This is a genomic window from Pseudomonas sp. NPDC089996 (assembly GCF_044748405.1).
Taxonomy (GTDB): Bacteria; Pseudomonadota; Gammaproteobacteria; order Pseudomonadales; family Pseudomonadaceae; genus Aquipseudomonas.
On the sequence record NZ_JBIVGA010000012.1, the window covers coordinates 1 to 213130 of the forward strand.

General features: G+C 63.0%; 195 protein-coding genes, 1 tRNA gene and 2 pseudogenes. 102 read left to right on the top strand and 96 right to left on the bottom strand.

Annotation, left to right across the window (positions count from 1 at the left end):
* From ACIPW4_RS20110 to ACIPW4_RS20125, 4 genes and pseudogenes are all read left to right on the top strand, one after another.
* On the top strand, nucleotides 1–446 hold a 446-nt coding region (locus ACIPW4_RS20110), incomplete at its 5' end, for an aromatic-ring-hydroxylating dioxygenase subunit beta (RefSeq protein ID WP_400660860.1).
* A gap of 166 nt (nucleotides 447–612) precedes the next feature.
* Nucleotides 613–1857: an OprD family outer membrane porin gene (locus ACIPW4_RS20115; RefSeq protein ID WP_400660861.1), complete on the top strand. Its 1245-nt coding sequence runs from the start codon at nucleotides 613–615 to the stop codon at nucleotides 1855–1857.
* Between the two features lie 1658 nt (nucleotides 1858–3515).
* Nucleotides 3516–3671 (top strand): annotated as a pseudogene (locus ACIPW4_RS20120) (HAMP domain-containing protein); the annotation flags it as partial.
* A gap of 132 nt (nucleotides 3672–3803) precedes the next feature.
* Complete coding sequence (locus ACIPW4_RS20125) at nucleotides 3804–4529, top strand: methyl-accepting chemotaxis protein (RefSeq protein ID WP_400661171.1); 726 nt, start codon at nucleotides 3804–3806, stop codon at nucleotides 4527–4529.
* Here ACIPW4_RS20125 and ACIPW4_RS20130 read toward each other — a convergent pair.
* The 7 genes from ACIPW4_RS20130 to ACIPW4_RS20160 form a co-directional block, all read right to left on the bottom strand.
* Nucleotides 4491–5507, bottom strand: coding sequence for a 3-hydroxybutyryl-CoA dehydrogenase (locus tag ACIPW4_RS20130; RefSeq protein ID WP_400660863.1), 1017 nt, complete (start codon nucleotides 5505–5507; stop codon nucleotides 4491–4493). The two genes, ACIPW4_RS20125 and ACIPW4_RS20130, sit on opposite strands and share 39 nt — an antisense overlap.
* The gene (locus ACIPW4_RS20135) at nucleotides 5504–6604 is read right to left on the bottom strand and encodes an NAD/NADP octopine/nopaline dehydrogenase family protein (protein ID WP_400660865.1); all 1101 of its coding nucleotides are present in this window, start codon (nucleotides 6602–6604) and stop codon (nucleotides 5504–5506) included. Before ACIPW4_RS20135 ends, ACIPW4_RS20130 begins: the two co-directional genes overlap by 4 nt.
* 97 nt (nucleotides 6605–6701) lie before the next feature.
* Nucleotides 6702–7661, bottom strand: a complete 960-nt coding sequence (locus ACIPW4_RS20140; protein WP_400660866.1) for an AraC family transcriptional regulator — start codon at nucleotides 7659–7661, stop codon at nucleotides 6702–6704.
* A 1-nt stretch (nucleotide 7662) separates the two neighbouring features.
* Nucleotides 7663–9021 (bottom strand): spinster family MFS transporter, encoded by a 1359-nt coding sequence (locus tag ACIPW4_RS20145; RefSeq protein WP_400660868.1) that lies wholly within the window; start codon nucleotides 9019–9021, stop codon nucleotides 7663–7665.
* 255 nt (nucleotides 9022–9276) lie between these two features.
* Nucleotides 9277–10212: a catechol 1,2-dioxygenase gene (catA, locus tag ACIPW4_RS20150; protein ID WP_400660869.1), complete on the bottom strand. Its 936-nt coding sequence runs from the start codon at nucleotides 10210–10212 to the stop codon at nucleotides 9277–9279.
* A 51-nt stretch (nucleotides 10213–10263) separates the two neighbouring features.
* Nucleotides 10264–10554: a muconolactone Delta-isomerase gene (catC, locus tag ACIPW4_RS20155; RefSeq protein ID WP_003256111.1), complete on the bottom strand. Its 291-nt coding sequence runs from the start codon at nucleotides 10552–10554 to the stop codon at nucleotides 10264–10266.
* Between the two features lie 163 nt (nucleotides 10555–10717).
* Complete coding sequence (locus ACIPW4_RS20160) at nucleotides 10718–11839, bottom strand: muconate cycloisomerase family protein (protein WP_400660871.1); 1122 nt, start codon at nucleotides 11837–11839, stop codon at nucleotides 10718–10720.
* Nucleotides 11840–11973: 134 nt separating this feature from the next.
* Here ACIPW4_RS20160 and ACIPW4_RS20165 point away from each other — a divergent pair, with 134 nt between their 5' ends.
* Nucleotides 11974–12849 (top strand): LysR family transcriptional regulator, encoded by an 876-nt coding sequence (locus ACIPW4_RS20165; RefSeq protein WP_400660872.1) that lies wholly within the window; start codon nucleotides 11974–11976, stop codon nucleotides 12847–12849.
* Here the strand turns inward: ACIPW4_RS20165 and ACIPW4_RS20170 are convergent.
* The gene (locus tag ACIPW4_RS20170) at nucleotides 12846–13748 is read right to left on the bottom strand and encodes a LysR family transcriptional regulator (RefSeq protein WP_400660874.1); all 903 of its coding nucleotides are present in this window, start codon (nucleotides 13746–13748) and stop codon (nucleotides 12846–12848) included. The genes ACIPW4_RS20165 and ACIPW4_RS20170 overlap by 4 nt on opposite strands.
* 125 nt (nucleotides 13749–13873) lie before the next feature.
* On the opposite strand from ACIPW4_RS20170, the gene ACIPW4_RS20175 reads away from it, so the two are divergent.
* Complete coding sequence (locus ACIPW4_RS20175; RefSeq protein ID WP_400660875.1) at nucleotides 13874–14938, top strand: AbrB family transcriptional regulator; 1065 nt, start codon at nucleotides 13874–13876, stop codon at nucleotides 14936–14938.
* Between the two features lie 115 nt (nucleotides 14939–15053).
* On the opposite strand, the gene dddP is transcribed toward ACIPW4_RS20175, so the two are convergent.
* Together dddP and ACIPW4_RS20185 are read right to left on the bottom strand one after the other, a co-directional pair.
* A complete protein-coding gene (dddP, locus tag ACIPW4_RS20180) occupies nucleotides 15054–16400 on the bottom strand; it encodes a dimethylsulfonioproprionate lyase DddP (RefSeq protein WP_400660877.1) in 1347 nt (448 codons plus the stop codon).
* Between the two features lie 123 nt (nucleotides 16401–16523).
* Nucleotides 16524–17750, bottom strand: a complete 1227-nt coding sequence (locus tag ACIPW4_RS20185) for an SRPBCC family protein (protein ID WP_400660879.1) — start codon at nucleotides 17748–17750, stop codon at nucleotides 16524–16526.
* 160 nt (nucleotides 17751–17910) lie between these two features.
* On the opposite strand from ACIPW4_RS20185, the gene ACIPW4_RS20190 reads away from it, so the two are divergent.
* Nucleotides 17911–18900 carry a LysR family transcriptional regulator gene (locus tag ACIPW4_RS20190; protein ID WP_400660880.1) on the top strand — a complete coding sequence of 330 codons (990 nt, stop codon included), beginning with the start codon at nucleotides 17911–17913 and terminating at the stop codon, nucleotides 18898–18900.
* A gap of 6 nt (nucleotides 18901–18906) precedes the next feature.
* Here ACIPW4_RS20190 and ACIPW4_RS20195 read toward each other — a convergent pair whose 3' ends face one another.
* Nucleotides 18907–19386 carry a VOC family protein gene (locus tag ACIPW4_RS20195; protein WP_400660882.1) on the bottom strand — a complete coding sequence of 160 codons (480 nt, stop codon included), beginning with the start codon at nucleotides 19384–19386 and terminating at the stop codon, nucleotides 18907–18909.
* Nucleotides 19387–19529: 143 nt separating this feature from the next.
* Here ACIPW4_RS20195 and ACIPW4_RS20200 point away from each other — a divergent pair, with 143 nt between their 5' ends.
* From ACIPW4_RS20200 to ACIPW4_RS20210, 3 genes are all read left to right on the top strand, one after another.
* Entirely contained in the window at nucleotides 19530–19811 is a 282-nt protein-coding gene (locus ACIPW4_RS20200) for a hypothetical protein (protein ID WP_400660884.1), read from the top strand.
* A gap of 140 nt (nucleotides 19812–19951) precedes the next feature.
* Nucleotides 19952–21289 (top strand): hypothetical protein, encoded by a 1338-nt coding sequence (locus ACIPW4_RS20205; protein ID WP_400660885.1) that lies wholly within the window; start codon nucleotides 19952–19954, stop codon nucleotides 21287–21289.
* A 91-nt stretch (nucleotides 21290–21380) separates the two neighbouring features.
* Entirely contained in the window at nucleotides 21381–22592 is a 1212-nt protein-coding gene (locus ACIPW4_RS20210) for an MFS transporter (protein WP_400660887.1), read from the top strand.
* A gap of 200 nt (nucleotides 22593–22792) precedes the next feature.
* On the opposite strand, the gene ACIPW4_RS20215 is transcribed toward ACIPW4_RS20210, so the two are convergent.
* Nucleotides 22793–23341 carry a TetR/AcrR family transcriptional regulator gene (locus ACIPW4_RS20215; protein ID WP_400660889.1) on the bottom strand — a complete coding sequence of 183 codons (549 nt, stop codon included), beginning with the start codon at nucleotides 23339–23341 and terminating at the stop codon, nucleotides 22793–22795.
* 263 nt (nucleotides 23342–23604) lie between these two features.
* Here ACIPW4_RS20215 and ACIPW4_RS20220 point away from each other — a divergent pair, with 263 nt between their 5' ends.
* On the top strand, nucleotides 23605–24255 hold the full coding sequence (locus ACIPW4_RS20220) for a TIGR04211 family SH3 domain-containing protein (protein ID WP_400660891.1): 651 nt from the start codon (nucleotides 23605–23607) through the stop codon (nucleotides 24253–24255).
* A 70-nt stretch (nucleotides 24256–24325) separates the two neighbouring features.
* Here the strand turns inward: ACIPW4_RS20220 and ACIPW4_RS20225 are convergent, their stop codons facing one another.
* Nucleotides 24326–24598 (bottom strand): hypothetical protein, encoded by a 273-nt coding sequence (locus ACIPW4_RS20225; RefSeq protein ID WP_400660892.1) that lies wholly within the window; start codon nucleotides 24596–24598, stop codon nucleotides 24326–24328.
* Nucleotides 24599–24689: 91 nt separating this feature from the next.
* On the bottom strand, nucleotides 24690–25610 hold the full coding sequence (locus ACIPW4_RS20230) for a LysR family transcriptional regulator (protein WP_400660894.1): 921 nt from the start codon (nucleotides 25608–25610) through the stop codon (nucleotides 24690–24692).
* Nucleotides 25611–25734: 124 nt separating this feature from the next.
* Between ACIPW4_RS20230 and ACIPW4_RS20235 the strand changes: the two genes are divergently transcribed.
* From ACIPW4_RS20235 to ACIPW4_RS20255, 5 genes are all read left to right on the top strand, one after another.
* The gene (locus ACIPW4_RS20235) at nucleotides 25735–26469 is read left to right on the top strand and encodes an SDR family NAD(P)-dependent oxidoreductase (RefSeq protein WP_400660895.1); all 735 of its coding nucleotides are present in this window, start codon (nucleotides 25735–25737) and stop codon (nucleotides 26467–26469) included.
* Between the two features lie 18 nt (nucleotides 26470–26487).
* A complete protein-coding gene (locus ACIPW4_RS20240; RefSeq protein ID WP_400660897.1) occupies nucleotides 26488–26694 on the top strand; it encodes a 4-oxalocrotonate tautomerase family protein in 207 nt (68 codons plus the stop codon).
* Nucleotides 26695–27048: 354 nt separating this feature from the next.
* On the top strand, nucleotides 27049–28878 hold the full coding sequence (locus tag ACIPW4_RS20245; RefSeq protein ID WP_400660899.1) for a PAAR domain-containing protein: 1830 nt from the start codon (nucleotides 27049–27051) through the stop codon (nucleotides 28876–28878).
* Nucleotides 28871–29527 carry a DUF2931 family protein gene (locus ACIPW4_RS20250; protein ID WP_400660900.1) on the top strand — a complete coding sequence of 219 codons (657 nt, stop codon included), beginning with the start codon at nucleotides 28871–28873 and terminating at the stop codon, nucleotides 29525–29527. The genes ACIPW4_RS20245 and ACIPW4_RS20250 overlap by 8 nt, the downstream gene beginning before the upstream one ends.
* A 79-nt stretch (nucleotides 29528–29606) precedes the next feature.
* Nucleotides 29607–29939, top strand: coding sequence for a hypothetical protein (locus ACIPW4_RS20255; protein ID WP_400660902.1), 333 nt, complete (start codon nucleotides 29607–29609; stop codon nucleotides 29937–29939).
* Between the two features lie 36 nt (nucleotides 29940–29975).
* Here the strand turns inward: ACIPW4_RS20255 and ACIPW4_RS20260 are convergent, their stop codons facing one another.
* On the bottom strand, nucleotides 29976–30857 hold the full coding sequence (locus ACIPW4_RS20260) for a LysR family transcriptional regulator (protein ID WP_400660904.1): 882 nt from the start codon (nucleotides 30855–30857) through the stop codon (nucleotides 29976–29978).
* Between the two features lie 236 nt (nucleotides 30858–31093).
* Between ACIPW4_RS20260 and argC the strand changes: the two genes are divergently transcribed.
* Nucleotides 31094–32029 carry an N-acetyl-gamma-glutamyl-phosphate reductase gene (gene argC, locus ACIPW4_RS20265; protein ID WP_400660906.1) on the top strand — a complete coding sequence of 312 codons (936 nt, stop codon included), beginning with the start codon at nucleotides 31094–31096 and terminating at the stop codon, nucleotides 32027–32029.
* A gap of 73 nt (nucleotides 32030–32102) precedes the next feature.
* Nucleotides 32103–32789, top strand: coding sequence for a GNAT family N-acetyltransferase (locus ACIPW4_RS20270; protein WP_400660908.1), 687 nt, complete (start codon nucleotides 32103–32105; stop codon nucleotides 32787–32789).
* 111 nt (nucleotides 32790–32900) lie between these two features.
* Here ACIPW4_RS20270 and ACIPW4_RS20275 read toward each other — a convergent pair whose 3' ends face one another.
* Genes ACIPW4_RS20275 through ACIPW4_RS20295 form a run of 5 tightly spaced genes read right to left on the bottom strand, consistent with a single transcriptional unit; the run spans nucleotide 32901 to nucleotide 37340 of the window.
* On the bottom strand, nucleotides 32901–33656 hold the full coding sequence (locus ACIPW4_RS20275) for an ABC transporter permease (protein ID WP_400660909.1): 756 nt from the start codon (nucleotides 33654–33656) through the stop codon (nucleotides 32901–32903).
* A complete protein-coding gene (locus ACIPW4_RS20280; RefSeq protein ID WP_400660911.1) occupies nucleotides 33656–34861 on the bottom strand; it encodes an ABC transporter substrate-binding protein in 1206 nt (401 codons plus the stop codon). Before ACIPW4_RS20280 ends, ACIPW4_RS20275 begins: the two co-directional genes overlap by 1 nt.
* Entirely contained in the window at nucleotides 34848–35669 is an 822-nt protein-coding gene (locus tag ACIPW4_RS20285) for an ABC transporter ATP-binding protein (protein WP_400660913.1), read from the bottom strand. Before ACIPW4_RS20285 ends, ACIPW4_RS20280 begins: the two co-directional genes overlap by 14 nt.
* Nucleotides 35666–36730 (bottom strand): acyl-CoA dehydrogenase family protein, encoded by a 1065-nt coding sequence (locus ACIPW4_RS20290; protein WP_400660915.1) that lies wholly within the window; start codon nucleotides 36728–36730, stop codon nucleotides 35666–35668. The genes ACIPW4_RS20285 and ACIPW4_RS20290 overlap by 4 nt, the downstream gene beginning before the upstream one ends.
* 49 nt (nucleotides 36731–36779) lie before the next feature.
* A complete protein-coding gene (locus tag ACIPW4_RS20295) occupies nucleotides 36780–37340 on the bottom strand; it encodes a carboxymuconolactone decarboxylase family protein (protein WP_400660916.1) in 561 nt (186 codons plus the stop codon).
* Nucleotides 37341–37444: 104 nt separating this feature from the next.
* Here ACIPW4_RS20295 and ACIPW4_RS20300 point away from each other — a divergent pair, with 104 nt between their 5' ends.
* Nucleotides 37445–38350, top strand: a complete 906-nt coding sequence (locus ACIPW4_RS20300; protein WP_400660917.1) for an AraC family transcriptional regulator — start codon at nucleotides 37445–37447, stop codon at nucleotides 38348–38350.
* 18 nt (nucleotides 38351–38368) lie between these two features.
* On the opposite strand, the gene ACIPW4_RS20305 is transcribed toward ACIPW4_RS20300, so the two are convergent.
* Both ACIPW4_RS20305 and ACIPW4_RS20310 read right to left on the bottom strand, forming a co-directional pair.
* Nucleotides 38369–38908, bottom strand: coding sequence for an RrF2 family transcriptional regulator (locus ACIPW4_RS20305; RefSeq protein ID WP_400660919.1), 540 nt, complete (start codon nucleotides 38906–38908; stop codon nucleotides 38369–38371).
* 117 nt (nucleotides 38909–39025) lie between these two features.
* The gene (locus tag ACIPW4_RS20310) at nucleotides 39026–40405 is read right to left on the bottom strand and encodes an NAD(P)-binding domain-containing protein (protein ID WP_400660921.1); all 1380 of its coding nucleotides are present in this window, start codon (nucleotides 40403–40405) and stop codon (nucleotides 39026–39028) included.
* Nucleotides 40406–40866: 461 nt separating this feature from the next.
* On the opposite strand from ACIPW4_RS20310, the gene ACIPW4_RS20315 reads away from it, so the two are divergent.
* Nucleotides 40867–42066 (top strand): NAD(P)/FAD-dependent oxidoreductase, encoded by a 1200-nt coding sequence (locus ACIPW4_RS20315; RefSeq protein ID WP_400660922.1) that lies wholly within the window; start codon nucleotides 40867–40869, stop codon nucleotides 42064–42066.
* A 234-nt stretch (nucleotides 42067–42300) separates the two neighbouring features.
* Nucleotides 42301–43926 carry a methyl-accepting chemotaxis protein gene (locus ACIPW4_RS20320; RefSeq protein WP_400660924.1) on the top strand — a complete coding sequence of 542 codons (1626 nt, stop codon included), beginning with the start codon at nucleotides 42301–42303 and terminating at the stop codon, nucleotides 43924–43926.
* 142 nt (nucleotides 43927–44068) lie between these two features.
* Here ACIPW4_RS20320 and ACIPW4_RS20325 read toward each other — a convergent pair whose 3' ends face one another.
* On the bottom strand, nucleotides 44069–45475 hold the full coding sequence (locus tag ACIPW4_RS20325) for a purine-cytosine permease family protein (RefSeq protein ID WP_400660925.1): 1407 nt from the start codon (nucleotides 45473–45475) through the stop codon (nucleotides 44069–44071).
* 316 nt (nucleotides 45476–45791) lie between these two features.
* On the opposite strand from ACIPW4_RS20325, the gene ACIPW4_RS20330 reads away from it, so the two are divergent.
* From ACIPW4_RS20330 to ACIPW4_RS20370, 9 genes are all read left to right on the top strand, one after another.
* A complete protein-coding gene (locus ACIPW4_RS20330; protein WP_400660927.1) occupies nucleotides 45792–46277 on the top strand; it encodes a flavin reductase family protein in 486 nt (161 codons plus the stop codon).
* Between the two features lie 75 nt (nucleotides 46278–46352).
* On the top strand, nucleotides 46353–47393 hold the full coding sequence (locus tag ACIPW4_RS20335) for an LLM class flavin-dependent oxidoreductase (RefSeq protein ID WP_400660929.1): 1041 nt from the start codon (nucleotides 46353–46355) through the stop codon (nucleotides 47391–47393).
* 266 nt (nucleotides 47394–47659) lie between these two features.
* Nucleotides 47660–48256 carry an amino acid synthesis family protein gene (locus ACIPW4_RS20340; protein ID WP_003256068.1) on the top strand — a complete coding sequence of 199 codons (597 nt, stop codon included), beginning with the start codon at nucleotides 47660–47662 and terminating at the stop codon, nucleotides 48254–48256.
* 68 nt (nucleotides 48257–48324) lie between these two features.
* On the top strand, nucleotides 48325–49158 hold the full coding sequence (locus tag ACIPW4_RS20345; protein ID WP_400660931.1) for an alpha/beta fold hydrolase: 834 nt from the start codon (nucleotides 48325–48327) through the stop codon (nucleotides 49156–49158).
* Complete coding sequence (locus tag ACIPW4_RS20350; protein WP_400660933.1) at nucleotides 49155–50636, top strand: aldehyde dehydrogenase; 1482 nt, start codon at nucleotides 49155–49157, stop codon at nucleotides 50634–50636. Before ACIPW4_RS20345 ends, ACIPW4_RS20350 begins: the two co-directional genes overlap by 4 nt.
* Before the next feature lie 12 nt (nucleotides 50637–50648).
* Nucleotides 50649–51134, top strand: a complete 486-nt coding sequence (locus ACIPW4_RS20355) for a flavin reductase family protein (protein WP_400660935.1) — start codon at nucleotides 50649–50651, stop codon at nucleotides 51132–51134.
* Nucleotides 51135–51338: 204 nt separating this feature from the next.
* A complete protein-coding gene (locus ACIPW4_RS20360) occupies nucleotides 51339–51728 on the top strand; it encodes a carboxymuconolactone decarboxylase family protein (protein ID WP_060513326.1) in 390 nt (129 codons plus the stop codon).
* A gap of 90 nt (nucleotides 51729–51818) precedes the next feature.
* Nucleotides 51819–52583: a GntR family transcriptional regulator gene (locus tag ACIPW4_RS20365; RefSeq protein WP_400660937.1), complete on the top strand. Its 765-nt coding sequence runs from the start codon at nucleotides 51819–51821 to the stop codon at nucleotides 52581–52583.
* A 2-nt stretch (nucleotides 52584–52585) separates the two neighbouring features.
* Nucleotides 52586–53149 (top strand): NUDIX hydrolase, encoded by a 564-nt coding sequence (locus tag ACIPW4_RS20370; RefSeq protein WP_400660939.1) that lies wholly within the window; start codon nucleotides 52586–52588, stop codon nucleotides 53147–53149.
* Between the two features lie 46 nt (nucleotides 53150–53195).
* Here ACIPW4_RS20370 and ACIPW4_RS20375 read toward each other — a convergent pair whose 3' ends face one another.
* The gene (locus tag ACIPW4_RS20375) at nucleotides 53196–55358 is read right to left on the bottom strand and encodes an ATP-binding protein (RefSeq protein WP_400660941.1); all 2163 of its coding nucleotides are present in this window, start codon (nucleotides 55356–55358) and stop codon (nucleotides 53196–53198) included.
* A 374-nt stretch (nucleotides 55359–55732) separates the two neighbouring features.
* Here ACIPW4_RS20375 and ACIPW4_RS20380 point away from each other — a divergent pair, with 374 nt between their 5' ends.
* Nucleotides 55733–57145: a purine-cytosine permease family protein gene (locus ACIPW4_RS20380; protein WP_400660943.1), complete on the top strand. Its 1413-nt coding sequence runs from the start codon at nucleotides 55733–55735 to the stop codon at nucleotides 57143–57145.
* A gap of 63 nt (nucleotides 57146–57208) precedes the next feature.
* Here the strand turns inward: ACIPW4_RS20380 and ACIPW4_RS20385 are convergent, their stop codons facing one another.
* From ACIPW4_RS20385 to glnT, 5 genes are all read right to left on the bottom strand, one after another.
* On the bottom strand, nucleotides 57209–58510 hold the full coding sequence (locus tag ACIPW4_RS20385) for an ammonium transporter (RefSeq protein WP_400660945.1): 1302 nt from the start codon (nucleotides 58508–58510) through the stop codon (nucleotides 57209–57211).
* A 166-nt stretch (nucleotides 58511–58676) separates the two neighbouring features.
* Entirely contained in the window at nucleotides 58677–60002 is a 1326-nt protein-coding gene (locus ACIPW4_RS20390; RefSeq protein WP_400660947.1) for an FMN-binding glutamate synthase family protein, read from the bottom strand.
* 15 nt (nucleotides 60003–60017) lie between these two features.
* Nucleotides 60018–60692: a protein glxC gene (locus ACIPW4_RS20395; RefSeq protein ID WP_400660948.1), complete on the bottom strand. Its 675-nt coding sequence runs from the start codon at nucleotides 60690–60692 to the stop codon at nucleotides 60018–60020.
* A 26-nt stretch (nucleotides 60693–60718) separates the two neighbouring features.
* Nucleotides 60719–61624 (bottom strand): glutamine amidotransferase family protein, encoded by a 906-nt coding sequence (locus ACIPW4_RS20400; protein ID WP_400660950.1) that lies wholly within the window; start codon nucleotides 61622–61624, stop codon nucleotides 60719–60721.
* Between the two features lie 66 nt (nucleotides 61625–61690).
* Complete coding sequence (gene glnT / locus ACIPW4_RS20405) at nucleotides 61691–63025, bottom strand: type III glutamate--ammonia ligase (RefSeq protein ID WP_400660951.1); 1335 nt, start codon at nucleotides 63023–63025, stop codon at nucleotides 61691–61693.
* Nucleotides 63026–63370: 345 nt separating this feature from the next.
* Between glnT and ACIPW4_RS20410 the strand changes: the two genes are divergently transcribed.
* Nucleotides 63371–63964: a helix-turn-helix domain-containing protein gene (locus tag ACIPW4_RS20410; protein ID WP_400660953.1), complete on the top strand. Its 594-nt coding sequence runs from the start codon at nucleotides 63371–63373 to the stop codon at nucleotides 63962–63964.
* A 294-nt stretch (nucleotides 63965–64258) separates the two neighbouring features.
* Nucleotides 64259–65188, top strand: a complete 930-nt coding sequence (locus tag ACIPW4_RS20415) for a DMT family transporter (protein ID WP_400660955.1) — start codon at nucleotides 64259–64261, stop codon at nucleotides 65186–65188.
* Between the two features lie 160 nt (nucleotides 65189–65348).
* On the opposite strand, the gene ACIPW4_RS20420 is transcribed toward ACIPW4_RS20415, so the two are convergent.
* A complete protein-coding gene (locus tag ACIPW4_RS20420; protein WP_400660956.1) occupies nucleotides 65349–66053 on the bottom strand; it encodes an NUDIX hydrolase in 705 nt (234 codons plus the stop codon).
* Nucleotides 66054–66190: 137 nt separating this feature from the next.
* On the opposite strand from ACIPW4_RS20420, the gene ACIPW4_RS20425 reads away from it, so the two are divergent.
* Nucleotides 66191–66841 carry an isochorismatase family protein gene (locus ACIPW4_RS20425; protein WP_400660958.1) on the top strand — a complete coding sequence of 217 codons (651 nt, stop codon included), beginning with the start codon at nucleotides 66191–66193 and terminating at the stop codon, nucleotides 66839–66841.
* The gene (pncB, locus tag ACIPW4_RS20430; RefSeq protein WP_400660960.1) at nucleotides 66838–68037 is read left to right on the top strand and encodes a nicotinate phosphoribosyltransferase; all 1200 of its coding nucleotides are present in this window, start codon (nucleotides 66838–66840) and stop codon (nucleotides 68035–68037) included. Before ACIPW4_RS20425 ends, pncB begins: the two co-directional genes overlap by 4 nt.
* Here the strand turns inward: pncB and ACIPW4_RS20435 are convergent, their stop codons facing one another.
* Nucleotides 68038–68919 carry a LysR family transcriptional regulator gene (locus tag ACIPW4_RS20435; protein WP_400660962.1) on the bottom strand — a complete coding sequence of 294 codons (882 nt, stop codon included), beginning with the start codon at nucleotides 68917–68919 and terminating at the stop codon, nucleotides 68038–68040.
* Between the two features lie 112 nt (nucleotides 68920–69031).
* Here ACIPW4_RS20435 and ACIPW4_RS20440 point away from each other — a divergent pair, with 112 nt between their 5' ends.
* Together ACIPW4_RS20440 and ppnN are read left to right on the top strand one after the other, a co-directional pair.
* Complete coding sequence (locus ACIPW4_RS20440; RefSeq protein ID WP_400660964.1) at nucleotides 69032–70093, top strand: YeiH family protein; 1062 nt, start codon at nucleotides 69032–69034, stop codon at nucleotides 70091–70093.
* 63 nt (nucleotides 70094–70156) lie between these two features.
* A complete protein-coding gene (ppnN, locus tag ACIPW4_RS20445; protein ID WP_400660966.1) occupies nucleotides 70157–71530 on the top strand; it encodes a nucleotide 5'-monophosphate nucleosidase PpnN in 1374 nt (457 codons plus the stop codon).
* A 113-nt stretch (nucleotides 71531–71643) separates the two neighbouring features.
* On the opposite strand, the gene ACIPW4_RS20450 is transcribed toward ppnN, so the two are convergent.
* From ACIPW4_RS20450 to katG, 3 genes are all read right to left on the bottom strand, one after another.
* Nucleotides 71644–72810, bottom strand: a complete 1167-nt coding sequence (locus ACIPW4_RS20450; RefSeq protein ID WP_400660968.1) for a GGDEF domain-containing protein — start codon at nucleotides 72808–72810, stop codon at nucleotides 71644–71646.
* A gap of 103 nt (nucleotides 72811–72913) precedes the next feature.
* Entirely contained in the window at nucleotides 72914–74242 is a 1329-nt protein-coding gene (gene pssA / locus ACIPW4_RS20455; RefSeq protein ID WP_400660970.1) for a CDP-diacylglycerol--serine O-phosphatidyltransferase, read from the bottom strand.
* A gap of 132 nt (nucleotides 74243–74374) precedes the next feature.
* Nucleotides 74375–76630 (bottom strand): catalase/peroxidase HPI, encoded by a 2256-nt coding sequence (gene katG / locus ACIPW4_RS20460; protein ID WP_400660972.1) that lies wholly within the window; start codon nucleotides 76628–76630, stop codon nucleotides 74375–74377.
* A gap of 348 nt (nucleotides 76631–76978) precedes the next feature.
* On the opposite strand from katG, the gene ACIPW4_RS20465 reads away from it, so the two are divergent.
* The 4 genes from ACIPW4_RS20465 to ACIPW4_RS20480 all read left to right on the top strand — a co-directional run bounded on the left by ACIPW4_RS20465 (nucleotide 76979) and on the right by ACIPW4_RS20480 (nucleotide 80369).
* Nucleotides 76979–77887, top strand: coding sequence for a LysR substrate-binding domain-containing protein (locus ACIPW4_RS20465; protein WP_400660973.1), 909 nt, complete (start codon nucleotides 76979–76981; stop codon nucleotides 77885–77887).
* Between the two features lie 101 nt (nucleotides 77888–77988).
* Complete coding sequence (locus ACIPW4_RS20470) at nucleotides 77989–78588, top strand: hypothetical protein (protein ID WP_400660975.1); 600 nt, start codon at nucleotides 77989–77991, stop codon at nucleotides 78586–78588.
* A 107-nt stretch (nucleotides 78589–78695) separates the two neighbouring features.
* Nucleotides 78696–79013: a DUF2388 domain-containing protein gene (locus tag ACIPW4_RS20475; protein ID WP_400660976.1), complete on the top strand. Its 318-nt coding sequence runs from the start codon at nucleotides 78696–78698 to the stop codon at nucleotides 79011–79013.
* A 123-nt stretch (nucleotides 79014–79136) separates the two neighbouring features.
* The gene (locus ACIPW4_RS20480) at nucleotides 79137–80369 is read left to right on the top strand and encodes a M20/M25/M40 family metallo-hydrolase (RefSeq protein ID WP_400660977.1); all 1233 of its coding nucleotides are present in this window, start codon (nucleotides 79137–79139) and stop codon (nucleotides 80367–80369) included.
* A gap of 104 nt (nucleotides 80370–80473) precedes the next feature.
* On the opposite strand, the gene glcC is transcribed toward ACIPW4_RS20480, so the two are convergent.
* Complete coding sequence (gene glcC, locus ACIPW4_RS20485; RefSeq protein WP_400660979.1) at nucleotides 80474–81238, bottom strand: transcriptional regulator GlcC; 765 nt, start codon at nucleotides 81236–81238, stop codon at nucleotides 80474–80476.
* A gap of 195 nt (nucleotides 81239–81433) precedes the next feature.
* Between glcC and glcD the strand changes: the two genes are divergently transcribed.
* The 7 genes from glcD (at nucleotide 81434) to ACIPW4_RS20520 (ending at nucleotide 89954) form a co-directional block, all read left to right on the top strand.
* A complete protein-coding gene (gene glcD / locus ACIPW4_RS20490) occupies nucleotides 81434–82933 on the top strand; it encodes a glycolate oxidase subunit GlcD (RefSeq protein WP_400660980.1) in 1500 nt (499 codons plus the stop codon).
* Entirely contained in the window at nucleotides 82933–83985 is a 1053-nt protein-coding gene (gene glcE, locus ACIPW4_RS20495) for a glycolate oxidase subunit GlcE (protein ID WP_400660982.1), read from the top strand. Before glcD ends, glcE begins: the two co-directional genes overlap by 1 nt.
* A gap of 10 nt (nucleotides 83986–83995) precedes the next feature.
* Entirely contained in the window at nucleotides 83996–85231 is a 1236-nt protein-coding gene (gene glcF / locus ACIPW4_RS20500; RefSeq protein WP_400660984.1) for a glycolate oxidase subunit GlcF, read from the top strand.
* Nucleotides 85224–85622 (top strand): heme-binding protein, encoded by a 399-nt coding sequence (locus ACIPW4_RS20505; protein ID WP_400660986.1) that lies wholly within the window; start codon nucleotides 85224–85226, stop codon nucleotides 85620–85622. Before glcF ends, ACIPW4_RS20505 begins: the two co-directional genes overlap by 8 nt.
* 88 nt (nucleotides 85623–85710) lie before the next feature.
* Nucleotides 85711–87879: a malate synthase G gene (locus ACIPW4_RS20510; protein ID WP_400660988.1), complete on the top strand. Its 2169-nt coding sequence runs from the start codon at nucleotides 85711–85713 to the stop codon at nucleotides 87877–87879.
* 263 nt (nucleotides 87880–88142) lie between these two features.
* Nucleotides 88143–88481 carry a hypothetical protein gene (locus tag ACIPW4_RS20515; RefSeq protein ID WP_400660990.1) on the top strand — a complete coding sequence of 113 codons (339 nt, stop codon included), beginning with the start codon at nucleotides 88143–88145 and terminating at the stop codon, nucleotides 88479–88481.
* A gap of 39 nt (nucleotides 88482–88520) precedes the next feature.
* A complete protein-coding gene (locus ACIPW4_RS20520; RefSeq protein WP_400660992.1) occupies nucleotides 88521–89954 on the top strand; it encodes a PLP-dependent aminotransferase family protein in 1434 nt (477 codons plus the stop codon).
* On the opposite strand, the gene ACIPW4_RS20525 is transcribed toward ACIPW4_RS20520, so the two are convergent.
* Nucleotides 89947–91143, bottom strand: a complete 1197-nt coding sequence (locus ACIPW4_RS20525; protein ID WP_400660994.1) for a CynX/NimT family MFS transporter — start codon at nucleotides 91141–91143, stop codon at nucleotides 89947–89949. The genes ACIPW4_RS20520 and ACIPW4_RS20525 overlap by 8 nt on opposite strands.
* Nucleotides 91144–91345: 202 nt before the next feature.
* On the opposite strand from ACIPW4_RS20525, the gene ACIPW4_RS20530 reads away from it, so the two are divergent.
* On the top strand, nucleotides 91346–91783 hold the full coding sequence (locus ACIPW4_RS20530) for a carboxymuconolactone decarboxylase family protein (protein WP_400660996.1): 438 nt from the start codon (nucleotides 91346–91348) through the stop codon (nucleotides 91781–91783).
* 21 nt (nucleotides 91784–91804) lie between these two features.
* Here ACIPW4_RS20530 and ACIPW4_RS20535 read toward each other — a convergent pair whose 3' ends face one another.
* Entirely contained in the window at nucleotides 91805–92530 is a 726-nt protein-coding gene (locus ACIPW4_RS20535; protein WP_400660998.1) for a hypothetical protein, read from the bottom strand.
* A gap of 324 nt (nucleotides 92531–92854) precedes the next feature.
* On the opposite strand from ACIPW4_RS20535, the gene ACIPW4_RS20540 reads away from it, so the two are divergent.
* The 5 genes from ACIPW4_RS20540 (at nucleotide 92855) to ACIPW4_RS20560 (ending at nucleotide 97870) form a co-directional block, all read left to right on the top strand.
* Nucleotides 92855–94267: an amino acid permease gene (locus ACIPW4_RS20540; protein ID WP_400661000.1), complete on the top strand. Its 1413-nt coding sequence runs from the start codon at nucleotides 92855–92857 to the stop codon at nucleotides 94265–94267.
* A gap of 127 nt (nucleotides 94268–94394) precedes the next feature.
* Entirely contained in the window at nucleotides 94395–94931 is a 537-nt protein-coding gene (locus tag ACIPW4_RS20545) for a 2,4'-dihydroxyacetophenone dioxygenase family protein (RefSeq protein ID WP_400661002.1), read from the top strand.
* 62 nt (nucleotides 94932–94993) lie between these two features.
* Nucleotides 94994–95899, top strand: coding sequence for a LysR family transcriptional regulator (locus ACIPW4_RS20550; RefSeq protein ID WP_400661004.1), 906 nt, complete (start codon nucleotides 94994–94996; stop codon nucleotides 95897–95899).
* 34 nt (nucleotides 95900–95933) lie between these two features.
* Entirely contained in the window at nucleotides 95934–97181 is a 1248-nt protein-coding gene (locus ACIPW4_RS20555) for an aspartate aminotransferase family protein (protein ID WP_400661006.1), read from the top strand.
* Nucleotides 97182–97246: 65 nt separating this feature from the next.
* Nucleotides 97247–97870 carry a glutathione S-transferase family protein gene (locus ACIPW4_RS20560; protein WP_400661008.1) on the top strand — a complete coding sequence of 208 codons (624 nt, stop codon included), beginning with the start codon at nucleotides 97247–97249 and terminating at the stop codon, nucleotides 97868–97870.
* 645 nt (nucleotides 97871–98515) lie between these two features.
* Here ACIPW4_RS20560 and ACIPW4_RS20565 read toward each other — a convergent pair.
* From ACIPW4_RS20565 to ACIPW4_RS20580, 4 genes are all read right to left on the bottom strand, one after another.
* The gene (locus ACIPW4_RS20565; RefSeq protein ID WP_400661010.1) at nucleotides 98516–100912 is read right to left on the bottom strand and encodes a TonB-dependent siderophore receptor; all 2397 of its coding nucleotides are present in this window, start codon (nucleotides 100910–100912) and stop codon (nucleotides 98516–98518) included.
* Between the two features lie 64 nt (nucleotides 100913–100976).
* Entirely contained in the window at nucleotides 100977–101921 is a 945-nt protein-coding gene (locus ACIPW4_RS20570) for a FecR domain-containing protein (RefSeq protein WP_400661012.1), read from the bottom strand.
* Complete coding sequence (locus ACIPW4_RS20575) at nucleotides 101921–102430, bottom strand: sigma-70 family RNA polymerase sigma factor (protein WP_400661014.1); 510 nt, start codon at nucleotides 102428–102430, stop codon at nucleotides 101921–101923. Before ACIPW4_RS20575 ends, ACIPW4_RS20570 begins: the two co-directional genes overlap by 1 nt.
* A gap of 127 nt (nucleotides 102431–102557) precedes the next feature.
* A complete protein-coding gene (locus ACIPW4_RS20580; protein ID WP_400661015.1) occupies nucleotides 102558–103727 on the bottom strand; it encodes an MFS transporter in 1170 nt (389 codons plus the stop codon).
* A gap of 96 nt (nucleotides 103728–103823) precedes the next feature.
* Here ACIPW4_RS20580 and ACIPW4_RS20585 point away from each other — a divergent pair, with 96 nt between their 5' ends.
* Both ACIPW4_RS20585 and ACIPW4_RS20590 read left to right on the top strand, forming a co-directional pair.
* Nucleotides 103824–104735 (top strand): LysR family transcriptional regulator, encoded by a 912-nt coding sequence (locus tag ACIPW4_RS20585; protein WP_400661017.1) that lies wholly within the window; start codon nucleotides 103824–103826, stop codon nucleotides 104733–104735.
* Between the two features lie 218 nt (nucleotides 104736–104953).
* Nucleotides 104954–105931 (top strand): D-2-hydroxyacid dehydrogenase family protein, encoded by a 978-nt coding sequence (locus tag ACIPW4_RS20590; protein WP_400661018.1) that lies wholly within the window; start codon nucleotides 104954–104956, stop codon nucleotides 105929–105931.
* 29 nt (nucleotides 105932–105960) lie between these two features.
* Here ACIPW4_RS20590 and ACIPW4_RS20595 read toward each other — a convergent pair whose 3' ends face one another.
* Nucleotides 105961–106323, bottom strand: a complete 363-nt coding sequence (locus tag ACIPW4_RS20595; RefSeq protein ID WP_400661020.1) for a hypothetical protein — start codon at nucleotides 106321–106323, stop codon at nucleotides 105961–105963.
* Between the two features lie 168 nt (nucleotides 106324–106491).
* On the opposite strand from ACIPW4_RS20595, the gene ACIPW4_RS20600 reads away from it, so the two are divergent.
* The 3 genes from ACIPW4_RS20600 to ACIPW4_RS20610 all read left to right on the top strand — a co-directional run bounded on the left by ACIPW4_RS20600 (nucleotide 106492) and on the right by ACIPW4_RS20610 (nucleotide 107498).
* Nucleotides 106492–106974, top strand: a complete 483-nt coding sequence (locus ACIPW4_RS20600; protein WP_400661022.1) for a cell division protein — start codon at nucleotides 106492–106494, stop codon at nucleotides 106972–106974.
* Entirely contained in the window at nucleotides 106967–107101 is a 135-nt protein-coding gene (locus tag ACIPW4_RS20605; protein WP_400661023.1) for a hypothetical protein, read from the top strand. The genes ACIPW4_RS20600 and ACIPW4_RS20605 overlap by 8 nt, the downstream gene beginning before the upstream one ends.
* Nucleotides 107102–107171: 70 nt before the next feature.
* The gene (locus tag ACIPW4_RS20610; protein ID WP_400661024.1) at nucleotides 107172–107498 is read left to right on the top strand and encodes a YceK/YidQ family lipoprotein; all 327 of its coding nucleotides are present in this window, start codon (nucleotides 107172–107174) and stop codon (nucleotides 107496–107498) included.
* 17 nt (nucleotides 107499–107515) lie between these two features.
* On the opposite strand, the gene ACIPW4_RS20615 is transcribed toward ACIPW4_RS20610, so the two are convergent.
* The gene (locus tag ACIPW4_RS20615) at nucleotides 107516–108136 is read right to left on the bottom strand and encodes a LysE family translocator (protein ID WP_400661026.1); all 621 of its coding nucleotides are present in this window, start codon (nucleotides 108134–108136) and stop codon (nucleotides 107516–107518) included.
* A gap of 89 nt (nucleotides 108137–108225) precedes the next feature.
* On the opposite strand from ACIPW4_RS20615, the gene ACIPW4_RS20620 reads away from it, so the two are divergent.
* Entirely contained in the window at nucleotides 108226–109227 is a 1002-nt protein-coding gene (locus tag ACIPW4_RS20620) for a 5'-nucleotidase (protein ID WP_400661027.1), read from the top strand.
* Here ACIPW4_RS20620 and ACIPW4_RS20625 read toward each other — a convergent pair.
* Both ACIPW4_RS20625 and trbK read right to left on the bottom strand, forming a co-directional pair.
* Nucleotides 109196–110389, bottom strand: coding sequence for an ATP-binding protein (locus ACIPW4_RS20625; protein ID WP_400661029.1), 1194 nt, complete (start codon nucleotides 110387–110389; stop codon nucleotides 109196–109198). The genes ACIPW4_RS20620 and ACIPW4_RS20625 overlap by 32 nt on opposite strands.
* A 135-nt stretch (nucleotides 110390–110524) precedes the next feature.
* Nucleotides 110525–110704, bottom strand: a complete 180-nt coding sequence (trbK, locus tag ACIPW4_RS20630; RefSeq protein ID WP_400661030.1) for an entry exclusion lipoprotein TrbK — start codon at nucleotides 110702–110704, stop codon at nucleotides 110525–110527.
* A gap of 125 nt (nucleotides 110705–110829) precedes the next feature.
* Here trbK and ACIPW4_RS20635 point away from each other — a divergent pair, with 125 nt between their 5' ends.
* Nucleotides 110830–111600, top strand: a complete 771-nt coding sequence (locus ACIPW4_RS20635; protein ID WP_400661032.1) for an SDR family NAD(P)-dependent oxidoreductase — start codon at nucleotides 110830–110832, stop codon at nucleotides 111598–111600.
* A gap of 700 nt (nucleotides 111601–112300) precedes the next feature.
* Complete coding sequence (gstA, locus tag ACIPW4_RS20640) at nucleotides 112301–112906, top strand: glutathione transferase GstA (RefSeq protein WP_400661034.1); 606 nt, start codon at nucleotides 112301–112303, stop codon at nucleotides 112904–112906.
* Between the two features lie 94 nt (nucleotides 112907–113000).
* Here gstA and ACIPW4_RS20645 read toward each other — a convergent pair whose 3' ends face one another.
* Both ACIPW4_RS20645 and ACIPW4_RS20650 read right to left on the bottom strand, forming a co-directional pair.
* Entirely contained in the window at nucleotides 113001–113597 is a 597-nt protein-coding gene (locus ACIPW4_RS20645; protein WP_400661035.1) for a TetR/AcrR family transcriptional regulator, read from the bottom strand.
* Nucleotides 113594–114217 (bottom strand): NAD(P)H-dependent oxidoreductase, encoded by a 624-nt coding sequence (locus ACIPW4_RS20650; RefSeq protein ID WP_400661037.1) that lies wholly within the window; start codon nucleotides 114215–114217, stop codon nucleotides 113594–113596. The genes ACIPW4_RS20645 and ACIPW4_RS20650 overlap by 4 nt, the downstream gene beginning before the upstream one ends.
* Before the next feature lie 646 nt (nucleotides 114218–114863).
* Between ACIPW4_RS20650 and ACIPW4_RS20655 the strand changes: the two genes are divergently transcribed.
* Entirely contained in the window at nucleotides 114864–115298 is a 435-nt protein-coding gene (locus ACIPW4_RS20655) for a PRC-barrel domain-containing protein (protein WP_400661039.1), read from the top strand.
* Nucleotides 115299–115616: 318 nt separating this feature from the next.
* Here the strand turns inward: ACIPW4_RS20655 and ACIPW4_RS20660 are convergent, their stop codons facing one another.
* On the bottom strand, nucleotides 115617–120701 hold the full coding sequence (locus ACIPW4_RS20660) for an AAA family ATPase (protein ID WP_400661041.1): 5085 nt from the start codon (nucleotides 120699–120701) through the stop codon (nucleotides 115617–115619).
* A gap of 42 nt (nucleotides 120702–120743) precedes the next feature.
* Nucleotides 120744–121394, bottom strand: a complete 651-nt coding sequence (locus tag ACIPW4_RS20665) for a response regulator transcription factor (protein ID WP_400661043.1) — start codon at nucleotides 121392–121394, stop codon at nucleotides 120744–120746.
* 209 nt (nucleotides 121395–121603) lie between these two features.
* On the opposite strand from ACIPW4_RS20665, the gene ACIPW4_RS20670 reads away from it, so the two are divergent.
* The 3 genes from ACIPW4_RS20670 to ACIPW4_RS20680 all read left to right on the top strand — a co-directional run bounded on the left by ACIPW4_RS20670 (nucleotide 121604) and on the right by ACIPW4_RS20680 (nucleotide 124297).
* Nucleotides 121604–121978 (top strand): response regulator transcription factor, encoded by a 375-nt coding sequence (locus tag ACIPW4_RS20670; RefSeq protein ID WP_400661044.1) that lies wholly within the window; start codon nucleotides 121604–121606, stop codon nucleotides 121976–121978.
* Nucleotides 121979–122155: 177 nt separating this feature from the next.
* Complete coding sequence (locus ACIPW4_RS20675) at nucleotides 122156–123358, top strand: NAD(P)/FAD-dependent oxidoreductase (protein WP_400661046.1); 1203 nt, start codon at nucleotides 122156–122158, stop codon at nucleotides 123356–123358.
* Nucleotides 123359–123385: 27 nt separating this feature from the next.
* Nucleotides 123386–124297 carry an MBL fold metallo-hydrolase gene (locus ACIPW4_RS20680; RefSeq protein ID WP_400661048.1) on the top strand — a complete coding sequence of 304 codons (912 nt, stop codon included), beginning with the start codon at nucleotides 123386–123388 and terminating at the stop codon, nucleotides 124295–124297.
* 309 nt (nucleotides 124298–124606) lie between these two features.
* Here the strand turns inward: ACIPW4_RS20680 and ACIPW4_RS20685 are convergent, their stop codons facing one another.
* A complete protein-coding gene (locus ACIPW4_RS20685; RefSeq protein WP_400661050.1) occupies nucleotides 124607–125101 on the bottom strand; it encodes a DUF1543 domain-containing protein in 495 nt (164 codons plus the stop codon).
* 40 nt (nucleotides 125102–125141) lie between these two features.
* Complete coding sequence (locus ACIPW4_RS20690) at nucleotides 125142–126056, bottom strand: LysR family transcriptional regulator (RefSeq protein ID WP_400661051.1); 915 nt, start codon at nucleotides 126054–126056, stop codon at nucleotides 125142–125144.
* A 246-nt stretch (nucleotides 126057–126302) separates the two neighbouring features.
* Here ACIPW4_RS20690 and ACIPW4_RS20695 point away from each other — a divergent pair, with 246 nt between their 5' ends.
* The 3 genes from ACIPW4_RS20695 to ACIPW4_RS20705 all read left to right on the top strand — a co-directional run bounded on the left by ACIPW4_RS20695 (nucleotide 126303) and on the right by ACIPW4_RS20705 (nucleotide 128558).
* Complete coding sequence (locus ACIPW4_RS20695) at nucleotides 126303–127637, top strand: nucleobase:cation symporter-2 family protein (protein WP_400661052.1); 1335 nt, start codon at nucleotides 126303–126305, stop codon at nucleotides 127635–127637.
* Between the two features lie 64 nt (nucleotides 127638–127701).
* Nucleotides 127702–128211, top strand: coding sequence for a nucleoside deaminase (locus ACIPW4_RS20700; RefSeq protein WP_400661053.1), 510 nt, complete (start codon nucleotides 127702–127704; stop codon nucleotides 128209–128211).
* On the top strand, nucleotides 128208–128558 hold the full coding sequence (locus ACIPW4_RS20705) for a hydroxyisourate hydrolase (RefSeq protein WP_400661054.1): 351 nt from the start codon (nucleotides 128208–128210) through the stop codon (nucleotides 128556–128558). The genes ACIPW4_RS20700 and ACIPW4_RS20705 overlap by 4 nt, the downstream gene beginning before the upstream one ends.
* Nucleotides 128559–128783: 225 nt before the next feature.
* Here the strand turns inward: ACIPW4_RS20705 and ACIPW4_RS20710 are convergent, their stop codons facing one another.
* Both ACIPW4_RS20710 and ACIPW4_RS20715 read right to left on the bottom strand, forming a co-directional pair.
* Nucleotides 128784–130268, bottom strand: coding sequence for a DUF1254 domain-containing protein (locus ACIPW4_RS20710; RefSeq protein WP_400661055.1), 1485 nt, complete (start codon nucleotides 130266–130268; stop codon nucleotides 128784–128786).
* A gap of 215 nt (nucleotides 130269–130483) precedes the next feature.
* Nucleotides 130484–131353 (bottom strand): DMT family transporter, encoded by an 870-nt coding sequence (locus ACIPW4_RS20715; protein ID WP_400661057.1) that lies wholly within the window; start codon nucleotides 131351–131353, stop codon nucleotides 130484–130486.
* A gap of 121 nt (nucleotides 131354–131474) precedes the next feature.
* Between ACIPW4_RS20715 and ACIPW4_RS20720 the strand changes: the two genes are divergently transcribed.
* From ACIPW4_RS20720 to ACIPW4_RS20750, 7 genes are all read left to right on the top strand, one after another.
* The gene (locus tag ACIPW4_RS20720; RefSeq protein WP_400661059.1) at nucleotides 131475–132857 is read left to right on the top strand and encodes a PLP-dependent aminotransferase family protein; all 1383 of its coding nucleotides are present in this window, start codon (nucleotides 131475–131477) and stop codon (nucleotides 132855–132857) included.
* 170 nt (nucleotides 132858–133027) lie between these two features.
* Entirely contained in the window at nucleotides 133028–134785 is a 1758-nt protein-coding gene (locus ACIPW4_RS20725) for an OPT family oligopeptide transporter (protein WP_400661061.1), read from the top strand.
* A 65-nt stretch (nucleotides 134786–134850) separates the two neighbouring features.
* Nucleotides 134851–135192 carry an RNA polymerase sigma factor gene (locus tag ACIPW4_RS20730; RefSeq protein ID WP_400661063.1) on the top strand — a complete coding sequence of 114 codons (342 nt, stop codon included), beginning with the start codon at nucleotides 134851–134853 and terminating at the stop codon, nucleotides 135190–135192.
* The gene (locus tag ACIPW4_RS20735; RefSeq protein WP_400661064.1) at nucleotides 135189–135359 is read left to right on the top strand and encodes a sigma-70 family RNA polymerase sigma factor; all 171 of its coding nucleotides are present in this window, start codon (nucleotides 135189–135191) and stop codon (nucleotides 135357–135359) included. Before ACIPW4_RS20730 ends, ACIPW4_RS20735 begins: the two co-directional genes overlap by 4 nt.
* 3 nt (nucleotides 135360–135362) lie before the next feature.
* Nucleotides 135363–136196 carry a FecR family protein gene (locus ACIPW4_RS20740; RefSeq protein ID WP_400661065.1) on the top strand — a complete coding sequence of 278 codons (834 nt, stop codon included), beginning with the start codon at nucleotides 135363–135365 and terminating at the stop codon, nucleotides 136194–136196.
* An 88-nt stretch (nucleotides 136197–136284) separates the two neighbouring features.
* Nucleotides 136285–137460, top strand: a complete 1176-nt coding sequence (locus ACIPW4_RS20745; RefSeq protein ID WP_400661067.1) for a TonB-dependent siderophore receptor — start codon at nucleotides 136285–136287, stop codon at nucleotides 137458–137460.
* A 135-nt stretch (nucleotides 137461–137595) separates the two neighbouring features.
* Nucleotides 137596–138699 (top strand): TonB-dependent siderophore receptor, encoded by a 1104-nt coding sequence (locus ACIPW4_RS20750; RefSeq protein ID WP_400661069.1) that lies wholly within the window; start codon nucleotides 137596–137598, stop codon nucleotides 138697–138699.
* Between the two features lie 142 nt (nucleotides 138700–138841).
* Here ACIPW4_RS20750 and ACIPW4_RS20755 read toward each other — a convergent pair whose 3' ends face one another.
* Nucleotides 138842–139351, bottom strand: coding sequence for a GNAT family N-acetyltransferase (locus ACIPW4_RS20755; RefSeq protein ID WP_400661071.1), 510 nt, complete (start codon nucleotides 139349–139351; stop codon nucleotides 138842–138844).
* A 377-nt stretch (nucleotides 139352–139728) separates the two neighbouring features.
* Here ACIPW4_RS20755 and ACIPW4_RS20760 point away from each other — a divergent pair, with 377 nt between their 5' ends.
* From ACIPW4_RS20760 to ACIPW4_RS20770, 3 genes are all read left to right on the top strand, one after another.
* On the top strand, nucleotides 139729–141423 hold the full coding sequence (locus tag ACIPW4_RS20760) for an Hsp70 family protein (protein ID WP_400661072.1): 1695 nt from the start codon (nucleotides 139729–139731) through the stop codon (nucleotides 141421–141423).
* Nucleotides 141424–141426: 3 nt separating this feature from the next.
* Nucleotides 141427–142992, top strand: coding sequence for a J domain-containing protein (locus ACIPW4_RS20765; protein ID WP_400661073.1), 1566 nt, complete (start codon nucleotides 141427–141429; stop codon nucleotides 142990–142992).
* A gap of 139 nt (nucleotides 142993–143131) precedes the next feature.
* Complete coding sequence (locus ACIPW4_RS20770) at nucleotides 143132–143593, top strand: GNAT family N-acetyltransferase (RefSeq protein ID WP_400661075.1); 462 nt, start codon at nucleotides 143132–143134, stop codon at nucleotides 143591–143593.
* A 251-nt stretch (nucleotides 143594–143844) separates the two neighbouring features.
* Here the strand turns inward: ACIPW4_RS20770 and ACIPW4_RS20775 are convergent, their stop codons facing one another.
* Nucleotides 143845–144699, bottom strand: coding sequence for a LysR substrate-binding domain-containing protein (locus ACIPW4_RS20775; protein ID WP_400661076.1), 855 nt, complete (start codon nucleotides 144697–144699; stop codon nucleotides 143845–143847).
* Nucleotides 144700–144968: 269 nt separating this feature from the next.
* Between ACIPW4_RS20775 and ACIPW4_RS20780 the strand changes: the two genes are divergently transcribed.
* The 5 genes from ACIPW4_RS20780 (at nucleotide 144969) to betB (ending at nucleotide 150930) form a co-directional block, all read left to right on the top strand.
* Complete coding sequence (locus tag ACIPW4_RS20780; RefSeq protein ID WP_400661078.1) at nucleotides 144969–146633, top strand: choline dehydrogenase; 1665 nt, start codon at nucleotides 144969–144971, stop codon at nucleotides 146631–146633.
* A gap of 26 nt (nucleotides 146634–146659) precedes the next feature.
* Nucleotides 146660–146929: a cupin domain-containing protein gene (locus ACIPW4_RS20785; protein ID WP_400661080.1), complete on the top strand. Its 270-nt coding sequence runs from the start codon at nucleotides 146660–146662 to the stop codon at nucleotides 146927–146929.
* Nucleotides 146930–147046: 117 nt separating this feature from the next.
* Nucleotides 147047–147955, top strand: coding sequence for a glycine betaine ABC transporter substrate-binding protein (locus ACIPW4_RS20790; protein WP_400661081.1), 909 nt, complete (start codon nucleotides 147047–147049; stop codon nucleotides 147953–147955).
* A 125-nt stretch (nucleotides 147956–148080) separates the two neighbouring features.
* Nucleotides 148081–149409 carry an MFS transporter gene (locus ACIPW4_RS20795; protein WP_400661083.1) on the top strand — a complete coding sequence of 443 codons (1329 nt, stop codon included), beginning with the start codon at nucleotides 148081–148083 and terminating at the stop codon, nucleotides 149407–149409.
* Nucleotides 149410–149457: 48 nt separating this feature from the next.
* Nucleotides 149458–150930: a betaine-aldehyde dehydrogenase gene (gene betB / locus ACIPW4_RS20800; protein WP_400661173.1), complete on the top strand. Its 1473-nt coding sequence runs from the start codon at nucleotides 149458–149460 to the stop codon at nucleotides 150928–150930.
* A 443-nt stretch (nucleotides 150931–151373) separates the two neighbouring features.
* On the opposite strand, the gene ACIPW4_RS20805 is transcribed toward betB, so the two are convergent.
* From ACIPW4_RS20805 to ACIPW4_RS20840, 8 genes are all read right to left on the bottom strand, one after another.
* On the bottom strand, nucleotides 151374–152921 hold the full coding sequence (locus ACIPW4_RS20805; RefSeq protein ID WP_400661084.1) for an amidase family protein: 1548 nt from the start codon (nucleotides 152919–152921) through the stop codon (nucleotides 151374–151376).
* A gap of 46 nt (nucleotides 152922–152967) precedes the next feature.
* Complete coding sequence (locus ACIPW4_RS20810; RefSeq protein ID WP_400661086.1) at nucleotides 152968–153852, bottom strand: glycine betaine ABC transporter substrate-binding protein; 885 nt, start codon at nucleotides 153850–153852, stop codon at nucleotides 152968–152970.
* 33 nt (nucleotides 153853–153885) lie between these two features.
* Entirely contained in the window at nucleotides 153886–154548 is a 663-nt protein-coding gene (locus ACIPW4_RS20815; protein ID WP_400661088.1) for an ABC transporter permease, read from the bottom strand.
* Complete coding sequence (locus ACIPW4_RS20820; protein WP_400661089.1) at nucleotides 154545–155543, bottom strand: ABC transporter ATP-binding protein; 999 nt, start codon at nucleotides 155541–155543, stop codon at nucleotides 154545–154547. The genes ACIPW4_RS20815 and ACIPW4_RS20820 overlap by 4 nt, the downstream gene beginning before the upstream one ends.
* The gene (locus ACIPW4_RS20825; RefSeq protein ID WP_400661090.1) at nucleotides 155540–156223 is read right to left on the bottom strand and encodes an ABC transporter permease; all 684 of its coding nucleotides are present in this window, start codon (nucleotides 156221–156223) and stop codon (nucleotides 155540–155542) included. Before ACIPW4_RS20825 ends, ACIPW4_RS20820 begins: the two co-directional genes overlap by 4 nt.
* 356 nt (nucleotides 156224–156579) lie before the next feature.
* Nucleotides 156580–157563 (bottom strand): GlxA family transcriptional regulator, encoded by a 984-nt coding sequence (locus ACIPW4_RS20830; RefSeq protein WP_400661092.1) that lies wholly within the window; start codon nucleotides 157561–157563, stop codon nucleotides 156580–156582.
* Between the two features lie 153 nt (nucleotides 157564–157716).
* Nucleotides 157717–158682 (bottom strand): alpha/beta hydrolase, encoded by a 966-nt coding sequence (locus tag ACIPW4_RS20835; RefSeq protein ID WP_400661094.1) that lies wholly within the window; start codon nucleotides 158680–158682, stop codon nucleotides 157717–157719.
* Between the two features lie 24 nt (nucleotides 158683–158706).
* Nucleotides 158707–159606, bottom strand: a complete 900-nt coding sequence (locus tag ACIPW4_RS20840; RefSeq protein ID WP_400661096.1) for an amidohydrolase family protein — start codon at nucleotides 159604–159606, stop codon at nucleotides 158707–158709.
* A 373-nt stretch (nucleotides 159607–159979) separates the two neighbouring features.
* Here ACIPW4_RS20840 and ACIPW4_RS20845 point away from each other — a divergent pair, with 373 nt between their 5' ends.
* Nucleotides 159980–161314 carry an OprD family porin gene (locus ACIPW4_RS20845; RefSeq protein WP_400661098.1) on the top strand — a complete coding sequence of 445 codons (1335 nt, stop codon included), beginning with the start codon at nucleotides 159980–159982 and terminating at the stop codon, nucleotides 161312–161314.
* Between the two features lie 134 nt (nucleotides 161315–161448).
* Here ACIPW4_RS20845 and ACIPW4_RS20850 read toward each other — a convergent pair whose 3' ends face one another.
* The 3 genes from ACIPW4_RS20850 to ACIPW4_RS20860 all read right to left on the bottom strand — a co-directional run bounded on the left by ACIPW4_RS20850 (nucleotide 161449) and on the right by ACIPW4_RS20860 (nucleotide 165488).
* Nucleotides 161449–163887, bottom strand: coding sequence for a TonB-dependent siderophore receptor (locus ACIPW4_RS20850; protein WP_400661099.1), 2439 nt, complete (start codon nucleotides 163885–163887; stop codon nucleotides 161449–161451).
* Between the two features lie 141 nt (nucleotides 163888–164028).
* Nucleotides 164029–164985: a FecR domain-containing protein gene (locus tag ACIPW4_RS20855; protein ID WP_400661101.1), complete on the bottom strand. Its 957-nt coding sequence runs from the start codon at nucleotides 164983–164985 to the stop codon at nucleotides 164029–164031.
* Nucleotides 164982–165488, bottom strand: a complete 507-nt coding sequence (locus tag ACIPW4_RS20860; protein ID WP_400661103.1) for a sigma-70 family RNA polymerase sigma factor — start codon at nucleotides 165486–165488, stop codon at nucleotides 164982–164984. The genes ACIPW4_RS20855 and ACIPW4_RS20860 overlap by 4 nt, the downstream gene beginning before the upstream one ends.
* Before the next feature lie 417 nt (nucleotides 165489–165905).
* On the opposite strand from ACIPW4_RS20860, the gene ACIPW4_RS20865 reads away from it, so the two are divergent.
* Nucleotides 165906–166151, top strand: a complete 246-nt coding sequence (locus ACIPW4_RS20865; protein ID WP_400661105.1) for a DUF2790 domain-containing protein — start codon at nucleotides 165906–165908, stop codon at nucleotides 166149–166151.
* A gap of 113 nt (nucleotides 166152–166264) precedes the next feature.
* Here ACIPW4_RS20865 and ACIPW4_RS20870 read toward each other — a convergent pair whose 3' ends face one another.
* Both ACIPW4_RS20870 and ACIPW4_RS20875 read right to left on the bottom strand, forming a co-directional pair.
* A complete protein-coding gene (locus ACIPW4_RS20870; protein WP_400661107.1) occupies nucleotides 166265–166876 on the bottom strand; it encodes a YitT family protein in 612 nt (203 codons plus the stop codon).
* On the bottom strand, nucleotides 166866–167048 hold the full coding sequence (locus ACIPW4_RS20875; RefSeq protein WP_400661108.1) for a type II toxin-antitoxin system Phd/YefM family antitoxin: 183 nt from the start codon (nucleotides 167046–167048) through the stop codon (nucleotides 166866–166868). The genes ACIPW4_RS20870 and ACIPW4_RS20875 overlap by 11 nt, the downstream gene beginning before the upstream one ends.
* 400 nt (nucleotides 167049–167448) lie before the next feature.
* Here ACIPW4_RS20875 and ACIPW4_RS20880 point away from each other — a divergent pair, with 400 nt between their 5' ends.
* From ACIPW4_RS20880 to ACIPW4_RS20890, 3 genes are all read left to right on the top strand, one after another.
* Nucleotides 167449–171423: a DEAD/DEAH box helicase gene (locus ACIPW4_RS20880; RefSeq protein ID WP_400661110.1), complete on the top strand. Its 3975-nt coding sequence runs from the start codon at nucleotides 167449–167451 to the stop codon at nucleotides 171421–171423.
* A 121-nt stretch (nucleotides 171424–171544) separates the two neighbouring features.
* Nucleotides 171545–172261, top strand: coding sequence for a tellurite resistance TerB family protein (locus ACIPW4_RS20885; RefSeq protein ID WP_400661111.1), 717 nt, complete (start codon nucleotides 171545–171547; stop codon nucleotides 172259–172261).
* Between the two features lie 102 nt (nucleotides 172262–172363).
* Nucleotides 172364–172648, top strand: coding sequence for a hypothetical protein (locus ACIPW4_RS20890; RefSeq protein ID WP_400661113.1), 285 nt, complete (start codon nucleotides 172364–172366; stop codon nucleotides 172646–172648).
* Nucleotides 172649–172683: 35 nt separating this feature from the next.
* Here the strand turns inward: ACIPW4_RS20890 and ACIPW4_RS20895 are convergent, their stop codons facing one another.
* The 3 genes from ACIPW4_RS20895 to ACIPW4_RS20905 all read right to left on the bottom strand — a co-directional run bounded on the left by ACIPW4_RS20895 (nucleotide 172684) and on the right by ACIPW4_RS20905 (nucleotide 174651).
* The gene (locus ACIPW4_RS20895) at nucleotides 172684–173691 is read right to left on the bottom strand and encodes a hypothetical protein (RefSeq protein WP_400661114.1); all 1008 of its coding nucleotides are present in this window, start codon (nucleotides 173689–173691) and stop codon (nucleotides 172684–172686) included.
* 81 nt (nucleotides 173692–173772) lie between these two features.
* Nucleotides 173773–174282 (bottom strand): ProQ/FinO family protein, encoded by a 510-nt coding sequence (locus ACIPW4_RS20900; RefSeq protein ID WP_400661115.1) that lies wholly within the window; start codon nucleotides 174280–174282, stop codon nucleotides 173773–173775.
* A gap of 144 nt (nucleotides 174283–174426) precedes the next feature.
* Nucleotides 174427–174651: a hypothetical protein gene (locus ACIPW4_RS20905; RefSeq protein WP_400661117.1), complete on the bottom strand. Its 225-nt coding sequence runs from the start codon at nucleotides 174649–174651 to the stop codon at nucleotides 174427–174429.
* 117 nt (nucleotides 174652–174768) lie between these two features.
* Here ACIPW4_RS20905 and ACIPW4_RS20910 point away from each other — a divergent pair, with 117 nt between their 5' ends.
* The 8 genes and pseudogenes from ACIPW4_RS20910 (at nucleotide 174769) to ACIPW4_RS20945 (ending at nucleotide 184023) form a co-directional block, all read left to right on the top strand.
* A complete protein-coding gene (locus ACIPW4_RS20910; RefSeq protein ID WP_400661119.1) occupies nucleotides 174769–175932 on the top strand; it encodes an AAA family ATPase in 1164 nt (387 codons plus the stop codon).
* Between the two features lie 507 nt (nucleotides 175933–176439).
* Nucleotides 176440–178137, top strand: a complete 1698-nt coding sequence (locus ACIPW4_RS20915; protein WP_400661121.1) for an FAD-dependent monooxygenase — start codon at nucleotides 176440–176442, stop codon at nucleotides 178135–178137.
* A 14-nt stretch (nucleotides 178138–178151) separates the two neighbouring features.
* On the top strand, nucleotides 178152–178334 hold the full coding sequence (locus ACIPW4_RS20920; RefSeq protein ID WP_400661122.1) for a DUF2783 domain-containing protein: 183 nt from the start codon (nucleotides 178152–178154) through the stop codon (nucleotides 178332–178334).
* 43 nt (nucleotides 178335–178377) lie between these two features.
* Nucleotides 178378–179721 carry an MFS transporter gene (locus tag ACIPW4_RS20925; RefSeq protein WP_400661124.1) on the top strand — a complete coding sequence of 448 codons (1344 nt, stop codon included), beginning with the start codon at nucleotides 178378–178380 and terminating at the stop codon, nucleotides 179719–179721.
* A gap of 285 nt (nucleotides 179722–180006) precedes the next feature.
* Nucleotides 180007–180834: a helix-turn-helix transcriptional regulator gene (locus ACIPW4_RS20930; RefSeq protein WP_400661126.1), complete on the top strand. Its 828-nt coding sequence runs from the start codon at nucleotides 180007–180009 to the stop codon at nucleotides 180832–180834.
* A gap of 465 nt (nucleotides 180835–181299) precedes the next feature.
* Nucleotides 181300–181503 (top strand): annotated as a pseudogene (locus ACIPW4_RS20935) (DUF3077 domain-containing protein); the annotation flags it as partial.
* Between the two features lie 328 nt (nucleotides 181504–181831).
* On the top strand, nucleotides 181832–182782 hold the full coding sequence (locus ACIPW4_RS20940) for a LysR substrate-binding domain-containing protein (RefSeq protein ID WP_400661128.1): 951 nt from the start codon (nucleotides 181832–181834) through the stop codon (nucleotides 182780–182782).
* An 86-nt stretch (nucleotides 182783–182868) separates the two neighbouring features.
* Entirely contained in the window at nucleotides 182869–184023 is a 1155-nt protein-coding gene (locus ACIPW4_RS20945; RefSeq protein ID WP_400661130.1) for an L-lactate dehydrogenase, read from the top strand.
* 92 nt (nucleotides 184024–184115) lie between these two features.
* On the opposite strand, the gene ACIPW4_RS20950 is transcribed toward ACIPW4_RS20945, so the two are convergent.
* The 4 genes from ACIPW4_RS20950 to ACIPW4_RS20965 form a co-directional block, all read right to left on the bottom strand.
* On the bottom strand, nucleotides 184116–185093 hold the full coding sequence (locus ACIPW4_RS20950) for a CobW family GTP-binding protein (protein ID WP_400661131.1): 978 nt from the start codon (nucleotides 185091–185093) through the stop codon (nucleotides 184116–184118).
* Nucleotides 185094–185140: 47 nt separating this feature from the next.
* Nucleotides 185141–186877 carry an amidohydrolase gene (locus tag ACIPW4_RS20955; RefSeq protein ID WP_400661133.1) on the bottom strand — a complete coding sequence of 579 codons (1737 nt, stop codon included), beginning with the start codon at nucleotides 186875–186877 and terminating at the stop codon, nucleotides 185141–185143.
* 75 nt (nucleotides 186878–186952) lie between these two features.
* Complete coding sequence (locus ACIPW4_RS20960; RefSeq protein ID WP_400661135.1) at nucleotides 186953–188293, bottom strand: YjiH family protein; 1341 nt, start codon at nucleotides 188291–188293, stop codon at nucleotides 186953–186955.
* 125 nt (nucleotides 188294–188418) lie between these two features.
* On the bottom strand, nucleotides 188419–189159 hold the full coding sequence (locus ACIPW4_RS20965; RefSeq protein WP_400661137.1) for a class II aldolase/adducin family protein: 741 nt from the start codon (nucleotides 189157–189159) through the stop codon (nucleotides 188419–188421).
* 178 nt (nucleotides 189160–189337) lie between these two features.
* On the opposite strand from ACIPW4_RS20965, the gene ACIPW4_RS20970 reads away from it, so the two are divergent.
* Nucleotides 189338–190231, top strand: coding sequence for a LysR substrate-binding domain-containing protein (locus ACIPW4_RS20970; protein ID WP_400661138.1), 894 nt, complete (start codon nucleotides 189338–189340; stop codon nucleotides 190229–190231).
* Nucleotides 190232–190238: 7 nt separating this feature from the next.
* Here ACIPW4_RS20970 and ACIPW4_RS20975 read toward each other — a convergent pair whose 3' ends face one another.
* The 13 genes from ACIPW4_RS20975 to thrS form a co-directional block, all read right to left on the bottom strand.
* Complete coding sequence (locus ACIPW4_RS20975) at nucleotides 190239–191150, bottom strand: dimethylarginine dimethylaminohydrolase family protein (protein WP_400661139.1); 912 nt, start codon at nucleotides 191148–191150, stop codon at nucleotides 190239–190241.
* A 100-nt stretch (nucleotides 191151–191250) separates the two neighbouring features.
* Nucleotides 191251–192057: a LuxR C-terminal-related transcriptional regulator gene (locus ACIPW4_RS20980; protein ID WP_400661141.1), complete on the bottom strand. Its 807-nt coding sequence runs from the start codon at nucleotides 192055–192057 to the stop codon at nucleotides 191251–191253.
* Complete coding sequence (locus tag ACIPW4_RS20985) at nucleotides 192054–193088, bottom strand: LacI family DNA-binding transcriptional regulator (protein ID WP_400661143.1); 1035 nt, start codon at nucleotides 193086–193088, stop codon at nucleotides 192054–192056. Before ACIPW4_RS20985 ends, ACIPW4_RS20980 begins: the two co-directional genes overlap by 4 nt.
* Nucleotides 193089–193144: 56 nt before the next feature.
* Nucleotides 193145–194755 (bottom strand): 5-guanidino-2-oxopentanoate decarboxylase, encoded by a 1611-nt coding sequence (locus ACIPW4_RS20990; RefSeq protein ID WP_400661145.1) that lies wholly within the window; start codon nucleotides 194753–194755, stop codon nucleotides 193145–193147.
* Between the two features lie 286 nt (nucleotides 194756–195041).
* Nucleotides 195042–195118: transfer RNA gene (locus ACIPW4_RS20995), tRNA-Pro, on the bottom strand.
* A gap of 105 nt (nucleotides 195119–195223) precedes the next feature.
* Nucleotides 195224–195580 (bottom strand): MerR family transcriptional regulator, encoded by a 357-nt coding sequence (locus ACIPW4_RS21000; protein WP_008100384.1) that lies wholly within the window; start codon nucleotides 195578–195580, stop codon nucleotides 195224–195226.
* A complete protein-coding gene (ihfA, locus tag ACIPW4_RS21005) occupies nucleotides 195561–195863 on the bottom strand; it encodes an integration host factor subunit alpha (RefSeq protein ID WP_003250679.1) in 303 nt (100 codons plus the stop codon). The genes ACIPW4_RS21000 and ihfA overlap by 20 nt, the downstream gene beginning before the upstream one ends.
* A 4-nt stretch (nucleotides 195864–195867) precedes the next feature.
* Nucleotides 195868–198249, bottom strand: a complete 2382-nt coding sequence (gene pheT, locus ACIPW4_RS21010; RefSeq protein ID WP_400661147.1) for a phenylalanine--tRNA ligase subunit beta — start codon at nucleotides 198247–198249, stop codon at nucleotides 195868–195870.
* Between the two features lie 33 nt (nucleotides 198250–198282).
* Complete coding sequence (gene pheS / locus ACIPW4_RS21015; protein WP_027920503.1) at nucleotides 198283–199299, bottom strand: phenylalanine--tRNA ligase subunit alpha; 1017 nt, start codon at nucleotides 199297–199299, stop codon at nucleotides 198283–198285.
* Nucleotides 199300–199408: 109 nt separating this feature from the next.
* Entirely contained in the window at nucleotides 199409–199765 is a 357-nt protein-coding gene (gene rplT, locus ACIPW4_RS21020) for a 50S ribosomal protein L20 (protein WP_003250671.1), read from the bottom strand.
* Between the two features lie 27 nt (nucleotides 199766–199792).
* Nucleotides 199793–199987 (bottom strand): 50S ribosomal protein L35, encoded by a 195-nt coding sequence (rpmI, locus tag ACIPW4_RS21025; protein ID WP_003250667.1) that lies wholly within the window; start codon nucleotides 199985–199987, stop codon nucleotides 199793–199795.
* Nucleotides 199988–200050: 63 nt separating this feature from the next.
* A complete protein-coding gene (gene infC, locus ACIPW4_RS21030; RefSeq protein ID WP_400661149.1) occupies nucleotides 200051–200602 on the bottom strand; it encodes a translation initiation factor IF-3 in 552 nt (183 codons plus the stop codon).
* Entirely contained in the window at nucleotides 200602–202524 is a 1923-nt protein-coding gene (thrS, locus tag ACIPW4_RS21035) for a threonine--tRNA ligase (protein WP_400661151.1), read from the bottom strand. Before thrS ends, infC begins: the two co-directional genes overlap by 1 nt.
* A gap of 335 nt (nucleotides 202525–202859) precedes the next feature.
* Between thrS and ACIPW4_RS21040 the strand changes: the two genes are divergently transcribed.
* On the top strand, nucleotides 202860–203165 hold the full coding sequence (locus ACIPW4_RS21040; protein WP_400661153.1) for a hypothetical protein: 306 nt from the start codon (nucleotides 202860–202862) through the stop codon (nucleotides 203163–203165).
* Nucleotides 203166–203328: 163 nt separating this feature from the next.
* A complete protein-coding gene (locus ACIPW4_RS21045; protein WP_400661154.1) occupies nucleotides 203329–203541 on the top strand; it encodes a cold-shock protein in 213 nt (70 codons plus the stop codon).
* 105 nt (nucleotides 203542–203646) lie between these two features.
* On the opposite strand, the gene ACIPW4_RS21050 is transcribed toward ACIPW4_RS21045, so the two are convergent.
* The gene (locus ACIPW4_RS21050; RefSeq protein WP_400661155.1) at nucleotides 203647–203967 is read right to left on the bottom strand and encodes an I78 family peptidase inhibitor; all 321 of its coding nucleotides are present in this window, start codon (nucleotides 203965–203967) and stop codon (nucleotides 203647–203649) included.
* Between the two features lie 261 nt (nucleotides 203968–204228).
* Here ACIPW4_RS21050 and ACIPW4_RS21055 point away from each other — a divergent pair, with 261 nt between their 5' ends.
* Nucleotides 204229–204441 carry a hypothetical protein gene (locus ACIPW4_RS21055; protein ID WP_400661157.1) on the top strand — a complete coding sequence of 71 codons (213 nt, stop codon included), beginning with the start codon at nucleotides 204229–204231 and terminating at the stop codon, nucleotides 204439–204441.
* On the opposite strand, the gene ACIPW4_RS21060 is transcribed toward ACIPW4_RS21055, so the two are convergent.
* The 7 genes from ACIPW4_RS21060 to ACIPW4_RS21090 all read right to left on the bottom strand — a co-directional run bounded on the left by ACIPW4_RS21060 (nucleotide 204413) and on the right by ACIPW4_RS21090 (nucleotide 211462).
* On the bottom strand, nucleotides 204413–205420 hold the full coding sequence (locus tag ACIPW4_RS21060) for a nucleoside hydrolase (RefSeq protein ID WP_400661159.1): 1008 nt from the start codon (nucleotides 205418–205420) through the stop codon (nucleotides 204413–204415). The genes ACIPW4_RS21055 and ACIPW4_RS21060 overlap by 29 nt on opposite strands.
* A gap of 179 nt (nucleotides 205421–205599) precedes the next feature.
* Nucleotides 205600–205998 carry a D-ribose pyranase gene (rbsD, locus tag ACIPW4_RS21065; protein ID WP_400661161.1) on the bottom strand — a complete coding sequence of 133 codons (399 nt, stop codon included), beginning with the start codon at nucleotides 205996–205998 and terminating at the stop codon, nucleotides 205600–205602.
* Nucleotides 205995–206903, bottom strand: coding sequence for a ribokinase (rbsK, locus tag ACIPW4_RS21070; RefSeq protein ID WP_400661163.1), 909 nt, complete (start codon nucleotides 206901–206903; stop codon nucleotides 205995–205997). Before rbsK ends, rbsD begins: the two co-directional genes overlap by 4 nt.
* Before the next feature lie 9 nt (nucleotides 206904–206912).
* Nucleotides 206913–207935 (bottom strand): LacI family DNA-binding transcriptional regulator, encoded by a 1023-nt coding sequence (locus ACIPW4_RS21075; RefSeq protein ID WP_400661164.1) that lies wholly within the window; start codon nucleotides 207933–207935, stop codon nucleotides 206913–206915.
* A 4-nt stretch (nucleotides 207936–207939) separates the two neighbouring features.
* Nucleotides 207940–208935 (bottom strand): ABC transporter permease, encoded by a 996-nt coding sequence (locus ACIPW4_RS21080; protein ID WP_400661165.1) that lies wholly within the window; start codon nucleotides 208933–208935, stop codon nucleotides 207940–207942.
* Nucleotides 208932–210485, bottom strand: coding sequence for a sugar ABC transporter ATP-binding protein (locus tag ACIPW4_RS21085; protein ID WP_400661167.1), 1554 nt, complete (start codon nucleotides 210483–210485; stop codon nucleotides 208932–208934). Before ACIPW4_RS21085 ends, ACIPW4_RS21080 begins: the two co-directional genes overlap by 4 nt.
* A 20-nt stretch (nucleotides 210486–210505) precedes the next feature.
* On the bottom strand, nucleotides 210506–211462 hold the full coding sequence (locus ACIPW4_RS21090; protein ID WP_400661168.1) for a sugar ABC transporter substrate-binding protein: 957 nt from the start codon (nucleotides 211460–211462) through the stop codon (nucleotides 210506–210508).
* Between the two features lie 404 nt (nucleotides 211463–211866).
* Here ACIPW4_RS21090 and ACIPW4_RS21095 point away from each other — a divergent pair, with 404 nt between their 5' ends.
* Nucleotides 211867–212955, top strand: coding sequence for an asparaginase (locus tag ACIPW4_RS21095; protein ID WP_400661169.1), 1089 nt, complete (start codon nucleotides 211867–211869; stop codon nucleotides 212953–212955).
* Nucleotides 212956–213130: the final 175 nt, after the last annotated feature.

Consider the following 213130-nt stretch of genomic DNA (forward strand, 5'->3'; position numbering starts at 1 on the left):
CCTTCATCTGGCAGGAAGGCGACATGCTCGACCATGGCGAGTACGACACCTGGCTGAACCAGTGGACCGAGAAAGGGACGTACATCATCCCGATCAATCCGAAAGAAACCGACTACGAAAACACCCTGAACTACGCCTACGACGACCACCACATGCGCGGCCTGCGCGTACAGCGGCTGATCGGTGGCGAGTCGATCTCGACCAGCCCGCAGCCACGCACTGTGCGCACGATTTCGCGCATTCGCGTGCTCAATGATGACGGCGTCAACGTCACCGTGCGTGCCGCACAGAACATCCGCGAGTTCCGCAAGGAAAGCCTCAAGCACTACAGCGCCGACCTGACCTACACCCTGGTCCGCGCAGAGGGCGGATTCAAGATCCACCGCAAGGTGATCACCCTGATCAACAGCGACGATGCCCTCGCCGGCATCGGCTACATCCTCTGAGGAACGCGCTGTGCTGTTCCCGGGCGCGGGGAAAGCGCCCGGTGCTGGATATCCGGAACAACAAAAACAATACGTGACAGGCAAGCGGGCTACAGACCTGCAGAGCGCTTCTGCCCAGTTGAAGACTGCCCAGACCTTGTACTGATCACATTTCCAGGATTACCCCATGGAACTCAAATGGCCGTTGCGTGCGAAATCATTGTGCTTGTGTGTGAGCACCGTTTTACCCCTGACCAGCTTCGCCGACGTGGTGGATGACAGCCACCTGTCGCTGAATTTCCGTAACCTCTACCTGAACCGCAATTTCACCAACTCCAGCGCGCCGGTGTCCAAGGTCGGCAACTGGTCGCAGGGCTTCGACCTGCAGTTCGAGTCCGGCTACACCGACACCCCGTTGGCAGTTGGCCTTGATCTCAATGGCCAGTATGCCTTTCGCCTGGACTCCACCGGCAACGATGGCTCGCTGCCCTACAGCCGCCATCGCCAGCAGGCCGCCGACGACTACAGCCGTGGCGGCGCGACACTGAAGCTCAAGTACGCCAGGACCCAGGTCAAGATTGGCGACCAGAAGCCGTTCTACCCGGTCGCGTCCAACGACCCCAGCCGCCAGCTCGACACCCTCTACCAGGGTGCGGTGATCGAATCGCGCGACATCGAAAACCTGACACTGGTCGGCGGGCGCTTCTGGTCGATCGTCACCCGCGAGTCATCCAACCACGAGCGCCTGTACCGTTACGGCACCAACGACAGCCTGGACAGCGATGGCCTGGACTTCGCCGGTGCCACCTACAACTTCACCCAGGATTTGCAGGGCAGCTACTTCCACGGCGTGCTCAACGACATCTACAAGCAGGACTACGGCGGCCTCAAGCACACCCTGAAGTTCGCCGACGGCTATCAGTTGAAGACCGACGTCGGTTACTTCAACAACCGCGAAGACGGCGCCGCGCGCAGCGGCCCGGTGGACAACCGCGCCTACTTCGGCCTGGTGACCCTGGAAAAGAGCGGGCACATGATCGGTGCCAGCTACCAGCGCATGACCGGCGACACGGTGTTCCCGACCCTGAACGGCTACGTGCCGCAACTGTGGCTGCCGAACTGGGCGAGCGTCCCCTTCATCCGCCCGGACGAACGCAGCTGGTCGGTGCGCTATGGCTACAACTTCGCGGCCATGGGCATCCCCGGCCTCAAGCTGTTCACCCGCTACATCAAAGGCACCGACGTCGATCGCGGCCCTGGCCTGGCACGCGACCAGGAAAGCGAGCGCGACATCATGCTCAGCTATGTGGTGCAGAGCGGCCCGCTCAAGGACCTTTCGTTCGACCTGAAAAACATGCGTACCCAGCAGAAGTACGGCAGCGACTTCACCGAGTACCGGCTGATCACTTCCTACACCTGGAAGTTCTGGTAACAGGATGCCCGGCCGGGTTTTGCTCCTTTTGCCTGGGCCTTTCCGTGCGGGGAGGGTCCGGGTTTTTTTTTGCGTAGGGGTTAGGAGGTGCCCGGTTCAAGATTTTCGGCGCCTATCAGATCGAGCGCCGCCCGCGCGGCGCATCGCGGGCAAGCCCGCTCCTACAGTCTGTTTCGGGCCAGCCTCTCCTGTGAAGCCAACAGGGACCGCCTTGTTGGCATGGCGATGCATTTCGGTGGGCGCTGATGCCGCTCCACCTGTCTTCAGACATGCACCAGGGCGGATCCTGTTGGCGGCACAGGAATAATTGGCCCGAAACAGATGTAGGAGCGACCTTGGTCGCGATGCGCCGCGCGGGCGGCGCTCGATCTGACAGGCGCTGAAAATTCTGAACCAGTCACCTGCCAGCCCCACCCCCCAATTGCCCTCCCGTGCCAACCTCTTGCCCCTCCCTGCCAATCCCCTCCCCAGCCATTCCGCCCTGCGCCGCGCCCCGGTAGCCTGCCGCGAGCCCAACTCGCGTCGCGGAAAACACCAACATGACCAACGCCTTGAGCATCCACAACAAGATCACCCTGCTCGCCAGCCTGTGCCTGGCTGCCGTCGTCGTACTCCTTACCGCACTGGCGCTCGCCCAGCGTCAGAGCAGCGAAGACCAGGTCGGCAGCAGCGCCAGCGACATGTTGCTGGCCGCCGCGCGCAGCAACCTACGTGCCGAGGGCCAGGCCCAGGCACTGCAGATCCAGCAGGGGTTCAACCACGCCTACACCTTTGCCGAGGGCGTCGGCCGCCAGATCATGCACCTGCGCCAACGTGCCGACCTGGCCCCTGCCGACCTGCGCCGCGACCTCACCCAGGTGCTGCACGATGCCCTGGCCGGGCGCCCGGAGCTGCTGGGGCTGTTCATCACCTTCGAGCCCAACGCCCTGGACGGCCACGATGCCGACTTCCGCGGCCAGCTGGACCTTGGCAGCAACGACCAGGGCCGTTTCGCCCTGTACTGGCTACAGCCTGGCCCCGGCCAGCTGCAGGCTGTACCTGGCGACGAGAAACTGCTCGCCGACACCTCGCCCGGCCCCAGCGGCGCCCCGTTCAATGCCTTTTTCAGCTGCTCGCGTGCAGGCGCCAGACCTTGCCTGCTCGAACCTTATGTCGACAGCTCCAGTGGCACCGCGCGGCTGGTCACCAGCCTGACCCTGCCCCTGATCGACCAGGGCCGTGTGGTTGCGGTGATCGGCCTGGACATCGACCTGGCGACCCTGCAGCGCGATGCCGAGAAAGCCGCCACAGCGCTGTACGACGCCAAGGGCGACATCGCCATCGTCAGCACGGCCGGGCTGCTGGCCGCCGACAGCAGCCACCCCGAACGCCTGGGTACGCTGTTCAAGGCACGCCACCCCGAGCAGGCGGCTGCCATGCTCGACGCCGCTGCCGCAGGCCACACCCAGGCCTTCGAGGATGCCGAGCACATGCGCATGCTGGTGCCGATCCAGCCATTGCCGGAAACCAGCCCGTGGGCCGTACTGGTCAGCGTCGGCAAGGACGTGCTCGGCGCGCCGGTGGCCGCGCTGCAGGAACAGATGCGCACCCAGCGGCTGCGCAGCCTGGCCCTGCAGGTCGGCCTGGGGCTGGGCATTGCGCTGCTGGGCGTGGCCATGATGTGGCTGACCGCACGCAGTGTCAGCCGCCCGCTGCTGCGGGTCGCCTACCTGCTGGAAGACATCGCCGAAGGCGAAGGCGACCTGACCCGCCGCCTGGCCTACCCTGGCAAAGATGAACTGGGCCGCCTGAGCCGCGCCTTCGACCGCTTTCTGGAGCGCCTGCAACCGGTGATCGCGCAGGTCCAGGGCGGCGTGCGCGATACCCGCGACACCGCCGACCAGTCGGCGCGCATCGCCAGCCAGACCAGCGCGGGTATGCAGCAGCAGTTTCGCGAGATCGAACAGATGGCCACCGCGTTGCACGAAATGTCCGCCACCGCCCAGGCTGCAGCCCACAGTGCCGCGCAAGCCGCCGAGGCCGCCCGCCATGCCGACCAGGCCACCGGTGCCGGGGTGCAGGTGATCGAAAGCACGACCCAAGGCATCCAGGCGCTCGCCACCGGCATGAGCGAGGGCATGCAGCGCCTGCATGCCCTGGCCGCGAGCAGCGAGCAGATCGGCGCAGTGATGGAGGTGATCCTGTCGATCGCCCGGCAGACCAACCTACTGGCACTGAATGCGGCGATCGAAGCGGCCCGCGCCGGTGACGCCGGCCGCGGCTTTGCCGTGGTCGCCGACGAGGTGCGCGGCCTGGCCCAGCGCACCCAGGCCTCGGTGGAAGAGATTGGCGCGATCATCGACAACCTGCGCAACGGCACCCATGAGGTGACCGGCGCCATGCAGCACAGCTACCAGCAGGCTCAGGCCAATGCCGAACAGGCGCGTCAGGCCCTGCAGGCACTGGCGCAGATTCGCCAGGCGGTCAGCGTGATCACCGACATGAACGTACAGATCGCCTGCGCCGCCGAACAGCAGAGTAGCGTGGCCGAAGAAGTCAACCGCAACGTCGAGGCGGTGCGCGATGTCACCGCCTCGCTGTCCGGCCAGGCCGAGCGCTCGGCGGGCATCAGCCAGCAGCTGAACGACCTGGCGTCAGAGCAGCAGGGGCTGATCGAGCGCTTCAAGGCCTGAGGCAAAGCGCGGCGCCAGCCCGGCCTGGTGCAAGCGCTGCACCAGGCTTGCCAGGCGCCCGTGACGGTAGGCGTCGATGTCGGTGGCGCGGTAGTCGTAAAACCCCACGCCATCGCGCAGCCCGTTGCGCCCGCTGGCCATGTTGTCCAGTACCGAGGGCGCCGCCTGGTAACGCTCGCCCAGGTGCTGACTGAGGTAGCGCGAGGCGTGGTGCAGGATGTCGCCACCGCCCCAGTCGATGAACTCCAGCAGGCCCAGGACCGAGAAGCGCAGGCCGAAACCGGTGCGTACCGCCAGGTCGATCTGCTCGGCGCTGGCCACCCCCTCCTCGACCATGCGCGCCGCCTCGTTCATCACCAGCGCCTGCAGGCGCGGCACGATGAAACCGGGGGTGGCGTTGCACAGCACCGGCACCTTGCCGATGGCCTGCAAGGTGGCCAGGAGTTCGGCAACGACCGTTTCGCAGGTTGCAGCGCTGCGCGACACTTCCACCAGCGGCATCAGGTGCGCCGGGTTGAGCCAGTGGGCGTTGACCATGCGCCCGGGTGCGCTGAGCATGGCGGCCAGCTCGGTCACCAGGAAGGTCGATGTGGTCGAGGCAATGATCGCGTCCGCCGCCACATGCCGGTCGATCCAGGCAAAGGCCTCGCGCTTGGCCTCGTGCACTTCGGGCACCGCCTCGAACACCAGCCGGCATCCTTGCAGTGCCGGGCCGCCCTGCTCGAGCGTCAGCAGCCGAATCCGCGCCAGTAGCTGGTCGGCCTGTTGCGCATCGATCAGTTCGAGGGCGACCAGGCTGTCCGCCTGCACGGCGAGGTTGCGCCGCAGCGCCGCAAAGTAGTCTGCCTGCGCTTGCGCCAGCCGCGGTTTGAGGTCGATCACGCTGACCTGCATGCCGGCCTGGGCAAAGGCCAGGGCGATGCCCTCGCCCATGCGCCCGGCACCGACCACGGCGATGTGCCGCAATGGCCCGCTCATGGCGCGACACCGTCACGCAGCAAGGCGGTCATCTGCCCGCGGTCCAGCGCAGCCAGGCCAAGGTTTTCCAGGGTACGGCCTTCGCCATACAGGTCGCGCCCGGTCACCGCCGACGCCAAGGCCAGCAACCCCTGCGCCACCGGGGTCGGCACACCGGCCCAGCGCCCGACCGAGACCAGCAGCGACAGGCCCAGGCGGGTGTCTTCGAGCATGTAGCGGTGCTGCTGCAGGTCGATCTTCTCGCGCCAGTCACCGCTGTCGGTGAGTTTGCCATGGGCACCACGGCCGTACATCCACTCATCGCCCTGGTCGGTGTTGTAGTGGTCGGCCAAGGGGAAGTGCGGTGCCGGGTAGCCCAGCGCCTCGCGCACACGCATGCGTTCGGCATCCAGCGCATTGGTCACCCGGCGGATCGACGGCTGGGTGCCTTCGTTGTGGATGTCCCAGGATTCGAAGTGCTCCAGCGGCCCTGCATTCATCAGGATCAGCGGCGGGTGGATGACCGGCCCGGCGTTCATCAGTGCGCCACTCAGGGCATCCTCGATCGGCTCGACGCTGGGGTAGGCCTCGCGCAGCACGCTGAAGGCATGCGCCGACAGGCGGCTGGGCAGCACGCCGGTGGGCAGGCGCGTGGCGTAGGCACTGATCACCAGCTGGTCGGCGCCATGCTTGCGCACCAGGTAGGGCAAGGTGCCGGTTTCGGCGAAGGCCACCTCGGCGCAGTTGCCGCAGTCGCGCATGGCCTTGGCGAACAGGTAGCTGCCAAAGGTGCCCGGCGGCAGGAACACCACTTGCCCGGCGCTGAGCAACGGCGCGACTTCGGCAGCCAGGGCCGCGTGGCTGGTCGACGGCAAGGGGATGATCACCAGGTCCGCGCCCTGCAGCGCCTGGGCCAGGTCGCTGACCAGTTGCAGGTTGTCGCCAAGCGCCAGCTGGCGGCTGCCGCGGTAGTCGCGCACGGTGATGCTGCCAATCGCCTGCAGGGCGCGCAGGGCCGTGGCGTCGCGGCGCCAGAGCCGGGTGGCATGGCCGCGCTCGGCCATCTCGACAGCCGCTGCATAGCAGCCGTGGCCGCCGCCAAGAACAGTGATTTGCATGGGTGGAGCTCCGCGTGTGTAAGGTAGGCCGATGCTAGCCATCACGCGTGCTGCCAGCGCTGCGGATCACGCAGGCACCCTACCGATTGCGCAATTTTCAGCCTTTGAGCGTGTCGGAGGGCCGGCAACCGAAACGCTGCCGGTACTGCCGGGTGAAATGCGCGGGGCTGTTGATGCCGAAGCGCAGCAGCACGTCGGTCACGCTGCCCTCGCCGCTCTGCAATGCCTTGTGCACGGCCAGCAGGCGCCGGTCGCGGATGAACTCGACCGGTGTCTGGCCGAGGAACTGACGAAAACCGTTCTGCAGGGTGCGCACCGAAACGCCGCTGAGCGCACACAAGGTGGCCAGCGCCAATGGCTGGTCCAGGTTCGCCTCGATATGCTCGCGCGCCCGGCGTACATGGCAAGGCAGCGGTATGCCCGCAGGTTGCAGCAGCGCGTTGGAGTAGTTGTGCGGCAACTGGGTCAGCAGCAGTTGCACCAGGTGATCCGCCAGGCCCTGGCGCAACGGCGCCAGGCTCAGTTGCAGCGCGAACAGCCGGCACAGGTAATCCAGGGTCAGGCCCAGCGCATGCACGCCAGGGTGGTCGGCCGCCAGCGGCACGTCGAACACCAGCGGCTGCCCCAGGCTGCGGCCCAGCAGCTGCTGCAAGTGCAGCTCCAGCGCCTGACGCGGCATGCTGAGCACCGCATTGCGGCAGGCGCCGCCGGTGACGATGCGGCTACTGGCGAACGGCGAGCTGACGCTCAGCCCGCCTGCCGCCACGGCGGCATGTTCGCGACCATGGCGAATTTCGCACTGCCCTTGCAAGGTGGTGCGGAACAGGTACTGCGCGCCTGTGCCCTCGAGGCTGACTTCCACCGGCGCATCGTAGTGCAGCTGCAGCAGGCGCACGCCGGCAAATTCCACACCGCTGACCTGCAACTGCGGCGCAGCATCGTCCAGCACCCGCAGCCGGTGCGGGCAGAGGTAGCGGGCCAGTTGTACCTGCATCTCTGCCACATCCTGCGAATGAAACAGCGGAAAACGCTCCAGCAGCTGGATGTCCGCCAGCATCTCAGGCCTCGGCGGGGTGTTCGCGGCGCATGCTGTCACGGAAGCATTTGCAGCCCCTGGCCAGCAGCACGATGGCCAGCAGCGAGGCGCCGAAGCTGACGATCGACATCGACGAACCGACAGCGGCCGGGGCACCGAAGTAGCGGTCGGTGATCAACGCCACCAGCGTGGTGCCCAGGCCCAGCCCAAGCAGGTTGCTGATCAGCAGGAACACCGCCGACACCTGGGCACGCACTTGGTTGGGCGAGAGGATCTGCATGGCGGCAGTGGAAGCCGGCATCGGGAACGAGGCGAAGAACATCGCCGGTACCAGCAAGGTCACCGACAGCCATAGCTGGTCGACCTGCGAATAGAGCACGGCCGGCACGATCATGCCCACCGCGCCGATCACCCCGGTGCGCATGGCCGCATCGCTGCGCCCGCGCTTGGCCAGGTGGTCGGTGAGCCAGCCGCCGAACACCACGCCGGTGGTGTTGGCCAGCAGCAAGATGGTGCCGAGCATGAAACCGGCCTGCTCGGGGCTCATGCCGAACTTGCGGATGTACAACGCCGGGGTCCAGCTCATCATGCAGAACAGTGCCATGGCGTAGAACGAGAAGCCCAGGTAATGGCAGCCAAAGGTCGCCCGGTGGCGGCCGATGAAGCGCAGGCCATCGCTGAGGCGGACCTTGCGCACCTTGCCGTCGGCATCCAGCTGCGCGCCCTTGCGCTGCGGGTTGCGCACCGTCAACCAGACCAGCAGGCCGACGATCACCCCAGGCAGGCCGACGATGAAGAACGCCAGCTGCCAGGCTTTCATCGCACCGAGGAAGGCCACCTCGATGGTTTGCGCATCCTTGAGCAAGGTGATCACGTAGCCGCCGACCAGGAAGGCGATGCCGCCGCCGACGAACGAGCCGATCGAGTAGATGCCCACGGCGCGGCCGAGTTTCTCTTTGGGGAACAGGTCGCTGAACATCGAGTACGCCGACGGCGACAGTGCCGCTTCGCCGACACCCACGCCGATGCGCGCCAGGAACATCTGGGTGAAGTTCTTGCTCAGGCCGCAGGCGGCAGTGGCGAAGCTCCAGAAGATCACCCCCACGGCAATGATGCGCGGGCGCGAGAAGCGGTCGGCGAGGTAGGCGATGGGCATGCCCATGAACGCGTAGAACAGCGAGAACGCCAGGCCGTGCAGCAGGCTGAACTGGGTGTCGCTCAACTGCAGGTCGGCTTTGATCGGCTCGATCATCAGGGCCAGGATCTGCCGGTCAACGAACGAGAAGATGTAGGCCACCATGCACAGGATGACCACGTACCATTCGTAGAAATAGCGCTTGTTCTGCTGCTTGAGGTGTTGCTCTTGAGTGAGGGTATTCATGCTCGCGAATTCCTGAGGGGGCAGCCTGGAAAGGGATTACAAGGCAGTGACCTGTCAGTAACAGGCGAGCGCACGCAGGGCGGGATTACGCATGACCAAGGACCTTTATTGTTATTGGAATGGAGGTATGGCAGTTACTTGAATTGCATTTTGTGCCCGCCCCACTGTGGGAGCGGGCGTGCCCGCGAAGCGGACACCGCGTTGCAAGGCACCGGCTTTGCCAGTGTTCGCGGGCATGCCCGCTCCCACAAGGGCTCAAATGGTCTGCAGCGCCCGTGGGCGGTGGCTACGTTCTTCGGCCTCTGGCGCCTTGGCAGTCTGCAGCCGGAAGTCGAACGACAGCTCGGCAAAGCGCTCGCCCTGCACACCACGGTCACGCGCCGCCGCAGCATCGTCGACAAACCGCAGGTCGCCGATCAGGCCGTCGCGGGTGGCGTAGGCGAAGTCGTCCCACAGGTACTTGTCACCGGCGAAGTTGATCTGGGTGGTCAGGTGGCGATGGCCTGGCGCCGAGATGAAGAAGTGCACGTGCGCCGGGCGCTGGCCGTGGCGGCCCAGCAGGTTCAGGCATTCCTGGGTCGGGCCCTGCGGGTCACAGCCATAACCGGACGGGACGATGGAGCGGGCGCGGTAGCGGCCTTCGTCATCGGTGACGATGCGCCGACGCAGGTTGTACTCGGACTGAGTCGAGTCGAAGTACGAGTAGGTGCCCTGAGTGTTGGCGTGCCACAGGTCGACCGTGGCGCCGGCCAGCGGCTGGCCGTCGGCATCGAACACCTGGCCCTGGAGGAACATCACCACACCGGGGTCGGTGCCGTCGTCCATGCGCGCTTCACCCTCGCAAAGCGGCGCGCCAGCCACGTACAGCGGGCCTTCGATGGTGCGTGGCGTGCCGCCGCCCAGGCCGGCCTCGGCGTCCTTGGCATCCTGCAGCAGGTCGATGAAATGCTCGATGCCCAGGCCCGCCGCCAGCAGGCCGGCTTCGTTACGGCCACCGAGGCGGTTGAGGTAGTCGACGGCATGCCAGAACTCGTCTTCGCTGACCTCCAGGTCTTCGATCAGGCGTGCGGTGTCCTGCAGGACACGAAGGATGATCTGCTTGAAGCGCGGGTTGCCTTCGGCCTGGCCAATGCCGGCCACTTGCTCGAAGAAGGCCTGGATATCGGCGGTGTGGGAGATCTTCACGGTCATGTCTGCTTACCTCGAATTGTTCTTGTCTGGTAGTCGTGGTGCAAGGATGAATCAACGGTCGTCGCTGTGGATCGACGATGGGTGGCGGCACAGGCCGTCGACCTCGATGTCCATGTACGGGAACAGCGGCAACTGCATCAGCGTGTCGTGCAGCGCCTCGACGCTGGGCACGTCGAACACGCTGTAGTTGGCGTAGTGCCCGGCGATGCGCCACAGGTGCCGCCAGGTGCCCTCGCGCTGCAGGCGCTGGGCCAGTTCTTTCTCGTCAGCCTTAAGTTGCGCGGCCTTGGCCGGGTCCATGTCGACCGGCAGTTTCACGGTCATCTTCACGTGGAACAGCATGTTGTTTTCTCCTGTCTTGCAAAGTGTTCAAAGGCTGGCACGGCCCCCTGTGGGAGCGGGCGTGCCCGCGAAGCAGGCACTGCGGTGAATGGCACCGGCTCCGCCGGTGTTCGCGGGCAAGCCCGCTCCCACACCGGTTCTGTGTTTACCCTTAGTCTGCGACTCAGCGGCGGGCGAAGCGCGCCAGGCGGGTTTCGTCCAAACTCAGGCCCAGGCCCGGGGTGCGCGGCACGTGCAGCTGGAAGTCGTGGTACTGCGGTGGCTCGTTGACGATCTCTTCGGTCAGCAGCAGCGGCCCGAACAGTTCGGTGCCCCAGGTCAGCTGGCGCAGGGTGAGGAAGGCATGGGCCGAGGCCAGGGTGCCGATCGAGCCTTCGAGCATGGTCCCGCCGTACAGGGCGATGCCGGCTGCCTCGGCGATCTGCGCGGTGCGCAGCACGGCGCGCGGGCCGCCGTTCTTGGCGATTTTCAGGGCGAAGATGCTGGCGGCGCCATCGGCGGCCAGGCTGAAGGCATCTTCGACGCTCTCGATGGACTCGTCGGCCATGATCGGTGCCGGGCTGCGCTGGTTCAGTCGCACCTGGCCGCCACGGTTGATGCGCGCGATCGGCTGCTCGATCAGGTCGATGCCGTTGTCGCCGAGCACCTGGCAGGCGCGGATGGCTTGCGACTCGTCCCAGTACTGGTTGACGTCGACACGCACGCTGGCACGCTCGCCCAGCTCACGCTTGATCGCCACCACGTGCTTCAGGTCCTGTTCCAGCGGGTTGGCGCCGATCTTCAGCTTGAACACGCGGTGGCGGCGGATGTCCAGCATGTGCTCGGCCTCGGCGATGTCGCGGGCGGTGTCGCCGCTGGCCAGGGTCCAGGCCACTTCCAGGCTGTCACGCACGCGCCCGCCGAGCAGTTCGCTGACCGGCAGGCCAAGGCGCTTGCCCTGGGCGTCGAGCAAGGCGCTTTCGAGGCCGGACTTGGCGAAGGTATTGCCCTTGGCCAGTTTGTCGAGCTTGAGCATGGCGGCGTTGATGTTGTCCGCCGGCAGGCCGATCAGGGCCGGCGCCAGGTGCGCATCGATATTGGCCTTGATGCCCTCAGGGCTTTCGTAACCGTAGGCCAGGCCGCCAATGGTGGTGGCCTCGCCAATGCCTTCGACGCCGTCGCTGCAGCGCAGGCGCAGTACCACCAGGGTCTGCTGCTGCATGGTGTGCATGGCCAGCTTGTGCGGGCGGATGGTCGGCAGGTCGACGATGATGGCGTCGATGCGCTCGATCAGGGCGTTTGTCATGGTGCGCAGTTCCCGTCAAATCAGGCTGCAGGCTGCAGACCCGATACTACATTTACTTGATTATTCAAGCATTGCGCGAGACCCTGAGTGCCGTCCAATATCAAATGAATCTCCCACCATACCCTGGAGGTCTGATGGAGCTGCGCCATCTTCGCTACTTCAAGGTCCTGGCCGAAACCCTGAACTTCACACGCGCCGCCGAGTTGCTGCACATTGCCCAGCCGCCGCTGAGCCGGCAGATCAGCCAACTGGAAGATCAGCTCGGCACCTTGCTGGTGGTGCGCGAACGCCCACTGCGCCTGACCGAGGCTGGGCGTTTCTTCTACGAGCAGACCTGCACGCTGCTGCAGCAGCTGGAAAACATCAGCGACAACACCCGGCGCATCGGCCAGGGCCAACGCCAGTGGCTGGGCATCGGTTTCGCCCCTTCGACCTTGTACACGGTGCTGCCGGAGCTGATCCGCGAGCTGCGCAAGGACAGCGAGCTGGAGCTGGGCCTGAGCGAGATGACCACCCTGCAGCAGGTTGAGGCCCTGAAAAGCGGGCGCATCGATGTCGCCTTTGGGCGCATCCGCATCGACGACCCGGCCATCCAGCAACAGGTACTGCGCGAAGACCCGCTGGTGGCGGTGCTGCCCAAGGGCCATGCCCTGGCCGGTGCCCCGCTGACCCTCGAACAGCTGGCCAGGGAAGCGTTCGTCCTCTACCCCGCCAACCCCAGGCCGAGCTATGCCGACCACATTCTCGCGCTGTTCGCCCACCACGGCATGAGCCTCAAGGTCAGCCAGTGGGCCAACGAGCTGCAGACCGCCATCGGCCTGGTGGCCGTCGGCCTGGGCGTGACCCTGGTGCCGGAGTCGGTGCAACAGCAGCACCGCACCGATATCGAGTACGCCAGCCTGCTTGACCGCAGCGCGGTCAGCCCGATCATTCTCAGCCGGCGCAAGGGCGACAGCAGCCCCATCGTGCAGCGCTGCCTGGCGTTGATCGCCCAGCAGGCCGAGGTTTAGCCGCGCTCGAAAAAGCTGCTGCCCTTTTCCTTGAGCAGCGTCACCAGCGCCTCTGCGGCCGGTGACAGGTATCCGTCGGTACGCACCGACACCGCCACAGTGCGGCGCATGGTGGTCTGGCGCAGCGGCACTTCACGCAGCCAGGACATGCCCAGCCCGTGTTCGACAGTTTCCCGTGCGGCGAAGCTGAGCAACTGGGTACGCGCAATCAGGCGGGGCAGCAGCGAGATGGCGTTGGTCTCGATCTGCACCTGCGGCACCGGCAACTGGTGGACGATGAACACGTTGTCGATCCAGCGACGGGCGGTCACCGTCGGCCCCGCCAGCACCCAGCGGTACTGGCACAGGCTCTGCAGGTTGATGGGGCCGGCGAAGATCGGGTGCTCGGCGCTGGCCACCACGATCGCCTCGTCTTCGAGGATCGGGTAGGTGGTGAACTCGGGGTCCATGGCGATCTGCGGTGAAATGGTCACGTCCAGCCGCCCGGCGCGCAGCGACTCCTTGAGCACATCGTCCTGGGCGATGGACAGCTTCAAGGTCACTTCCGGCGCCCGCTCCAGCAGCGCTGCGGTCAGGTGCGGCAGCAGGTGATCGGCCATGCTGGCCGCGCAGCCCAGGCGGATATTACCCACCAGGCCGCAGGCAAAGTCGCGCACCTCGCGCTCGGTCTCGGCGATGTTCAGCTGCAGCTGCTTGCCGCGTGCCAGCAGCAGCTTGCCGACATCAGTGAGCTTGATGCGCCGGCCATCGCGCTGGAACAAGCGGGTGCCCAACGACTCTTCCAGGCGCCGGATGCTCTTGGTCAATGCCGGCTGGCTACGGTTGAGCTTCTCCGCCGCGCGGCCCAGGTGGCCCAGTTCGGCGATGGTTTCGAAATAAGTAAGGTCACGCAGGTCCATGATTCATGAATTTCAGTTATGGATTCATCAAAAGTAGAAAATAGACTTGATCGATTGCGCCGTCGATAATTTTCTCCACTGGCGCCGCCAGCCCCCGCGTTACCGCTGCACAAGGAGTATCCACGTTGCAGACCGCCCTACCCGGCTCTTCCAGAACCCTTTTCCAATGGCTTGCCTTGCTGATCTGCGCCGGTGCCTTCGGCCAGCTGCTGCATACCCTGGCCGTACCGGCCGGGCTGTTCCTCGGCCCGATGCTGGTGGCCATCGTCTTCGGCGTGTGCGGCGCTCAACTGCACCTGCACCGCCAGGTGTTCCGCTTCGGCCAAGGCTGTGTCGGCCTGCTGGTGGCCCACTCGGTGACCTGGGCGGTGCTGGTGTCGATGGCCCAGTCCTGGCACCTGATGCTGGTCGCCACCGTCATCACGGTGGTGCTCAGTGCCCTGGTTGGCCTGGGCACCGTACGCTTCGGTGGCATCCCCGGCAGCACCGCCGCCTGGGGTACCGCGCCAGGGGCGGCTTCGGCCATGGTGTCGATGGCCGAGGAAAACGGCGCCGACGGCCGCGTGGTGGCGACCATGCAATATGTGCGGGTGGTGTGCGTGGTGATGATCGGCTCGCTGGTCAGCCACCTGCTCGGCGCCAGCCCGGGCGCAGGCGCGGTGGCCAATGCGCCAGCGGTGCTGGAAGGCCCGCACCTGCTCGACAGCCTGTTCAGCCTGGGTGTGGTACTGGTCGGGATTGTCCTGGGTAGCCGCCTGCCGGCCGGTGCCTTGCTGACACCGCTGTTGCTGGGCGGCGCCCTGCAACTCAGTGGGCTACTGACCATCAGCCTGCCCGAGCCCTTGCTGGCGATTGCCTACGGCGCCATCGGCTGCTACATCGGCCTGCGCTTCGACCGGCAGACCGTACGCTATGTGTGGAAGCGCCTGCCGACCATGATTGCCGGGGCGGTGGCGCTGATCGTGCTGTGCGCCGCCTGTGCCTATGTGCTGGCCCTGGCGATGGGCTCGGACTTTCTGTCGATGTACCTGGCCACCAGCCCGGGCGGGCTGGATGCCATGGCGATCATTGCCGTCGAGACCCATGCCGATGTCGGGCTGGTGCTGGCGATGCAGACATTGCGGTTGTTTGGAGTGATTCTGACCGGGGCCTTCTGTGCGCGGCAGATCATACGCCTGACCCGAGTGTAGATTGGGGCCGCTTTGCGGCCCTTTCGCGACACAAGGCCGCTCCTACAGAGGCATGCGATCGCTTGTAGGAGCGGCCTTGTGTCGCGAAAGGACTGCGTAGCAGTCCCCTCTACGGTCAGTCGCGCAAGAAGCTGTCTTCGAACGGATAATGGGTCAACAACTCGAACCCGCTCTCGGTCACCAGCAACTGGTTCTCCAGCTTGATCCCGTCGCGCCCGCCCACCTCGCCGACATAAGCCTCGACACACAGCGCCATACCCGGCTGCAGCTCACCCTCATAGCCATACGACTCAAGGTCTTCCGGATACCGAATGCTCGGGTATTCGTCGCACAGCCCCACCCCATGGAACATCACGCCATAACGCTGCGCACGGCAGCTTTCAGGCAGGCGGTGGCCATTGCGCGTGAGTTCGGTAAAGCGCACGCCAGGCTTGACCATCTCGGCGTTGACGTGGATGTGCTCATGGGCAATGCGATAAAGCCGCTTCTGCTCGGCAGTGGGCTCCACATCACCGCAGATCCAGCTGCGCGACATATCCACGCAGAAGCCGTAGACACCGATCAGGTCAGTGTCGAACGACAGCAGGTCGCCATCGCTCAATACCCGCGGGCCGGACTCCTGATACCAAGGGTTGGTGCGCGGGCCGGAGCTGAGGATGCGGGTTTCGATCCACTCGCCGCCACGGCGTATGTTGCCTGCATGCAGCGCGGCCCAGACATCGTTTTCGGTGGCACCAGCGCGCATGGCCTGGCGCATCTCGGCAATCGAGGCTTCGCAGGACGCCACCGCACAGCGCATGGCGAGTATTTCGTCCGGCCCCTTGATCAGGCGGGCGAATTCGGTGACTTCCTGGCCGTTGTGCACCTGCACGCCCAGCGCATCGAGGGCGCGCAGGCCGGCGACTTCGATGCGGTCCACGGCCAGGCGGCGGTTGTTGCCGGCATGGCTGCGCAGCAGTTCATCGACCTGGGCGCAAAAGCGTTTGGCATGCTCCTCGGTGCGGTCACCGGTCTCGAAATAGAAGAACGACGCGCCGCTGCGCAGCTCGCTGACCAGCGGCAAGTGCGCGGAAAGGTGGTCACAGCCATGGAAGTCCCACAGCACCACGTGGCCGCTGGCGGCGACGAAACAGGCACGGGCCGGGTTGTGGGTGGTCCACAGCTGCATGTTGGTGGTGTCGGTGGCATAGCGGATGTTCAGCGGGTCGAACAGCAGGATGCCTCCCAGGTCGCGGGCGATCAGCTGTTCACGGATGCGTTGCAGGCGGTATTCGCGCATGCTCGGCAAGTGTGGCGCCTGCAGGCCGAGGCTGGCCCACTCGGCGAAGGCCAGCGGGGTCGGGCCGATTTCGGTGCGGTCGTTGTCGTCGACCGAGCCATCGGCCTTGAGCGCGGCGGCGCGCTGGCGGGATGGGTCGATGCGGCGGGCCTGGGCGGGTATCGAGAACGGCGATGTCATCATGGCGTGCGGTTTTCCCTGGTCTTATTGTGTGGAAACTGCGGTGTTGATGATGTTCGATTATTGGCCGGCCAGCGCGCTCAAAGCCGTCAGGACAATGCCCGAAAGCGGCGCTGGCCGATGGCGTCACACGATGCGCGGCGAAACCTCGCTCAAGCGCCGGGCCATCAGTTCGCAATACCAGTCAACGAACTGACAGACGCCGTTTTCCACCAGCTCCGAGTAGGGGCCAGGCTGATAGGCCGGTGACGTCACACCGACCTGGGTGCCCTCTACCAGGCGGCGATCCTGGTCGTTGGTGGCCATCCACACCTTGGTCAGGCGCTCGAGGTCATAGTCCACGCCCTCCTGGGCGTCCTTGGGCACCAGCCACTTGGTGGTCACCAGGGTCTGCCCCGGCCCTTGCGGCAACACGCGGAAGCTCAGGGCGTGGTCGCCGAGAAAATGGTTCCAGGTCGAGGGGTAGTTGAAGTAGAGCAACGCGCCGATGTTGTCCACGCCGCTGCGGTCCAGGCGCCGGGCCACGGCCGGTTTGCCGTCCATGGTATAGCTGCTGGCGCCGTTGTTGAGCGGGATGCGGGTCATGCGGTACTGCCCGCCCGGATCCATGACCAGGCGGCTGGCCATGCCGTTGGCTTCGCAGACATTCCAGTGTGCGGCCAGCTCCGGGTCTTCCTCGCCACCAATGCCCTGCACCGACACGTTCTCGACGAACGAGTTGAGCAGCTCGGGGTGCGTACCGTCGCAGTGATAGCACTCGCGGTTGTTCTCGAACACCAGCTTCCAGTTACCCTGCTCCACCAGGTTGGCCTCGAAGGCCACCTTGCAGTCTTCCAGGTAGTGCGGGCCAATGAAGGGCGACACGGCACTGCGAAACTTCTCGAAGTCCGGCGCGACCTTGGCCACACATACGTAGATATAGCTGTGCACCACTTCGCAGTGGGCCGGCACCAGGCCGTGGTCGGCGGTGTTGAAGTCAGGGCCCATGTTGCCGGCGAACAGCAGACGGCCATCGAGCTCGAAGGTCCATTTGTGATACGGGCACACCAGCTTGGCGACCTTGCCCTTGGCTTCGGTGCACACCTTGGAACCACGGTGCCGGCAAGCATTGTGGAACGCCCGCACCTGGCCATCGCCACCGCGCACCACGGCCACCGGGTAATCACCGATCTGCAGGGTGATGTACTGGCCGGGCTTTTCCAGTTCGAAGGTGTGCCCGGCAAAGATCCACTCGCGGTGCCAGATCTGCTGCACATCCTGCCGGTACAGATCCATATCGTTGTAGGCGGCCCCCGGCAAGCCATGCTGAGGTTTGCGTTGTCTGATCAGGTCCAATACATCGGTGTGCTGCATTATTGTTGTTCTCCCGTGTGGGACTTCAATGCAGGGATTCGTTCGGTTAGTCTTTGAAACGAATAACGAAGCGTCATCGCTGCTGCCTGATCACAGTCTATTGCCAGTATTTAGGGGCAAAGAATCGACATTTTCTGAGGCTAATTGATTACCAAAACGTATGGTCAAGCACACCGAACCCGATCAGACCTTGATCAAGATGCCCTCGCTGCGCGCCGTCAAGGCATTCGTCGCTGCCGCCCGCTACCAGAACTTCACCCGCGCGGCCGAGGCCTTGTGCGTGACCCAGGCGGCTATCAGCCGGCAGATCCGCGACCTCGAGGAGCACCTGGGGGCGGAACTGTTCAACCGTGCCGGCCGCGCTGTAGAGCTGACGCCGGCCGGTTCGATCTTCTACGACGCCGTGCAGCTGTCATTCACCAACATCGCCCAGGCTGCCGACCGCATCCGCCACAGCGAGTCACCCAAACAGCGCATCACCCTGTGCTGCACGCCGGCATTCGCCAACTTCTGGCTCGGGCCGAAGTTACCGGCATTGTTCGCGGCCTACCCCGAGATCGACCTGAACATCGTGACGATGCAGAACTTCCTGACCCTCGAGAATGGGGTCAACCCGGACATCATCATTTGCAAGATGGCCAAGAGCGGCCAGGGCTACTTCAGCCAGCCGCTGGTCTGCGACGTGATCTACCCGGTGTGCACACCGCAGTACCTGGAACAGCACCCGGATATCCGGACGCTGGACGGCCTGCGCAACACCGCCCTGCTCAACCTCAGCCCGTTCGGCCGCTCGCAAGTGGCCGAACACGTCGACTGGAAGGTCTGGTTCGCCTACCAGGACATCGACCTTGACCGGCGTGACGCAGACGCCCCGCAACTGTTCAACGCCAACGACTACAGCCTGCTGATGCAGCTGGCACAGAACCACCAGGGCGTGGCACTGGGCTGGCATTACCTGGTCGCGCCGCTGGTGGAACAGGGCCTGCTGGTGCGGCCGGTAAGCGACACCCTGGTGCACCGCGATACTCGCCATTACCTCAGCCTCAGCGAAGCGAAGAGCCGTGATGCCAATTGCTGCAAGTTGCGCGACTGGCTGGTCGAGCAGTTCGACTGGTCGCTGCATGAAGAGGCCGACAGCCTGCCTGACTAGGCTGTACTAGCCCTTCAACGCCGCCTCGATCTTCGCCACGTCGATCTTGCGCATGGTCAGCATGGCGTCGAACGCCCGTTTGGCGGCGGCCTTGTCGGGGTTGGCGATGGCTTCGATGAGGATGCGCGGGGTGATCTGCCAAGAGATGCCCCACTTGTCCTTGCACCAGCCGCACTGGCTCTCGCTGCCCCCATTGCTGACGATGGCATGCCAGAGCCGGTCGGTTTCGGCCTGGTCCTCGGTGCTGACCTGGAACGAAAAGGCCTCGCAATGCTTGAACGCGTCGCCGCCATTGAGGCCCACGCAAGGGATGCCCATCACGCTGAACTCGACGGTGATCACATCGCCAGCCTTGCCTGAAGGGTAGTCAGCGGGGGCCGGGTGCACCGCTATGACCTTGCTGTCGGGGAATGTCCTGGCGTAGAAATTCGCCGCTTGTTCGGCATCCTGGTCGAACCACAGGCAGATTGTGTTCTTGGCAGTCATGGCAAGGCTCCTGGGGGGGAACAGAGAGCATTGAGTCTAGCCCCTGAGCCTTGGCCTACCTGATAAAAATGCCAGTTTTGCGCAACGCCCAGGTCGGCGACCATGGGTTGCACGGGCAATGGCCCGCAACGGTGGACTTGCCCATGGAAAGCATCACCCACGGCCGGATTGCCTGGTTCAGCGCCGACAAGGACTTTGGCTGCATACTCTGCGAAAACCAATGTTGCGCGCTGCTCCGGGGCAAGGATCTGCTGGATAACTGCTGCCCGCCAGCCACGGGCCAGCGTTTCAGTTTCAGGCTCGAATACAAGCGCAATGTGCTCTGGGCCCGAGAAGCAGCACCGATTTTGCCGTTGCCCGACGAATTGACCATCGGCGTACCTGACGATCTCGGACAAGTACCGGGACGACGAACACACCGTTAACCCGAGCGTCCGAGGCTGACGGAATAACGATCAGAATCACCCTACAAGACTTTGTGAAATTTCCCACAACCCACACCTGGCAAGGCACTGCATTATCCCTGACAAACCTCACAAGCGACATTTCGCAGGGAGATACAGGTTTGTCGGATTTCAAATCAAAGTTGCAGCACCTCAGCGCCGAACAGATCGAGGCGTTGTACGACGAGTACATCGGCGGTGAGAAAATTGCGCTGCTGCTCGAACGCTACGCCATCGACATCGCCCCCAGCAGCCTGATCAAGGCCTTTCCCCCGGTGCCGTGCGCCGAGCTTGAATGCCCTTACTGCGAAGTCAGCCTGCATGAGCGGCGCAAAAGCCGCTCGGCCTACAGCTGGAACGACAACATGGCCTTCTGCCCGAACTGCGCGCATCGCCACTACTTCCCCGGGCGCAACCAGTGGCATCGCGCGTGTACCTGCCAGCCTTGCGTGGCGGCGCGCGAGCGTGCCAGGCAGGCACAGGCCATTGAGCAGCGCATACGCATCAAGGAGCAGTGGTCATTGGCAAAGCGTTTGCCCGTGCCTTTTACCACGTTGTCGATCACCCGCCAGCTGCAACTGCTGGCCATGCTCGAGATACGCATGGATGCGCAAAGGGGTTGCATCCAGGCCGCGGAAAAAACTGCCGGGGATGCGCGTGTCAGCCCGTCCCCAAGCATGGATTCGGCGATACTGCTGGCGCTGCACGAGGACCAGATCCTCCTGGTCGACCCCGAGTCGCCGCTGGATGCCTTCAGCGACGACCCCACACCGAAGGCCTGGCAGAACAAGGTGCGCTGGGTCGCCAACGTCAGCCTGGACGGCCAGCAGCGTGCCGGTATCGCCCCCTTGTACCGCGCCCTGCACAAGGCCCTGTCCAATGGCCCGCAGGCGCAATGGCGCGACGAGATCTCCGCCGCCATCAAGCAGCTTTGCAGCGAAGAAGTCTGTGCCTACATCGCCACCCGCAGTGCAGAACACGGCCTGCCCTTCGAAGCCAGGAACAAAGCCGCGGAAGTGGCCACTCAACTGCTCGACGCACACCCGGTACGGCACATCTGGTCGCTGGCCAACACCGCCGTGCGCGGGGCGCTGTCGTTTGTCGCGCGCGCCCAGGTCAGCAAGCGTCACGCGGCCAACACCATCCCCGGGAGCATGCTGTCACTGAGCGAGCGCGCCATCAGGGAGCAATGGCAGTTCAATGTATCGGCCTACGACACCCCTGCACCGCGCTCAGGGTTCAGCCAGGCGCTGTTCGATGTGCTGTTGCAGCAGCATGATCATGGCCTGCGGCGCACCGTGAGGGAGTACATCGCAGAACTGCCCGGGCAGCCAGATGCCAACGGCGGCAGGCTGTTCTGCGCCATGTGCGGGTCGAACCTGGTGCATGCGCAAGCGGGCCTGCGGGAAACCATCGTCAACTGCAAGGATTGCCTGGCCAGGACCCTGGTGACGACCTAGGCAGGTCGCGCGGCAGGCATTGACCGGCGGTTCGTACATGCGTACGATTTTTCCGTACACTTGTACGACTATGCTTTCAGAGAGCCCCACCATGCCTGCCGCCATCACCGCCTGGTCCCGCCATGCGCTTTACCTGCTGTTCATGCTGCCCGGCCTGACCCTGGCCACCTGGGTCACCCGCACCCCTGCCCTGCGTGACGGCCTGCAGGCTTCCACCGAACAGATGGGCATGATCCTGTTCGGGTTCTCTACGGGGGCCATGCTGGGCATTCTCAGCGCCGGCCGCATGATTACCCGCCACGGCGCCAACCGCATGCTCCGCCTCGGCCTGCTGGGCCTGTCGGGCGGCTTGTGCGTGCTGGCAGCGAGCAGCGACCTGAACAGTGCCTGGTGCGCCTTTGCCGGCCTGCTGGTCTTTGGCCTGGGCATGGGCTGGGCGGACATCGCGGCGAACATAGAAGGTGCAGCGGTGGAAAGGGCCATCGGCGCGCCTATCATGACCACCTTGCACGGTTTCTTCAGCCTTGGCACCCTGGTCGGGGCACTGATCGGCATGGCCATGACCGCTGTCGAGGTACCGTTGGATATGCATTTGCTGGCCCTGGCCGGCCTGTCGGCGGCCGCCACCCTGGTCCTGATCGGGCAGGCGCCACGGGCCAGCGAACAGCCAGACGCACAACAGGCCAGCGGTGCCGAAGATGTGCATTGGGCGGCCTTGATCAAGGACCGGCGCCTGCTGCTGATCTGCCTGGTGGTGCTGGCCATGGCCCTGGCCGAAGGCGCGGCCAACGATTGGCTGCCGTTGCTGATGATCGATGGCCACGGTTTTGCGCAAACCACGGGTACCTTGATCTACATGGTCTTCACCCTGGGCATGACCCTCGGCCGTTTTGCCGGGGCGCCGGTGATTCGCCGCTTCGGGCGCACCTTCACCCTGCGTGCCAGCGCGTTGATCGGCACCTTCAGCCTTGCCCTGGTGGTGTTCTGCGATGTGCAGTGGGTGGCCGCTGCCGCCGTGGTGCTTTGGGGCATCGGCGCTTCGCTGGGCTTCCCGCTGGCCATCTCGGCGGCGGGTGAAAGCGGCACCGGCAGTGACCAACGGGTGCGCCTGGCCGCCACAGCCGGTTACCTGGCCTTTCTGGTCGGCCCGCCGCTACTGGGTTTCATCGGCGAGCATTTCGGCTTGCGCCTGGCCATGCTGCCGGTGCTGACGCTGGTGGCTATCGCCTACGTGCTGGCCTCGTCCCTCCAAGAGCGGAATGGCCTGCAAGCAGAGACTGCAGCCAGTAAGCAAGCTGGCTGACGCGGTTTGCTGTTTGCTGTTTGCTGTTTGCTGTTTGCTTTTGCTTTGCTTCTAAACGCGCGGTAGTTCAGCAAACGCCAAATGCGACTTCAGGAGGCCGAACTATTGCGCGCTTAAAAGCAAAAGCAGAGCAAAAGCAAAAGCAAAAGCAAAAGCAGGAGGCTACGAAGGTCAGTGGCACGCCGATGCCTGTGCTGTCTTTACGCAATCGCCTCGATCAACAACAGAATGTCGCCCCGGCTAACCGTGGTCTTGCTCAGAGCATTATGAATGGTGAAACCTTCGATCAACGCATCCAGTGCTCGCGCAGTCTTTTCGTCGAAATGGATCTGCAGGGCCTGACGCGACCGGGCCATCCAGTCATCCATCACGTAGGTGTACTCGGGGTTGCGCGAGACGAAGGTGTACAGCTCGAAGATCAGCAGCATCTGCCCCGAAGCCTTCCACAGGTCACCGCAGATCAGGTCGGCGACCAGTTCGCGGGCGTGGGCCCGGTCACGGGCTTCGCCGAGCTGGCGGAAGTACAGGTCAGCGATGCCGTTGCACATCTTCACAAAGGCTGCCGCAACGATTTCATTGATGTTGGCAAAGTGATAGGTCATGGTCCCGGGCGAAACGCCAGCCTCGGCGGCAATGCGCCGGTAGGTCGCACAACCGGCACCTTCCTGGCGGATGACCTGCAACGCGGCATCGATGATCACGGCCTTGCTGTCTGCTGTGGCGACATCGTGCTTCTTCGGTCTCGGCATGCTCGGCTCGCTACGGTCTGTGCCAGCGAGGATAGCAAGGAAATCCACGCTGCTGTCGATCTCTCCCCCCGACAAAGGCTCCTGCGCGAAGCGCCTCTAGCCCGGCTGTTGCAACATTCTGTAGGCATTTCCTATATCCAGCAGTGAACCTGCTGTCAAAAAAGCGGTCTGTCCCTGACGGTCAACTCACCGACCGGTTCGCCGGCCCCGTCGCTGATCTACAGTGTCCGGGCCTATTTTTCCTGTTGCAGCGAAGACCCAACATGCCTGAATCCCGCCCAGCCTCCCTTGCCCTCCCTGCCCTGCGCGGCAGCCTGCTCGCCGCCCTGGTGGCTCTTGCCGTCCCCGCGCATGCCGAAGAGCCGGCCAGCGATGCGCGCTGGGTCAGCGACAGCCTGAGTACCTACGTGCGCAGTGGCCCGACCGATGGCCACCGCATCGTCGGCACGCTCAAGTCCGGGCAGAAACTCACCCTGATCGGCAGCCAGGGCAACTACAGCCAGGTGCGCGGGCAAAATGGCGACCTGGTATGGATCCTCACCAGCGACCTGCAGTCGGTACCGGGCCAGAACGAGCGCCTGCCGCAACTCGACGCACAGGTGGCGGACCTGTCCGGGCAGCTAAAGACCATCGACGACAGCTGGAAGAACCGCGTGCAGGGCATGCAGGAAACCCTCGACTCGCGCAAGAAGCTCATCGACGAACTGGAAGCACGCAACCAGGCGCTCAATGAACAGCTCGACCAGAGCCAGTCGAGCCTGCGCGATACCCAGGCACGCCTGGGCGACGAGAACAAGCAGGTGATGATGCGTTACATGGTATATGGCGGCAGCATCGCCGGGGCCGGCCTGCTGGCGGGGCTGATCCTGCCGGCGCTGACCCGTGGCCGGAAGAAGAACGACCGCTGGTTCTGATGCTCGACCCAGCAGGCCTGTACCGGCCTCTTCACGAACATCGCCGCGAAGAAGCCGTACAGCCATGCAACTATTTGCTGCGGGCCTTGTTGTAGATGGTCTTGGCCTGGTCAGCCGAGGCCTGGCATTGGGTATAGTCCCCCTTCGCCTGCGCGTCCTTGGCTGTTTTCAAATGCTCTTTGAAGTCATGTGCCATGCCACCATGCAGCCCCGGGCCATCGGCTTTATGGATAGTTTCCAGTTCACTGATCTTGGCCGCACAGTTGCTTTGGGGATCCGCGTGGGCGGTAAAACTCAACACAGAGGCAAACACCAGCAGAGGCACGAATTTCAGGGATTTCATGGAGCGTTCTCCTGGGCAATCGGAATGATCATCGAGAGACATTGGCTCGACGCAGAAAAGAGCATAGTCGGCGCATGACTCATGTGTCAGTTCAGCTCAACGGTCGAGCGCCCTCGGCAAACAGGAAATCGATGAACGCCCGTACCCGCAGTGGCATGTGCCGAGCCTGGGGGTAGATCAGCATGAAGGGCCGCGCAGTACCGCCGTATTCGCCCAGCACCTCGACCAGTTCGCCACGCTCCAGTGCATCCTGCACGGTGAAGCGGTAAGCCTGCATCAGGCCAGCGCCATGGCGCACCAGCGTCGCAGTGGCCAGAAAGTCACCCAGGCAGGTGAAGCCACCTTGGGTATCCACTTCAACCTCACGGCCCTCGATGCGGAAACGCCACGGTGGACGGCGGCCGTTGCTGGCCAGCTCGAACTGGATGCACTCATGCCCGGCCAGGTCCTGCGGCACCTGCGGCGTTCCCATGCGCGCCAGGTAGGCCGGTGTCGCCACCACCACCAGCTCGGCATCCTCCAGGCGCCGTGCCACCAGCCGCGAATCGGCGGGCTCGCGCCCACGGATGGCGAGGTCGAAGTGCTCCTCGGCGAAGTCGACGTTGCGATTGCTCACATGCACATCGACCTGCACCTGCGGATAGCGCTGCCGGAATGCCGGCAGCAACGGCAGCAAACGGTGATGCGCATAAGGGGTGGGCGCGCTGATGCGCAGGCGGCCACTGGGCGCGGCCTGGCCACCGGTGGCCTGGCGCTCCGCCTCGACCAGCTGGCCGAGCGCTTGTCGGCATTGCTGGTAATAGGCAAGGCCTGCGTCGGACAGCCGCATCTGCCGGGTGGTCCGCACGAACAGGCGCACGCCCAGGCGCTCTTCCAGGCGCGCCACGCTGCGGCTCACCGCTGCCGGGGTGACGCCGGCCTCGGTGGCAGCAGCGGTGAAGCTGCCGGTATCGGCAGCCAGGCAGAACAACTCCAGGCTGCCCAGTTGCAAGTCGTCGAAGTGGCGGGTCATGGCGGCTCGATTGATTACATGGTGTATCGATTGAAATGCCATACGGCTTATTTTTCAAGCAGGCGTCGCGCCCTACAGTGATCTCCACCACGCGCCAACCGGCGCACTTCTGGAGAACGTACGCATGAACACGCCAAGAACCGTCATCATCACCGGGGCCTCAAGCGGCCTGGGCTTCGCCCTCGCCGAGGCCTTCCTCGAACGCGGTGACAACGTGGTCGGCAATGCCCGCAGCCAGGCACGCCTGGACCAGGCCGCCGCCCGCCTCGGCCATTCGCAACGCTTCGTCGGTGTGGCCGGCGACATTGCCGAAGCCGAAACTGCCCAGCGCCTGATCGCCACGGCCCAGGCCACCTTTGGTGGTGTCGATATCCTGATCAACAATGCCGGCATCTTCATCCCCAAACCTTTCACCGATTACAGCGAGGCCGACGTCGACGCACTGGTCGGCACCAACCTCAAGGGCTTTTTCTATCCATCCCAGGCAGCGGCAAAGGTGATGGCGGCGCAAGGCCATGGGCAGATCATCGCCATCACCGCCTCCATCGCGCTGCAACCCGATACTCGCGTGCCGGCGCTGTTGCCGGTGCTGGTCAAGGGCGGGCTCAACCAGGCGGTCAAAGGCCTGGCCCTGGAGCTAGCTGCCAGCGGCGTGCAGGTCAATGCGGTGGCTCCGGGGATCATCGATACACCGCTGCACAATGACAATGTCGAGGGACTTGGCGCCCATTCACCGAGTGGTCGCACGGGCAAGCCGCAGGATGTGGTGGATGCCGTGCTGTACCTGACCGATGCGCGCTTCGTCAGCGGCGTCATCCTGCCCGTGGACGGTGGCAGCACCGCCGGCACCTGGCACTGAACAGAGGAGCGAACAGCCATGCCATACGTCCATATCCGGGTGACCGATGAAGGGGTGACCCAGCAACACAAACGCCAGCTGATCGAGGGCACTACGCAGTTGCTGCAACAGGTACTGGGCAAGCCGCCGACCAGTACCTTCGTGGTGATCGAGGAAGTGCCGACGGATAACTGGGGGGTGGGCGGCGAGACCGTGACCGCGGTTCGCCTGCGCGAGAGGCCCTGAGCCTACGTGGATCGCGCCAGTTCTCATGAATTGGGCAATACCAGCACTCGGCGCCAACCCCGCCTGCACAATAGCTGTCTAGCGATATATGGCTAGGAATTTTCCTACAAACCACCAAGACGCGTCTTATTTACCCTGGAGGCACTACCCCCCGACTCTTGCGGTTCCGTACCTGATGACTCACCCCTCCCTGCGGGTGGGTCGGTGCTTCAACTGTAGAGAGGGAAGTCAGTGGCTATAGGACATTTCATTCGTCAGGGCGACAAGACTAGCTGTGGGGGTGTTGTCATCGAAGGGGCTACCATCACAGGTGGTCTTGTCGTGGATGGGCATAGCACCACGGGTGGCCTTGTCGTGGAAGCGAATACCACCACAGGCGGTTTTGTCGCGGAAGGGAATACCTCGCTCATCCTGAGCGGCACTACCCAGGCGCGCGAAGGGGATCTGGTTTCATGCGGCAAAGATGGCAAGCTCTACCCGATCATGGGTGGCATCCCAAGCATGCACAGTACCGGCGTCCCGTTGGCCGGCACCCTGCACAGCTGCAGCGGTTGCCCGTGCAGGGCCACGCTGCTGCCTTCGTTGTACAGCACCACCTACCAGTCTGAAGGCACTGGCACCAGGGTCGCAACCTCTTCAACATCGCCAAGCATCGCCGCAACAGCCCCGCTGCCAAAGGCTGCACTACCCTATGCACCCAAATCGGGGATGTCCAGCCTGCCGGAGGAGGAGGAGGAGGAAGAAGCCCTAGAGGATGCAGGTATCGTCGTGCGCCTGGGCCTGTTCTTCGACGGTACCGGTAACAACCTGGCCAACAGCGCCGCCACCGAGGGCTGCCATGCACTCAACCTGGGTATGACGCAGTCGGTTGCCGAGGATGTGCTCAAGTACTGCGCCGGCTACGGTTACGACGGGCAAGGCAACACGCCGGATAACAGTTACGGCAATGGCGTCAGCAATGTTGCGCACCTGCATGATTTGTATCCTGATGACAGTCAAAAACAACTGCTGCCCGGGTCTGACGAGGCCCATCTCAAAGTCTATCTCGAGGGTATAGGCACCCGCAGCGGCCTGGCCGACTCGGTCTACAGCCAGGGCACCGGTAAGGGAAGCATGGGTGTGGTGGCGCGGGTCGAGCAGATGCCGGCTCTGGTCATGGAGAAGTTACGTCGATTCGCTTCATTCAACCCTCAGGTCAAGGTTCGCCGGATCGAAGTCGACCTGCTCGGTTTCAGCCGTGGTGCGGCGGCAGCGCGGCATTGTGCCAATGACCTGCTCAAGGGGACGGGCAGCCTGTTGGCTCAGGCCTTACCTGCCGGCTCACCCATATTGACCGCGACATTTGCCTGGCAACATCGCAACGATTTCGCCCTCAACTTCATCGGCCTGTTCGACACCGTGGCGGGTATCGTTTCGCTGGGTGACGGCGATTTCAGTCCGCACAATGCTCACAACCCTGGGCTCGAACTGCGCCTTGCGCCGGGTATGGCACGTCAGGTCATCCATCTGACAGCGCGTGACGAGTACCGGCACAACTTCTCCCTGACCCAGGCCGAAGTGGATATCGAGCTTCCAGGCTGTCATTCGGACATCGGCGGTGGCTACCTGCCCCTGATGCGCGAAAAACTGCTGTTGAGCAAGCCAGACAGCAGCCTCGAAATCGACTCGCTCGCCAACGAACGCAGTGCCGCCTATTCGCGTACCCGACAGCACTATTATCAAGAAACGCGTCACTGGCTGGACTACATCCCCCCTTCCGGCCTGGACATCGCCACCTGGTCAGTGCCTGTGCAACAGCAGCGGCGCGACACCGTGGCGGACAAGCGCGTGTATGCCGCCATTACCGGCGAACGCGAAGTGCGCGGCGGGCTGTCGCTGGTGTACTTGCGGATCATGCGCGAACTGGCGGTGCGTGCCGGGGTGGCGTTCAAAGCTCTACCCGACACCCAGACTTTTGCGTTGCCCGCAGAGCTGCAACCCATTGCGGCCAAACTCCAGGCCTTTGCCCTGCGTGAGGCGTACACGCCGCTGACCGCTGAAGAAGCTGCCCTGTTGCGCCGCCGCTACATCCACCTTTCGGCGAACTGGAATGCGGCCAAAGGCTGGAACGACAGTGCGTTGGATGTGCTGTTCATCAATCGTCCGGCTTCGGGCATGCAGCGTCGGGAACACCCCAATGAATAGCGTGAAGGCGTTGGTGTCATTAGGGCTGCTGCTGTGCTTGAGCGGCTGCACCTATGGTGGGCCTCGGCTGCCCTACGATTCGTGGCGGCTAGGGTTACTCGCGCCCGATTACATGGAGGTATGGATTGAGAGCGCCGATGCCGTGGACGTGCAGGACCGTGTGTTCCGCCGGGCAATGAGCGGGGTTGCCGCGATCCAAAAACCCAAGAACCTCAAGGGCGATCCACGCGGTTGGCCGGAGGAGCCTGGCGATGGCGCAGGCAAGCAGGTCTTGGGAGCCGACCTGCCTCGCCTGCTCTACGTGCGCTGGCAGTCGTTGGCTGAGCCGCAGACCTATGAGGCCTATATCGTGATTCCCGAGGAAACTCGAAAGGCGATGCTTGTGGGCGAAAAAGCTTACTGCCGCGCTGACGGCCAATGGATCACGGACTATCGCAACATGCTGAGTATCGGCCTGGCCCCAGGTGGTGTGGCCCGGGTGTGGCTCATGGGGCAGTGCCTGTCCGCGCTCGATGTCGCGCGGGTGCAGGGCACGGTGGTGAAACTAGGCCCAGATGGCGGGCAAAGCGGCGGCCGATATGCCTTGCCCCTGGAGCCGCAGTCCCAGGAGTACATCGAGCGGTACGGGATTCCCTATGACTCGTGGTGAAGCAGAGAGCAAAGTGTCCTTCGCGGGGCTGGGCTGGAGGCCGAGATCGCGCCAAGGGAGGTGCTGGTGGCGGTGTGCCGTGGCGGACAAACGCGTGTATGCCGCCATCACCGGCGAACGCGAAGTGCGCGGCGATCTGTCGCTGGTGTACCTACGGATCATGCGCGAACTGGCGGTACGCGCTGGCGTGGCGTTCGACCCCATTGACCCGTATGACAAGCGAACAGCACTGCCGGCGGAACTGCAGCCTATTGCCAATAAACTCCAGGCCTTTGCCCTGCGCGAGGCCTTCACGCCGCTGACCGCCGAGGAAGCGGACCTGTTGCGCCGCCGCTATATCCACCTTTCGCCCCTGGAACCGCAGTCCAAAGAGTACATCGAGCGGTTCGGGATCCCTTATGAATCTTGGTAATGCCGCAGGAAAGCGCCTTAAAACGTAGGTACCCCCCTACTGCCGCAAGCGCTCCAGCGCCTGCAGCACAAACCCGGTAGCCCGTTCCACTTCCCCTTCGCGGCAGGCAATCCCCAACTGCCGCCACAACCCCGGCCGCAGCGGCCGGCGCGCAATGCGCCGGTCCAGTTCGGCGGCATCACCTTCCTGCGGTAGCAAGGTCGCGCCATAGCCGGCCCCTACCAGGCTCTTGATCGCATCGTTGTAGTTCAGTTCGATACGCGGTTCGGGATACAAGCCCGCCGCCGCGAACCACTCGCCCGTCACCCGCGACAACTGGGTGCTGCTGTCATTGAGGATCAACGCGCGCTGCCCCAGCCAGGCCGGGGTGACCCTGGCCGGCGGCTGCCACTCGGCCGGCACGTACGCCATGATCGGGTCGCGTCGCCAGGGCGTGAGCCTGACGCCCTTGCCGGCCGCCTGCGGCAGCGCCACCAGGCCGATGTCCAGGGTGCCTTCACGCAGCCGTGCCAGGGATGCCTGGGACGTCAGCACCTGAACCTGCACGTCGATACCCGGGTGCGCCCCCCGCAAGTGCTCGAGGGCCTTGGGCAGCAGGTGGGCAATGGCACCGGTGGAGGCGCCCAGGCGTACCCGCCCGGTCAGGCCTTCCACCTGGCGGCGCACTTCGTCCAGGGCCAGGTCGGCATCGGCCAGCAGGCGGCGCGCGCGGGCCAGCAGGGTTTCGCCAATGGCCGTGGGGCGCACCTGGCTGCGGTTGCGGGTGAGCAGCGGTGCGCCGACCCGCGCCTCCAGTTCGGCCACGTGCAGGCTGATGGTCGGCGGCGCCAGGTTGAGGTGGCGGGCGGCCTCGGCGAAGGAGCCCAGGTCGGTGATGATCACCAGGGTGCGGAGGCGGTCGAGGCTGATTTCGCGCATGGTGCCAGGATCCAGTGTTGCCCGTTCTGGCCTCTTCGCGGGTAAACCCGCTCCCACAGGTGTTGCACAAACTTCAGGATCTGTGCGGTCTCTGTGGGAGCGGGTTTACCCGCGAAGAGGCCGGAACAGGCCAGAGTAGATTCAGGAAATATGAACACCATTATCACAATATTCAAATTTTCTTTATCTCGGACCCAGGCGAGCATAAGCCACCCCTCCCCTGACCGGACACGACCATGCACACCCCTGTTGTCTTCATCGACGGCGACCAAGGCACCACCGGCCTGCAGATCCACGCCCGCCTGCAAGGCCGCGACGACCTGCGCCTGCTGACCCTGCCAGAAGCCGAGCGCAAGGACCCACGGCGCCGTCGCGAAGCGATCAACAGCGCCGACATTGCCCTGCTGTGCCTGCCCGACGACGCCGCCCGCGACGCCGTGGCGGCCATCGAAAACCCGGCCGTGCGGGTGATTGACGCCAGCTCCGCGCACCGCACTACGCCAGGCTGGGTCTACGGCCTGCCGGAACTGGACGAAGGCCAGGCCGAGCGCATTGCCCAGGCCACCCGCGTGAGCAACCCCGGCTGCTACCCCACTGGCGCCATCGCGCTGCTGCGTCCGCTGGTCAAGGCTGGCCTGCTGCCGGCCGACTACCCAATCAGTGTCCACGCCATTTCCGGTTACTCCGGCGGCGGCCGCGCGGCAGTCGAAAAACATGAATCCCCAGGCGCCGGGCACACCCCCACCCTGCAGCTGTATGGCCTGGAACTGGCGCACAAGCATGTGCCGGAAATCCAGCTGCACGCCGGCCTGTCGGCCCGGCCGATGTTCCTGCCGGGCTACGCGGCCTACCGCCAGGGCATCGTCCTGAGCATCCCGTTACAACTGCGCCTGCTGCCCGGCCAGCCCGGTGCCGAACAGTTGCAGTCGTGCCTGGAGCAACATTACCAGGGCGCCCGCCACGTGCAGGTGATGCCGCTGCACCAGCAGGGCCCGGCCGCCCCGCTGGACCCGCAGGCGCTGAATGACAGCAACGACCTGCGCTTGGCGCTGTACGCCAACCCCGAGCATGACCAGGTGGTACTGACCGCAGTGTTCGACAACCTCGGCAAGGGGGCCTCGGGCGCTGCAGTGCAGAACCTCGACCTGATGCTCGCCGCGATGCGCGGCTAAAAAGGGTTTAGACTGTGCACCCCGCGCCAACCCGGCGCGGGGTGAGCCAACCGCAGCTGGAGCCCGTCCGCCGATGTTCATCCTGAGCCGCCTCGACAGCGTGCCGCCCGAATCCTTCCAGAACCAGATCCGCGAGCTGGTAATCCACAACGTCGGCGACCTGAGCAGCGTCGCCATTCGTGCGGAAAACCCGCTGTATCCGCTGTACCAGTACGGTGTCGGCATGGAGGTGCACCAGTACCTGCAAGCCATGGACGGCACCCGTGGCCTGGCCGTGCAGCTGACCTTGGCCCTGGATGCCGACGCACCGGACCAGTTGCTCGGTTTCGCCCTGACCTTGCCGGCACAGGACAACCCCCAGGCATGCGCCCTGGCGTTTCTGGCCGTGGCGCCCGGCCAGCGTCGCCAGGGCATTGCCCGCGCCCTGCTGGGTGACACGCAGGCGCGCTATGCCAGCGTCGAGCTCAATGCCTTTGCCAACCAGGTGCCCTGGTTCGAGAACATGGGCATGCAGGTGGTTGCCGCCAGCGGGCCGCAGGTGCTGATGAGCAGCACTGGCCAGGCGAGCGGCGCGCTGATCGGCCGGCTGGACATTGCGCCGATCTACCAGACGGCCGAGGTGCTGCAGATTCATACCTACCTGCTCAATCAGCAGGGTGAAGATGCGATGCTCGATGCCGAGCAGCAGCGCGATGAGTGGCTGGATGAGTTGACGGTGCAAGCCAGGGAATGTGTACGGCAGCGCAAATCAGTGCATTGATCCGACGGCCTCTTCGCGGGCACGCCCGCTCCCACAGGTACTGCACAGGCCTGGAAATTTGCGCGATCCCTGTGGGAGCGGGCTTGCCCGCGAAGAAGCAAAACTAGCCAGTCAGGCATGCACCCAGCGCCGATGCAGCCCACGGGCCATCGCATCGAGCACATACCCCAGCACCCCGATCAGCAGCACCATCGCCATCAGCTCCGAATAGGCCAGGCGATCACGGGTATCGAGAATGAAATACCCAAGCCCCGCACTGACCCCGAGCATCTCGCACGGCACCAGCACGATCCACAGGATGCCGATGGCCAGACGCACGCCGGTCAGCACATGGCCGATCACCCCGGGGATGATCACCTTGCACAGGGTTTCCCAGCGCGTGGCACTCAGGCTGCGGCCAAGCTGCAGCCAGCGCGGATCGAGCTGGCGCACGCCGGCAGCAGTGTTGAGCAGGATCGGCCACAATGCGGCAAAGGCCAGCAGGAAGTAGATCGGCTGATCCCCTACGCCCATCAGCATCACCACCACCGGCATCCACGACAGCGGCGAGATCATCCGCAGGAACTGGAACGCCGGTGTGGTCGCCGCCTCCAGATGCCGGTAGCTGCCGACCAGCAGCCCCAGCGGCACGCCGATCAGCAGGGCGAGCAACAAACCGACCAGGATGCGTTTGAGGCTGACCCAGGCATGCCCGTAGACCTCGCCCTGGCCGAGCAATTCGACCAGGCTGGCCAGGGTCGCCTGGGGCGAGAAGCGCGCCGATAGGCCATCGGCCTCGCCGAACAGCTGCACACCCGCCCACCACAACAGCAGCAACCCCAGCAAGCCGGCCAGACCGAGGCCTGCATGTACGACGTGCTTGCGCATCAGACCGCAAACTCCTCGCTACGCTGGAAGTTCTCGGCAATGCCGAACACCGAAGGGCCGCCAACGGCGGCAATGGCGTTGCGCACGAAACGGTCGTCGACCAGGTCGCGCGCGGTCTGCGCCGGGTCCAGGCCAGCGAGGAAGCCGCTTTCGCCTTCGATCAGCGTGTGCTTGAGGCGCTTGACCAGTTCCTCGGTGTAGCTGGGGTACGGGTAGGGCTGGAAGTCGATGCGCTGCTCGTCCCACTGCTGGTGCTGGATGGCGCCACTGGCGATGTAGCCGGCACGGTCTTCGGCAGCCGGCGCCAGCACCTTGGTCAGCACCGCCGGTTCATGCGGGGTGTACTTGTTGGGGCCCGACTTGGACAGCAGCGCCGCCGCTTCGGCGCGGTGGTCGCGGGTCCATTGCTGGGCCTTGACGATGGCGTTGACCACCTTCTGCGACCACTCCGGGCGGTTGTTGAGGTCGTGCTCGTGCATGAACACCACGCAGCAGGCGTGGTTGCGCCAGACATCGCCGGTAAAGCGATGCACGCGACCAACCTTGAGGTTCTCGGCCAAGGCGTTGAACGGTTCGGCGACGATGTAGCCGGCGATGCGCTTGCTGGCCAGGGCCGGCGGCATGTCCGACGGCGGCAGCACCAGCAGGTTGACTTCGTTGGCCGCCAGTTGGGCATTGGCGGGTTTGGACACCGGGGTCAGGCCGTTATCGCCGAGCATCTGCTGCAGCACCACGTTGTGGATCGAATACCAGAACGGGATGGCCACGGTCTTGCCGCCCAGTTGCTTCATGTCGGTGATGTCCGGTGCCACGGTCAGGCCCGAGCCGCCCACATGGTTCCAGGCCACGACCTTGGCCGGTACCTTGCTGGCGTAACGGGCCCACACGGTCATCGGCGACAGCAGGTGAATGACGTTGACCTGGCCAGAGATGAACGCCTCGATCACCTGCGCCCAGCTGCGCAGCAGCACCGGGCGCTCGGCCTTGATGCCTTCGGCCTCGAACAGGCCGTTGTTGTGCGCCACCAGCAGCGGCGTGGCGTCGGTGATTGGCAGGTAGCCGATGCGCACCGGTGCGTCGGGTTCGGCGGCAGCGCGGGCCTGCAGGCTGGACAGCAACGGCACGGCCCCGGCGGCGGTGAGCATGGCACTGAGTTTGAGGAAATCACGACGCGAAGTGGAGGAACAGCAGTCATCCATGCACATGTGCAGGCTCCGAAGGCAACGAGGTAGGTGATGGTGCAGCGGTGCGGCTGGCCCGCCGAAGGGTTTTGAGGATGTCGATACGCAGCGCCCCCAGTTCCTCGACCCGCTGAGTACGCGGTTGTGGCAGGTCGATGCGCCATTGGCCGAGGATGTGCGCCGGGTGGTCGCCCAGCAGCAGTACCCGGTCGGACAACAACAAGGCTTCGTCGATGTCGTGGGTAATCAGCACGGCTGCGGTGTTATGGGTGGCGATCAGTTGCAGCAGCAATTGCTGCATGTCGGCACGGGTCACTTCGTCGAGCGCACCGAACGGCTCGTCGAGCAGCAGCACTTCCGGCTGGCGGGCCAGGCAGCGGGCCAGCGCGGTGCGCTGGGCCATGCCGCCGGACAACTGCGCCGGGTACTGGTTGCGCGCATGCTCCAGGCCCACCGCATGGATGGCATGGTCGATGCGCGCACGGCGCTCGGCGGCGGCCAGCTTGGGTTGACGGGCGAAATCCAGGCCGAAGGCGACGTTCTTTTCCAGGCTCAGCCAGGGCAGCAGGCTCGGGTCCTGGAAGGCCACGGCCAGGCGCGGGTGCGGCCCCTGCAGCGGTTCGCCGTGCAGGGCCACGCTGCCGCCGCGCGGCTGCTGCAGCCCGGCCAGCACCCGCAGCAGGCTGGACTTGCCTACACCACTGGGGCCCAGGATGGTCACCACCTCCCCTGGCGCCAGCGCCAGGTCGAAGCGCGCCAGCACCTCCTGCCAGCCGCCCTCGCGGGGGTAGCCCAGGCTGATCTCGCGGGCTTCGAGTAACGCTTGGCTCATGCGCTGGCGGCCTGGCGATGCAGCTCGGCGCGCAGCTGCACCAGGCTTGGGGTGACGATCGGCACGAACGCCGATTCGCGCCAGCGGCGGGCAAAACCGGCACCGAACTCATCCAGGTAAGCTTTGCCACCGCTGGCCTGCAGTTCCAGCTGCACCGCATCGGCAGCACTTTCGGCAAGGGTGATGCGCAGCTTGAACAGCGCCGCCGGCTGGCCCAGGAAGCGCCCTTCGAGCAGGCCTTGCTTGAGCTCGGCCACGGTGTTTTCCAGGCGTTCCTTGAGTACCTGACGGTGTTCTTCGAGGAACGACAGGCGCCCGTGCAGGTGTTCGTGTACTTCGTGCAGCGACCGCCGCGCCAGGCCGATGGCCATGCCGCACTGCAGGGCAAGAAACGCCGGGCGTACCTTGGGCAGGAACTCGCGGGCGTTTTCGTGCAGCAGCCAGTCGCGGCTCAGCTCGACCTGGTGAAACGCCAGCGCTGCCGTGTTGCTCGATTGCAGGCCCATCAGTTCAAGGTCGTCAGAGCGCTCCAGGCCCTGGCTGTCGGAGGGTATGGCCATCACGAAAGGCGAACCGCCGGCGTCGTCCTCGATGGCCGCCGCCACCACGAAGCCGCTCTTGCGCAGGTTGGTCACCCAGTGCAGGCGGCCTTCCAGCGTCCAGCCCGCCGCCTGCGGGCGACCACGTACCTGCAGCGCCTCGATGCCGGAGAGGAACTTCATGGCATTGGACAACCCGGTTGCACCGGCCAGCTCGCCCGTCAGCAGGCTGGGCAGCAGACGCTCGCGCAGGGCCTGGTTGGGGCTTTGCAGCAGGTATTCGATGAAGGCGCGCTGGCCCCAGCAGACAAAGGCTGCGGCCAGTGAACGGCTGGCGATGGCGGCGATGGCTTCGACCGCATGGGTCACCGCGCCGCCGCTGCCGCCCAGTGCCGGGTCGACGCCGATACGCAGCAGTTGCGATTCGGCGATGTGCGCCAGCACCAGTTGCGGGTCGCACTGGCCCTGGTCGATTGCCTCGGCGTTGGCATCCAGCCATTGACGAAATGCAGCATCAAGCATGTCCCTACTCCTTTTGAAATCGCAGGCGCGACCAGCGCCAGGCGCACGATTACGCGGTTGGCTGCCAGCGGTACTTGCTCAGCTCGTCGTTGAGCGGCGTCTGGGCGAACACATTAGCAAAGTTGCACAGGGTTGCGAGACTCACACCGAGAATCACTTCCAGGGCGTTGCCTTCGGTGAAACCGGCTTCGCGGAAAGCGTGGTAAGTGGTGTCACTGACATTGCCACGGGTGGCAATGACTTCACGGGCGAATTCGGCCAGGGTCTCGTAGCGGGCATCCGGCAGTTCACCACGGGCACGCAGGGCGTCGACTACCTCGGTGGGCAGCTTGGCTTTGTTCAGAGCCACGGCGGTATGGCCGGCGACGCAGAAGTCACAACCGTGTTTGGTAGCGGCAATCAGTTGCACCACTTCACGCTCGGCCAGGGTCAGCTCGGATTTGCCGTTCAGGGCCGACACTGTAACGTAGGTTTCCAGCGCCGCCGGGGCATTGGCCAGCACGCCAAGCAGGTTGGGTATGAAGCCGGAGTTCTTCTGGGCGTTTTCAAGGAATGGGCGGGCCGCTTCCGGGGCGCTCTGCAGAGTGTGTAAAGTAATGCGCGAGGTCATGGAGTGGTCTCCTTTTTGCTGTGTGTCTCTACAGTCTGTTGGTTATAAGAATTACCCTCCATATTCATCGGTCGCCTTTCCTTGCTCCTGAGTCTTTGCATTAGATGATTTCATCCAGCCATCTCGTCGATTGGTTATTAGAGAGCCTCGAGCTCGATGCCAGCCTGTTTCATGTCGGCCGCTACTGCGGCGGCTGGCATGCCAGCACTCAGGGCATGGGCCGGGCCAGCTTCCACCTGGTGGTGCAGGGCCGCTGCTGGTTGCACATCGACGGGCAGGCCGAAGCCATACGCCTGGAGACTGGGGATGCCGTATTCCTGCTGCGCGATCTGGCTTATCGGTTGTCCAGCGAACAGGACCCGATTGCCGCCTGCGCCCAGCCACGCCAGCAGATGCAGGCGCTGGACGCAACGGCGAGCGAAGGCGTGGGCCTGGTATGCGGGTTCTTCGATTTCCGTGCCGGGTTGTCGGCACTGATCGTCGAGGGGCTGGCCGAGTGGATCGTGGTGCCCGCCGACGAGCCGGACGGGCAGGCGGCGCAGGCGTTGTTCCGGCTGATTCTGCAGGAGTGTCAGCGTTCACCCTCGCAAACGCTGCTGGAGCGCCTGACGCATCTGCTGTTCCTGTATGTGCTGCGCCAGCAGGTGCACACCGGGCAGCCGCTTGGCGGCCTGGTCGCCCTCGCCCGCCAGCCGGCATTTGCCGGTTTGCTGGGGCAGTTGATCGAACAGCCCGGGCAGGCCTGGACGCTGGAAAGCATGGCGGCCTGCACCGGGTTGTCGCGCTCGGCGTTTTTCAAGCGGTTCAATGAGCTGGCCGGGCAGTCACCGGGGCAGGTGCTGCTGGCCTTGCGCATGCGCCATGCCTGCCGGTTGTTGCAGGCAGGCAATACCGTGGAGCAGGTGGGTGTGCAGGCCGGGTATCAGTCGGTGGCGGCGTTTACCCGGGCGTTTGCCAAGGCCATGGGGGTGCAGCCAGGGGCCTATCGGCGGCAGCACGAACAGCGCTGACCTGCACTGGCGGTAGATTCAGACCTGGCTGACCGGGATGTCCCCCGCCCCCTTGCCCTCACGCCGCTCGCACATCCAGTCATTGACTTGCTGCCCGAATTCGGCCGGCGCCTTTCGCCCAAACCGCCGCGCCAGATCCAGAATGGTCTGCTGCGCCAGGGCGTCCTCCATGCGCTTCTGCGCCCCCTGCATCACGGCATGGATCGCGCAGGTGCCCTCGGTCGCCCAGCCCGGCGCTGAACCTTCGAACAAGGTGCAGCGCTCGCGAATCTCGCGGCAATCGAAGATTTTCTTCGGCCCGTCGATGGCATTGACGATATCCAGCACGGTGATCTCGTCCGAAGGCCGGGCCAGGCGGAAGCCACCGCGTACACCTTCGGTGGCAACCACCAGCTTGGCGCGCGCCAGTTTGGTGAACACCTTGGCCAGGTATTCCTGGGGCACGCCTTGCAACTCCGCAAGATCGCGCACGCTGGACTCGCGCGTATCGCCGCGCTCGTCCACGAGATAGAGCAGGCAATGGATGCCATATTCGACGCCAGCACTGTAGAGCGACATGTGAATCTCCGACCAACTTTGTCGCAAATCATACGCGGGTAGCGCCAGCACCGCAAAGCAGTCTTGTGCGTTGAAGCGCTGTATCGCCAGCCGCGCCGAGGTGCAAAAGGCTAGTATCTAGCCGCGCAGAGCCTTCACTTCGCCTTTCTTGCCGTCCGTCTCGCGCAAGTATTCCTGCAGCGAGTCGTCCATCGCCTGCAACCAGCGGGTATGGTGGGGCACCGCTTTGGTACCGGTGAGCACCGAGCAATACGATTTGTCCCGGTAGCCCATGATGTCGTGCTTCTTGTCATGCTTCCATTGCAGGAAGATACGGTTGACTGCATCGATATCGAAGCGAGGGTAATCGGTCTGTTCGATCAGGTGCTTGATGTATCGGCCCTGGAACTCATACATCGAGGCCGTGGTTTGCAGGCCCTCTTCGTCCTCGCGCCAGCACGTGCTGTCGGCTTGCATGGCCGCCCTGGACGGTAGTTCGATGCGGCCCAGCATGTAGTCGCGGGCAAACCATGCCTGTGCGTCGAACAGGTTGAAGCTGTACCAGAGGTCCTGCATGCCCAGGTAGAGCAATTGCGGGTTCTGTTCCCATACCACGCCCTGGTACAAGCCGGCAGGCCAGAGCCGGTTGTTGGTCTTGAGGGTCAGCTCATCCGGCAGGAACGGGAAGTGATGCTGGTAGCCCGTGCACAGGATGATCGCATCCACGCGCTTGCTCGAGCCGTCTGCGAAGAAGGCCAGGTCGTTCTCGACCCGCAGCAGTTGCGGGCGCTCTTCCCACCCCTTGGGCCATTTGTAGCCCATCGGCTGAGTACGGTAGGCGGTGGTGATCGAACGCGCGCCGTACTTGTAGCATTGCGAACCGATGTCTTCGGCGGAGTAGCTGCTGCCGACAATGAGCAGATCCTGGCCCTTGAATTCCATCGCTTCGCGGAAATCGTGGGCGTGCAGGATACGCCCGGTGAAACGCTCGAAGCCTTCGAATTCTGGCACGTGCGGGGTGGAGAAATGCCCGCTGGCCACCACTACGTAGTCGAATACCTGCTCGATACTTTGCCCTGTGCCGTAGTCATGAGCGCTTACGGTGAACGTGCGTGCGTGTTCATCGAAGCTGACGTTCTTGACCACGGTATTGAAGCGAATGAACCCGCGCACTCCGGCCTTCTTCACGCGCCCTTGAATGTAGTCCCACAGCACCTCGCGCGGAGGGTACGAGGAGATCGGCCGCCCGAAGTGTTCATCGAAGCTGTAGTCGGCGAACTCCAGGCACTCCTTGGGGCCGTTGGACCACAGGTAGCGATACATGCTGCCGTGCACCGGCTCGCCATGCTGGTCAAGGCCGGTGCGCCAGGTGTAGTTCCACATACCGCCCCAGTCGGCTTGCTTCTCGAAGCAGACGACTTCCGGCATGGGAGCGCCCTGGGCATGGGCGGACTGAAACGCACGCAGTTGCGCAAGGCCGGACGGGCCGGCACCGATAATAGCTACACGAAGAGTCATAGTGATTCCTGAACTGTTGAACGCTGAAAAAATGCAAAGGCTCCCCAACCCCGAACGGCAAAAGGCCGGGGGTGACGGGATTCAGGCGTTACGGTGCAGGTGGAGGAACGGGGCGTTTGCGCATCTGGCTGAGCAGGATGTTGGCGGGTGGAATCGACAACACGTGAAACAGGCTGGAAAGCGGGGAGAGGATCATGGGGGTGGGCCCGTATCCATCCGCACAGGGCGCGGAATGGGGGCCTGAGGGGCGCAAGATACGTGTGTTCTCGTACATGGGGGCTGCAATGGCCTCTTTTCTTTGTGGTTTCCTTTTTATCTATAACGGATGGGGATGGCGATATCAAGGTTTGGCGTCCGCGTATCGGAATCGCTTGCACAGATAAACTACGACAACTATAGTCGCAGTTATTGAAGCAATACGACTCACGGGGCAAGTCCCCCTTTTCCAGCGGAGCATCTGCATGAAATCGAACATCCTGATCATCGGTGCCGGCTTTGCCGGTGTCTGGAGCGCCCTGAGCGCCGCCCGCCTGCTCGACCAGGCCCAGCGCGACGACCTGAGCATCAGCGTGCTCGCCCCGCAAGCGGAACTGCGTATCCGCCCGCGCTTCTACGAGGCCAAGGCGCATACCCTCAAGGCGCACGTGGGTGAACTGTTCGAGGCCGTGGGGGTGCGCTTCATCACCGGCAACGCAGAGGCCATCGACGCCGACGCGCGCAGCGTCAGTTACACCGACAGCCATGGCCAGCGCCAGCAGATCGGCTATGACCGCCTGATCCTCGCCGCCGGCAGCCAGGTGGCACGCCCAGCGGTTCCGGGCCTTGCCGAGCACACCTTCGATGTCGACCAGATGGAATCAGCCGTGCGTCTGGAGCAGCATCTGGAGGCGCTGGCCGCCCTGCCCGCTTCGCCTGCACGCAATACCGTGGTGGTCTGTGGCGGTGGTTTCACCGGTATCGAAACCGCCACCGAAATGCCCGCCCGGTTACGTGCAATCCTCGGTAACGCCGATGTGCGGGTAGTGCTGGTGGACCGTGGCGTCAGCATTGGCGCGGCACTGGGCGCGGGCATCAAGCCGTCGATCGTCGCTGCCTCGCAACTGGCCGGCGTCGAATGGTTGACCGGCACCTCGGTGGTGGCGGTGGACGCAGGTGGTGTCACCCTCGACAACGGCGATTACATCGCCAGCAAGACCGTGATCTGGACCGTCGGCGTCAAGGCCAGCCCGCTGACCGCGCAAGTGGCAGGCGAACGTGACACCTTCGGCCGCCTCAAGGTCGACGACCACCTCAAAGTGATCGGCCAGACGCACATCTACGCCACCGGCGACACCGCCTGGGCCGCCGTCGACGAACTGGGCAACCATGCCCTGATGACCTGCCAGCACGCCATCCCCATGGGCCGCCACTCGGGCAACAACGCCATGGCCGACCTGCTCGGCATCACGCCCGTGATCTATCGCCAGCCCAAATACGTCACCTGCCTGGACCTGGGCGAATGGGGCGCGGCGTACAGCGAAGGCTGGGAGCGCGAGCTGAAGCTTGAAGGTCAGGAAGGCAAGAACCTCAAACGCCAGATCAACTCGGTGTGGATCTACCCACCCGCAGCTGACAAGGCCCTTGCACTGGCAGCGGCCGACCCGGCGATCGCCATCGTTTGACCACAAGATCCTGACAGATCCGTCAGCAAATGACGGATTTGTCAGGATATGTCGTTACATTGAATGGCTGGTCAATATTAATGGCCATATGGCATCATTCAAATCAAAAAAATATTCAAGAGGGTGAGGCACACACTTTAATCCGCAGCGCATCGAGAGCCTGGCGCCAACCCCGGTGACCCGGCCATCCGACCATGCTCTTGACGCCTGCACGCCAACGTCAAGGAGCATTCCATGCAGTTACGGAATATGAAGATCGGCACCCGCGCTATCAGCGTGTTCGCCCTGTTGGGCGTTCTGGTCCTGGCCATGGGCCTACTCGCACTCTATGAAACCCGGCAGATGGACAAGGCCACGGATGAAATCCGTGTCACCTGGATGCCCGCCGTGGTCGCCCTCAGTGAAATCAGTACCAACCTCGGCCGCGCCCGCGCCGTCACCCTGCGCGCCGCGCTGGACGACTCCCCCGCCGAACGCATGCGCAACATCGACATGCTCAAAGGCATCAACGAGCAGCTCAAAGGTGGCCTGAAGGACTACGAGGACACCATCATTGCCGCCGATGACCGCGCCCTGTTCAACGCCTTCAACAGCGCCCACCAGCAGTACCTCGACCTGCAGGCGCGCGTGCTGCAGAACATCGGCTCTGGCCGCATGGACGAGGCCAAGCAGCAGATCAGCGGCCCGCTGACCCAATACGCCGACGGCATGATGAAGGCCATGGCCGCACTCATCGCCTACAACGGCAAAGGCGCCGAGGATGCCTCGCAGCGCAGCAGCGATGTGGCCGACGAGGCCTTCACCGCCGTGATCGGATCGCTGCTGGTGATCATGCTCGCCCTGGCCGCCATTGCCACCCTGCTTACCCGCAGCATCGTGGTGCCACTGGCCGATGCGGTTGCCGTGGCCGAGCGTGTGGCCACCGGCGACCTGACCCAGGACATCCGCGTGGTCGGCCACGACGAACCGGCCCTGCTGCTGCGCGCCCTGAGCCGCATGCAGCAGAGCCTGCGCGACACCATCCGCAAGATTGCTGCCTCTTCCGACCAACTGGCCTCGGCCTCGGAAGAGCTGCACACCGTCACCGAAGACACCAGCCGCGGCCTGCACCAGCAGAGCGCGGAAATCGACCAGGCGGCGACCGCCGTCAACCAGATGACCGCCGCCGTGGAAGAAGTGGCGAACAACGCGGTGAGCACGGCCGATGCCTCGAAAGGCGCCGACCAGAACACCCGTGACGGCCGCGATCAGGTCAATCAGGCCCTGGCTTCCATCGAGCATCTGGTCAATGATGTGACGGGCACCTCTGCCGAGATCGAACAGCTGGCCAGCAACGCCAACGAGATCAGCCGCGTGCTGGATGTGATCGGGGCGATTGCCGGGCAGACCAACCTGCTGGCGCTGAACGCGGCGATCGAAGCGGCGCGTGCGGGTGAGGCAGGCCGTGGCTTTGCCGTGGTAGCCGATGAGGTGCGCGCCCTCGCCCACCGTACCCAGCAGTCGACGGCGGAGATCGAGCAGATGATCGCCGGCATCCAGAACGGTACCGAACGGGCGGTGTCGGCCATGCACAGCAGTCGCGGGCGGGCCAACGGCACGCTGGAAGTGGCGCAGGGTGCGGGTCAGGCGCTTGAGGTGATTGCCGAGGCGATCGCTTCGATCAACCAGCGCAACCTGGTGATCGCCAGTGCCTCCGAGGAGCAGGCGCAGGTGGCGCGGGAGGTGGATCGCAACCTGGTGAACATTCGTGACCTGGCGATGCAGACATCGGCGGGGGCGAACCAGACCAGTGCGGCGGCGCAGGACCTGTCTCGCCTTGCCGTGGACCTGAATGGCATGGTGGCGCAGTTCAAGGTCTGATCTGAAACAGTTGGGGGCTGCTCTGCAGCCCTTTCGCGACACAAGGCCGCTCCTACAGGTACCGCGCAACATCGGAAACTGCGCGGCACCTGTAGGAGCGGCCTTGTGTCGCGAAAGGGCCGCAAAGCGGCCCCCTTGGGTATCAGTCGTTAACGCTTACAGCCCGCCCCGCCTTCTCGGCAGCCTGCCCGCGAGTCGCCAGGCAGTAATACAGCGGCACCGTCACCAGCAAACCGAACAGCCACGACAGGTCAGCCCCTTCGACGATGTTCGAATACGGCCCCACATACAGCGACGTGTTGGCAAACGGCAGCTGCACCAGAATGCCACAGGCATAGGCAATGATCGCGTGGTGGTTGAAGCGGCCATAGATGCCGCCATCAGCACGGAAGATCGACGCAATGTCGTACTGCCCCTTCTTGATCAGGTAGAAGTCGATCAGGTTGATCGAAGCCCATGGCACCAGCACCAGCAGCAGCGCCAGGATCAGCCCGATGAACTGGCCGATGAAGCCCGCCGAGGCGTTCAACGCCACCATCCCGCAGCCCACCAGAATCACCGAAGCCAGGATCACCCGCACCTTGATGCTCGGCGTCCACTCGGCGATGAAGGTCTGGATCGCGGTGACGATCGACAGCACCGCGCCATACAGGTTGAGGGCGTTGTGGCTGATGATGTTGAGCAGGAACAGCACCATCAGAATAGGGCCCAGCCAGCCGGTGGCCTGCTTGACCGCATCCATCGCGTCGGTGCCTTCCGGCACGCACAGCACCGCGATCGCACCGAAGCTGAAGCACAGGATGGTGCCAAGGGTAGCGCCGAAGTAGGTGGCCCAGAACGGCTTGGCGATGCCCACTTCACGCGGCAGGTAGCGCGAGTAGTCAGAGGTGTACGGCGAGAAGCTGATCTGCCAGATGATGCCCAGCGACACGGTGGCGATGAAGCCCGACAGGTTGAACGCGCCACGGCTGAAGAAGTCGGCCGGCAGCTCCTGGACGAACATCATGATGAAGCCGGCCAGCAGTGCCGAACCCATCACCCAGGTACCGATGCGGTTGAGGATGTGAATGAAGCGGTAGCCGATCACACCGATGGCCGTCGCACTCAGGGCGCCGATCACGATCGCGCCTGGCATCGGCACGCTCGGGGCGATGCCGTGGATGGTCTTGCCCGCCAGGACGATGTTGGAGATGAAGAAGCCGACATAGATCAGCGCAGTGAAGAACACGATCAGCAAGGCGCCGTAACGGCCGAACTGGCCACGGCTCTGGACCATCTGCGGAATGCCCAGCTGCGGTCCCTGCGCAGAGGCCAGGGCGATGAACACGCCCCCGATCAGATGACCCAGCACGATTGCGATCAGCCCCCACAACAGGTTCAGGTGGAACACCTGGACCACCATGGCGCCGGTGACGATAGGCAGGGGCGCAATGTTGGTACTGAACCAGAGGGTGAACAGGTCGCGCGCCTTCCCGTGGCGCTCGGCAGGTGGAACGTAATCGACCGTGTGATTCTCGACAAACTGGTGTTGCGATGACGGTTGGGACATAGGATTCAGCTCGAAAGGTCGTTTTTATCTTTGTAAGGAAACCGCATCTAGGCGGTCTCTCAGCTGCGGACCATATTATGGTATTCCAAGTTTTTGACAACACTGATCCGTAGGAAAAAACGCCCGCTGATCTGCTCACGCAACCCCTGCGACAAACCGCCTCACCGCTAAAGCCCACGGACTACGTGGCCTTGAGCCGTTCATCGTGAAAAAACAGGGCTGAAAATTCCGCTTGCAAAATAGGTATTACGGTATACCATCAGACACATCAACGATAAAAACCGCGGACCACCGCAGCCCTTCAGAGGTACACCAGATGATCGACGCAACCCTCTACAAGAACGTCCTGGGCTCCTTCCCGTCCGGCGTTACCGTCATCACCACCCTGGACGACGACGGCTCGGTCGTCGGCCTGACCGCCAGCGCCTTCTCCTCCCTGTCGATGGACCCGCCGCTGGTGCTGTTCTGCCCCAACTACACCTCCGACTCCTACCCTGTGCTGATCAAGCAGAAGCGCTTCGCCATTCACCTGCTCTCTGGTGAACAGCAGGCCGAAGCCTACGCGTTCGCCAAGAAAGGCAAGGACAAGGCCACCGGCATCGAGTGGAGCCTGAGCGAGCTGGGCAACCCGATCCTGGCCGGCGCCACCGCCGTCATCGAGTGCGAACTGTGGCGCGAGTATGAAGGTGGCGACCACGCCATCATGGTCGGCAAGGTACACAACCTGATCGTCCCGGCCGAAGCACCCCGGCCGATGATCTACTGCCGCGGCAAGATGGCCAGCCTGCCAGCCTTTGCCTGAAGCCTATTCTGAATCGAGACACCTGGCGCCTGCCCTGGCGGGCGACAGACACTTTCAAGCGTTGAGGAAAGCCCCATGAAATTTTCGTTGTTCGTGCACATGGAACGTTGGGATGAACAGGTCAGCCACCGCCAGCTGTTCGAAGACCTGACCGAACTGACCCTGATGGCCGAGCACGGCGGTTTCAGCACCGTGTGGATCGGCGAACACCACGCCATGGAATACACCATCTCGCCAAGCCCGATGCCGCTGCTGGCGTACCTCGCCGCGCGTACCGAGAAGATCCGCCTGGGTGCCGGCACCATCATCGCGCCGTTCTGGAACCCGATTCGCGTGGCCGGTGAATGCGCCCTGCTCGACGTGATCAGCAACGGCCGCATGGAAGTGGGCCTGGCCCGGGGTGCCTACCAGTTCGAGTTCGACCGCATGGCCAATGGCATGCCGGCCACCGACGGCGGCAAAGCCCTGCGTGAAATGGTCCCGGTGGTGCGCAAGCTGTGGGAAGGCGACTACGCCCACGACGGCGAAGTCTACAAGTTCCCTACCTCCACCAGCGTGCCGAAGCCGTTCAATGCCACCCCACCGATGTGGATCGCTGCCCGCGACCCAGACTCGCACAACTTCGCCGTGGCCAACGGCTGCAACGTCATGGTCACCCCATTGATGAAGGGCGACGAGGAAGTGCTGGACCTGAAGAACAAGTTCCAGGCCGCGCTCGACAACAACCCGGACGTACCACGCCCGCAACTGATGGTGCTGCGCCACACCCATGTGCACAGCCCGGCCGAGCCTGAAGGCTGGAAGATCGGTGCCCAGGCCATCTCGCGCTTCTATCGCACCTTCGATGCCTGGTTCGGCAACAAGACCGTGCCGGTCAATGGCTTCCTCGAGCCAAGCCCCGAGTCGAAGTTTGCCGAAGTGCCGGCGTTCCAGCTGGAGAACATCCGCAAGAACACCATGATCGGCACGCCGGAAGAGATCATCGCCCGCATCAAGTACTACCAGGAGCTTGGTGTCGACGAGTTCAGCTTCTGGTGCGACAACAGCCTGCCCCATGCCGAGAAGAAGAAGTCGCTCGAGCTGTTCATCAAGGAAGTGGTGCCGGCGTTCGCCTGAATTCCCATTGCCTGAGTCATTGCGGGACGCGCCCGCTCTCGTGGGCCCCTGTGGCCCGCGTGAGCGGGCTTTTTTTTTGAAACCTGTACCGGCCTCTGTGGGAGCGGGCGTGCCCGCGAAGAGGCCGGCACAGATGGCGCAGAATTCAAGGGATCAGCCCACCTTTCGTCCCCCCGCAAGAGAAATTTCAAGCCGCCTCTTGCACAACAAATATTATGGTATACCATCAGACAACAAGAGCTGATAACCCTCACCAGGAGCCACCCATGAGTTTCGAAATCCGCAAGATCGTCACCTACTCCGAAGAGACCCGCATCGAAGGCGGCAAGGCCACCGACAAGCCGGTGACCATGGTCGGCCTGGCCGTTGTGATCAAGAACCCATGGGCCGGTCGCGGTTTCGTTGAAGATCTGAAGCCGGAAATCCGCGCCAACTGCTCCGAGCTGGGTGCCCTGATGGTCGAGCGCCTGACCGCCGCCATCGGCGGTGCCGACAAGATTGAAGCCTACGGCAAGGCTGCCGTGGTCGGCGCCGACGGTGAAATCGAACACGCCTCGGCGGTGATCCACACCCTGCGCTTCGGCAACCACTACCGCGAAGCGGTACAGGCCAAGAGCTACCTGAGCTTCACCAACAAGCGTGGCGGCCCGGGCACCTCGATCCAGATCCCGATGATGCAGAAGGACGACGAAGGCCTGCGTTCGCACTACATCACCCTGGAAATGCAGATCGAAGACGCCCCGCGCGCCGATGAAATCGTCGTGGTCCTGGGCGCAGCCGACGGCGGCCGCCTGCACCCGCGCATCGGCAACCGCTACATCGACCTGGAAGAACTGGCTGCCGAAAAAGCCAACGCTCAATAACAACAACCAAGACGGGCCGGGGCGTGGCGTGCTTACCCGCCGCGCCCGACCTTCAAGGAGCGCCCTCCATGATTCAGCCTGTCGCTGAACGTACACCTGCCGGCACCAGCTACCTGTCCGTCGGCCAGGGCCAACCTGTGGTATTGATCCACGGCGTGGGCCTGAACAAGGAAATGTGGGGCGGTCAGATCGTTGGCCTGGCCAACGACTACCGCGTCATCGCCTACGACATGCTCGGCCACGGCCAGAGCGCATTGCCGGCCGCCGACACCGGCCTGGAAGGCTATGCCGGCCAGCTCGCCGAGCTGCTCGACCACCTGCAGGTTCAGCAAGCCACGGTCATCGGCTTCTCCATGGGTGGCCTGGTCGCCCGTGCCTTCGCCCTGCACTACCCGCAGCGCCTGGCTGCGCTGGTCGTGCTCAACAGCGTGTTCAACCGCACCCCCGAGCAGAGTGCCGGCGTCATCGCCCGCGCCGCCCAGGCTGCGGAACTGGGCCCCGACGCCAACGTCGACGCCGCCCTCGATCGCTGGTTCAGCCGTGAATACAAGGCTGCCAACCCGGCGCAGGTCGCTGCCATTCGCCAGGTGCTGGCGAACAACGACCCGCAGGGTTACCACACCACTTATTCGCTGTTCGCCACCCAGGACATGTATCGCGCAAGCGACCTGGGCAGCATTCAGGTGCCGACCCTGATCGCCACCGGCGAACTCGACTCGGGCTCCACCCCGGCCATGACCCGCCAGCTCGCCGCCAGCATTCCTGGCGCACAAAGCGTGGTCCTCGCCGAGCAACGGCATATGATGCCAGTGGAAGCCCCGCGTGAAGTCAACAAGATGCTGCTGGACTTCCTCGCCCAAGCCCGCACCCTCACCGAATCCGCCAAGGGGATTGTTGCATGACCCTCGTTCGTTTCCAGATGTGCATCGACGGCCAATGGCTCGATGCCCAGAGCGGCAAGACCTTCGACAGCCTCAACCCGGCCACCGCCCAGGCCTGGGCGCAACTGCCCGACGCCGACGAAGCCGATGTCGAGTTGGCCGTGCAGGCCGCCCAGCGTGCCTTCGACAGCAAGGCGTGGCGCAGCATCACTGCCACCGCACGCGGCAAGCTGCTGCGTCGCCTGGGGGATCTGATCGCCGAAAACAAGGAACACCTGGCCCAGCTGGAAAGCCGTGACAACGGCAAGCTGATCCGCGAAACCCGCGGCCAGGTCGGTTACCTGCCGGAGTTCTTCCACTACACCGCGGGCCTGGCCGACAAGCTCGAAGGCGGCACCCTGCCGCTGGACAAGCCCGACCTGTTCGCCTACACCGTGCACGAGCCGATCGGCGTGGTAGCCGGGATCATCCCGTGGAACAGCCCGCTGTACCTGACCGCGATCAAGCTGGCCCCGGCACTGGCTGCCGGCAACACCATCGTGCTCAAGCCGTCCGAGCACGCCTCGGCGACCATCCTCGAGCTGGCTCGCCTGGCCCTGGAAGCCGGCTTCCCGGCGGGCGTGGTCAACGTGGTCACCGGCTACGGCCCAAGCACCGGCGCGGCGCTGACCCGCCACCCGCTGGTGCGCAAGATCGCCTTCACCGGCGGCGCCGCTACTGCCCGCCATGTGGTGCGCAGCAGCGCCGAGAACTTCGCCAAGCTGTCGCTGGAGCTGGGCGGCAAGTCGCCGAACATCATCTTCGCCGACGCCGACCTGGACAGCGCCATCAACGGCGCCGTGGCCGGCATCTATGCAGCCTCCGGCCAGAGCTGCGTGGCCGGCTCGCGCCTGCTGGTACAGGACGAGATCTTCGATGAATTCGTCGAGCGCCTGATCGCCCGCGCCAAGCGCATCAAGATCGGCAACCCGCAGGACGACGCCAGCGAAATGGGCCCTATGGCCACCGCACAGCAACTGGGCGTGGTCGAAGGCCTGGTCGCTGCGGCCAAGGCCGAAGGCGCCAAGCTGCACATGGGCGGCAAGCGTGCCGAGGTCGAAGGTGAAGGCTGGTTCTACGAGCCGACTCTGTTCGAGTGCCACAGCAACTCGATGACCATCATGCAGGAAGAGGTGTTCGGCCCGGTCGCTGCGGTGATCCGCTTCAAGACCGAGGAAGAGGCCCTGGCCATCGCCAACGACTCGCAGTTCGGCCTTGCCGCCGGCATCTGGACCCGCGACCTGGGCCGTGCCCACCGCCTGGCCCGCGATGTGCGCTCGGGGATCATCTGGGTCAACACCTACCGCGCCGTGTCGGCCATGGCGCCGATCGGCGGTTTCAAGAACAGCGGCTACGGCCGTGAGAGCGGCATCGATTCGGTGCTGGCCTATACCGAGCTGAAGACCGTGTGGATCAACCTGTCCACCGCGCCGATGCCCGACCCGTTCGTGATGCGCTAGGAGATACACGAGATGATCGAACCCGGCATCTACAAAGACGTGATGGGCTCCTTCCCGTCCGGTGTCACTGTGGTCACCACCCTGGACGCCGACGGTGGCATCGTCGGCATCACCGCCAGCGCGTTCAGCGCGCTGTCGATCGAGCCGGCGCTGGTGCTGTTCTGCCCCAACTACGCATCGGACACCTACCCGATCCTGCGTGACAGCAAGCGGTTCGCCATTCACCTGCTGTCTGCCGACCAGACCGCCGAGGCCTATGCCTTCGCCGGCAAGGGCAAGGACAAGGCCAAAGGTGTCGAATGGCAGCTGAGCGAGCTGGGCAACCCGCTGCTGACCAAGGCCACGGCGATCATCGAATGCGAACTGTGGCGCGAATACGACGGCGGTGACCACGCGATCATCGTCGGCGCGGTGAAGAACCTGGTGCTCCCGGCCGAGCCGGTGACGCCGATGGTCTACCACAAAGGCAAGCTGGGCGCCCTGCCGCCCTTGGGCTGACCTTTGAAATTCTGGGGCCGCTGTGCGGCCCTTTCGCGACACAAGGCCGCTCCTACTGGAGATCGCGGTCCCTTGTAGGAGCGGCCTTGTGTCGCGAAAGGGCTGCAAAGCAGCCCCAAAATGTCAGCAACACCCCATTTTTAGGGGCTGCACTAATCGTCTCACCCTCGGTTGCAGCCCCTGTTTTATTCCGGAGTACTGCGCATGAGCAACGAAAAGTACGAGAAAGGCCTGCAGATCCGCACTCAGGTACTGGGCGAGGAATACGTCAACCGCTCGATCCAGAACGCCGACGACTTCACCAAGCCGCTGCAAGAGCTGGTCACCGAGTATTGCTGGGGCCACGTCTGGGGCCGCGAAGGCCTCTCGCTCAAAGAGCGCAGCATGATAAACTTGGCCATGATTTCCGCGCTCAACAGGCCCCACGAGCTCAAGCTGCACATTCGCGGCGCATTGCGTAATGGCCTGAGCCGTGAACAGATTCGCGAGATCCTGCTCCAGGTCGGCATTTATTGCGGCGTGCCCGCGGCGGTGGACAGCTTCCGCCTGGCCCGCGAAGCGTTCGCTGAAGCCGATGCGGAGTCAACCCGTTAACAGCGGGCTGTTCGAACCCACGCAAGGAGCACCGATGGTTCGCGGTGCTTTAGCGGTTGCGGCCGGGCAGCCTCATTCAGAGCGCACTTGATGAAACGCCAGCCCCTCGACGACAGCTTCAAGGTCAACCGCAACCCCGTTACCCTGCGCGAAATCGTGCTCGACAAGCTGCGCGGCGCGATCATGAACTTCCACCTGCTACCGGGCGACCGCCTGGTCGAACGCGACCTTTGCGACCGCCTCGGGGTCAGCCGCACCTCGGTACGCGAGGCCCTGCGCCACCTGGAATCCGAAGGCCTGGTGGAATTCGCCGATGCCAAGGGCCCGCGCGTGGCCATCATCACCCTGGAAGACGCCCGCGATATCTACGAGCTGCGTTGCGTGCTCGAAGGCCTGATCGTGCAATTGTTCACCCTCAACGCCAAGGCCAAGGACATCCGTGCCCTTGAGCGCGCCCTCGAGGTCAACCGCGAAGCGCTCGAAGAGGGCGAGCTGCAACAGGTGCTGGACTCGGTGCAAGGCTTCTACGACGTGCTGCTGGAAGGCTCCGGCAACCAGGTCGCCGCCCAGCAGCTGCGCCAGCTGCAGGCACGCATCAGCTACTTGCGCGCCACCTCGGTGTCGCAGGAAAACCGCCGCGGCGCCAGCAACCGCGAGATGGAAAAGATCGTCGAGGCGATCAAGGGCGGCGACCCGCTGGTGGCCCACCAGGCCTCGGTCGACCACGTCCGCGCCGCCGCCAAGGTGGCCCTGGACTACCTGCGCCAGAAGCAGGATGACAGCACCAAGGTACGCGACATGGTCGAGCCCCTGGCCCTGAAAGAACCCCGCATCGAACCCCGCATAGGCCGCTGACCATGCCCAACGCCCCGCGCTACTGCCCGCACTGCACCACGGAACTGGCCCGGGGCGTTCCAACAGGCGACACCCACGAGCGCCTGCATTGCACCGGCTGCGGCTACATCCACTACATCAACCCGAAGATCATCGCCGGCTGCATCATCGAGCGCGACGGCAAGTACCTGCTGTGCCAGCGCGCCATCCCGCCGCGCCCCGGCACCTGGACCTTGCCGGCCGGGTTCATGGAGGCCGGCGAGACCACCGAGCAGGCGGCGCTGCGCGAGGTGTGGGAAGAAAGCGGCGTGCGCGCCGACATCGTCTCGCCCTACTCCATCTTCAGCGTGCCGAAGATAAGCGAGGTGTATATCATCTTCCGCGCCAGCGTCACCGAAGAGACCGGGCAGTACGGGCCGGAAACCCTGGCCTACAAGTTCTTCGAACCTGACGAAATTCCGTGGGACGAAATCTATTACCCGGCGATCCGGCAGATCCTCGAGCGCTACATCCTCGAACGCCAGGCCGGGGTGTATGGCATGTACATGGGTAACGACGACACGGGCAAAGTGCACTTCATGCGCTAGGCCATCCAGGCCCTCCCAAGCGTACTCCGCCGTGCGCGGCGGCTTATCAGCGCTTGCCGGCCAGCAGCCGCGCCACGCTCTGGGCCAGTTCCGCCTGGCGGTAGGGCTTGCGCAGCACTTCGAAACCCTTGAGTTCGCGTGGGGTCAGGTTGGCATAGCCAGTGATGATCAGCACCGGCAGGTCCAGTTGGTGCTCACGCATCTGCTGGGCGAAGCGCACGCCGGTCATCTCGGCCATGACGTGGTCGGTGACCAGCACATCCGGCAGCCAGCCTTGTGCCACCAGGTGCAACGCCTCTGCCGGGCCAGGGGCCTCGGTGACTTCGTAACCCAGGTCACGCAATTGCAGGGCAGTGGCATGGCGCACGATCTCTTCATCGTCCACCAGCAGCACCCGGCTCGGCCGTTCGGCCTGACGGACCTCGCTCACCTCATCATGGGGGCATGACGCAGCGACTTCGCTGAGCGGCAACCACAAGGTCGCCGCAGTGCCCAGGCCTGGGCTGGAGCAGATGTCGAAACCGCCACCGGACTGCACGGCCAGGCCCTGCACCATCGGCAACCCCAGCCCGGTACCCTTGCCCACGCCCTTGGTCGAGTAGAACGGCTCGACGCAACGGCGCAGTTGCTCTTCATCCATGCCGCAGCCATTGTCGCGCACCTGCAACCAGAGCAACCGTGCCGCAGCCACCCCTGCCGGCCTGGGGGGGCCGTCGCTGTCTAGCCCGGCCGCGATGGCAAGCGTGCCGCCCTCGGGCAGCGCATCCCGGGCATTGACCACCAGGTTGAGCAGGGCCAGCTCCAGCTGGTGAGGGTCGGCCAGCACGGCGGGCAGCGCCGGGTCTATCTGCACCTGCACGGCGATGGTCGGCCCCAGCGAGCGCGCCATCAGCTCGTGCATGTCCTCCACCAGCGCCGCCAGCGATACCGCCTGTGGCTTGAGGGTCTGCCGACGAGCGAAGCTGAGCAGCCGGCCCACCAGGTTGCGCGCCCTTTCGGCCGCCTGCAGGCCGCCATCGATCAGGCGCGGTGCGCGCTCGGATTGCGGGTGCCGGCGCAGCAGCTCGAACGAGGCGATGATCGGCGTGAGCATGTTGTTGAGGTCATGGGCGATGCCGCCGGTCAATTGCCCGATCATTTCCAGCTTGTGCGCTTCGTGCAGCTGCAGCATCGCTGCCTCACGCTGGGCCAGAACCGCCGCTACGCGGTCTTCAAGGCTCTGGTTGAGCAGGTGCAGTGCGCGCTCGGCGCGCGCATGGGTGATGGCTGCCCAGGCCTGTTTGGCGGTTTCTTCGACCAGTTGACAGTCATCTTCGAAACACTGGCGCGGGGTATGGAAATGCACGCCCAGCATCGCTTCCAGGCGCCCGGCGCGCAGCACCGGGACATGCAGCGTGGCGCACAGGCCATCGCGTTGTGCCTCGTAGGCCTGCTGCACCAGCTGGCCCGCCGCCAGCTGCTCGCGCAGCGACGCGCCGAAGGTGGCATAGGCATGCTGACCGACCATCGACGGCACGCCGTCGACCCATTCGCGGGCCACCCTGAAACTGCTGCCATCCCCTTGGTCCTCGCCGAAGCAGACCCGCGCCGCGCCCAGCTCCTCGGCCAGACGCTGCACGGCATAGGCCTCGATGCGCTCAGCTTCGCCCAGCCCTGGCAAGGTGCGGCCCAGTTCCAGCAAAAACGCCTGGCGCTGCTGGAAGCGCACCCGCTCGGTGGTTTCGCTGACCAGGCACAGCACGCCGCCAACGCTGCCATCGGCCTCGTGCACGGCGGAATAGGACACATCGAAGTAGACGGTTTCGCCGAGCCCTCGACGTTCTATATAGAAAGGGCGGTCCTTGGCCCAGAACGTCTTGCCGGTCTCACGCACATCGCGCAACAGCGGCTCGAGGTCATCCCATAATTCGCTCCAGTTGTCCTGCGCTGGCCGTCCAAGGGCCTGCGGGTGCTTGGTGCCGATCGTCGGGATGTAGGCATCGTTATACAGGGCAACGTAGTCATCGCCCCAGAACAACACGAACTGTGCCTGGGCTGGTAACAGCGTGCCCATCACCGCCTGCAAGTGCCGCGACCAGGTGCGGGGAGGGCCCAGCGGCAAGCCGCTCCAGTCCATCGACTGCAGCAGGTTGCCAATGCTGCCGCCGTTGAGCAGGAAGCCCGGTGGCGGTTTGAAGGTATTCCTGGGGCGTTGCTGAAGCGTTCTCATGTCTGGGAGGTCCCGGGCACATTGCCATCCATCTCTGGATAGGAGATCGCCGATCGGCAGTTCGTTCCGCTCGATAGCAGAATTTCAAACATGCACCGTCAGTGCGCACACTGCACCCGTGCAGCTCACCTCGATGCAGCGCTGACGACAGCGACCCCTTCTACTTCAAGCCTTGCCGCCAACTGGCACCCTCCTTGCTACCGTCCACCGCTTAACCTTTTGTCAGCCTTAGGTTTTTTAAGGTTTATGGGCACATATTTACTAATTTCTCGTTCTCCCCGCGCCCCGCATCATCGCTCCAACAAGAACGCGTCGCCCTTCGACGGCACGCACCCGGGCAGCACCCGATGCCCCACCTTGCCTTGGAGTCAGTCATGACCAGTGCAGCCAATTCGGCACCCCTGATAGAAAAACACACGATCGGCTACGTGCCGCCGGAAGACCGCCATGGAAAGGTGAGGGATCTGTTCACACTGTGGTTCGGCGGCAACATCGCACCACTGCCCATCGTCACCGGCGCGCTGGGCGTGCAACTGTTTCACCTGAACCTGGTGTGGGGCATCGTCGCCATACTGGTCGGCCACCTGGTCGGCGGCGTGCTGATGGCGCTGCACTCGGCCCAGGGCCCGCAGATGGGTATCCCGCAGATGATCCAGAGCCGTGCCCAGTTCGGCACTCTCGGCGCGTTGCTGGTGGTGGTGATTGCCGGGGTGATGTACATCGGCTTCTTCGCCTCCAACATCGTCCTGGCCGGCAAATCGCTGCATGGCGTGGTCGAGGCCGTACCGGTGCCGGTGGGCATCGTCATCGGTGCGCTGGGCTCGGGCATCATCGGCATCATCGGCTACCGCTTCATCCATGTGCTCAACCGCATCGGCACCTGGGTGCTGGGCATCGGCATCGTGGTCGGCTTCGGCTACATCTTCAGCCATGTGCAAAGTGACGATTTCCTCACCCGCGGCGGCTTCAACCTGGCCGGCTGGCTGGCCACCGTGTCGCTGGCGGCGCTGTGGCAGATCGCTTTCGCACCGTACGTGTCGGACTACTCGCGCTACCTGCCGGCTGACGTGAAAGTCAGCTCGACCTTCTGGACCACCTACCTGGGCTCGGCCTTGGGTTCGAGCCTGTCGTTCATCTTCGGCGCCGTGGCGGTGCTGGCGATTCCGGCCGGCATGGACACCATGGACGCGGTCAAGCTCGCTACCGGCACCCTGGGCCCGGTAATGCTGGTGCTGTTCCTGCTCAGCGTGATCAGCCACAACGCCCTCAACCTGTATGGTGCGGTGCTGTCGATCATCACCCTGATCCAGACCTTCGCCTACCGCTGGATACCCACCGCCAAAAGCCGTGCGGTGCTGTCGTTGATCGTGCTGGCCGCCTGCTGCGTGGTGGCGGTGTTCGCCTCGGCCGACTTCATCGGCCACTTCGTCGACATGGTGCTTGTGCTGCTGGTGGTGCTGGTGCCGTGGACGGCGATCAACCTGATCGACTTCTATGCCATCCACAAAGGCGACTACGACATCCAGTCGATCTTCAAGGTCGATGGCGGTATCTACGGCCGTTACAACCCGCAGGCGCTGATTGCCTACGCGGTGGGTATCGTGGTGCAGATCCCGTTCATGAACACGCCGCTGTATGTCGGGCCGATTTCCGAGCACATCAACGGGGCCGACCTGTCGTGGCTGGTGGGTCTGGCAGTGACTTCGCCGCTGTACTGGTGGCTGGCCAGCCGTGACAGTGCCTACCGTCGCCGCCAGACCAGTGCAAAGCTGGCCATGAGTCACTGATTCACCTGCACCGGCCTGTTCGCGGGTTTACCCGCGAACAGGCCGGTACGGGCAACCCATGAATCAGAGGTTGTAAGCCCGCTCGTTGTGCTCGGCAAGGTCCAGCCCCTGCTCTTCCTCTTCCCGGCTGGCCCGCAGCCCCACGGTCAGCTTGATCGCCCCGAGGATCGCCCAGCTCACCACGAAGCAATAGACGAAGGTAAAGGCCACGCCCTTGAGCTGCACCAACGCCTGCCCGATTGGCGAAGCGCCCTCCACATACCCGCCCAACGCCGGCGCGGCAAACACCCCGGTCAACACCGCCCCCACCATCCCGCCTACCCCATGCAGCCCGAACACATCGAGGCTGTCGTCGTACCCCAGCACCTGCTTCAAGCGGGTCACGGCAAAGAAGCAGATCGCCCCGGTCAGTAACCCGATAGCCACCGCGCCCAACGGCCCGACAAAAGCACAGGCCGGCGTGATCCCCACCAGTCCGGCCAAAGCCCCCGATGCCGCACCCAATGCAGTAGGCCGGCCATGCATGACCTTCTCGGTCAGCAACCAGCCGACAATCCCGGCACACGCCGCCACCATGGTTGCCAGCATCACCACCCCTGCCCCTTCGTTGGCCGCAAGCCCGGAGCCTACGTTGAAGCCGAACCAGCCCACCCACAGCAACCCTGCCCCCACCAGAGTGAAGCCGAGGTTGTGCGGCGGCATGGCCGTCTGCGGGTAGCCTTTGCGCTTGCCCAACATCAACGCCGCCACCAGCGCTGCCACACCCGAGTTGATATGCACGGCGGTGCCGCCGGCAAAATCCAGCACCCCCCAGTTGACCATCAGCGCCCCCGGCCCGCCCCACACCATATGGGCGATCGGCGCGTACACCAGAACGAACCAGGCCGCCATGAACAGCAGCGAGGCGCTGAACTTCATGCGCTCGGCAAAACCGCCAGCGATCAGTGCCGGTGTGATGATGGCAAACGTCAGCTGGAATACCGCGAACACCCCTTCCGGGATGCTGCCCACCAGGCTGTCGTGGCCGATGTCCAGCATCAGCGCCTTGTCCAGGCCGCCGATGAAGCTGTTGAAGGTCAGCTGCCCTTCGACCATGCCGCTGGTATCCACCACCAGGCTGTAGCCGAACAGCACCCAGAGGATGCCGATCACCCCGGCCACGGCGAACAGCTGGGTGAACACCGAAAGGAAGTTCTTCGCCCGCACCATGCCGCCATAGAACAGCGCCAGGCCCGGGATGCACATCATCAGCACGAACATTGCCGCGCAGATCATCCAGGCGGTGTTGCCGGTGTCCAGGGTGGGTTCGGCGGCGTGAGCCAAGGGCGTCAACGCGAACAGCACAACAGCTAGGGCAAGCTTCATGGAGTCACTCCTGTGCGAATGGGGAATGCAGCTGGGGCTGCTTTGCAGCCCTTTCGCGACACAAGGCCGCTCCTACAGGGAGACCGCAGTTGCCGAGCTTGCGCGGTCTCCTGTGGGAGCGGCCTTGTGTCGCGAAAGGGCCGCAAAGCGGCCCCAGATGGTCGAATCAGTACTGCGCCTGGCCTGGCACCCAAGCAGTCCCTGCCAATGGCACCCGGGCCATGGCAGCAGCCTCCACGGTCAACGCCACCAGATCCTCCGGGTCAAGGTTGTGCAGGTGCGACTTGCCGCAGGCGCGGGCCATGGTCTGCGCCTCCAGCACCAGCACCCGCAGGTAGTTGGCCAGGCGCCGGCCGGCCTCTTCCGGGTTCAGGCGCCTGGCCAGTTCCGGGTCCTGGGTGGTAATGCCGGCCGGGTCGCGGCCGTTCTGCCAGTCGTCGTAGAAGCCTGCGGCCGAGCCGATCTTCTTCAGTTCACTGTCCAGCCGCGGGTGGTTGTCGCCCAGGGCGATCAACGCCGCCGTGCCGATCGCCACGGCATCGGCGCCCAGGGCCATGGCCTTGGCCACGTCGGCACCGTTGCGGATGCCACCGGAAACGATCAGCTGCACCTTGCGGTGCATGCCCATCTCCTGCAACGCCTGCACCGCTTGGGGAATGGCGGGCAGGATGGGAATGCCGACGTGCTCGATGAACACTTCCTGGGTGGCTGCCGTGCCGCCCTGCATGCCGTCAAGCACGATCACGTCGGCACCGGCCTTCACCGCCAGCTTGACGTCGTAGTACGGGCGGCTGGCGCCGATCTTCACGTAGATCGGCTTCTCCCAGTCGGTGATCTCGCGGAGCTCGGCAATCTTGATCGCCAGGTCGTCCGGGCCGGTCCAGTCCGGATGGCGACAGGCACTGCGCTGGTCGACGCCAATCGGCAAGGTGCGCATCCCGGCGACGCGTTCGGTGACCTTCATGCCCAGCAGCATGCCGCCACCGCCGGGCTTGGCACCCTGACCAAGAACGATCTCGATGGCATCGGCCTTGCGCAGGTCATCGGGGTTCATGCCGTAGCGCGACGGCAGGTACTGGTACACCAGGTGCTGCGACTGGCCGCGCTCTTCCGGGGTCATGCCGCCGTCACCGGTGGTGGTGCTGGTGCCGGCAATGGTCGCGCCACGGCCGAGGGCTTCCTTGGCGTTGGCCGACAGCGCGCCGAAGCTCATGCCGGCGATGGTCACCGGGATTTTCAGGTGGATCGGCTTCTTGGCGAAGCGGTTGCCCAGCACCACGTCGGTGCCGCACTTTTCCCGGTAGCCTTCCAGCGGGTAGCGCGACACGCTGGCGCCGAGCAGCAGCAGGTCGTCGAAGTGCGGCACGCGGCGCTTGGTGCCGCCGCCACGGATGTCGTAGATGCCGGTTTCGGCGGCACGCTGGATTTCCTGGATGGTCAGGCGATCGAAGGTGGCCGACTCACGCAGTACCGGGGGGAATTGCTCGCTCATGGGAATGCTCCTGGATCAGTACGCGCTGGCGTTGTCGACTTTGAAGTTGTACAGCTGCCGGGCCGAGCCGTAGCGTTTGAAATCGCCGGCCTTGTGCGCAAGGCCAGCCTTGTTCAGCAATTCCTGCAGCTCTTGCAGGTGCTCGGCGCGCATCTCTTTTTCGATGCAGTCAGAACCCAATGACTGCACCGCCCCCTTGACGTAGATGCGCACCTCGTACAGCGAATCGCCCAGCGCATCGCCAGCATCGCCGCACACCACCAGGCGCCCAGCCTGGCCCATGAAGCAGCTCATGTGACCGATACTGCCGCCAACCACGATGTCCACGCCCTTCATCGAGATGCCGCAACGCGCACCGGCATCGCCCTCGATCACCAATAGCCCGCCATGGGCGGTGGCGCCGGCGGCCTGGGAGGCGCTGCCCTTGACCCGCACCGAGCCGGACATCATGTTCTCGGCCACGCCCACACCGACATTGCCGTGCACAGTGACGTTGGCTTGCTGGTTCATGCCGGCGCAGTAGTAGCCGGCATGGCCTTCGATATCCACCGACACGTCGGCGTTAATGCCCACGGCCAGGTTGTGCTTGCCGTCGGGGTGGGTCACCCGCCATTCACGGTCCTGCACCTCGCCATGCAGGGACTGGTTGAGTACGCGCACCGAGGCGCTGGAAAGGTCGATCGTCTTCATGAATGTCTCCAGGGGTTCGGTGAGTGTCAGGCGCTTTCGCGTTCCCAGACGTACAGGGTGGCCGGCGCCGGTTCCCAGACCTTGGCCTTGTCGATACCCGGCAGGCTGGCCAGGGCTTGGTATTCCGAGGCCATGGCCACGTAGTCGTCGGTTTCCGCGAGCACGGCCGGCTTGCAGGCAATCGGGTCGCGGATCACGGCAAAGCCGTTGCGGGTGCCGATGGCGAAGGTGAAAAAGCCGTCCAGGTCTTCCAGGGCGCCATCCAGGGCCTGGGCCAGGGTATCGCCCTGCTGCAGGCGCCAGGTCAGGTAGCCGGCGGCCACCTCGGTGTCGTTGTCGGTCTCGAAGGCGATGCCCTCGCGCTTGAGTGCCTGGCGCAGGCGGAAGTGGTTGGACAGCGAGCCGTTGTGCACCAGGCACAGGTCGGCGCCAGTGGAGAACGGGTGGCTGCCTTCCATGGTCACGGCGCTTTCGGTGGCCATGCGGGTATGGCCAATGATGTGGCTGCCCTTCATGCCGGCCAAACCGAAGCGGCTGGAGATTTCCGCCGGCAGGCCCATGCCCTTGAGGATTTCGATGCTCTGCCCGGCGCTCATGATGCGCACCTCCGGCGCCAGCTCGGCCAGCGCGGCGCGCACGGGGGCTTCATCGGTATGGACCTTGAGCACGGCAGCGCTGGCGTTCTGGAACCAGTCCAGTGAACAACCCAGGCGCCCTTCCAGTTGGCCCATCAGGGCCGCCCAGGGGTAGTTGATGTCCGTCGCCTGCAGGGTCAGCTTGACCCAGCCATCGGCCACTTCGTCGCCATAGATGGCAAAGCCGGCGCTGTCCGGGCCGCGGTCGGTCATGGCTTGCAGCATGGGTTCGAAGAGCTTGCCGAGCTGGGCTTCCAGCTCTGGCTTCTTGAGGTACAGACCTACGATTCCACACATGGTGATACTCCTTCTAGGCAGTGGGTAGCCGCTGCATTCGCCGCTACCCAGGGACAGGGTTGGCGGTCAGAAGAATTCGGTGTAGCGCTGGATTTCCCAGTCGGAGACGTGGCGGCAATACTCCACCCACTCCATGCGCTTGAGCTTGATGAACTCGTCGACGATCTCGGCGCCAAGCACCTCGCGGAACAAGGGGTCGGCTTCCAGGGCGTCGGCGGCTTCCTTGAGCGATTGCGGCAAGGTCTTGATGCCGCGTGCGGCGATTTCTTCCAGGCTCAGGTTGTAGAGGTTCTCGTTGCACATCTCGCCCGGCTCCAGCTGGCGGTCGATGCCATCGAGGCCAGCGGCGATGATCGCGGCGGTGACCAGGTAGGGGTTGCAGCCAGCGTCCGGCAACCGGAACTCCAGGCGGCCATAAGGGATGCGCACCATCGCCGAGCGGTTGTTGGCGCCGTAGGCGACGAAAGCCGGGGCCCAGGTGGCGCCGGACAGCGAGCGGCCGACCACCAGGCGCTTGTAGGAGTTGACTGTCGGCGCGGCGAAGGCACACAGCGCCGCGCCGTGGGCCAGCAGGCCGGCGGCGAAGTGATAAGCCAGTTTCGACAGGCCCATGCCGCTGCTGTCGGACGGGTCGTGGAACAGGTTCTTGTTGCTGCTGCTGGCCAGCGACAGGTGGAAATGCATGCCATTGCCGGCGCGCTTGGGGTCGGGCTTGGGCATGAACGAGCAGATCATGCCCAGGTCGTTGGCGATCTCGCCGGCAGCCATGCGGAAGAAGGTGAAGCGGTCGGCCGACTCCATGGCGTCGCTATAGGTGTAGTTGATCTCGAATTGGCCGTTGGCGTCCTCGTGGTCGATCTGGTAGATGTCGAAGCCGACCGGCTGCAGGGCCTCGGTAAGGCGTTCGAGGAACAGCCGCGAACGCGACAGGCCCTTGTAGTCGTAGCAGGGCTTGTCGAGGTTGTCAGAGGCGTCCACCAGCTGCAGCTTGCCGCTTTCATCACGGCGGAACAGGCTGAACTCGGGCTCCAGGCCGGTGTTGAGGGTCCAGCCCTTGTCAGCCAGGCGCTGCACCTGCTGCTGCAATACATGGCGGCTGTCATAGGGCCAGGGCTGGCCGTTGACATGGCCGACGCACACGACCCGGCCGTAGCCCGGCTGCCACGGTACCGGGATCAGCGTGGACAGGTCGCCACGGGCCATGAAGTCGGGGCCGTGGGGCTCCATGCCCATGCCGCAGATGGCGAACCCGGCAAAGCCGGCGCCCTCTTCCGCCACCATCTTCAGGCCCGATACCGGCACCGACTTGGTCTTCGCCGAACCGTGGATATCGACGAACTGGGCCAACACATACTTGATGCCGTACTGGTCGAGGGTGCGCTGGGTGTCTGCTGGCAACATGGGTTGATCACTCCTGGGTGAGGGCCACTGATTCCGCAAAGGAAACTTACTTTCCTCACAGGAATGCAATGCGCTTGCCAACTTGATCCAGGGTTTGCGTCTTGTGTTGCCTGATCGGGCCTCTTCGCGGGCATGCCCGCTCCTATAGGGACCGCGCAACCCTTGTAGGAGCGGGCTTGCCCGCGAAGAGGCCGGTACAGGCAGCACACATTTCAGACAGGTTTTTCTGCTGTAATTATGGGAAACTTGTTTTCACCTGAGGAAAACGACGGCCAACGCAGCCGCCTTTCGCACTTTCCCAGTGCGAAAACTTTATTCTTGAACTGAAACCGTGCAGGACATTCGATGCCAACCGAAACCCAACCGCGCCTTCGCCTGGAGCAGTACCTAGGCCTGCAGATCAAGCGCCAGCGCCAGGCCCAGTCGCTCAAGCTCGCCGATGTGGCGCGCATTGCCGGCATCAGCCAAGGCATGCTGAGCAAGATCGAGAACGCCCAGGTATCGACCAGCCTCGATACCCTGAGCCGCTTGTGCGATGTGCTGGGCATGCCGATGGCCAAGCTCTTCAGCCAGTACGACCAGCCCGATGGCAATGCCTTGCTGGTCAAAGCCGGCGAGGGGCTGGAGGTGGTGCGCCGTGGCACCGAGAAGGGCCATACCTACCATTTGCTCAATCACGCCAGGGGGCCGAAGAAAAACTTCGAGGCGTACATGGTGACCATGGACGACGCCAGCGAAGAGTTCCCGACCTTTGCCCACCCCGGTACCGAGTTCCTGCATTTGCTGGAAGGTGAACTGGTCTACCGCCACGGCAACCAGCTCTATCGCATGGAAGCTGGCGACAGCCTGACCTTCGACGGCGAAACCCCGCACGGCCCCGAGCAGCTGGTGCAGGTGCCGATCCGCCTGCTGTCGATCATGAATTACGGTGAGGAATAAGAAGGCGCTACAAGGCAATAACCAATGGCGCGATCAGACAAGCACATGTCGCCCGCAATCGGCTTTCAAACCGTGTATACAAAAATAATACACACATCGACCAGCCCCGCGCCGTGGGCTGACCGGTGTGGTATTCGCGAGTAAAACAGCCTCGCTTCACAATTCCAACGCTGTGGCGCCTTTTTGCACCGGGCAGTTCGTCCGGGCTCATAACGATAAAACTCCCAGTATTAGAGACCCGCGACGCGCAACCGGGAGTGTATGCGCGCGCCACATTGTGAAGACTTGACTGCCATGATCGCGAGTTCAATCCCCGTAGCCGGTGCTGCCACCGGCCACCGTAACGCCCTGTGCGTTGCCCACATCGCCGCTGTGCTGTTCGGCCTGACCGGTATCCTCGGTCACCTGATCGAGGCCGACGCCAGCATCATCACCTTCGGCCGCGCCACCTTCGCCTTCATCGCCCTGGGCTTTGTCGCCGGGCTCAAGGGCACCCGCCTGCTCGACGCGCTGACCCTGCGCAACCTGCCGGTGCTGGGTCTGACCGGCGCCCTGCTGGCGACCCACTGGGTGACCTTCTTCATCGCCGTCAAGGTCGGCGGCGTGGCGGTCGCCACCCTCGGCTTTGCCAGTTTCCCGGCCTTCATCGCGATGATCGAGCGCGGTGTGTTCGGCCAGCGCATCGGCGCGGTGCAGGGCTTGTTGCTGTTGATGGTGACGGCAGGCCTGGTGCTGGTGGTACCGACCTTCGACCTGCTCGACAAGGGCACCGTCGGCCTGCTCTGGGGCCTGGGCTCGGGCCTGGCCTTCGCCCTGCTGACCGTGGCCAACCGCCGCAACCGGTCGAGCATGAATGCCATGCAGGTGGCGTTCTGGCAAAACGTGGTGGTGGCTGCGCTGGTGGCACCGTTTGCCTTCACCCACCTGGGTAACACCAGCCTGGGCAGCAATGACTGGATCAATCTGGCTCTGCTGGGCGTGTTCTGCACCGGGCTGTCGCAGTACCTGTTCGTCAAGAGCCTGGAAGGGCTGGAAGCGCGCACTGCCGGCATGATCATCGCACTGGAGCCGGTGTACGCGATCCTTGGCGCCTGGTGGCTGTTCGGTGACCAGCCGAGCCTGCGCATGGCTGCCGGTGCTGCCCTGATCGTACTGGCGACCATTCTGGCAGCGGCGCGCAAGGCCCCGGCCGAGCAAGGCGATACCAGCCGCTGCGCGCATTGACCTGACCGAACGCAACCGAATGTGGGCCTTGCGTCGCGAAAGGGCCGCATAGCGGCCCCAGGATTTCAGCGCAAAATCACCAATTGCTGGGGCCGCTGCGCGGCCCTTTCGCGACGCAAGGCCGCTCCCACAAAGACCGCGCCAACAAATAAAGCATCGTTCAGGCGCCTTCGGGCAACAGGCTCCGGTCGAACATGAACACCCGCCCGCCCTGCGGCGTGTACTGATACAACTGCTGCGGCCGGCCCAGTCTGGGCTGGTTCTTCTCCCCGGTATCCCTCACCCAACCCAGCTCGCGCAAGCGCTCCAGGCGCTTGCGCAGCGAGGTGTTGTTCACCGCCTGCCCCAGGCACGCCTGCACCGCCCCCTGCGCATCGAGCACGGTGAATTTCTCCGCCAGCAGGTGCAGTGGCAGGCTGCTGTACACCGTCTTCGCCGCCAATCGTTCGCGGGCCCGCTCGGCCAGCAGGTTATGGTCGAACGGCAGCAGCACCTTGCGGTCAATCACGCTGTTCAGGTCGAAAAACGCCAGCTGTTCACCTTCGACCTGCTGCTGTGGGTCAAGCAAAGCCAGGTAGTAGGTGCTCAACGACCAACCCCGCGGGTCGCGAAAGGCGTTGCCTTCGGTACCCACCTGTTCAAGGTGGCGCGGCAACACCTGGGCCTTTTCGCGCAGGGCACGCTGGGCAGCGCCCTCCAGGCTGGTGTCCGGGATGCGGCCATTGACGATCACGCCGGGCAAGGCCCATTGGCCGGAGTGGGGTTCACGCTCACGACGGTGCAACAACACTTGCAGATGCTGGGCATCAGGGGCCAGGCGCAAGGCGACGATATCGACACTGGCCAGGACTTCGACTGTACTCACCGGGAGCTCCTTCTTCATCGTCACAATAATCCACCAGAGCTTCTAAGTATGGCAACCCAGGAGCCAGTAAAAATTGCTACTTGACACACTTATTACACCAGGTGAATTATATAGCCATTCCAGCAGGGAGATCCGTCATGAAGATCGCCAGTTTCGATGTAGACGCGCAGAACGGCTTCACCGCCAATGCCCCTCAGGAGTTGCCGGTACCGGAAGGCAATGAGATCGCCCCGGACCTCAACGCCATGGCCCTGCGCGCCGACCTGCGTCTGGGCAGCAAGGACGCCCACCCGGCCAACGCGGCCTGGGTGGTGACCGAACCCGCTGAAATGCTGCAACCCCTGCCCCTGGCCAACGCCGACCTGACCTGGGTCAGCCACTGCATCCCCGGTACCCCTGGCTTCGAACTGCTGCCCGGCCTGCCCGCCCCCATCGACTACGACTACTTCGTCTGGAAAGGCGTCGAGCCTGACCTGCACCCTTACGGCGCCTGCTACCACGACCTCGCCGAGCGCCGCTCCACCGGAGTCATCGAGTTTCTCAAGGTGCAACAGGTCGGCGCGGTGATCGTCGGCGGCCTGGCCCTGGACTACTGCGTCAAGACCACCGCCCGGCAATTGCGCCAGGCCGGTTTCCAGGTGCTGCTGTACCTGCCGGCCTGCCGCGCCCTGACCCAGGAAGGCGCCATCGCTGCCTGCGGTGCACTGGCCGCCGAAGGCGTGATCCTGTGCGGCGATGAAGCCGCGCTCGACTACCAGCTCTCTCTGATCAAGGAAGACCGCCCATGAGCGAAAGCGTTTTCGGCCCACGGATCATCCAGAACCTGCTGGACACCGACTTCTACAAGATCACCATGATGCAGGCGGTGCTGCACAACTATCCCAACGCCGAGGTGGAATGGGAGTTCCGCTGCCGCAATGGTGAGGACCTGGCCCCGTACCTGGCAGAGATCCGCCACGAGATCGAGCAGCTGGCCGAGGTCACCGTCACCCACGACCAGTTGGCCTATCTGGAAAAGATCCCGTTCCTCAAGCCGGACTTCATCCGCTTTCTCAGCCTGTTCCGCTTCAACCCGCGCTATGTGCAGGCCGGCCTGGACGCTGCCGGGCAGCTGGCAATTCGCGTGCGCGGGCCGTGGCTGCACGTGATCCTCTACGAGATCCCGTTGCTGGCGATCATCAGCGAGGTGCGCAACCGGCACCGCTACCCTGATGTGGTGATCGAACAGGTGGGCGAGCGCCTGTACCAGAAGCTCGACTGGCTCAAGGCAGAGGCCAGTGCCGAGGAACTGGCCGGCTTCCAGCTGGCCGAATTCGGTACGCGACGGCGGTTTTCCTACCCGGTGCAGGAAGAGGTGGTGCACATCCTCAAGCGTGACTTCCCCGGGCGCTTCGTCGGCACCAGCAACGTGCACCTGGCCCGCGAGTATGAGCTCAAGCCGCTCGGCACCATGGCCCATGAGTGGTTCATGGCGCACCAGCAACTCGGCCCGCGCCTGGTCGACAGCCAGGTCGCCGCGCTGGAATGCTGGGTGCGCGAGTACCGCGGGTTGCTGGGCATCGCCTTGACCGACTGCATCACCATGGACGCCTTCATGGGGGATTTCGACCTGTACTTCGCCAAGCTGTTCGACGGCCTGCGGCACGACTCCGGAGACCCGCTGGTGTGGGCGCAGAAGGCTATCGCCCACTATGAGCGGCTGGGTATCGACCCGAAGGGCAAGACGCTGATCTTCTCCGACGGGCTGGACTTCACCAAGGCGCTGGGCCTGTATCGGGCCTTGCACGCGCAGATCAACGTGAGCTTTGGCATCGGCACCCGGCTGACCTGCGACATCCCGGGGGTGGAGCCGATGAACATGGTGATCAAGATGACCGACTGCAATGGCGCGCCGGTGGCCAAGATCTCCGACAGCCCGGGCAAGACCCAGTGCCGGGACGAGAACTTCGTGGCCTACATGAAGCATGTGTTCAAGGTGAATTGATCACGCCTGTGCCCCCAGACACAGCTCCATTAACCGCGCCGCCGCCCGCGACGGCGTGGCGGCATGGGGCAGCAAAATGGAAAAGCGCCGCACCAGCGGCTCCGGTGTTATCCGTAGCTGTCGCAACACCCCATCCTCGTGGCGGATCGACATGGCCGAGACAAAGCCAATCCCCATCCCGGCCCGCACGGCTTCTTTCACCCCTTCCACCCCGGCGATCTCCAGTGCCACGCGCATCGCCACGCCATGCCGGGCGAACGCACGCTCGACGATCTGTCGTACCCCCGAGCCACTTTCCCGCAGCACCAGCGGGTAGGCGCCCAGCGACGGTAATGTCTGCTCATCGCTGGCAGCCAGCGGGTGACCACTTGGCACGATGGCCACGATCTCGTCCTCACGCCACGCCGTCACCCCCGTGCCCAATGGCAGCTCCTGCCCAGGGGGGCCTTCGATCAGGGCGATATCGACGCTGTCCAGCGCCGCGACGATTTCCGCCGTGTTGCCGTGGGAGGTGGTCACCAGCACCTCTGGATAACGTGCATGGAAATCGGCGATCAGGTACGGCAGCAGGTAGCTGGCCGGCGTGGTGCTGGCACCGATGCGCAAGGTGCCGCGTTCCAGCCCGCGTATGGCCTCGCACAATGCCTGGGCCTGGCGGAACGTGTCGCGCAGGCGCTGGGCATGGGCCAGCAGTTGCTCGCCGGCAGCGGTCAGGCGCACGCCGCGGCCGGCACGCTGGTACAGAGGCTCGCCGAAATCCTCCTGCAGCAACTTGAGCTGGCCGGACACCGCAGGCTGCGACAGGTGCAGGGCCTGAGCCGCATGGCTGATGTTGCCGTGCTCGGCGACGGTGGCGAAGGTTATCAGTTGTTCTGGGGTCATTTGCTGAAAATATCAGCAATACGGATATTTGCCATCCTGAATTACGATTTTTTATAAGCTTATAACCAGATTATCGTAGGCCATGTCGAAACACCTTCCCCGGAGGACCCACATGGCCACGGCAACTTCCAACCCCGCGTTGGCGCCCACCCTCTCCACCCGAGGGCGGCTCAACGGCATCCTGTTCGTCGCGCTGTTCGCGCTGGCCGTGACTCAGCTGGCAGCGCTGCCGGCCATCGCCAGCCTGGGCATCAGCCCGCTGATCGTTGGCATCGTCGCCGGCGCCCTGTACGGCAACGCCCTGCGCGATGGCGTGCCGGCCAGCTGGGCGGCTGGCATCAACTTCTCGGCCCGCGGGCTGCTGCGCATCGCCGTGGCCTTCTTCGGCTTGCGTGTCAGCCTGCAAGAGGTTGCCGAAGTCGGCTGGTCCGGCTTGACCGTGTCGTTGCTGGTGGTGACCAGCACCCTGTTGATCGGCCTGTGGTGCGGCACCCGACTGTTCAAGCTGGACCGTGATACCGCCCTGCTCACAGCAGCCGGCAGTGCGATCTGTGGCGCTGCCGCCGTGCTGGCGTTCGAATCGGCGCTGCGCAGCGCCCCGCACAAGAGCGCCATGGCAGTCGGCAGTGTGGTGCTGTTCGGTACCCTGTCGATGTTCCTCTACCCGCTGGCGATCAATGCCGGCTGGCTGCACCTGGACACCATGGGCGCCGGCCTGTTCCTCGGTGGCACGGTTCACGAAGTGGCCCAGGTGGTGGGCGCGGCCAGCAATGTCAGCCCCGAAGCCACGCACATCGCCACCATCGTCAAGATGACCCGGGTGATGCTGCTGGTACCGGTGCTGCTGGTGGTGGGCCTGTGGATCAGCCGTTCGCGCCAACCAGGCCAGGCACAAGGCAACGGCCGCATCGCCATGCCCTGGTTCGCCTTCGGCTTCCTCGCCCTGGTGCTGGTGAACTCGCTGCAGGTGCTGCCGGGCAGCGTGACCCAGACGGTCAACAGCCTGGACACTTTCGCTCTGACCATGGCCATGACCGCACTGGGCATGGAAACCCGCTGGAGCCAGATCCGCCAGGCCGGGCCCAGGGCGCTGGTCACCGGGGCAATCCTCAACCTGTGGCTGGTCGGTGGCGGCCTGGCGATCACCCTGGGTGTGCAACGCCTTTTAGGTTGACGTGCAGGGATCGGTATGGTGTTGTCTTGCAAGGATGTTTTTACCTGCACAGGAACGACTTAGATGCCTCAACGCCATGTCATCAATGCATCCGTCAGCCCCAAAGGCAGCCTGGAGACGCTGTCGCAACGTGAAGTCCAGCAACTGAGTGAAGTGGGTACCGGTAGCCTCTACACCTTGTTCCGCCAGTGCGCCCTGGCCATTCTCAACACCGGCGCCCATGTCGACAACGCCAAGACCATTCTCGAGGCGTACAAGGACTTCGAAGTCCGTATCCATCAACAAGACCGCGGCGTGCGCCTGGAGCTTCTGAACGCGCCAGCCGACGCGTTCGTCGATGGCGAAATGATCGCCAGTACCCGCGAGATGCTGTTCAGCGCCCTGCGCGACATCGTCTACACCGAAAGCGAGCTGGCCAGCCAGCGCATCGACCTGGAAAGCTCCCAGGGCATCACCGACTACGTCTTCCACCTGCTGCGCAACGCCCGTACCCTGCGCCCGGGCGTGGAGCCGAAGATGGTGGTGTGCTGGGGCGGCCACTCGATCAGCAGCGAGGAGTACCAGTACACCAAGAAGGTCGGCCACGAACTGGGCCTGCGCAAGCTGGACGTCTGCACGGGCTGCGGCCCGGGTGTGATGAAGGGCCCGATGAAGGGTGCGACCATCGCCCACGCCAAGCAGCGCATGCACGGCAGCCGCTACCTGGGCCTGACCGAGCCGGGCATTATCGCCGCCGAGGCGCCAAACCCGATCGTCAACGAACTGGTGATCCTGCCGGACATCGAGAAGCGCCTGGAAGCCTTCGTGCGTGTCGGCCACGGCATCATCATCTTCCCCGGCGGCGCCGGCACCGCCGAGGAGTTCCTCTACCTGCTCGGCATCCTCATGCACCCGGACAACCAGGCCTTGCCCTTCCCGGTGGTGCTCACCGGGCCGCGCAGCGCCGAACCTTTCCTGCAGCAGCTGCATGCCTTTGTCGGCGCCACCCTCGGCGAAGCTGCGCAGCAGCACTATCAGATCATCATCGACGACCCGGCCGAAGTGGCCCGGCACATGGTCGAGGGGCTCAAGGAGGTCAAGCAGTTCCGCCGCGAGCGCAACGACGCCTTCCACTTCAACTGGCTGCTGAAAATCGACGGCGGCTTCCAGCACCCGTTCGACCCGACCCACGCCAACATGGCCGAACTGGCCCTGCGTCGCGACTTGCCGGCCCATGAACTGGCGGCCAACCTGCGCCGGGCGTTTTCCGGGATCGTGGCGGGGAACGTGAAGGACAAGGGGATACGGCTGATCGAGGAACACGGGCCGTATCAGATCCGGGGGGATGCAGCGGTGCTGGAGCCGTTGGGGCGCCTGTTGCAGGCGTTTGTCGACCAGCACCGGATGAAGTTGCCGGGTGGGGCGGCGTATGTGCCGTGCTATCAAGTAGTGACTTGAGATTGCTGGGGCTGCGTTGCAGCCCTTTCGCGACACAAGGCCGCTCCTACAAGGGATCGCAGCCTCTTGTAGGAGCGGCCTTGTGTCGCGAAAGGGCCGCAAAGCGGCCCCTGCTATTTCACAGAACTGACCAAGGTCCGGTCCACCAGGCGAATACTGTCACGCCCGCCACGCTTGGACTGATACAACGCCACGTCCCCTTGCTCGATCAACGCCGCCAGGCTGGCCGGGGGCTGGTCGAACAGGTTGGCACCGATGCTCAGGGTCACCGCCTGCGGGGTAGGCATTGCCTCTCTGGCAAACAGCTGGAACTGGTCGCGCAGCTGGCTGCCCAGTTCCACCACCTTCTCGCTGCTGGCATCGCTGAGCAGGATGACGAACTCGTCGCCGCCCAGTCGGGCGGCCAACGAACGCTCTGGCAGCGCCGCACGAATCATCTCGCTCAATGCAATCAGCAGCCGGTCACCCGCGGCATGGCCGTGCAGGTCGTTCACCAGCTTGAAGTTGTCGATGTCGATCAGCAGCAGCGCCCCCGGGCGTGCCGGGCTGACTTCCTTGAACAGGTGCGTGGCCCGTACTTCCAGGGCCCGACGGTTGTACAGCGCTGTCAGCGGGTCGCGCGCAGCAAGGCGCGCGATGCGTTCTTCACGTTGATAACGCACGGTGCCGGTCATCGACAGCGCAATCAGCATGATCGCCATCGCCCCTTCGACCAGGGAAATCTGGATGATCAGGCCGCCAAAGGTCGCCAGGTCGATCAGCGTGCCCGGCGTCACCGCCACGAGGGCCTTGGCCACATAGAACAGGCCATGGATCAGCAGCACGTAGCGCAGCTGCGCCGCCCCCACGCTCAGCGACTTGCCATGCGGGCGCAACAGGAAGCTGGCCTTGAGCGTGAGCAGCGCCACCAGTAGCGAGTTGACCATCAGCATCACTTTCGACCACTGCGGCCCCACCGGCAGCAGCAGCAGGCCAAACCATACCAGCACGAGCAACAGCCACGCCCGCGACAGCCGGGCCTGGGTAAAGCGCACTACCCCCAGCAGAAAGAACGCGTGGGCAACCACCAGCAAGCCGTTGGCGAACCAGATACCGATCAGCAGCAGGCCGATCCCGCGCAGCAGGGCCAGGGTCGAACCAACGGTGATGGTGGCGAAACCGGCACTCCAGAACAGCAGCGACGGTTCGCGGACACTGCGCCACTCGATCGCCAGGTACAGCGCAGCCGCAGCTGCCAGGGCAATGGTGATGGTCAGCATCGTGGGTGGATCAAGCGCCATAGACGGATTGGCCTGTCTGGTTAACATGGAAATGGCGTGATTGTATGCGCTTGAGATGACTTTTCAGAGGGGCGAAGCGACGCGGTGCATGTAAATGAATAGCTCACAGCACCCGTTTGATCAACGGTTCCAGCCGACTGAAGCGCAGGCGGCGCAAAAACTTGCGCACTTCCTTGGGATGCTCGGCCTTCTCGCCCAGCTCTTGCGCCGCACCGATCTGCGGCGCATGCCGGCGAATGCCCTCGAGCTCCACCGCCCGCGGCACCAGCCACTGCCCCTGCGGGTCATCGATCAGCAGCCCGTTTTCCAGGTCCAGGTTGAAGCCTCGCGGGTTGAGGTTGTTACCGGTCAGCAACGAATAACGCTGATCGACCCACACCCCCTTGGCGTGGAAGGTATGCCCCGCATCGTTCCAGATGCGGATCTGCAACTGGCCACTGGCAATGGCGCCGTGGCGGCGCCGGGCGAAGGCGCGCAGGTTGTCTTCGTAAAGGTAGGGCAAGGCACCGCTGGCACTGAACGGCTCGCCCGGGGCGATATAGAAGTCGTTGGCGGTACGATGCCCGACGATCAGCTCGATACGTACGCCACGATCCAGGGCATGGTCGATTTCGCGCATCACCACCCGTGGCGGGTTGAAATACGGCGTGCTGATGATGATTTGCGCACGTGCCGCAGCCAGCAGCGCACACAACGTGCGATTGAGCGGGTTGCCACGGCCGACGCCCAGCAGCGGAATCACCCGCAGCCCCTGCCCCGGCGTGGCTGGCGGTGCGTCATAGGCCATGCGCCGCAAGCGTGCGCGCAGGCGCCGGATGTCGCCGCGCAGGTTGCGCGTGGCGGGTGGCGCGGGCAGGTCCAGGCGCGGCGTGGCGGTATGGTGCAGCAGGCGGCGCACCAGGTCGACCATGGCGTCGGCCAGTGCCGGCGACTGAAACAGGTGGTAACGGTCCAGGCGGTAACGGTCGAAGCGGTGCAGGTAGACGTTGTTCAGGCTGGCGCCGGTATAGATCACGCAATCGTCGATCACGCTGCCCTTAAGGTGCAGCACGCCGAACAGCTCGCGGGTCTGCACCGGTACGCCGTGAATCACCACGTCGAGCCCACGCAACTGGCGCTGGGCCTGGTACCAGGCCGCGTTGCCCGGCTGGCGCCCGGCGCCCAGCAGGCCACGGCGGGCGCGGAACCAGTCGACCACGATGACGATCTCCAGGCCTGGCCGGTGGGCCTTGGCCTGGTACAGGGCGTCGAGCACCTCCTGGCCAGCCTCGTCCTCTTGCAGGTACAAGGCGACGATGACGATGCGCCGGGTCGCCGTTGCGATGCGTTCGAGCAGGCAGGTGCGGTAGGCCGCGGCATCCGGCAACACCTGGATCGCCTCTGGGGCGATGGCGAAACCTGGCAGCGCCGCGAGCATGGAATCGGGGGTCACGTACGATCACCTTGAGTCAGAAGAACTACCTCTGAGCTTGCACAGGAATAGGCCAATGGTCCAGTCCAACGGCAATCGACAATGGAATCGGGGCTGCAAAGCAGCCCCGGGGTTGCAACGTACAGCTGAAAATCACCTCAGATCGAAGCGATCCAGTTCCATCACTTTTTCCCAGGCAGCCACGAAGTCCTTGACGAACTTGTCATTGCCATCGCTGCTGCCATACACCTCGCTCAGCGCCCGCAACTGCGCATGCGAGCCGAACACCAGGTCGACCCGGCTGCCAGTCCACTTCACCTGCCCGGTCTTGCGATCGCGGCCTTCGAAGCTTTCGTTGTCTGCCGAGGTCGGCTTCCACTCCACGCCCATGTCCAGCAGGTTGCGGAAGAAGTCGTTGCTCAGGGTGCCTGGCTTGTCGGTGAACACGCCCTGCTTGTTGCCGCCATGGTTGGCGCCAAGCACGCGCAGGCCGCCGATCAGCACGGTCAGCTCCGGCGCGGTGAGGGTCAGCAGCTGGGCCTTGTCCAGCAACAGTTTCTCGGCCTTGACGCTGTAGCGGGCCTTGCTGAAGTTGCGGAAGCCATCGGCCAGCGGTTCCAGAACGGCGAACGATTCGACATCGGTCTGTGCCTGGGAGGCGTCGACACGGCCCGGGCGGAAGCCAACGCTGAGGTTGTGCCCGGCATCCTTGGCAGCCTTTTCCACTGCAGCGCTGCCGGCAAGGACAATCAGGTCAGCCAGGGAGACCTTCTTGCCACCGGCGTTGAATTCGCCCTGGATCTTCTCCAAGGCTGCCAGAACCTTGCCGGTGCCTTGGTTCGCTGCCCAGTCCTTCTGCGGCGCCAGACGCAAGCGGCCACCGTTGGCACCACCGCGCTTGTCCGAACCACGGAATGTCGAGGCAGCGGCCCAGGCGGTGGACACCAGCTCAGCCACGCTCAGGCCCGAAGCAAGGATCTTGGCCTTGAGCCCGGCGATGTCCTGCTCGCCCAACGGTGCTGGGTCGGCTTTGGGCAGCGGGTCTTGCCACAGCAGCTCTTCGTTGGGCATTTCCGGGCCCAGGTAACGCGCCAGCGGACCCATGTCACGGTGAATCAGCTTGTACCAGGCACGGGCGAAGGCATCGGCCAGCTGGTCGGGGTTGTCCTTGAAGCGTTTGGCGATCGGCCCATAGATCGGGTCGAAGCGCAGCGCCAGGTCAGAGGTAAGCATCGAGGGGGCGTGACGCTTGCCCGCATCATGGGCATCCGGCACAGTGCCCGCCCCCTTGCCATCCTTCGGTCGCCACTGGTGAGCGCCGGCCGGGCTCTTGGTCAGTTCCCAGTCGAAGTTGAACAGGTTGTTCAGGTACTCGTTGCTCCACTTCGTCGGCGTCGAGGTCCAGATCACTTCCAGGCCGCTGGTGATGGCATCGCCACCCTTGCCGCTGCCGAACTTGTTGGGCCAGCCCAGGCCTTGCAGTTCAAGGCCCGCCGCTTCAGGCTCAGGCCCGACATTGTCGGCCGGGCCGGCACCGTGGGTCTTGCCGAAGGCGTGGCCACCCGCGATCAGCGCCACGGTTTCTTCGTCGTTCATGGCCATGCGGCCGAAGGTGTCGCGGATGTCCTTGCCAGACTCCACCGGGTCTGGGTTACCTTCCGGGCCTTCCGGGTTGACGTAGATCAGGCCCATCTGCACGGCAGCCAGCGGGTTTTCCAGGTTGCGCTCGCCACTGAGATCGCGGCTTTCTTCTTCCGGGCGCTTGGCCGGCTCCGCAACCAGGTCACCCTGGCCTGGCGGCTGGGCCTTGACCTGCTCCTTGCCATAGCGGGTATCGCCACCCAGCCAGACCTTTTCCGAACCCCAGTACACGTCCTCGTCCGGCTCCCACACATCGGCGCGCCCGCCCGAGAAACCGAAGGTCTTGAAGCCCATGGACTCCAGGGCAACGTTGCCGGTGAGCACGATCAGGTCGGCCCAGGAGATCTTGTTGCCGTATTTCTGCTTGATCGGCCATAGCAGGCGCCGGGCCTTGTCCAGGCTGACATTGTCCGGCCAGCTGTTGAGCGGGGCGAAACGCTGCTGGCCGGAGCCGGCACCCCCGCGGCCATCGCCTATGCGGTAGGTGCCGGCGCTGTGCCAGGCCATGCGGATGAACAACGGACCGTAGTGACCAAAGTCGGCGGGCCACCAGTCCTGGGAGTCGGTCATCAAGGCGGTCAGGTCTTTTTTCAGGGCCTGGAAATCGAGGCTCTTGAACGCCTTGGCATAGTCGAAGTCCGGGTCAGGGCTGGACTTCGACGAGTGTTGGTGAAGAATCCTGAGGTTGAGCTGGTCAGGCCACCAGTCTCGGTTGGTGGTGCCGCCACCTGCGGTTTGATGGAACGGGCATTTCGATTCGTTCGACATCTGCTGTTACCTTTGGGTCGGTTATCCAGATTTCCGGTCTATGCCAGGTGTTCTTTCAGCCGAGCACGTGGGCTCATGCCTACCCCTCATCAGGTCTGGTCGGTCACGTACCGACACGGGGCTTGCGAAGCTGTCACGCCACGCACGGCGCGGTCTTGCACACAGGTGCTGAGATGCCGCCCGTACGTGGAATTCGCGGGGCCGAGGGAAAGACTAGCCGAGCTTGGGCAGACTTCTAATAGAGTGGCTCTTGCGAGCTGATAGCCCCGGCACATCCATACAAGGCGCAACAGCCGCGCACGTGCTTCAATACACCGCCAACCCCTCTAGCCCGGTGAGCCAAGCCCCATGAACCGCAACGACCTGCGCCGCGTCGACATGAACCTGCTGGTGCTTTTCGAAGCGCTGATGATCGAACGCAACCTGACCCGCGTCGGCGAAAAGCTGTTCATCACCCAGTCCACGGTCAGCGCCGCCCTCGCCCGCCTGCGCGAACTCTTCGACGACCCGCTGCTGATCCGCAGCGGCCGGGCCATGGAGCCGACCCCGCGGGCGATGCAGATCTTCGCCGAGCTGGGCCCGGCCATGGACGTGATCTCGTCCGCCATCAGCCGCGCCCGCGACTTCGACCCTGCCAACAGTTGCAACCAGTTCCGCCTGGGCCTGTCGGACGACGCCGAGTTCGGCTTGTTCCCCGCCCTGCTGCAGGCGCTGCGCGAAGAAGCGCCGGACATCAGCGTGGTGGTGCGCCGCGCCAACTTCCTGCTGATGCCGGGCCTGCTGGCCAGCGGCGAGATCTCGGTGGGCGTGAGTTACACCACCGACCTGCCAGCCACCGCCAAGCGCCGCAAGCTGCGCGATATCGGTGTGCGGGTGCTGCGTGCCGACGACCGCCCGGGCCCGCTGACCCTCGACGAGTACTGCGCCCGCCCCCATGTGATGGTGTCGTTCTCCGGTGACATGAGCGGCAACATCGACCTCGACCTCGCCCGCATCGGCCGTTGCCGCAAGGTGGTGCTGGCCGTGCCGCAGTTCGGCAGCCTGCGCGCCCTGCTGCGCAATACCGAAATGATCGCCACCGTGCCGGACTATGCCGCCTGTGCCCTGGCCGACGACGGCAGCCTGCGCGCCGACCCGGCGCCCTTCGCGATCACCGAGGCGGAGCTTTCGATGGTGTGGAGCGGCGCCCACGACAACGACCCGGCCGAACGCTGGCTGCGCGAGCGCATCCTGCAGTACATGGCCCGGCCGAGCTGATTCATCGACCTCATCGATAGTCGCCATGAACGCCATCAAGTTCCGCCACTGCCTGCGCGGGCGGAAGATGGCCCTATTCACTGATCGATGAGGCGTTACCCATGAAAACCGGCATGCTCGCTGCTCTGCTCGCCCTGTTCGCTGCCCTTGGTGGTTGTGCCGCGCCCGCTGGCCAGCAGGATACCCAGCCCAACGGGCACTTCTACTCGGCCACCGCCATTTCCAATGTCGCGCTGGCCCCGGGGCAACATGTGGCCGTGCTGCTCGGGCGTGATGCCGACCGCACCCTCGGCTACCTGCAGCAGCACCGCGAAGAGGCGGCGGCAACATCGCAGCCACGCAGCATTCCGGTAGCCACCCTCAGCGGTGGCAGCCAGGCCTACGACTGGCTGGCGCATTCGCTGGCCCAGCAATTTGCCGAAGTGACCTTCTATGAAGACCTGGACAGCCTGCTCGCCGACCACCCTGACGTGATCGTGCTGCTGGACAGCGAAAGCCGCCTGGCCACGGCCGACGTCGAAAGCCGAGTGGTGGCGCGCTTCTTCGACAGCCAGCTGACCTACATCGGTCGCGCCGAAGGGCGTGCGCGCAAGGATGTCAGCAATGTGGCGCGGATGCTCGACGACGAACAGGCCGCCAAGGCCGATGCCCTGCGCGATTTCGACGCGTCGTTGCAGCGCTTGCTGGGCAGCAAGGTGTAAGGCGCAACGACACTCCGGCAGAAAGCAGGGAACTCCCACCACTCGCCCGTCATCTTAATCAGTGAGTGGTTTCTTTCCCTGTACTTCACGTTACTGGAGAACACGACATGCGCCACCTACTCCTCGCCCCTGCGCTGCTGCTCCTGCTGCCTGCCGGTGCGGCCCTGGCCCGCGTCGATGCGGGCGACGTCGCCACCTCGGCCGGTATCTCCGCGTCGTTGTACTCAACGTTCAAAGATGACAAACGGATCATCCCCGTCCGCGACGAGCTGTCTGCGTTCGTCGCCAGCGGCGGGACCATCCGTGGCGCCTACGTGGAGTCGGCGCTGGAGCAGGCCCGCAAGGACAACCCTGGCTTGCAGGCCAGTGACGAAGAGCTGGCCAAGGCAATCCTCTCGCAGGATGACCCGGTCGCCCATCATTGAACCTTCGCCACACAGACTCCACCGGCTCGAACAGCGGTGGAGTTGCTGTGCTTACTGGTTTACCAATCGCATCATCGAGCTTAGTGGCTAGGCTCAAGGACTCACTACAACAAGGAAGACCCCATGCCATTGCCTCGTCCTCCCCACGCCATCGCCCTGGCGCTGCTGATCGCCTGTACCCAGGCAACTGCCGCTGAACCCACCCCCAAGGACCTGCTCAAGCAAGCCGAAAACGAACAGCCGGCGTACCTGCAAACCCTCAAGAGCCTGGTCTCGGTAGACACCGGCACTGGTACCGAAGCGGGCTTGACGCAAGTCAGCACCGAACTGGTGAAGCGTCTCAGGGCCTTGGGCGCCGAAGTGCAGACTCACCCCGCCAAGCCTTCGGTCGGCGACAATATCGTCGGTACTTTCAAAGGCACCGGCAGCAAGGATTTTCTGTTGATGGTGCATTACGACACGGTGTTCGTCCCCGGCACCGTCGCCAAACGCCCGTTCCGCGTTGATGGCCCACGTGCCTATGGCCCCGGCGTTGCCGATGCCAAAGGCGGTGTGGCGATGATCCTGCACGCGCTGAAGTTGCTGAACGATCAGCAGTTCAAGGGCTACCGCACGCTCACCGTGCTGTTCAACCCGGACGAAGAAATGGGCTCTGCCGGATCCAGGCAGATCATTGCCGAACTGGCCCGCCAGCATGACTACGTATTCTCTTACGAGCCGCCGGACAAAGACGCAGTAACCGTCGCCACCAACGGCATCAACCGGCTCAAGCTGGAGGTCAGGGGCCGTGCTTCCCATGCGGGCTCCGCGCCCGAGGAAGGCCGCAACGCGCTGACCGAACTCGCCCATCAACTGCTGCAGTTGCAGGATCTCGGCGATGCAGACAAAGGCACCACCGTGAACTGGACGATGGCCAAGGCTGGCGAGAAGGCCAATATCATCCCGGCACTGGCCAGCGCTGAAGCGGACATGCGTTACTCGGACCTGGGCGAGACTGACCGGGTACAGGCCGACGCCCAGCGTATCGTGAAAAAACAGCGGGTGGCCGACACTCAGGCCAGCGTGGTGGTCGAGAAAGGTCGACCACCGCTGGCACGTAACCCGGCCTCGAGCAAGCTGGCAGAGACAGCACAGCAGCTGTATGGGGAGGCTGGATACAAGATCGAGCCGATTGCCATGCGCTTCGGCACCGATGCCGGGTATGCCTATGTGCCAGGCAGCGACAAGCCGGCGGTGCTGGAAACGCTGGGGGTGGTCGGGGCCGGGTTGCATGGGGACGATGAGTACATCGAACTGGGCAGCATTGCGCCGCGGCTTTATCTCACCGTGGCGATGATCAGGCACTTGTCACAATAATCTGCTGCCTGTTCCGGCCTCTCGCGGCTGAAGCTGCTCCTACAGGGGATACGCGTTACCTGTAGGAGCGGCTTCAGCCGCGAGAAGGCCGGTGCAGGAGAATCTCAGCCCCAACCATCCATGCGCATGGTCGCCCTGACCAAGCGCTGCTCTTCCTGCTCGATCTCCCTCAAACTGTCGCGAATCCCGTTGATATGTTCACGCGCCGCTCGCTGCGCCTGCTCGGGCAGCTGCTCCATCACCGCGTGATACAAGCGCGCATGCTGGCGGTCGATCTGGCGCTTCTGCGCCGGGCGGCAGTAGAGGTTGTTGACCGAGGCGAACACCGTGCTCAAGGTCAGGTCGCTCAGCGACTGCAAGGTATGCACCAGCACCGGGTTGTGCGACGCCTCACTGATCGCCCGGTGAAACGCATGGTCGCGCCGAGCATGCTCGCGTGGGTCCAGCGCCTCGGAGGATGCATGGGCGGCGAGCATGTCTTCGTAACGCCGGCGGATCAGCAGGCGGTCGATATCGGTGGCGCGCAAGGCCGCCAGGCGGGCCGACTCCGCCTCCAGCAAGGCCCGCACCTCCAACAGGTCGAACAAGGTGCGCGGCTGTGAGCTGAACAGGTGCATCAGCGGAGTCGCTGACGCCTGCCCGGCAAGGTCGGCAACGAAAGAGCCGCGCCCCTGCTCGGTATCGATGATGCCGCGCCCGCGCAGAATGCGCAGGCCCTCACGCAGCGCCGAGCGCGAACAGCCGAGCTTTTCCACCAAACGCCGCTCCGAGGGCAAGGCCTGGCCGACCTTGAGCACGCCTTCGACAATCAGCCGCTCCACCCGCTCGGCCACCTGGTCGGCAACCTTGGCCTTGCCTTCGATAACCATCTGCAGACTCCAACTGGTAGGACCACTGCCATCGACGGTTCAAATCTAGCCGGTCAAAGCCATGGCTAGCCAGTACTTTGCGCAGAAACTGGTAGGACCAGTGCCCTGCACGCTCGACCGCCCTCAGCCAAGCGCGCAGGCTGCAAGGGTGATCGGTTTGCCAACAACAACAAAAACTGCCGCTGAGTGAGCCCGATGAACATCCTCTACGACGAACGTGTCGACGGAACGCTGCCCGCCGTGGACCTGCCCGCGCTGCTGCAGGCGTTGCGTGAAGCCCTGCCGGACCTTGAAATCCTGCACCGGGCGGAAGACCTCAAGCCTTATGAATGCGACGGCCTCTCGGCCTACCGCACCGTACCGCTGCTGGTAGTACTGCCCGAACGCCTGGAACAGGTACAGACCTTGCTCAAGCTTTGCCACCAGCGGGGCGTGCCGGTGGTGGCACGCGGCGCCGGCACCGGCCTGTCGGGCGGCGCGTTGCCGCTGGCCAAAGGCATCCTGCTGGTGATGGCGCGCTTCAACCGCATTCTCGAAATCAACCCGCAAGGGCGCTTCGCCCGAGTGCAGCCCGGGGTGCGCAACCTGGCCATCTCTCAGGCCGCCGCACCCCATGGCCTGTACTACGCACCCGACCCTTCCTCGCAAATTGCCTGCTCGATCGGCGGCAACGTCGCCGAAAATGCCGGTGGCGTGCACTGCCTGAAATACGGCCTGACCGTGCACAACCTGCTCAAGGTCGAGATCCTCACCGTCGAGGGCGAACGCCTGACCCTGGGCAGCGATGCCCTCGACAGCCCGGGCTTCGACCTGCTGGCGCTGTTCACCGGCTCCGAGGGCATGCTCGGCATCGTCACCGAAGTGACGGTCAAACTGCTGCCCAAACCCCAGGTGGCACGGGTACTGCTGGCCAGCTTCGACAGCGTCGAGGACGCCGGCCGCGCCGTGGCAGAAATCATCGCCGCCGGGATCATACCCGGTGGCCTGGAGATGATGGACAACCTGGCGATCCGCGCCGCCGAAGACTTCATCCATGCCGGCTACCCGGTGGACGCGGCCGCCATCCTGCTGTGCGAACTGGATGGCGTCGAGGCCGATGTCCAGGACGACTGCGAGCGGGTTGCCGAGGTGCTCAAGCAAGCCGGCGCCCGCGAAGTACGCCTGGCCTGCGACGAAGCCGAGCGCGTGCGCTTCTGGGCAGGGCGCAAGAACGCCTTCCCGGCGGTGGGGCGGATTTCCCCGGACTACTACTGCATGGACGGCACCATCCCGCGCCGCGAGTTGCCCCGGGTGCTCAAGGGCATCAGCGAACTGAGCGCCGAATACGGCCTGCGCGTGGCCAACGTGTTCCACGCCGGCGACGGCAACATGCACCCGTTGATCCTCTTCGATGCCAATGTGCCGGGCGAGCTGGAACGCGCCGAAGCCGTCGGCGGGCGCATCCTCGAGCTGTGCGTGGCAGTGGGTGGCAGCATCACCGGCGAGCACGGCGTAGGGCGCGAAAAGATCAACCAGATGTGTGCGCAGTTCAGCAGCGACGAAATCACCCTGTTCCACGCCGTGAAGGCCGCGTTCGACCCGCAAGGGCTGCTCAACCCGGGCAAGAACATCCCCACCCTGCACCGCTGCGCCGAATTCGGCGCCCTGCACGTGCATCACGGGCAACTGCCCTTCCCCGAGCTGGAGCGCTTCTGATGAGCATGGACCGCGACATGAGCCAGGACCTGCTCGAGCAGGTCAACCAGGCCCTGAATCTGAACACGCCGCTGCGCATCCAGGGCAGCAACAGCAAGGCCATGCTTGGCCGCCCGGTGGCTGGCGAGATCCTCGATACCCGCAACCACTGCGGCATCGTCAGCTACGACCCGACCGAACTGGTGCTCACGGCACGTGCTGGCACGCCGTTGCTGGAGATCGAAGCGGCGCTGCATGCAGCCGGGCAGATGCTGCCCTGCGAACCGCCACACCTGGGCGCCGGAGCGACCCTGGGTGGCATGGTCGCGGCCGGGCTGTCCGGGCCGCGTCGCCCCTGGGCGGGGTCGGTACGTGACTATGTGCTCGGCACGCGGGTCATCACCGGGCACGGCAAGCTGCTGCGGTTTGGCGGCGAAGTGATGAAGAACGTCGCCGGCTTCGATGTCTCGCGGCTGATGGCCGGCAGCTTCGGCTGCCTGGGGCTGCTGACCGAGGTCTCGCTCAAGGTGCTGCCACGCCCACGGGAGTGCCTCAGCCTGCGTTTGCCGATGGACCGTCACCAGGCATTGGCCGAACTGGCCGAATGGGGCCAGCAGCCGCTGCCGATCAGCGCGGCCTGCCACGAGGGCGAAACCTTGTACCTGCGCCTGGAAGGCGGTGAAGGCTCGGTGCAGTCGGCCCGCCAGCGCCTGGGCGGCGAGGTGCTCGACAGCCGCTTCTGGAGCGACCTGCGCGAACAGCGCCTGGCCTTCTTCAATGGCCCGGCACCGCTGTGGCGGCTGTCGCTGCCGACGGCCAGCGGCGAACTCGACTTGCCGGGGCAGCAGCTGATCGACTGGGGCGGTGCGCAGCGCTGGCTGAAGTCGACGGCAGCGGCGCAGGTGGTCCGCGAACAGGCGGCCAGGGTCGGCGGCCATGCCACCCTGTATGCCCCTGGCGAAGACAGCAGCGCGCCGCTCCCGCCGGCCTTGATGCGCTACCACCACGCCCTCAAGCAACAACTAGACCCCCAGGGTGTGTTCAACCCTGGCCGCCTGTACCCGGACCTGTGAGGCCACGCCCATGCAAACCAACCTGAGCGAAAGCGCCAAGCGCCTGGCCCGCGGCGAAGAAGCCGAAAGCATCCTGCGCTCGTGCGTGCACTGCGGCTTCTGCACGGCCACCTGCCCGACCTACCAGTTGCTCGGCGACGAACTGGACGGGCCCCGTGGGCGCATCTACCTGATCAAGCAGGTACTCGAAGGCGCGCCGGTCACCGCCAGCACGCAACTGCACCTGGACCGCTGCCTGACCTGCCGCAACTGTGAAACCACCTGTCCGTCGGGGGTGAAGTACCACGACCTGCTGGACATCGGCCGCGCCGTGGTCGAGCAGCAGGTAGCGCGCCCGCTGGGCCAGCGCCTGCTGCGCCAGGGCCTGCGCGCCGTGGTACCGCGCCCGGCGCTGTTCAAGGCCCTGACCCGTACCGGCCAGGCCCTGCGGCCGGTGCTGCCGGCCAACCTCAAGAGCAAGCTGCCGGCGCAGGTGACGGCGCCCGGTGAACGGCCCGCACCCCGCCATGCCCGGCGCATTCTGCTGCTCGAAGGCTGCGTGCAGGCCGCCTTGTCGCCCAACACCAACGCCGCCACCGCGCGCCTGCTGGATCGCCTGGGGATCAGCGTGGAACCGGCCTATGAGGCCGGCTGCTGCGGTGCGGTGGACTATCACCTGAATGCCCAGGAACAGGGCCTTGATCGCGCCCGGCGCAATATCGATGCCTGGTGGCCTGCCATCGAGGCGGGTGCCGAGGCCATCGTGCAGACCGCCAGCGGCTGCGGTGCCTTTGTGCGTGAATACGGCCACCTGCTGGAAAAGGACTCGCACTACGCCGCCAGGGCCGCACGGGTCAGTGCGCTGTCCCGCGACCTGGTCGAAGTGCTGCGCGACGAGCCGGTCGAACAGCTCGGCCTGTGCGCCGAACAGCGCCTGGCCTTTCATTGCCCGTGCACCCTGCAGCATGCGCTCAAGCTCGGTGGCCAGGTGGAAAGCCTGCTGACGCGCCTGGGTTTCACCCTCACCCCGGTGCCGGACGGCCACTTGTGCTGTGGCTCGGCCGGCACCTATTCGCTGACCCAGCCTGCGCTGTCGCGGCAACTGCGCGACAACCGCCTGAACGCGCTGGAAAGCGGCAAGCCGCAGGTCATCGCTACCGCCAACATCGGCTGCCAGACCCACCTCGACGGGGCCGGGCGCACGCCGGTGCGGCACTGGATCGAAATTGTGGAAGCCGCCTTGAACCAGGAGAACAGCCATGCATAACAAGCCCGTGATCGGCCAGGCGGAAGTGACTCGCCTGCTCGCCGCTGCCCGCCAGGAAGCCCAGGCGCAACAGTGGAACGTGACCATCGCCGTGGTCGACGACGGCGGCCATCCGCTGGCGCTTGAACGCATGGACGGCTGCGCGCCGTCCAGCGCCTACATCGCCGTGGAAAAGGCCCGCAGTGCCGCATTGGCGCGCAAGGAAACCCGCGACCTCGAACAGATGGTCAATGGCGGGCGCATCGCCTTCGTCACCGCACCGCTGCTGACCAGCCTGGAAGGCGGCGTGCCCGTGCGGGTCGACGGCCAGGTGGTGGGCGCCATCGGCGTTTCCGGGGTCAAGCCCGAACAGGATGCCCAAGTGGCCAAGGCGGGCGTGGCCGCCCTTTGAATCGGCGCCGCCCCTTCGCGGGGCAAGCCCGCGAAGAGACCGGCACAAGCGGCACATTTTCTGAATCTGATCACCGAGCGAGAAGACAATGACCCATCCACTCAAGGTCGCCCCGACCCTGCAACGCTTCATCGAGGATGAAGTGCTGCCCGGCACCGGCATCGACGCCGCCAGCTTCTGGCAAGGCTTCAGCAGCCTGGTCCACGACCTCGCCCCGCGCAACCGCGAGCTGCTCGTCGAACGCGACCGCCTGCAGCACGCGCTGGACACATGGCACCGCCAGCACCCCGGCCCGATCACCGACATGGCCGCCTACCAGGCATTCCTGCGCAGCATCGGTTACCTGGTCGACACCCCGCAGCAGGTGCGCATCAGCACCACTCAGGTCGACCGCGAAATCGCCGAGCAGGCTGGCCCGCAACTGGTCGTACCGCTGAGCAATGCACGGTACGCCCTGAACGCCGCCAATGCCCGCTGGGGCTCACTGTACGATGCGCTGTACGGCACCGACGCCATTGCCGACAGTGACGGCGCCGAACGCGGCCACGGCTACAACCCGGTGCGCGGCGCCAGGGTGATCGCTTTCGGCCGGGACTTTCTCGACCGGTCGGCGCCGCTAGCCAGCGCTTCCCACGCCGACGCCCAGGCCTACGCAATCCACCAGGGCGAGCTGCAGGTGACCTTGAACGACGGCCGCCAGGTCGGCCTCGCGGACACTGCACAGCTGCGCGGTTATCAAGGCGAACCGGGCCAGCCAACGGCAATCCTGCTGCAACACCATCGTCTGCATTTCGAGATCCAGATCGACCCGGCCAGCACCATCGGCAAGGCCGACCGAGCCGGGGTCAAGGACATCCTCGTCGAAGCTGCCCTGACCACCATCATCGACTGCGAAGATTCGGTGGCGGCAGTGGATGCCGAGGACAAGGTCAATGTCTACCGCAACTGGCTGGGCCTGATGAAAGGCGACCTCAGCGAGCAGGTCAGCAAAGGTGGCAAGACCTTCACCCGCGCCCTGGCCAAGGACCGCGAATACCACGGTGCGGACGGCCACCCGCTGACACTGCCCGGCCGCTCGCTGCTGTTCATCCGCAACGTCGGCCACCTGATGACCAACCCTGCGATCCACGACCGCGATGGCCGGGAGATCCCCGAAGGCATCCTCGACGCCGTGGTCACCAGCCTGATCGGCCTGCACGACCTCAAGCGCCGCGGCAACTCCCGCGAGGGCAGCCTGTACATCGTCAAGCCGAAGATGCACGGCCCGGCCGAAGTGGCCTTCGCCGACCAGCTGTTCGGTCGGGTCGAGGACCTGCTGAGCCTGCCCCGGCACACCCTGAAGATGGGCATCATGGACGAAGAACGGCGCACCAGCGTCAACCTGGCGGCCTGCATCGCCAGTGCGCCAGCGCGCGTGGTGTTCATCAACACTGGCTTCCTCGACCGCACTGGCGACGAGATGCACAGCGCCATGCAAGCCGGTGCCATGCTGCGTAAAGGTGACATGAAAGGCAGCGCCTGGATCCAGGCCTACGAACGCAGCAACGTGCTGGTCGGCCTGGCCTGCGGCCTGTGCGGCAAGGCGCAGATCGGCAAGGGCATGTGGGCCATGCCCGACCTGATGGCGGCCATGCTCGAACAGAAGATCGCCCAGCCCCGTGCTGGCGCCAACACCGCCTGGGTGCCCTCGCCCACCGCCGCGACCTTGCATGCGCTGCATTATCACCAGGTGGACGTGCCTGCGGTGCAGGCGCAACTGGAGAACGTCGACCTGGGTGCAGAGCGCGAACAGCTGCTGCATGACCTGCTGAGTATTCCGGTAAGCCCCGACCGGCCCTGGCGTGCGGACGAGATCCAGGCCGAGCTGGACAACAACTGCCAGGGTATCCTGGGGTACGTGGTGCGCTGGGTCGAGCAAGGCGTGGGCTGCTCGAAAGTCCCGGACATCCATGACGTGGGGCTGATGGAGGACCGCGCCACCTTGCGTATCTCGGCCCAGCACATCGCCAACTGGCTGCACCACGGCGTGGTCGGCAATGATCAGGTCGAAGCGACACTGCAGCGCATGGCCAAGGTGGTGGACCAGCAGAATGCCGGGGACCCGGCGTACCGGCCGATGGCCGCCAACCTTGCCGGCTCGCATGCCTTCCGTGCGGCGCAGGAGCTGGTGTTCAAGGGCCTTGAGCAGCCTGGTGGCTACACCGAGCCACTGCTGCATGGCTGGCGTTTGAAGTTCAAGCAGGAGGTTCAAGGCTAGCGCCGATCTCTGTAGGAGCGGCCTTGTGTCGCGAAAGGACCGCAACGCGGTCCCGGGATGTTGCATGCGCCGCACTGTTGCCGGGACCGCTTTGCGGTCCTTTCGCGACACAAGGCCGCTCCTGCAAGCCGGCGCACATGGCTGCCACACCAGCACCCGCCTCGTCACTTCAGAATATTCCTACAGCCATCTCAGACGCGCCTTACTTGTCGCCGTGGGCAAGTAAAACAACCATGCCCCCTGCGACCCTGAGGAGGCTGTGCATGTACCCAGATATCCAGACCACCGCCGAACTGCGCAGTACCTTGCGCGAACTGCTGGCCCACGACGTCTGCAACCCGGACGACGACCCGCACCTGTCGGGCGTGCTGTTCTTCTGCGCCACCGACGAGCGCACCCGGCAACTGGTCGAGCGCATCGAGCTGCTGGCCAGCGAAATCTTCTTCGACCCCACCGGGCGGGCCATCAACCACCGCATGCGTGCCATCGGCGTCAAAGGCGTGCGTATCAAGCAGAAGCACAAGGCGCCGGCGGATGAAACGGTCATCCGCATCGACCTGGACGACAAGGGCTACATCACGGTAAGCACCGCGCGGTTCTGATCCGCTATCCTCAGCACTCTTGTGCTTCGGACACTGATCATGGAACTGCATATTCGTCTGGACGGCCGCAAAGGCCTGGCCGACCAGCTCTACCAACAGCTACGCGCCGGCATCGACAGCGGCCACTTGGCCGCCGGCACGCAACTGCCGCCGACCCGGCTGCTGGCCGAGCAGCTGGGCGTGTCGCGCAAGACCGTGGCCGAAGCCTATTCACGGCTGACCTACGACAACCTGCTCAGCGGCGTGGTCGGCCGTGGCACCTTCATCACCCCACGCATGCCGCTGCACAGCAGCGAATCGCACACCGTACCGCTGGCCGCTGCCGCTTCACTGGAACGCTGGCAGCAACGCGCCACGGTGCTCGCCCGACGCACGCTGGAAGCCCCTTCGCGTTATGACTTCGTCGGCGGCGCCTCGAGCAAGGCGCAGTTCCCCTTCGACCAGTGGCGCAGTTGCCTGAACTACGCCTTGCGCCGCAGCCAGCGGCATCCCGAACGGCAGTTTGCCGCCCAGGGCCTGCCCGAACTGCGTGAGGCCATCGCCCACCATGTCGCCTACACCCGTGGCGTGCACTGCAGTGCGGCGGACGTACTGGTGTGCAACGGTGCTCAGCAGGCGCTGGACCTGATCGCCCGGGTGCTGGTCGAGCCCGGCTGCCCAGTGGCCATGGAAGACCCCGGCTACCCGCCGGCACGCCAGCTGTTCCTGGCCCTGGGGGCAACGCTGCAGTCGGTACCTGTGGACGATGAGGGGATGTGCGTCGAGCACATCGCCGATGGCACCCGGCTGATCTACGTGACGCCTTCGCACCAGTTCCCGCTCGGCATGCCGATGAGCGAGCGCCGCCGCCATGCCCTGCTGGCACGGGCCGCCGAGCTTGGCGCGCTGGTCATCGAGGACGACTACGACTGCGAGTTCCGCTATCAAGGCCCGGCCGCCGATGCCCTGCAGCGCCTCGACCGGCAAGGGCTGGTGGCGTATGTCGGGACATTCTCCAAAACCTTGCTGCCGGAACTGCGCCTGGGTTACGCGGTGCTGCCACCGGCGGTGCTCGGCGCCGCCTGCGTGGCCAAGCACCTGAGCGACTGGCACAGCCCGACCCTGCTGCAGTGGGCGCTGGCGCGGTTCATTGGCGAGGGCCACCTGAACAAACACATCCGCCGCTGCCACGACATCTACAGCGGCCGGCGCGAGCGCATCCTGGCGCGGCTGGACGATGACCTGGCGCCCTGGTTCAGTGCCGTGCCCGCCAGTGCCGGGTTTCACCTGAGCGCCCTGGCGCGGCCGGGGGTGGATGTCGAGCTGCTGGCCACCCTCGCCCGCAAGGTGGAGGTCGGCCTGTATTCGCTGGCGCCGTTTTTCAGCGAAGCCCCCGTGCGCCAAGGGCTGTTGCTGGGCTTTGGTGCCATCGAGCTGCTGGATATCGACCCGGCGCTGGACCGCGTGCGCGATACCTTGCAGCGCCTCAGTTGACCAGCGCCGTCTGGCCTCCCTGCCGTGGCCGGGCGATGGCCGCTGCATAGCCACGCGGGGCGAAACAGGCGGTCACCAGCAGCATTGCCAGCACGGTAACGGTCAGCAGCGTCCACGAGGCCTGGAAGTCGCCGCTGGCATCGCGCAACCAACCGGTGATGTACGGCACGACCCCGGTTATGATGAACCCGATACCCTGCACGAACGCCGCCAGGCTGCCGGCCTCGCCCGGCGTCTTGAGGTGCTCCAGGGTCAAGGTCAGGCTCAGGCTGAAGCAGGCGCCCAAGCCGAAGCCGATCATCGCTACCCACAGGCCCACGGCCATCGCCGGGGCCAGCAGCAGCCCCAGGAAACCCGCCAGCTGGATCGACAGCGCCAGCCACAAGCCCGGGCGACGGTCGGCAAAGCCACGCAGCAGCAGCGGCAGGCCAAGGGCACCGCAGACCTGGAAAATGGTCATCAACCCGACCAGGTCGCCGCCGCCTTGCGCCGTGCCACCGTGCTCCAGGTGATAGGCCGGCAACCACGCGACCATGCTGGTATAGCCACCATTGATCAGGCCGAAATATAGCGCCAGCAACCAGGCCCGCCGCGTGCCGAACCAGTGCCCACCGGTGGCGCCGGCGAGCTTGGGCGCCTGCTGCCGGGGGCGCAGCGCGGCCCAGGCCAGCACCGCCAGCAGCGCCGGGATCGCCCACAGGCCAAGCCCGGCCTGCCAGTGGCCGAAGTGCCCGCTGACATGCGGGCCGAGCACCGCCGCCAGCCCACCGCCACTCATCAGGGCCGCCGAGTACAGGCCCATGGTCCCGGCCAGGCGGCTGGGGAACCAGCGGTTGACCAGGCCTGGCATCATGCCCTGCACCACCGCCACGCCCAACCCGGCCAGCACTGCGCTGGCGATCAGCGCCCAGGCGCTGTCCAGTTGCAGCCGCCACAAGCAGGCCAGGGCAATGGCGCTCAAGCCGCCGAGCATGCCGCCGTGTTCGCTGACCCAGCGCCGCAGCCAGGGCTGCAGCAACGGCACCAGGCCCATGCACAGCACGGGCAACGCCGTCAGCAGCGCCGCCTGCTGGTAGCCCAGCCCGGTGCTGGTGCGCATCGGTTCGAGCAACGGGCCGATGCTGGTCAGGATCGGTCTCAGGTTGATCGCCAGCAATATCACCAGCAACAGGTTCAACGCCCCTCTCATCACGTATCGATACTCCCCAAGCAAGACCCGGCCATTATCCTGGCCAGGCAGTCAGGGTAGAAATGAAGAGATTGGATGCAGGTCAGTGGCCACCTTAATGGCCCGATTGGCCTCCCGGCAAAGCGCGCGATTGGCTATCGGGCCGAGCGCAGGCTGGCGCTAAGGTAGCGGCATATCCACAACGCATTCCCTGGAGCACACCATGCACAACCGTATCGAATGGGCCAAGCACTCGCCGGAAGCCTACAAGGCCATGGTCGGCCTGGAGCAGGCCCTGGCCAAAAGCGGCCTGGAGAATTCACTGCTGGAGCTGATACGCCTGCGAGCCTCGCAAATCAACGGCTGCGCCTATTGCGTGAACATGCACGCCAATGATGCGCGCAAGGCCGGCGAGACCGAGGCACGCTTGCAGACCCTGTGCGTGTGGCAGGAGACGAACTACTTCACACCGCGTGAACGTGCCGCACTGGCCTGGGTCGAGAGCCTGACCCGCCTGCCCGAACGTGGCGCCCCGCAGGCGGAATACGAAGCGCTGCAGCAGCATTTCGAGCCTGCCGAGGTGGCCAATCTGACGCTGGCCATCGCCACCATCAATGCCTGGAACCGTTTTGGCGTAGGGTTTGCCATGGTTCCGGCCTGAGTGAGGCCGGTGCAGGAATAATCAGGCGAGGGTGCGCCGCCGTGTCAGGCAGGCGTACCCCATCCCCAGCACGCCCAGCAACAACACCCCCAGCAACCCCACCAGCTCGCGGCTATAGCGCGCCACCAGCGCCGGGAACCCGGTGAATTCGCGGTACACCCGCACATCCGCCTCACCGCCAGCGAAACCGACACTGATACCACCCTGGCGGATCAGCGAATAGTCGGCATCGAAGTACACCCAGACCTTGCACTGCCCACCCTGCTCGATGGCCGGTATCTCCACCTGCGCCGTCGCCGTCTCGTACAGCGTGTCGTTGCCTGCCGTATCGCGTACCTGCACCAGACCCTTGGCTGGCAGGCGGATCTTTACCTCACGGGCATCGCCGTCACCCAAGTTACGCAGGTCGATGAGCAAACCCGTGCGGTGGTCCACCAACCCGGCTTCGAAGGGTTTGGCGAACAGCTGCGCATACGGTGCCTGAGCCAGCTCGATCAGCTTGTCGACCTGGTACGGGTTCAGCGCACCGCCACTGATGCTGTTGATGCGCGGTTGCAACTGCTCGTACTTGAGCTGTTCGCTGGTCTTGCTGATGCGTTCGCTGAACTGGCTGGGATAGGTGAGGTAGGCATAGGTCAGGGTCGCCTCGAGCCGAGGCTGGTCCTTCAGCAGCACATAGGCCACCAGCAAGACCATCAGGCCAAGCAACATGGCTACCAGGAGTTTGCCGACTTTGTCCCAACTCAACGGTGCGGTTCCTTCTGTTACGGCACGCAAGATCGATGCGCCGCAAAGGGTGCCAAGTTCAGCGCTGTCAGGCAAGCGATCAACGGCTCAGCAACAGCGGTAGTGATGCCGTCAACATGGCCACCCCGTATGCCGTCTGCAAACCCACCTTGCCAGAGCCAGCGGCGAATGTCTGCCTCGGCGTCACGAACTGTGAACGCTCGTCACACCTGCTATGCCGCCGCAGCGCCTAATCATGCACAGGAATGCCGCATAAGGTAGTGACAAAGGCCATTTCGTCGATGGCCCATTACAACAACAAGCGTGCAACCGAGGTGCGAGCCGATGCGTGGCGAACGACAGATGCAAAACGACAAGCTGGGGAATGGCCTGAAAGGCCGGCAGGTGACGATGATCTCGATCGGCGGGGTGATCGGTGCCGGGCTGTTCGTGGGTTCGAGCAATGCCATTGCCGCAGCCGGGCCGGCGGTACTGGTGGCTTACCTGATCGCGGCGGCGATCGTGGTGCTGGTCATGCAGATGCTCGGCGAGATGGCCACGGCGCGTCCGGACACCGGCTCGTTCTCTTCCTATGCCGACCAGGCCATCGGCCGCTGGGCCGGGTTCTCGATCGGCTGGCTGTACTGGTGGTTCTACGTGCTGGTGATCGCCATCGAAGCCATCGTCGCCGGCAATATCCTCGGCGACTGGTTGGGTTTGCCGCACGCCTTCACCGCCTTTGCCATCAGCCTGGTGCTGATTGGCTGCAACAGCCTCAGCGTTGGCTCATTCGGCACCCTGGAATACTGGCTGTCGCTGTTCAAGGTGGTGTCGATCGTCACCTTCATCGTGCTTGGCGTGTTGGCGATCTTCGGCCTGATGCCGGGCTCTTCGACCAGCGGCATCAGCAACCTGTGGGCCAATGGCGGCTTTGCGCCCAAGGGTAACGTGGCCATCATCGCTGCGCTGCTGACCGCCATGTTCAGCTTCCAGGGCAGTGAAGTGGTGACCATCGCCGCCGCTGAGTCGCGCGACCCGAAAGCCAATATCAAGAAGGCCATCCGTGCGGTGGTGTGGCGCCTGGGCCTGTTCTACCTCGGCTCGATGTTCGTTGTGGTGTGCCTGATCCCGTGGAATGCACCCGGCCTGGCGCAAGGCTCGTACCAGGCCGTGCTCAATGCCATGAACATTCCGTGGGCGCCGGGCATCATGAGCATCGTGGTGCTGGTGGCGGTGACCAGTTGCCTGAACTCGGCCATCTACACCGCCTCGCGCATGGCCTACTCGCTGGCCCGGCGCGGCGATGCACCGAAGGCAGTCTCTCACACCACCGCACAAGGCGTGCCACTACTGGCCGTCGCCCTTACCTCAGGCGCCGCGTTGTCGGCCCTGGCGGCCAACTATCTGCTGCCCGCAGAGGTGTTCCAGTTTCTGCTGGCCACCAGCGGTGCACTGGCCCTGCTGATGTACCTGGTGATCGCCGTCACCCAGCTGTGCATGCGCCGCAAGCTGGTGGCGCTGGGCAAGCAGCTGGAGGTGCGCATGTGGCTGTTCCCCTGGCTGACCCTGCTGACCATCGCCTTCATAGTCGGCGTATTCGCGGTCATGGCGGCCTTCCCGGGGCAGCGGGCAGAGCTGCTGTCCACCCTCGGCCTGACCGGCGTGCTGGTGGTCATCGGTGCCTATCTGCAAAAACGCCAGCCGGCGCTCTCGGCCCAACGTGCGGCGCTGCGCCTGGACGAACCGGTCAGCGCCTGACTGTGACGCCGCTTCACAGCGGGTGTGCCGCGCCGGGTCTTTTTCGCCCTGCGGCACACACCTAACCTGACGACACCCTGGGGCCGACCGCCCCGCCCATTCCAAGAAGACCTGTGTGGAAACCCTCATGACCGTAGCCCGCAAACCCGACGAACTGGCCATTCCCTACCAACTGCCGCAAGTCCCCTTCATGTCGCCCGACATGGTCCACCCCGGCGTGCTGGGCAAGTGGCTCGAAGATGACCAGCTGTGGGTCCCGGTGACCGCTTCGGTGTCGTTCAAGCCCCTGCTGCTGAACGTATCCGGTGGTTACTACATCAACCTGCTGCGGGTGCGCCAGAGCGGCGTGCTGTCGCGCCACCGCCATACCGGCGGTGTGCATGCCCTGGTGCTCAAAGGCCGCTGGTACTACCTGGAGCACGACTGGGTCGCCGAGGAAGGTTCGTTCGCCTACGAACCACCGGGCGAGACGCACACCCTGTTCGTGCCGGAAGATGTCGAAGAGATGATCACCTGGTTCCACGTGCAGGGCGGCTACACCTACGTAGACCCACAAGGCGTCGCGGTGGGTTACGAGGATGTGTTCACCAAGCTGGAAACCGCTCGCGCCCACTACAAGGCACTGGGCCTGCCGGACGATTACATCGAGCAGTTCATCCGCTGAGCAAAAGGTTGCCAGCACCTGAGCGTGCTGCCAGTCTTCTGCTCGATCACCGGAGGCGGAACATGGACAACTACTCGCAACTGCTGGCGTTTCTGTGGGCAACCGAGCACGGCAACTTCTCTGCCGCCGCGCGGGCCTGCGGGATGACGCCTTCGGCCATCAGCAAGCTGATTTCGCGGCTCGAGGATCGGCTGCAGGTGCGCCTGTTCCAGCGTGGCACGCGCAGCCTGACGTTGACCGAGGAAGGCAGCGCCTACCTGGTCAGCGCCCGGGCGGTGGTCAATGCCATGGCCGAGGCCGATTCGCTGGCCGAGGCCTTTCCGACCCGGGTCAGCGGGACCTTGCGCGTGCACACCATGACCACGTTCGCCAAACACCAGATCATCCCCTGGCTGCCGGAATTCCTGGCCGCCTACCCGGGGCTGACCGTGGACATCCAGGTCGGCGCGCAATTCACCGACCAGTTCGACCAGGGCCTGGACGTGGCCATACACAGCGGCGTGCTGCCCGACTCGACGCGCATCGCCCGCAAGATCGGCCAGAGCCGCTGGATCCTCTGCGCTGCCCCCCAATACCTGGCCCGCCATGGCACACCGGCGCAACCAGGCGACCTGCTCGCGCACACCTGCTTCTCGTTCGGGTTCAGCAGCGTGTGGAACACCTGGAGCTTCATTGTCGATGGCCAGGCCATGACGGTGCCGGTGGTGCCCAAGGCCACCTTCGCCCAAGGCGACCTGCTGCGCGACCTGGCGCTCGGCGGCGCCGGCATCGTGCGCCTGGCAGAGTTTCACATCGGCCAGGACATTCACGAGGGCCGCCTGGTGCCGCTGCTCGAGGCGTACAGCACCGACAGCGTTGAGCCGATCTACCTGATCTACACCAATCGCAAGCACCTCAGCCCACGTATCCGCGTGTTCCGCGACTTCCTCGAAGGCAAGCTCGCGCAGAGCCCGTGGAATACCCGTTGAGCCCCAAGCACCCGAAAACGACACCGAGGTACCCATGCGCAATCTCATCGGCGATGTTTCCAGCGCCGCCCGCATCCTGCCTGATCTTGACGGCCAGGCCCTGTTCATCCGCAACGGCAAGGGCCCGTACCTGCATGACGACCAGGGCCGCCGCTACATCGACACCGCCCTCGGCTTCGGCGCCGTGCTGCTTGGCCATGCCAACGACACGGTCAATGGCCAGGTGGCCGCAGCCCTCGCAGACTCTGCCTCGCCGTCGTGGGCCCATGTGCGCGAGCACGCTGCCGCCACCGCCCTGGCCGCGCACACTGGCGCGCTGAGCAAGGTGATCTTCACCAACTCCGGCAGCGAGGCCGTGCACTTGGCCTGCCGCGCTGCCCGGGCCCATACCGGCCGTGGGCGCATCGCCAAGATGGCGGCCGGCTTCGATGGCTGGTTCGACGATGTCAGCTTCGGCAATGTCGGCTCGGCCGAGGCCGCTTTCGCCGATGGCCAGCGCCCTGCCACGGCCCACACCACGCTGTTGCGCTTCAACGACTTCGATGACGTCGAACGGCTGTTCGCCGAAGACCACGACATTGCCGCCGTCATCCTCGAGCCGATGCTGGCCAATGCCGGCTGCCTGATGCCAGCGCCCGGTTACCTGCAACACGTGCAGCAGATCGCGCGCCGCCATGGCGCGCTGGTGATCGCCGACGAGGTACTGATGGGTTTTCGCCTGCACGCCGGGCTCGCCAGCCAGCTGGCCGGGCTCGACCCGGACATTGCCAGCGTCGGCAAAGCCATCGGCAATGGCGTGCCGGTGTCGGCCATCGTTGGCAAACCGGAGGTCCTGGCCGCTTTCGAACACGGCAAGGTCTTGCGCGGCGGCACCTTCAGCGGTAACCCGTTGGCCTGCGCGGCGGTGATGAGCACCCTCGCCCAACTCGACCAGCTCGACTACCCCGCCCTGATCGCCCGTGGCCAGGAGTTGCGCCAGGCGGTGGAGGCGATCTTCGAGGCACAGGGCATCGTGGTGAGCACCAGCGGCTATGGCAATGTCTTCAGCCTGTGGCCATCACGCCAGGCACCGGCCACCTACGAGCAGGCGGTGGCCGTGGGCAGCGCGGCGTTCAGCCAGGCACTGCACCTGGCGTTGCGCGAGGCCGGGGTACTGGTGATGCCTTCGCAATATGGGCGTCTGTATCTGTCGTTCGAGCATGACGATGCCGTGGTGGAGGCGATGAAAGTGGCCTTCGAACATGCCGCGATCAAACTTGCAGCGCAGTTCGCCGGCCGTTAGCGCCTGCTTGACCGGAGGGAGCCTGGTGATCGACGATCAGCGCTCCCTCAATCAAGGATGACGGCATGTTGCGGATACTGGGCAGGGCCTCTTCGATCAACGTGCGCAAGGTGCTGTGGACCTGCGCCGAATTCAGCATCCCCTTCGCGCGTGAAGACTGGGGCAGCGGCTTTCAGCCCACCGACGCGCCGGACTTCCTCGCACTCAACCCCAACGCCATGGTCCCGGTGATCCAGGACGGTGATTTCACGTTGTGGGAGTCCAACAGCATCCTCCGCTACCTGGCCAACCGGTATGGCGATGCGGCCTGTTACCCCGGCGAACCCAGGGCGCGGGCACGCATTGACCAGTGGATCGACTGGCAGGCGTCGGACCTGAACCGGGCGTGGAGCTACCCGTTCATGTCGCTGGTGCGCCAGTCGCCCGCGCACCAGGATGCCCAGGCGCTGGCTGCGGGGTGCGCAGAGTGGGCCCGCTACATGGGCATCCTCGACCGGCAACTGGCCGCGACCGGTGCGTACGTGGCCGGCGAGCACTTTACCTTGGCCGACATCCCCATCGGCCTGTCGGTGCAGCGCTGGTTCGCCACGCCTCTGGATCATCCCCAGTTGCCCGCTGTAAGCGACTACTACGAACGCCTGAGCCGGCGCCCGGGGTACCTTGCCCACGCACGCAACGGCCTGCCTTGACGGCTCAGCGGAGCCTGCTCTTGTGGGAGCGGCCTCGTGTCGCGAAAGGGGTGCGAAGCGCCACCCGGGATTTCAGCTTCGCCCCATGGATTGCTGGGGCCGCTTTGCGGCCCTTTCGCGACACGAGGCCGCTCCTACAAAGGACCGCGCTTGGGCTTTAGAAACTCTTGTGCGGCCTTGCGTCGCGAAAGGGGTGCGAAGCGCCCCCGGGATTTCTGCTTCGCCCCATGGATTGCTGGGGCCGCTTTGCGGCCCTTTCGCGACACGAGGCCGCTCCTACAAAGGACCGCGCTTGGGCTTTAGAAACCCAAGTAGGTGCGCGGCGTGGACGCGACGGCCTGCACAGGCGGCTCAGCGGAGCCTGCTCTTGTGGGAGCGGCCTTGCGTCGCGAAAGGGGTGCGAAGCGCCCCCGGGATTTCAGCTTCGCCCCATGGATTGCTGGGGCCGCTTTGCGGCCCTTTCGCGACACGAGGCCGCTCCCACAGATGACCGCGCTTGTGCTTTAGAAACTCTTGTGCGGCCTTGCGTCGCGAAAGGGGTGCGAAGCGTCCCCGGGATTTCAGCTTCGCCCCATGGATTGCTGGGGCCGCTTTGCGGCCCTTTCGCGACACGAGGCCGCTCCTACAAAGGACCGCGCTTGGGCTTTAGAAACCCAGGGTCGCAGATAGCAAGTAGGTGCGCGGGGTGGACAGGGTCAGGCCCGGCTCGCTGTCGTCCGAGGCCCCCGCCGATGCCCAGTAACGCTCATCCATCACGTTCTCGACACTGGCACGCAAGGTGACCTCGGTGGTGTCGACCTTGAAGGCGTAGCGCGCACCCAGGTCGAAACGTTCCCAGCCGTCGATCTGCTTGCTGTTTTCCTGGTCCAGGTACTGCGAACTGGAATGAATGCCGCGTGCCGTCAGGGTCAGCCCGTTGACCCCGGGTACATCCCACTCGGCGCCGAGGTTGACGTTGTACTCGGGGGTGGCCGGCGCGCGGTTGCCATCGTAGGCACCGTTCACGGTATCGGTCAGTTCACTGTCGATGTACATCACCCCGCCCAGCAAACGCACCCCGTCCAGCGGCTCGCCGAACACGCTGAGCTCGATGCCGCGGTTGTCACGCTTGCCGTTGGGGCCGAATACCCGTGAAGTGCTGTTGGTCTCGTAGGCCGGCTGGCGAATGCGAAAGGCGCTGGCGGTGAAGGCAACACGGCCCAGGTCGTACTTGGCGCCGACTTCGACCTGGCGGCTGATGAACGGCGGGAATATCTGGTCTTCGTTGATCGAGGTCGACGGGGCGATCTTGCCCTGGCTCAGACCTTCCATGTAGTTGGCGTAGAGCGACAGCTGATCGGTGACCTTGAGCAGTACGCCGCCCGAGGGCGAGACCTTCTCCTCGTCGTAGGCCGTGTCGCCTTTCACGTCGTCGCTCCAGTCATCCACCTGCACCCGCTGCCAGCGGGCCCCCAGGGTCAGCAGCAGGCGGTCGTCGAAGAAACCTAGGGTGTCGGCCAGGGCCACGCCAGAGAAGCGGTTCTCGGTGTACACCTCGGGGTCCAGGCGCGTCGGCGTGCCCGGCGTTGGCGTGGCGACCGGGTTGTACAGGTTGCTGGGCGCCGAGGCATAGCGTGCGCCGCCGTTGGTGAAGTCCATGTAGAAGTAGCTGGCGGCGAGGTTGACTTCATGGCTGACGGGGCCAGTGTGGAACCAGTTGCGCAACCCGGCCATGGCGGTACGCACCGACTCGTCGCGGGTGAAGTCGCGCGGTTGCACGGTGAAGTCGCCGGCGTCATTGATGATCGAGACGTTGTGGCGCAGGAAATCGTGGTTGCTCTTGCGTGCGCCGACTGCGCCATAGGCCATGAGCGACTCGCTGATGTCGTACTCGGCGTTCAGCGCGCCGAAGGTGTCGTTGGTGCGCGCCTTGCTCCAGGCCTGGGCATAGTTGTGGTGCACGTCGCCGGCATCCGGCACCTTGGCGTTGGCACCGACCAGCACGCGCTCCTGCGGGGCGTCGGTGTCGCGTTCGGTGTGGCCGAGGTCGGCCGACAGGCGCAGGCGCTCGCCGCGAAAGTCCAGGCCGAGCACGGCCATTTCGCGGTCGACGCTCTGGTGGTCCCATTCGGTGTCACCGGATTGCTTCACGCCGTTGAAGCGCAGGCCGAACTGCTCGCCTTCGCCAAAGCGACGGCCGACATCCACTGCACCGCCGACCTGGCTGCCCGAGGCGTAGCTGCCGGTGAATTCGGTGATCGGCTTGTCGCCGGCGCGCTTGGGCACCACGTTGATTGCGCCACCGACGCTGCCCCGCGGCGAGATGCCGTTGATCAGCTGGCTCGGGCCCTTGAGGATGTCGACGCGGTCAGCCATTTCCATGTCGATCGAATAGGTTGGCAAGATGCCGTACAGGCCGTTGTATGACACATCGCTGTTGAACAGGCTGAAGCCGCGAATGGTGAACTGCTCGAAGCGCCCGCCCGCCGGGTTGGTAGCGCGCACCGAGGGGTCACTGGCCACCAGGTCGCCCAAAGTGCGGGCCTGCTGGTTCTTCACCAGCTCGTGGGTGTAGGTGGTCATGCTGAACGGCGTGTCCATGAAATCGCGCGAACCGAGCAAGCCTTGCGAGCCCTTGCGTGCCACCTGGCCACCGGCATACGGCTGGGCATCGCCGGGCGAGGCCTGACCGCCAACGATAGTGGTCGGGGCAATTTCCAGGGCATCACCGCCCTGCGGGGTCGGCACCAGGGTGAAGGCGCCCTCGCCCACCGGCTGCAATTGCAAGCCGGTGCCGCGCAACAGTTGCAGGAAACCTTCACCGACACTGTAGCGGCCAGACAGGCCATTGCTCTGGCGGCCACTGACCAGGCCAGGGTCCAGCGACAGGCTGACCCCGGCCTGGTCGGCGAAGCGGGTCAGCGCGGCGCCCAGGCTGCCGGCAGGTACCTCGTAGCTGCGCAAGGTCTTTTCAGCGGCCCAGATGGGTGAGCTGAACAGCAGGCTCATGGCGAACCCGGCATGCAGCAGCGGGCGTGTGGTAAATGGCTTTACAGCAGGCATCAAAGAAGCTCCCCTTATGTTCTCCTACCGGTAATGACCGGCGAGAGAAAAAAAGGGGACAGCCTCAAACACGATTTTCTCGCGGGGCCAGGGTGACCCAGTAGCGCGTACGCGCCTGCACTTCGAGCGGCAGGCTGGCGGCCAGCAGCGCCAGCACCCGGTCGGTGTCGTCGAGCCGGAACGTGCCGGTGACCCGCAGGCGTTCAAGCTCCGGCGCCCAGCGCAGCAGGCCGGGGCGGTACCTGCGCAGCTCGCGCAGCAGGTCGCCCAGAGGCCGGTCGTCCAGGCGTAGCACACCGTCGCGCCAGCCCAGTAGGAGTTCATCCACGGGCGTGACCGGGCCTGCCCCGCTGGCGCTCAAGCTGGCCTGTTGACCGGCCTGCAGCACCAGCGGGCTGCCATGCAACGGCTGCAAGGTCGCGAAACCGTTGGCCACCGAAACCCGGCACGCCTGGTCGAACAGGCGCACGCAAACCTCGGCACCACTGACCTGCACCTGCCCATACGGCACCTGCAGCGCCAGGCTGACTGCTTCGGGTACGGCGACCGCCACCTCGCCACGCAGCAGTTTCACGCGCCGGTTCGCGAGGTCGATATCGACGGCGCTGTCGGTGTTCAGCTGCAAGGTGGTACCGTCGCTCAGCACCCGCTGCCGGCGCTCGCCAACCGCCGTGTGCACGTCGGCGGTCCAGGCATCCAGCGGCAATTGCCGGCTCAGCAGCCAGGCCGTCGGTAACAGGGCGGCCACGCCCAGGGCCTGCTTGAGCAAGGCGCGGCGGTTGGCATCCGGGCGGTCGAGGGTGGCCATGGCCAACTCGGTGGGCAATTGCGAGAAACGTTGGCGCAGCAGCTGCGCCTTTTGCCAGGCGTTCTCGTGCAGGCTGCTGCTGGCACGCCATTGCGCCAGGTGCTGGAGGTCACGCTGGCTGGCCTGGCCGGACTCCAGCAGCGCCAGCCAGCGCGCTGCGGCGCGGACCACTTCGCGGGCTTCGGTGGAGGGTGTGGCCATTACAAGTCCGCCAACAGGCAGTGTTCGTAAGCTTGCGCCATGTAGCGCTTGATGGTGCGTTCGGAGACCGCGAGGCGTTCGGCGATTTCGCTGTAGCCCAGGCCTTCCAACTGGCTCCATAGAAAGGCCTTGCGCACCGGGGCCTTGAGGCCGTCGAGCAGCTCATCCAGTGCTTGCAGGGTTTCCAGCAGGATCCAGCGCTGCTCCGGCGACGGCAGGCTTTGCTCGGGCAGCTGCGCCAGCGCGTCAAGATAGGCCTGCTCCAGGCTGCGGCGCTTGTGGAAGTTGCTCAGCAGGCGCTTGCCCACCGTCAGCAGGTAGGCGCGGGGCTCGCGGATATCGGCCAGCGGCTGGGCGCTGGTGAGTACCTTGAGGAAGGTGTCCTGGCTCAGGTCGGCGGCATCCCAGGCGTTGCCCATGCGGCGACGCAGCCAGGCCTCCAGCCAGCCGCGGTGGTCGCGGTACAGGGCAGGCAGGCTGTGCTGTGGGGGCGGTGCGGCATCGATCATGGCAGAGTCTGCGACAGAGTAAATGGGAGTGATTCTAATTTACTGTGATTACAGATCCAAGAAGGAGTTGGGGCTGAAAGGTGATTGCCTTGGGTTTTACAGGGCAAGCACCTGCCAGCCACACCACCTATGCCACGGCCCGCGCGCCCACCGCCACCGGGCGCCTACGCCAGGCCAGCGTCAACACCAGCCCCAACCCAGCCATCGCCGCCCCGGCAAAGGATACTGCGGAGTAACCCATCCCGGCATTGATCACCGCGCCTCCCAACGCCGCACCAATCGCGTTCCCCAGGTTGAACGCACCGATATTCACCGCCGACGCCAGGTTGGGCGCATCCTTGGCCGCGTCCATCACACGCATCTGCAGCGGCGGCACCAGGGCGAAGCTGGCGATGCCCCAGACCAGAATCGCCAGCGCCGTCGGTAGCGACCAGCCGAGCATCGCCGGCAACACCAGCAGCACCGCAATCAGCACCAGCAACGACACGATCAAGGTCCGGTCGACCGAGCGATCCGCCGCCTTGCCACCCCACACATTGCCCAGGGTCAGGCCGACACCGAACAGCACCAGCATGGCCGTTATAAAGGTGGTGGATGCCTGGGCCTGGCTGTGCAATATCGGCGCAATGTAGGTGAACACTGTGAACATCGCGCTGGAGCCGACCACGGTCAGCGTCAGCGCTGCCAGCACCGGCCCGCGTCCCAGCACACGAATCTCGGCCATCACGCCGGCGCTCCTGGGCAGCGGCACATTGGGCAGCGCGAACCACAACGAGGCCATCGCCACCAGTCCCAGGCCGGCTATGCCCCAGAACGCAGTGCGCCAGCCGAGCAGTTCACCGAACCAGGTAGCCAGCGGTACACCGCCAATGGTGGCCAGGGTGAGGCCCATGAACATCGCCGCCACTGCCCCTGCACGTTTCTCGGGCGGTACCACGCTGGCCGCCACCACCGAGCCGACGCCAAAGAACGCGCCGTGGTTGAGCGACGTCACCACACGGGCGACAAGCAAGCTCTGGTAGTCGGTGGCCAGCGCCGACAGCAGATTGCCCAGGGTGAAGATGGCCATCAGCCCGATCAGCAGGTAGCGCCGCGGGACCTTGCCGGTGGCCAGGGTCATCAATGGGGCACCGATCAGCACGCCTAAGGCATAAGCACTGACCAACAAGCCGGCAGCCGGGATCGATACACCGAGATCGGCGGCGATGCCGGGCAACATGCCCATGGGGGCGAACTCGGTGACACCGATGCCGAAGGCACCGATGGCAAGTGCCACGAGAGGGGGATTGATACGCATGGAAAAGGCTCCTTATCTATGACGCAAATGCTACGATCCAGCCTTTGAATGCACTAGACCGGTTTTCCGGCAATCACCTTTGCGCTGGAGGCACAGATGGACTACAACGGGCGATCCGGAGAGATGGAGGTGTTTGCCAGGGTGGTGGATGAGGGCAGCCTGTCCGCCGCCGCGCGCCTGCTGGGCCTGACGCCTTCGGCGGTGAGCCGCATCATCGCCCGCGCCGAACATCGTCTGGGCGCGCGCCTGTTGTTGCGCACCACCCGGGCGATCACCCTGACCACCGAAGGCGAGGCCTACCTGCGCGGGGCGCGGCGCATCCTGGCGGACATGCACGAAGTCGAAGAGGCAATCACCGACCAGGGCGTGCCGCGCGGGCGGCTGCGGGTCAGTGCGGCGCTGGGGCATGGGCGGCAGACCGTAGTGCCGTTGCTGACGGCGTTCAGCGCCCTTTACCCGCAGGTACTGGTGGACCTGTCGCTGAGTGATGAAATCGTCGATATCCATGGCGGCCAGGCCGATGTGGCGCTGCGCTTTGGCCAGTTGCCGGACAGTTCGCTGAGTGCACGGTGCATCGGCCATACGGGCCAGGTGGTGGTGGCTTCGCGTGAATACCTTGCGCGCTGGGGTACACCCCAGGTTCCGGAGGACCTGGCGCAGCACAATTGCCTGCGCTTCAACTTTCGCAGGGCAACGACGGACTGGCCGTTTCGCCGGGCGGGGGAAGATTTTTCACTGAAGGTGACGGGGAATATCGAATGCAGCAGCGGGGAGGCGCTGGCACAACTGGCCAGGCTGGGGGCGGGGGTGGCGCGGATCGGCACCTTTACCGTAGCCGATGAGCTGAAGAACGGCCAACTGGTGGCACTGCTGGAGGACTACAACCCGGGCGACCGCGAGCCGTTGCATGCAGTGTTCGTCGGTGGGCCGACGATGCCGGCGCGTGTGCGGGTGTTCGTCGACTTTCTGGTGGAGCACCACCAAGGCTGGCCACTGAACTCACGTTGACACGTACGCCTCTGTGGGAGCGGCCTTGCGTCGCGAAAGGGCCGCAAAGCGGCCCCAGCCCTATCCGAGTTCACGCCAATATCCGGGGACTGCTGCGCAGCCCTTTCGCGACACAAGGCCGCTCCCACAGAAACCGCGAACGTGTTGTCTGTCACCATTGACCTCGCTGATACCGAACAGTAAACCTACGCAGACTCACCACCACCAGGGCCGCCCCCATGCGCATTGCCATTCCCGACGACTATCAAGACGTGATCCGCTCGCTCGACTGCTTCCAGCGCCTGGCCGGGCATGAAGTGAACGTGTTTCACGACAAGCAGCCCGCCTCGCTGGATGAGCTGGCCGCACGCTTCGCCGACGCCGATGCCCTGGTACTGACCCGCGAGCGCACGCGCATCGATGCCGCCCTGCTCGACCGGTTGCCGAACCTCAAGCTGATCAGCCAGACCGGCAAGGTCGCCGGCCACCTCGACCTCGAGGCCTGTACGGCGCGCGGCATCGTCGTCACCGAAGGCCGCGGCTCGCCGGTAGCGCCGGCTGAGCTGGCCTGGACGCTGATCCTCAACGCGCGCCGTCAGCTGGTGCCCGCGATCGAAGCCTTCAAGCAGGGCCAGTGGCAGGTCAACCTGGGCCAGGCAGTGGCCGGCCAGGTGCTGGGGGTCTGGGGCTACGGCAAGATCGGCCAGCGCCTGGCGCGCTATGCCCAGGCATTCGAAATGCCGGTGCTGGTGTGGGGCAGTGAGAGCAGCCGCGCAGCGGCCGAAGCGGACGGGCACAGGGCGGCGATATCGCGCGAGGCATTTTTCGCCGAGGCGGATATCGTCAGCCTGAACCTGAGGCTGTCAGCTACAACGCGCCATCGGGTGACCTTCGAAGACCTCTCGCGAATGAAACCCGATGCCCTCCTCGTCAACGTCAGCCGCGCCGAACTGATTGCACCTGGTGCGCTGCTTCAGGCGCTGGATGCTGGCAGGCCGGGCTTTGCTGCGGTGGATGTATTCGAGCACGAGCCGATACTCGAGCCGAACCACCCCCTGCTCAACCACCCACGGGTGCTCAGCACCCCGCATCTTGGCTATGTGGAAAAGAACGGCTACGAGCTGTACTTCGGCGATGCCTTCGACAATGTGCTGGCATTTGCCGAAGGGGCACCGAGCAATGTCGCCAATCCGCAAGCTTTGAAATTGCAGCGCTGACACGGCCTGTCCTGATCGGTGCGCTGCGGTCATCTGGGTTGCGGATGCTCGCTGGACACCGAATTGTTGGCCTGCACATCTTTCATCTCTTCCTCGACCGGTGCCTCGTCGTCGCCCGACAGCGGCACCTCGACATTCTCCCGCGTAGGGGGCTGATCATGGGTGCGCGCGGTGCCGTTATCGCGCTCGCGCTGAGCGTCTTGATCGGACCCTGGATTGCCTGGAGGCGGGTCCCAGTCTTCAGGGCGCTTTTCAGACCATGCTTCGCCCACACCTTGTTTCGGTTCCGATGGGGCCTTCTCAAGCCCGGAGTCATGGCCTGTGCCGGTGTCGGGAGTGCCAGCTGCAGGGCCGGGGTATGCGGCATCAGGGCCATTGTGATCGATCGCCATGGTTGATCTCCAGTCTGCGATGCAGTGGATCTGCACCTGTAACTCAGAGCTTATGCATCGCCCGCAGGTGCCTCTGCTTCGACCGGTGGCACAAAATGACAGCGCCTACGACCGTTAGCGTAATTCAAGGTACACTGCCGGCCGTCATGGAAGCCGACAGGACAAGGAATGCTCCGCTCTTCTACTGCGCAACCTGGTGTGCGCCGCGCAATGGTGCGCTGGCTGCAAGCCGCAGCGCTGATGCACCTGCTGATTGGCCTGGGCCTAACCTGGGCTGGCCAAAGCCCGCTGCTGGGCAACTACCAACTGAGCATCGAACAGGCCTTCTGGGGCCACGCGGCGCCAGCACCTGCCCGCGAACAACAGGTGTGGTGGCTCGCGCTGTTCGGCGCCACCCTGCAAAGCTACTCACTGTACATGCTCGGCCTGATCCAGCTGGGCGACCGCCTGCGCAGCCACAGCGCCTGGGCCTGGCTGGCGCTGGGCATCGTGCTGTGGGCACCGCAGGACATGGTGGTGTCACAGCAGGCCGGGATGTGGTCGCACTTGGTCATCGATGGCCTTGCCCTGCTCGCTCTGCTGCCGCCCTTGCTGTGGCTGTACCGCCATGACCGCCCCACCTCCGCTTTGAAAGGACTTGAACGTGGCTGATCTGCCGATCCTGACCTGGGCCCTCAACCTGCTGCTGATCCAAGGTCTGCTGGGCGCGCTGGACACCCTTTACCACCATGAACTCACCGTGGCCCTGCCCCAGCGCTACAGTTGCTGCCACAGGTGAGCAGTGAGTGGCTGGGGCGCGAGGTGCAGTATCGGGATGGGGAACTGCGATTGGTTGAGGGGCAGCACTGATGAACGACAAGGCAGGCGTGACGAAGCTTGTGAAAAGGGTTGCCAAGTGCCTGGTGTTAGCCCTGCAGCTGCTGTCGAGTGGCTGCTGGAGTACGCTCGCTCACCTCGATGGCGAGCGCTGTGTGTATCCGGGCACGCGCTTTGGCTGGAACTTTGCTACCCGCAACGGCGCTGGCGGCTTGGTTGGCCTGATCGACGTGCCCTTCTCCTTCGCGCTGGATACAGTGTTGCTGCCTTATGACCTGACCGCGTTTCTGCCCGAGGACATGGGTGGAGATCACCGGGAATGCAACCTGGATGGCTCGTTCAACGTGCTCGTGATGTAGCACACTGCGCTTGACGCCTATCGCTTGCCCAGCGCCAGCCGCGCCGCGAACAGCACGAATACCAGGCCGGTCGCACGGTCCATCCAGCGGATCACGCTGTCCCGACGCAACAGCCCGGCCAACGGCTGAGTCGCGCCAATCAGCAACATTGCCCACAGCAGGCCGAGCACCACGTGGATGCTGACCAGGCCAAAGGTCCAGGCCACCAGTGGCTGGCCCTGGGGTATGAACTGGGGCAGGAACGACACGTAGAAGATCCCGACCTTGGGGTTGAGCAGGTTGCCCAGCATGCCCTTGAGGAACCAGTTGGCCGAAGGCTGGCCATCCGCTGCAGCGGGTGCCAGCGCTTGGCGCGGGCGCAGCAGCATGTTGACGCCAAGCCAGGCCAGGTAGGCCGCCCCGCAGTACTTGAGGATGTTGTAGGCAAGTTCCGATACGGCGATCAATGCGCCCAGGCCGAAGGCGACGGCTGCGCCCCACAGCAGGCAGCCGGCGTTGATGCCCAGGGCGGCGCGCAGGCCTTGCTTGCGACCTTCGACCGTGGCGGTCCGCAGAATCAGGGCAGTGTCCAGACCTGGCGTCAAGGTCAGCAGCGTGGCGGCCAGGGTGAAGGCAATCAGGTTGTCGACGATGGGCATGGTGGTTCGGGCCTTGATAGAACTCGGGCGCAGATTAACATGGCGTTGGCTATGATGGTGGCTGGTTCCCGCATCGCTCAGGAAAGCCCATGCCCTACCCTATCGAACAGAAACTCGTCGTCGGCGTCGCCTCCAGCGCCCTGTTCGACCTGACCGTCTCCGACAGCATCTACCAGGCCGAAGGTGTCGAGGCCTATCGCCTGCACCAGGAAGAAAACCTCGATGTGCCGTTCCCCAAGGGCGTGGCCTTCCCGTTCATCCGCCGCTTCCTGAGCATCAACAAGGCCTTCCCCGAGCAATTGCCGGTGGAGGTGGTACTGCTGTCGCGCAACTCGCCGGAAACCGGCCTGCGAGTGTTCCGCTCGATCAACCATTACGACCTGGACATCACGCGCGCGGCATTCATGTCTGGCCGTTCGCCGTACGAGTACATTCCCGCCTTCAACGCCTCGCTGTTCCTCAGCGCCCATGAGGGCGATGTGCAGCGCGCGATCGACGCTGACTACCCGGCAGGCCTGGTGCTGCCGACGAAGATCTACGATGACGAGATCGACACCGAGCTGCGGGTGGCCTTCGACTTCGATGGCGTGATTGCCGATGATGAGGCAGAGAGCGTGTACAAGCAGCGCCTGAACCTGGATGAATTTCAGGCCCATGAGCGCGATCGCAAGGCTATTCCACACCAGCCGGGGCCGCTGGCGGACCTGTATCGCAAGCTATCGCTGATTCGCAAGCTGGAAGACCGCAAGTTGGCGCAAGACCCTGAGTACAAGCGGGTCTTGCGCATCGCCATCGTCACCGCGCGCAATGCGCCGGCCCATGAGCGGGTGGTGACGACGCTAAAGGACTGGGGCGTTTCGCCGGATGAATCGTTCTTCCTCGGTGGCATGGAAAAGGACCGGGTGCTTTCGATCCTCAAGCCGCATATGTTCTTCGATGACCAGCGCAGTCACCTGACGTCAGCGGCGGGGGATCTGCCAATGGTCCATATACCATTCGGCGTGGCGAACAAAGTGAAGCAGCACAGTGATGCCGAACCTCTGGCTACGACGAGTCCAGTTACACCATCTGCCAATCTTCGTCCGGCATGATACGGCGCATGAATTCATCGAAGAGCGGCACGGTAAATGCCGTGTCGCCGTGGTTCGGGCTGTAGATCATCCCTTTATCAATCAATGCACTGCGAAGCGGCGCAAGCGTTGAAACTTTCCGATCCAGCCTGACCGCGATGTCACCAGAGCGATGGGGACCTGGCCCCAGATCAGCCATACCACGCAGGTATTTCTTTTCCGCGAGCGTTAAACGGTCAAATCGGACGCGAAAGAAGCTTTCATCCAGCGTGGCAATGGCTTGCTCGGAAGCCGTTTCCACATCTGCTCGGGTAATAGGGCTCCGTTCGGCCACATCCCATGCGTGTTTGCCCCATTCCTGCAAAAAATAGGGATAACCCTGTGAATGTGCCAGAACGCTTTCCAGCGCCCCCTCTTCGAATGCCACGCCTTCATCTGCAGCCGGCTGCTCCACGGCGTACCTTGCGGCTTCTGCAGCCAGCGGACCGATTTCAGGGAAATCGAACAGCCGTTCTGCATAGGATTTTGCGTTCCCGCAGCGACCACGCAATTGCGGCAGGCCAGCACCCACCAGCGTCACCGGTAGCTGGCCCTGAGCGCAGCGATGCAAGGCCGTGATCAGCGCGGCCAGCTGGTCTTCGGCAACATACTGGAGCTCGTCGATGAACATCACCAGCGCGGTGTCTGCGCATTGCGCAGCTTTGCCGGCCTCTTCGAGCAACGTTGCCAGATCGCTTTCGAGATCACCGTTGTCAGCCAAACCCGGCTCAGGTTCCAGGTCCAGGCCCACTTCGATGTCCGCGTAGGTGACCTTCAGCGACTTGGCAAAACCCGCTAGCGCCCGAAGCCCCTGCTGAGCCAGCTCTCGGGCCGCTTCCACCCTGCTCAGACGAAGCAGTGCAAGGCGCAGCTGAGGCGCCAGCAATGCGGGAAGCGAGCGATTTTCCGGTGCTTCCATGCGTATCGCATGAACACCTTCAGCTTCGGCCTCGATACGCATTTTTTCCAGTAGCACGGTCTTGCCGACGCCGCGCAAACCGACCATCAACACACTTTTCGCAGCACGACCGCGGCGGATGCGCGCGATCGCGATGCTGACTTGCCTGCGCAGCGCATCGCGGCCGGCCAATGCTGGCGGTGGTGCACCGGCACCCGGTGAATAGGGATTAGCGATCGGGTCCATGGTTATACCGAAATTAGGGAAGTTATCTATTTTTCATAAACTAGCTAACTTTACTTGATTCGGCAACATGCAGCCTGTAGCCAACGGCGGACAGGTATCGATGCCGAAAGGTGTTTGAACATCTTGCAGCCCCCTTCATGGAGTCTGTCGAGGCATGCACTTCTCGACCAGCGTATCCCGGTTGGCATCGCTGGGGAGTGTCTTCAAACGGTCGGGCTGGCAGTGATCATCGGACACCACGTAGTGGGAAGCGTCGTCGCCACAGGCCGTCAGCAAGGCAGCGATGACAATCACAAGAAGGGATTTGCGAATCATCTGCTCACTCATTCCATTGACGGGCGCAGGTTTTGCAAAAGAAAGGACGCTTGCCAAAGGCGTAGCGCGTCACAAAGCGAGATCAATGCCAGACTGGAACTCATTTCACTCGCGAGAGGTACTGCATGAGCCTGATACCCGGCCTGAATGGCAAAGCCGATGTCCTGATAGGCGGCGCAAGCCGAGGCATCGGCCTGGCACTGTGTACGGCATTGTTGGCCCGCAGTGACGTGGCCAGGCTCTGGGCCGTTGCCCGCAACGCCAAAGGCAATGACGAACTCGCAGTACTCGCCAGGCATCACGGTGAGCGCCTGGTACTGATGGATTGCGACGCACGTGACGAACAGGCACTCGCGGCACTGGCAACCGAGCTCGGGCATACCTGCGATCACCTGCACCTGGTCATCAGCACGTTGGGCATCCTCCATCAGGACGGCGCCAAGGCCGAGAAATCTCTGGCACAGCTGGATCTCGCCAGCCTGCAGGCAAGTTTCGCAACCAATACCTTCGCGCCAATACTGCTGCTCAAGCATCTGTTGCCCTTGCTACGCACGCAGCCCGCCACCTTTGCGGCGCTGTCCGCCAGAGTGGGATCGATCGGCGATAACCGCCTGGGCGGCTGGTATAGCTATCGGGCCAGCAAGGCGGCGCTCAATCAGTTGCTGCACACGGCCAGCATCGAGCTGAGGCGCCTGAACCCGGCAGCCACCGTACTGGCGCTGCATCCGGGGACCACAGATACGCAGCTGTCGCGGCCGTTTCAAGGGAATGTGCCAGCGGGGAAACTGTTTGCGCCTGCGTTCGCGGCGCAATGTGTCATCGAGCAGGTGGGACGTTGGGGGCCCAAGGACAGCGGAGGGTTCCGGGCGTGGGATGGGCGAGCGATCGAATGGTGAACCCATCGCCCAACCCACTGCCCGCCAGCTCCACGCGTGAAGGCCGGTCTGGAAACCTGAGGCCAGTTTCAGCAGCTTGGTGTGAAAATGCTCGATGGCTGGAAAGGGGCAAACGCTTCGCGGGTCATCTCGGTTCTCCATCGGCTGCCAGGCACTGTTCGAAAAGTTTTGTACGGGCTGGCGCGGAACCTGTAGGAGCTGGCTTGCCTGCGATCGGCGGCGCAGCCGTCGTAAAAGCTGCCACTCATGTGTGCCTGAAACACCGCAAACACGGGTTGTACGACTGCTTCGCAGCCGATCGCAGGCAAGCCAGCTCCTACAGGTCAACGCAATACATTTGTGAGCAGCTTTTCGTACAAAGCCTAGTCGACCAGCTCAACATAACTGGACTCGCCCCCACCCTCTGCGCCGGACAACCAGCCCCAGACAACGTGCAGCGTAGTACGGCCGCTCGGGTCCTGGCCCACCTCTGCGCGCTACCAGCCAGCAAACAGCTCACCCTTGGCTGTTCTGACGCTGGGGACTTCCATCGCATTACCCTGGCGTGGAAAATCATGGATGAGCACTGATGGCGGCGCTGGTCACTTGCCTGGGGGCATCAGCTTGCGTGCAGTCCTGCTTTGGTGTCATAACCGGAGCGCTGCACAGCGCCACACCTCGCCAGCCTGTCCACGGCTGACCCGTTCAATGGGAGACAAACATGAAGCTCTTCTACTCGCCAGGTGCCTGTTCACTCTCACCGCACATCGTACTCAACGAACTGGACTTGCCCTGCACCGTCGAAAAGGTCGACCTCAAGAACCACACGACTGCCAGCGGCGCGGACTACTACACGATCAATGCCAAGGGCTATGTTCCCGCCCTGCAACTGGATAACGGCGAAGTCCTCACCGAGGGCCCGGCCATCGTCCAGTACCTTGCCGACCAGAAGCCCCAGGCCAACCTGCTGCCCCCTGCCGGCTCGCTGGAGCGTGCGCGGGTGCAGGAATGGCTGAACTTCATTGGCACCGAGGTGCACAAGACCCTTGCCGCCTTGTTCAACCCAGCCATCAGCCCGGAGGCCAAGAGCAAGACCATCGATACCTTCGGCAAACGCCTGGGCTTCGTGGAAAAGGCCTTGCAAGGCAAGGACTACCTGACCGGCCAGCACTTCAGCGTCGCCGATGCCTACCTGTTCACCATCGTCAACTGGGCGCCGATGCTGGGCGTCGACCTTTCCCCTTGGCCAACGGTGGTGCAGTTCCAGAAACGCGTCGCCAGCCGCCCGGCCGTGCAGAAAACCCTGCAGGCCGAAGGCCTGATCTGACCCGCGCCGGCCCCATCGCCGGCAAGCGCGGCTCCCACGGGAATGTCACCAGCCTGCAGAGCTGCGCTTACCGTGGGGGCCATCTGGGGGGGGGTTAGCTGCGCTGAACGACTTCCAGAAGCGTGAGTCGCAACGCCTCCTTTGCCTGATCTGCAGTGATGTCGCCTACCACGGCAGCATCCGACACTGCATCTGCAGCCCCCAGCACCGCCCAGAGGCTGGCGCTGGAAACGCCGTCGGGCCCGGCGAAAGGCGCAAAGATCTCGGCGCACTTCCCGATCAGGGCGTATTGATAGTGGCGTTTGACCTTGGCCAATTCCGGCGAGCCGCTCAGGGCGGCAAGGACGCCGTGGATCTCGCGGCCCTGGGTCATCACACAATCGACATAGGCGCTGGCGAACACCCCAGCCTTGTCCTGCAAGGTAGGTTCAGCAGCAGCGACAGCGGTATCGAAGAGGGCTGTCTGGCGAATGTCGTAGTCTTCGTACAATGCGGCCAGCAAGCCTTCGCGGGTGCCAAAGTGATCGTAGACCACCGGCTTGGTGACGCCTGCCGCCTCGGCCAGGCGACCCAGCGTGAGCGCGTCAGTTCCCTCGTCACCGATCAACGCCCAGGAAACTTCCAGCAACTGGCGGGCGCGTGCTTCTCGGGTCAGGCGTCGGCGCGAAGGCTCGTGAGTTGGCGAGGTCATGCGCCGGATTGTCCCACTGTGCCCTGCACCTGGGAAGCGAAGATGCTGGCACCGATGGTGTGCGCGGTGTCCAGATGCGCCTGCGGGTAGTCACCCTCCGTGGAGAGCAGCATGGAGGAACTGCGCACCGTCGCGCCGCAGTAGTCAAAAATGCCGTGGTCGATCTGGGCCTTCATGGCCGATGCGTAGCCGTGTCGCTGATAGGTGCCCTCATCGGCCCCACCGATGGCCACCAGATGTACCTGCAAGTGCTGCAACTTCTTCACCACCTTGCCTTCGCTGCTTTCCTCATAGGCCCAGCCTTGAGCGAACACGCGGTCGATCCAACCCTTGAGCACGGCGGGGAAAGACCACCAATAGATGGGGTAGACCAGGACTAGGGCGTCAGCACGGTCCAGTCGTGCCTGTTCAGCTGCCACGTCAGCGGGCGGTGCAGACTGCTTCAGAAACAGCGCCTGGTCTACCAGGCTGAAACGCGGATCGAAGCCCTCGGCAATCAGGTCGACGAGTTCTGCGCTGTGCTGCGGGCGAGAGGCGGTGATGCTGCGAGAGATGTGTTGGGCAATGGTATGGGTCAATGAATTGGGGTCGGGGTGGGCGACCACGATGAGACTGTGCATGGTTGGCTCTCCGGTCAGGCTATTCAATCAATCGCAAGCGGCGTCCTATGTACCAAAAGTAACCTACCAAAAGTAACTTGTCGAGCACGGCTCTGCCAGCTGGCATTGATGCTCCAATATCAATAACGTTGAACGTCACATTGGATTGGCCCTTCTGGAAAGCCCCCTTAGGACTGGTTTCGTGAGCGCGATGCGCACTCTGTGGGAGCGGGCGTGCCCGCGAACACCGGCGCAGCCGGTGCCAGGCACCGCGTTGGATTCTTCGCGGGCACGCCCGCTCCCACAAAGATTGCTGCCCGGCTCACCGGCAGCAACGGGTCGCTACGGTCTCCCCGCATGGCGGCTTTCGACCCATATCAGCCTTTCGCGAACACGTACAGGATCGCCAAGACGTTCAGCAGGGGGAAGCGGTAGCGTCTTTTCATTCCGTCTCCGGAGAATTTTTGCCGGTGAACTGGCCCGGATGGAAGGGGCCGTCCAAATTGACGGCCATCTGCACCACCCCTTCTGTCGACTCCACCTCCCACCGCTGGTCGCAGATAGCGAACGGCTGGTTGAGCTGACCACTCTCCTGTTCTGAGCGCCGTAGAAACGCGGCGTCACCCGAGCAGTTCTACTGTCTGTGGCCTCTGGCCAGGAGCGCACCATGAACTTCGAAGAACGCGACAAGTACGGTATGTACAAGGGACGGACCGATTTCACAGCCGAGGGAGACCGCGGCCCGGGGCCGCGGCTGATGGGTGCGGATACCCTCATCGGCAACGACGTGTACAACACGCAAGACGAAGACCTGGGTGACATCAAGGAGATCATGTTGGACACCGCCAGCGGCAAGGTTGCGTACGCTGTACTGTCGTTCGGCGGTTTCCTGGGGATGGGTGAAAAGCTGTTCGCCGTGCCGTGGGGTGCTTTGCGCCTGGATACGGTGAACAAGCGCTTCGTCCTGGATGCCGACAAGGACCGCCTGAAGAACGCCCCGGGCTTCGATAAGGACAACTGGCCAAACATGAGCGATCCGACTTGGGGCAAAGGTATTCACGACTACTACGGCACCACGTGGGAAAACGATCCCCGCCTGTGATGTGCCAACCTGCTTGGCCGGACTCCCGGCCAAGCCTATCCTGACCAACAGGGCCGTGACAGGTTGCTTTGGGTCGAAAGCGGTCATCCACCACCGGCAGCTTCCGACCCGTTGCTGCCGGTGAGCCGGACAGCAATCTTTGTGGGAGCGGGCGTGCCCGCGAAGAATCCAACGCGGAGCCTGGCACCGGCTGCGCCGGTGTTCGCGGGCACGCCCGCTCCCACAGAGTGCGCATCGCGCTCACGAAACCAGTTATTTTTCAGCGTCTGCTTTGGGTCGATAGCAGACACTCACCTGCCGGTATCCACCACCGTGCAATCAAGGCAATACCGCCAAGGTAAATCGCACAATAGCACCACGCGGATGATTGTCAGCAGCCGTCAACTGCCCACCCTGAGCCTCGATAATGGTTCGGCAGATCGACAAGCCCATACCCAACCCGCTGGCCTTGGTGGTGTAGAACGGTGCAAATGCCTGTTCTGCGTTTTGCGCGGCAAACCCGGGCCCGCTGTCACTCACCGTCACTTGCACAACGCCCGGGTTCATTGCGCTGCTGATCTGAAGGGTACGCCCACCAGCGTCAACCTCCTGCATGGCGTCCAGCGCATTGATGATCAGATTCAGCAGCACTTGCTGCAGCTCCACCCGGTCTGCCTGAACCTGCGGCAAACCCTCGGCGAGTGCGGTGTGCACCTGCACCTTCGCCCGCATGGCCTCGCCACGGGTGAAGTCGACCATCTCCAGCACCACTGCGTTGACGTCGACCGCCTGTTTCTGCGGCGGGACTTTGCGGATCAGATCGCGAATACGGCCCAGTACCTCCGCCGCGCGGTTGCCATCCTTGATGATCCGCCCCAGCCCTGCAGCCACCTCATCAAGCGCGGGTGGCTGCGCGCCCAGCCAGCGGATGGCGGCATTGGCATTGGTGACCGTGGCGGCGATCGGCTGGTTGACTTCGTGGGCAATCGAGGCCGCCAGCTGGCCCATGGTGGCGACACGGTTGGCATGGGCCAGTTCGGACTGGACCTGGCGATACCTGGCCTCGCGTTCAGCCACCTCGTGATACAGCCGAGCGTTTTCCAGCGAGATCGCGGCCTGCGACGCAAGCAGCCGCAGCACGGCGATACGCGCAGGGTCGAAAACACCCGCACCGAGATTGTTCTCCAGATACAGCGCCCCAACCAGCCGCGCCTGATTGCTGAGCGGCAGACACAGGAGGGACCGCGCCCTGCAGCGGCGGATATAGTCGTCAGCCCTGTACGCAGGGTCATCGATGGCATTATCCAGGCACAGACTTTCGCCCGTGCGCAGCACCTGGTAGAGCACCGATTCAGCCAGCAACGTGCTGCTCACGGGTTCGTTGCAGAGCACCACCTCGCCCTCGCCCACGCTCGCCTGCGCGACGATACGCGGTTCGCCCCCTCGGGCGCGCACCAGCACACCCCGTTCGGCGCCCGCCTGTTCGATCGCCGTGCGCAGCACCTGGGTGATCAGCTTCTGCAGGTCGACTTCGCCGGACACGGCTTGCGAAACCTTGAGCACGGTGGCCAGGTCCAGGTGCTCGACCGGCGTGGCGATGGTCGTCGTGGGGCCCAGTTCCGCGTCACCGCTGCGCAGGTAACGATGCCGGCTGTCCAGCTGGCGAACCTTGCCGTCGGCCCCCCAGCGCAGGTAGCCATAACGCGCGTCACGCAGGTAGACCCGGGCGATCCTGGCAAGCCCGCGGCTGCCATAGAAGCGTGACGCCAACTCGTTGGCCAGCGCCTCGACGTGCACGAAGCCGCTGTCACGCGCCAGCTGGATGGCCTGTTCATAGAGATGCTCGGCCTCGACCAGGCGCCCTTCCAGGCGGGCGATTTCTGCTGCCAGCAGCACCTGCCGGCTGGCAAATGTTTCCGCGCACTGCTGTGCCCAGGTCTGCAGCGCCCTGTGGTGCTCGGCCAGCGCCTGCAGTGTTGCGTCATCAATGCCCTGCCGGGCCGACAGTGTCAGCGCAGCGAAGAAGTGGTACTCCGCCTCTTCAAAAAACGAGGCAATCACCCAGAGCAGCCCCTTGGCCCGCACAGCGCAGGCCTCGGCTGCCGCATAGTCACCCGCCAGGTAACGCGCCTGCAGTTTGCGCACCCAGTACTTACCCGCCGCCAGGGCCAGATCCGGCGCATCGTCCAGGTGCTGCTCGAAACGCGCCTCGCAGAAGTGTTCGTTGTCCAGGCAACCGAAGACTGCGGTTTGCCCGCGCAGTGTGCGGATCAGCGCCAACTGCGTGTTCATGAAATCGATCACCAGCCCGAAATGCACCTTCTCGGCATAGGCCAGGCCCTGCTCGGCCTCGGGCTGCATGCTGCCCAGCGCCCCGCCGCTGAACAGCTGATCGGAGATCAGGCCATTGCCCACGTAGGCGGCGTAAGGCAGGTCACCGACCCGGTTGGCAGCGACGAACGCCCGCCGCAGCAGCTCGCGGCACTCGCTGACCGGGCGTGTCCAGCGCACCACGAACATCGAAAAACACAGGAACGTGCTGGCCTCGAAACGTTGCAGGCCGCGCTGCTCGACCAGCTCGCAGCCCAGACGCCCGAAGCGGTAACCGGTTGCATAGTCGCCATAGCGCCGGGACACGCGCCCGACGTTGGCGTAGAGCATGCACGAGGCATCACAGTTGCCGTGGGTCAGGCTCAGGCTCACCGCCTTGCATATGGTCAGGCAGGCCAGGTTGGCATTGGTTTGCAGGGCCGGGGCAAAAAGCTTGCACAAGGCATCCAGGGTGGCCAGCGATGTGGCGTCCTTCATCAACGGCAGGTCGATCAACTGCTCGATGCTGCGCTCACCCAGCAGCGCGGCGATCTGGTCGTACTCGCCGCGCACCTCCTCATCGCCTGGGCTGGGTTGCCAATGAATACCGACCTGGCGCAACCAGGCGAGGCAAACGGCCACCGCGCGGTCACTGCGGTCGAGCATCAGGCACACGTCCATATGCAGGCACGCCACCGCGACGCCTTCGGCCGCTGTGCGGGCGTGCAGCGCGAGGCCGATCAGGCGCTCGTCCGCCTGCCCGAGCTGGCCGGTCAGAAACTCGCATTCGGCCAGGTTCAGTGCCAGGGCAAAGCGCAATGCGTGCGACTGCGCTGTGTATGCGCCTTCCAGCAATTGCTCACCCACACTCAGGTAGGCCAGCGCCGAACCATAGGCCGATGCCGCCTTGGCCCGGCGCCCGGCCAGCAGGTTGAGTTCGGCCAGTTGCTCGCGTTCGGCACGGGTTTCAATCAGCGCCACGCCGCGGTTCAGCTGGCCGACGATTTCGAAAATGGCTGCTTCGCGGTGCTGGTCCGGCAGTTGTTCGGCCAGCAGGCGACCGATGCGCAGGTGCATGGCAGCACGGTCCTGTTCGGCAATCAGGGAATAGGCAGCTTCATGGATGCGGTCATGGACGAATGCCCAGCGGCCTTCGTGGGGCGCCACCAGCTCCAGCCGCACGGCAGCCCACAAAACAGCCTGCACGCGCTCCAGCGGCAGGTCGAGTACCTGGGCAAGGGTCTGAGCCTGCACGGCGTTGCCCAGGCACGCCAGGTGCTGCAGCGCCTGTCGGGTGGCCAGCGGCAAGCGGGCCAGCTTGCCGATCATCAGGTCGACCACATTGTCGGTGTAGCCCTTGGCATGAATGCGCTGTGAATCCCAGCGCCAGCGCCGGGCTTGGTGGTCATAGGTCAGCAGCGACTCCTCGGCCAAGGCCTGAAGAAACTGGATGACGAAGAACGGGTTGCCGGCCGTCTTGTCCTGGACCAGTTGGGCCAGGCCCATGACACTGGGCGCCGGGCAATGCAGCGACTCGGCGATCAGCTGTTCGATATGCGGGCGGGCCAGCGGCGCCAGGCGAACCTCATGCACCGCCGCCCCCGCCATGCGGATCGCCTGCAGCCTGATGTGCAAGGGGTGGTGCGCGTCCACTTCATTGTCGCGGTAGGCACCCACCACCATGACGTAGCGCAAGTCCGGGTGCGTGAGCAACGCTTCGAGCAGGTCGAGGGTGGCCGCATCGAGCCATTGCAGGTCGTCCAGAAACAGCGCCAGCGGGTGCTCGGCGCGGGCGAACACCGCGATGAAGCGCCGCAGCACCCGTAGAAAGCGCCGCTGCGCCTGTTGCGGGTCCAGCTCTGTCACTGGCGCAGGCTCGCCGACGATCAGCCGCAGCTCCGGAATCAGGTCGGTCATCAGCCGTGCATTGGGCCCACATGCTGCCAACAATGCATTGCGCCACTCGGCCAGCACCTCGCTGCTTTTGCCGAGCAGCGTACGCACTAGCCCCTGAAACGCCTGCACCAGCGTCGAATAGGGAATATCCCGCTTGTACTGGTCGAACTTGCCACTGGCGAACAACCCTCGCGGCGGCACCAGCACCTTGTGCAGCTCGTTGACCACCGAGGATTTGCCGATGCCCGAATAACCGGATACCAGCACCAGCTCCGGCACGCTGCTGCGTACCATGCGGTTGAAGGCCTCTTCGAGCACCTGCACTTCGCGTTCGCGGCCGTAGAGTTTTTCCGGGATCAGCAGGCGGTCCGGTGTGCCGTGTTCATCCAGGCTGAACGCGGTAATGCTCCGGCCCTGGCGCCAGTCGGCAAGGCAGCGACGCAGGTCATGCTCCAGGCCGGCAGCGCTCTGGTAGCGCTCTTCGGCAGTCTTGGCCAGCAGTTTCATCACCAGTTGCGAAAGTACCTGCGGCACGGTGGCGACTCGCTCGCACGGCGGCAATGGCTTGCGCGCGATATGGCAATGCACCCATTCCATAGGGTCGGCCGCAGTGAAGGGGAGCGAGCCGGTGAGCATCTGGTACAGGCTCACCCCCAGCGCGTAGAGGTCGCTGCGCGAGTCCACCGAGCGGTTCATCCGCCCGGTCTGCTCAGGCGCCATGTACGCCAGGGTGCCGGCGATGGTCTCCGGCGGCTCAGGTGCCTGCCGCTCGCGGGGCAAGCGCGAAGCAAGGCCGAAACCCGTCAGGCGGACCTTGCCATCGTCGCAATCGACCAGCATGTGGTGGGGCTTGAGGTCCTTGTGCACCAGCCCGGCCAGGTGCACGCGGCCCAGGGCAACGCAGATTCCAACCGCCAGCTGCAGGCATGCCTCGACACCCAGCGGCGCCACCAGCAAGGCCGACAACGGTTGGCCGCCAGGGTCGCCCAGCACCAGGCGCAGCTTGCCGTTGCTGCTTTCCAGGGCCTGGGGCTGCAGCGCCCAGCTGGCGTCAAGCTGATCGCGCAGGCTGTATTCATGGGCCAGGCGGTCGACCGTGGCGGGCAATGGTTGCTCGTTGGCCGGCCGCATGAGCAGCACGCGGGTGCCGTCCGGGCGCCGTAGCCGGCAAAACTGGCGATCACCATCGTTCCACAAGATGTGCAGTTTGCCTGGCATGGGCCCGGGCCCCATCATCGGGTTGGAGGAATACGGGCGGGGTCAGACCGTGCGCCGCAGCGGTTCGACACCCAGCGTCTCGGCCATGCGCACCAGGTCTGCGACCGAGCGCGCGCCGAGTTTCTTCATCATCTGCCCGCGGTGCACTTTCACGGTCACTTCGCTGAGGTTCAGCTCAGCGGCGATCTGCTTGTTCATCAGGCCCGCCGTGACAAAGGCCAGCACTTGGCGTTCCCTGGGTGTCAGCCCCTCGAAAGCACTGCGCAATGCAACACTGGCCTGTTCGCCTGCCAGGCGCTCGCGGTCGCGAGCCAGGGCATTGGCCACCGCGTCGAGCATGTCCTGATCACGGAACGGCTTGGCCAGAAAGTCCACCGCGCCGGCCTTCATGGCTTTGACCGACATGGCGATGTCACCATGCCCGGTCATGAACACCACCGGTATGCGCACCCCGCCCTGCTCCATCTGCGCCTGGAACGCCAGGCCGCTCTCGCCGCGCAGGCGCACGTCGAGCACCAGGCAAGCAGGCACAGGCTTGCGGGCAAAGGCCAGGAAGTCCTGAGTAGAGCCGAAGCTCTGCACCTGCAGGCCGACCGAGCGGAACAGGCCATCGAGGGCCAGCCGCATGGACGCGTCGTCATCGACGATGTACACCACCGGCTCTTTGCAATCGTGCGCGCTCTGCAAGGCCATTTGCGCTCCTCGAACAGTGATGCCGCATGCTGGCAGGTACAAGGCCAAGTGAAAAATCTAGCCTATGTTGGGCAAGCTTCACAGGTTTGGCCACTGGAAAGTGGCAAACCCAGACGCAGGTATTGCCCGGCTATACCTAGGTATACTTCTGCCACTGGCGCGACGGGGTATCTTGGAACAAGGCACAGGCCGCCAGGAGCTGACCGCGCATGACGCACGCCACCGCCACACTGATTGCCGTCGTCGACGACGACGAATCCCTGCGTGATGCGCTCGACGGCCTGTTGCGCGCCACCGGCTACCAAGCCCGCACCTTTGCCAGCGCCAGTGATTTCCTCGCCTCCGATGGCCCGAGCCAGGCCGGCTGCCTGATTTCCGACATACAGATGCCTGGCATGTGCGGGGTCGAACTGCTGGCGCAACTGCAGGGGCGTGGCTTCGACATCCCGGTGATCTTCATCAGTGCCCACCCTGGCCAGCGCTCGCGCATCACCCCTGGAATGCCCGGGGTGATCGGTTGCCTGCCCAAGCCCTTCGAGGCCCAGCAACTGCTGGACTGCATCACGTCCGCCCTGCACCGCTGAACAACCCTCTCGATACCTTCGTATACCCACTTACGCCCCATGCGTAATCCACTGCACACCCATGGAGAAGTGTGCCCGCCCCTGCCCCTGTTTAGCATTTACCTACAGCGAACGACTGCCCTACAGCGTTTCGCCAAGGCTGAAGTTCAAACCCCCGTTCACGTCAGGAGCACGATCATGAAACAGCAACTTCTGGTTATTGGTTCAGGCTTCGCCGGACTGTGGAGCGCCCTGAGCGCTGCGCGCCTGCTCGATATGCATGACCGCCAGGACGTACAGATCACCGTACTGGCCCCACAAGCAGAACTGCGCATTCGCCCGCGCTTCTATGAAGCCGACGTGCACAGCATGTTCGCCCCGCTCCAGGCACTGTTCGACGCCGTGGACGTGCGCTTCGTAAAAGGCAGCGCCGAAAGCATCGATGAACAGGCGTGCCGCGTCAGCTACCGCGACGAAGCTGGCCAACCGGCGGAGCTGGACTACGACCGGCTGATCCTGGCCAGCGGCAGCCAGCTGGCCCGACCACCGGTCGCCGGCCTGAACCAGTACAGCTTCGACGTGGACAAGATCGAATCGGCTGCACGCCTGGAGCAGCACCTGCTGGCACTGGGCAAACAGCCCGAAAGCGCCGCCCGCAATACCGTGGTGGTCTCTGGCGGTGGCTTCACCGGCATCGAAACTGCTACCGAGATGCCTGCCCGCCTGCGTGCGGTGCTGGGCGACGACGCGAAGATCCGGGTGATCCTCATCGACCGTGGCGAGCGCATCGGGGCGGCGCTGGGTGAAGGCATCCGGCCTTCGATCATCGAAGCCTCGGACGAACTGGGTATCGAATGGATCGTCGGCGCCACCGTCACCGCCGTGGATGCCGATGGCGTGACGCTGGCCGACGGCCGCCATATCGAAAGCCACACCGTGGTCTGGACAGCCGGCATGCGCGCCAGCCCGCTGACCGAACAGCTGAACAGTGCACGTGACCACCAGGGCCGCCTGCATGTGGATGGCAACCTCAAGGTGCGCGGCCTGGACCATGTGTATGCCGCTGGCGATGTGGCCTACGCGGCCACCGACGACATCGGCAATTTCGCGGTGATGTCCTGCCAGCATGCCATCTGCCTCGGTCGCCATGCCGGCAACAACGCCGTCGCCGACCTGCTGGGCGTGGCACCGACGCCCTATCGCCAGCCCAAATACGTCACCTGCCTGGACCTGGGCAGCTGGGGCGCGGTGTACAGCGAAGGCTGGGACCGCCAGTTGAAGCTGGTGAAAGGCGAAGCCAAGGAGCTCAAGACCCAGATCAATACCGTGTGGATCTACCCGCCGGCCGCCGACCGCACCACCGCCCTGGCCTCTGCCGACCCTTCGATCCCAGTGGCCTGAGCCATCCAGCCGAGCAGGAGAACGACCATGACAATGCCAATGAACGACGTCGCCCCTACCGACAGCGAAGAGCTGGTGCCCTCGCGCTACGCCGTGAAAGTCGGTGACATCGATGTGTTGGTGGTCAGTGACGGGGTACTGCCACTGCCTACCGAAACCATGTCGACCAACGCCGACCCGGCCGCCCGTGCGGCCTGGTTCAAGGATATGTTCCTGGGGCCTGACGCCTTCGACTGGGCACTGAACGTACTGCTGGTACGTAGCGGCGAACAGGTCATTCTGGTGGATGCCGGGCTGGGTGGGCAGTTCCCCGGCTTCCCCCGAGCCGGGCAATTGCCGAAACGCCTGGCGGCCGCCGGTATCGCGCTGGAATCGATCACCGATATCGTCATCACCCACATGCACATGGACCATATTGGCGGCCTGCTGGTGGATGAGGTGAAGAATCGCTTGCGTGCAGACGTGAAAATCCATGTCACCGCTGCTGAAGTGGACTTCTGGGCCGCCCCGGACTTCTCGCGCACGGAAATGCCACAGCCAGTGCCGGATGTGCTGCGGTCGACTGCCACGGCGTTCTTGCAAGCCTATGGCAACAGGATCCGCACTTTCGAACATCATCATGAGGTGGCGCCCGGTGTGGTCGCCAGCCTTACCGGCGGCCACACGCCTGGGCATTGCGTGGTGTATGTCAACTCGGGCGGGCAGCGGCTGACCTTCGCTGGCGATGCGCTGTTCCCGGTAGCCTTCGACCACCCCGACTGGCACAACGGCTTCGAGCACGACCCTGAAGCGTCGGTACGGGTCAGGGTGGCGCTGTTAAATGAAGCCGCCGCCAGTGGCGAGCTGTTCGTTGCGACACACTTGCCGTTCCCTTCCGTAGGACGGGTGGCGGTCGACGGTGAAGGGTTCCGCTGGGTTGCGGGGTTCTGGAATTACTGAGGACAGTGCACCATTCAAGAGCCTCTTACACGGGCTGACGGATGGCGGCTTCCGACCCGTTGCTGCCGGTGAGCCGGACAGCAATCTTTGTGGGAGCGGGCGTGCCCGCGAAGAATCCAACGCGAAGCCTGGCACCGGCTGCGCCGGTGTTCGCGGGCACGCCCGCTCCCACAGAGTGCGCATCGCGCTCATGTAACCAAGTTTTCGCTTGCATGACTGACATTCGCGCGGTTCTCGAAAAACATGGAAAGCTAGATCGTACACATTCAGCCTATGGCACGGCGGCCCGTGCTCGCCCAGGCGTCCGGGCTAGGCAAGCACGATGTAATCGTTGCGCTGCACTATCCCGGCGTGGGGCCCTTCGACCAGATGCACATAGCGCCCGCCCACTTCATCGATCGGCAAGCAGTCGTCAACGTCCAGCACCGCATCGGTGTGGGCTTTGGCCCAATGCGAGAGGACCTGCCGCTTACCTTTTGCCTTGGCCTCGCGCTTGTCCCTGGCCACGACCAACAGATAATGATGCGCTTCACCGAAGGTCTGTGACTCATAGCCACCCAGGTTGATGAAATAGAGGCGAGGCGCATCCGGCAAAGGCGCCAACGTGCTGAACTCCACGCGCCAGCCCTCGACGCCATCGATGGCCATCCACGCGTCGATGTGCAGGCCTTTGGGGCTGCCGAACCAGCTGTCACGAAGCTGCGGATAGGTTTGGTCCAGCCTGTCGGCCACGACGAAAGCGACGTCGTGCACCTCTATTTTTGCCCGGGGATGTTTACCCCCAAGCAGCACAACGAAAAGCATTCGATACCCCCTGTGAGCGCCGCGCTCTCCAGGCCATGATTCACAACGTAGTCGCCTGCCCATTACGATCCAGCTCGAAAACTTTGTTTGCCTGCAACCGCGCCTTCAACCATTGCTCGGCCTTCGCCAGCGGACGCTGACGCGCCCACAGCAAATCCACGCCGATCTGCCAGTCGGTGTGAGGATAAGCCGAGAGTTGGAGCTCTACCAATTCGCCTCGAGCCAGCTCGCGTTGAATCAGCTGGCGAGGCAAGGTTGTCCAGCCAAGTCCTGCTCGAACCATTTCCAATAAAGCCAGATAACTTTCTGCCTGCCACAACTGAGTGGAGCGCAGGTACTCACTGCTGGGCAGTTTGCTGGCATGTGCGGTGAATGCCAGCCGACGATGCACATGCAAATCGTCAAAGGTCACCGATTTCATCTGGGCCAGCGGATGCAGGGGGTGGCAGACATGCAGCATGATCAATTTGCCCAACTGCTGAAACGCCAGCTCCTGCGGATACCCCGGTTGCGAGAATGCAACGCCCAACACAGCCTCACCTTGGGCGACCAACTCGCTGACATCGCCGTGGACGGGATGGCGAATGATCAGATCAACATAGGGGAAGGCCATCTCGAACTCCTTGAGTACCGGCATGATCGGCCCGTACGGCGTTTCAATCGCCAGGGTCAAGCTGGGCTCCACGGTTTCGGACAGACAATCGGCATGGGCCTCGAGCGTCAGGCAACGCTCCAATACCGCTTCGGCTTGAACGAGCAACTTTTGCCCACTGGCGGTAAGGGTCGGGTTGCGACTGGTTCTGTCGAATAGTTCAACACCCAGATCGGTCTCAAGGTTTGCGATCGCAGCGCTTATTGTGGATTGCGTCCTGCCCAACTTACGCCCCGCTCCAGAGAACGAACCGGCTTTTACGGAATCGACAAACATCTGCAACTGGTCCAAAGAGAATCGCAATGTCCAGCTCCTGAGCAAGTTCGGACAGTGAGGGTGCGTCGCTGAACGCATGCTGCAACTGCAGCGCGTTTTGTGCAAGCGGAGTACCCATCGACCCGGTCGATAGCTACTGATTTGTCATATCGTCCGTGGCGCTGAATCATGGCACCCGACGTCACTAGGTCCTGCCGGGTCAGGCATCCCGTTCATTGGCCACCGGGATGCCCCCAACAACAATAAAAGCTGCACCTTCAGGAGACATGCGACATGAGCATAAAAAGGGTACATGCGGTGGACGAGGTCCTGCCGCTGCGCCAACTGTTTACCTACGGCCTGCAACACGTGCTGGTGATGTACGCGGGCGCCGTGGCGGTACCACTGATTCTGGGCAGTGCACTCGGGCTGACTTCGGCTCAGATTGTGATGCTTATCAACGCCAACCTGTTAACGTCCGGGATCGCCACTTTGATCCAGACGCTGGGCTTCTGGAAATTTGGCGCACGCTTGCCAATGATCCAGGGCTGCTCATTCATTGCCCTGGCGCCGATGATCATGATCGGCAAAGAGTTCGGGCTCACAGAAGTCTTCGGCGCGGTGATTGCGTCCGGGGCGATCACCATTGGGCTAGCGCCGATTTTCAGCCGTCTGCTGCGGTTTTTTCCGCCCGTGGTAATCGGCAGCTTGATCACTATCATCGGTATTTCGCTGATGCCTGCGGCGGCGATCTGGCTCGGTGGGGGTAATACTGGTTCCGAAGATTTCGGAGCGCCTGCCAACCTGTTACTTGGCTTGGCGACAGTGGCAGTGACGCTGGTGATCTACGCCAAATTTTCCGGCTTTCTCGGCAACCTCAGCGTATTGATCGGGCTGTTCGCAGGGAGTCTGATGGCGGCAGCGTGCGGCATGACCCAATTCAGCCAGGTGGGTACGGCAGCCTGGTTCGAACTCAGCCCGCCGATGGCTTTCGGTGTACCCGAGTTCTCGCTGATGCCAATTTTGGTGATGACGCTGGCGATGTTGGTGATCATGGCCGAGACCACGGGCAACTGCCTGGCCATCGGCAAGCTGGTCGACAAGCCGACAACCCAGCTGACGCTTGGCAATGCATTCCGTGCGGACGGCCTGTCGACCATGCTGGGTGGCCTGTTCAACAGTTTTCCCTATAACGCCTTCACCCAGAACACTGGGCTGATCGCACTCTCCAGCGTCAAGAGCCGGTATGTGGTGGCAGCCGCCGGGGCAATCATGGTGGTCATGGGGCTGTTTCCAAAGTTGGGTGCGCTCATCGCTGCTGTACCTACTCCCGTACTCGGCGGCTGTGCGATCGTGATGTTCGGCATGACGACCGTCGCGGGGATTCAAGAGTTGTCCCGCGTGCAGTTTGAAGGCACCCGCAACGGGATCATCGTTGCGGTATCGGTCAGCGTAGGTGTGTTGCCAATGTCCTTCCCGGCGCTGTTCGAACATGCGGGCGGCACTCTGAAGCTGATTCTCGAAAGCGGCATCTTCCTCGGTGCGATCACCGCAATCATCCTGAACATTCTGCTTAATCCGCAAACCAAAGCGACTCAGGCCCCAGCCCACGCCGAACTGGCCGACTGAAAACTGACTTTGCTCCCCCTTCCAGGTCGGAGCGATAACTTCCAAAAACTATAAGGACGTCGTTATGACCGTTTTTTCCTCACTTGTTCCTGCCGGCATCACCGAACTCGATCTTGAATTGTTGTGCCAATCGATCCAGATGTCCGAAGCGTCCAGGGAGCGTGGCCGCCATCCATTCGCTGCACTGGTTGCGGACCAGGACGGCAAGATCATTGCCAGTGCCGGCAACAATTCCATGCCGCCTGAAGGTGACCCCACCCAGCATGCTGAATTGGTCGCAGCCGCTAAAGCCGCAAAGTTGCTGACGCCAGAGGCGCTCGCCAAGTGCACGCTGTACACCAGCGCCGAGCCTTGCTGCATGTGTGCGGGGGCGATTTACTGGACCGGTATCGGTCGAGTGGTCTATGCGTTGTCTGAGCATGCACTGTTGGGGTTGACTGGCGACCATCCAGAAAACCCGACGTTCTCACTACCTTGCCGCGAAGTGTTTGCGCGTGGCCAGCGGCAGATCCCGGTATTCGGGCCAATGCTGGAAACCGAAGCCTCCAGGGCCCACATCGGATTCTGGAAGTGAACGGTGGCGTTTCGATCCACGTAGTGGATGTCGCCAGCGGTAAGGTCGCACAAGGTTTGCGAGTGACGGTAAGGCGGACTGATGGCGGGCCAGTGTGCTCGGGTCGAATTGCTGCCAACGGCCTGCTGGTTGAGTTAAGTCATCTGGCTGAACGTTTCACTCAAGGCGGTTATGAAGTGCGGCTGGAAGTTGCCGACTTTTATCGCGAGCAAGGCATGACATTGCCCGAGGTGCCGTTCCTGGATGTGTTGATTTATTCATTTGGCCTGGACGATACCCGCCAGCACTATCACTTGCCATTCAAATTGACGGCTTGGGGCGTTTCGTGTTTCCGCGGCGGCGCCTGAAAGACTAACGCTGTTTCAAAGCGGCACGCATGCCGCACTACCTTTGTAACTCGGCGATCAATCTTTACCTGCATTGCAGACCGCCGGGTTACTTTTTATTGCTCACAACGCGATTCAAGCAGGGCGCTTGTGCACGCCGCATTACTGGTGGACGTGGGTCAGCTTACGTTCGGCAAACCCGATACGTTCTTTGTCCGATTTCTCCGCCAGCATGCACGGGGTCAGTTACTTGACCTGTACGACGTCGTCCGGTTTCCAGGTCTGGTCATAGAACGAGTCCTCGCTGCCATAGAGTCGTAGGGCGACCAGGAAGTTACGACCAGGAATGGTCTGGATGAAGGCTGCATCGGCAATATCCTTGGGCTTTTCCGGGCCGAACCAGATTTCAATCGAGCCATCCTGTTGCTTGGGGATGTCGTAGTAGCCGTTGGTTGATGGCAGCAACTGACTGGTTTGCGGCATGGTCCCGTCGGTGATGTTGTAAGCCGTCACTGCCCAGAACAGCGCTGCTGGCGGGTTCGGCGGCAGTCGCAGTTTGTAGGTGCTCCCACCTTCGAGGAACTTGCCGTCCTTGTCGCGGCCGGTGAACGGGTATTTAGAGCCAGCACCTGTGGTGTGCATCACCATTGCTGGAGCTGACGAGTAAGCAAACTGGAAGAAGTTTGCTCGCTGGTTCACGTCCAGGTAACTGTCCTGCATCCAGTCATTGGTGCCACCCGCCCAGGTGTTTTCGTACTGACGGTCCTTGTAGTAGAGGTTGCGCTTATCCTCACGACCGAGTTGGCGATTGGCGAGAATCATCTTCGGCGCGGTTTCCACCGCCTTTTTCAACAACGCTTGCTGCTTCTGGTCTGGCTCGAACGGCTGGCCCTTGATAATGCCAATGGAGGCCAGCACACCACGCAATTCCGGGTCGATGGCCTCGACCGGTTCATAGTCCACAAATGCCTTGAGCTTGGTCCAGTAGGCGTTGTCGACCGGGTACATCATGTCCAGCTGCTTGCCGCTGGCATCCGGAAACTCCATGGGTTTGGCGTCCTTCTCCGTTGCCCACAGTGGATAGACACGGGTGCTCTCGGCGCTCTTCACCGCCGGTGCCGGGTCAGGTTTACCCTCGCCTTTGGCCATTATCGTGCGGAAGAACAGGAACACGTTGTAGGTCCGCGACTTGACCGCAAAGTAGCCATTGGGCACCGGCCCGTTGTAATCCGGCGGCAGCAGCAGATAAAGGCCGCCACGAGCACGGTCAGGACCGATCGCCCCGACATCGGTGAGCGTTCGTTGGAAAAAGTCGGTAAACATGCCGATAACGTTGGCAGGCGCTTTTACCACGAGCGGGCCTGTCTGCTTCAGGTCAAGGTAACTCATGGAGTAAATCACGTCGGCGTTCGGCGTGGGCACCATGGTCCGCGAGTCCATGCGCTGCTTCCAGATCGGCAATACGTTATAGCCAGCGCCAAAGGCTGCCTCTGACCCATCTTTCATGCCGATGGTATTGAGCGCCGGCAGCATGGTCATGTAAGCGAACACTGCGCGTTGGTAGTACAACTCATCGCGCAGGCTTTCGGCCTCTTTGGGGTCAAGCCAGTTGCCATGGTTGAGCTGCTTGATAAGCGCAGAGGCTGGTGCTTGATCCTCTGCATGCAGCAGCGGTGATGTAACGGTCAAACTCAAAACCACTGCGCAGAGGAGCTTCAGTCTGTATGGCATTGTCGACATCCTGGCTTGTGAGGGTGATCGCAGGCGGACGTGCCGAACCCAAGAGGGAACAGGGTGATGTCCACCCTCCGCTTCGCAGTCCATTGCGGTCTCAGTCTAGATGGCGCTCGGCTGTCGACAAGGTCAAGCGAAGCGGGCCAAGTGCCGCCGAAGCCTTCGTGCACAAGCGCTCCTGCAGGCACAGCGCAGGCCTGCAGGCTGGTGATCTACCGGGCGTACTTCTTGGCCCCGGCGACACAGATGACAGCCCCCAGCGTCACCACCAGCATCACCCAGCTGACGTGCTCGTGGAGCAGCAGCGCTGCGAGCCCCAGCCCCATGAACGGCTGGAAGAGTTGCAGTTGGCCCACTGCCGCAATGCCGCCCTGGACCAGCCCTCGGTACCAGAACACAAAGCCGATCAGCATGCTGAACAGTGAAACGTAGCCGAAGCTGAACCACGCAGGGGCGCTCACCTTGGCGAAGGTATCAGGCGCTGGAAGGTTGACGATCGTCAGCAGCAGCATGAACGGCAACGCCACAAGCAATGCCCAACTGATCACCTGCCAACCGCCCAAGGTGCGCGACAGACGCGCCCCTTCCGCGTACCCCAAGCCACAAACCACCACCGCAGCCATCATCAGCAGATCGCCCACTGCCGACGCCTCTCCTCCATTCATCAAGGCATAGCCAACGACCAGCCCGGCACCTGCCAGCGAAAACAGCCAGAACAGTGGCCGCGGTCGCTCACCACCGCGCAGCACGGCAAACCCTGCAGTGCAGAGCGGCAGGAGGCCGACAAATACAATGGAATGCGCAGAGGTGACGTGTTGCAGGGCCAGTGCCGTCAGCAGCGGGAAACCGATGACAACGCCAAGTGCCGTAATGGCCAATGACGCCAGATCACCCCGCTCAGGCCGAGGCTGGCGCAACACGACCAGAAAAAGCGCGCCCAACAGGGCGGCAATCGTTGCCCTGGCGCAGGTCAGAAACGTAGGTTCAAAGGCCGCCACGGCCACACGGGTTGCCGGTAACGAGCCCGCGAAGATAGCGACGCCTATGAAGCCGTTGATCCACCCGCTGGTTGATTTTTCCATCGTTGAGCCCTCGACAAGTCAGGATTCAGTACATCACTGACAGGCTCACCTAGGCCACGTACAATCCCAAACAGTTCAACCGAACTGTTATGCCTATGAACCCAGCACAGTTGAGGGTGCGATGGAACGGAATGGAACGCGAATTCGAATGGTCATGGGTGAAATCCAGTCCAGGATAGCCTCTCGAACCTACACACCTGGCGCGCGAATTCCTTCGGTGCGTGCCATGGCTCAGACCATGCAGGTATCGGTTTCCACCGTCCTCGAGGCCTACGAACGGTTGATGGCAGAGGGTGTGCTCAGCTCCCGCCCCGGCTCCGGCTTTTACGTTGCCGGGCCAGCGGCGCCATTGGCACTGACCGAGCTCGGCCCCAGGCTGGATCGCGCCATCGACCCGCTGTGGATCTCGCGCCAGTCGCTTGAAACCTCCAGCGATGCCTTGAAACCCGGATGCGGATGGCTACCTGCGTCCTGGATGTACGAAGCCGGCATGCGCAAAGCGCTGCGAATCGTTGCCCGGTCCGACACGGTGAACCTGACCGATTACGCTTCACCCCTTGGCCATCCGCCTCTCAGGCAACGCTTGTCCAGACGACTGGCAGGGCTCGGCATCGATGCCCTTGCGGAACAGATCATGCTGACCGAGTCCGGCACGCACGCCATCGACCTGATTTGCCGTTTTCTGCTGGAGCCGGGAGACACCGTCCTGGTCGACGACCCCTGCTATTTCAATTTTCACGCCGTATTGAAAGCGCATCGGGTGAACATCCTGGGTATACCCTACACGCAGACGGGCCCGGACATCGAGGCGTTCGGCGCGGCCCTGCTTGCGCACGCGCCTCGGTTGTACATCACCAATTCCGGCATCCACAACCCGACCGGGGCCACCTTGTCTCCGGTCACGGCACACCGGCTGCTGAAGCTGGCCGACACCTCGAACCTGGTGATTGTGGAGGACGACATCTTCGGCGATTTCGAGACCACGCCCGCGCCACGGCTGTCTGCCTTCGATGGCCTGTCGCGGGTCATCCAGATCGGTAGCTTTTCCAAGACTGTCTCCGCTTCAATCCGGTGCGGCTACATCGCGGCTCGCAGTGAATGGATCGAGAGCCTGGCCGACCTCAAGATTGCGACGACGTTCGGAGGCGGACGCCTGGCCGCAGACATCATCCATCAGGCTATTACCGATAGCGGGTACCGAAAGCACATGGAGAGTGTCCGCCTCAGGTTGGCTGCGGAAATGGAGCGAACGGTGGCGAGGCTGCAGGCCATTGGTATCAGGCCCTGGATGGTTCCCCAGGCGGGCATGTACGTCTGGTGCCAGCTTCCTGAAGGCAAGGATGCAGCGACGCTGGCCAAAACGTGTCTGGCTGACGGCGTATTGCTGGCGCCTGGGAATGCGTTCAGCCAGTCCATGACTGCGGGGGATTTTCTGCGTTTCAACGTTGCTCAGTCGGGTGACGCCAGGATCTACGAAGTACTGAAACGGGCCTTGAGTGCGTAGGCTTTGGACGAAAAGCCTGCTCACAAATGTATTGCGTTGACCGGTAGGAGCTGGCTTGCCCGCACAAAACTTTTCGTACAGTGCCTAGTGTCGTTTGTACCAAGGAACCTTCTCGGCATCTGGGGGCTCAGTTGTCCTGAAGGCACTTGCGAGACACACAAAGGACTGCCATGGCATCTGCTCCAATCACTGCCCTCCCCCAGGTTCGCGTCGAACGTGAACTGAGCCCGAGAGCGGTACTCACCGGCGCAGTGCTGGGCATCTTGCTCACGCCCTCGAATGTGTATGCCGGGCTGAAGATCGGCTGGTCCTTCAACATGTCGATCATCGCCTTGCTGATCGGCTTCGCCCTGTGGCAGGGCCTGGCCGGGCGCAGCAAGGCTCGGCCCGCGTGGACCCTGCACGAAAGCAACATCAACCAGACCGTGGCCTCGGCCGCCGCCTCGATCGTGTCTGGCGGGCTGGTCGCGCCGATCCCGGCCTATACCCTGCTGACCGGCCACCAGCTGGACCCGGTACCGATGATGGCCTGGGTGTTCTCGGTGAGCTTCTTGGGCATCTGGATCGCCTGGTACCTGCGCCCCGCCCTGCTCAACGACCACGGCCTTAAATTTCCCGAAGGCATGGCAACCCTTGAAACGCTGCAACAGATCTACAACCAAGGCCGGGAGGCCATGACCCGGATCAAGGTGCTGTGCAGTGCCGCGCTGTTGTCCGCGCTGGTGAAATGGATCGACGGGTTCGTCTGGGCAATACCGCGCTGGGCGCCCACCCCTGCGCTCGAGCGCCTGACCTTCACGTTCGACCCTTCGCTGATGCTGATCGGCTTCGGCAGCATCATCGGCATCCGCGTGGGCCTGACGCTGCTGATCGGCGCCGCGCTGGCCTGGGGCGGGCTGGCACCGTGGCTGATCGGGCATGCCCTGGTGGTGCTCGCACCGAACGCCAGCGGCCCACAGTTCGCCGCGCTGGTGGAATGGCTGTTGTGGCCGGGCGTGAGCCTGATGGTGTGTGCGACCCTGACTTCATTGTCGGTTCGCCTGCTGCAAGCACCACGCCGCTCGCCGGCGTCTCCTCTGGCCAATGGCGCACCCCGCGCCCGGCTGCGGATTACCCCATGGCCTGCGTCGGGGCTGCTGCTGTCCATCGCCCTGATCGTGACCCTGCAGGTGCTGCTGTTCGGCATCGACGGGTGGATGGCGCTGTTGAGCATTCCGTTGGCAGTGTGCCTGGCCGTGGTCGCCGCGCGCGTGGTTGGCGCCACCGGCATCGCGCCGATCGGCGCCATCGGCAAGCTGTCGCAGCTCAGCTTCGGCCTGGTCGCTCCGGGCCAGGTACCCATCAACCTGATGAGCGCCAACACGGCGGGCGGCGCGGCCGGGCAAGCCACCGACCTGATGAACGACTTCAAGGTGGGCCAGGCGATTGGCGCGACCGCGCACAAGCAGTTGGTGGCGCAGTGCATCGGCATCTTCATTGGCAGCGTCGTCGGGGTGCTGGTCTACCGGGTGCTGATCCCCGATCCGCAGGCTTTGCTGCTGACGGAGCAGTGGCCGGCACCTGCCGTGGCGACCTGGAAGGCAGTGGCGCAGACGTTGACCCAGGGGCTGGGGGCGCTGTCGCTGGAGCTGCGCTGGGCGATTGCGGTGGGCAGCGCGGCAGGTGTGCTGCTGGGGGCGCTGGACAGCCTGCTGCCGTCGCGGCTGGCCCGGTGGCTGCCGAGTACGGCGGCGCTGGGCCTGGCGTTCATCTTGCCGGCGTCGATCAGCCTGATGATGGGGTTGGGTGCGGTCATTACCTGGCTGGTCAGTTGCCGGTGGCCGAGCGTGACGGAGCGGTTTGCGATCACCGCGGCGGCGGGGTTGATTGCGGGTGAGAGCATCATGGGGGTGGGGGCCTCGTTCTGGGAGATGCTTCGAGGGTTGTAGGCGCCAATTGCTCGACCCGGAAACCGCATGTTATAAATGCGACTCACTATCAATTGGTTGCCATCATGGCTTCGACCGACAGCGATCTCCTGCAAGCGCTGGCCTTGCACTATGACGATTTGGTCGAACATATTCGTCGGCGTTTTTCCAACCAGCATTTTGCCCGCGACGTGGTTCATGACGTGTGCGTGCAGATCCTGGAGAAGCCGCCGCTTAACGCCATCAGCGTCCCCATCGCCTTTTTGCGACGTGCCACGCTGAACCGCGCCATCGACCGACGCCGCTCGGAAAGCACCCGCCAGCAGTACGTGCACAGCCAGATTGCCGTGGTCGAGCAGCACCGCGATGACCTGGATGGCGCCATGGCGCTGGAATTCGAACAGCGCCTGCGGGCTCTGCTGGCGTGATCGATTCATTGCCGGCGCGTCAGCGCCAGGTGTTCCTGCTACACCGCATCCACGGCATGCCACAAAAAGACATCGCCGAGGAACTGGAGATCTCCATCAATATGGTTGCCCAGCATTTCATGCGCGCCATGCGTACCCTGGCACACCGCTGGCAGCCGGAGACCTGACCCATGCAACGCCCTGGTACTCCCGGCGGGCCTGACGCCCTCGAACCTTATGCCGAATCCTTGCGTGCCCTGGTGCCCAGCCGCGAAGCGCTGCTGCGCGAAGCCAAGGCGCAGAGTGCACGCACCGCCAAGCGTCGGCGCAAGGCCGCCACCACGGCCCTGCTACTGGCCATGGCCGGCTGGACCTGGCTGGCCGACCCGGCGCTGGGCTATCGCCAGGTCGAGGTGGCCAGCAGCGGCCGGCAAACGCTGCACCTGGACGACGGCAGTGTGGTCGAACTGGACGCCGGTAGCGTGCTGCGCATCGAATATCGCCTGCGCAGTCGGCAGTTCGAGCTGCTCGATGGCGAGGGCTGGTTCAACGTGGCCCACCAAGCCAAGCCCTTCATCGTGCGCAGCCAGGGTGTCACGGTGCGTGATATCGGCACGGTGTTCGATGTCCGCAGCGACCTGAACGGTGTGCGGGTGGCGGTTCTGCAGGGTGAAGTGGAAGTGGACAACGGCGCGGCGCGTCAACGGCTGACAGCCAACCAGCAACTGCTGGCCAGCCACCAACGCCTGGGCCCCGTACACGACAGCAAGCCTGGTGAACTGGAAGCCTGGCGGCATGACCTGTTTCATTTCGACGGTACATCACTCGAGTCGGTGGTGGCGCAACTGCGCCGCCATCGCAACGCGCCGATCCAGCTGCAAGGTACGGCCGCCTCGCAGCACCGGCTCAGCGGCGAATTCCCGACCGGCAATGTCGAGCAGTTGATCGACAGCCTGCCGCAACTGGCACCGGTATCGGTCAGCCGCGACAACAACGGTGCTGTACAGGTGGATGTGCGCCGCTGAAAAATATTTTCAGCGGGACATCAATGTGCGGTCGCATAAAACGCCAATCCCTATGAAACGCATTCTCACTCGCTTCAGTAGGGATTTCATGACGCTCTTCACCCACCCGCTGCGTCAGGCAATGTACCTGACAACGTTCGGACTGCTGGTAGCCGGCCCCTTGCAGGCCGAACAGGCGCACTACCGCATCGACCTGCCGGCCCAACCGCTGGACCAGTCGATCAACGCCCTTGCCCGCCAGACTGGCACGCGCATCGTCTTCAACACTGACGCGGCACATGCGATACAGGCGCCGGCGCTGCATCAGCAATCGAGTGTCGAACAGGCGCTGCGCCAGTTGCTCGCCGGCAGCCAGTTGAGCCTCAGCCAGGCAGCCGATGGCCAATACCTGATTACCCTGCCCAGCGAGCCCAGCAACGGTGCGCTGGAGCTCGACACGTCCAGCGTCATCGGCCGCCAGCCGGTGACCACCACCGAGGGCAGCCATTCCTACACCTCTGGTGCGGTCACCCTGGGCAAGGGCGTACAGACCCTCAAGGACATCCCGCAGTCGGTCACGGTGATGACCCGCCAGCAGATGGACGACCAGAACACCCAGACCATCAGCGACCTGGTCAACCGCACGCCCGGCCTCACTGCCGCCCGTTCGCCGGGGTCGGGGCTGTTCATCTACTCGCGCGGTTTCAGCATCGACACCTTGCAGTACGACGGCGTGCCAATCCCGCGCAATACCTATTCGCTCGGCAGCTACCTCACCAAAGACCTGAGCTTCTACGACCGTGTCGAGGTGTTGCGTGGCCCCGCCGCACTGTTGCAAGGCGGCGACAGCCCGGGCGGCGCGATGAACCTGGTGCGCAAGCGCGGGCAAGACAAGGCGGCTATCACCCTGACCGGCAAGGCCGGGTCGTGGGACCGCTACGGCCTGCAACTGGACGCGGGCGGCCCGCTGAATGCCGAAGGCACCCTGCGCGCACGCACGGTGGTCAGCCAGACCGACAATGGCTCGTTCATCGACTACGTGCGTGGCTGGAACCAGACCGTCTACGGCGCCGTGGACTATGACTTCAGCCCCGACCTGACGGTGGGCATCGGCGTCGCCAACCAGAAGGGCCACTCGCGCTCGGCCTGCCGCGCTATGCCGACGGTAGCAACCCCGACTGGTCCCGCTCGACCTATGTCGGCGCTGACTGGAACCGTGCCGACAACAACCAGACCAGCGTGTTCCTCGATGCCAGCTACCGGCTCGACGACAACTGGCGGCTGAAGGCCGCCGGCGTGTACATGAGCGAACACAACGGCGCGACCTACCAGGCGCTGTGGGATGCCCTGCCGGTCAACGGCTCGACCGAAAACACCTACATCGACTGGAGCACCGATTTCACCACGCACAGCAAGGGCTGTGGACCTGTACCTGGACGGCCAGTTCAACGGGTTCGGTTTCGAGCAGTCCTTCCTGCTCGGCGCCAACTACTCGCGCATCAACACCGACGACCGCTGGGCCAGGGCCCCCACCTTCGGCGCGGACATCACCGACATCGACCACCATCGCCCGATGCCAGACATCTACAGCCTGGCAAGCCGCGGCCGTGGCGCATTGACCGAATATGAAATCACCCAGAAGGGCTTCTATTCGCGCTGGTCGGTCAACCTGACCGAGCCCCTGAAGCTGATCGTCGGTGCCCGGACCAGCTGGTACGACTACAGCTACGCCGACCAGTCCTTCGACCACACTGGCTACAGCGAATCGACCACCAGCAGCAACGGCAAGGTCTCGCCCTATGCTGGCCTGGTCTATGCGCTGAACAAGCAGTGGTCGGTCTACACCAGCTACACCGACGTCTTCCAGCCACAGACCGCACGCACCAGCAGCGGCTCGGTGGTCGAGCCAATCGTCGGCAGCAACTACGAACTGGGGCTCAAGGGCGAACTGTTCGACGGGGCCCTGAACACCTCGATCGCCCTGTTCCGCTACGACCAGGAACACCGCGCCGTACTCGACCGCAGCGGGCCGATGGATTGCGATGGCTGGTACTGCTCACAGGCGTCCGGGAAGGTGCGCAGCCAGGGCCTGGAGGCGCAGATCAGCGGTGAAGTGCTCAGTGGCCTGCAAGTGATGGCCGGTTACGTCTACAACACCACACGCTACCTGGAGGATGGCGACTACAAGGACAAGGTCTTCAGCACCTGGACGCCCAAGCACCAGCTCAAGCTGTGGGCCGACTACACCTTGCCCGGCAACTGGAGCCGAACCTCGGTGGGCCTGGGGACCACGGCGGTCACCGGCACGACCTCCTACGATCACGTGTTCGACCTGCCCGGCTATGCCATCTGGGACGCCCGCGTAGCGTACAAGGTCAGCGACGAGGTGACGGTGGCGGCGAACCTCAACAACCTGCTGGACAAGAAGTACTACCTGCCGGCGTACAACACCATCGACTACAACAACTACTACGGTGACCCGCGCAACGTGATGTTCAGTGTGAAGTACACGCCGGAACTCTAGCCTGGCTTGACGTTCGGCTTGAGGTTTTCAGCGCCGGCGAGATGTCATGACATGCTGTTTGCGAGCGTCCATCTCCTGAGCGTGGCTGCGGCGTGTCTGAATGAAGGTGTGGTGCTGGCGCCCGGAGCTGCCCTGCCGTGCGCTAGCTCCCGCCTGGCGCCGACTCCTCCTGCTTGTAGATGCGAAAACCGCGCGCCTGGTAGTTTGCGAGCGCTGCAGGGTGGTCGAGCGTGCACGTATGGACCCACACCCGGCGGGTGCCGTGCCATGCCCACGCCGAGCTGATGGCGTGACTCAACAGCGCCCCGCCAAAGCCCTGCCCCAGGAATTGCGAGGCCAGGCCGAAATAGCGGATCTCGCTGTTGCAGCCATCGGGGCGATAAAGCTCGTAATAGCCGGCGATAGCACCCCGGTAGTAGGCCACCCAGGTGCGGTGGCAATCCTGCTCGACCAGTGCCTGCCAGTCAGCCTCACTCCAGGTATCAAGGTCGCCCCATTCCCAGGGCGTGCCTACCAATTGGTAAAGAAACCGATTGAAGGCCGCCTGAGGCACTTCACATTCGATGATCTGAAGGTCGTCACGCTGTGGCTTTTCCTGAAGGTCAGACGCTGAAGTCATTTCGAGGAAATAAGTGGTACAAGCCCGTTCCATCGTAGATTTACCTGCCTTGTGCCGCGAACAATCAGGCAAGCATGCCAGTTACTGCTCGGCTCCAGCAATGGATTACCGGGGTGAAGGCTGGGAAAGCAAAGCGCATGGGTGCGGTAGCGAGTTTCGTAAGTGCGACGCGCACTCTGTGGCAGCGGGTTTACCCGCGAAGCAGACGACGCGGTGGATGGCACCGGCTTTGCCGGTGTTCGCGGGTGAACCCGCTCCCACAACGTCCGCTGTCAGGCGCAACGTGCGCAATGGGTCGATAGCAGTTGCTGGTGAACAGCATCAGCCTTTTTGCATTTTTGCGGCCGGTCTCGCATTCTGCTGCTGCGACTGCGCCGTAAACTTGTGTTCGGAACGAAAAGGAATTCGCCATGATTGTCGGGATTGACTTGGGCACGACCAACAGCCTGGTCGCGGTATGGAACGAAAACGCCAGCGTGCTGGTGCCCAATGCCCTCGGGCAGCTGCTGACGCCCTCTGTGGTCGGGCTCGACGACGAAGGCCGCATACTGGTCGGCCAGGCTGCCCGCGAACGCTTGTGCACGCACCCGTCGCTGACCGCAGCACTGTTCAAGCGCCATATGGGCAGTGCCCACACGGTGCAGTTGGGGGCCACGCCGTTTCGCCCCGAAGAGCTATCGGCGATGCTGCTCAGAAGCCTCAAGGAAGATGTCGAGCGCCTGTACGGCGAGGCAGTGACCGAAGCGGTGATCAGCGTGCCGGCCTACTTCAGCGATGCCCAGCGCAAGGCGACCCGCATCGCGGGTGAGCTGGCCGGCCTGAAAGTCGACAAGCTGGTCAATGAGCCTACCGCTGCAGCGCTCGCGTATGGCCTTCCCCAGCAGGGCAACGAGTCGTCGTTTCTGGTGTTCGACCTGGGCGGTGGCACCTTTGACGTGTCGATCCTGGAGCTGTTCGACGGGGTGATGGAAGTGCGTGCCAGCGCGGGCGACAACTACCTGGGTGGCGAGGACTTCGATCAGTTGCTGGCCCGGCAGTTCGTCCAGGCCCATGCTGAAGATCCACACTTCCCGGATACCGCATCGATCAGCCCGCTGCTACACCGCGAAGCCGAGCGGGTACGCATCGCACTGGGCCACTCCCCTGCTTGCGACTTCGTACTGCAGGTGGGTACGCGAAGGTGGCAGCACACCTTCACCCAGCACGCCATGGCCACCCTGTTCGAGCCCTTGCTGGAGCGGCTGCGCAACCCGGTGGAGCGCGCCCTGCGCGATGCCCGCATACGCAGCGACGAGCTGGACCAGGTATTGCTGGTGGGCGGCGCCACGCGCATGCCGCTGGTACGCAAACTGGCTGCCGGCCTGTTTGGCCGCTTCCCTTCCGTGCAACTGAACCCGGACGAAACCGTGGCGCTCGGCGCTGCGGTACAGGCCGCCTTGAAGGCACGGCACGCAGCCCTGGAGGAAGTGGTGCTGACCGACGTCTGCCCCTATACCCTTGGCATCGCAACGGCGCGCCGGGTGGGCAACGAACATGAGAGCGGGCACTACCTGCCCATCATCGAGCGCAATTCCACCGTCCCCGTCAGCCGGGTGAAAACCGTGTGCACCGTCCACGAAGCGCAAGAAATCGTGCAGGTGCAGATCTACCAGGGCGAGAGCCGCCTGGTGCGTGACAACATCGCGTTGGGTGAACTGGAAATTCCGGTGCCGCCGAACAGGGGCGTGGTTGACCTTGATGTGCGCTTCACCTACGACAGCAACGGCCTGCTCGAATGCCAGGTCAACATCCCCGTCACTGGCGAGCAGTTCGCGCTGGTCATCGAGAATAACCCCGGCGTGCTCAGCGCCGAGGAAATCAACGAACGCCTGCACAAGCTGGAAGCACTGAAAGTGCATCCACGCGACCAGCAGGTCAACACCCTGCTGGTCGCCCGCCTGGAGCGCCTGTATCAGGAGAGCCTGGGCGAGCGTCGCGAGCTGGTAGACCACTGGGCGACGCGGTTCCAGGAGGCGCTTGCCAGCCAGGATGAACGTATCATCGGCCAGGCGCGCCACGAGCTGGGCGCGCGCCTGTCATCGTTCGAAAGCAGTGAAGGACGCTGACGGATGAACTCGGTTTCCGATCACTGGCAGGTGCTGGAGCTTACACCCGCGTGCGACGAGCGAACGCTCAAGCGCCAGTATGCCAAGTTGCTCAAGGTCACGCGGCCAGATGAAGACCCTGCCGCGTTCCAGCAACTGCGCGACGCCTACGAACAGGCCCTGCAGGCTCTGCGGGGGGAACGGATGGACGCACAGGTGGCCGAGCGCGCATCGCCGTCCAACTCACCGCCCGTCAGCCGTACGCATCACGCCCGTTCAGCCCATGAGCAAGCCGTTGCGTTGCTTGACGGGTTTGACGACGTGAGCATCGAACAGACATGGACCGAGGCGCAAGCGAAAGGCATCGAAGGTGTGCTCGAGCGCCTGCTGTTCGAGCGTTGCCTGCGCGCAACGTCGAGCCATTCCCATACCCTGCACTGGGGTATCGAACAGCGTCAGTGGCTCACCCCCTGGCAGCAGTTTCCCGCTTCGGACGCCGAACAGCAGCACTTGTCGCTGATCCTCGCTGTCACCCTCTACAGCGCGCTCGAACAGTTGCTGGCCGCTGGCGACCATGAGCGCTTCAGCGGCATGCTGGAACGGGCCAGTCGCCAAGGCTGGCTAGCGGACCTGGAGCGTCGCCAGGCGCTGCAAGTGCACGTGCTGACCCTGTTGCTGAACGACGAGGACTGGCCGCCCGAGCTGTTCGAGCACCTGTGCCAGACATTCGCCTGGAACGCGGCAGGCGCCGCGCCACCGATTGCCGACGAACACTGGCAGGCCCTGCGCAGGTGTTACCAACAGCGTACCTGGCTGAGCCACTTGCGCAGCCTGGCGGACCGGCGCGAGGCGCAGCCCAGCCCCGACGCCAACGCCGCCGCGCTGTTTCTGCTGGCGCCCCAGCCTGAGCAGCAAAAGGCATTGGTCGCCGCCTTCGTCGAGGCCGACTGGCAGGCCTGCGAGCGCCTGTCAGAGGCGTTCGCATCGCGCTACCCCGACCTGCTGGGGATGTTCCCCAACCATGACGCCTGGTTCTGGAAAACGCTGGTCGAACCCCGCGACATGCCCCACGGCGTCAAGCGCGCTGGCGCTGTGATCACACTGGCCTTGGCGCTGAAAGGCCTGCCCAGCCTGGACCCTGTCACCACGTTGATCTTGCTGCCGCTTTACGCGCTGGGTGGGCTGCTGGCGGCGAAAATGGGCCAGTGGCTGTTCAGCCACTGGGCGCAGATTGCAGCCAGCCTTCAGGACATCGATCAGCGTGTCAGCGCCTGGTGCGTCAGCAGACACATCACCCGTGACCGTCGCGAACTGGTCATACGCAACGCCGGCCCCCTGCTCGGGCTGGCCGTGCTGTTATGGCACTGGTTGGGGCCACTTGGCCTGGGCACTTATGTGCTCATTGGCATCATCGGCCAGCTGCAGCCACCCACTTGGGGGCCGCAGGTTCGCGAGTATCGCTGGCGCAAGCCGCTGCAGGCGGTTTACCGGATTGCCGGGCTCAGTGGCGCGCAGTGGCTGTCATGCACCGTGATGGTGGTGGTGATCGGTTGGGTGCGCTGGTGGCCTGGGATCACGGCTGATTACTGACGGCTACCTGACTGAAGCGAACAGTCAGGGAAGCACCGGGGGTTGGGTCTTGACGCCTCCAGACTCAAACACGGCATTAAGCACTACGAGATCAGCACCCAGGCCGGTTCGCTGACCGACTCATCACGACGAGAAAGACATGGAAGTCAGACCCATTACACTCAACGACCTTGATGGCTTTTACTCGCTTTTTTGCGAAGTGAGCGCAGAGGGACGCTACTCGGCGCGCCTGAACCCGCCTCCTGTTGAGGCAGTAGAACGAGCCTTGATCCACGCGACCCAGAATGATTGGCCGGTATACGTCATTGAACGAGACGGCGAAATAGTCGGGTCGGCTGAAGCCTATCCCGAAAGCTTTTGCCGGCCTGGTGGCTGCGAGAGTGTCGGCGTTCTTGGGATGCAAGTGAAACGAGAGTATCGGCGCAATGGCTACGGGTTTGCCCTTCTTTCGACTCTGTTGGCCCATTGTCGTGACGCAGGGTTCACCTCTGTCGACCTGAGTGTTTTCGAATCCAACCTCGCGGCCAGGTCGCTGTACGACAAGCTCGGGTTCAAATGGATTGAAAATCTCTCCATGCACGCTGGCGTGCGGCGTCGTTGAGACGCCTATCAAGATGCGGATTGCGCTGGGCCCGACTGCATAAAAGTCATCTGGATGCTCGGCACTGTTACCCCAGGTATCACGTGATGGCATTGGGGCCAGAACTGGTAGTCGCAACCGTCGTGCCTGCAGCGCTGAGATTTTGTAGAGTCACCCGCCATCAACGGAAAGGAATTCTGTTCATACAAAGCCAAGCAGTTACTTTGGGATCTATTTGCTGCTGGCTCGCTACTAGAGGCTCGAGATAGGTTTCATCTAGCAGTCACGTGCTTGCGAAGCTCTTCTGCGAAAAACTGCACTGCCGCCGCCGATTCACATGGGCTGCGTCTGAGTTCAATCATCACGTTGCCAAGTGGTGGAAGCCCACTGGAAGCGTCGAGAATTTTCCAGTTTTCCTGGATAAGCGGTGCCGACGTTGCGGCAATAGCCAGGCCGCTGTCTACAGCGAGCCTTACGCCTGTGACACCTGTGCACTCGAAAGCGACTTCATAATCGCGCTGATTTCCGCTGAGCGAGGCAAGGATCTGGCGCCTGTATCCACAACCATGCGGGTACAACGCCAAGGGCAGCGGTGCATTCATATCGAGATGGAACGTCGAAGCTGCCACCCACTGGAGCTGATCGCATCTCAGTATTTCCCCGTTTCCGTCAGCGCTTTTTTGAGTCACAAGCGCGAGATCAAGATCACCACCTTCAAGGGCGGTGAACAGATTTTGACTGATGTCATTGCGTATCTTGAGACGTACCCTGGGGAATCGTTCGGTAAACGTCCGCAGTACAGGGGGCAGGAAAGCGCTGGCATAATCGTCAGGAATGCCGAAGCGGACGGTCCCGCATACCTCTCCCTGAGTGAACACGGCCATCGCTTCGTCGCTCAGCGCGAGCATCTTGCGGGCATATTCGAGCATACGCTCGCCCTGGAGGGTGAGCTCGGCGGTTTGATGTCCTCGGTCAATCAAGCGTTCGCCTACCAGATCCTCCAGCTTTTTGAGCTGGATGCTCACAGCCGCTTGCGTCTTGTGCAAGCGGCTCGCCGCCACCGATATATTCTTGCACTCGGCGATTGTCTTGAAGCTGTGAAGCAAAGCTAAGTCAAGGTGTCGCAAGGTGAGCCCCGGGTAGCGAGATCATCGAGGCGCCTCCCTCGATCCTTGTCCATTAGGTAACCAAATATCGGCGGTGTCAAACGCGCCCACGTCACCTGTCTATCCGCGAGCGACGCATCTTTGCGGCATAAAAATATTTTATGCCGGCCTTATTTTTTATTCGTTATCCACGCATTCGTGTCGCCAGTAGATTGGAGGCGTGCACAGCGCTTCGACCCTGAAATGCCTGTGCGGTACCCGAAGTACCTGGCTGAGGTTGGAGAAGAATAATGAAGGCCGAATTTGATTATGTTATCGCAGGCGCTGGTTCTGCGGGCTGTGTGCTTGCGCGCCGGCTTTCCGATGCGGGCTATGAGGTTTTGCTGCTGGAAGTGGGCCCCTCGGACAAATCGTGGATCATCCGGATGCCTGCTGGACTACGTTCGGCATTCAAGCCGACCTCCAAGTACAACTGGTGGTACTACACAGAAGAGCAGGCGCACCTGAACAACCGAAAAATCCAGCAACCTCGCGGTCGCGTTCTGGGCGGATCCTCTTCCATCAATGGCATGACCTGGTTGCGCGGCCATCCCATGGACTATGACGCCTGGGAGGCGCAGGGCGCCACTGGCTGGAGCTGGGCAGACTGCGCACCGTATTTCAAGAAAATCGAGTCCAGCAAAATTGGCGGCATCCATCGTGGCCATGATGGGCCTATCAGAGCCCAGCGCCAAGAAAAGCTCAGCCCCCTGAATGCCGCATTTCTGGAGGCTGGCCAGCAAGCCGGCTTTGCCCTGACCGACGATGTGAACGGTTACAGGCAGGAAGGGGTGTCGCGCTTCGAAATGAGTGTGCGGGACGGCATTCGCAACAGCACCGCTTACGGTTACATCCATTCAATGGGTGACCACCCCAACCTGACAATCTGGTTGGGATGCGAAGTCCAGAAGATCAATTTCGAAGGTAAAAAAGCTACCGGCTTCAGGGTCGCCTATAAAAACCGATTGGTTGAAGTCCGGGCTCGAAGAGAAACGATAGTTTCCTGTGGTGTGTTCGGCTCTGCCCAATTACTCATGCTCTCTGGTCTGGGCCCAGCGGATCATCTACGCGAACATGGAATTGCTACCAAAGTTGATCTGCCTGGTGTCGGGGAAAATCTTCAGGATCACCTGGAGTGTCACATTCAGATGGAGACCAAGGAGCCGGTATCCCTCAACCGCGAGCTGCAGCCGCACAGAATGTTGTGGGCTGGCATGCAATGGTTCGGTCTGAAGAAAGGTGTCGCGTCGGTCAATCAATGCCACGTGGGGGCATTTCTCAACAGCGCGGCGACCACCCCCCATCCGGATATCCAGTTCCACTTCTTCCCGGTCTTCTTTGACAAAAACTGGATCCCGGTGAGCACTACCTACGGTTATCGGATCGGCGTCGGCCCTATGAGGCCTACCAGTCGCGGGAACGTCAGATTGCGCAGTACCAAGGTCTCCGACCCGTTGCGGATCGACCCCAATTACATGGCCACCGACGAAGACTGGCGTGTCATGCGTGAGGCAATGAGGCTTGGGATCGAGTTTTCGCAGCAGCCGGCCTTCAAGCGATACAACTATCGTGAGGACACTCCAGGCAAAGACATTCGAAGTGGCAAAGCCTTGGATGCATTCATTCGCGAGGATGCCGCCAGCGCTTACCACCCCTGCGGTACGTGCAAGATGGGCAGTAAAAAAGACCCTATGGCTGTGGTTGATGCTCACTTGCGAGTCTATGGCATTGAAAAACTCAGGGTCATTGATGCCTCGGTTTTCCCAACGGTGCCCAGTGCCAACATCAACTCCGCGACCATCATGTTGGCCGAAAAAGCCGCAGATCTAGTATTGGGTCGACCTGGCCTTCAGCCTGAGGCTCTGCCTTACCACAGTAACGTATCGCTTGCAGCCAACACGAAGGCATCTGCCTGACTCCAGACTTCTGATGAGGATTTTCCATGACCACGATTATCCAACGTGAAGCTACACCGAACGAGCAGGCCCGCGCGCAGGATTGGGAGCTTTGGGAGAGCGGTAACACTGACCGTTTTGAATATATCTACGATCAAGATGTTCAGTTCATCGTCCAGCAGGGTGCTGCAGTGATTCACAGCCAATACAATGAGCCGGTTGCAGTCAAGGCCGGAGATCACGTCACGATTCGCAAGGGCGTGCAAGGCATTTGGGATATCAGTTCCCCCATCGTGAACCGATATCAGTATTTGTAATTTGGGAAGACTTAAGCGCTAGGGACTAGCGAAGAACCAGGTCTCAATAAAAACATAAATGAGGCCTAAGCAATCATCAAACTGCCATGCCTACTATTACAAAAATTGGAGTTGCAGATGATCCGTTCAAACAGTCACAAACAACAGCTGATCCGCTGGTTTTTCGGTGTCGCGCTTGCTGCTTTGGCAGGTATTGCTCAGGCTGAGAATGCCAAGCCCGTTACCATCGGTTGGGTTAACTGGGCTGATGCCGAAATCACAACCAAGCTGGCCAAGCTCGCCCTGGAAGATCAACTCAAGCAGCCAGTGAAGCTGGTGATGGCCGACATCGGCATCCAGTTTCAAGCCATGTCCACAGGCAAGGTGGACATGATCCCCATGGCGTGGCTCACTTATAGCCACAAGCCGTTTTGGGATAAGTATCAGGCTAAGCTGGAAGATCTGGGTGTTATCTATGAGGGGCGTTTAGGCATTGTTGTGCCTGCCGAGATTCCTGAGCGCGAAGTTAAAAGCATCGAAGACCTGAACAAACCTGAAGTGCGTGAGAAATTTGGTGGCAAAATTCTTACATCTGAAGTAGGTAACGGACAGTATAAAACCGCAACGCGAGCAATCGCGGAATACAAGCTGGAAGGCTATAAACTGGTCGCCTCGTCCGAAACTGGCATGCTGAATGAGTTTGACCGCAACCTCAAGCGGGGTCAGTGGCCACTGCTGAACGCGTGGAGTCCACACTGGATGTTTTCGACCTGGTCGCTTCGCTACCTTGACGACCCCAAGGAGGTTTATGGTAAGGCAGAGCAGATCCATGCTGTTGGGCGCAAAGGTTTCACCAAGGATTTCCCTCAGGTTGCTACATTCTTCTCGCATTACAAGATCCCTATGAGAGACCTCGAAGGCATGATGAAGAAGGCCCGAGAAACTTCTTCGGATCAGGTGGTCGCCGAGTATTATGCCGAAAATAAACAAAAGATTGCCGAGATGTTCAAGGCCGATGTTGTGCAATCGACAGCGCAACAGCCTTAAACGATCAATCTCGCACAATTGAGGCCGTTTTCAACAAGGCGGCCTTTTCCAAAAGCTACTGCTCTATGCCTGGTGTTGTGGCAGTGGGTGCCTAGGCAAACTGGGCGCCGCTCAAGGAAATACTAATGAAAAGCGCGCATGTTTCAATTGAAGATGTAGATCTCGGTAAATTCCATCAGTTGCTCACTGTTCGTTCTGGTGGTGGATCGTTCGTTGATGGTTATGTACTTAGTATCGTCGGCGTGGTCATGTTGCAACTGTCTTCAGCATTGCAGCTCGACAGCTTCTGGGAGGGCATGATCGCCGCATCCGCCCTCATCGGGATTTTTTTTGGCGGATTTATTGGTGGCTGGCTCACAGATATCCTGGGTAGGAAGCGAATCTTTTTTGTGGGGCCTGTCATTTTCATCTTGGCGTCTATTGGTCAGTTTTGGGCTGACAGCGCATCGACCTTGTTCTTGCTACGTCTTCTCATTGGAATCGCAGTCGGGATTGAATACCCGGTCGCTACCGCGCTGCTTGTAGAGTTCCTGCCAAAAAAACACCGTGGGCCGAGATTGGCCATGTTGGCCCTCCTATGGTTCGCAGGAGCGGCGTGCGCCTACATGATAGGAGAAGTGATCCTTCGCACTGCCGGCCCGGACGCGTGGCGACTTGTGCTTGCCAGCGGCGCTCTTTTGGGCGGCTTGTTACTTCTGGTACGGATTGGCACACCTGAGTCTCCTCGCTGGCTCATCAACAACGGTCGTGCGGACGAGGCCAACAGGGTGATCCAGAGGATCTACGGCGAGCACTTTTCCCTGGCCAACCTACCGGAGCAGGCCGAAGAAAAAAAACTGCCACTGCGCGCTTTGCTCCACTCTGGATACGGCAAGCGGATGTTTTTCGTCGTGGTTTTCTGGACTTGCTCCATCGTCCCGATCTTCGCGGTCTACGCGTTTGCCCCAAAAGTTCTTGCCGCTTTGAACCTAACGGGTGACTTCGGCTCCATCAGCTCCATTGCAATCACCCTGTTCTTTGTTGTGGGTTGCTTGATCGCCACTCGTCTTATCAACGTCGTTGGCCGTCGAAATATGTTGATCTACAGCTTCCTGTTCTCTGGAATCGCGCTACTGGGTTTAGGTGCGTATCACACAGGATCCGGCAGTCTGATTTTGCTCTTCTTCTCCCTCTATGCGCTCTTCATCGGTGGTGCTCAGGTGCTGACACTTGTGTACCCCAACGAAATATTCCCTACCGAAATGCGCTCTGTAGCGGTTGGCATTGGTACTTCGTTCTCGAGAATCGGGGCCGCAGCAGGCACCTACCTGGTACCCGCTTCCCTTTCAGGGATCGGAGTATCGAACACCATGTATGCGGCAGCTTTGATTACCTTGGTCGGACTGGTGGTCTCGTGGCGCTACGCCCCTGAAACACGCTCCTTGACCCTGCAGGAGGCTGCTGCGCTCGATTGAAGCGGCAACCTTTGTTTGAATTTCAACGATGTGTATTACGAGGATTTTATGGCCAAGTTTGGAACGCAAAAGCTGTACATCGATGGTGGTTATGTTGATGCCAGCACTGGTGTCACTTTCGAGGCTATCAACCCGGCCAACGGTGAAGTGATCGCTGTCGTCCAGCGTGCAGGGCTGACGGATGTGGAACGGGCAATCGAAAGCGCCAAGAAGGGCCAGAGGATCTGGGCATCAATGACTGCCATGGAGCGCTCTCGAGTCCTGAGGCGTGCAGTAGATCTGCTTCGCGAGCGCAACGATGAACTGGCCATGCTGGAAACTCTCGACACGGGCAAGCCCCTGTCGGAAACCCGGTTCGTGGACATCGTGACAGGAGCCGATGTGCTCGAATATTACGCCGGGCTTGCGGTGGCAATTGAGGGTGAGCAGATCCCTTTGCGCGAGACGTCCTTCGTCTATACCCGACGAGAGCCCCTCGGGATTACCGCAGGCATCGGTGCCTGGAATTACCCTATCCAGATTGCTCTATGGAAATCGGCGCCTGCGTTGGCAGCTGGTAACGCCATGATCTTCAAGCCAAGTGAAGTCACTTCGTTGACCACGTTAAAGCTCGCCGAGATTTACACCGAAGCTGGCCTGCCTGCAGGCGTGTTCAACGTTCTGACTGGTAGTGGTCGTGAAATCGGTACTGCTCTGACTGAGCACTCGGATATCGAGAAGGTCTCCTTCACTGGCGGTACCAGTACGGGCAAGAAAGTCATGGCGAGTGCTTCGGCCTCTACCCTCAAGGAAGTGACCATGGAGCTGGGTGGTAAATCGCCTCTGATCATCTTTGACGACGCTGACCTCGAGAAGGCTGCTGACGTTGCCATGATGGCCAATTTCTACAGCTCTGGTCAGGTCTGCACCAACGGCACTCGCGTGTTCGTGCCGACCTCGATGAAAGCCGCGTTTGAAGCAAAAATTATTGAGCGTGTCGCCCGTGTTCGGGTTGGGAACCCGCAAGATGAAGCTATCAACTTCGGGCCCTTGGTCAGCTTCCAGCACCTGGAAAGCGTCCTGGAGTACATCGAGAAAGGTAAGAGCGAGGGTGCCCGATTGCTCTGTGGGGGTCAGCGCCTGGAGGAAGGCGATTTGGCCAAAGGCGCGTTCGTGGCACCCACTGTGTTCACCGATTGCAGTGATGACATGACCATCGTGCGTGAAGAGATCTTCGGCCCGGTCATGAGCATCCTGACCTATGAAACCGAAGATGAGGTCATCCGCCGAGCAAACAATACCGAATACGGCTTAGCTGCTGGCGTGGTTACGAAAGACCTTGCCCGGGCACATCGTGCGATCCATCAGCTTGAGGCGGGCATCTGCTGGATCAATGCCTGGGGCGAGTCGCCTGCGCAGATGCCGGTAGGTGGTTACAAACAGTCAGGCGTTGGCCGGGAAAATGGAATTGTGTCCCTTGCGCAATACACCCGGGTCAAGTCCATCCAGGTAGAGCTTGGGAGTTACGGTTCCGTCTTTTGAGTGTTTTGAAGGTGTGCCCTCTAGTTCTCGTCAGGCCACGTGGGCAACTCCTTCGTCTGACTACATGGTTGGTTAAGCGCGCCAGAATGTTGAGATTCTGCATCGCCCGACTGCTCTCCATGAAGTCGATCCAAGTGGCACGACTTTGCGCACCCCACGGTGCGCTTTTTTTGCTCAATACTTTTTTCTGGTCGCACACTCCACGTTCGAGCGTCCGCAATGGGTCGAAAGCCGCCATGCGGGGAGACCGCTAGCGACCCGTTGCTGCCGGTGAGCCGGGCAGCAATCTTTGTGGGAGCGGGTTTACCCGCGAAGCAGACGACGCGGTGGATGGCACCGGCTTTGCCGGTGTTCGCGGGTGAACCCGCTCCCACAACGTCCGCTGTCAGGCGCAACGTTCGCAATGGATCGATAGCCGTCATCTGTAACCCGTTAGATTCGACCTACCTTCCAAGAAATGCATAGCCCAGGCTGACCACATTCTGATCCTGCGCATACAACCCCAGGAACGAAATACCTACAGGCAAATTGCCCTCTACCACCCCGGCCGGCACGGATATCTCAGGGAACCCAGTGACAGACGCGATATAGGCGCTGGCATAGGTATCCGGCGTGTTGCAGACATAGCCTGGATCGCGCTGCCCTTCTACCACCGAAGCCGGGCAGTCGATCGTAGGGAACATCAAGGCTTCGGCCCCGGCCTGGCGCATCAAGGCGCTGAGTTCTGTGCGCAGCGAGGGAACGGTGTTGCTGAGGATGGAAATGTACAAAGGCGCATCCGCTACCGGTTTCTCGCTCAGCCCCTTCAAGGCAGCCAGCCGCTTGGGATTCATCAGGTAACCTTGCTGCGCCTCCTGGTGCTGCTCGGCGCGTTTCACGAACTCAGCCAACGTCTTGGGCTGCCGGGCGCTCAGCGTGCCCAGGTAGTGCTCGAATTGCGGCAGGAACTCGGCATCCCCCACCGGCCCCAGCACACTGGCCCAGAGCGTTTCAAAGCGTTTGGGCAACACCACTTCCACCAGTTTGGCGCCTTTTTCCCTGGCACGCTGCCGCGCCGCCTCGAACACCGCATCAACCTGAGCATTGGCGCCCATGAAGTTGGTCACCACCGCCAACGTCCGGCCTTCGAGGCTTGACTGCTCCAGCCCTTCGACAAACTTCATCGAAGCTGAATCGATGTTGGCTGTGGCGGCGTCCGCCTGGTCGGCGCCCTTGATGACATCCAGCACAATGGCCTGGTCGAGCACGTTGCGCGTAATCACCCCTGCTGTATCGAACGTCAACGACAGCGGCACGACACCGCTGCGGCTGATCAGGCCCAATGACGGGCGCAGGCCCACAGTCCCGGTGACACTGGCCGGCGCGCGAATCGAGCCGCTGGTATCCGAGCCCAATGCAAAAGGCGCGAAGCCCGCTGCCACAGCGGCAGCCGAACCGCTGCTGGAGCCCGACGCATCATGCTTGAGGTTGTGCGGGTTGAGCGTCTGCCCGCCCAGCGAGCTGTAGCCGAACCGGCCATAGGACGCTGCCAGTTCGGAAAGATTGGCCTTGCCCAGCAGAATGGCGCCGTCGCGGTGCAGCCGCTCGATCACGAAGGCATCACGGGGCGGCGTGGAATCGCGCAATACCCATGAGCCTGCGCTGGTCGGGAGCTGCACAGTGTCGATGTTGTCCTTGGCCAGATAAGGGATACCGGCAAGTGCACCGTGTTTTGCGCCAGGAGCTTTTGCGCGTTGTGCGTCCCAGTTTCGGGCCTGCTCAAGCGCCTGTTCGTTCAGGCTGATGACCGCATTGATCCGTTCACCTGCGTGATTGTCATGCTGAATCTTGTCCTGGTAGAACTGTACCAGCTGCTCAGACGTGAGCCGGCCTTCGTCCAGGGCCTGCCGGAGCTGACGAAGGTTCATTTCGTCCGGTGTTTGAGCAGATGCGGATACGCAGACAAATAGTGACACTGTGCAGGCGACGAGCGAAATCGGGTGCGTGAGCATATCAGGTCCCTGCATGGGCGCGAGTGCGCCCATGGACGGTTGTGAATTACCGGGTGATCAGCTTGTTGCTGACAAGAAACTCGTTGGCGACCTTCTCGATGGACTCGCGCCCCACATCCACCCGAGCGTTGAGCGCGGCAATGGTCTCGCTATCGATGCTGGCCGAAAGCTGGTTGAGCAACGGCGCCACGTTGGGGTGCTGGTCGAGAAACGCCGTGCGTGCGACCGGGGTCAAGGCGTAACTGGGGAAGAAGCCCTTGTCATCCTTGAGAATGACGAAGCCGAACGCCGACACCCGGCCGTCCGTTGAAAGCACCAGCGACACGTCGGCCTGGCCCTGGCGCAGTGCCAGGTAGGTCAGGCCGCCATCCATGCGCATCACATCGTTGCGCTCGAACTTGAAACCGTAGCGTTGCTGGAGCGGCTGCAGGCCGTCATGCCGCGAATAGAACTCCGCGTTGCAGGCAAACTTCAGGTGGCCGCCGCCGTTGACCTTCGCCGCCAGGTCGGAAATCGAAACGATGCCCTTGGCTTCGGCTTCGGTCTTCCTCATGGCGAATGCGTAGGTGTTGTTGGCCTTCGAGGGCTGCAACCAGGTCAGCCCCTTGGCGGCATCGAGTTGCCTGACCCGCTCGTAGGTCTGCTGGGCATCCAGTTCCTCTTTGATCTTGTTGTAGATGATCAGCGAGGTACCGGTGTATTCCCAGTAGATGTCCACCTGGCCATTTTCCTGGGCAGCGCGCAGCACGGTCGAGCCCAGGTCCGAGCGCTTGTCCACGGTCATGCCATGGCTTCTGAGCAATTGGGTGGTCATCTCCGAAATCAGCTGCTGCTCGGTGAATTTCTTGCCACCGACCACCACGGGCTCGGCAGCGAGGCTTGCGCCTGTGAGGAAGGTCATGCAGGCGAAGACGATTGCGCGTGCGATCATGTGGCACCTGTTGTTGTCGTTGTAGGTCATGGCTCAACGCGCCGCCAGCCGCAGGCCACGGGATACCGAGGCGTGCTGCACCAGCCCGCACAGCATGTCCACCAGCATGGCCAGGCCGGCAGTGGCGATGGCGCCCGCCAGCATCATCCCGTAGTCGTTGAGGTCGATACCGGTGAAGATCAATTCACCCAGGCCCCCTCCCCCCACCAGGAAAGCCAGGGGGGCGGTACCGACGTTGATCGCCAGGGCCGTGCGCAGGCCGGCGAAGATCACGATCATGGCGTTGGGCAATTCAACCTTGAACAGAATCTGGCGCGGGGTCATGCCCACGGCTTCTGCTGCCTCCAGCAAATGCCGCGGCACAGCACGCAGGCCTTCATAGGTGTTCACCGTGATCGGCAGGATCGTGGCGACCCAGAGCGCAAAGATCGCCGCCGGCGCGCCGACGCCTACCAGGGTCATTGCCAGCGCCAGCAACGCCAGCTTGGGCACCGCCTGGCCGATGTTCAGCACCTGCATGACCGCCAGCGCGTGGCGCTGGTTGCGCGGGCGGCTCATCCAGACGCCCACCGGCAAGGCAATGACGATGGCCAGCGCGCTACTCACGGCGACGATGTGCAGGTGCTGAACCGACAGGTAGATGACTTCGCTCCAATAGGCCTGAAGCCACTCCATCATGTTTGCGAGGCTGTTCATCGCGCCACCGCCGTGGTGTTGTCGACCAGGCGCGCGAGGATGTCGCGCTGGTGGATGAAGCCCAGGAACTGGCCCTGGCGATCCTTGCACACTGCCCACTCGCGGCCTTGGCCGAGCAGTTGGCAGAGCACCTGACGCAGGTCATCGCTTGGCAGGACGGTGATCGGCGTATACGAGGATGCGCCTGCCTGATCACCGACCACCTGGATATGCTCTTGCGGGGGTGTCTGGCTGGCAATGTCCGCTGCCTGCAGCAGGCGCAGGCGCTTCATGATGCGATCGCCGCCCATGAAGTTGGCCACGAAGTCGCTGACCGGCCGGGCAAGCAGGTCGTCGGGGGTGCCGAACTGTTCTACCTTGCCTGCATTGAACAGCGCAACGCAGTCAGCCATTTTCACCGCTTCGTCGATGTCATGGCTGACGAACAGGACGGTCTTGCCGACCTGGCGCTGAATGCGCATGAATTCGTCCTGGATCGTGTCGCGGTTGATCGGGTCGATCGCGCCGAAAGGTTCGTCCATCAGCATCACCGGCGGGTCGGCCGCCAAGGCACGGGCCACACCGATCCGCTGCTGCTGGCCGCCGGAAAGCTCACAGGGGTAGCGTTTGGCGAACTTCGAAGGCTCCAGCGCGACGACTTCCAGCAACTCCGCCGCACGCTTGCGGCTCTTGGTCTTGTCCCAGCCCAGCAGGTCAGGCACGACGCAGATGTTGTCCTCGACGGTCATGTTGGGGAACAGCCCCACCTGCTGGATCACGTAGCCGATAGAACGGCGCAAGGTGACGGTGTCCAGCTCGGCGGTGTCCCGGCCACCAATCAGCACCTTGCCGGAAGTCGGCGCAATCAGGCGGTTGATCATCTTCAGGGTGGTGGTCTTGCCACAGCCGGATGGGCCGAGCAGCACGCAGATCTGGCCTTCCGGGACGGTGAAGGAGACATCTTCTACGGCCGTGATATTCCCGAATTTTTTATTCAAATTATCAATCTGGATCACAATGTCGTTTCCTTCAGGCTGAGGGTGTTGAGCTTGGTCACGCCCTTGGGCGTCAGCGCACGCTGGAGAAGGGACAGCGCGTAATCGGCAGCGACGGCGATGACACTGATCAGGATCGCCCCGGCAATGAGCTGGCGGGTGTCGGACTGGGCAATTCCGCGCACGATCAGGCTGCCAAGGCCTCCAGCGCCGATATAGGCCGCAATCGCCGCGATGCCGATGTTGATCACCGTGGCGACCCGTACCCCGGCCATGATCAGTGGCGTGGCCAGCGGCAGCTCTACCTTCCACAGGCGCTGCCAGGACGACATGCCCATGCCCCGGGCAGCTTCGCGCAAAGAGGGCTCGACGTTGGAAATCGCGGTGTGGGTGTTACGGATGATCGGCAGCTGCGAGTAGAGGAACAGCGCAATGATCGCAGGGACCATGCCGATGCCCTGCCCCCAGATCGACAGCACCGGGATCATCAGGCCGAACAGTGCGGCAGAAGGAATGGTCATCAGCATGGCGGCGAAGGTCAGGATCCAGCGACCGGCGCGAGGGTGCTGGGAGACGAAGATTCCCAGCGGCACGCCTGTGAGGATGGCAAGGCCGACGGCCATGAAGACGATGTAGAGGTGCTGCCCAAGCAGGTGAGCAATCAACTCCAGATTCGAGGTGATGAAACTTAACGTTTCCATTGTTCTTGTGCCTTTCTCCGCAGGATTGTTATTCGCCGGTTCATCTGGGAGTGGATGCCGGTATTGAGAGAAACAGTAACCCCCGCAGGCCGCTATCCGGAGATCAAGGTTCGACGATCTCTGTCATAAGTTCGACATTTCGCGTCGACTTCGAGCAATACAGCTATCGGCGGCAACGCCACCCAGGGCTGGCGCTGCCGCTCAGCAACCTGAGGCGACGGGCTGGCGGGCAAGTTCGCCGCAATCAAGGCCCAGAGCCTCGGTTCCAGAGGGGTTGGCGGCGCGGGCACGAGGCGATCGGTGGGCGCTTTACGGAATATCAAAGCCCGCTTTCATGATCAAAGCGAACGCCGTGGTCAGATCGTTGCGTCACTATCAAACTTCCGACGCTCTTCACCTGGGCTGCATCCCCACGCCTTGCGGTAGGCGCTGCCCAGATGCGAAGCCGAGACGAAGCCGCACGAGTAGGCGATCGAGGCGATCGACTTGCTGCTTTCACGTAACAAGCGGCGCGCTTCGGCCAGCCGAAGTTCAAGATAGAAGCGTTGCGGGGTCATGCCGAAGTGCTGGTGCCACAGCCGTTCGAGTTGGCGCTGGGAGAGGTTGCATTGCTCTGCGACGGCTTCGATGCTGATGACGTGCTCGAAGTTGTCTTCCATGTGGCCGATGGCCGCGGTAATGCGCCGGTCATGGACGCCGAAACGCCACTGGATCGACATCCGCTGATGTTCTTCGGGCCCACGGATGCGGGCATGCAGGAACTGCTCGGCAACGGCGGCCGCCAGCTTTCCCCCGTAGTCCACGGAGATTTGCGCCAGCATCAGGTCGATGGCAGCGGTGCCGCCGGCGCAGGTCCAGCGGTTGTCGTGGTTCACATACAGTTCGCGGGTGACTTCGATGGCTGGGAATTCCTCGGCGAATTCGTTGATCGACTCCCAGTGCAGCGTGCACTTGCGGCCATCGAGCAGGCCGGCCCGGGCAAGAATGAACGTCCCCGTGCTGAAGGCCCCCACCGTTTTGCCCTGGGCAGCAGCGCGCTGCAGAAACCGCAGCATCTTCGGTGGGCGCAGGTGTTCGATGTCGAGGCTGGCGAGCACAAAAACCCGATCCAGTGCATCGACCTGATCAAGCGCCAGGGTGTTGATCTCTACCCCACTGCTGGAGCTGACGGTCCCGCCCGTTTCAGAGAGCAACTGCCACTGGTAGAGCGCTTTTCCGGCCAGGCGGTTGGCGGCACGCAAAGGTTCACTGGCACCGGCCAACGCCATCATCGAAAACTGCGGCAGGATCAACAGGCCGATCCGTTTGCATGCTTCAGTGGGTGTGACGGTTTGAACCATGAGGGGCTCCAGGCAGGTAGGCGGCAGGCAAGACCACGGCCGGGTCCGGCATGCCTTCAGGATACTGGAGTGGCTTGAGTTCGGCGTAGCGAAACAAATGGCGGGCTTGAGGGGCGGCAAGGACCCGTATCGGGCCCTCACCGCCATGGCCTGTTACAGGTGCTGGCGCACGGCTTCATCGATGTTCTGGATGATGGCCTGGAACACCGGGTGGCCGGCTTCGTTCTGCTGACCGTGCTGCATATCGGAGATCACCAGAACGCCGTCACCGGCATCGCCTGGGTAACGCTGATACAGGCGCTCGGACTCAGCAGGCATGTGCAGCGAGTTTTTCGCACCGTGGATGATCAGCGCGGGCGGGAAGCCGCTGGCACCCTCGATGGCCTGCTCCGGGTCGAAGGCAACGTACGAGGTGTAGGACTTGGCGCTGACCCAGGCGCAACCCGGCCAGCGGTCGGCCCCACCCGCTTCGGTGTAGGCACCCAGCTGTTCGTCGACGTATTGCTGGGTGGCGGGATCCAGCGGGTAGTAGCCCAGGCGAGTGGCGTCGGTACCGGTGTCGAACGGTGCAATCGCAGCGTCCGGGCTCAGTGCCTTGATGCCGGCGTCGGCCGCCTTGGCATCGGCACGCAGGGCTTGCAGGGAACGGATGCTGGTGTAGCTCATCGGCACCCAGAATTTCACCTGCTCGCCGTTGCCACGCGCAAGTTCCGCGATGGCTGCCAGGCTGGCCACCGAGCCCATTGCCCACGAAGCGACCACCGGCATCTGGCCAAATGCGTTGCGCACCCAGGCCACTGCACCGAGCACTTCGTCCTTCTGGTCTTCGAGGCTGACATTGGTCACGGTCTTGCCATCGACCTGCGCGGTGTTACGTACCGCCTTGTTGTTGAAGAAGCCTGCCACGTCGTAGGTCATCACGCGGTAGCCGCGGGCGGCCAGGGCGCGACCGAACAGCTGGCCGTACATCGAGACCCCACCGGTGAAGCCGGAGTTGAATACCACGGGTGGCAAACCTTGATCCGGGTTGGCCGGCTCGAAAACGGTGCCGTTGAGGCTCAGCTTTTCGCCGCCGAAATCAACGTCGAACATGATGTCGCGAGTAGAGATAGTGCTCATTTTTTCACCTGGTGGCCTGATGGCTTATTGATTGGGAAAAACAATGGGAGCTGCGCCGTGAAGCAGATCATCGGCAGTCGCGTTGCAGCATTCGGAGGCGGCATTTGCCAGTTGGCGGACGAAATCGAACACGCCCACCGGGTCGAACAAATCGCTGTAGCCGTTGCCATGGGAGTCGGCGCCGACATGTGGAGCATCGCTGGCCTGAAGCAGCAGTTTGTCTGCGCCCAACGCGTCAACGATGCGACTCACGAACGGCACCACTTGGGCAATCTCGATGGCTGTGCGGTATCCCGGCCCTTTGAACCAGACGTTGCCGCGCTCGCGGGCAGCGTCGAGAAGTGCCAGGAAGGCGGGGGCGTGAGCACCTTCATGCGCATGGCAGGTGCCCAGATGGTCGATGACGACGCGGACCCGTGGCGGAATCTGGCGCAGTACCCGCAGATTGGTTTCAGCTGACTGGGCGTAGACATGCACATGCTGATGGGGCGCCAGACGCTCGTAGAGCGCCATCCACGCAGTGGTGCTATAGGCGTCGGCTGCCACGCTCTGTGGCGGCGCATCATGCAGAACGATACGTATGCCGACGACCTGGCGATGACCCAGTCGCTGTTCATTCGCGTACTCAGGGTCGGCTTTGATAGTGCCTACCAGCCGCACATGGTCGTACTTGCCAGGATGTGCCACTTGCAACCTGGCAAGTTCTTCAAACGACGAAAACACATTCGCAGAGTCTGGAAGAATGCTCAGATGAACATTGTTCAAAAGTACGGGCTTCAATCCGTTGGACGCCAGCAAGGCGAGATATTCAGTGAGCGGATTGGCGTCAGGCAGTGCATAAGGAAGATCAGCACCCAAGGCAGTGAGATCTTCGGTGGTGAAGAAGTGCACATGGCTGTCGATCAATGCGTTGTTATTGTTCATGGGCAGGTTCCCGTTGGCGTGAAGACACGATAGGGGCAAACCCTGCCCGGCTCGTCTCGCCAACCCGACGACTCCTATCAAAAGTTCGACATCGCGCTTTTGCTCTTGCGGCCCCATGCACGGGAATGCGGGCCGGCGGCCCGTGTCTGAGCGCCCTGCCCTCGCCACTCGGCGAAAAAATGACAGAGGATGTCGATTCCCTGATTCAGGCTCGCACAGCCCTGATTCGACTATTCAAGCGAGGCGTAGATACCCGGAAACCGGGTAACTCGCCACTGCCAACCCCCCGCCGCCTGACCCTCAGGTCGTGCGTCATAACTTCAATAAAATGCAGGTATGGCCAATGCTTGATACCCCTTCAATTTGCAGCCGGATGAGCGCGCAAAAGAATGGCCCTGTTCATTCCACCGAAACTGCCACGGTAAAAATCCATAGCCTTGCCGCGATGGCACTCTTGCTGAGCGGCCCGGCGTGGGCAGGGCAATCTGAAAGTGCAGGCTTTATAGAGGGCAGCAGCCTTTCCGTGCTTGCCAGGAACTATTACTTCAACACCGACAGAGCCAATGGTCGCAGCAACCAGAAAGACTGGAGCCAGGCCTTTATCGCCACTTATCAGTCGGGCTTTACCCAAGGCCTTGTCGGCGTGGGTGTCGATGCATTTGCTTACTGGGGCATCAAGCTGGATGCCGGGAGCGGTCGCACCGGCACCGGGAACCTGCCAGTCGGCGATGATGGCGATCCGGATGACGAATACGCCCGTGCTGGAGGGGCGGTCAAGGCGCGCATTTCCAACACCGTTTTACGCTACGGCCAGATGTCGCCGAGCGCCCCCGTGTTCGCGCAAAGTGTCAGCCGGCTGATGCCGCAAACGGCTACAGGCTTCCATGTGTCGAGCACTGAAATCGACCGCCTCGCAGTGGAGGCCGGGCACTTCACGTCGGGCACTGACCAGGTCAACACCAACCGCGACGGCGAGCTTTGGGCTACCTATGCCCTGGTCACCACGCCTGCGGTCAATTACGCCGGTGCACGATACAAGGCCACCGACAAGCTGAGCCTCACCGCCTATGGCAGCCGATTCGAGGACATCTGGAATCAGTACTACATCAATGCCAATTATGCGATCCCCCTGTCCAAGGCCCAGGCGCTCACGTTCGATTTCAACCTCTACCGCACCACGGACCACGGCAGTGCCAAGGCGGGCACGATCGACACCACTGCCGGGGGCATCCAGGCTGCCTACAAGTTCGCGGCGCACACCCTGACCCTCGCCTTCCAGCAGGTAGCCGGAGACCAGCCCTTCGACTATGTGGGCTTCGGCGACACCGGCCGAAGCGGCGGCTCGATTTTCTTGCCCAACTCGGTGCAATATTCCGACTTCAACGGGCCAGGGGAAAAGTCCTGGCAACTGCGCTACGACCTCAACATGACCGGGTACGGCATACCCGGGCTGACCTTCATGGTGCGCCACCTGCGCGGTCAGGACATCGACGGGACGCGGGTGACCGAGGGCGCCTACGCCAACAAGTACGGCGATGGCGACAAGGAATTCGAGACCGATGCCGAGGCGCGTTACGTGGTGCAGAGCGGCCCTGCCAAAGACCTGTCAGTGCGCCTGCGCCTGGCCTGGCACCGTGGCGACGCCAGTACCGGCGGTGACCAGGACCAGGTGCGGGTGATCACTGAATATCCGTTCGACCTGTTCTAGCGCCGCCCTACCCTGTGGGAGTAACTGTCTGCTCGAAATTTGAAAAGCTCGTGCAATAACCTGCGGGCTTGCCCGCGAACACGGGCGAAGCCCGTGCCATCCAGTGCGGTGTGGCCAAGGCATCGCTTCATGGATCAGAACGTGTACTTCAGCGACAGCATCAGGTTGCGCGGATCACCGTAGACATTGCTGGGCACAGTGGCATTGGAGCTGAGCGAGTTGTAGTACTTCTTGTCGAACGCATTGTTCAGGTTCAGACGCGCATCGATGTGCTCGGTCGGCTTGAAGCCCAGCATGAAGTCGACCAGGGTGTAGCCATCCTGCTCGATCATGTACGTCGTGCCCTTGTTGTAGATGCGGTTCTGGTGGTAGAGCGAAGCGCCGACACGCCATTGGTTGAACTGGCCAGGCAGGGTGTAGGCGGTGCTCATCTTGAACAGGTGGCGAGGGATGTCAGTATCGAACAGGCGGCCTTCGTTGGCCTCGTTGGCATCCTTCACATACTTGGCTTCGGCGAAGGTGTAGCCGGCAGCCAGTTCCCAGTTCGGCGTCAGCTGGCCCTGCACCTCCAGTTCGATACCTTTGCTGCGGACCTTGCCTGATGCCTCATAGCACGTGGTGGCCGTAGCGGTATTGCAACTGAACGATCTGGCGCGGTTTTCCTGGTCGATCTGGAAGATGGCGGCAGAAGCGTTCAGGGCGCCATCGAAGTATTCGCCCTTGATACCCAGTTCATAGTTCTTGCCCGTGACAGGGGCAATGACATTGCCGGATTCATCCACGTAGTTTTGCGGCTTGAAGATATCGGTATAGCTGACGTAGACACTGTGATGCTCGTCCAGGTCGTAGATCAGGCCTGCATACTTGGTGACATACCGGGTGACCTTCAGCTCGGGGAGGTTGCCCGCCTCGCCCTTGTAAGGCTGGGTGGTGGTGTTGTCATACCAGTCCAGGCGGCTGCCCAGAATCAGCTTCAAGGGGTCGGCCAGGCTAAGGCGGGTGGTGGCGTACACACTGTTGAGCTTGGCGTTGGTGTTCTGCCAGCCGTACTTGTCCTGGCTTTCTGGTTTCGGCGTGGCACCCGAGTCCCAGTTTTCCGGGTCGATGGCGCTGTTCAGCAGGATGTTATAGGGGACGTCGCCGTTGAACACCACACGACGGTGGCTGGCACCGACCACCAGTTCATGGTCGCGATCCATCAGCCGAAACGGGCCACTGGCATAGGCGTCGAAGCTGTTCTGGGTTTCCCGGTAGTGCCCGGCACCGACGTACTGGTTATAGACCTGCGTGGCCGCGGGAAAGACGATGTAGGTGCCTAGCATGTCCAGATCGGCCCAGGTCCTGGTGGCCGAGACGTTGAGTTTCCAGCCGTTGTCCAGCGCGTGCTCCAGCGCGGCATAGGCCGAGGTGCTGATCTTGTCCCAGTACTCCCAGTCGTTGCTGAGCGAGGTCGAACGCGACAGGTGCAGATCTTTGCCGCCGACGCCTACCGGGAGGCCGGTCCAACCGTTGCCGTTGTTGTTGTCCTGCTGGCGAGATGCGCTCAGCGTCAGGGTGGTGCTGTCGTTGAGGTCGGCCTCCAGGATGCCGTAGAACAGGTTGCGTTCGTTTTCCAAGGTGTCGCGGAAGCTGTTGCCAGTCTGGTACGCGGCCACCATCCGGCCCCGAACGTTGCCGCTGTCGTTCAACGGCCCGCCCACATCGACCTCTGTGCGATAGCGGTCCCACGTTCCCATTCGGCCTTCGATGCTGGCCTGGAATTCACGGGTCGGCCGCTTGCGGATCAGGTTGATGGCCGCCGAGGGGTTGCCCGCGCCCTGCATCAAGCCAGTGGCGCCGCGCACGATTTCCACCCGGTCGTACATGGCCATGTCGGCCGACAGCAGGTCCTGGGAAACCTGGGAGCTGTCCAGGCTGGTAGGTAGGCCGTCATACATGATGTTGTCGAGCGAGAAGCCACGGGCATAGTACGAGGACCGCTCGGGCCCGGTGCGGCGAAGGGTCAGGCCCGGCGTGTTCTGCACCACTTCGTTGAGGTTGGCCAAGGCCTGGTCGTCGATACGCTGGCGGGTCATGACGGTCACCGACTGCGGCGTCTCGCGCAGGGACAGTGGCAGCTTGGTAGACGTCTGTGCGGCCCCTGTGGTGTACGAACCGGTACCTTCGGTTGTGCTACCCAGCCCGGTCACGGTAGTTGCCCCGAGCTCCAGCGCGCCTGTGCTGTCGACAGCTACCTCGACGATGTAGCTGTCCGCGCTCTTGAGCGCTCTGAGGCCAGTGCCGGCCAGCAGCTGGGCCAGGCCATCCTTTACCGAATAGGTGCCACTGAGCCCTGGGCTGCGCTTGCCGGTTGTGAGTATTGCATCTGCCGACAGCAAGATGCCGGACTGGCTCGCGAAGTGGTTCAGCGCCTGGTCCAGGCTCCCGGCCGGGATGGCGTAGTGGCGGGTCTGTTCACTTGCGTGGGCCAGCGTTGCGGGCAGGGCAAGCAGCACTGGACCGCCGCTGAGCAAGCCGGCGAACAGAATGTTTCGGGTCAGTCGCAGGCGGGTGGGTGTGGGCAGGTACGGCACGCTGAACGATCCTCTTGAGAATGCTTCTTGGTGGAATTCAAGAGGTATCCCGCTTGAGTCGGCCAAACCGACAACCGTCCGCAAACTTTTTTTGCCATGGCAGCATGAGGCCGGGATCGGTGATCCGATCGCTCGGCGAAACTAAGCTGGACTGACCGTGACCCAGTAGCGTGTCAACTTCTGTACCGTTACCGGAAGCGATTGCTGAAGTGCCAGCAACACGCGATCAGTGTCGGACAAAGGAAACACGCCGGTCAGCGGTAGCTTCGCCACGGCCGGGTCGCAGCGAAGTACGCCGGGGCGATGGCGAGCCAGCTGGGCGACAAATTCCCCCAGCGGCATGCGCTCGGCGATCAGCCGGCCATCCTGCCAGGCGATGGCGTTGGGGTTCGCCGGCACGATGTCACCCAAACGGGTCGCGGAAAACCTGCAGCCTTGCCCGGCCTGCAGGCGCATGGCGCGAGCATGGCGTGGGCGTAGCTCCAGCTCGCCCTCGAACAGCTCGACCTGGCATTCATCGTCACGTTGGTACACTGAAAAACGTGTGCCGAGCGCCTGGATTTCCCCGGCTGCCGTGTCCACGATCAATGGGCGTTGCGCTGCGTCATGGCCACTGTCGAGCAGCAGCTCACCTGCGAGCAGGCAAATGCGCCGCTCGCTGGCAGTGAACCGGATATCGACGGCGCTGCCGCTGTTAAGGCTAAGGCGGCTGTTGTCCGCCAGCGTACGTTGCAGGCGTTCGCCGGTACCGCTGCGCACGTCTGCCATGGCCTCGCGCCAGGGCAGTTGCGATTGAACGAGATAGCTGCCGCCACCCGCCAACAAAAGCGTGCAGAGCAGTTTCAACGTCTGCCGGCGTTGGGCATCGGGCTGCTCTCGCAGGACCGCGAGCGCGGTGCCTGCCGGTACGCCGCCAAGGGTATTTTGCAGCTGTTGCAGGCGCAGCCACGCACGCTCATGCTCCGGGTCGGCAGCACGCCACTCAACGAAACGACGCTGTTGTTCCTGATCCAGTTCGCCGCCCCAATGCAGCATGAGCCAGTGGCTGGCCTGCTCGACAATGCCGGCGCAGATGGGCGCTTCGCTGACGCTTTTCATTCGGCGTACAAAACCTGATAGCAGGCGTTGATAGCGCGAAGCATGTACTTTTGCACGGAGCTGAGGCTGACCCCGAGACGCTCGGCGATCTGGGCATAGGTCAGTCCTTCGAACTGCGACAGCAAAAAAGCCTCACGCACCTTCGCCGGCATGCTGTCGAGCATGGCATCGATCTGCATCAGGGTTTCGATCACGATCGAGCGGGTTTCCAGCGACGGCGTTTCAGGCTCCGGCATGGCGGCAAGGCTCTCCAGGTAGGCTTGCTTGATACGCTGGCGACGCCATTGGTCGATGACCAGGTTGCGCGCGATCTGGGCGAGAAAGCGCCGCCCATCGCTGTGCTCCGGCAGGCGGCGTGTCACCAGAAGGCGCAGGAAGGTGTCTTGAGCAATATCCGCCGCCCGCTCGCGATCACCCAGGCGCTGACGGAGCCAGCCTTGCAACCAGCCGTGGTGGTCGCGATAAAGGCTATCAAGTGGTTGCAACGGGACGTCGATAGGCACTTGGCTTTCCCGGTAATCAGATGCATATAGGAATTATTATCGATTGTAATGCGTTGTTTCAATCTTTGAAACAGACTCGCGTGCAGGGCTGCAGGAGCTTGATCTGATTTTGGCGCGGCGCTTTCGGTAGAGATCACATCGTGAGGACGAATCGTCCACAGAATTTTCACGAAGCGCCTGGCACTCTGAAGCCATCCCTACGTGATAGACCTTGCCCGCCTAGCAGCGGGCTTTCTTTTGCCGCGAAGAAAGTGGGCGCTCCGGCCTCACCCCTGCCCTACCCAAACAGGCACGATGCAGATCCTCGATCAGGTACATAGGGGATATATATTTTGCGCACTAAACATTATTGCGCAAAATGACAACCACTCAGCAAGCAGTCGCTGACACCCCTTCCCAAGCTACCGGAGAACGATCATGACCATCAGCAAAGTATTCGCCATCGCCACCTTGACCCTCGGCACCAGCATCGGGGCCTTTGCCCAGACCGCCACCCCGTACCAGTACGGCATGAACCTGGACATCGCCCAGGTGATCGCTGTGGACGACTCGGTCAACGCGACCGAGTCCTCTGGTACTGCCACCCTGACCTACCGCGACAGTGACGGCAAAGTGCACAAGGTCAGCTACCTGCGCCCAGCCACCAACGTCAACCAGAACTGATTGCCAGCCCATTGCCCAGGGAGCCCGAGAGGTCACGGCCATCGAGGAGCAGCTGAAGTCACCGGCACAATCCCACCGGGGCAGGTGTTCGCCCCGGCGTGCCTGGTGCTTGTCTACCCTCGGTAGCGGCCGGGTTTATGCCAGATGATCAACACCAGATTCATCGCGACCGTGCCAATCAGCGACCAGACCAGCTTTTCCCTCGGCAGGTAGATCGCGGCGATGATGAACAGGATACAGTCGCAGACCAGTTGGGAGACCCCTGCGTTGATCGCAAACCTGCGCTGAATCCACAGCACAACGGAGCCCGTTCCGCCCATGGATGCGTTGTGCCTGGCCAGGCACAGGATGCCCATGCCCAGGAGGGTCCCTCCCATCACCCAGCCAATCTCGGGGTCGATGCCCGCTGTGTTCAGCGCTGGCGTCACGAGCTTCACGCCGGCACCCAGTGCGAAACTTACCAGCACGCTTTTGAGGGTGAAATTGCGGCCCATGGTGAACAGTGCGAACAGCAGGAAAGGTACGTTGATCGCAGGTACCAGCACCGAGGTCGGGTACGGGCTGACAAATGAGCCCAACAGCGCCATCCCGGCGATCCCGCCGGTGATGAGACCACTCTTGCCCAGGATGGCGATCCCCGTGGCCGCCAGGGCAATGCCGGTGAAGAGGCCGTATGCGTCATCCAGTGTGCTGTGGCGCGGATACGCTGCAGCCTCACAGCTCATAGGGCGTCTCCAGCAGTACGGTGCCGCGCTGGCGCAGGCCCTCCACGGGGTTGATGCGAGCAACCTCGACGCCGTGGCGAACGATGACCACCTCAGTCCCGTAGATCACTTGTTCGAGGATGAACTCAAGGCACGATTGAGCTTCGGGCAAGTCATATTTCACCTGGTGCATGAAGGGTTTCCTTTTGGGATCGCTATTGCGGGAGGGAGGCGGGTTCGCCTCGGACTGCGCGGCCGGGTTGGCGTAGCGCTGGGCAATATGATGATGCTTCCAGGCGGAAAAGTGCTTTCTCAATATGCGCTGTTAGAGGGTTACTGCGAATAGATTTTTCAGAAAAACAATTATTTTTGAATAATTAAACCCAAGAACCGCGGCCGCTGCCGTTCTTCCAGTATCCTGTTAGCCATTGGCAACCCAAGCCAGCGCCCCCGACACCTCGACGAGACCCAGGATGCCTCTCCAGCCCCCTAGCCCCAACGCTTTGCCCGACCACTGCAGGGCCGTGCTCCACGCACTGGTCACGTCCTTTCCTGGCAAAGGCAAAACCTCGCTGCTGAAACTGCTGCGGTCCATGGCCATCCAGAGCCCGGACGGCAAACTGTTTGACGTGACCACCCTGCCCGCAGTGCTGCAATGGCTGCAGGAGCACGGCTGGGTCGAACTGGAGCAGCGCAACGAAGGGCTGTATTACGCGGTGGCTGCGCAGCGGCGTAACACTGTGCTGCTGAACCTGCTTGGCTCAGCCGATGGCACGTTTCATTTGCACCAGATCAACGCCAGCCTGCCCGTACTTGGCCCCTTTCAAGCACTTGGCAAACAACGGGCATTGCAAGAACTCTGGCTCAGCCTGTTGAACGCTGAAAGCGAGCGGCTCAAGTCGATGCTGGATATCTCCAGTGGCATGTTCCCGTCACAAGAATGGGCTGCGCTGCATCCCATGCACATGCTGCAGGCCGATGCGCCAGGCCTGGAAGTGTTCGGCCAGCTGGACGAGACGGTGCGCTGGCTGCTGGTCGAGGATCACCTTCGCTGGAACAACAGCCTGCTGGGGCCGACAGGTGGCAGCTATGCATGGGCCAAGGACCAAATCGCGCTCAGCCCTTCCCCGGAGCTGGGGCGGCAAGTGATCACACAGGCGCTGTGGCGCGGGGACTGGAAAGTATTCGAAGCGTACGGCCCCCAGAGCGCTCCGCTTACGACCGCCTGTGTGCACGCATTGCTGCGCGGCCAGGTCGGCGAGACCTTGCAACAGCTGCGGGCCTGGCTCACCGATCAGCGCAGGCAGACCAAGAAGCGCAAGATCGACCTGCCACCGCTGCTCAATGCACTCTATTGCCTGGCCCTTGTCGGTGAAAACGACAGCCAGCACCACGCGGCTCTGAAACAGGCCCTGGTGCTGGGGGGAAAACAAAACTACGGCAAGGCTTACCCCGTGCTGCTTGAGCTGTTCGAGAAGCTGCAGGGCAACAAGCCGGAGCTGACGTACTTGCGACCCTCCACGCCCAATGGCCTGGATGGCCTGCTGATGGCCTTGGCGCTTTACTGGCTGGATGCACCGCTGGCGCGTGAGCCGCAATGGCGCAAGGCGTTGGAAGATTACCGGGATGTACTCGATCAACAGGGCTACGCCTGGCTGGCGGCAGAATACGATGCCCTGATCGCCGCGCAGTTCGGCGTGCCAAGGCGACTCCCCAATCTGCATCAGGACGCAGGCCTCGTCCCCCTGGTTACGCTGCATCAGCGCCAGGAAGCCTGGCAGCATGCCCTCAGTGCCCTGAGCCAGCTCAAGGCTGGCAGTGCCGCGCCCGGTTCGGCTGGCAAGCAGACCACACGCCTGGCGTGGCTGCTGTGCTTCCACAGCTACCCCAACAGGCTTGAACCGCGCGAGCAGAAGCTCGGGCCCAAGGGGCAATGGAGCAAAGGCCGCCCCGTGGCGCTCAAACGTCTGCTGGAGGAAGGTGACCGTCTGGACTTTCTGTGCGAGCAGGATCGCCAGGCAATCAGCTTGATCCAGGCCAGCCACTCGTACTTTTCCAGCGCCGACTACGAATTACCGGTCAGCCTGGGCCTGTCCAGGCTGGTCGGCCATCCGGCGTTGTTCTGGCACGACGCCCCCGATGTCCGTGTCGAGCTTGAGACAGGCCACTGCAGCCTGCACCTCGAGGCCCAGGACGGGATGACCCGGCTACGCCTGGAGCCGCCAGGCATCGCCACCGACGACACGCACTACTTGCACCGGCAAACGCCAACCCGCCTGGTGATCTACGCGGTCAACAGCGACATACGGCAGATCGCCAGGATCATCGGCGACGGCCTGAGCGTGCCGCAATCGGGCAAGGCGCAACTGATCGAAGCCGTCAGCGCCATCGCCCCACTGGTGCCCATCCACTCGGACCTGCCCGAACTCGCCGCGCAAGTCGAGCTGGAGCCTGCCGACACGCGCCTCTACGCGCATTTGCTGCCACTGGCCGAGGGTTTGCGTCTGCAACTGCTGGTGCGCCCATTGGCCGAAAGCAGTTGGTTCCGCCCAGGCCAGGGGGCGCAGCATGTGCTCGGCGAGCGCGATGGCAAGCCATTGCAGGTAAGCCGTGACCTGCCCGGCGAGCGCCAGGCACTGCAGCAGGTGCTGGACGCCTGCCCCGGGCTGGCCAATGCGGTCAGCGATGGCCAGGAATGGCAACTCGATCAGCCTCTGCAGGCCTTGCAGGTGCTCAGCGAACTGCATGCACTGGACGGCACCCAGGTGCACTGCGTCTGGCCGGAAGGCGAGCGTATGCGGATCAAGGGCCGCCCTGAACTTCGAGCGCTGAGGCTGGGCTTGCGCCAGCAGGGTGACTGGTTCGTCCTGCAAGGTGAAATCGACCTCGACGACGGCAAGGTGCTGCAGTTGCGCGAACTGCTGGCACTGCTCAAGGCCAGCCCTGGGCGCTTCCTCAAGCTCAACGAACGCGACTGGCTGGCGCTTGACGAACGCTTGCGCAAACGCCTGGATGAACTGGCGCACCTGGCTGATCGGGTCACCGATAAAGGCCTGCGCCTCAGCCCGCTGAGCACGCCAGTACTGGCCGGGCTGGCCGATGAGGTCGGCGAGTTCAAGGCCGACAAGCATTGGCAAGCGCACCTGGCAAAACTGCAATCGCTGGGCAATTACCAGCCAAAGCTACCCCGTGCCCTGCGCGCCGACCTGCGCGCTTACCAGCATGAGGGGTTCATCTGGCTGGCGCGCCTGGCTGAATGGGGCGTCGGTGCCTGCCTGGCCGACGACATGGGCCTGGGCAAGACGGTGCAGATCCTCGCCCTGCTGTTGCATCGCGCCGCAGCAGGCCCGCAACTGGTAGTGGCACCGACTTCGGTAACGCTCAACTGGCAGGCCGAAAGCAGGCGCTTCGCGCCGCAGCTCAACCTTCGTCTGTACCACCAGGCGCGCACGCTGAGTGACCTTGGCCCTGGCGACGTGGTCATCACCAGCTACGGCCTGTTGCAGCAGGACAGTGCCACCTTTGCCGCCTGCCACTGGAACAGCGTGGTGCTCGATGAAGCGCAGGCCATCAAGAATGCACAGACCAAGCGCTCCCAGGCGGTGATGGCATTGCAGGCCGATTTCCGCCTGGTTGCCACGGGCACTCCGGTGGAAAATCACCTGGGCGAACTGTGGAACCTGTTCCGCTTCATCAACCCGGGCCTGCTCGGCAGCCAGGAAAGCTTCGCGAGCCGCTTTGCACTGCCCATCGAACAGGGTGATGCAGCAGCCCGGCGGGTGCTCAAAGCACTGATTCAACCGTTCATTCTGCGCCGGCTCAAAAGCCAGGTGCTCGACGAGTTGCCGGCACGCACCGAGATCACTTACAAAGTCCCACTGTCTGATGAGGAGGCGCATCTTTACGAGGCCCTGCGCCAGCGAGCAGTCGATACGGTGTCTGACCTGGCCCCAGGGGCAGGCAAGTCTTTCCAGATACTGACGGAAATCACCCGCCTACGGCGGTTCTGCTGCCATCCGACCCTGGTAGTGCCGGAATCGACCCTGCCCGGCAGCAAGCTACAGGCGTTCACGGCGATCGTCGAAGAGCTCCTGGACAATGGCCACAAGGCGTTGGTCTTCAGCCAGTACGTCGACCATCTGAACATCGTTCGCGCCTGGCTCGCGCAACGCGGTATCGCCCACCAGTACCTCGATGGCAGCGTGCTGCCCAAGGACCGGGAAAGCCGGGTCAATGCCTTCCAGGCAGGGGTGGGTGAGGTGTTTCTCATCAGCCTGAAAGCGGGGGGTAGCGGGCTTAACCTTACAGCTGCCGACTATGTGATTCACCTCGACCCCTGGTGGAACCCGGCGGTCGAGGACCAGGCCAGCGACCGCGCGCATCGCATTGGCCAGCAGCGCCCGGTGACGATTTACCGGCTGGTCGCCGAGAACACCATCGAGGAGCAGATCGTTGCCCTGCATGGTCGCAAGCGCGACCTGGCCGACAGCCTGCTCGAGGGCGGCGAGGTGAGTGCCAAACTCGACGCTGATGCGTTGTTGAGGCTGTTGGTTGGGGATATCGGCTGACAATGTCAGGGCGAGCCTCTGCCCAAACGGCCATGGCCTTCAGCCAGACGGTCATGGCGGTTCACTTTGAGAGGACTATCGTTGCTTGTCTGGGCAACGACTACCGATCGAGGATGCAGCCATGAACACCAGTGATCTTCTCGAACAGCTACTTCGGGCTGGCCAGGGTTCGCAAGCGCAGCAAGGCAGTGGCGGCATGTCATCCCAAGGCGGCCTTGGCGGCTTGCTGGGCGGTCTGCTTGGCGGCGGCGCACCAAGTGGCGGGAGTGGCCTGGGTGGTCTGCTGGGCGGCCTGCTGGGTGGTGGTGGCAGCAGCAGCCTTGGCGCGTCTCCCCAGGGCCGTTCCGCGGGTGGCATGAACTACGCGACCTTGGCGTCGTTGGGCATGATGGCGTTCCAGGCCTACCAAAGCTGGCAGCGCAGCCAGGCGGCAGCGCCGCAACAGGCGGTACGAACGGTCGACCAATTGGCCGGCCCCGAAGTTGAGGATCACAGCCATGCCATTTTGCGTGCGCTGATTGCCGCCGCCAAGGCCGATGGTCGCATCGACCCGCAAGAAGAACAGTTGATCTACGCCGAAATCAAACGCCATACCGACGACCCGCAGCTGCAACAGTGGCTGGATGACGAAGTCGGCAAGCCGCTCGATGCTGCCGAGGTGGCTCAATCAGCCCAGAGTGACCCGGCCATGGCTGCGGAAATGTACCTGGCCAGTGTAATGCTGGTAGATGACCAGCAGGATGCTGAGCGGGCCTACCTTGACGAGCTGGCCAGCGCACTGCGGATCGACCCGGAGTTGCAGGTGCACCTGGAACAGCAGGCCAAAGGGGCCGCATGACGGCAAAAAGCGCATCCGGAGGTTGAAGAAACTGTCGGGAAGCTTAACCTGGCGGTCTGTGGGCAGAATCCCAAGCCAGTTCATTCAAGGAATTACTCCGGCATGATGCCTGATGACGCTTTACGATTGACCCGCTGGTTCGCTGGCTTCTCCCTTGCGAGCGTGATCCTGGGGCTGGTGCTGGCGATGTACGTGCTGCAGTCGCCAACCACATCACCCGTCAACATTTCGGGCGTGCTTGCACTGGGCGTGCTGTGGATTACCAACCTGCTAACGCTGCTGTTGAACGCAGGCTACTGGTTTATCCGCAGGTGGCCACAATGGCTGCTGGTGATCATCCTGGTTCAGGCCATCGTGGCGGTGACTGGCTTGTTTGCCTTGGCCTGACCGCCAATCAACGGCCTGATGAGCGCTCAATGCCGTCAGCCGCAGGCCCAATCCAGCTCCATCCTGGCCAGATCCAGCTGCGCATTGCCGCCGCCGAAATTGAACCCGCCAAAGTGCTCTTCGAACTCAAGGTAGAAGGGCCCAAACTCAGGGTAACCCTGAATCGGAAACATCGTGCCGCCCAGGTGATTGCGCCCATCCAGTTGCGCCAGCCCAAGCGCGTCGCTCTGCTCGCCGCTGTAAGCGGGTACATATCCGCTAGCCTTGCAATCGTCTTCCCATTCGCGGGGTGGCTTGCCGACGTTCGGGTCGCCTTCACGGACCTGCGCGTGGATCGCGAACGCCGTCTCGATACCGGCTGCCCTACCCTTACCTGGTAGCCAGTCAAAAGGGGGCGTGCCAGGATTTCGGACTTTGTCGTGAGCCAGGTACTCGGCATAGCTCTGCTCAAGCCAGCCAGGCGCCTGCCCCAGTAACGAATTGCCCTGTAGCGCCGGCACAGGGCAAAGACCACCCTCGAACTCTGCCTGTGTCAGCCAGATGGCCGCGTACTGCGCCCCCAGGATGTCGTCCATGTCGAACTGCATCGGATGGCGCGCCCGCCGGTGCAGCCAGAAAGGCAGCAGCGCTTCATCAGCTGGAGGTTGGTCCGTCAGTTCGCTGGCGAAGTACGCCTCGATCGCAGCGCTGGATGGCAACTCTTCGAGCTGGTCATCCACGAACACGCTGAGCGCGACGTAGTCTTCACCCTGAGTACGGTACTCGCGGGGCAGGTGCAGCGTGAACGCATGGCGCAACGGGTAGCCGATGCTCTCGCTGAGCGGCCACTGCTGCTGGGTGATACCCGGCGGCAGGCCAAGGCTCCAGCCGCCAGACCAGTGCTCGCCGCGGCCGCTTCCGGGAAGCTGGCATTGCGGGGCACGTAGCAAGTCATAGGCGGTTTTCAGCTGGAGGTCGGCCTGCAAATCCATGGGCCGTTGTGGGACGTCTTTCATTTTCTGGTTCCTTGTTTTCAGGTAACGGAAATACCTGATGTGCTTCATCCTTGAGGTAGCTTGTGCAGTTGGCGCGACGGCTTGGCCTGCGCCAGCCAAAGGAAGGCGCAGGGCCAAGCGCGAATGAACTCAGTCCGCAGTCTGTTCCGCTGCGGTATCAGCGCCCGGTGCCGGCGTAGCCGCTTTCGGCTTCGCACGGTTCTTGCGGCCCTGGCTGCGTTGCCGCGCAGCCTGCTGCTTGGCATACAGCGCCTGACCCGCAGTAACGACGCCAGCCGGCTGGCCGTTCAGGTCCAGACGCGGCGCATTCTCCACCATGCTTGCCCAGTAGCGGCTGCCCTTGCACCAGGTCGAAATCCCCAGCTTGAGCTGTTCGCGGGTGATGCCCAGCAGTTCAAGGTGTTGCTCGGCATCCTGGAAGATGCCCTCCTTGAGCGGCACCTTGGGGGCCGGGTTGACAGGGAAAGCCAATGGAAAGTGCTTCTGCAGTGGCCAGATCGCCGCCACCGCCGGGTCCTGCTCACGCGGCTTGGCCTGCGGGGCGGGCTTGCGCTTGGCGGGCTTCGGCGTGTCGGCCTGTGCTTGCGCTTTTTCAGACCGCAGGCGGTCGCGTAATTCAGCTAGTTGTTCAAAACCCATCGTTAATTCACTGCTTCGAGAATGATTGCGTGGCGCAAGGATAAGCCATGCAGCGCTTGAGTTCAGCTGAAACAGGATAATTTGCCGCTGTTTTCGTGACACACCATTGCTGAGCGCCGACTACGCACGCTCTATTTCACGTATTCAGGCGATATCGATATCCGACAAGCCGAGTACCTCGGCCTGGGCCAGGATCTGCGCGGGCGTGGCATCGGGCGGCGGCATCACCAGGCTGTTCTCGCCATCTCCGAAATGCAGCACCATCAAATGCAGCGCCGCCTCATGCCGAGCCAGGCGGGGCTGCTTGAGTTCGAAGGTATGTGAGGCCGGCTGGCCGTTGAGCTGATAGCGCACGGTGTAAGGATGCATGGGAACCTCCAAAAGGATCGGGGACCCATTACCTGACCCGGCGGACAAAAAATAATTCCGCAACGCCGACCCGGTTCCGCCACAATCGGCCACTCAGTTCACGCTGGGACGCCCCGAATGCTCACCACCCTCGCCATCGGCAACTATCGCTCGATCAACCACCTCGTGTTGCCGCTGGGCCAGCTCAACCTGGTGACCGGCGCCAACGGCAGCGGTAAATCCAACCTGTACAAGGCCCTGCGCCTGCTCGCCGAAACCGCTCAGGGCGGCGTAATCGAAGCACTCGCCCGCGAAGGCGGACTGGATTCGACCTGGTGGGCCGGGCCTGAGGTGAGTGCCCGCATGAAGCGCGGCGAGGTGCCCATCCAAGGCCAGCATCCGAGTGAGGTTAAACGCCTGCGGCTGGGGTTTGCTACCGAGCATTTCGGCTTTGCCATCTCGCTCGGCCTGCCGATACCCCTGCCCTATCCCACCGCATTCATGCTCGATCCGGAGATCAAGTCCGAGGCCATCTGGGGCGCTGGGGCTTACCGGCCAGCGTCCCTGTTGGTAGAACGCAAGAACGCCATGGTGCGCGCCCGGGAGGGCAACAGCTGGACAGTGCTCGATCAGCATGCCGATAGCTGCGAGAGCTTCTTCAACATCGTCGGCCGCCCTCGCCAGGCGCCGGAGATCGGCGAACTGCGCGCATTCATCAACAGCTGGCGGTTCTACGATCACTTCCGCATCGACCGCGATGCACCCTGCCGCCAGCCACAACTGGGCACCCGCTCACCGGTGCTGCACCACGATGGCCGCAACCTCGCCTCGGCGCTGCAGACCATCATCGAAATTGGTGAAGTTGAAGACCTGGTGGCAGCGCTGGAGGACGCCTTCCCCGGCAGTCGCCTGGAGATCGATGCACCACCGGGCGGCCTGTTCAGCGTGCGGCTGTATCAGCATGGCCTGCTGCGCCCGCTGGGTGGCGCCGAGTTGTCGGATGGCACGCTGCGTTATCTGCTACTGATGGCCGCGCTGCTGACGCCCAGGCCACCGTCGCTGATGGTGCTCAACGAACCGGAAACCAGCTTGCATGCTGACCTGCTCCCGGCCCTGGCGCGGCTGATCATCCGCGCTTCGCAACGTAGCCAGGTGTGGGTGGTGTCGCACAGCAGGCCACTCATCGAGGCGTTGACGGCGTGTGCGGGGTGCAATGTGCTGGAGCTGGAGAAGCATCAGGGGCAGACGCAGTTGCGGGGTGTTGGGTTGCTGGATGAGCCGCTTTGGCGCTGGGTCGACTGATCCATGAAGAATGGGCGCGAACAGCCGCTATCAACGCACGGCGAAGAATCGCATCAAGTGGCGATGAGGTATGCCGCCAGGCCCTTGGCCAAGTGCCAAGGCTTCCACAAGGACAGATGATCGAACAATCGGCTGGAGTTGCCCGCCACCCCGGCAACCGCGAGGTAGACGAACCACTTTCGCAGCGCTCTGGAGAGTTTTCTTTTAATGAATCGCAACAGACGGCACACCTTGGAGAATGTCCCTGTCGCTAAAAAGGAAAAAGCCCAACGCATTGTTGGGCTTCAGCGCCACTCCTCAACCGCGCAGGAATGACAGGACGGGGCGTATGTTCGGCAAAGCGGCAAAAGATGTCAATCGACCTTTTTCACAGGAAGCGCGTACTGCTTCAGATGCTCTACTGCAGCGGATAACGCATTGTCCCCTATAGGGTACATCGCGCTCTGCCATCTCAAGTACAGTCATTTGCACGCCTGAATACCTACAAAAATTAGGATGTGCACCGCCATGCATCAACCCCACAGCGAGCCGCGCCGCTCCCTCTATTTCAATTACCAGGTCTTCCCCGCCCACACCGCCAGCGTCGGCGCTGCCCACCCTGAACGCACACCGGTGGTAGTGGTAGGTGCCGGCCCGATCGGCCTGACCACTGCCCTGGACCTGGCCCGACACGGCATACCCTGCATCGTGCTGGCTGCGGAGCGACAGGTGAGCGAAGGCAGCCGGGCGATCGTGTTCACCCGCCGCTCGATGGAAATCCTGCAACAGGTGGGTGTCGCCGACCGGGTCTGCGCACGTGGCCTGCCGTGGAGCTGTGGCAATTCGTTCTACCGCAACCGGCTGGTGTTCCGTATGGAGAACCCGCACGATCCGGACGACCACTTCGCCCCCATGACCAACCTGCAACAGCCCTGCCTGGAGCAGTTTCTGATCGAGGCAGCCGAGGCGCAGCCGTTGATCGAGCTGCGCTGGGGTAACCGCGTGACCGGTTTGACCCAGCATGACGACTTCGCCCGGCTGGCCATCGACACCCCCGCCGGCAACTACGAGCTCGACGCTGACTGGGTAGTGGCCGCAGATGGCGCCCGCTCGACACTGCGCACACTGCTGGACCTGAAGCTTGAAGGCACCGCCTACGAAGGCCGCTTCGTAATCGCCGACATCAAGATCGACCTCGGCCTGCCCACCGAGCGCCTGGCCTACTTCGACCCGGCCTGGAACCCGGGCAACACCGTATTGATGCATCGTGAACCGGGTGATATCTGGCGCATCGACTACCAACTGCCGCCAGACGAAACCCCGGAACAGGCGCTGCAGCCCGAATCCTTGCGCGCACGCATCAATGCACAGCTACAGATGCTTGGTGTTGAAGACCCGCAATGGGAAATGGACTGGAGCTCGGTGTATTCGGCCCGCGCCCTGACCCTGCCGGAGTACATTCACCAACGCGTGATATTCGTGGGCGACGCGGCCCACCTGTTGCCGATTTTTGGCGTGCGGGGTGCCAACACCGGTTTCCAGGATTGCCACGGCCTGGCATGGAAACTGGCCCTGACCCTCAAGGGCCTGGCTGGCTCCAAGCTGCTGTCGTCCTATTCCAGCGAGCGCGTGAGTGCCGCGCGCGAAATCATCAGCGAGGCCGGCAAGAGCACCCGCTTCATGGCGCCACCCACAGCGGGTTACCGCCTGGTGCGCGATGCGGTGTTGTCGCTGTCGCTGACCCAGGCATTCGTCCGGCCGCTCTACCACTGGCGCACCTCGCGGCCACACGACTACGCGGACTCGGTGCTCAACTGTGCCGCCGACGATAACCCGCGCTTCACGGCTGGGCCGCGCAACGGCGCGCCGCTGTTGAACATTCGGCTGGCCGAAGACGACTACCTGTTCGACCGCCTGGGTGCCAGCTTCTACCTGCTCTGCTTCACCGACAGTGACTGCATCCCAAGCGACGTGGTCGAGCAGGTGAAGGCCATTCGCAGCAGCGGTGTGCCCATGCAGATCATCGCGATCGCGCAATCTGCCCAAGCCATCATTGGCGGTGCAGACCAAGTGATCGACGACGCCGACGGCCGTATCGCCGCCAAGTATGGCGTCACCCGCAACGGTGCCTATCTGGTGCGCCCGGACCAGCACATCTGCGCCCGTTGGCTGCAGCTATCCGCTGCACAACTGCGCACCGCCGTCGACACCGCCCTGGGCAAGTAATGAGAGGAAGCGCCATGAATACCCTTACCGCAGCAGACCTGGAAGTGGTTTACGACGTACTGGCAGACGCACTGGACCACGCCACGCCGGCCAAAGCCGAACTGTTCCTGACCAAGCTGGCGTTACTCAGCGCCCATGCCCTGGGCGATGCCCAGGCCTTCACTGCACTGACCCAGTCGGCGCTATACGACTTGTAAACGCTGCCGTTGCCGCTCAAACCAATAATAATCAGGCGCCCACATGCACCCGCACACTGCCCCCGTTGCCACGCTAAAAACCGCCAGCAGCCCTCAGCTCGATGTGATGCGCAAAGTCTCCAGGCGCCTGCTCGGCTTTCTGTTCCTGTGCTTTGTGCTGTCGTTTCTCGACCGCATCAACATCGGCTTTGCCGGCCTGACCATGATGGGCGACCTGGGCCTGAGCAGCACCCAGTTCGGTATGGCCACCACGTTGTTCTACATCGCCTACGTCGCCTGCGGCATCCCCAGCAACATGGCCTTGGCCAAGGTGGGTGCGCGTAGATGGATTGGCAGCCTGATGATCGCCTGGGGCCTGGCCTCGACCGCGACCCTGTTCGCGACCGATGCCAGCAGCCTGTACCTGTTGCGCATGCTGGTCGGTATCACGGAAGCCGGCTTCCTGCCTGGCGTGCTGTTGTACCTGACGTTCTGGTTCCCGGCTGCGTACCGCGCACGCGCCAATGCCCTGTTCATGATCGCCATGCCGTTTACTGCGGGCTTCGGCTCGGCACTCTCGGGGCTGATACTGAGCCTGGACGGGTTGTGGGGGCTGCACGGCTGGCAGTGGCTGTTCCTGCTCGAAGGCATGCCTTCGGTGATCATGGGCTTTGTGGTGTTCGGCTACCTGAACGACTCGCCAGCCCAGGCCCACTGGCTGAGCACGGAAGACAAGCTGCAGCTACAGCAGGCCCTGGCCGCCGACAAACCGCTTGCCACCCGAACAGAGGAAGATGAACCCGGCAGCCTGCTGCGCGAAATGTTCTCGCCCACGGTGCTGCTGTTCAGCCTGGTGTACTTCTGCCTGGTCAACACCCTGGCGATGATCGCCGTCTGGACCCCGCTGATCATCAAGAGCCTCAGTGCCGCCGACAGCAGCAACAGCACCATTGGCTTTCTGGCGATGATTCCGCAGGTGTGCACCATCATCGGCATGGTGGTGTGGGGGCTGCATTCCGACCGCAGCCAGGAACGCCGATGGCACCTGGTGCTGCCGATGCTAATGGCCGCTGCCGGTTGGCTGTTCGCAGCTTTTAGCGGCAACCCGCTGGTGCAGCTGTGCGGTATCTGCATGGCCGCTACCGGGTCCTACACTGCCATGTCCATTTTCTGGACGACTCCGGACCAGGCGCTGACATTCAAGGCGCGGGCCATTGGCATTGCGGTGATCAATGCGTTCGGCAATATCGGCTCGGCGCTGAACCCGCTGGTGGTTGGCTGGCTGAAGGACCTGACCCAAAGCTTCACGGCCGGGATTGTGTATGCCACGGCGCTGCTGGTGGTGGGTGCGCTGCTGACCTTCCTGCTCCCGCTGCGTCCGCCCACCTCGATTTCCACACCCGCGTAGCCCTGAAAACCACTCACGCAGGTACAGGTGAGACCGATACCGGCGCGGTCCCTGTGGGAGCGGGTTCACCCGCGAAGAATCCAACTCGGTATATGGCACGGGCTACGCCCGTGTTCGCGGGTAAACCCGCTCCTACAAGGGTTCGCGCCAACCTTGGAAATTGAACAAGCCAACCACCCCCACCGGCTACGCGTCTTGCTTGCAAATTGGTTATCCTGCCCACTAGCCCACCCCAAGGGCCGCCACCTAAAACAATAAGTCATGCCTTGTCTCAGGGAGTGCAGCATGGAATTCTGGCCACTACGCCCCTCCACGACCGACTTCCGCCTGAGCATCGAGCAAACCGCCAACCTGCTCGCCCGCACCAGCGAAAGCCACGGCAAGCTGCTGGCCGCCGACATGCTGAAACTGGTCAGCGCCCAGGTCCCGTTGGCCCAATGCACCATCTTCGCCTACGGCCCCAACCGCAGCCCGCAAATCATTTCCTTCGCCGACCGCGCCCGGATGATCGAGCTGCCCAGAATCTCCAGCAACTACGCCGAACGCTTCTACAGCTTGGACGGCAATCAGCAGGCGATGACTGCCCGCCCTGCCCTGTCGAGCGCTGACCGCATCATGGTGCAACGCCAGGGCATTGAAGACATCGCCCACCATGACTATCGACGCATCTGCTACGAGCTGCCGCAAATTTCCGAACGCGTTGCGCTGCTGACCCATTGCGAGGGGAGCCGCTGGCTTTCGGTGAATTTTTATCGGGGGCGTGAACATGGGCGATTTTCAGCCAGTGAGATTGGTGTTATCGAAACGGTGGCGCCGTTGATTGTGCAGATTTCGCGGCTGCATTATCGGGCTTATCTCGAAGCCAATGAGATGCCGGCGGTGCTCTGTGAACGGGTGGTCAGCCTGTTCCCGGAGCTGACGCGGCGTGATCAGGAGCTGTTGCAGTTGATGCTGGCTGGGTGTGAGGTTAAGGGCATTAGCGCGAGCATGGGGATACAGCTGTCGAGTGCGGCTACGTATATCAAGCGGCTGTATCGCAAGCTGGGGATTTCTGGGCAGAGGGAGTTGTTGGCGTTGGCTACACAGCGTAAGTGGGCTGGCCAGATACACTGACGTTGACGAGCGTTACAAGTTGTTACGGCGAACGGCTAAAACATCAGATTTACCCCCTTTCCTGTAGGACGTTTCCCAAAGATACTGCCTACGCCTGTTTTTCGTTGAGGCCGTTATTTCTGAGTTTTAGTCTCGGTGGGTCGTTGCACATCAACGACCGGCTTTGACAGGCCGCGACGAAATACAGCGCATAGCCGTTCATGGCGGTTGTGTATGGGGCACGTTCGCGTGCGCCGGTTTCTGTGTTCGCCGGTCTGTCAACCCATGCACAGCTGCCACCATTCCGTTTGACAGCGGGCTGGCGGTAGCCCCATCGAGAACACAGTCCAATGTTAAAAATAGTTCCAGATCCGCCCTACAATCTCCACTCCCTCGAAGACACGCTGATGATGGCGGCTGACTACGCAATTTGTGCGGAAGTCGTTGCCCAGCAGGCGATGTTGATGCAGCCGAAATCACCCGTGTCATCCTCTCTTTCGCATCGAGCCCGGCATCCCTTGCCAAAGCGCCCGCGAACAGGCCTCGGAACTGATGGGCTACGCCCGAGACCTGACCATTGACGGCCTGATGGAAGAAAAACCCCAGCTACTCTGGGCCTCGCATTACCTCTGCGCTTTGGCCAAGGCGCTACTCGACGATGCCGAACTGGGCATGGCAACAACCCTCTGAACCACCTGGCCAGAGCCCAGCGCTGCCCCCACTCTTGTGGGGCAGCGCAAATACCAGGCATGCACCCCGTCCCCTTGTGGGAGCCGCGCTTGCCGGCGATGGGCCGCAAAGCGGCCCTAACAATGCAAGCCCTTGCGACGCCTCCCAGGAGAATTCACCCATGCCACAAAACAGCAACTCAAACAGGCCGAGCGACAGCGATCCAGATCATCACTGCAGATCATCCCAACGACTGTTCATCGCCATCCCCCTGAAGCTCCCATGTTGCGGCCGCGGCGCACCGCCGCGCCTACAGGTATCGCCGCGGCCCTGAAGCCTGACAATAGAGATGGAAATCCCCAATGATTTCTATACCCTGCAAAGCATGACCGGACTCAATCACTACCGCCTTCCCTCTCTCGATGCCTTGATGGCATTCGAAGCGGCCGCACAGTTGGAAACGTTCGATCTGGCTGCTGAGTCCTTGTCGGTTTCCAGTAGCGCCCTCAGAAAGCGGATATCGGGGCTGGAGCAACTTCTGGGTGTATCGCTGTTCAGTCGTGTTGGCGGCACGCTGGTACTGACCGCCCATGGTCAAGCCTATCTCGAGCAGATCACTCCGGTGCTGGAGCAGTTGCTCGCCATCCCCATGCACAGTCGCCTGGTACAGCGCAAACAACGCCTGATCATCTGCTGCCCGCCCACCTTCGCCCGGCAGATTCTGATTCCGCGCCTTGCAGAACACAGCAAGGCCTATCCAACCATAGACCTGCAGATTCAACTGTCTGCACCCCTGGCGCGTGGCACTTCTGGCACCTGGGATATCAATATCACCGGCGACGGTAGCAAGGTGATCGCTGAGCAGCGGTTGCTGGACGAGCGGCTGTACCCCCTGGCAGCCCCCGCCTTGCTTGCCCAATTCAGTACGGACGATCTCTCCCGCTTGCCACTCTTGCGCTCATCTCTGGAACCGTGGCGCCCCTGGTTTCATCTGGCCAGGCTGAATCTGCCTGAGCCCGATGCAGGGCCGGCATTGCTTGACCTGGGCTTGATGCTGGAGGCTGCAGCGAGCGGCCAAGGTGTGGTGTTGGCTCGCCCATCCCTGGCGCAGTCGTGGTTGGCTGACGGTCGTTTGGTGCCGTTGAGCAGCATCGGCAGTGTTCCCTCCTACCACTATGAAGTGAGTGTTCAGCACCCTTCAGCCGCCGCAGGCGCTTTCGTGACTTGGTTGAAGACAGTCTGCAGCGAAGCCGTCACCAATGCCCGGACGCAACTGGACGATATCCAGCAGCGGAAATAAACGCCCTGACGCTGCGCCTTTTTTTCCGCACCGGCTTTTTTCATTCCCGCTAGCATCCACCTCACTGTCTCTGGGGGAGCGGCTGTATGCCCGTCATTACGTGTGTTGAAGACCTTCGCCAATTAGCTCAGCGGCGTGTGCCGCGGATGTTCTATGACTATGTCGATACCGGTTCCTGGACCGAAAGTACCTATCGGGAAAACCAAGATGATTTCGCCAGGATCAAGCTTCGCCAGCGCGTAGCGCGCAATATCGAGAACCGCTCGCTGAGAGCACCAATGCTCGGCATCGACATGGCCATGCCCGTCGCTATAGCCCCTACCGGGCTAGCCGGCATGATGCACGCCGACGGTGAAATCCTCGCAGCGCGCGCAGCGGCGGCGGCCGGTGTTCGCTATACCTTGTCGACCGTGAGTATCTGCTCGCTGGAGGATATCGCTGAAGAGGTTGGGTCGCCGTTCTGGTTCCAGCTGTACATGCTGCGCGACCGGGCGTTCATTGGCCGCCTGATCGATCGTGCAAAGGCAGCCGGTTGTGATGCACTGGTGTTGACGCTTGATTTGCAGTTGGGCGGCCAGCGCCATAAAGACCTGAAAAACGGCCTGAGCACCCCACCGCGGATGACCCCGGCCAACATCCTCAACATGTTGAGCAAACCCCGCTGGATCAAAGGCATGCTCGGCACCCGCCGACGCTATTTCGGCAACATCATGGGCCATGTCAAAGGCGTCGACGACCTGCGTCAGCTGGCTGAATGGACTTACGACCAATTCGACCCGAGCCTGTGCTGGGACGATATCGAATGGGTCAAACAGCGTTGGGGCGGCAAGTTGGTACTCAAGGGCATCCTCGATGCAGAGGACGCACGTATGGCGGTAAAAGTGGGCGCCGATGCGCTGATCGTGAGCAACCACGGTGGTCGCCAGCTCGATGGTGCGCCGTCGAGCATCACTATGTTGCCCGCCATCGTTGACGCCGTCGGCAACCACATTGAAGTCTGGCTCGACAGTGGCATTCGCAGTGGACAGGACGTGATCAAGGCGCTGGCACTCGGTGCCAAAGGTACACTGATTGGCAGAGCCCACCTCTATGGCCTGGGCGCCTTGGGCGAACAGGGTGTTCGACAAACGCTGGAGATTATTGCCAAAGAGATGGACCTGAGCATGGCGTTATGTGGCTACACCGACGTCAACCAGATCGATCAAGACATTCTGTTGCCGGGTAGTTATCCGACGCTATAGTACCGGGTGGGCCATGCCAGACGGCCAGCGGGTTGGCGCTGACCCTGTGGAAGCGGGCTTGCCCCGCGATTTGCTGCGCCGTGCAGGGCAGGTCACCCCGCAACAACACACGCCTCAAACGCCGCTTGAAACTGTTCGGCATTGATCGCGCCACGCTTGCCGATCAGGATTAGCTGAGTACTCGGCGCCTTACCCTCCCAACCGTCTTGCGGCTTGATCTCGCTGCGGTTGCCGACCACATGCAACACGCAACGCTTGCCCGGTGCTTCAACGATCTGGCAAACACCCTTGGCCCGGTAGATCTCGCTCGGCAGTTCGGCCAATGTTTTGCGCAAGGCCTTGAGCGCCAGCGGGCGGTCGCTGGAGAAGCTCCATGTATCGAAGATTGCTGCGTGGTTCTGCTCCTGCGCAGTGGTGAGTACCGGCGTCAGGGGTGCAGTTACCGGCCGGCATTTGACGCTGTCTTTGAACGCGGCGATGCCCAGCACCAGCTCCAGCGGCACTTCACCGTATTCACTCTCCAACAACCGGGCATTCGGGTACAGCCAACGCGCTTTCAGGGCTTCGATCTGCTCGCGGCTGACCTGGTCAATCTTGTTCAGCACGATGATGTCGGCCACATCCAGTTGCTCCATGGCCAGCTGTGCCATGTCGCCTTGCAGGTCTTCGAACTGCGCAGCGTCGACCACGGTGAGGATGCTGTCGATGCTCAGTGCTTCGCGAAACTGCGGGTAGCGCAGGGTGTTGGCGATTTTGCTTGGGTTGGAGACACCGCTGGCTTCGATGACGATGTATTCCGGGCGGTTGGCGTGGTCGTCCAACAAGCGCCCGAGCTGTTCGATCAGATCGCTTTCTACCGTGCAGCAGATGCAACCATTGGCCAGACTGACGGTGGTTTGGGTCTGGCTGACAATCAACTGGCTGTCGATGTTGATCGCGCCAAAGTCGTTGACCATCACCGCCATGCGCAGGCCGTGGTCGCTGTTGAGGATGCGGTTCAACAGGGTGGTTTTGCCGGCACCGAGAAAGCCCGAGACGATAGTCACCGGGACAGATTTGCGTTTGCTCATGGTCGTGCCTCTTGGTCAGTGGCCAGGGCGTACCCCGGCCGTGCCTATCAGAAGTTCGGCAATTCCCTGCGCCAGGTCGCGGCGTGGGCTGTGTCGTCAAATTCGCCATGGCGGTCCCAGGTCACCTCGCCTTCGAGCAAGGTCAGTTGCACCTGAGTGTTATGAATGTTGCCCTTGGCTTGCACCTCGAAGAGGTTGCGGTCCAGCACGATCAGGTCGGCAGATTTGCCCACTTCGATCGAGCCTGCCTTGTCTTCGATGCCCATGCACCAGGCACCGTTGAGGGTCATGACGCGAATTGCTTGCTCCAGGGCAATGGGCTCGCCGTAGAAGCGTCCCTCCTCCTCGCCCCAGGGATTTTCCCGGGTGACCATGGCCTCGAAACCGATCCATGGGTTGATGCTCGACACGGGCCAGTCGGTCCCCATTACCGCCACGCCGCCGTGCTCCAGTACGCCTTTGAAGTTATAGGCGCGTTGCATGCGGTCCTCGCCGAACACCGCGCGGGCATTGGCAAACGACGAGGGGAACCAGCCCACTGGCGAAAATTCTGCAGTCACCTGCAACTCGGCAAAGCGCGGCAGATTGGCGTCGAGCAAGGTGGTGCTGTGCGCGCACTGGTGGCGTACGCCACTGTCGCCATTGCGTTTACGGGCTTGCGCCACGGCATCGAGGAACAGGTCCGAAGCGCCGTCGCCGGTGCAGTGGGCGATGACGCGAATGCCTTTGCGGTCCATGTCCACCACCATGTCGACGATGTGTTCCGGCGTCAGGTTGAGGTGGCCACGCCAGCTGCTGTCACCCGGCCAGGCGCTGGACAAGTAGGACGAGCGCGACTCGTGGGTGCCGTCGAAGTGAAACTTCACTGCGTTGGCGTTGAGGCGCGCACTGCGGTAGTAGTGACGCTCGCCGGCCAACAGCTCCCAGCGGCGCTTGACCGGGAAGATGTCGTCTTGCCAGCTGATCGCCGCTTCTACCCGAACCGACAATTCGCCGACCTGGTCGATGGCCTTGAGCGCGTTGAGGCGGTGTTCGCACACGTGAACGTATTTGGTACCGACCACGCCCTGCCCGCTCTGGAACCACACGCCTTCACGGTACGCACGCTTGAGCGCGTGCTGCGGCGTGGGTGGCATGGCCGCATGAATCAACGCGTAGGCGCCATCGACCAGAATGCCGGTCGGCTCGCCCGTCACAGTGTCACGCTCGATGTAGCCGTGACGTGGGTCGAGGGTGTCGGCGTCGATGCCGGCCAGCTCCAGGGCTTTGGAGTTGACCATCATGCAGCCCCAGGAGCGATCGAGAATGGCCACCGGGCGATCGGGCAAAATGCCGTCCAGCCAGTCGCGGCCGGGCACCAGGCCGGTCTGTTTGAAGGTGTAGCGCACAAAGTACTGACCATACACCCAACCATCGCCAGGGTGCGCAGCGGCGTAGTCGAGGATGGATTGCTTGACCTGCGCTGGCGTCGGGTCTTCGGCGCCGACCTCCAGATAACCGGCGTAGCCGGGTGCCAGCTTCAAGTCCGGGTGGGTGTGCATGTCGTACAGGCCGGGCATGGCAAAGCGGCCATCAAGGTCCGTTACCTGGGTATGCGCACCGATCAGGCTGTCCATCTCGGCGTTGCTGCCAACGGCGATGAAGCGCCCGCCAAGGATGGCCACCGCTTCTGCCCACGGGTTGCGCTCATCGACGGTGTAAATGCGGCCGTTGAGCAGCACCAGGTCAGCGGCGCCCGCTGGCCCTGGAGTGTTCGACGAGCGAAAGTCAGTGTGTTTGTCCATTGCAGTGAAAATCCGATTCGGGAATCTTGTTTGAGAGCGTGGACCGGAACACCAGGCGGTGCCCCGGCCGCTGTGTCAGCCGACGACCAGGTGTGCGAACAAGGCCAGGATTGGCAGCGACACCATGACCCGCACCACGTAAATCAGCAGCAGGTCACGCAGCCTCAGGCCGATGTCGGCGCGCACCAGCAAGATGGCCGCCTCGGTGAAGAAGATGATCTGGTTGACCGCCACACCGACCATGACGAAGCGGGTGACTTCGCTGTGGATACTGGCGCCGAGAATCGACGGCATGATGCTGTCGACCATGCCGGCCAGCAGCGCTGGTGCGGCCTGCTGCGCTTCTGGCAGCTGCAGCATTTCCATGTACGGAATCAGCGGCATCGACATGTATTTGAACAGCGGCGTGAACTCCACCAGCGACAAGCCCAGGCAGCCAACCACCATCATCGCCGGGTACACCGAGATGGCGATGTCCAGGCTCACGTGTATACCGTGTTTAAGCTGGGCAAGCATCGACGGGGCGCTGTCGGCACGCTCGATGGCGCGGCGCAGGCCCAGGGCGACAAGGCCCTCGCCTTCCAGACGATCGGTCTTGACCTGCTTGCCCACCGTCGGGTGATAGGCGTCGAGCTTGCCCCGCAGTGGCGGCAGCTTGGGTACGATCAGGGCGCAGAGAAGACCGGTGACGGCGACCGACAGGTACCACTGCACGAACACATGTTCCATGCCGATCAGCTTCAGCAACAAGTAGGAATAGGCAATCGACACAACGGAGAAGTTGGTGGCGATCACGCACGCCTCACGGCTGGTGTAGAAGCCCTGGCGGTATTGCTGAGTGGTCAGAATGATGCCGACGCTGGAGGCCGCCAGCCATGAAGCCATGCAGTCGACAGCCGCACGACCCGGCAAGCCGAAGAGCTTTTCAAAACCGCGGCTGACCAGGCTGCCGATGAACTCCATCAGGCCATAGTCAGTGAGCAGCGGCAGCAACACGGCCGACAGGAAGTACATGGCCAATACCACTGGGCCCACGTCATAGAGCATCACGCCGCCGGTATTGCGATGCGAAACCCACTCCGGGCCGATCTTCCAATAGGTCATCACCATCAGCACTGCGCCGACGACGCGCACGGCGGTCCAGCCCAGGCCTGGATTGAACAACTGGACGAAGCGGTTAGGGTGGTTCTTCAGGGAGCTGAAGGTCACAAGCACGGTGAGCAGGCTGGGAATGGTTGCCACGGCTACAGTGACGGGCACCATCAGCGGCTTGACCACATCGTTGATGTAGTCAATGACAAAGGCGATGAGGATGTTGTTTTTGCCGTTGATGTCAAACGGCACCATGAACAACAACACGCCGATCAGCGAAGGGATCAGAAAGCGCAACAACTGAGCGGTGCTGTACTGGCTCAAAAGGCCTCTGGGTTGATTCAAGACTGCTTCTGGATCGGGCTGTTCTTGCATGATCACACCTTGTTGTATTTGTAGTAGATGGCGTTACGGCCGCACTGAGACGGCCGGTTCACACAGCGGACTTTTCAGTCCCTGAACGTTGCGTCGAGGCGGTCCAATCTGCGCAGCTCGGCGCTCCATACCAGGTCAACACCTTCCTGGTAATAGGGTTCATGCTCCAGTTGGCTGGCGACGAACTCGCAAGCGTCGTGGTCCGGCACGATCAGCGGTCGGCCGGTTTTCATCGCTTCCAGTTGAATTTCGCAGGCCTTGTTCAGGTAGAACATGCGGTAGTAGGCCTCGGCAACGCTACGGCCTACAGTCATCAGGCCGTGGTTACGCAGGATCGCGCTGTGCTTGTCACCCAGGGCGGCAACGATGCGCTGGCGCACTTCCAGGTCCAGCGGCACGCCCTCGTAGTCGTAGTAGGCCAAGCGATTGTAAAACATCATGTTGGTCTGGTTCAGCGGCAACAGCCCTTCTTCCAGCGCCGCTACAGCCATTCCGGCCAAGGTGTGGGTGTGCATCACGCAGACCGCATCGTGGCGATGCATGTGAATGGCGCTGTGAATGGTGAAGCCGGCAGGATTAACCTCGGGCGCGCAGTCATCCAGCTTATTGCCGTTGACGTCGATGGCGACCAGATTCGATGCGGTGATCTCATCTGGGCGCAGGCCGTACTGGTTGATCAGGAACGCAGGTTCCTCGGTTGGCAACTTAACCGAAATATGGGTGAAGACCTGATCGCTCCAGCCATTGGCTTCCAGCAGCCGGTAAGCGGCGGCCAGGTCTGTGCGCAGTATCTGTTCGTGGGTTATTGGAGTCATTATGGTTCCGCCGGACAGCTGTCGTATTCGATGAACAGTTCGGTATTTCCCTGTACCTGCGCACATTGGGGATGCGCCCGCCCATTTCCGCTCCGTCGCAACCTAGGGTATGGCGCTTGTGGATCAGCGAATATCGATTTATCGTGTACATATTCATTCCAAAACGTCATGAACTCCCATGCACCGTCAGCTCCCCAGCATGATCTCCCTCAGTTGCTTCGCCGCCTTCGCACGCCATATGAGCGTGACCCGTGCGGCAGAAGAACTGAACCTGACGCAAAGCGCCGTCAGCCGCCAGATCAAGAACCTGGAGGAGATGCTCGGCTGCCCGTTGGTGGATAAAAAGCGCCAGCGCCTGTTGCTCACCGACCAAGGGCGTGAGTACGTGCAAGAGGTGAGCCTGTTGCTCAATCAGCTGGAAGCGGCCACGCACCGTGTGCGCAGCAGCCACTCCGGACATTTGCGCGTGGGTGCCGAGCCTTCTTTCACCACCCGTTGGCTGTTACCTCGGTTGCGGGCCTATACCCGTGAGTTCCCGGAGGTGGAGCTGGAAATCATGAACGACCTGCGTCGGCTCTACGACCGCCAGGAGGGGTATGACGTGGGCATTCTCTTTGGGGATGGCAACTGGGAGGCGTTCGACGCGCATTACCTGATGCCGGGTGACATGGTCGCAGTGTGCGTACCCGACTTGCTGGAGCGCTTCGGCCCCATCGTTCAGCGCAGCGAAATTCTGCGCTATCCGATGATCCATCACAGTTCATTGACCGACCTGACCAAGTCATCCACGCAATTGTGGCTGAGCAGCGCAGGCCTCACCGCCAAAGAGATCGAAAGCCTGCCAGGGCAACGCCTGGAGCATTTTCAGTTTGTGCTGGATGCCGCCTTGCACGGCCTTGGGGCCACGGTGCTGCCACGGTTTTTCGTCGAACGCGAAGTCAGCGAAGGCAGCCTGGTGATTGCCAGTGAGCAAGCACTGGATTGCGGCAGCTACTACGTGGTGGTGCCACGTCACTGCCGCGATGCCAAGGTCAAGCGCTTTGTCGACTGGCTGCTGCAGTCGGCGCAGTAACCTGTAATCAGGCCGGGTCGCGACGCAACGGCTGGCACATGCAGTGCACGCCGCCACCACCCTTGGCGATCATGCCGATGTCCGGGTCGTAGACCTTGAGCCCTAGCGCCAGGCATTTCTCCTTCAGTGTTTTGCTGGTGGCCGGCAGCAACACCCTGCCCTCGCCGAGCGCGACGACGTTGCAACCCAGCTCCATGGCGTCTTTGAACGGAATGTCGACGATTTCAATGCCTTTCGCCTTCAGCCAGTTCACCAGCTCCGGCTCCACCGCATCCACGCACACCGCCGCCACACCCGGCGCGAGCATGACGCAAAGCGCGTCCATGTGCACGAAGAACGGGTCCATGCCGTACAGCTTCACTTCCCAGCCTTCGGCTTCGAGCCAGCCCTTCATTTGCTGCACCGCCGGCGTCTGCGAGCGCTCACCGGTGTAGCCGCAAAGAATGACGCCCGGCTGCAGCATCATGAAGTCGCCGCCCTCGAAAGAGCCGGCAGTGATCATGTCGTAAATCGGGATGCCCTTGTCCTGGTAGAACTGGATCACCGGGGCGTATTCACCACGGCGCCACCACTGCGCCATTTGCGTGACGATCGGGCCAAACGGGGTCATTACGCTGGAGTCGCGGGCGAACACCTGGTATTTGAGGCTCGGGTCGGTAGGCAGCATGTGTACGTTTACGCCCGCCTCACGGTAGGCATCGACCATCTCAGCATGCTGGGTGCGGGCCACGCCTGCATCGAACTGGTAGCCCAGGCGCAGGCTCTTGCGCGAAATGGAGCTGGTCTCCAGCCACTGATAGTTTTCTACCGGGCCCAGCAGCACATCACGCAGCAGGCCATATTCAGAATCGGCGCCCCATTGCTCCAGGCGCGGGGTGTCGCCGCCGTTGCGGCGATGTTTCAGGGTGAATGCACTCATTGTGTTCTCCAAGTCTCGATAGCGCGATTGAGGGTGACAATGAGCAACATCCTAGAAACGGCCACTGCAGCGAACCATACCCAAATCAGGGTAAGTGCCCTCAGACCACTTCAGGCTTGGCAATGGCGCTGAGGAACAAAGAGAACAATTCGCCCTGCGAATTGATGCCGAGCTTGGCGTGAATGTTCTTGCGGTGCACCCGCACGGTGTCGGTGCTGATCGCCAGCTCGCTGGCCACCGACTTGGACGAATGCCCGCGCAGGATCAAACGCGCGATTTGCGCTTCGCGCTCGGTCAGGCAGGCAGCGCCAAAGCAGTTGAAAGCGTGCTCCAGGTGGGTGTGCAGCGCTTGCTTGGCGCCATCTTCGATGACCGGGCCAGCGGCCCAGTGGCGCCGTGCACTCGCCGCGATCAACGGATCGATACTCGCCAGCACTGCCAGCTCAGCAGCGCTGAACGCACCGTGACCGGCAAGTCGCCCCATCGACACGGCGATACCGCCGCCGCCCGGCAGGTCGATCAGGATGTTCACTTCGTCCGCCAAACCATGGGAAGCGTAAAAGCTGCGGTAATACTCGGAAGCGTGAAACTCATCGGGGGCGATGTCCGCCAGGCGTACAAGCCCCCGAGGCGTGCCTTCGACACAGGCCAAGTGCACCGGGTCGAGTAGATAAGGACCGCTCAGGTAGCGATGCACTTCTGTGCGCCGCGCCGCCAGCACCCGCCCCTCTTCCAGCATCAGCGGTGGATGAGCGGGGGCGTGGGCGACGATGAACGCGGTGTCGATCGGCACAGCGGTGAACAGTGCCTGCAGCAGCCGCGCCGGAAACTGCGGCTGGCCGATGGCATCAACCAGCTCCGCTTCCTGGCCCAGCCAGCAGGCCAGATCGAAGGTGGAGTCAGTCATGGCTGCACCACTCGCCGTGCGGTCGACTCACGTGCGATCAACGCGCAGCCGACATCCACCAATGACGCCCGCGCCTGCTCACCGCGGATGCGCTGGCACAACAGATCGACCGTGGCATTGGCAACCTCCTCCGCAGGGATGCGCACCGTGGTCAGCGAAGGCATTGCCACCCGTGCAATGGGCAGGTCGCCAAAGCCGCAAATGCCCAGATCGTCCGGCACAGCAATGCCGCTGCGCTGAGCAGCGAACAGCGCGCCCATCGCTGGCATGTCGTTGGTGAAAAAGGCGCCGTCGCAGTCGATCTTGCCTGTGCTGATTTTCTCGATAATGTCGACACCGTCATCGACACCGGGCACTGGTGAAGTGTTCATCCGCAACGGCTCCAACCCGAGCCCCTCGGTCACTGCCTGACGAAAGCCGGCAAAGCGCAGGTCTTCACGCTCACCGTCAGCGCCAAAGAACGCGGGCTTGCGGTAACCGCTGGCCAGCAAGTGACGACCGGCGGCAGCGCCGGCCGCCCAGTTCGAGAAGCCCACCACCTGCCCCACCGGCTGGCGTGGCACAGCCCCTTCGGGCAAGTCCCACAGCTCGACCACCGGCACATCGGTGGCCTGCAGCAGTTCGAGGGTTTCAGGTGAGTGGTAGCCGTAAGCGAGAATCAGGCCATCGAGCTGGCGCCCCAGAAACGCACGCAGCAGCCTGGCTTCTTCATCCTGGGAAAAACGGGTTTCGCCGATCAGCAGGTGAAACCCGGCCTTGGCCAGGCCCTGCTGCAGGGGTTCGAGGGTCGCCGCGAGAATCGGGTTGGTGATGGTAGTAATCAACGCCCCGATGATCCCGCTGCGCCGTGTCACCAGTTGGCTGGCTGCAAGGTTGGGCACATAGCCAAGCTCACGCACCGCCTGCTCGATCTTGTGCCGGGTTTGCGCCGACACCACGTCGGGCTTGGACAGCGCCCTCGACACTGTCATGCCAGACACACCGGCGAGCCGGGCTACGTCCTGTAGCGTGGGTTTGCTCTTGGTCGACATCCTGGCCTCTGGCGCTTCTCGGGAGCGCGCATTATCCCCGGGCACAGCGTCGTCGGCTACTGCAGGAACGGCGCCTGCTCGCAGACCTCGATCACGGTGGGGCGCTGGGCGGTGGCGGCGTTCTGGAGCAGTTCGGCCAGGTGTTCAAGGCTATCGGCCTGATGCGCATGACAACCGAACGCCTTAGCCAGGCCCTGGAAGTCCGGGGTGTAGATATCGACGCCAATGGTGGGGATATCGCGGTTCTGCATGTAGCGCTTGATCTCGCCGTAACCGCTGTTGTTCCACAGCAGCACAATGATCGGCGCGTCCGCCTCCACCGCCGAGGCCAGTTCCGGCAGGGTGAACTGAATACCGCCGTCACCGATCAATGCCACCACCGGACGCAACGGCGCGGCCAATTTGGCGCCGATGGCCGCGGGCAGGCCATAGCCGAGGGTGCCGTAACCGGTGGCGGAGTTGAACCAGCTGCGGGGCCGGGTGGCCTCGAACAGGTGGTTGCCCGAGTACACCGGCTGCGTCGAGTCGCCCGCCACAATCAGCTCTGGCAGGGCGCTCTGCAAAGTTTCCAACACTTGACGCTGACCGCGCCAGGCTGCATGCCACTGCGCTTCCAATTGCTCGCGCACGACAGCGGCGCGCTGTGCACCGGGGCTGTCCGCGCTGAAGGCGCGCCCTTCACCCAGGGCAGCGGCCAACGCGGCCATGGCCTGGCGAGCGTCGCTGAGAATCGCGAGGTCTGCCGGGTAATTGCAGTTCAGTTGCTCGGCGTCGATATCGATACGGATCAGCTGGCTTTCAATACGAAAATTGCCGTCGAACACCCCGTCATAATCGGTTTCACCCAGCTCGGTGCCAATCGCCAGCACCACGTCCGAGGCCAGCACCATCTGGCGCACCGGCACGCAGGACTGATTGCAGCCCAGCGCCAGCGGATGGCCCTTGGGCAAAACCCCCTTGGCATTGATGGTGTAGGCTGTCGGTGCGTCCAGCGCTTCAATCAGACGCAGCGCTTCACTGCCGGCATCGGCGCAGCCACCGCCCAGCAGCACCAACGGCCGCTCGGCTGTCTTGAGCATCTGCGCCGCGCGCTCGATGGCTGCCAGACACGGGCCCGGGCGACTGGGGATCGCACCCAACTTGCGTACCACGTGGTCCGCCGGGGCGGTGATGACATTGATAGGAATCTCGATATGCACCGGCCGTGGACGCGCACCGTTGAACACCGCAAAAGCGCGGGCCAGCACAGCGGGTAGCTCGTCCGGTCGCATCAGCGTATGGCTGAACGCCGCCACTCCGGACACCAGATTACGCTGCGACGGCAACTCATGAAGACGACCGCCGCCCATGCCCAACTGTTCGGTGTTGTTGACACTGGAGATCACCAGCATCGGGATCGAGTCTGCATAGGCCTGGGCCATGGCGGTGGTGATATTGGTCATGCCGGGCCCGGTGATGATGAAACACACCCCAGGCTTGCCCGAAACACGCGCATAGCCATCGGCCATGAAACCTGCGCCCTGCTCATGGCGCGGCGTTACATGGCGGATCTGCGTGGCGGGCAAGCCGCGATACAGCTCCACCGTGTGCACGCCTGGAATACCGAACACGGTATCCACGCCCAAACCTTCCAGCAACTCAACCAACAACTCTCCACACGTCAACATCGGCAGCTCTCCACACCAACAACGGGTAACGGTTGATCGACACCATAGCATCAAATGTTAGCGATAACATAACCTTGTGATAGCAGGCTTGCCAGCGATCTGTGCGAAGTGGATCAGTCAGGACGGATCGGATGTGGTGGGATTGTTTAAACAGGCGCTAATTCTTGACAAACGACTGTTGAAATTCGGTGGGGCAAAAAGTGGGGCAAAATTACTAACCAAGTAGAAACGGACAGGCATAAAAAAATCCAGTCACCGCTAAGTGACTGGATTCTTTGGAGTTTTTTGGTCGGGACGGAGTGATTCGAACACTCGACCCCTTGCACCCCATGCAAGTGCGCTACCGGGCTGCGCTACGCCCCGACTACATTCTCAAAATCTCTGAGAACGTTGAAGAATGTACCCTAACCTCCTGATAAATGAAACCTTTTTCTCAAAAAATTTCCACTCATCAGAAAAACCGCGAGGTCACTTCTTCAACACCACCAATACATCCTCCAATTCAACAATCATCTGCCGAATCAGCTGCTTGTACTGGCTAGATTCATCCTTCACCTCATCACTGGAAAGCCGCAACCGCGCCCCGCCAATGGTAAACCCCTGGTCATACAGCAGGGCCCGGATCTGGCGAATCATCAGCACATCCTGCCGCTGATAATACCGCCGGTTCCCCCGCCGCTTCACAGGGTTGAGCTGAGGAAACTCCTGCTCCCAATACCGCAGCACGTGTGGCTTAACGGCACACAACTCGCTCACTTCACCAATGGTGAAGTAGCGTTTGCCCGGTATGGGGGGCAGTTCGTCGTTATGGCTTGGTTCCAGCATAGGCCTCAACCCGGGCCTTCAACTTCTGCCCTGGACGAAAGGTGACGACGCGCCGTGCAGTGATCGGGATCTCTTCCCCTGTCTTGGGGTTGCGGCCCGGCCGCTGGCGTTTGTCGCGAAGGTCGAAGTTGCCGAAACCGGACAACTTGACCTGCTCGTTCTCTTCAAGTGCGTGCCGAATTTCTTCAAAAAACAGCTCGACCAGCTCCTTGGCCTCACGCTTGTTAAGCCCCAGCTCCTCGTACAGCCTTTCGGCCATCTCAGCTTTCGTCAGAGCACCCATGCCGTTATTTCCTTAACGTGGTGTTCAACCTTTGTTCGAGCGAGGTGAGGATGTTCTGCAGGGTAGTGTTCACCTCATCGTCGTTAAGAGTGCGCGATGGATGCTGCCAGGTCAAGCCGACGGCAAGGCTTTTTCTATCAGGATCAATGCCTTTACCTTGGTAGACATCAAACAGCCTGAGGTCTGTGAGCCATTCGCCTGCATTGTCACGAATTACTTCAAGCACGTCTTGAGAAGCTACATCACGTCCTGCAATCAAAGCCAGGTCGCGACGGGTTTCCGGGAACTTGGAGAGTTCGCTGAATTTCGGCAGGCGGCCTTCGACCACATCACCCAGCACCAGCTCGAAGACGAACACCGGGCGGTCCAGGTCCAGGGCTTTGGCAAGCTCTGGGTGGATGGCGCCGAGGTAGCCGACGTCCTTGCCGTCGCGCTGGATCACAGCGGTCTGGCCAGGGTGCAGGGCGGGGTGCTTGCCGGCGGCGAAGGTGAAGTCGCTCAGGGCGCCGCTGTAGCCCAGCAGGGCTTCCACGTCGGCCTTGACGTCGAAGAAGTCGATGGTGTCGCGGCCATTGGCCCAGCCTTCGGGCAGGCGGCTGCCGGTGACGACGCCGGCGATCATCGGTTGCTGCTGCAGGTTACCGAGCTGGCCGACGAAGCGCAGGCCGCTTTCGAACAGGCGCACGCGGTCTTGCTGGCGGTTGAGGTTGTGCTGCAGTGCCTTGACCAGGCCCGGCCACAACGAGGCGCGCATGGCGGCCATGTCGTTGGAGATGGGGTTGGCCAGCAGCAGCGGCTCGACGCCTGGGCTGAACAGCTCGAACAGCTTCGGGTCGATGAAGCTGTAAGTGATGGCTTCCTGGTAGCCGCGAGCGACCAGCAGGCGGCGCAGGTTCGGCAGCTCGCCACGGGTTTCCGGGCGGGCTTGCGGCGCGAGGCGGGCTTGCGGGTAGCGCACTGGCAGGTTGTTGTAACCGTACAGGCGGGCCAGCTCTTCGATCAGGTCGACTTCCAGGCTGATGTCGAAGCGGTGGCTCGGGACGTTGACGGTCCACTCCCCTGCCCCTTTTGCGGTGGTCGCCAGGCCGAGGTTGTTGAGCAGCTGCTCGATCTGGGCCGGGGCCATTTCCATGCCCAGCATCTGGCTGATGCGGTCGGCGCGCAGGGTGACCGGGGCGACGTTCGGCAGGTGCTGCTCGCTGACGGCTTCGACCACCGGGCCGGCTTCACCGCCGACGATGTCGAGGATCAGCTGGGTGGCGCGCTCGATGGCTTCACGAGCCAGCTGCGAGTCGACGCCGCGCTCGTAGCGGTGCGAGGCGTCGGTGTGCAGGCCATAGGAACGGGCTTTGCCGGCGACCGAGATCGGCTCGAAGAAGGCGCTTTCGAGGAACAGGTCGCGGGTTTTTTCGGTGTTCACACCGCTGTGCTCGCCACCCATGACGCCGGCGATGGCCAGGGCGCGGGTGTGGTCGGCGATGACCAGGGTGTCGGCACGCAGGGCCACTTCCTGGCCGTCGAGCAGGACGAGTTTCTCGCCCTCTTCAGCCATGCGCACGCGGATGCCGCCGTTGATTTCGGCGAGGTCGAAGGCGTGCATCGGCTGGCCGAGTTCGAGCATCACGTAGTTGGTGATGTCGACGGCGGCGTCGATGCTGCGCACGTCGCTGCGGCGCAGGCGCTCGACCATCCACAGCGGGGTCGGCTTGCTCAGGTCGACGTTGCGGATGACGCGGCCCAGGTAACGTGGGCAAGCGGCCGGGGCGCTGACGTCGACCGGGCGCACTTCGTCATGGGCAGCGGCAACAGCCGGTACGACCGGGCGGGTGACCGGCACGTTGTACAGCGCGCTGACGTCGCGGGCCAAGCCTGCGATGGACAGGCAGTCACCGCGGTTCGGCGTCAGGCCGATTTCGATGCTGGCGTCGTCCAGGCTCAGGTACTGGCGGATGTCGTCGCCCACCGGGGCGTCGGCTGCCAGTTCAAGCAGGCCGTCGTTTTCTTCGCTGATCTGCAGCTCGGCGGCCGAGCAGAGCATGCCGAACGACTCGACGCCGCGCAGCTTGGCCTTCTTGATCTTGAAGTCGCCGGGCAGTTCGGCGCCGATCATGGCGAACGGGATCTTGATGCCTGGGCGTGCGTTGGGCGCGCCGCAGACGACCTGGAAGGTTTCCTGGCCGTTGCTCACCTGGCACACGCGCAGCTTGTCGGCGTCCGGGTGTTGTTCGGTGGCGAGGATCTCGCCCACGACGATGCCGCTGAACTGGCCGGCAGCAGGGGTGACGCTGTCGACTTCGAGGCCGGCCATGGACAGGCGGGCGACCAGTTCGTCACGGGAGACTTGCGGGTTTACCCAACCGCGCAGCCACTGTTCACTGAATTTCATGCTGTTCTCCTGAAAGTTGCGTCGGGCATTGACCTAGCGGAATTGCGCGAGGAAGCGCAGGTCGTTGTCGAAGAACAGACGCAAATCGTTGACGCCATAGCGCAGCATGGCCAGGCGCTCGGCGCCCATCCCGAAGGCGAAGCCCTGGAATTCTTCAGGGTCGATGCCAGACATGCGCAGCACGTTCGGGTGCACCATGCCGCAGCCCATGACTTCCAGCCAGCCGGTCTGCTTGCACACGCGGCAGCCCTTGCCAGAACACATCACGCACTGGATGTCGACTTCGGCGGACGGCTCGGTGAAGGGGAAGAACGACGGGCGGAAGCGCACGGCCAGTTCTTTTTCGAAGAAGACGCGCAGGAATTCTTCGATGGTGCCCTTGAGGTCGGCGAAGTTGATGCCGCGGTCGATCAGCAGGCCTTCGACCTGGTGGAACATCGGCGAGTGGGTGATATCCGAGTCGCAGCGGTAGACGCGGCCCGGGCAGACAATGCGGATCGGCGGCTGGGTGGACTCCATGGTCCGCACCTGCACCGGCGAGGTGTGGGTGCGCAGCAGCATGTTGGCATTGAAGTAGAAGGTGTCGTGCATCGCCCGGGCCGGGTGGTGGCCGGGGATGTTGAGCGCTTCGAAGTTGTGGTAGTCGTCTTCGACCTCAGGGCCTTCGGCGATGCCGTAGCCGATGTGGGTGAAGAACTGCTCGATGCGCTCGAGAGTACGGGTGATCGGGTGCAGCCCGCCGGTGGTCTGGCCACGGCCTGGCAGGGTCACGTCGATGCATTCGGCGGCCAGGCGAGCGCTGAGCTCGGCCTCTTCAAAGGCGGCCTTGCGTGCATTGAGCACGACGGTGACGCGCTCTTTGGCGTCGTTGATCAGCGCGCCGACTTTCGGGCGCTCATCGGCAGGCAGGTTGCCCAGGGTCTTCATCACCTGGGTCAGTTCGCCCTTCTTGCCGAGGTACTGAACCCGGATCTGTTCCAGGGTAGTGATGTCTTCAGCGCGCTCGACGGCCTCCAGGGCTTGTGAGACCAGCGCATCCAGGTTTTCCATGTACAGACTCCAGATACGAAAATAGGGGAAGAGCTTTGAAGGCTCTTCCCCTATCGATGACGTTCAATGCCCGGCGCCGCAAGCGCCGCCGGGTGATTGTCGCGGGTACTTAAGCCAGAACGGCTTTAGCTTTCTCGACAATCGCAGCAAACGCCGCTTTTTCGTTCACTGCCAGATCGGCCAGAACCTTACGGTCGATTTCGATCGAAGCCTTTTTCAGGCCAGCAATCAGACGGCTGTAGGACAGACCGTTGGTGCGGGCACCGGCGTTGATACGAGCGATCCACAGTGCGCGGAACTGACGCTTCTTCTGACGACGGTCACGGTAGGCATATTGACCAGCCTTGATGACAGCCTGCTTGGCAACGCGGAATACGCGCGAGCGTGCACCGTAGTAGCCTTTAGCCAGTTTCAGAATTTTCTTGTGACGCTTACGAGCGATGACGCCACGCTTAACACGAGCCATGAGTAACTTCCTCTATCTAAACCAGAATTAACGTACGCGCAGCATGCGCTCGACTTTTGCCACGTCAGACGGGTGCAGCAAGCTGGCACCGCGCAGTTGACGCTTACGCTTGGTCGACATTTTGGTCAGGATGTGGCTCTTGAAAGCGTGCTTGTGCTTGAAGCCGGAAGCGGTCTTCAGGAAGCGCTTCGCAGCACCGCTCTTGGTTTTCATTTTTGGCATGTTGGAACTCCGCATTCGAATAAAAATTACACAATAATCATCAGGCCTGCCGTGCCCGGGAGATTACTTCTTCTTTTTGGGGGCGATGACCATCATAAGCTGGCGTCCTTCCATCTTCGGATGCTGCTCGACGGTGCCGTATTCGGCGAGGTCGGTTTCGACCCGCTTCAACAGCTCCATGCCCAGCTCCTGGTGGGCCATCTCACGACCGCGGAATCTCAGAGAGATCTTGGCCTTGTCCCCATCACTAAGGAAACGTACCAGGTTGCGTAGTTTTACCTGGTAATCCCCTTCTTCCGTCCCTGGACGAAACTTGATTTCTTTGATCTGGATCTGCTTCTGGTTTTTCTTGGCTTCGTTGGCCTGCTTCTTCTTCTCGAAGAGGTGCTTGCCGTAGTCCATCACCTTGCAGACAGGCGGTACCGCGTCTGCAGAGATTTCCACCAGATCCAGCTTCGCTTCTTCAGCGATACGAAGCGCTTCATCAATCGAGACGATGCCAACCTGCTCGCCGTCTGCGCCAATTAACCGAACCTCGCGGGCCGAGATATTCTCGTTGATCGGGGCCTTCGGTACAGCACGCTTATCGTTTCTCATTTCACGCTTAATAGTCATTACTCCGATTCTTGGCGACCACGCCGGGAAACCGCTTGTGTCAGGAGCTCGGCGAACTGGGCGACGGGCATGGAGCCCAGGTCAGCGCCTTCGCGAGTACGCACAGCGACGGTTTGCGTTTCGACTTCGCGGTCCCCTATAACCAAAAGGTACGGGACCTTGAGCAAAGTATGCTCGCGGATTTTAAAGCCGATCTTCTCATTTCTCAAGTCCGACTTGGCACGGAATCCGCTACCGTTCAGAGCATTTTCCACTTCGAGGGCGAAATCGGCCTGTTTGTCGGTGATATTCATGATCACCGCCTGGGTCGGTGCCAGCCACGCCGGGAACACGCCAGCGTAGTGTTCGATCAACATGCCGATGAAGCGCTCGAACGAGCCGAGGATCGCACGGTGCAACATGACGGGGCGAACCCGGCTGTTATCTTCGGCGATATAGCTGGCATCCAGACGTTCTGGCAGGTTCGGGTCGTACTGCAGGGTACCGCACTGCCAGTTACGGCCGAGGCAGTCGCGCAGGGTGAACTCGATCTTCGGGCCGTAGAACGCGCCCTCGCCCGGCTGGTATTCCCACTCCAGGCCCGACTCGTTCAGGGCGTCGGCCAGTGCGCCTTCGGCACGGTCCCACAGCTCTTCGGAGCCGACACGCTTGGCCGGACGGGTAGACAGCTTCATGGCGATATCGGTGAAGCCGAAGTCCTTGTACACGTCCAGGGTCAGCTTGATGAAGTCGGCGGCTTCTTTCTTCACCTGTTCTTCGGTGCAGAAGATGTGCGCGTCGTCCTGCACGAAGCCACGCACGCGCATGATGCCGTGCAGGGCGCCGGATGGCTCGTTACGGTGGCAGGCACCGAACTCGGCCAGGCGCAGCGGCAGGTCGCGGTAGCTCTTCAGGCCTTGGTTGAACACCTGCACGTGGCACGGGCAGTTCATCGGCTTGACCGCGTAGTCACGGCTTTCAGACGAAGTGGTGAACATGTTTTCGGCGTAGTTGGACCAGTGGCCGGAACGCTCCCAGAGGATGCGGTCGACAACCTGTGGAGTCTTGATTTCCTGGTAGCCGTTGACGCGCTGAACCTGACGCATGTACTGCTCGAGCACCTGGTACACAGTCCAGCCGTTGGCGTGCCAGAACACCATGCCGGGGGCTTCTTCCTGCAGGTGGAACAGGTCGAGCTGCTTGCCGATCTTGCGGTGGTCGCGTTTTTCGGCTTCTTCGATGCGCTGGATGTAAGCGGCCAGCTGCTTCTTGTCAGCCCAGGCGGTGCCGTACACACGCTGCAGCTGCTCGTTCTTGGCATCGCCGCGCCAGTAGGCGCCGGACAGCTTGGTCAGCTTGAATGCCTTGAGGAAACGCGTATTCGGCACGTGCGGGCCACGGCACATGTCGACGTATTCTTCGTGGTAGTACAGGCCCATGGCCTGTTCGTCCGGCATGTCTTCGACCAGGCGCAGCTTGTAGTCTTCGCCACGGGCCTTGAACACGTCGATGACTTCGGCGCGCGGGGTGACCTTCTTGACCACGTCGTAGTCTTTTTCGATCAGCTCCATCATGCGCTTTTCGATGGCGGCCATGTCTTCAGGGGTGAAGGGGCGCTCGTAGGCGATGTCGTAATAGAAGCCTTCGTCGATCACCGGGCCGATCACCATCTTGGCGGTCGGGTACAGCTGCTTCACTGCGTGGCCGACCAGGTGGGCACACGAGTGACGGATGATCTCCAGTCCCTCTGCATCTTTAGGGGTGATGATCTGCAGGGTGGCGTCGTTGTTGATCAGGTCGCAGGCATCGACCAGCTTGCCGTCGACCTTGCCGGCCACGGTGGCCTTGGCCAGGCCTGCGCCGATGGAAGCGGCGACGTCGGCGACGGATACGGCGTGATCAAACGAACGTTGACTGCCATCGGGAAGAGTAATAACGGGCATGGCGCCTCCTCTCCTAGTGGTGACCCCTACCAAAGGTCACGTGGGTTGGGATGAGCCAGTACAAGATCCGACCTGCCTTCCCTTCAGGGAAGCCTGCCTCACAGTGGCAGAAGCCTTTCGGCTTGCCAGGGACGAACCAGAGTGACTGGAAAATGAAAAAGCTGCAGGCTGCCAGTGGCGAGCTGCAAGCCGAGCATGCTAGCACGCGGGTTGCGTGGGCCGTAGAAATATTTGGAAATTGCGCTGGAGCGGTGAACTTACGCGGAAAAATCCCTATCAGACTTTGGGAAGCAACCTACTCTGTGATGAGACCTTAACCCAAGGAGTAACTGGTTATGCGAGTTCCGTCTCTTCTGGCCCTGGCGGCCGCTGGCGCCCTGCTGCTGCCTGTGGCTGCGAACGCGGGCAACTTCCCGGCCGGGAAGGAAGCCGGCTACATGGCCCAGTGCACCCAGGTAGCCAGCGGCCAGGGCGTCGACGCCGCGACCGCGAAAAAGCATTGTGACTGTGGTGCCCAAGCGATCAAGAAGAATTTCACCGATGCGGAGATTGCCGACCTGGACAGCCAGGATGGCGTTGATGCCAAGTTGATGCAGAAGGCGCAATCCGTTGTGAAAAAGGCCTGCGCACCGAAGAGCTGAAACCATAAAGCCTGAGCAGGCCGGGCATTATTTGCCCTGGATCAATATCCTGCGAAGGTAAAAGGCGCTACATGCGCAGAAATGGACTATGATGTCCCCCGTGCTCCGTAGCCTCGGCCACATTGCACCACTGAAAAATCTAAATGTTCTGGAGATTCACCTCATGTCCAATCGCCAACAAGGCACCGTCAAATGGTTCAATGATGAGAAAGGCTACGGCTTCATCACCCCAGCAGGCGGCGGCGACGACCTGTTCGTACACTTCAAAGCCATCGAATCCGACGGCTTCAAGAGCCTGAAAGAAGGCCAGGCTGTTTCCTTCGTCGCCGAGCGCGGTCAGAAGGGCATGCAGGCTGCGCAGGTTCGTCCGGAGTAATTCGGGCAGCTGTAAAAAAACCCGCCCTCGTGGCGGGTTTTTTTATGGGCTTTAACTGTTCTGGCACCGCCCCCTGTAGGAGCCGTGCGCAGGGCTACAGGCCTGTCAACCGCAGTTGACGCGGGTCACCACACCCTGCTCGTTCACATTCAGGTTCAGGCGCTCGGAGCGGTACTCCAGGGTGACCACGTCGTGCGGCTTGAGAATGCGCGCCATCTGCGACCCACTGCCCTTGCGCGCCTGCTCCAGCAGCTCGGCGCTGCCCGGCTTGCCGATGGCGAAGTCGGCACCGCTGGCCTCGCAGCGGCCATCATTGCCCGCCGACACCTCAGGCGCCTTGCCACCCCCCGAGTTGCCGCCAGTGCTGCAACCAGCCAGGACAGCAGCCACCGCCAGGGTTGCCAGGAAAGCGCGGGTACGGAACATGAATCCTCCTAAAATCGATCTGGGAACTGTCTGATCCGACAGCTCCACGCGTAATTTGTTGCAAAACCGCGCAAGTCTGCCTGAACTCGGCACACCGGGGCCAAAGGCAATCGTGACCGAATTTTACCGCTGAACCGACGAGCCGCTTGGTTTGCGCTGCAAAGTCATGATTTACTTTACGAAGTGAAGGCACAGTGCCTTCTTCGAACGCCAGGATACGGTGTTCGCCCCTCCGCCCCGGGCCCGCAGCGAGAGCCTTTCATGAGCAGCCACAGCATCGACGCCGATATCAAGGTCAAATGGGCGGAGGGCCAGAGCGCCTACAGTCCTGGCACGCCCGAAGAGTTGCTGTTGATCGCCATCGACCTGCTGGTGCGCGACCGCGGCAGCGAAGCGGCGCGCAGCTTCATCGACCAGGTATTCGAGCGCTTCGCGCCGCACACCGCTATTGCAATCGAGCCAGGCGCTCGCTGAGCAGGTCGAAAAAGCCCTGGGCGTCACCCTCGTTCACCCACAGCACATTGGCCGGTTGCCTGAGCACGCCGTACCAGTCGGCGACGGTCTGGCCGAAGGTCGGGCCTTCGCGGCTGTCGACGCTCATGTGGATGCGCCGGCCACTGAACAGCTCGGGCTTGAGCAGGTAGGCGATGACACTGGCGTCATGCACCGGGCCGCCGGGCATGCCGTACACGTCCATGTCGTGCTTGATGTATGCCTGCAGGATGTCGACCACCATCTTGCTGGCGGGATTGTTCACGGCGGCCAGCTGCTTGAGGCGGGCGTCGCTGGTCAGGACTTTATGGGTGACGTCCAGCGGCAGGTAGGTCAGCTGCACGCCACTGGCCAGCACCACCTCGGCGGCATGCGGGTCGGCGTAGAGGTTGAACTCCGCCGCCGGCGTGATGTTGCCGCCGTTGAAATGGGCGCCGCCCATGACCACCACTTCCTTGATGCCTTTGGCGATCGCTGGTTGCTGGATCAGCGCCAGGGCCAGGTTGGTCTGCGGGCCGAGCATGGCGATGGTGATGCTGTGGGGCTTGGCGCTGCCCAGGGTATCGATCAGGTATTGCACGGCGTTGCCGTTGGCCAGGGGCTTTTTCGGTTCATGCACCGGGACGCCGGCCAGGCCTTCCTCGCCGTGGACATCGGCGGCGTAGATGGGCGTGCGCACCAGTGGTCGCCCTGCCCCGGCGTACACCGGGATGTCTTCGCGGTTGGCCCATTCGCGGGCCAGGCGCGCGTTGCGCGAGGTCTTTTCCAGGCGCACGTTGCCGGCGACGGTGGTAATAGCGCGGATGTCGAGCTCATCGGGTGAGGCCATGGCCAGGAACAGCGCGACCACATCATCGGCGCCGGGGTCGGTGTCGATGATCAGGTCGCGGGGTGCGGCCTGGAGGGTGGTGGTGGCGGCTGCGGCCATGAGGGTGAGTCCTTGTAGCAAGGGTTTGAGCATGGGTGGCACTCCTGTTGCCGTGTATGAAATGCGATCGTTGTAGGAGCGGCCTTGTGTCGCGAAAGGGGTGCGTAGCACCCCCACGATTTCAGCTTCGCCGCACGAATTGCCGGGGCCGCTTTGCGGCCCTTTCGCGACGCAAGGCCGCTCCCACAAAAAAGCGCACCACGTTTCGCTTGCTAGAAGGTGACGCCGGATATCAGTGCGATGTTGCTGTAGGGTTGGCATTCGCCGGTACGGACAATCGCCCTTGCATTGCGCGACAGCCCCTTGAAGGCTTCATGGCTCAGCCATTCACGCTTGCCCAGCTTGCCCTTCAGGCGCTCGACCTCGACCAGCGCCGGCGGCACCACCTTCTGCATCTCTTCGGCCAGCACGTGCCGCTCCACCTGCAACTCGCTCAGCACCGCGCGCAACACGCTGGCAAAATCCGGCATCCCTGCCGTCAACGCCAGATCGATCAGTTCGACCCCCGGCGGCACGGGCAGGCCCGCATCGCCGATCACCAGAATGTCACCATGCCCCATACCGGCAATGGTGCGCGACAAGGCGACGTTGAGCAGCGTGGTCTTTTTCATGGGGTCAACTCCGCCAGGTAAGGAATTGACGGCTGGGCACCGGCACGGGTGACGGACAAGGCCGCAGCACGCTGGCCGAACGCGATAGCCTCGCCCTCCCCTTTGCCCTGCACCAGCGCAGCGGCAAAACCGCCGATGAAGGTATCGCCCGCCGCCGTGGTATCCAGCGGCTGCACCTGAGGCGCCGGGAAATGCTGGCTGCCATCACGGCTGACGAACAAGGCCCCTTGCGCGCCCAGGGTGACGATCACCTTGCCGGCCCCTAGCTGCAGCAGGCGCTCACCGGCACGGCGGGCGCTTTGCAGGTCGTTGACCGGCTCACCGGTCAGCGCTTCGGCCTCGCTTTCGTTGGGGGTGAGGTAATCGATGTGGGCAAACCAGTCCGCCGGCAAGGGGCCAGTGGCCGGCGCCGGGTTCAGGATCACCCGCTTGCCGAGTTCGCGGGCCCTGGCAAGGGTCCAGGCAACGGTTTCCGAAGGCACTTCGAGCTGGCAGATGACCACCTCGGCGGCCTGCAGCAGCGCATCGAAGCGCTGCACCGATTCAGGCGTCAGCAGCCCGTTGCCACCCGGGATGATGACGATGCAGTTCTGGCTGGCGGCGTCCACGGTGATCAGCGCCACGCCGCTGGACACGCCCGGGCATACGCTGACTGCCTGGCAATCGATGCCTTCCACTTCCAACGCCTGGCGCAACTGCTGGCCGTAGGCGTCATCGCCGACATTGCCCACCATTGCCACGCTACCCCCCAGGCGCGCCACGGCGACCGCCTGGTTGGCGCCCTTGCCACCGGGTACGGTGAAAAAGCTTTCCCCGGCCAGTGTCTCGCCGGCACGCGGCAGCCGCTGGGCGCGGGCCACCAAGTCCATGTTGAGGCTGCCGACCACCACTACCTTGGCACTCATGACCCTTCCTCAGCGGTAATCATTGAACAGGTCCGGGCGCGGCCCGGTGGACTCGCGCAGCACGATACGCGGGGCGACGATGCGCTGCTCGGCCGCATCGCGACGCGGCGTGGCGATGCGCGAAAGCAGCAAGGCAGCGGCATTTTCGCCCAGCTCGCGAATCGATTGGCCGACCGTGGTCAGCGGCGGGTACACATAGCGGCTCAGCTCGATGTCGTCGAAGCCGATCACCGACAGCTCGCCTGGCACGTTGATGTTGCGCTCGGCAGCGGCGCGGAGCACGCCGAAACCGATCATGTCGTTACCGGCGAAAATCGCCGTCGGCCGCTCGCCCTCGAGCAATTGCGCGGCGGCGGCATGGCCACCCGGGCTGGTGAAATCGCAATGCAAAATACGGCCAGCCAGCACTTCAGCCTCGGCTTCAGCCATCGCCCGCCGGAAGCCGCTCAGGCGCAACTGGGTGACGCCGGTCTCGGCCGGGCCGCCGATGTAGGCGATGTCGCGATGGCCCAGTTCCAGCAGGTGCCGTGTGGCCAGGTAAGCGCCCTGCTCATGGTCGATGCGCACCAGGTCGGCATCGACGCCTTCCAGTTCCCGGTCGACGATGACCATCGGCGTGCGCACATTGGTCAGGCTCTGCAGCAGGTCGGCGTCCTCGCCGACCGACGCCACCACCAGGCCGTCAATGCGTTTTTCCAGCAGCACGCGCAGGTAGCTGCGCTGCTTCTGCGGGTTGTCGTCGGAGTTGCACAGGATCACGCAATAGCCGTTGCGTTCACAGGCATCCTCGATGCCCCGGGCCAGCTCGGCGAAGTACGGGTTGACGCTGTTGGGCACCAGCAAGCCGATGGTGGCCGTGCTGCGCGCCTTGAGCGAGCGCGCCACGGCGCTGGGCACGTAGTCGAGTTCCAAAATGGCCGCCTCGACCTTGAGCCGTACCTGTTCGCTGACCGGTCGGGTCTTGTTCAGTACATGGGATACCGTGGTGTATGAAATGCCCGCGAGGGCCGCGACGTCTTTGATGGTTGCCATGTTGTCAGTTCCGCCGGGCTGCACGCCGGCTGCGATAAGTGTCGAGCACCACGGCGATGACGATCACCGCCCCGGTGATGATGCGTTTGGTGGGTTCCGACGCGCCAATCTGCGCCAGGCCTGCAGCCAGTACGGAGATGATCAGCACGCCGAAGAACGTGCTGATGACCGAGCCGCGCCCCCCCATCAGGCTGGTGCCGCCGATCACCACGGCGGCGATCACCTGGAGTTCGAGGCCCGAGCCGGCATTGGGATCGGCGGCTTCCAGGCGCGAGATCTGGAACAGCGCGGCCAGGCCGGCGAGCAACCCCATCAGGGCGAACACCAGCACCTTGTACGGGCGCGGGTCGATACCGGCCAGGCGTACGGCCTCTTCGTTGGTGCCGATGCCGATCAGGTAGCGGCCGAACACGGTGCGAGTCAGCACCAGCTGGGCCAGCACGATTACCAGCAAGGCGATGATGAAGGCCGGCGAGATGCCGAAGGCGACCGGGTTGGAAAACCAGGCGTAGGCATCGCCGATGTAGGCGGTGCGCGAGTCGGTGAACTGATAGGCCAGGCCCCGGGCCATCTCCAGCACGCCAAGCGAGACAATGAACGACGGGATGCGCCAGGCCACGGTGACGCCGCCAGTGATGCTGCCGGCCAGGGCGGCAACCGCCATGCCGAGCAAGGCCGCAGGCAGCACGCCCCAGCCCCAGCCGAGGATCGCCACGCTGACCGTGGAGGCCGCCAGGGCCAGTACCGAGCCGACCGACAGGTCGATGCCGCCGATGATCAGCACGAAGGTCATGCCCACGGCCAGCACCATCAGGTCGGGGATCTGATTGGCGAGGGTGCTGAACGTAACATACGACCAGAAGTGGCTGCTCAGGAACGAGAACAGCACGATCATCGCCAGCAAGGCGCCGGCCAGGCCCAGGTAGGTGCCCAAGCCGAAGTAGGTGCCGCTGCGGCGCACCGGCGCGCCGCCTGGGGTATCGAGGGGTGAGGTCTTCATGCATCCATCCTGGGCGCTGCTTCGTGCAGCAGGGCGTCACGTTTCTGATAGCCGGCGAAGGCGGCAGCCAGCAGTTGGTCCTGGCTCCAGTGCTCGCGGTCGAAGGTATCGATCAGACGGCCGGCGGAGAGCACGGCGATGCGGTCGCAGATCAGCATCAGCTCACGCAGGTCGCTGGACACCACCACCAGGGCCTTGCCTTGGCGCGCCAGCTCGGCCAGCAAGCCATAGATGTCGAACTTGGCGCCGACATCGATGCCGCGAGTCGGCTCATCGAACAGCAGCACCTGGCAGTCGCGCTCCAGCCAGCGGCCGATCACCACCTTCTGCTGGTTGCCACCGGACAGCTCACCGACCGCCTGCGCCGGGCTGGCGCTGCGGATGCGCATGGCGCTGATCTGGCGCTCGGCCAGGGCCTGTTCCGCCTCGCGGTCGAGCACCCCGGCGCGGGATACGGCGGGCAGGTTGCCCAAAGCGATGTTGGCGCTGATCGATTGCGTCAGCAGCAGGCCTTCGCCTTTGCGGTCCTCGGTGATCAGGGCGATACCGGCTTTTACCGCCGCCTTGGGCGAATCGATGCTCACCGCCTCGAGCGGCTGGCCGATCGCGATGCTGCCGCTGTCGGCGCGGTCGGCGCCGTAAATCAGCCGCAGCAGTTCGGTGCGCCCGGCGCCGATCAGCCCGGAGATGCCGAAGATCTCCCCTGCCCTGACCTGCAGCGACACCTCGCGCACCTTGTCGCCGCGGCTCAGCCTGTCGACCTTGAGCAACGGCGCGCCGATCGTGCGCCGGCCCAGGTCGATATGCTCGCCCAGTTCGCGGCCCACCATCAGGTTGACCAGCTCGGCGCTGCTGTAGCGCTGGATCGGCTCGTCGCACACCAGCTGGCCGTCGCGCAGCACGACGATGCGCTGGGCCACGCGCTGCAATTCCTCGAGGCGATGGGAGATATAGACGATAGCCACGCCGCGCTGACGCAGGCGCTCGATCTGGGTGAACAGCAGCTCCACTTCGCGGGCGGTGAGCATCGCCGTGGGTTCGTCGAAGATCAGCACGTGGCAGTCGCCGATCAGGTTGCGGGCGATCTCGACCATCTGCTGATGGCCGATGCCCAGCTCGCCGACTGGGGTGTCCGGGTCGATGGCGTCCAGCCCGACCTGGGCCATGGCGGCCGTGGCCAGTTGGCGCAGGCGCTTGTGACTGATCCAGCCAAAGCGGCTGGGCAGGTTGTCGAGGAACAGGTTTTCGGCCACGGTCAGGGTCGGCAGCAGGTTCAGCTCCTGCATGACCATGCGCACCCCGAGGCGCTCGGCCTCGCTGCGGCTGGCCGGCGCGTAGGCCTGGCCGCGGAAGGCCATGTGCCCGGTGGTGGGGGTTTCCAGGCCACAGATGAGCTTGGACAGGGTGCTCTTGCCCGCGCCGTTCTCGCCGGTCAGCGCCAGCACTTCACCGGCGCGCAGGGCCAGGCTGACCTCGGCCAGCACTGGCTGGGCGTAGCTTTTGCCCAGCGCGCTGGCGGCAAGCACCACTTCATTGGCCGATGCAGACATGGCCACTACTCCTGCAGGGGTCAGGGCTTGGTGATAAGTTCGACCGGGGTCTGGATGACGTTGTCGGCGTCCACGTCCGGCTTCTCGCCCTTGACCATTTTCAAGGCCGCCTGGATGCCGTACACCGCTTGCTGGCTGGCGGCCTGGTCGAGGGTGGCGAGCACACGGCCATCCTTGAGCATCGGCTTGATGGCGTTGATGTTGTCGTAGCCGACCACCTGTACCTGGCCAGCCTTGCCAGCGGCGCGCACGGCCGAGACCGCACCCAGAGCCATGCTGTCGTTGCCGGCCAGCAGCGCCTTGAGGTCAGGGTACTCGTTGAGCATGGAGGCGGCGACGGCGTTGCCCTTGTCAATTTCCCAGTTGCCGGACTGCACCGAGACGATCTTCATCTTCGCGGCTTCCATGGCATCCTTGAAGCCAGCGGTACGCTGCTGGGCGTTGGTGGTGGTCGGCACGCCTTCGATGATGCCGACCTGGTCCCCGGCCTTGAGCTTCTCGTTGGCAAGGTAGTCACCGACCAGGCGCGCCCCTTTGCGGTTGTCGGGGCCGACGAAGGGCACGCTGATGCCTTTGCTCTTGAGCAGTTCAGGGTCCAGGCGGTTGTCGATGTTGATGACGATGACGCCTTTGTCCATGGCTTTCTTCACTGCCGAGACCAGCGCCTTGGAGTCTGCCGGCGCGATCACCAAGGCCTTGGCGCCCGAGTTGACCATCTGCTCGACGATGCGGATCTGTTCACCGGTGTCGGTTTCGTTCTTGATGCCGTTGGCAACCAGCTCAAAATCGCCAGGGTGGGCTTTCTGGTAGTCCTTGGCGCCGTCTTCCATGGTGCGGAAGAATTCGTTGGCCAGGGACTTCATCACCAGCGCGACCTTGGGTTTTTCTTCTGCATGGGCAGCAGACAGCGGCATGGCGAGGGGCAGCGAGGACAGGACGGCGAGCGCCAGCAGACGACCGGGGAACGGCAGTTTCATGGGGGATGACTCCGAATCTTGTGTTTTTTATCGGATCGCAAACGTTTGCGTTGGGTAACTATGGAAACAAGACCTGGTTTTGTCAAATCCGTTTCGCTGGCGGGGTCAAGACGCGACTGGTGCTGATTATCCGGAATTTTTCCGAAAAACCGAACACCTTTTCCTATGCTTGTTCGGGGTTCCGAATGCAATGCCTCCTCGTGTGGGAGCGGCCTTGCGTCGCGAAAGGGGTGCGAAGCGCCCCCAGGATCTCAGTTTCACCGCATAAATTGCCGGGGCTGCTGTGCAGCCCTTTCGCGACGCAAGGCCGCTCCCACATCAGATCGCGCAAGCTGGTACGAAACCTGCCTTGACCTGCGCGCGACACAGCAACCATCTCATTAGGAAGAGAGAGAACAATAATCATGAATGCTGCACTGAAGACCTTCGCCCCCAGCGCTCTGGCGCTGCTGCTGATCCTGCCCGCCGCTGCCTCGGCGAAGGAAGTCGAAACCCAGCAGAAGCTGGCCAACGTGGTCATCCTCGCCACCGGCGGCACCATTGCCGGCGCCGGCGCCAGCGCTGCCAACAGCGCCACCTACCAGGCCGCCAAGCTTGGCGTCGACAAGCTAATTGCTGGCGTGCCGGAACTGGCCGACCTTGCCAATGTGCGTGGTGAGCAGGTGATGCAGATCGCCTCCGAAAGCATTACCAACGACGATTTGCTGAAACTGGCCAAGCGCGTCGCGGAGCTTGCCGACAGCAAGGACGTCGATGGCATCGTCATCACCCACGGCACCGATACCCTGGAAGAAACCGCCTACTTCTTGAACCTTGTAGAGAAGACCGACAAGCCGATCGTGGTGGTCGGCTCCATGCGCCCGGGCACGGCGATGTCGGCCGACGGCATGCTCAACCTGTACAACGCCGTGGCGGTGGCCAGCGACAAGCAGTCGCGCGGCAAGGGCGTGCTGGTAACCATGAACGACGAGATCCAGTCGGGCCGCGACGTAAGCAAATCGGTCAACATCAAGACCGAAGCCTTCAAGAGCGCTTGGGGCCCGATGGGCATGGTGGTCGAAGGCAAGTCGTACTGGTTCCGCCTGCCGGCCAAGCGCCACACCACCCAGTCGGAGTTCGACATCAAGCAGATCAGCAGCCTGCCGCAGGTGGACATTGCCTACAGCTACGGCAACGTCACTGACACGGCGTACAAGGCACTGGCGCAGAGCGGCGCCAAGGCGATCATCCATGCCGGTACCGGCAATGGCTCGGTGTCGTCGCGGGTGGTGCCGGCGCTGCAGGAACTGCACAAGAATGGCGTGCAGATCATTCGCTCTTCCCACGTCAACCAGGGCGGCTTCGTGCTGCGCAATGCCGAGCAGCCGGACGACAAATATGACTGGGTCGTGGCCCATGACCTGAACCCGCAGAAGGCGCGGATCCTGGCGATGGTGGCGATGACCAAGACCCAGGACAGCAAGGAGCTGCAGCGGATTTTCTGGGAGTACTGATAGCGGCAGGAGTGGGGGCTGGTGTGTTGCTGCACTGGCCCTTTCGCGGGCTTGCCCGCTCCTACAGGTACCGCATACCACCTGGACTGCCCCCAAGAAGTTGGACAAAAAATCCAACCCTTGGGGGACCTATGGGCAAATACACAGAGCAGTTCAAGCTCACAGCCATCTCAGC

Bases quoted from the DNA above. Each gene is read 5' to 3' on its own strand.
- ACIPW4_RS20560 (WP_400661008.1), top strand. From the start codon at position 97,247: ATGTTGCGGATACTGGGCAGGGCCTCTTCGATCAACGTGCGCAAGGTG.
- ACIPW4_RS20375 (WP_400660941.1), bottom strand. From the start codon at position 55,358: ATGAGAACGCTTCAGCAACGCCCCAGGAATACCTTCAAACCGCCACCG.
- ACIPW4_RS20305 (WP_400660919.1), bottom strand. From the start codon at position 38,908: ATGTCGCTCTACAGTGCTGGCGTCGAATATGGCATCCATTGCCTGCTC.
- ACIPW4_RS20510 (WP_400660988.1), top strand. From the start codon at position 85,711: ATGACCCATCCACTCAAGGTCGCCCCGACCCTGCAACGCTTCATCGAG.
- ACIPW4_RS21060 (WP_400661159.1), bottom strand. From the start codon at position 205,420: ATGCTCAAACCCTTGCTACAAGGACTCACCCTCATGGCCGCAGCCGCC.
- katG (WP_400660972.1), bottom strand. From the start codon at position 76,630: ATGTCGAACGAATCGAAATGCCCGTTCCATCAAACCGCAGGTGGCGGC.
- ACIPW4_RS20240 (WP_400660897.1), top strand. From the start codon at position 26,488: ATGCCATACGTCCATATCCGGGTGACCGATGAAGGGGTGACCCAGCAA.
- ACIPW4_RS20650 (WP_400661037.1), bottom strand. From the start codon at position 114,217: ATGCACAGTCTCATCGTGGTCGCCCACCCCGACCCCAATTCATTGACC.
- rpmI (WP_003250667.1), bottom strand. From the start codon at position 199,987: ATGCCAAAAATGAAAACCAAGAGCGGTGCTGCGAAGCGCTTCCTGAAG.
- ACIPW4_RS20425 (WP_400660958.1), top strand. From the start codon at position 66,191: ATGAAGATCGCCAGTTTCGATGTAGACGCGCAGAACGGCTTCACCGCC.
- ACIPW4_RS20540 (WP_400661000.1), top strand. From the start codon at position 92,855: ATGCGTGGCGAACGACAGATGCAAAACGACAAGCTGGGGAATGGCCTG.
- pncB (WP_400660960.1), top strand. From the start codon at position 66,838: ATGAGCGAAAGCGTTTTCGGCCCACGGATCATCCAGAACCTGCTGGAC.
- ACIPW4_RS20700 (WP_400661053.1), top strand. From the start codon at position 127,702: ATGACCGTTTTTTCCTCACTTGTTCCTGCCGGCATCACCGAACTCGAT.
- ACIPW4_RS20920 (WP_400661122.1), top strand. From the start codon at position 178,152: ATGAATACCCTTACCGCAGCAGACCTGGAAGTGGTTTACGACGTACTG.
- ACIPW4_RS20755 (WP_400661071.1), bottom strand. From the start codon at position 139,351: ATGGAACGGGCTTGTACCACTTATTTCCTCGAAATGACTTCAGCGTCT.
- ACIPW4_RS20450 (WP_400660968.1), bottom strand. From the start codon at position 72,810: ATGGCGCTTGATCCACCCACGATGCTGACCATCACCATTGCCCTGGCA.
- ACIPW4_RS20645 (WP_400661035.1), bottom strand. From the start codon at position 113,597: ATGACCTCGCCAACTCACGAGCCTTCGCGCCGACGCCTGACCCGAGAA.
- ACIPW4_RS20600 (WP_400661022.1), top strand. From the start codon at position 106,492: ATGCTCCGCTCTTCTACTGCGCAACCTGGTGTGCGCCGCGCAATGGTG.
- ACIPW4_RS20170 (WP_400660874.1), bottom strand. From the start codon at position 13,748: ATGGACCTGCGTGACCTTACTTATTTCGAAACCATCGCCGAACTGGGC.
- ACIPW4_RS20580 (WP_400661015.1), bottom strand. From the start codon at position 103,727: ATGCGTATCAATCCCCCTCTCGTGGCACTTGCCATCGGTGCCTTCGGC.
- ACIPW4_RS20815 (WP_400661088.1), bottom strand. From the start codon at position 154,548: ATGAACAGCCTCGCAAACATGATGGAGTGGCTTCAGGCCTATTGGAGC.
- ACIPW4_RS20505 (WP_400660986.1), top strand. From the start codon at position 85,224: ATGCATAACAAGCCCGTGATCGGCCAGGCGGAAGTGACTCGCCTGCTC.
- ACIPW4_RS20530 (WP_400660996.1), top strand. From the start codon at position 91,346: ATGCACAACCGTATCGAATGGGCCAAGCACTCGCCGGAAGCCTACAAG.
- ACIPW4_RS20990 (WP_400661145.1), bottom strand. From the start codon at position 194,755: ATGTTGACGTGTGGAGAGTTGTTGGTTGAGTTGCTGGAAGGTTTGGGC.
- ACIPW4_RS20695 (WP_400661052.1), top strand. From the start codon at position 126,303: ATGAGCATAAAAAGGGTACATGCGGTGGACGAGGTCCTGCCGCTGCGC.
- ACIPW4_RS20765 (WP_400661073.1), top strand. From the start codon at position 141,427: ATGAACTCGGTTTCCGATCACTGGCAGGTGCTGGAGCTTACACCCGCG.
- ACIPW4_RS20620 (WP_400661027.1), top strand. From the start codon at position 108,226: ATGCCCTACCCTATCGAACAGAAACTCGTCGTCGGCGTCGCCTCCAGC.
- ACIPW4_RS20985 (WP_400661143.1), bottom strand. From the start codon at position 193,088: ATGTCGACCAAGAGCAAACCCACGCTACAGGACGTAGCCCGGCTCGCC.
- ACIPW4_RS20235 (WP_400660895.1), top strand. From the start codon at position 25,735: ATGAACACGCCAAGAACCGTCATCATCACCGGGGCCTCAAGCGGCCTG.
- thrS (WP_400661151.1), bottom strand. From the start codon at position 202,524: ATGCCCGTTATTACTCTTCCCGATGGCAGTCAACGTTCGTTTGATCAC.
- ACIPW4_RS20315 (WP_400660922.1), top strand. From the start codon at position 40,867: ATGAAATCGAACATCCTGATCATCGGTGCCGGCTTTGCCGGTGTCTGG.
- ACIPW4_RS20470 (WP_400660975.1), top strand. From the start codon at position 77,989: ATGAAAACCGGCATGCTCGCTGCTCTGCTCGCCCTGTTCGCTGCCCTT.
- ACIPW4_RS20675 (WP_400661046.1), top strand. From the start codon at position 122,156: ATGAAACAGCAACTTCTGGTTATTGGTTCAGGCTTCGCCGGACTGTGG.
- ACIPW4_RS20635 (WP_400661032.1), top strand. From the start codon at position 110,830: ATGAGCCTGATACCCGGCCTGAATGGCAAAGCCGATGTCCTGATAGGC.
- ACIPW4_RS20215 (WP_400660889.1), bottom strand. From the start codon at position 23,341: ATGCCGAGACCGAAGAAGCACGATGTCGCCACAGCAGACAGCAAGGCC.
- ACIPW4_RS20780 (WP_400661078.1), top strand. From the start codon at position 144,969: ATGAAGGCCGAATTTGATTATGTTATCGCAGGCGCTGGTTCTGCGGGC.
- ACIPW4_RS20355 (WP_400660935.1), top strand. From the start codon at position 50,649: ATGATCGAACCCGGCATCTACAAAGACGTGATGGGCTCCTTCCCGTCC.
- ACIPW4_RS20260 (WP_400660904.1), bottom strand. From the start codon at position 30,857: ATGCGCGAAATCAGCCTCGACCGCCTCCGCACCCTGGTGATCATCACC.
- ACIPW4_RS20340 (WP_003256068.1), top strand. From the start codon at position 47,660: ATGAGTTTCGAAATCCGCAAGATCGTCACCTACTCCGAAGAGACCCGC.
- ACIPW4_RS20760 (WP_400661072.1), top strand. From the start codon at position 139,729: ATGATTGTCGGGATTGACTTGGGCACGACCAACAGCCTGGTCGCGGTA.
- ACIPW4_RS20250 (WP_400660900.1), top strand. From the start codon at position 28,871: ATGAATAGCGTGAAGGCGTTGGTGTCATTAGGGCTGCTGCTGTGCTTG.
- ACIPW4_RS20840 (WP_400661096.1), bottom strand. From the start codon at position 159,606: ATGAACAATAACAACGCATTGATCGACAGCCATGTGCACTTCTTCACC.
- ACIPW4_RS20810 (WP_400661086.1), bottom strand. From the start codon at position 153,852: ATGATCGCACGCGCAATCGTCTTCGCCTGCATGACCTTCCTCACAGGC.
- ACIPW4_RS20210 (WP_400660887.1), top strand. From the start codon at position 21,381: ATGCCTGCCGCCATCACCGCCTGGTCCCGCCATGCGCTTTACCTGCTG.
- ACIPW4_RS21040 (WP_400661153.1), top strand. From the start codon at position 202,860: ATGCGAGTTCCGTCTCTTCTGGCCCTGGCGGCCGCTGGCGCCCTGCTG.
- ppnN (WP_400660966.1), top strand. From the start codon at position 70,157: ATGCCTCAACGCCATGTCATCAATGCATCCGTCAGCCCCAAAGGCAGC.
- ACIPW4_RS20280 (WP_400660911.1), bottom strand. From the start codon at position 34,861: ATGTGCATGGATGACTGCTGTTCCTCCACTTCGCGTCGTGATTTCCTC.
- ACIPW4_RS20330 (WP_400660927.1), top strand. From the start codon at position 45,792: ATGATCGACGCAACCCTCTACAAGAACGTCCTGGGCTCCTTCCCGTCC.
- ACIPW4_RS21080 (WP_400661165.1), bottom strand. From the start codon at position 208,935: ATGAAGACCTCACCCCTCGATACCCCAGGCGGCGCGCCGGTGCGCCGC.
- dddP (WP_400660877.1), bottom strand. From the start codon at position 16,400: ATGATGACATCGCCGTTCTCGATACCCGCCCAGGCCCGCCGCATCGAC.
- ACIPW4_RS20115 (WP_400660861.1), top strand. From the start codon at position 613: ATGGAACTCAAATGGCCGTTGCGTGCGAAATCATTGTGCTTGTGTGTG.
- ACIPW4_RS21050 (WP_400661155.1), bottom strand. From the start codon at position 203,967: ATGTTCCGTACCCGCGCTTTCCTGGCAACCCTGGCGGTGGCTGCTGTC.
- rbsK (WP_400661163.1), bottom strand. From the start codon at position 206,903: ATGAGTGCCAAGGTAGTGGTGGTCGGCAGCCTCAACATGGACTTGGTG.
- ACIPW4_RS20125 (WP_400661171.1), top strand. From the start codon at position 3,804: ATGGCCACCGCGTTGCACGAAATGTCCGCCACCGCCCAGGCTGCAGCC.
- ACIPW4_RS20195 (WP_400660882.1), bottom strand. From the start codon at position 19,386: ATGACTGCCAAGAACACAATCTGCCTGTGGTTCGACCAGGATGCCGAA.
- ACIPW4_RS20435 (WP_400660962.1), bottom strand. From the start codon at position 68,919: ATGACCCCAGAACAACTGATAACCTTCGCCACCGTCGCCGAGCACGGC.
- glcD (WP_400660980.1), top strand. From the start codon at position 81,434: ATGAACATCCTCTACGACGAACGTGTCGACGGAACGCTGCCCGCCGTG.
- ACIPW4_RS20885 (WP_400661111.1), top strand. From the start codon at position 171,545: ATGAACACCAGTGATCTTCTCGAACAGCTACTTCGGGCTGGCCAGGGT.
- ACIPW4_RS20730 (WP_400661063.1), top strand. From the start codon at position 134,851: ATGGCTTCGACCGACAGCGATCTCCTGCAAGCGCTGGCCTTGCACTAT.
- ACIPW4_RS20270 (WP_400660908.1), top strand. From the start codon at position 32,103: ATGTTCATCCTGAGCCGCCTCGACAGCGTGCCGCCCGAATCCTTCCAG.
- ACIPW4_RS20835 (WP_400661094.1), bottom strand. From the start codon at position 158,682: ATGAGCACTATCTCTACTCGCGACATCATGTTCGACGTTGATTTCGGC.
- betB (WP_400661173.1), top strand. From the start codon at position 149,458: ATGGCCAAGTTTGGAACGCAAAAGCTGTACATCGATGGTGGTTATGTT.
- ACIPW4_RS21000 (WP_008100384.1), bottom strand. From the start codon at position 195,580: ATGCTGGAACCAAGCCATAACGACGAACTGCCCCCCATACCGGGCAAA.
- ACIPW4_RS20395 (WP_400660948.1), bottom strand. From the start codon at position 60,692: ATGAAGACGATCGACCTTTCCAGCGCCTCGGTGCGCGTACTCAACCAG.
- ACIPW4_RS20875 (WP_400661108.1), bottom strand. From the start codon at position 167,048: ATGCACCAGGTGAAATATGACTTGCCCGAAGCTCAATCGTGCCTTGAG.
- ACIPW4_RS20740 (WP_400661065.1), top strand. From the start codon at position 135,363: ATGCAACGCCCTGGTACTCCCGGCGGGCCTGACGCCCTCGAACCTTAT.
- infC (WP_400661149.1), bottom strand. From the start codon at position 200,602: ATGACTATTAAGCGTGAAATGAGAAACGATAAGCGTGCTGTACCGAAG.
- ACIPW4_RS20770 (WP_400661075.1), top strand. From the start codon at position 143,132: ATGGAAGTCAGACCCATTACACTCAACGACCTTGATGGCTTTTACTCG.
- ACIPW4_RS20145 (WP_400660868.1), bottom strand. From the start codon at position 9,021: ATGAATACCCTCACTCAAGAGCAACACCTCAAGCAGCAGAACAAGCGC.
- ACIPW4_RS20525 (WP_400660994.1), bottom strand. From the start codon at position 91,143: ATGAGAGGGGCGTTGAACCTGTTGCTGGTGATATTGCTGGCGATCAAC.
- ACIPW4_RS20980 (WP_400661141.1), bottom strand. From the start codon at position 192,057: ATGACTGACTCCACCTTCGATCTGGCCTGCTGGCTGGGCCAGGAAGCG.
- ACIPW4_RS20360 (WP_060513326.1), top strand. From the start codon at position 51,339: ATGAGCAACGAAAAGTACGAGAAAGGCCTGCAGATCCGCACTCAGGTA.
- ACIPW4_RS20310 (WP_400660921.1), bottom strand. From the start codon at position 40,405: ATGACTCTTCGTGTAGCTATTATCGGTGCCGGCCCGTCCGGCCTTGCG.
- ACIPW4_RS20300 (WP_400660917.1), top strand. From the start codon at position 37,445: ATGATTTCATCCAGCCATCTCGTCGATTGGTTATTAGAGAGCCTCGAG.
- ACIPW4_RS20200 (WP_400660884.1), top strand. From the start codon at position 19,530: ATGGAAAGCATCACCCACGGCCGGATTGCCTGGTTCAGCGCCGACAAG.
- ACIPW4_RS20335 (WP_400660929.1), top strand. From the start codon at position 46,353: ATGAAATTTTCGTTGTTCGTGCACATGGAACGTTGGGATGAACAGGTC.
- ACIPW4_RS20415 (WP_400660955.1), top strand. From the start codon at position 64,259: ATGATCGCGAGTTCAATCCCCGTAGCCGGTGCTGCCACCGGCCACCGT.
- ACIPW4_RS20130 (WP_400660863.1), bottom strand. From the start codon at position 5,507: ATGAGCGGGCCATTGCGGCACATCGCCGTGGTCGGTGCCGGGCGCATG.
- ACIPW4_RS20465 (WP_400660973.1), top strand. From the start codon at position 76,979: ATGAACCGCAACGACCTGCGCCGCGTCGACATGAACCTGCTGGTGCTT.
- ACIPW4_RS20220 (WP_400660891.1), top strand. From the start codon at position 23,605: ATGCCTGAATCCCGCCCAGCCTCCCTTGCCCTCCCTGCCCTGCGCGGC.
- ACIPW4_RS20345 (WP_400660931.1), top strand. From the start codon at position 48,325: ATGATTCAGCCTGTCGCTGAACGTACACCTGCCGGCACCAGCTACCTG.
- ACIPW4_RS20795 (WP_400661083.1), top strand. From the start codon at position 148,081: ATGAAAAGCGCGCATGTTTCAATTGAAGATGTAGATCTCGGTAAATTC.
- ACIPW4_RS20945 (WP_400661130.1), top strand. From the start codon at position 182,869: ATGCCCGTCATTACGTGTGTTGAAGACCTTCGCCAATTAGCTCAGCGG.
- ACIPW4_RS20915 (WP_400661121.1), top strand. From the start codon at position 176,440: ATGCATCAACCCCACAGCGAGCCGCGCCGCTCCCTCTATTTCAATTAC.
- ACIPW4_RS20745 (WP_400661067.1), top strand. From the start codon at position 136,285: ATGACGCTCTTCACCCACCCGCTGCGTCAGGCAATGTACCTGACAACG.
- ACIPW4_RS21045 (WP_400661154.1), top strand. From the start codon at position 203,329: ATGTCCAATCGCCAACAAGGCACCGTCAAATGGTTCAATGATGAGAAA.
- ACIPW4_RS20910 (WP_400661119.1), top strand. From the start codon at position 174,769: ATGCTCACCACCCTCGCCATCGGCAACTATCGCTCGATCAACCACCTC.
- ACIPW4_RS20865 (WP_400661105.1), top strand. From the start codon at position 165,906: ATGACCATCAGCAAAGTATTCGCCATCGCCACCTTGACCCTCGGCACC.
- ACIPW4_RS20275 (WP_400660909.1), bottom strand. From the start codon at position 33,656: ATGCGCAAGCACGTCGTACATGCAGGCCTCGGTCTGGCCGGCTTGCTG.
- ACIPW4_RS20890 (WP_400661113.1), top strand. From the start codon at position 172,364: ATGATGCCTGATGACGCTTTACGATTGACCCGCTGGTTCGCTGGCTTC.
- trbK (WP_400661030.1), bottom strand. From the start codon at position 110,704: ATGATTCGCAAATCCCTTCTTGTGATTGTCATCGCTGCCTTGCTGACG.
- ACIPW4_RS20550 (WP_400661004.1), top strand. From the start codon at position 94,994: ATGGACAACTACTCGCAACTGCTGGCGTTTCTGTGGGCAACCGAGCAC.
- ACIPW4_RS20290 (WP_400660915.1), bottom strand. From the start codon at position 36,730: ATGCTTGATGCTGCATTTCGTCAATGGCTGGATGCCAACGCCGAGGCA.
- ACIPW4_RS20725 (WP_400661061.1), top strand. From the start codon at position 133,028: ATGGCATCTGCTCCAATCACTGCCCTCCCCCAGGTTCGCGTCGAACGT.
- ACIPW4_RS20285 (WP_400660913.1), bottom strand. From the start codon at position 35,669: ATGAGCCAAGCGTTACTCGAAGCCCGCGAGATCAGCCTGGGCTACCCC.
- argC (WP_400660906.1), top strand. From the start codon at position 31,094: ATGCACACCCCTGTTGTCTTCATCGACGGCGACCAAGGCACCACCGGC.
- ACIPW4_RS21055 (WP_400661157.1), top strand. From the start codon at position 204,229: ATGAGCAGCCACAGCATCGACGCCGATATCAAGGTCAAATGGGCGGAG.
- ACIPW4_RS20165 (WP_400660872.1), top strand. From the start codon at position 11,974: ATGGAGCTGCGCCATCTTCGCTACTTCAAGGTCCTGGCCGAAACCCTG.
- ACIPW4_RS20590 (WP_400661018.1), top strand. From the start codon at position 104,954: ATGCGCATTGCCATTCCCGACGACTATCAAGACGTGATCCGCTCGCTC.
- ACIPW4_RS20225 (WP_400660892.1), bottom strand. From the start codon at position 24,598: ATGAAATCCCTGAAATTCGTGCCTCTGCTGGTGTTTGCCTCTGTGTTG.
- ACIPW4_RS20925 (WP_400661124.1), top strand. From the start codon at position 178,378: ATGCACCCGCACACTGCCCCCGTTGCCACGCTAAAAACCGCCAGCAGC.
- glcE (WP_400660982.1), top strand. From the start codon at position 82,933: ATGAGCATGGACCGCGACATGAGCCAGGACCTGCTCGAGCAGGTCAAC.
- ACIPW4_RS20950 (WP_400661131.1), bottom strand. From the start codon at position 185,093: ATGAGCAAACGCAAATCTGTCCCGGTGACTATCGTCTCGGGCTTTCTC.
- ACIPW4_RS20610 (WP_400661024.1), top strand. From the start codon at position 107,172: ATGAACGACAAGGCAGGCGTGACGAAGCTTGTGAAAAGGGTTGCCAAG.
- ACIPW4_RS20710 (WP_400661055.1), bottom strand. From the start codon at position 130,268: ATGCCATACAGACTGAAGCTCCTCTGCGCAGTGGTTTTGAGTTTGACC.
- ACIPW4_RS20140 (WP_400660866.1), bottom strand. From the start codon at position 7,661: ATGCTGGCGGACATCCAGCTGCTGGAGCGTTTTCCGCTGTTTCATTCG.
- ACIPW4_RS20555 (WP_400661006.1), top strand. From the start codon at position 95,934: ATGCGCAATCTCATCGGCGATGTTTCCAGCGCCGCCCGCATCCTGCCT.
- glnT (WP_400660951.1), bottom strand. From the start codon at position 63,025: ATGTTGCCAGCAGACACCCAGCGCACCCTCGACCAGTACGGCATCAAG.
- ACIPW4_RS20615 (WP_400661026.1), bottom strand. From the start codon at position 108,136: ATGCCCATCGTCGACAACCTGATTGCCTTCACCCTGGCCGCCACGCTG.
- catC (WP_003256111.1), bottom strand. From the start codon at position 10,554: ATGCTGTTCCACGTGAAGATGACCGTGAAACTGCCGGTCGACATGGAC.
- ACIPW4_RS21075 (WP_400661164.1), bottom strand. From the start codon at position 207,935: ATGGCAACCATCAAAGACGTCGCGGCCCTCGCGGGCATTTCATACACC.
- ACIPW4_RS20715 (WP_400661057.1), bottom strand. From the start codon at position 131,353: ATGGAAAAATCAACCAGCGGGTGGATCAACGGCTTCATAGGCGTCGCT.
- ACIPW4_RS20190 (WP_400660880.1), top strand. From the start codon at position 17,911: ATGGTCAAGCACACCGAACCCGATCAGACCTTGATCAAGATGCCCTCG.
- ACIPW4_RS20660 (WP_400661041.1), bottom strand. From the start codon at position 120,701: ATGCCAGGCAAACTGCACATCTTGTGGAACGATGGTGATCGCCAGTTT.
- ACIPW4_RS20625 (WP_400661029.1), bottom strand. From the start codon at position 110,389: ATGGACCCGATCGCTAATCCCTATTCACCGGGTGCCGGTGCACCACCG.
- ACIPW4_RS20940 (WP_400661128.1), top strand. From the start codon at position 181,832: ATGGAAATCCCCAATGATTTCTATACCCTGCAAAGCATGACCGGACTC.
- ACIPW4_RS20855 (WP_400661101.1), bottom strand. From the start codon at position 164,985: ATGAAAAGCGTCAGCGAAGCGCCCATCTGCGCCGGCATTGTCGAGCAG.
- ACIPW4_RS20720 (WP_400661059.1), top strand. From the start codon at position 131,475: ATGGAACGGAATGGAACGCGAATTCGAATGGTCATGGGTGAAATCCAG.
- ACIPW4_RS20380 (WP_400660943.1), top strand. From the start codon at position 55,733: ATGACCAGTGCAGCCAATTCGGCACCCCTGATAGAAAAACACACGATC.
- pheS (WP_027920503.1), bottom strand. From the start codon at position 199,299: ATGGAAAACCTGGATGCGCTGGTCTCACAAGCCCTGGAGGCCGTCGAG.
- ACIPW4_RS21090 (WP_400661168.1), bottom strand. From the start codon at position 211,462: ATGAAACTGCCGTTCCCCGGTCGTCTGCTGGCGCTCGCCGTCCTGTCC.
- ACIPW4_RS20685 (WP_400661050.1), bottom strand. From the start codon at position 125,101: ATGCTTTTCGTTGTGCTGCTTGGGGGTAAACATCCCCGGGCAAAAATA.
- catA (WP_400660869.1), bottom strand. From the start codon at position 10,212: ATGACCGTGAAGATCTCCCACACCGCCGATATCCAGGCCTTCTTCGAG.
- ACIPW4_RS20295 (WP_400660916.1), bottom strand. From the start codon at position 37,340: ATGACCTCGCGCATTACTTTACACACTCTGCAGAGCGCCCCGGAAGCG.
- ACIPW4_RS20480 (WP_400660977.1), top strand. From the start codon at position 79,137: ATGCCATTGCCTCGTCCTCCCCACGCCATCGCCCTGGCGCTGCTGATC.
- ACIPW4_RS20870 (WP_400661107.1), bottom strand. From the start codon at position 166,876: ATGAGCTGTGAGGCTGCAGCGTATCCGCGCCACAGCACACTGGATGAC.
- ACIPW4_RS20880 (WP_400661110.1), top strand. From the start codon at position 167,449: ATGGCCATCCAGAGCCCGGACGGCAAACTGTTTGACGTGACCACCCTG.
- ACIPW4_RS20670 (WP_400661044.1), top strand. From the start codon at position 121,604: ATGACGCACGCCACCGCCACACTGATTGCCGTCGTCGACGACGACGAA.
- ACIPW4_RS20975 (WP_400661139.1), bottom strand. From the start codon at position 191,150: ATGAGTGCATTCACCCTGAAACATCGCCGCAACGGCGGCGACACCCCG.
- pheT (WP_400661147.1), bottom strand. From the start codon at position 198,249: ATGAAATTCAGTGAACAGTGGCTGCGCGGTTGGGTAAACCCGCAAGTC.
- ACIPW4_RS20440 (WP_400660964.1), top strand. From the start codon at position 69,032: ATGGCCACGGCAACTTCCAACCCCGCGTTGGCGCCCACCCTCTCCACC.
- ACIPW4_RS20575 (WP_400661014.1), bottom strand. From the start codon at position 102,430: ATGATCGATGCCGCACCGCCCCCACAGCACAGCCTGCCTGCCCTGTAC.
- ACIPW4_RS21085 (WP_400661167.1), bottom strand. From the start codon at position 210,485: ATGTCTGCATCGGCCAATGAAGTGGTGCTTGCCGCCAGCGCGCTGGGC.
- ACIPW4_RS20845 (WP_400661098.1), top strand. From the start codon at position 159,980: ATGAGCGCGCAAAAGAATGGCCCTGTTCATTCCACCGAAACTGCCACG.
- ACIPW4_RS20570 (WP_400661012.1), bottom strand. From the start codon at position 101,921: ATGGCCACACCCTCCACCGAAGCCCGCGAAGTGGTCCGCGCCGCAGCG.
- rbsD (WP_400661161.1), bottom strand. From the start codon at position 205,998: ATGAAAAAGACCACGCTGCTCAACGTCGCCTTGTCGCGCACCATTGCC.
- ACIPW4_RS20385 (WP_400660945.1), bottom strand. From the start codon at position 58,510: ATGAAGCTTGCCCTAGCTGTTGTGCTGTTCGCGTTGACGCCCTTGGCT.
- rplT (WP_003250671.1), bottom strand. From the start codon at position 199,765: ATGGCTCGTGTTAAGCGTGGCGTCATCGCTCGTAAGCGTCACAAGAAA.
- gstA (WP_400661034.1), top strand. From the start codon at position 112,301: ATGAAGCTCTTCTACTCGCCAGGTGCCTGTTCACTCTCACCGCACATC.
- ACIPW4_RS20135 (WP_400660865.1), bottom strand. From the start codon at position 6,604: ATGCAAATCACTGTTCTTGGCGGCGGCCACGGCTGCTATGCAGCGGCT.
- ACIPW4_RS20965 (WP_400661137.1), bottom strand. From the start codon at position 189,159: ATGACTCCAATAACCCACGAACAGATACTGCGCACAGACCTGGCCGCC.
- ACIPW4_RS20520 (WP_400660992.1), top strand. From the start codon at position 88,521: ATGGAACTGCATATTCGTCTGGACGGCCGCAAAGGCCTGGCCGACCAG.
- ACIPW4_RS20805 (WP_400661084.1), bottom strand. From the start codon at position 152,921: ATGCTCACGCACCCGATTTCGCTCGTCGCCTGCACAGTGTCACTATTT.
- ACIPW4_RS20900 (WP_400661115.1), bottom strand. From the start codon at position 174,282: ATGGGTTTTGAACAACTAGCTGAATTACGCGACCGCCTGCGGTCTGAA.
- ACIPW4_RS20655 (WP_400661039.1), top strand. From the start codon at position 114,864: ATGAACTTCGAAGAACGCGACAAGTACGGTATGTACAAGGGACGGACC.
- ACIPW4_RS20185 (WP_400660879.1), bottom strand. From the start codon at position 17,750: ATGCAGCACACCGATGTATTGGACCTGATCAGACAACGCAAACCTCAG.
- glcC (WP_400660979.1), bottom strand. From the start codon at position 81,238: ATGGTTATCGAAGGCAAGGCCAAGGTTGCCGACCAGGTGGCCGAGCGG.
- ACIPW4_RS20665 (WP_400661043.1), bottom strand. From the start codon at position 121,394: ATGGCCTTGCAGAGCGCGCACGATTGCAAAGAGCCGGTGGTGTACATC.
- ACIPW4_RS20905 (WP_400661117.1), bottom strand. From the start codon at position 174,651: ATGCATCCTTACACCGTGCGCTATCAGCTCAACGGCCAGCCGGCCTCA.
- ACIPW4_RS20930 (WP_400661126.1), top strand. From the start codon at position 180,007: ATGGAATTCTGGCCACTACGCCCCTCCACGACCGACTTCCGCCTGAGC.
- ACIPW4_RS20350 (WP_400660933.1), top strand. From the start codon at position 49,155: ATGACCCTCGTTCGTTTCCAGATGTGCATCGACGGCCAATGGCTCGAT.
- ACIPW4_RS20955 (WP_400661133.1), bottom strand. From the start codon at position 186,877: ATGGACAAACACACTGACTTTCGCTCGTCGAACACTCCAGGGCCAGCG.
- ACIPW4_RS21095 (WP_400661169.1), top strand. From the start codon at position 211,867: ATGAATGCTGCACTGAAGACCTTCGCCCCCAGCGCTCTGGCGCTGCTG.
- ACIPW4_RS20325 (WP_400660925.1), bottom strand. From the start codon at position 45,475: ATGTCCCAACCGTCATCGCAACACCAGTTTGTCGAGAATCACACGGTC.
- ACIPW4_RS20320 (WP_400660924.1), top strand. From the start codon at position 42,301: ATGCAGTTACGGAATATGAAGATCGGCACCCGCGCTATCAGCGTGTTC.
- ACIPW4_RS20515 (WP_400660990.1), top strand. From the start codon at position 88,143: ATGTACCCAGATATCCAGACCACCGCCGAACTGCGCAGTACCTTGCGC.
- ACIPW4_RS20365 (WP_400660937.1), top strand. From the start codon at position 51,819: ATGAAACGCCAGCCCCTCGACGACAGCTTCAAGGTCAACCGCAACCCC.
- ACIPW4_RS20545 (WP_400661002.1), top strand. From the start codon at position 94,395: ATGACCGTAGCCCGCAAACCCGACGAACTGGCCATTCCCTACCAACTG.
- ACIPW4_RS20160 (WP_400660871.1), bottom strand. From the start codon at position 11,839: ATGACAAACGCCCTGATCGAGCGCATCGACGCCATCATCGTCGACCTG.
- ACIPW4_RS20400 (WP_400660950.1), bottom strand. From the start codon at position 61,624: ATGTGTGGAATCGTAGGTCTGTACCTCAAGAAGCCAGAGCTGGAAGCC.
- ACIPW4_RS20390 (WP_400660947.1), bottom strand. From the start codon at position 60,002: ATGAGCGAGCAATTCCCCCCGGTACTGCGTGAGTCGGCCACCTTCGAT.
- ACIPW4_RS20475 (WP_400660976.1), top strand. From the start codon at position 78,696: ATGCGCCACCTACTCCTCGCCCCTGCGCTGCTGCTCCTGCTGCCTGCC.
- ACIPW4_RS20585 (WP_400661017.1), top strand. From the start codon at position 103,824: ATGGACTACAACGGGCGATCCGGAGAGATGGAGGTGTTTGCCAGGGTG.
- ACIPW4_RS20370 (WP_400660939.1), top strand. From the start codon at position 52,586: ATGCCCAACGCCCCGCGCTACTGCCCGCACTGCACCACGGAACTGGCC.
- ACIPW4_RS20895 (WP_400661114.1), bottom strand. From the start codon at position 173,691: ATGAAGCACATCAGGTATTTCCGTTACCTGAAAACAAGGAACCAGAAA.
- ihfA (WP_003250679.1), bottom strand. From the start codon at position 195,863: ATGGGTGCTCTGACGAAAGCTGAGATGGCCGAAAGGCTGTACGAGGAG.
- ACIPW4_RS20565 (WP_400661010.1), bottom strand. From the start codon at position 100,912: ATGCCTGCTGTAAAGCCATTTACCACACGCCCGCTGCTGCATGCCGGG.
- ACIPW4_RS20825 (WP_400661090.1), bottom strand. From the start codon at position 156,223: ATGGAAACGTTAAGTTTCATCACCTCGAATCTGGAGTTGATTGCTCAC.
- glcF (WP_400660984.1), top strand. From the start codon at position 83,996: ATGCAAACCAACCTGAGCGAAAGCGCCAAGCGCCTGGCCCGCGGCGAA.
- ACIPW4_RS20230 (WP_400660894.1), bottom strand. From the start codon at position 25,610: ATGACCCGCCACTTCGACGACTTGCAACTGGGCAGCCTGGAGTTGTTC.
- ACIPW4_RS20680 (WP_400661048.1), top strand. From the start codon at position 123,386: ATGACAATGCCAATGAACGACGTCGCCCCTACCGACAGCGAAGAGCTG.
- ACIPW4_RS20830 (WP_400661092.1), bottom strand. From the start codon at position 157,563: ATGGTTCAAACCGTCACACCCACTGAAGCATGCAAACGGATCGGCCTG.
- ACIPW4_RS20410 (WP_400660953.1), top strand. From the start codon at position 63,371: ATGCCAACCGAAACCCAACCGCGCCTTCGCCTGGAGCAGTACCTAGGC.
- ACIPW4_RS20785 (WP_400661080.1), top strand. From the start codon at position 146,660: ATGACCACGATTATCCAACGTGAAGCTACACCGAACGAGCAGGCCCGC.
- ACIPW4_RS20790 (WP_400661081.1), top strand. From the start codon at position 147,047: ATGATCCGTTCAAACAGTCACAAACAACAGCTGATCCGCTGGTTTTTC.
- ACIPW4_RS20595 (WP_400661020.1), bottom strand. From the start codon at position 106,323: ATGGCGATCGATCACAATGGCCCTGATGCCGCATACCCCGGCCCTGCA.
- ACIPW4_RS20970 (WP_400661138.1), top strand. From the start codon at position 189,338: ATGCACCGTCAGCTCCCCAGCATGATCTCCCTCAGTTGCTTCGCCGCC.